This window comes from Streptomyces sp. SAI-135 (assembly GCF_029893805.1).
In the GTDB taxonomy this organism is placed as follows: Bacteria; Actinomycetota; Actinomycetes; order Streptomycetales; family Streptomycetaceae; genus Streptomyces.
This window is the reverse complement of record NZ_JARXYP010000002.1, coordinates 7,485,565-7,714,615: the sequence shown is the minus strand read 5'-3', so window position 1 is coordinate 7,714,615 and position 229,051 is coordinate 7,485,565. Positions and strand designations below refer to the sequence as shown.

Sequence of the window (229,051 nt, the reverse complement as noted above, 5' to 3'; positions counted from 1 at the left end):
TCGGTGAACAGCACGTCGACCGAGGTGTCCACCAGGATCCGAAGCTGGGCGTCCAGCGGCAGAACGGGCGCGGTCGAGCCGGGGTTGGCCGACCGCAGATGAGTGACGGCGGCACCCAGGAGGTGGGCCGCGTACCGGGCGATCAGGGTGTCGGGGCTGTTGGGCGCCACCAGGATGCCGACGACGCTGCCGGGTCCCACGCCGAGCCCCTGCAGGGTGCGGGCCACCCCGGCGACGGCCCGGGCGAACTCCCCCGCCGTGGCGGCCCGTCCGCGCCAGTGCGTGGCGGTCCGGTCCGGCGCTGCGACCAGTCGGGCCAGGATCCGGGCGGCGTAGCCCCCGGGATCGGCGGGCAGGTCCTGTGCGGCGCCCATGGTCACCTCGTTTCAGCGTGCGGCGGCTCTGGCACGGGCCGGCGCTGTCCTCCAACGACGCGGATCAGCCTCCCGGCCCGCGAACCCGGCGACAATGTGCGAATGGCGTGCCTGAACGAGCGACGGACGTCGCCCCGGTGACCGATCAGGCAGCGCACGACGGGCGCGGTTAGGGCACCCCGAACGGGCGCGCGGGCGTCCGCCGCGACCTCGGCGCCGGGCTGCGGCTCGGCTCGAATGCACTCCGCCGCCCGGCGCCACGAGGGCTTTGCTGTCGTACGGTGACCCGCCGCCCCCTAGTCGATGCGGGACACCTGGTAGTGGGCGATGTACCAGTCGTCCTCCGCACGGGTCAGGAGCACCGCCAGCTTGACCGCGAGGGCGGGCCGGTCGGTGAACGAGAACTCGGCGTCCAGATAGCCCAGGACGAGACCGTCGGCGGGGCGCCGTGTCTCGAGGACGCGGTAGGCCGTCTTCAGGCCGGGCGGCTGGGAGTCGTAGTACTCCGCGACGCCCTTCCGGCCCACGCTGTAGGGACGCAGCCCCTGGAAGACGGCGTCCTCGGTGAACAGGGCTGCCACGCGCTCCGGTCGGTGGGCGTCGACTCCGGACTTCCACCGGTCGAGGACATGGCTCAGGATCGCCTTGTCGTCGGTTGGGCTGGTCATGTCTGATCCCTCCTGCGTGAGTTGACGGTTCATCAGTGACCGGCGCTCATGCCGCCGTCGACGTGCAGGATCTCCCCGGTGACGAACGGCGCCGTCTCCAGGAAAAGCACCGCGTCGACGATGTCGCTCATCTCGCCCATCCGTCCGACCGGGTGCAGGGCGGCGAGGAACTCGTGGGTCTCCTCGGCGTGCATGGGCGTCTTGATGGTGCCGGGCGACACGGCGTTGACGCGGATGCCGCGGGTCGCGTACTCGACGGCGAGGGACTTGGTGGCGGACTGCACACCGCCCTTGGTCAACGAGGCCAGCACGGACGGGACCCTGGAGTCCGCGTTGTCGACCAGGCTGGTGGTGACGTTGACGATGTGGCCGCCGCCCTGGGCGAGCAGGTGCGGGACGGCGCGCCGGGTGAGATGGAAGACACCGGCGAGGTTGATGCCGGTCACGGTGGCGTAGTCCTCGGCCGTGTACTCGGTGAACGGCTTCGCGACGAAGACGCCCGCGTTGTTGACCACGGTGTCGATCCGCCCGAACCGCTCCACGGCGGCCGCGACCACGCGCTCCGCGGTCTCCGGGTCGGCGATGTCGCCCTGGACGGTGAGGACGTCCGCGTCGTCGACGGGTGCGACGGTGCGTGAGGTGGCGACGACGGCGTACCCCAGCTTGCGGTAGCCCTCGACGAGGGCGGCGCCGATGCCCTGCGAGGCGCCGGTGACGATCGCGACCTTCTGGTTCTGCGTGCTCATGGTGACCTTCTCCGAGTCGGTGACCGGTACTAGCCGACCGGTCGACTATTTGGAAGGTAGGCCGGTCCGACGCAGGGCGGAAGGACCGGCTTCCTCCCGGCTGGGAGGCAGCGGCTCCCAGCGCAGGTCAGCCCCGGAGGGCGTACGGATCGTCGGCGGGCAGCCAGGCGTCCGGGGCGTGGATGCCGAGCTCGCCGACGTTCTCGCACAGCGCGTCGACGACGGCCAGGACACCCGCGCGGTCCTCGTGCTCGCGCCGGACCAGGGACCAGGTCCAGTAGACCTTCGGTGCGACGATCTCGCGGCGGACCAGATCCGGCGGAAGCGGACTGGTCTGCCCCTTGGGCGAGTTGACGACCGGGCGGGTGCAGCGGCGCACGTGGTCGAAGAAGGCCGGGCCGGTGATCGCGCCGTCGGAGATGCGGACCGTGCGGGCGCCGGTGGTCCGCGCGAGTTCCTCGCCGTACGCGTTCCAGGACGCCCAGGCGGTGAGGTCGTCGTCGATGAGCACGTCGGTGTCGCGTGCGGTCACCTCGGGTACGTCGCCGCTGTCGCCGCCCCTGGACACCGCGTAGAGCCGGTCGGCGCCGATCAGCCGGGCCCGCAGCCCGAGCCTGCGGAGATCCTCGGTGCGCGCCCAGCAGACGGCGAGGTCCAGACTGCCGTCGGCGACGCGCGCGGCCTGGGTGTGGGAAGGGGCGACCCAGGCGTCGATGTGCACCTGGGCCACCGCTGCCGTACGCGACATCAGGTCCGGGGGCAGCCAGTTGACGTATCCGAGCCGCACCGCCTGCGAACCGGACAGTCGGCCGGCCCGGCGCTTGAGATCGTCGGCGCGGTCCAGCAGGGCGCGGGTGTGCGGCAGGAGCGCGGCGCCGGCCGGGGTGAGGGAGACCCTGCGGCGGTCGCGGTCGAACAGCCGGACGCCCAGATCCCGTTCGAGTGCCTTGATCTGCTGGGAGAGCGAGGGGCCGGCGATGAGCAGCCGCTCGGCGGCCCGGCCGAAGTTCAGCTCCTCGGCGACCGCGACGAAGTACCGCAGCTGGCGCAGTTCCACGGGCGTCATCGTACGCGCGCTGGGAGGCTGCGCCTCTCAGCAACGAGGAACCCGGTCGTGGCATCGGCGCAGGTGACGCGCGCACGATGAGCGCAAGACGAGCGCAAGACGAGCGCAAGACGAGCGCAAGACGAGCGCAAGACGAGCGCCACGACGACGAACGGAGGACACCGTGCGAGAGTTCCTGGTCGAGATCACCACCACCGTCCCCGAGGGCACCGGACAGGAGGAGGTGGACCGGCGACGGGCCGCCGAGGCCGTCCGCGCGCGGGAACTGGCCGCGACCGGTCATCTGGCCCGACTGTGGCGCCCGGTGGGCGAGTTGCGCAGCATCGGCGTGTGGCGGGCCGCCGACGAGGAGGAGCTCCACGCGAAGGTGCTCGGCAGTCTGCCGCTGCGCCCGTGGATGACCCTCACCGTCACCCCGCTCCAGCCGCACCCCAACGACCCCGGCACGAAGTGAGCACTCCGTCCCCCGTGGTCACCTCACCCGGGCCGCGGCCGCCCTCACGGCTGCCATGGGGGTCGGGCGCTTCGTCCACACCCCCGCGCTCGGTCGCGCTGCTGACCGCCGGATACTCGGTCGGACAGATCCTGGGTCCGCCGGCCGTGGCCCCGCTGCTGCGCCACGGCCACCACTCGGCGCTGCTGTCGGCCGCTCTGGTGGTCCTGCTCGCGGCCGTGACCGCCGGCGTACTGCGGATCGGCTTCCCGCACCACATCGTCGTATCGGGTCACACGGTCCGCGATCAACAGCGAGAATCGAACGGGGAGACCCGGTCCACCAGGGCCGGGCCCTGAGCACCGAACCGTTGCACCCCGGCCATGGTGGCGGGCCCCGGGCACACGCCGCCGCACCCGGCCCACCACGGCCGACCCTGAATACCGCCCCGCCCTGTCCGGCCAAACCGACGTGGAGCCGCTGATGACCACCGCACGGGACCTCGCGATCGTCGCCCTCGATGCCGCCGACAAGCCGGTGGAGCAGGGCGATCTCTCGCTCGCGCTCGCGGGGGCCGAGCTGTTCGACCTCCTCGACGCCCACGCCCTCGTCCTGGACGGCGACCGCATCCTGCCCAACGCCCCCGCCCCCACGGGCGACCGCCTCCTGGACGAGGCGGCCGGGACGCTCGTACGACAGGAACCGTACGAGTCGGTCGAGGACTGGCTGTGGCGCCGGGGGCGCGGACTGTCCGCGGCCTACGTCGACGACCTGGAGCGGATCGGGCTCACGTCCCGGCGGCGCGGCCGGCGGATCCCGCTGCGGACGGGCCGGACGGAGCTGGTCGACTCGGCCGCCCGGCGGCAGGCCGAGGAGCGGCGAGACGCGGGCGAACCCGTCCTCGCCGCCCTGGCGGCCGCCGCCGGGATCGGCGAGGAACCGGCCGGGGAACCCGCCGACGAGGTGGCCGCCGTGCTGGCCGCGGTCGGGGACGCGGTGATGGAGCTGGAGGCCGTGCGCCAGCGGAAGGTCATCGAGGACGCCGCCTTCGACAATGTCTGGCGCGGCTACTAGGAGCCGGTGACCCCCAGCAGCGCCCGGCAGTCGTCCCACAGGGCGCCCAGGCGCTCGGGGCTGTTGTAGAGCTTGGCGAACATCACCTGGCCCTCCAGCTGGGCCACCACCGCCCGCGCCGCCCGCTGTGTGTCGGAGGCGGTGACGTCGCCGCGGTCCCGGGCCTCGGCGAGGACCGCCTCCACCATGTCGACCTGTGCGTCGAAGATCTCCTGCAGCCGTCCGCGCACGGGTTCGGCATGGTTGCTCAGCTCCAGGGCGAGGTTTCCGAACAGACAGCCCGACACCGTGCCGCAGCCGTCCTGGACGGCGCGCTGGCCGGCCTCGGTCTGCTCGAAGAGGGCGCGCAGCCGTCGCAGGGGGGCCTCGTCCGCGCCCAACGCGCTCTCCCATTCGGCCCGTTGAGCCGCCCAGTGCTCGTCGACGACGGCGAGCGCCAGGGCCTCCTTGGACTCGAAGAAGTAGTAGAAGCTGCCCTTCGGCACGCCGGCGGCCTTGCAGATCTCGGCCACGCCCAGCGCCGAGTAGCCGCGCCCCTCGATGAGCGAGCGTGCGGCACCGAGGATCTTCTGACGGGCGTCACTGGTGCGTCCCACACACCCAGTGTACGGAGGTACTAGACCGGTCGGCTAGGGACGGGACCGTCTCCTCCGTCACAGCACCGGGAGCCCGTCGGCCTCCCGTCGCTCCAGACGGGCGACCAGTTCCGCGGCCGACGACTTGATGGTCTCCAGACCGGACTTTCCCCAGGTCCGCGGCCTCACGTCGGCCGCGCTCACCGTGCCCAGCACCATCCCCGTGGAGTCGATGAGCGGGGCACCCAGATAGGAACGGATGCCGAACTCGTCGACGACCGGGTTGCCCGCGAACCGCGGGTAGTCACGGACATCCTCCAGGACCAACGCCTTGCGCCGGGCCACCACATGGGGGCAGAACCCATGGTCGCGCGCCATATAGCGGCCCACTTCCGGCTTGGCCTCCTCGCCGTCCGCCGGGGGCCGGGCCGCGGGAATCCTGAGACCGGCGAAGAACTGCCGGTTCTCGCCGAGGAAGTTGACCATCGCGTACGGCGCCCCCGTGCGCTCGGCGAGCCGCTCGGCGAAGGCGTCGAGCGCGGGCTCCGGATGCTCCCCCAGCCCTAACCGGTGCAGCCGTCGCGCCCGGTCCGGGGCCTCCTTGTCCTCGGGGGTGAGCAGCAGCCGGCCGGCCGGGCGCGGTGGGTCATAGCTCATGGGCGGCCGTCGCTGTGGACGTCGGTCATATGCGGCTCCGTGGCGGTGTATGCGGGGATCACATGTGGGCGCCGTGGCTCGGCGCGGGCGCCGGGCTGTGGGCGATGAGATGCCGTACGAGGGTGAGCAGGGTCTGCACACCGGAACTGGAGATCCTGGCGTCGCAGCGCACGATCGGGATCTCCGGCGGGAGGTCGATCGCGGCACGGACCTCCTCGGGGTCGTAGCGGTACCCCCCGTCGAACTCGTTGATCGCGACGATGAATCCGAGGCCGCGCTGCTCGAAGAAGTCCACGGCCGCGAAGCAGTCCTCCAGTCTGCGGGTGTCGGCGAGGATCACCGCGCCGAGCGCGCCCTCGGAGAGTTCGTCCCACATGAACCAGAACCGCTCCTGGCCGGGCGTGCCGAACAGGTAGAGGACGTGTTCCGGATCGAGGGTGATCCTGCCGAAGTCCATGGCCACGGTCGTCTCGACCTTGTTCTCGATGCCGTCGAGGCTGTCGGTCGCGGCGCTGACCGTGGTGAGCAGTTCCTCCGTGCTGAGGGGGGCGATCTCGCTGACCGCGCCCACGAAGGTCGTCTTGCCTACCCCGAACCCTCCCGCCACCAGGATCTTCAGTGCGGTGGGGAAGGGATCAGAGCTGTCGTCGTAGTCCATCGAGCACTGCCTCCAGAAGAGCCCGGTCAGTCGGGTTGTGGGTGAACTCGGGGGGCTTGGTGGTCAGCGCCCCGCAGTCGACGAGGTCGGACAGCAGCACCTTGGTGACCACTGCCGGCAGCTTGAGATGGGCGGCGACCTCGGCGACCGAGACGGGCGCGCGGCACAGGTCGAGCGCCTGCGCGTGCTCGGGGCCGAGGTAGCCGATGGGGGTGGCACCGGTGGCCATCACGTGCGACAGGAGGTCGAACGCGATGGACGGCCGGGTGCGGCCGTTGCTGACCGTGAAGGGCCGCACCAGCCGCCCGGCCGCGTCGTCGAGCCAGGGCCCGTCGCCGGCCGCCGCCACGCTCAAGGCCTCATCGCCGGGGATTCGACGGCGTGCTGCCGGGGCGCGGTCACCAGGTAGGGGCGCACGCTCTTGACGAGCATCGCCATCTCGTAGCCGAGCACGGCGGCGTCGGCCTCGCGTCCCGCCAGGACGGCGAGACAGGTGCCGGAGCCGGCGGTGGTCACGAACAGCAGCGTCGAGTCGAGTTCGACGACGACCTGGCGGACGTCTCCGCCGTCGCCGAAGCGGACGCCCGCGCTGCGGCCGAGGGAGTAGAGACCGGAGGCCAGGGCCGCCATGTGGTCGGCGCTGTCCCCGTCGAGCCCGTGGACCGACTTCACGAGCCCGTCGCAGGACAGCAGGACCGCGCTGCTGGTGTGCGGCACGCGCTGCACGAGGCCGCTCATCAGCCAGTCGAGGTCGGATACATGGCCGGTCGGCGCTTCGCTCGCCATGGTGGATCGACTCCTTGAGGTACGAAGGTCTGCGGGAGCGCTGGGGGGTGGGGTGTACGCGGGGGTGGTCATCCGGCGGGTGCGCTCCCGTCGTGCCGGGGGGTGGTGCGGTCGTGATCGAGGCCGTGCGCCTGGGATATGTGGGGCCGCTCCATAGGGGTTACGTCAGTGGCGGCGGCGTCGGTCGTGGGCGCGGCATCCATGTGGCTCGCGCCTTGATCGAGGTCAAGGTCGAAGTCGAAGGAGGCGGACGGGTGGGGGGACGGGGCGGTACGTGACTCCAGGGGGACGGAGGCGGAGGAGCCGGTGCCGGTGGCTGTGCCGGTGCCTGGCGCACCTGTGTAGGCGGAGTCCATGTGTGCCGCGTCCATGTGTGTCGGGCCCGTGGGTGTCGAACCCGTGGGTGTCGAACCCGTGGGTGTCGAGCCCATGTGGTCGGCCTCCGTACGCGGTGAGGGCAGCGGCAAGGGCGGTGACGTGGCCGGTTCACCGTCCTCCTGCTCCAGGTGTTGCTGGGCCTCGGCGAGGCCGATCCCGCGCTGGAAGGCCGCCATCAGCCCCGGGTCGTGGCCGGCCACGTACTCGGTGTCCTGCCGCGGGGCCGGTCCGCCACGCAGTTGGGGTGCGATGTGCTCCTGGGCGCGACGCCGGGGCAGCTGGGGCTTGCCCATGGTGCCGCGCACGGTCCCGGTCCTCGGGGTGGGCGGCGCGGTCACGTGCTCCGCGACCAGCCGCCGGTCGTCGGGCCTGATCCCGGGCACGGCCTCGGCGGGTGTGGGCCGTGTCCCGCGGGCCCCGCGCACGGGCAGCGGAGCGGGACGCCCGGAGCGCGCGCCGCTCGCCCCGCTTCCGCCACCGCGCTGCCGATCGCCCACCGCCCCGTTTCCACCGGGTACGGTCGGGCCCTCGTTCAGGGAGGACCCACCGGGCCCACCGTCACCCGCCAGAGCGTCACCCCCAGGCACCACCGGACTGACACCAGCCGGCCCGCCGCTCGGAGAAACCCCGCCGCCACCGGCCTGGATCCCCCCACCGGCCACCTGGGCGCCGGGCACACCTCCGCCACCAGGCGCAAGAGCACCGCCGTCACCGACCGACAGGGCCCCGCCGCCACTCGACAGCGCGCCGTCACCTGGCACCCGGCCACCCTCGGGAGAAGCGCCGCCGGACGCACCGGCTCCGCCCCCGCCCGACGGGCGCCCGCCCGCGTTCGGAACGCTTCCTCCGCTGCCCGGTGCCCCCGAGCCGCCGTTCAGGAAGTGCCCTTCACCACCGGGCACGGACTCCCTGCCGCCGGGCCCACGTCCCGCACTCCTCGACACGGCCCCGCCGCCGTCCGGCGCAGGCCCGTCTCCGACGGATCCTCCTGCGCCACCAGCCGGCGCGCGACCGCTCCCGTTCAGGAGCCGCGGCCCACGGCCGTCGCGTCCGTGCCGGGCGCCCTGCCCCACCGGCACCGCCGTGCCGGTCGTCGCCGTCGGCGCCGTACTGCCGTTCGGGCCGGCCTCGGTGCCCCGGGACTCCCGACGCGGGTCCGCGGGAACTCCCCGGTGCCGTGCCTCGTGTCCGGAGCGCGGCCGGCCCGGACCCTGCGGCGCCACGGCCGCCCCCGCGCCCCCACCCGTGCCCGCGGCTTCCGGCGGGTGTGCGCGGACCGCCCCCGGCGCCGAACCCAGCAGTGCCTGCGGTACGACGAGGACGGCCTGGACACCGCCGTAGATGTTGCTCTGCAGCCGCACATGGATCCCGTGCCGCTTCGCGAGCTGCGAGACCACGAACAGTCCGATGCGCCCGTCCGCCAGCAGACTCGCCACGTTGACCTGGTCCGGATCCGACAACAGGGCGTTCATCCGGTGCTGTTCGGCGACCGGCATGCCCAGCCCGCGGTCCTCGACCTCGACGGCGAGCCCGGAGGTCACGAGGTTGGCGCGCAACAGCACTTGGGTGTGCGGCGCCGAGAACACCGTCGCGTTCTCGACCAGTTCGGCGAGCAGGTGGATGACGTCGGCGACGGCGTGCCCGCGCAGGGTTCCGTCGATCGGCGGCACGAGCTTGACCCGTGAGTACTGCTCGACCTCGGCGATGGCGGAACGCAGCACCTCGGTCATCGAGACGGGATTGCTCCACTGCCGGCGCGAGACGGCCCCGCCGAGGACGGCGAGGTTCTCGGCGTGGCGACGGATCCGGGTGGCGAGGTGGTCGACGTGGAAGAGCCCCTTGAGCAGATCGGGGTCCTCGATCTCGTTCTCCAGCTCGTCGAGGATGGAGATCTCACGGTGCACCAGCGACTGAAGTCGCCGCGCGAGGTTGACGAAGACCTCCAGTTTCTGTTCGCTGCCGGCCTGGCTGGAGAGCTGGGCGGCCTGGACGACGGCGGTGACGGCCCCGTCGTGGGCACGGGCCAGATCGGCGGCGAGCAGCTCGAACTCGTCGGCGTCGCCGGGTGGACCGCTGCGCGGGGTGCGCCCCGGCGGAATCTCACCGCGGCGCAGCCCCTCGACCAGGGCGCGCAGGTCCGCCTCGCGGCGCGCGCTGCTGCGGCGCAACGCGCCGACGCGGTCGCCCACCGTCCTCGCGGCACGGTCGGCCGCCACGGCGGCGATGAGGATGGCGGCGAGTGCCACGGAGACCGCGCCCGCCAGGACTCCCCACAGGATGAGGCCGGGTCGTGCCTCGGTGGAGCGGACGGTGAACAGGACTGCCGCACAGCCGCTGAGGGCCACCGCGACCGGCGGGAGCACGGCCAGCCGCAGCAGTTGTGGCCGTATGTGCGTCTCAGGCAGCGAGGGGGCGGGGCGGGCGACCGGCCGCCCGTGCCGCCCGCCCTCGCGGCGGTCAGCGCGTGCGGCCGGTGCGCGGAGGTGAGACATCGGTGTCCTTGTACTGGTCCGTCGGTCCTGTTGGCCGGAGGGCTCCGGGCCGGCCGGCCCGGGTCGGCGGGCTCCGGCCCGTGCCCCTACGGGCTTCGGGGCGGGGTGCCGGGCGGCTCGCGCGGCGGCATGGTCGTCGGTCACCGGCGCGTCGCCTCCCTCCTCCCCGCACCTCGGCTCTTCGCCGTGGGCATGCGTCATGGCGTACCGGTCGAGAGAACCGAAGACTTCAACACCTCGTCGCCCGGCGGACACTCACAGTAGTCGCCAACGCATCATGTGCGAGCGGCAGTTGACAAACTCCCCCGCGGAGCGTCCCGCTCTGGTATGAGGGTTCGCACGACAGAACGACAAGCCGACCGGCCGGGCTTACCCGAACGAGTGAATACCGATCAGCCCTGGTCAGAACCGGTCAGGCGCGACCGCCGAGGGCGCAGGGCGCATGTGCACCTCGATCGCCACCTCACCCCGTTCCCCGGGCGCGGCAGGACCCCACGACACCCCTCCAGAGCCTTGGCCCGAACCTTCCGGACCGTCACTGACTGTGTCGACGCACCTGGCCTCGGACCGCCGCGGCCCCCTGACCAACGGCTCGCCGACCCCCCTCGCCGGTACGCATACGGACGTCACCGTGCCCTATCCGCGGCGGCCGACCGCCCCGACCCGGGCACCCCACAAGAGCTCGCGGTCCCACGCGCAGACTTCAACGTCCCTCAATGCGCGCCCGGGGACCCGCCGGCTCCCGATCCCCGCCCTGGACGACACCGCGCCCCACCCCGGCCCCCAACCGGCACCACCCCCCGCCCCCACCTCACCCCTCAGCCAGAGCCTCCCGCTCCCCCTCGACCACGGCCTCCCGCTCCCCCACACCCGCGGGCAGCTCGACCCACCCCCCGGCCGGCGCCCTCGCCACCCCTCGCCACCAGGGATCGACCACCGGCGCCGCCCCCGGCTCGAACGGCTCCCCCGGCCTCGGCGTGGCCATGGCGACCCCCGCCTTGTGGGACAACTGCATCGTCCGCTCCGCGGGCTCCACCCAGGGGTGCGTCGCGAGGTTGAACGTCCCCCAGTGGATCGGAAGCAGCACCCCTTCCGCCGCGTCCCCGCCCTGCAGGTCCAGATGGGACCGCACGGCCTCCTCGGGCGTCATGTGGATGTCAGGCCAGAACTCCGAGTAGGCGCCGAGCTGGATCATCGTGGCGTCGAAGGGCCCGAAGGCCGCGCCGATGTCCTTGAACCCCTCGAAGTACCCGGTGTCACCGCTGTGGTAGATCCGGTGCTCCCCGCTCGCGACGACCCAGGAGGCCCACAGCGTGTGCTGGGTGTTCCGCAGCCCCCGTCCGCAGAAGTGCCGGGCCGGGGTGGCCGTCAGCGTCAGCCCGGCGACCTGGGTCGACTCGTGCCAGTCCAGTTCGTGAAGCCGGTCCGCGGACACTCCCCAGTGCTCGAGATGGGCCCCCACCCCGAGCGGTACGGCGAAGACGGTGTCCGTCCCGGCCAGGGCCTTGATCGTGGGCATGTCGAGGTGGTCGTAGTGGTCGTGGGAGATGACGACCACGTCGACCGGTCCGAGCGCGGCGAGCGGCAGGGGCACGGGGTGCAGCCGCTTGGGCCCGGCGAAGGGGAACGGGGAGCACCGCTCACCCCAGACGGGGTCGAACAGCACCCGCCGACCGTCGATCTCGGCGAGCACGCTGGAGTGCCCCATCCAGGTCAGCCGCAGACCGGTGGCAGGGGGCTTGTGGAGGTCGGCGAGGGTCGTGGCGTGCACCGGGATCCGGCCTTCGGGAGCCCGCTGCTGCCGTCCGTCACTGTCGAAGAAGATCTTGGCGAACTCCAGCGCCGACCCCTCGGGCCGCGTCCTGGCGATGCCGCCGGGGTTCTGGAAGACACCGTCGGCGAAGTGGGGGGATCTGCGGATGCGCGCCATGCGCTCACCGCTCGGGTCCGCACCGAAGGCCGCGGGCTGCAGCGCGCGGAGCCCGGAGCTCAGGGGACGGAAGCCGGTCACGGTACCTCCAGGTGGAGTCGCTGAGGCATCCATTATGGTCCGCCCCACTGACAGCGCCGGGGTCCGCCCGGTCACACCCCTGAGGACGCCGTCGGAGCCGATCACGTTGACAGGGTGCACCCGGATGCCAATACTGACTCCCCGTTCAGTAACAGTCCACCGCAGCGGAGCCCCCGTGACCACCCCCTTGCTGTCGCTCACCTGGACCGACCACGTCACCGGCCGCCAGGGCTTCCTGGTCGTCGACCGGCTGGTGCGGGGTGTCGCCAGCGGCGGCCTGCGGATGCGGCCGGGCTGCACGCTGGAGGAGGTCACCGGGCTCGCCCGCGGCATGACCATGAAGGAGGCCCTGCACTACGACCCCGAGGCGCGGTACGTCCCGCTGGGCGGGGCGAAGGGCGGCATCGACTGCGACCCCCGGGATCCGGAGGCGTACGGCCTGCTCGTGCGCTACCTGCGCGCCGTACGGCCGTACATCGAGAGCTTCTGGACGACGGGTGAGGACCTCGGTCTCAGCCAGGATCTGGTGGACCGGGCGGCCTCGGAGGCCGGCCTGGTCTCCTCGATCCAGGCGGTCTATCCGCTGCTCGACGACGAGGCGGCGGCCCGTCGGCGACTCGCGGACGCGTTCGCCGTGGAGGTGGACGGCATCGGGCTGGACGCGCTGGCGGGCGGCTGCGGGGTGGCGGAGTCGGCGCTCGCGGCCCTGGACGCGGCGGGAGTGCCGTACGCGGGCACGCGCGTGGCCGTGCAGGGGCTCGGCACCATGGGCGGGGCGACGGCCCGCTTCCTCACGCGCGCGGGGCTCACGGTCGTGGCCGTCGCCGACATCAAGGGCACGGTCTTCAACCCGGACGGGCTCGACGTCGAGGCGCTGCTGGCCGCACGTGATGCCCACGGCACCGTGGACCGCTCCGCCCTGCGCCCCGCCGACCGCGAACTGCCCGGTGATGCCTGGCTGTCGCTCGATGTGGAGGTGCTCGTGCCCGCGGCGGTCTCGTACGCGATCGACAGCTCCGACCAGGAGCGCGTCCGGGCCCGTTGGATCGTCGAGGCGGCCAACATGCCCGTCCGGCCGGCGGCGGAGGCGCTGCTGGCCGCGCGCGGGGTGACCGTACTGCCGGACGTGGTGGTCAACTCCGGGACGAACGCCTGGTGGTGGTGGACCCTGTTCGGCGACATCGGCGCGGACGCGGACGATGCCTTCGCACACGTACGGCGGTCCATGCGTGCCCTGGTCGAGCAGGTGCTGGCCCGCGCCGAGGCGGACGGCATCTCGCCGCGGGCCGCCGCGCACGCGCTGGCCGCGGACCGGTTGCCGGTGATCGCCGAGCGGTTCGGCCGGTACCGCTGACCTGGCCGGTACCGCGCTACCGCACAGGCGAACGGATTAGGGTGACCTTGTGGCGAGAGTGCGGTTGACAGTGGCCGAGCGGCGCGAGGAGCTGCTGCGGGCCGCGATCGAGCAGATCGAGGCACGGGGCGTGGCGGCCGTCCGGATCGCCGACGTGGCCTCGGCGCTCGGGGTGAGCAACGCCCTGGTCCTCTATCACTTCTCCACGAAGGAGAAGCTGGTCGCCGCCGCGTTCACCTACGCCGCCGAGGACGACCTGGCACGTCTGCGCAAGCTCCTCGGCCGCCGCACCAGTGCCCTGCGCCGGCTCAGGTCGGCCGTGCGCTGGTACGCCCCGACGGGCCAGGCCAAGGGCTGGCGCCTGTGGATCGAGGGCTGGGCGGTGGCCCTGCGCGAGCCGGCGCTCCAGGAGGTCACCCGTGACCTCGACAGACGCTGGAAGGCAGCGCTCGCGGAGGTGATCGCCGAGGGCGTCACCGCGGGCGAGTTCCACTGCCCGGACCCGGCCGCCACCGCCCTGCGCCTCACCGCCCTCCTGGACGGCCTGGCCGTCCAGCTGACGTCCTACGCGGGCGCGGTGCCCAGGTCACGGGCCCAGGAGTGGGTGGACGAGGCGCTGTCCCGGGAGCTCGGACTGGACGCAACGAAGCCGGCGTAGCACCGGGACACCCGCCGAACGCCCCGACCACGAACACCGGACCCACCCCGCCGCACCAGCAACCGCGCACACCTCAGCCATCTCACGCCACGAGCCCCGCCCAGCAACAGCAGGCAGTCGGGACGCTCACCAGAGGCGCGAACCACGAACGCCGGACACACCCCGCCCGGCCCTGGCACACCAGCACCGCGCACGCCTCAAGCCGCCGCACGCCGCAAGGCCCACCCAGAAACCGCACGCAGCCGGGACAGCCCCCCGCCCGCCAGACGCCTCAACCACGAACGCCCGACACACCCCACCCCCGCCCAGGCACACCAGCACCGCGCACGCCTCAAGCCGCCGCACGCCGCAAGGCCCACCCAGAAACCGCACGCAAACGAGACGCCCGCCCCGCCCGCCCAGCCCGCGCCCCAGGGAGACGCGGGCCCGACACGGAGGCCGACCCCGCCCGCTCCTCAAGCCACCGATGCGATCCGCGTCTTGATGTCGTCCGGCGAGAGCACACCCTTGGCGGTCACGTGGTCCCCGGAGGACTCGCCCCGCAGCCGGCGTCCGATCCACGGCACCAGGAACTCCCGCGCCCAGTGCACGTCGTCCCGCCGCACGTCCAGCGGCCCGCGAGGGGGAAGCGGCGGCCAGGGCTGGTCCGGGTCGGCCGGGACCTCGAGGCCCAGCACCTGTCCCGCGCGGAGCGCCACGCGCGTGTGCCCCTCGGGAGACAGGTGCAGCCGGTCGTTGTCCCAGGCCCGCCGGTCCTGGATGGTCTTCAGGGACCACAGGTCGAGCACCGGGCACCCGTACCGGTCGGCGACGGCCCGCACATGTCCGTTGTACGTGGCGATCTTGCCGCGCAGATGCTTGAGCACGGGCACACCACGGGTGTCGAAGCCGGTCGTCACCATGACCGTGCCGCACGCCTGCGTGAGCCGGGCGACGGCCCGCTCGAAACGTTCGGCGACCTCGTCGGGATCGGTACCGGGCCGGATGATGTCGTTGCCGCCGGCGCAGAACGACACCAGGTCCGGTGCCAGTTCGACGGCCTGCGGAAGCTGGTCCTCGACGATCTGGTCGAGGAGCTTCCCGCGTACCGCGAGGTTGCTGTACCTGAAGTCGCCCTCGGGCCGCCGGTCCGCGAGAAGCACCGCGAACCGGTCGGCCCAGCCGACGAACGCCCCGTCGGGGCCGGGGTCGCCGACGCCCTCGGTGAAGCTGTCCCCCACCGCCACGTACGACCCGATCACTGAGCTGCTGTCATTCTTCGAATCGTCTGCCACAGCCGTTCATGATTCACCTTCGAATGTGACCTACGCGACCGTAGGAAGGACTTGACGGTCGGTGAGATAAGCCACTCCTAAAGTGTTGGCCAACTGAGGAATAGCCCTCTCATCAGGAATGTTGACGCTGCGACCGCCACACCCTGAAGTCACTGATCCTGAAGTGGCTCCAGGTCGTCCGGAACGCGAAGTGCCCGCTCGTGTAGGGCTCCGGGTCGGTGTAGTCGAAGACCGGCCGCCCGTTGTTCCACCACTGCACCCTGGAGCCGTCGGAGACGATCCGCACCCGGTTCGGCTCGTTCGCGACCAGCAACGGCTCGGTGTAGTCGCGGATCAGGGGCCGCACCCCGGCTTCTTCGACGTAACGGCGCAGCCGTGTCGTGGTGTTGTAGTTGGCGCCGTAGCCGGAGTAGTAGGTCTTCAGGTGGTCGTACTCCGCGAGCGCCCCGCCCCGGTGGGTGGCGAAGAGGTCGTCGGGGGACCTGACGTCGACCGCGTTCCAGAAGTTGTTCAGGTCGGACACCCGGTCGTTGACCCCGCCCGCGGACACGGGGACGGCGGTGTACTCCAGGACGTACGGCCCTTCGAGCCGCTGCCTGAACCAGATCGTCGCACCGGCCGGCACATCGACCTCCAGGATCCCGCGCCGCGCGGTGACCGTGCCGCCCTGCTCGAGTTCGACGGCCCAGCGGCCGAGACCGTGGCGGAAGTCGTCGTGGGCGACGAGGCGGCGGTGGCGGGGCGAGGCGCTCGCGGTGGCCGCGGGGGCGAGGGCGGTCAGGGCGGCACCGGCGGCGAGGACCCCGAAGGCTCTACGCGTGGTCGTCATGGCGACGGTTCCTTCCGTGCAGGGACTGGACCCTTTAGAAAGCGCTTGCGCAGCAACGGAGTTCACTGTGCCCCGCCCCTCCCCCGCCTGTCGACGCCCAGGGCGCGGCCGCCACAAGAACGCAACGAAGCGATCATGGCGGCGCAGGCAGACGCAGGCAGACGCAGCCGGGTACGGCCGCGCGAACACCGAAGGCCGGACCCGGGGATCGGGGTCCGGCCTTCGGTGGCGCAGGGGGGTCGTCAGCCGACGGCGACGCCCTTGGAGCGGAGGTAGGCGACCGGGTCCACGTCGGAGCCGTAGTCCGGCGTGGTGCGGATCTCGAAGTGCAGGTGCGGGCCGGTCACGTTGCCGGTCGCGCCGGAGAGGCCGACCTGCTGACCCGCGGTCACGGCCTGGCCGGCCGAGACGGAGAGCTGGGACAGGTGGGCGTACTGCGCGTAGTAGCCGTCGGCCAGCTTGATGACGACCTGGTTGCCGTAGGCGCCGCCCCAGCCGGCGGAGACGACCGTGCCCGCGCCCACGGCCTTGAGCGAGGTGCCGGTCGGGACGACGAAGTCGACGCCGGTGTGGTAGCCGCTGGACCACATGCTGCCCGCGACGCGGTAGCCGGTGCCGACGGTGGCACCGCTGACCGGCAGGGTGAACCCGCTGGAGCTGCTGGTGGTGTCCGAGCTCCGGGTGGCGGTCGTGGAGTTCGAGGAGGCCTTCTTCGGCTCGGCCTTCTCGGTCTTCGCGGAGGAGGGAGCGGAGGACGAAGCGGAGGACCGCGTCTTCGGCGCGCTCGTCTTGGCCTTCTTGCCGATCGAGAGCTTGAGGCCCGGGTGGATCAACGACGGGTCGTCGCCGACGGCCTCACGGTTGTCGGCGTAGAGCTTCTTCCAGCCACCGCTGACGTTCTGCTCGTCGGCGATCTTCGAGAGATAGTCGCCGGCCCGCACCGAATAGGTGCGCACGGTCGCGGTCTTCGCGGCGGACTTCTTCGCGGCCGTCTTTTCGGCGGACTTCTGCGTGACCGGAAGCGACTGAACGGCCTTTTCCGAAACGGACTGCGGGGTGGCGGCGTGCGCGCCGGTGGCCCCCATGAGCGGGAGGGCGAGCGCGGCACCCCCGGTTCCGGCGACGGCGATCGAGCGGGTGAAGCGCTGGGACTTCGGGCGGCGGTGCTTACCCTTCGCGGGCATGGCGAATTCCTCTCCGGCGCCTGCGAGGTGAGCTGTCGGGTGCGGGCTGGAGATGCCCGGCCGCGCCGAGACGCGGCTTTACCCCTAGCCGTTCCGGAGACCGGAACAGGCGTTTTACCTGTGGGTCCCCCGCTCCTGCCGTGCACGGGTGAGTGGGTGTGGGGAATCCGTTCGGCGGCAGGATTGGGCGTCCGACCGGATCGGTGGCGAACGTAAACGAGCAAGACGCAAAGGGACAAGTGAGAGGTTGCGCGGGAAAGCGTTTTACTTGATCCCTTGTGAGATTTACCGGTCACCCTGCGTGGATCGGACGCCCTCCACCCCCTCGAATCCCCTTGATAACCCTGCGAATTACGTGAACATGACGGGCGACACACCGTCACGGATATGACGCTCCTCACGTCACGAATTCACAGGAACCCGCACGCCGGGCGGAGTTGGGCGGAAGCAGCCAATTCGGACAGAAACCCTAGAGCCGACGCAGTCGGATAACCGTCGCATCGAGGTCACCGCGCAAGCCGGTGCGAAGTCCGTGATGCAGCAGTACGCCCCCTCGGTGCACTTCGCCCGTTTCAAGGCATTCGTACGACGCGTCCGGGTCGAGTCCGCGCAGCCGCAGCGCGGGCACGGGCTCGCCGTACTTCTGTGCCTGAAGCCAGGCGAGGACGACGGTCTCGTCCCCGAGGACGTACTGCACCGCGCTCTGCCCGCCCCGCGGAGGCCGCAGCCGATACAGGTCGCCGCGCTGCACCACGGGCCGGATCTCCTTGTACAGAGCCACCCAGCGACCGGCTTCGGCCAGCTCCTCCTCGGTCCACTCTGCGAGGTCCCCGCCGACCCCGAGCACTCCGGCCATCGCGCTCACGAACCGGAACCGCAGCGAGCTCACCCGTCCGTTGAGCTGCGTGTTGGGGCTGTCGGTGACCCAGGCGGCCATCACGCGCGCGGGGTGGATCTGACTGAAGCCGTGCTGGATGGCGAGCCGGTCGAGCGGGTCGGTGTTGTCGGAGGTCCACACCTGGTCGGTACGGCTGAGCACCCCGAGGTCGATCCGGCCCCCGCCTCCCGAGCAGGACTCGAACGCCACACCGGGGTGCGCCGCCCGCAACCGGTCCAGGAGGGCGTAGAAGCCGCGCACATGGTCGACCCACAGGCGCTGCGGGTAGGGCTCGCCGGGCCAGCCCGCATCCGTGAAGCAGCGGTTGAAGTCCCACTTCACGTAGTCGATCGGGGCCGAGGAGAGCAGGGTGTCGAGCTGCTCCCACAGGTACTCCCGCACATCCTCGCGGGCGAGGTTCAGTACGAGCTGATTGCGAAATTCCGTCCGCTTACGTCCAGATTGGTACTGCACCCAGTCCGGGTGGGCGCGGTACAGCTCGCTGTCCGGGTTGACCATCTCCGGCTCGACCCAGATGCCGAACTGCATGCCGAGCGCGCGCACGTGGTCACCGAGCGGCTTGAGGCCGGAGGGGAAGCGGTCGGGGTTGGGTGCCCAGTCGCCGAGCCCGGCCCGGTCGCTGGTGCGGGCGCCGAACCAGCCGTCGTCGACCACGAACAGCTCGACACCCATCGCCGCGGCCCGCCGGGCGAGGGTGCCCTGCTGCTCCTCGGAGATGTCGAAGTTCGTGGCCTCCCAGGAGTTGAACAGCACGGGCCGGTCCTGGTCCGCGTCCGGGATGACGTACGCACGCTGGTAGGCGTGCCAGGCACGGCTCGCGCCGCCGAAGCCGCCGTCGCTCCACAGACCGGCGAAGACGGGTGTCGTGAAGGACTCCCCGGCATCCAGCCGGAGCAGGCCCGAGTCGTCGTGTCCGGCGCCGCCGGTGATCTGCACGCGCGCGTCGGGCAGTTGGGCCACGGAGATGCGCCAGGATCCCGACCAGCCGAGAGCGACGCCGTAGACCTCGCCGGCCTCCTCGGCGGCCCCGGTGTCGAGCGCGACCCACGGCAGGTGCTGGTGCCCGGTGTGGCCGCGGCGGCTGCCGATGACCTTCTCGCCGTAGGTCAGCGGCGTCCGGGTGAGCAGGGACTCGGCGGCCCAGCGGCCGTGCAGCTGGGACAGCCGCCAGCCGTCCTCGCGGTCGGGCAGGGTCCAGGTGGCGGAGTCGGCACGCAGCAGCTCGACCGGCTCCGGGCCCTGGTTGTCCAGGGTCACCCAGCGCTCCAGGACGTCGTCGCGCATCCGGTAGCGCAGCGTGACGGCCAGCCCGGCGTCGCGGAACCGCAGCCGCAGCTCGTCGTCCCCGGTGTCGTACGCCTCGAAGCTCCACTCGGTGCCGCGCCGCTCGCCGGTGCGCACGGAAAGGGCGGGCCGGGTGAAGCGGGGGCCGCCCTCGACGGGGTACTCCTCGCGGCCGTCCAGCGGGGACTCGAAGGGCCAGTACTCGGGCAGCGGACGGACGGCGAGGGCCTCCGCGTCGGCCAGGGCGATCCTCGGACCCCAGTGCAGATGCAGCAGCTCGTCCTCGGCGGTGAGGTGCAGGGCGTAACTGCTGGCCGGCCCGGACAGAATCCACGTACGGCCGTTCTCGGCGATCTCCAGCATGGTGCTTCCTCACAGATTCGAACAGGTGCCAACAGGTGCGCTCAGGCCCCAACATCATCAAGGGCCAAGGCCCTGGCTGCAATGGCTGTGGACAAGTCATTGCCGACCCTGTGGACAACTCATCACCCCAGGAAGCCGTGTCGTATCGTCGAGAGCGTGCCCCGTCGACGAGCCGCGTCGGCGGAGTCCGGCTGGGAGGAGCCCCCGTGACGCAGCAGATCCCGTCGACCGAACCCGACCTGGCAGGTGTCCGCAATTTCCGTGACGTGGGCGGACTGCCGACAGTGGACGGGCGGCGGGTGCGGTACGGAGTGCTGTTCCGCAGCGGTCACCTCGCGCACGCGACCGAGGACGACGCGGCCTTCCTGGCCTCCCTCGGCCTGCACACGATCTTCGACTTCCGCAACGCGGCGGACCAGAAGCTGGAGGGGCCCGACGTCGACCTGCCGGGTGTCACCAATGTGAACCTGCCGCTGAGTGATCCGGCCGAGGGCACCTGGTTCTGGAAGATGGTCCGCGACGGCGACATAGAGCAGCTGCGCGAGCTCCTCGGGGACGGCAAGGCCGCGCAGCGCATGATCAACTCCTACCGCACGATGGTCAAGGAGCGCACCGCCGAGCACTCCGAGGTGCTGCGCTCCCTCGCCGCGGACAGCGTGCCCGCCCTCATGCACTGTGCGGCCGGCAAGGACCGCGCGGGCCTGTCCGTCGCCGTGACCCTGCTCGCCCTGGGGGTGGAGCGCGAGGCGATCATCGCCGACTACCTGGAGTCGAACGCCAAGCACCGCCGCTACAAGGTCCGCCGCACCAGCACCTCCGCCGACGCCTACTCCCCCGAGGTCATGGAGCTGCTCAGCCCCCTCTTCGAGGCACGTGCCGAGTATCTGACGGCGGCCTTCGAGACGATCGAGGAGACCTGGGGAGGTGTCGAGACCTATCTGGAGGAGGGCCTCGGCCTGACTCCCGAGCGCCGGGAGCGGCTGCGGGAGCGCCTGCTCGACTGAGCCGTACGGCCGCTACTGCCCGGCGCCCACCCTCGAAGAGCAGGTAGATGAAGGCCGCGAAGACGTGGCCGACGGCGAGGTAGATGATCAGGCGCACCCACAGGGCGCGGGGGAACTTCTCCTCCATGTCACTCATGGCGTCTCTCCAGGGGTGGGGCCCAGGCACAGCGTGGCCGTGGGGCTCTGCAACAGGGTGTGGACGAACAGGAGCTCGACGCCGTCGGGATCCTGGGCGGCGATGCGGTGCGGGGTCAGCGAGTCGAAGTGCGCGCTGTCCCCCGGGCCGAGCCGGTGTGTGGTGTCCCCGAGGCGCAGCCGCAGCCGGCCCTTGAGGACGTACAGCCATTCCTCGCCGGGATGCACCCGCACCATGTCGCCCTGGGAGCCGTGCGGCACCTGCACGCGCAGGGCCTGCATGCCACGGCCGGCGGCGCCCGCCTGGAAGTAGGTCCAGCCGCCCGCCACGGTCGGTTCCATGTCGGCGGACCGCACCACGGCGTCCCGGTCGGCGGCCGTCTCGCCCAGAAGTTCCGAGACGGTCGTACCGTAGATACGGGCGAGGGCGAGCAGCATCGGCAGCGACGGCTGGCGCTGTCCGGTCTCCAGCCGGGAGAGATGGGCGGGCGACAGGCCCGCGGCACCGGCGGCGGCCTCCAGGGTGAGGGAGGCGCGCCGGCGCAGTGCGCGAAGCTGGGGAGCCACCGAGGGCAGCTCCGTGAAGGCTTCCGGGGAGGTCATACCTCCATTGAGCCGGACCTTTGCCTCTGCGGCAAATTTCTTGCCTCAGAGGCAAAACCCTTCCGGTGGGCAGCTCCTTACCGGTTGGCCACCGCCTGCTTCACCAGCGTCTTGCCGAAGTCCCACATCAGCCCGCCGCCACTGTGGGCGTCGTCCATGACGTCCGTGAAGGCGTCGACGAACCGGTCCACCTCCCGCTCCCCGACGACGAGCGGCGGGATGAGCTTGATGACCTCCAGGTGGTCGCCCGAGACCTGGGTGAGGATCCGGTGCCGCTGGAGCAGCGGCACGACGACCATCTGCGCGAACAGACCCTTGCGAGCGGCCTGGAGCATGGCCCAGCGGCTGCGCAGCTTGAGCGACTTCGGCCTGCCGAACTCGATGCCGATCATCAGGCCGCGGCCCCGCACGTCGGCGAGCAGTTCGTACTTGTCGACCAGTTCCGTGAGCCGGGACCTGAGCAGATCGCCGGTGGCGCGGGCGTTCGCGACGATCTGTTCGTTCTCCATGACCGACAGGACGGCGAGACCGGCCGCCATCGCCTGGGCGTTGGATCCGAAGCTCGCCGAGTGCACCAGCACCCGGTCCATGGACGAGTAGACCTTCTTGAAGATCCAGTCCTTGCCGAGGGTGGCGCCGACCGGGACATAGCCGCCGGAGAGCGCCTTGGCCACGCACACCAGGTCGGGTTCGACCCCGTCCTCGTGCTGGTAGGCGTAGAAGTCCCCGGTCCGGCCGAGCCCGGTCTGCACCTCGTCGGCGATGAGCAGCGCCTTGTGCCTGCGCAGCAGCTCCTGCGCGGACCGCAGATACCCGGGCGGCGCCTCGTGCACTCCCTTGCCCTGGATCGGCTCGACGACCAGGGCGGCCACGTCCCCCTTCCTCAACTCCGCGGCCAGGGCGTCCAGGTCACCGAGAGGGACGGCCGTGTCGGGCAGCAGGGGCGCGAACCCGTCCCGGAAGGCGGACTCGCCGTTGACCGACAACGAGCCCGTGGTCAGCCCGTGGAAGGCGTGGTCGCAGTACAGGACGCGGGGCCTGCCGGTGGCGTACCGGGCGAACTTCAGCGCGGTCTCGACCGCCTCGGTGCCGCTGTTGCCGAAGAACACCCGGTCCAGGTGCGGGGTGTGCGTGAGCAGCCTCTCGGCCAGCAGCCCGGGCAGCGGCTGGCAGTCGAAGCGGGTCAGGTCGGCGAGGGAGGCGTCCAGGACGTCGTGCAGGGCCTTGCGGACGACGGGGTGGTGGCGCCCGAGCCCCATCACCCCGAACCCGGCGAGCATGTCCAGGTAGTCGTTGCCGTCCTCGTCCCAGAAGTAGGCGCCCTCGCCCCGCTCGTAGACCTTGTCGAAGCCGATGGTGTGCAGCATGCGCGGGAGCTGGTGGTTGAGGTACTTCCCGTGCAGCTCGTAGCGCTCGGCCCCGCGCTCGGCCAGGAGTCTGCCGAGGTCGAACTCCGTGGTCATCCAGCCGTCTCCTTGACTTCGGCCTGTGCCTTCACGGCCAGGCTCGCACTGATCCGCCCCGCCACCTCGACCGGCGTCAGACCGATGTCGGCGAGCACCTCGCCGCGTTTGGCGTGCGCGAGGAACTGCTCCGGGATCCCGAACCGCCGTACGGGCACGTCGACTTCGGCGTCCCCGAGGGCCAGTGCCACGGCCGCGCCCACTCCCGCGGCCCGGCTGTTGTCCTCGACGACGGCCACCAGCCGGTGTTCCGCCGCGAGGCCCGGCAGCGCGGGGTCGACGGGTTTGACCCACCGCGGGTCCACGACCGTGCAGTTGATGCCGCGCGCCTCCAGCAGTTCGGCGGCCTGGAGGCAGACGGGCGCCATGACGCCGACGGCGACCAGGAGAACGTTCGGCACGTCCGGGGAGCGGTGCAGTACGTCGAGACCGCCCACCCGGTCGACCGCCGGCACCGCGGGACCCACCGACTCCTTCGGAAACCGCACCAGGGTCGGCGCGTCGTCCACGGCGACCGCCTCCCGCAACTGCGCCCGCAGCTGATCGGCGTCCCGGGGCGCGGCGATCCTGAGGCCGGGCACGACCTGGAGGATCGACATGTCCCACATGCCGTTGTGCGAGGCCCCGTCCACCCCCGTGACCCCGGCCCGGTCGAGGACGAAGGTGACCCCGCACCGGTGCAGGGCGACGTCCATCAGGAGCTGGTCGAAGGCCCGGTTCAGGAAGGTGGCGTAGACGGCGACGACAGGGTGCAGCCCGCCCGTCGCGAGACCCGCCGCGGAGACCGCCGCGTGCTGCTCGGCGATGCCGACGTCCCACACCCGGTCCGGGAACCGCGCCGCGAACTTCCCGAGCCCGACCGGATGCAGCATGGCCGCCGTGATCGCCACGACGTCCTCCCGCTCCTGTCCGATCGCGGCGATCTCGTCGCCGAACACCGAGGTCCAGGACGGTCCGTTGGACGGGGCGAGCGGCTCACAGGTCAGGGGGTCCATCACCCCGACGGTGTGGAAGTGGTCCTCCTCGTGGGCGAGGGCGGGCTCGTAACCGCGCCCCTTCTCGGTGAGGCAGTGGACCAGCACCGGCCCGTGGAACCGCTTCGCACGCCGCAGGGCCGACTCGACGGCCCCGACGTCGTGTCCGTCGATCGGGCCGACGTACTTCAGCCCGAGGTCCTCGAACATGCCCTGCGGCGCGAAGGCGTCCTTGAAGCCCTTCTTCGCGCCGTGCAGGGACTCGTAGATGGTGTTGCCGACCACGGGGGTCTTCAGGAGGACGTCCTTGCCCCAGGCCAGCACCTTCTCGTAACCGTCGGTCGTGCGCAGGGTGGGCCAGGTGGTTGGCGAGGCCGCCGATGGTCGGCGAGTACGACCGCTCGTTGTCGTTGACGACGATGATCAGCGGCCGGTCCTTGGCGGCCGCGATGTTGTTCAGCGCCTCCCAGGCCATGCCGCCGGTGAGCGCGCCGTCGCCGATGACCGCGACCACGTGCCCCTTCTCCCCCTGCACCTGGCGGGCCTTGGCGAGCCCGTCGGCCCAGCCGAGCGCGGTGGAGGCGTGGCTGTTCTCGACGATGTCGTGCTCGGACTCCTCGCGGGAGGGGTAGCCGGACAGGCCGCCCTTGCCGCGCAGTTTGGAGAAGTCCTGACGCCCCGTCAGGATCTTGTGCACATAGCTCTGATGGCCGGTGTCCCACACGATGCGGTCGACCGGTGACTCGAAGACCCGGTGGAGTGCGATGGACAGTTCCACCACCCCCAGGTTGGGCCCGAGGTGTCCGCCGGTCCTGGCCACGGCGTGCACCAGGAACTCCCTGATCTCTTCGGACAGTTCACCCAGATCCGACTCGGACAGCGCCTTCAGGTCGCGTGGTCCCCGGATGTTCTCCAAGATGGTCACGCTCGGGCCCCCTTCGGTCCGTGCTGTTCAACTCACGGTGACGGCCGGCTCCCCCGACGCGACGCCGTCCTGCTCCATCTGTTCGGCGATCTTCATCGCCTCCTCGATGAGGGTCTCCACGATCTTCGACTCCGGGACGGTCTTGACGACCTCGCCCCTGACGAAGATCTGCCCCTTGCCGTTGCCGGAGGCGACCCCCAGGTCCGCCTCCCGCGCCTCGCCGGGACCGTTGACCACACACCCCATCACCGCGACCCGCAGGGGCACTTCCATGCCCTCCAGGCCCGCCGTGACCTCGTCGGCCAGCTTGTAGACGTCGACTTGGGCCCGTCCGCAGGACGGACACGACACGATCTCCAGGCGCCGCTGCCTGAGCCCGAGGGACTCCAGGATCTGGATGCCGACCTTGACCTCCTCGGCGGGCGGAGCGGACAGGGACACCCGGATGGTGTCGCCGATCCCCCTGGACAGGAGTGCCCCGAAGGCCACCGCCGACTTGATCGTCCCCTGGAAGGCGGGACCGGCCTCCGTGACCCCCAGGTGCAGCGGGTAGTCGCACTGCTCGGCGAGCTGCTGGTAGGCGGCCACCATCACCACGGGGTCGTTGTGCTTGACGGAGATCTTGATGTCCCGGAACCCGTGCTCCTCGAACAGCGACGCCTCCCACAGGGCCGACTCGACGAGCGCCTCCGGAGTCGCCCTGCCGTACTTCTGGAGCAGACGGCGGTCCAGCGAGCCCGCGTTGACCCCGATGCGGATCGGCGTGCCGTGGTCGCGCGCGGCCTTCGCGATCTCCTTGACCTTGTCGTCGAACTGCTTGATGTTGCCCGGGTTCACGCGGACGGCCGCACAGCCGGCCTCGATGGCCGCGAACACGTACTTGGGCTGGAAGTGGATGTCCGCGATCACCGGGATCTGCGACTTGCGCGCGATGGTCGCGAGCGCGTCCGCGTCGTCCTGCGTGGGACAGGCGACCCGCACGATCTGGCAGCCGGACGCGGTGAGCTCGGCGATCTGCTGGAGGGTGGCGCCGATGTCGGACGTACGGGTCGTCGTCATCGACTGCACCGACACCGGGGCCCCGCCCCCGACCGCCACCGGCCCGACCATGATCTGCCGCGACACGCGCCGCTCGGCGATCGGCCGGACCGGTACCTCGGGGACGCCCAAGGGAATGGCGGTCATGGCGCTACTCGCGGTTTCCGCTGACGGTCTCGCGCATGGCCCGCAGGGACTCCTTCAGCGAGCCCATGGTGGCGAGGACGGCGGTGGGCTCGTAGCCGCAGTGCGCCATGCAGTTGGCGCAGCGCGGGTCCTTGCCGCGGCCGTACTTGTCCCAGTCGGTCTCCTCGATGAGTTCGCGGTACGTCGGCACGTACCCGTCGCTCATCAGGTAGCAGGGACGCTGCCAGCCGAACAGGGAGTAGTTCGGGATCGCCCAGGCCGTGCACGGGAAGTCGACCTTGCCCTCCAGGAAGTCCAGGAAGAGCGGGGAGTGGTTGAGCCGCCACTTGCGCCGGTTGCCGCCCGCGAAGGCCTTCTTGAACAGCTCGCGGGTCTGCTCCACGCCCAGGAAGTGCTCCTGGTCGGGTGCCTTCTCGTAGGCGTAGGCGGGGGAGATCATCATCTCGTCGACCTGGAGGTCGTCGTTGAGGAAGTTGAGCACCTCGATGATGGTCTGCGGGGTGTCGGTGTTGAAGAAGGTCGAGTTGGTGGTGACCCGGAAGCCACGCCGCTTGGCCTCCTTGATCGCCTCCACGGCCTCGTCGAACACGCCCTCCTTGGCAACGGACTCGTCGTGCCGCTCGCGCAGCCCGTCGATGTGCACGGCGAAGGCGAAATAGGGCGAGGGCGTGAACTTGTCCATCTTCTTGCGCAGCAGCATGGCGTTGGTGCAGAGGAAGACGTATTTCTTCTTCGCCACCAACTGCCGCACGATCTCGTCGATCTGAGGGTGCATCAGCGGCTCACCGCCGGCGATGGACACCATCGGCGCACCGGACTCGAGGACCGCCCCGACGGCCTGCGCCACCGGCATGCGCTGCTTGAGCACCCCCGCCGGATGCTGGATCTTGCCGCAGCCCTCGCACTTGAGGTTGCACGCGAAGAGGGGCTCCAGCTCCACGATCAACGGGAACTTGTCCCGCTTGCGGAGCTTCTGTTCGGCCAAGTATGTAGCGACCTTGATGGACTGGCGCAGCGGCATGGCCATCTGGCTCACCTCCTGGGGAGCAGCAAGGAACGGTGCCATTCATAGAAAGCGGGAAGGACGGAACGAAGGACGCGGAAGGCTGATATTCCACCGCGTACCGTGCCGATCCGGACGAGTTCATGTTGTGGAGCGTCCACGACCACCCGGACGGCCGCAACGGGGCGCTCGCCCGCGCGCACGGCGCTCAGGAGCGTGGCCGCGGACTCCATGTCGACCGCGATCGCGCCGGTCGCGAGCAGCTCCGACCGCTCGGGACCGCGGACGACGTGATCGGAGCCGGTGAGGGGTCCGGTGTGCACGGTGCGTCCCGGCACGGCCCGTACCAGCTCCTTGACGAGCAGGTCGGTCTCCGCGCACGGAACGGTTCCGTCCGGATCGCGGGTCTCCTCGGCGACGACCAGGTCGCCGGGGTGCATCCCAGGGGCGAGCCCCGCGCAGAACCCGGTGGCCAGTACGGCGGCCCCGGCGAGGGCCGGGTCGGCCAGGCGCCGGGTGACGGACCGCTGCGCCGCCCTGGGGCCCATGCCGGTCCTGAGCAGGGTGACGGGCCCGCCGGCCCCGCCGCGCTCGCCGGTGCGCAGGGCGAGGTGCTCGATGCCGAGGGCGCAGGCGATCAGCAGCGGGGCGGAGGCGGGCCGCGTGCTCATCAGAGGGCCTCGGTCCGGGAGAACGGTTCTCCGTGGACGTAGCGGCCGAGCGCGGTGAGCGGGAAGACCTGCCGGTAGAGGTGGTAGTTGATGGAGAAGTCCCAGGGGAAGCCGGTGCCGGTGAAGTAGGGCTCGTCCCAGGAGCCGTCCTCGCGCTGGGTGCTCGCGAGCCAGGCGATGCCGCGCTCGACGGCCTTGGAGTCCCTCTCCCCCGCGGCCAGCAGCGCCATCAGCGCCCAGGCCGTCTGGGAGGCGGTGGAGGCGCCGCGGCCGCTCCACTCCTTGACGTACTTGTAGGAGCGCAGGTCCTCGCCCCAGCCGCCGTCGTCGTTCTGGACCTTCTCCAGCCAGGCCACCGCCCGCCGGATCGCCGGGTGCGAGGCGGGCAGTCCGGCGGCCGTCAGCGCGGGCACCACCGAGCCGGTGCCGTAGATGTAGTTGACGCCCCAGCGTCCGAACCACGAGCCGTCCGGCTCCTGTTCGGCGAGCAGCCACTCGATGCCGCGCCGGGTGCGCGGGTCGTGGGACAGGCCCTCGACGGCCAGCATCTCCACCACGTGGGCGGTGACGTCGGCGGACGGCGGGTCGATGACCTCGCCGAAGTCGCAGAACGGCAACCGGTTGGGGAACGGGCTGGTGTTGTCGACGTCGAAGGCGCCCCAGGCGCCGTTCTTCGACTGCATCCCGAGGTTCCAGCGCACCCCGCGCCCGATGGCCCTCTCCACCCGCTCGGGGTCGTGGTGCTTGACCCGGCGCAGTGCGAGGACGACCTCGGCGGTGTCGTCGATGTCGGGGTAGTTGTCGTTGTGGAACTCGAACGCCCAGCCGCCGGGCGGGAGTTGGGGGCGTTTGACGGCCCAGTCGCCAGGCCGCACGATCTCCTCGCCGAGCATCCAGTCCGCGGCCTTGACGAGCTGCGGATGATCGGCGGGCACTCCGGCGTCGAAGAGCGCGATGGTGGCGAGGCAGGTGTCCCAGACCGGCGACTGGCAGGCCTCGATCATCCGGGCCCCGTCCTCGCGCCAGATGGCGAACCGGTCAAGCGACTCCAGACCGGCCCGCATGACCGGGTGCTGGAGGTCGTAGCCGAGCAGGTGCAGGGCGATCACCGAGTACACGGCCGGGGGCTGGATGCCGCCCCAGCAACCGTCGTTCTCCTGCCGCTCGATGATCCAGCGGGCCGCGCTGTTCATGGCGGCTCTGCGCAGTCTGCGCGGGGCGACCTTGCGCAGCTGGTGCAGCGCCTTGTCGAGGCGCTGGAAGGCACCGTCCCAACTCGCCACCGGCGCGAGGGGTCTGGCCGGGTTCGGGTCGGCCGGGTCGGTGTGCAGTTCGTCGAGCGGGAAGGGTGCCGGCCGCACCGGGCGCTTCGCGGAGACGATCGTCAGCGGGACGATCGTCTGGCGGGCCCAGCAGCCGAAGTCGTAGATGTTGAGCGGGACCCACTTGGGGAAGTAGATGAGCTCGGGCGGGAGTTCGGGCAGGTCCTCCCACTTCCACCAGCCGAACAGGGCGAGCCAGATCCGGGTGAAGACGCGGGCGGCGGCGATCCCGCCCTGGGCGCGGATCCAGGCGGAGGCCTTCGCCATGTGCGGGGCGTCCGGCGCGTCGCCGTCCAGACGGAGGGCGACGTACGCCTCGACGGTGGTGGAGAGTTCACCGGGGCCGCCGTAGAAGCTGGCCCAGGTGCCGTCCTCGCGCTGCTCACCGCGGATGAACTTGGCCGCGGCCCGGGTGGTCGACTCGTCGCGGATACCGAGGAACTGACGCAGCAGCAGGTCCTCGGCGTCCATCGTGACGTTGGTCTCCAGGTCGCCCTTCCACCAGCCCTCGGCGTCCTGCCGGGCGAGCAGGTGGTCGGTGGCGCGCTGGACGGCACGCAGGGCGGCTTCTTGTATCCCGGCCGCCACGGGGGTCTCGAGGTGGATTTCGCTGGCCGCGGCAGCGCGGGGCGGCAGGGCCCCGGTGCTTCCGTCGGTCGTCGCTGTCATGGCTTCCCCTTCGTGCAGTGTGCAATGTGGTGCTCTGCTGTGGGTCCGCCGTCGGCCGGTGCCTTTCCTTTCCTCGCAGCACCGGCCGGCGACTACGCGAGGGCTATTCGACCGATAGTGATCATCTCTTTCGTACGACGACGAAGTCCGCGAGCGCCGTGAACTGCGCCCGCACCCGCTCGGGCATGTCCACGGCGTCCAGGGCTTCGATGGCGATGGTGTGCTGACGTCGGGCCTCCGCGGCCGTCCACTCGCGGCCGCCCGCCTCCTCGATGAGGGCGGCGCGGGCCGCGAACTCCTCCTCGGAGAAGTTCTCGAAGTCGCTGCTCTTGGCGTCGGCGGCGAGGATCTCGCCGAGCCGCTCGGAGGCGGCACCGCCCGCCGCGAGCGCGGCCACGACCGGCAGGGACTTCTTGCGCTGGCGCAGGTCGCTCCAGGTCTGCTTGCCGGTGGAGACCGGGTCGCCCCAGATGCCGAGGAGGTCGTCGACGGCCTGGAAGGCGAGGCCCAGGTGATAGCCGTACTTCTCCAGGGTGTCGGCGGTGCGGTCGTCCGCTCCGCCGAGCACGGCGCCGATGGAGGAGGCGCAGGCGAGCAGCGCGCCGGTCTTGTTGCCCTCCATCTCCAGGCACTCCTCGACGCTGACGCGGTCGCGGTGCTCGTAGGAGATGTCCTGGGCCTGGCCGTCGATCAGGGCGCGGGTTGCGGTGGTCAGCCGGCGGGTGGCGCGGCCGGCCTCGACGGTACCGAGTTCCAGGAGGACCTCGTTGGCCAGGGCGAACAGGGCGTCGCCGACCAGAATGGCCTGGGCGGGGCCGTGCACCTTCCACACCGTGTCGCGGTGGCGGCGCTGCTCGTCGCCGTCCATCAGGTCGTCGTGCAGCAGGGAGAAGTTGTGGACCAGTTCGACGGCGACCGCGCCGGGGACGCCGGTCTCGGGCGCGGCACCGGTGACCTCGGCCGACAGGACGGCGAGGGCGGGGCGCACGGCCTTGCCGCCGTCGCCGTCCGCCGGGTTGCCCTGGGCGTCGATCCAGCCGAAGTGATAGGCGGAAACGGTGTCCATCGGGGAGGCGAGGCGGTCGACGGCCGCCTTCAGCACCGGAGTGGCCAGGGTCCGGCCGCGCTCCAGGAGCGCGGTCACGTCCACCGCGGACCTCGCAGCGGCCGTCTCGGCCGGGGGCACAGTGGGCACAGTCTCTCCTCTTGTTGCGGTACCGGAGGTGCTGGGGCCGGATACGCCGTGCTGGTCGAGCATCACGCGGCCTCCTCGAAGTCGAAGAGACGGGCGGGGCGAGGCCGGCCCAGGGCGGCGAGGGCGGCGTCCGCCGCACTCACACCGCTGCGGACCGCACTCTCCATGGTCGCGGGCCACCCTGTGGCGGTCCACGCGCCGGCCAGGTAGAGGCCGGGGGCTTTGGTACGGGCGCCGGGCCGCAGCCGTCCGACACCGGGGGTGGGAGCGAAGGTCGCCGTGCGCTCCCGGGTCACGAAGAAGTCCTTCACCTCGGCGCCGCGGGCGAGCGGCAGCAGCCGCTCCAGCTCGGGAAGGTAGCGCTCGCGCAGTACGGCCACCGGCTCGTCGATCTCCTCGTGCGCGGCCGACTGGGACAGGGCGAGGTACTGGCCCTCGCGCAGCCCGGAGGCGTCGGTGCGGTCGAAGACCCACTGCACGGGGGTGCCGAGGGCGGCGAAGAACGGCTTGTCGAGGACCTTGCGGTCGTAGACGACATGGACGTTGAGGATCGGCGCGGTGCCGATCTCCCGAAGATTTTCGGGGGCGTCCAAAGCACCCTCCGGCAGCAGGTCAGCCGCCTCGCCCTGGGCCACGGCGAGCACCACGGCGTCGGCCCGGAGCGTCTCCCCGGGAACCTCGACGCTCCAAGTGCCGTTCTCGTCAGTGGAGATGGAGGTGACGCGTGTACGGACCTCGGTACGCACGCCCGCGGAGTCGAGCGCCTTGCGGGCCAGCCGGTCGTGCAGTTCACCCAGCGGTACGTGGGCCCAGCCGATGTCGGCGGCGCCCGGGTCGGACAGCAGACCGGTCTTGAACACCATCGCGGCGAGCCCCAGCGAGGCGTCGCCCGCGACCGCGTTGAGAGTGGCGACCCCGACCAGGTCCCACAGGGCCTCCACGGCACGCGCCGACTGACCGTGCGCGGTCAGCCAGCTGCCGAAGTCCTGTGCGTCCAGGTTCGGATCGGCGAGGTCGAGCCCCTTGAGCGCGAGCGCGGCACGCCCCACCCCGGCCCGCTCGGCGAGCGAGAGGTGCGGATAGGTCGCGAGGCTGCGTCCCAGGTGCAGGGGCACCGGCAGCGCGTCGCGCCGCAGCCTGCCGAGCCGTCGGCCCTCCGGCCGGGCCAGGTCGAGCACGGGCACGTCGAGACGATCCTGCAGCGGCGCCAGCGCCGTCCCCTCGATGCGGTCGAGGAACCAGCGGTAGGCGGTGCAGCAGCGCAGGTAGACGTGCTGTCCGTTGTCGACGGTCAGTTCGCCGCGCTGGAAGGAGAAGGCGAGCCCGCCCAGGCGTGGCCTGCCTTCGAGCAGGGTGACGCGGACCCCGGCGTCGGCGAGCGCGAGCGCGGTGGTGATGCCGGCGAGCCCTCCGCCGATCACGACGGCGTCGCGTCCGGACCGCTGCCCGTCGGTCATCGCACACCCTCCCCTGCCCGGACGCCGTGGTGCTGGAGCGGTGCACGTCCGGCCGTTGCAGTCAGGGACGCCGTCCTTGAGCGGAGGGTTGCGTGCCGTTCTTCTCCGGCCGCATCACCTTGGACCGAATTGTCCACAGGGTCCATCAGGCGCGCCTCCTGACGGTCCGCCGTGTCACATGCCGGGTGTCCAGGCCGGACAGGCCGCGCACGGCGACGTACGCCTTCTCGCGCCCGGGCAGCGAGACCCGGCCGCGCAGCACCGCCTCGGGGTCGCGCTCGATGCGGTCGAGCAGGCGGCGGTAGATGCCGGCCATGGCGGCGACACAGGCGCCGCTGCGCCGGTCGAGCATGGGGAGCAGCCGGTAGCCCTCGGCGAAAAGGGCGCGGGCCCGTCGCACTTCGAAGTGCACGAGGCCCGCGAAGTCGGCGCCCTCCGGTGGTTTCGGCCCCTTGAAGCCGGCCGAGCAGCCGAACTTCGCGAGGTCGTCGGCGGGGAGATAGACGCGCCCGCCCTCGGCGTCCTCACGGATGTCTCTGAGGATGTTGGTGAGCTGGAGCGCAAGGCCGAGCGTGTCGGCATACTCCGGCGCGCGTTCGGCGGCGCGCGCCCCTGGTTCGGTACCGAAGACGCCGAGCGAGAGCCGCCCGATGGCGCCCGCCACACAGCGGCAGTACACCTTCAGGTCGTCCCAGGTCTCGTAGGTCTCGCCGCGTACGTCCATCAGGACGCCGTCGATGAGCTCGTCCAGGCCGCCCAGCGGGATCGGGAAGGTCTCGGCGGCGTGGGCGAGGGCGACGGCCACCGGATCGGTGTCGTCCTCGTCGACCGAGCCCTCCCGCACCCGGGTCAGCATCGCCCGGGTCTCCTCGAGTCTCGCGGCCTTGACACCGTCCGCCAGGGCGCCGTCCCCGATGTCGTCGACGCGCCGTGAGAACGCGTAGAGCGCCGACATCGCACGCCGCTTGGACGTCGGCAGCAGCCTGATGCCGTACGCGAAGTTGCGCGCCTGCTGTCCGGTCACTGCCTCGCAGTAGCTGTAGGCGGCGAGTACCGGTGCGGACACGTGCGATGGTGACTCCACGGTCCGGATCACCCCTCTCCTCGCAGAGTGACGCCCACCTCGCGCAGCAGCTGGAGCTTGCCGGGCTTGGGCGGGCCGGGAAGTACGTCGTGTTCGGCGGCGGCGATCGCGCGGAGCGCCGCCCTTCCCCCCGCCACGAACCCTGCGAGCAGCAGCTTCAGTCTGCCGTGGACGCTACCCACCAGGGGGGCGCCTTCATTCAGGAGTTCGCGGGCGCGTTGCGCCTCGTATGCAACCAGAGCGCGCACCGACGCGCTCGCGGTTTTCATGGCGAGGTCCGCCTCCTGGACGTGAAAGCGCTTCATGTCCACGGCGGGCAGATAGATCCGGTCGCGGCCGAGGTCCTCGGCGACGTCCTGGAGGTGTTCGACGACCTGGAGGGCCGTGCAGATCGCGTCCGACAGGCGCACCCGCTCGGGGGTCGAGGTGCCGGTGACGGCGAGCACCAGACGGCCGACGGGGTTGGCCGACAGCTCGCAGTAGGCGAGCAGGTCGTCGTAGGTCTCGTAGCGGGTGACGAGCTGGTCCTGGCGGTTGGCGGCGATCAGGCCGAGGAAGGGCTCGGGGGTGAGGGAGCGCCGCCGGACCGTGGGCCGCAGGCGGCGCAGCAGCGGGTGGCGGGGTTCTCCGGAGAAGACGCGGTGCAGGTCGGCCTCGAAGGCGTCCAGCAGGACGAGCCGGTCCTCGGCCTCCTCGGGCGACACGCCGAGCAGCCGGGCGTCGGCGCCGCCGGGGGCCAGGTCGCCGTCGCCGATGTCGTCGACGAGGCGCGCGAAGCCGTAGACCGCCATGAGGTCGGTGCGCCAGTCCTTGGGCAGGAAGAACGGAGCCACGGGGAAGTTCTCCGCCGCGGCCTTGTCGAGCGTTCCGCGCTCCGTTGTGCCGGGGCGCGTCGTGCCGGTCTCGGTCATCGCCGCCTGCCTGCGGCGGGGACGGCACGTGCTGCGTTGAGCTGGGGAGTTTCCGTAGCCATCGCCGTCACATCTCCCGTTCTACACCGCGGACCCAATACGCACTATTTCGGACACGCCGCCCAGCCGTCCGCGCGGCGTCCCCGTGATCGGGTGTCGCGCATTATCGCCCTACTTGCCGCGATTGGGCACCGGTACAGCTTACGTTGTACAACGCGGCAAGGATCGTCGGGGTGTCCTGCACATCACAACAACACACCGATTGGCCCCAAGATTCCTAAGAGGCGCCGAAGTTGACGCTTCCTTTGCAGACGTGTGGCCCCGCCGGAACAGTTCCGGCGGGGCCCGGTGGAGCCAAGCGGTGTTTTTCGTCCGGGGCGGGGTGGACTACTTGCCCGTGAACTTCTCGTACTCCTTGATGACCTCGTCGGTCGGGCCGTCCATGCGCAGCTCGCCGCGCTCCAGCCACAGCACGCGGTTGCAGGTGTCACGGATCGACTTGTTGTTGTGACTGACGAGAAACACCGTGCCGGCCTCCTTGCGCAGTTCCCGGATGCGCTCCTCGGAGCGCTTCTGGAACTTGCGGTCTCCGGTGGCCAGGGCCTCGTCGATCATCAGGACGTCGTGGTCCTTGGCGGCGGCGATGGAGAAGCGCAGCCGCGCCGCCATGCCCGAGGAATAGGTGCGCATCGGAAGGGTGATGAAGTCGCCCTTCTCGTTGATCCCGGAGAAGTCGACGATCTCCTGGTAGCGCTCCTTGATCTGCTCCCGGGACATGCCCATGGCCAGACCGCCCAATATGACGTTGCGCTCGCCGGTGAGGTCGTTCATGAGCGCCGCGTTGACACCGAGCAGCGAGGGCTGGCCGTGGGTGTAGACGCGGCCGCTCTCCGCCGGCAGCAGACCGGCGATGGCCCGCAGGAGGGTCGACTTGCCCGAGCCGTTGGAGCCGATCAGGCCGACGGCCTCACCCTTGTAGGCGACGAAGGAGACGCCCTTGACGGCGTGCACCTTGCGCACCCCCCGCTCCTCGCCGCGCTTGAGGATGCGGCTCAGCGCGGCGGTCGCGCTGCCCTTGCCGGTCTTGGCGCCGTTGACGCGGTAGACGATGTGCAGCTCGTCCGCGATGACGGTGGGGGTGCGCTCGTCCCTGGTGTCCTCAGCCACGGCCGTACCTTTCCTCCGCCTTCCAGAAGTACACGAAGCCGCCGACCGCGAAGAGCGCGGCCCAGCCGCCCGCGGCCGCCCAGACGTGGTCGGGCAGGTTCTCGGCGCCGTAGTCGTCGAGCAGGGCGAAGCGCATGAGGTCCATGTAGATGGCCGCCGGGTTCCACTGCAGGACCGTGGCGAGCCACTGCGGCTTGTCGGCCAGCATGATCGGGATCGAGAACATCACACCGGACGCGTACATCCAGGTACGCATCACGAACGGCATGAGCTGTGCCAGGTCGGGGGTCTTGGCGCCCGCGCGGGCCATGATCAGCGCCAGGCCGGTGTTGAAGAGGAACTGCAGGATCAGCACCGGGACGATCAGCGCCCAGGACAGGTCCGGGTAGTGGCCGAAGCCGATCGCCACGGCGAACAGCACGACCATCGAGAACAGCAGCTGCTGGAGCTGCTGGAGCGCGAAGGAGATCGGCAGGGAGGCGCGCGGGAAGTGCAGCGCGCGGACCAGGCCGAGGTTGCCGGAGATGGCGCGCACGCCCGCCATCACGGAGCTCTGCGTGAAGGTGAACACGAAGACACCCGTGACCAGGAACGGGATGTACACGTCCTTCGGCATGCCCCGGCTGGCGTTCAGGATGACACCGAAGATGAAGAAGTACACGGCCGCGTTCAGCAGCGGGGTCGCCACCTGCCACAGCTGGCCGAGCTTGGCCTGGCTGTACTGGGCGGTCAGCTTCGCCCGCGAGAACGCGAGGATGAAGTGGCGCCGGTCCCAGAGCTGGCGGACGTACTCGGCGAGCGAGGGCCTGGCACCGCTCACGGTCAGGCCGTAGCGGCCGGCGAGCTGCGCCGCCGTGAGGCCCTCGTCGGGCGACGCGGGCGCGCTCAGCGCGACCGTGCCGTCGTGCGTTGTCTCACTCACTGATGGATAGCTTTCCTCTTCGGATGCTTCGGGATGCCCGGGGCCGTCCGGAATGCGCGGCCTGGTCGGGCAGGGCACGAGCGTGGGCCGGGGTGCGGCCGCCACTCGCAGCAACGAGCTTGTCAGATGACCGGGGGCCGGCCCAGTCGGGTCAGGCGCCAGACGGTACGCCACTTCATCGGCCGGCGCGGACCGCAGGGCGTGCTCCAGCCCTCCCGGAAGCCGCCGAACCAGGCCTTGAGCGCGGGCCGCGAGGGGCGGCGCACGAGCGTCAGCAGCATCCAGACACCCAGGTAGACCGGGACGAGGAGCGCGGGCAGGTTGCGGCGGGCCAGCCAGACGCGGTTGCGCGCGACCATGCGGTGGTAGACCGCGTGCCGCGAGGGCGCGGTCGTCGGGTGGTACAGCACCATGTCGGACCGGTAGTCGATCATCCAGCCCGCGTCGAGGGCCCGCCATGCCAGATCGGTTTCCTCGTGGGCGTAGAAGAACTCGTCCGGGAGGCCGCCGACCTCGGCGAAGACCTGGGTGCGTACGGCGTTGGCGCCGCCGAGGAAGGTGGTGACCCGGGACGAGCGCATCGGGTCGGCGGCCCGCAGCCGCGGGACGTGCCGGCGCTGGGTGACGCCGGTGTCGGGGTCGGCGATGCGGAAGCTGACGATGCCGAGCCTGGGGTCGTCCGCGAAGGCCTGGCGGCACAGTTCGGCGGTGTCGTGGTTCGGCAGGAGACCGTCGTCGTCCAGGAAGAGCAATATGTCGACATCGCGACCGCTGGGGCCGAAGGCCTCGATGCCGACGTTGCGGCCGCCGGGGATGCCGAGGTTCTCGGGCAGCTCGATGGTGCGGACGCCGTCGGGGACGTCCGGGACGGGCGAGCCGTTGCCGACGACCACCACCTGGACCGGGTCGCCGTCCTGCTTGGCGACCGAGTCGAGCAGGGCACGCAGCTCCTCGGGGCGGTTGCCCATGGTGATGATGACCGCGCCGACCTTCATGCCGCGGCTCACTTCAGCCTGCTGGAGGCGAGGATCGACACGAGGTGCAGCAGGGTCTGGAGCAGGGCGATACCGGCGAGCACCGCGACCCCGAGCCGCGAGAAGAACAGGTCGCCACGCACCTGGTCGGCGATCGCCAGGACCAGGATCAGCAGCGACGCCTCGATGCCGAGGATGAGCCGGTGGAACTTGAGCAGGGAGGCGGCCCTGCGGGCCAGCGCCATGCCGGAGGAGCGCATCTCGGCGGCCGACTCCTGCACCGGCGGCTTGCCTGCCTGGTGCCGGGCGACGCCCACCAGGTCGGTCTCGGCCTTGATGAGGATCGCACCGAGGGCGGCGAGCGTGCCGAGGAAGGCCCACAGCCAGTCGATGCGGCCGCTGCCGAACAGGTCGGCGGCGCGCAGACCGAAGCCGGTCAGGACGGCCGCGTCGGTCAGGTACGCGCCGACGCGGTCCAGGTAGACGCCGTTGAGCGAGTACTGCTTCTTCCAGCGCGCGATCTCGCCGTCGACGCAGTCCAGGAGCAGGTACATCTGGACGCACACCACGCCGAGCACGGCGCCCGGGATCCCCGGCACCAGCAGTGCCGGGGCCGCGAGGACGCCGAAGACGGTCATCAGGTACGTGAGCTGGTTGGGCGTGACCCTGGTGTTCACCAGGTAGCGGTCCACCCGCAGGGACACCTCACGCATGTAGAGGCGTCCCATCCAGTGCTCACCGCTGCGCCGGTCCTTGACCCCAGCGGGGTGGACGACCGGACGGAGTTCAGCTACCGATGGCCTTGACATAGTCGGTGTAGATGTCCTTGATCTGGTCGGTCTTGAGGTCGAGGTGTTCGAGGATGGTGTACCGGCCGGGACGGGTCTGCGGGGCGAACTCCACGGCGCGGACGAACTCCGCGGGCGTGAAGCCGATCTCCTCCGGCAGCACCGGAAGTCCGTGCCGGCGCAGTACCCCGGCCATGAAGGCCGCATCCTCGTGGGCTCCGCGCAGGTACATCGCGAAGGCCGCGCCCAGGCCGCACTGCTCGCCGTGGGCGGCGGCACGCTTGGGGTAGAGCAGGTCGAACGCGTGGTTGATCTCGTGGCAGGAGCCGGACGCGGGCCGTGAGTCGCCGGAGATCGACATCGCGACGCCGGTGAGGACCAGGGCCTCGGCGAGCACCTGGAGGAAGTCGTTGTCGCCGACGCCGCCCGGGTGCCGCAGCACGGCCTCGCCGGCCTGGCGGGCCATGGCGGCGGCGAGTCCGTCGATCTTCTCGCCCTTGACGCGGTTCGCCAGCTCCCAGTCGGCGATCGCGTTGATGTTGGAGACCGCGTCACCGATGCCCGCGCGCACGAAGCGCACCGGGGCCTCGCGGATGACGTCGAGGTCGATGACGGCCGCTATCGGGTTGGGCACGCCGTAGGAGCCGCGGCCCGCGTCGTTGTCGAGGGTCGCCACGGGCGAGCACAGGCCGTCGTGCGCGAGGTTGGTCGGTACGGCGACCAGGGGCAGGCCGACGCGTGCCGCGGCGAACTTGGCGCAGTCGATGATCTTGCCGCCGCCGAGTCCGACGACCGCGTCGTAGTGACCGGCCTTCATGTCGCCGGCCAGCCGGATGGCGTCGTCGAGGGTGCCGCCGCCGACCTCGTACCAGGTGGCCCCGGGAAGGGAGGGCTCCAGCCGCTCGCGCAGCCTCGCGCCCGAGCCGCCGCTGACCGCGACGGCCAGCTTGCCGGAGTGCGAGATGCGCTCGTCGGCGAGCACACAGGCCAGGTCGTCGAGGGCACCCGGGCGGATGTCCACGACGACCGGCGAGGGGATCAGCCTTGTCAGTACCGGCACGCGATCTCCCGTCCACGGGCGAGGTCGTCGTGGTTGTCGATCTCCACCCACGGGACGTCGCCGATCGGTGCGACGTCGATGCGGAAGCCGCGGTTCACGAGCTCCTGGTAGCCGTGCTCGTAGAACTGCTGCGGGTCGCTCTCCCAGACCGTCTTCAGCGCGTCGGCCAGTTCGGGGGCGGCGTCGCCCTCGATGAGGGTGACGCCGATGTACTCACCGGTGGCCTCGGCGGGGTCCATCAGCTTGGTGATCTTCGTCATGCCCCGCTCGGGGTCGACGACGACCTTCATCTCCTCGTCGGCGAGGTTCTTCACGGTGTCCAGGGCGAGGATGACGCGCTTGCCCTCGCCGCGGGCGGCGAGCAGCGTCTTCTCGACGGAGACCGGGTGCACGGTGTCGCCGTTGGCGAGGATCACGCCGTCCTTGAGGGCGTCACGGCCGCACCACAGGGAGTAGGCGTTGTTCCACTCCTCGGCCTTGTCGTTGTCGATGAGGGTGAGCTTGAGGCCGTACTTCGCCTCCAGGGCCGCCTTGCGCTCGTACACGGCCTCCTTGCGGTAGCCGACGATGACCGCGACCTCGGTCAGGCCGATCTCGGCGAAGTTGCCGAGGGTGAGGTCCAGGACCGTAGGTTCGCCCTCTATGCCCGCGGGGCCCACCGGCACCAGAGCCTTGGGGAGGCTGTCGGTGTAGGGGCGCAGTCGGCGTCCGGCGCCGGCCGCCAGCACGAGGCCGATCATGCGGGTTCTCCTTCGTCGTGTACGGCGGGCGCCCCTGCGGACACCCAGAAGCGGATGCTCTCGACGAGCACCAGCAGGGCCACGGCCACGGCCAGGACCGTGAGCGCGACCGTGAACTGCGAAGCGGTGAGCAGTGCGGCCAGGACGGTGACGAGCAGAACCCGTCCCTCGTGCCCCCCGACGGCGCGCACCAGCCAGGCCGGGGGCGCTCCGGCGTTGCCGCGAATGCGGTACACCGTGTCGTAGTGATGGTAGGCGACGGCGGCCACCAGGCCGAAAGCCGCGGGAAGCGCTCCGTTCACGTCCGCTTCGGCCGCGAGCAGCAGGACCGTGCCGTACTCCGCGGCGCGGAAGAAGGGCGGGACCAGCCAGTCGAGGGCGCCCTTGAGGGGGCGCGCGACGGCGAGACCCGAGGTGACGGCGTAGATCACGGCGCCGGCCACCGCGAGGGGGCCGCCGAAGCCGGGCTGCCAGGTGAGGCCGACGAGGACGAGACCGCCGAGCAGGGCCAGTACGGGGGCGGCGAAGCCGGGCAGGCGGCGGGCGGGAGCCTTGAGGGCGCCCGCGACGCCCTGCGCGAGCGGGCCGGAGTCCGCGAGGTCCGCGAGCGCCCGCGCGGCCCGGTCGGTCCGCCGTGCCTTGCGGGTCAGCGAGCGCAGCACCCGGCCCGCCGTGGTGTACGTCGCCGCGAAGGCGCACCCGACGAGCAGGGCGTAGAAGGTGATCCGGGGTGTCGTCAGCGCGGTCAGCACCGCGATCATCGCCCAGCGCTCCCCGATGGGCAGGACGATCATCCGTCGCACCCACACCGTCCAGCCGACGCTGTCGAGCTTGTCCGACAGGGCCGCCGTGGGGCTGGTGTTGGCGGTGGCGTCGTGGTTCGCCTCGTTGAAGGAGAAGTCGACGACGTGCCGGCAGGTCTGGAGGACCATCGCGCCGAGCGCCAGGGCCCAGACGTCGTCGCCGCCGCGGGCCGCTCCCAGGGCGAGGCCGGCGTAGTAGGCGTACTCCTTGGCCCGGTCGAAGGTGGCGTCGAGCCAGGCGCCGAGGGTGGAGTACTGCAGGGAGTAGCGGGCGAGCTGGCCGTCGGTGCAGTCCAGGACGAAGGACGCGATGAGCAGCACGCCGGCGGCGATGAACCCGCCGCGTGTGCCGGTGGCCGCGCAGGCCGCCGCGATCAGGGCGGTGATCAGGGACGCGGTGGTGACCTGGTTCGGGGTCAGTCCGCGGCGGGCGCACCAGCGGGCGATGTAGCGGGAGTAGGGGCTGATGAAGTGCGTGGTGAAGAAGCCGTCGCGGGACTTCACGGCGGACTTCAGACGTACGGCCTCGTCGTCGACGTCCGCGACGGCCTGCCGTGCCTCGTTGCGGGCCTGGGGGTCGGCGGGGACGGCGGCGACCAGGCTGCCGAGCTCGGGGCGGTGGACCTCGGCGCCGTCGTCGGCCAGCGCGGTGACGATGCGGTCGGGGAGGCTGTCCACGGCGACCGCCGTGCCGCCGCCTGCGGAGTTCTCGCGGGCCAGCGCCCGGGTCAGGGTCGTGCGGCCGTCGGGCTGCGCGGTGACGGCGCCGGGCACGGCGGCGAGGGAGAAGCGGGGGTCGGTGAGGCCGAGGCGCAGCGCGTGCACGTGGCCGACGAACCGGGCGTCGACAAGGGCGACGCGCTGGTCGCAGGGTGCTTCGGCGACCAGCCGCTCGGCGTCGGCGGCGTCCGCGGCGACCCGCACGTCGAAGCCGAGGGACCGCAGATCACCCTCGATCGACGAACCGGGGACCGGCTGACCGGTGAGGATGGCGGTCGACAACCGAACTCACTCCCTGGGTGCCGACGCGCGGGCGCCGGTCATGTGCACGATGGGGGCGCCCCTTGGCTGGACCAGGCGGGCGGCATGTCGGCAGAGGCTATCGGATGCCAAGAAGGCGGCGTTCACCGCCCGTTAACGGACCGATCAACAGCGTCTCCCCCGGCCTTTGCCGCGATCATCATGGGCGATCCGGGGCCCCGCCCACAAACCGCGCCCCGCAGAGCGGACATCCGGGACATCGCGGAGGTCCGGGGGCGTCGGCATAGGGTGGACGACCATGACGTGGCTGATCACCGGCGGTGCCGGGTACATAGGGGCGCATGTGGCGCGGGCCATGACGGGGGCCGGGGAACGCGTGCTCGTCCTGGACGACCTCTCGGCGGGGGTGCCCGCGCGGCTGCCCGCCGAGGTGCCGCTGGTCCGCGGCTCCTCGCTGGACGGCGGCCTGCTGAAGCGGGTGCTGGCCGAGCACGCGGTGACGGGTGTGGTGCATCTCGCGGCGCGCAAGCAGGTCGCCGAGTCGGTGGCCCAGCCCACCCGCTACTACCAGGAGAACGTCGGCGGTCTCGCGACCCTCCTGGAGGCGGTCGCCGAGGCCGGGGTCGAACGCTTCCTCTTCTCCTCCTCCGCGGCCGTCTACGGCAATCCCGCCGAGGGACTGATCACGGAGGAGACGCCGTGCGCCCCCGTGAACCCCTACGGCGAGACGAAGCTGGCCGGGGAGTGGCTGGTGCGGGCGGCCGGACGGGCACACGGGATCTCCACCGTCTGCCTGCGGTACTTCAACGTCGCCGGGGCCGCGGCGCCCGAACTCGCGGACACCGGTGTCTTCAACATCGTGCCCATGGTCTTCGACCGCCTCACCCGCGGCGAGGCCCCGCGGATCTTCGGCGACGACTATCCGACGCCGGACGGCACCTGTGTACGGGACTACATCCATGTGTCCGACCTCGCCGAGGCGCATCTCGCGGCGGCCCGGCGGCTGTCCGAGGGCGGCGGGAGCGGCGACCTGACGGTCAACATCGGTCGCGGCGAGGGCGTCTCCGTGCGCGAGATGGTCACGGTGATCGGCGAGGTGACCGGAGACCGACGGCCCGCGGTCGTGGAGCCCCGGCGCCCCGGGGACGCACCCGTGTCGGTGGCCTCGGCCGCCCTGGCCGCGGAGACGCTCGGCTGGAGCGCACGGCGAGGGGTGCGCGAGATGATCGAGTCCGCCTGGCGCGGATGGCAGCTGCACCACCAGTGAGGCTGCCCTGACCTGCGGATCGTTTGCCCAGGTCAGGGCACATGACAACGGTGTTCAGTGCCGCGTTGCCGGATACCCCCCGCCCGTAGTTCACTGTGATCCCGGGCGGGCTGTCCGGCATCGACGCGCAGGAGGCGGCTTCCATGGGGGCAGGGCACGATCACGGGCACGCGCACGCGCCGGCCGGCGGTACGGCGACCGCCGCGTACGTCGGCAGGCTGCGGGTGGCATTGTCGATCACGCTCACCGTCATGGTGGTCGAGATCGTCGGCGGCGTCGTCGCCGACTCCCTGGCCCTGGTCGCCGACGCGGCCCACATGGCGACGGACGCGCTGGGCCTCGGCATGGCCCTCCTCGCGATCCACTTCGCCAACCGCCCCCCGACCGGCAACCGCACCTTCGGGTACGCCCGCGCGGAGATCCTCGCCGCCCTCGCGAACTGCCTGCTGCTGCTCGGGGTCGGCGGCTACGTCCTGTACGAGGCGATCCAGCGGTTCGTGACCCCGGCCGACACCGAGGGCGGGCTGACGATCGTGTTCGGCGCCGTCGGTCTGGTCGCGAACATGATCTCGCTGACCCTGCTGATGCGCGGCCAGAAGGAGAGCCTGAACGTGCGCGGGGCCTTCCTGGAGGTCGCGGCGGACGCGCTGGGCTCGTTCGCGGTGATCGTCTCGGCGGCGGTGATCCTGACCACGGGCTGGCAGGCCGCCGACCCGATCGCCTCGCTGGTCATCGGCCTGATGATCGTGCCGCGCACCTTCAGGCTGCTGCGCGAGACCCTCGACGTCCTGCTTGAGTCGGCGCCCAAGGACGTCGACATGACGGAGGTGCGGACCCACATCCTGGCGCTCGACGGTGTGGAGGACGTCCATGACCTGCACGCCTGGACGATCACCTCGGGCATGCCGGTGCTGTCCGCGCACGTGGTGGTGAGTACCGAGGTGCTGAGCGCGATCGGCCACGAGAAGATGCTGCACGAACTCCAGAACTGCCTCGGCGACCACTTCGACGTCGAGCACTGCACCTTCCAGCTGGAGCCGGGCGGGCACGCGGAGCACGAGGCGCACCTGTGCCACTGATACACGTGTACGGTGCATGAAACGCCCGTTCTGGCGGAATGCAGCGATCCGGCGCGGCTTCGCGTCCTCCACCCCACAGTCCCGCACCGAGCGGTTCCCCGCCCGCCGCGCCGGGCACGATCAACTGCCGGGAGTGCCGGATTCGTGCGGCACACTTGGGGCGCGAAGACCGATGTGAAGGATGGGTATGCCGACCACACCTGCCACCACGACGCACACTCCGTCGAACGGCGCCGCGAACGCGATCCTGCTGGAACTGGTCGACGAGCACGGTGTGACGATCGGCACCGCGGAGAAGCTCGCCGCCCACCAGCCGCCGGGACAGCTGCACCGCGCCTTCTCGGTGTTCCTCTTCGACGAGCGGGGCCGGCTGCTCCTCCAGCAGCGCGCGCTCGGCAAGTACCACTCCCCCGGCGTGTGGTCCAACACCTGCTGCGGCCACCCCTACCCGGGTGAGGCGCCCTTCGCGGCGGCGGCCCGGCGCACGTACGAGGAGCTGGGCGTGTCCCCCTCGCTGCTCGCCGAGGCGGGCACGGTCCGCTACAACCATCCGGACCCGGACTCGGGCCTGGTCGAGCAGGAGTACAACCACCTGTTCGTCGGCCTGGTGCAGTCCCCGCTCGGCCCGGACCCGGAGGAGGTCGCCACGACCGCGTTCGTGACCCCGGCCGAGCTGGCGGAGCGGCACGCGAAGGACACCTTCTCGGCCTGGTTCATGACGGTCCTGGACGCGGCCCGTCCCGCGGTCAGGGAGCTGACGGGCCCGTCCGTCGGCTGGTGAGGGCCCTCAGGACACGCGTACGGCCTTGAGCGGCAGGGCGGCCCAGATCACCTTGCCGCCACTGGACGTGTGCTCGACGTCGCAGGCCCCGCCCGCCTCCCGGGTGATCTCACGGACCAGGAGCAGTCCCCGGCCGCCCTCGCCGCTGTGGTCGGTCTCCAGGGCGGTCGGCCGGTAGGGGTGGTTGTCCTCCACGGACACCCGCACCCACTCCGCCCCCACGGCCACTTCCACGGCGAGCATCGGGGAGAGCAGGGCCGCGTGCCGCACGGCGTTCGTGACGAGTTCGGACACGATCAGCAGGAGGCCCTGGACGAGGTCCTCCGAGACGGGCACTCCCTGGCGGTACAGCAGGTCCCGGACGGCGTGCCGCGCCTGCGGGACCGACGCGTCGACGGCGGGGGCGGTGAAGCGCCACACCCCCTCGTACGGCAGCGGGTCCGGGGGGCCCGGGGCGACGGGGTCCGGTTCGCGGGGATCTTCTCCGCTGTCCGCCGGGCGAGGGCCGGACCCGCGCCCATGGTCGTCCATTCTTCGGTCGCCACCCTTGCGCTCGATTGTCACCACATGTCGAGTGTTGGCAGCGGGCCGCTCCCCTCCGGATGCCTGAACAGAAGTCAGCGCATATCGAACGCCTCCGACCGATTCGGCACGGAACAATTCGGATTCTGTCGGTCGACAGGCCGCCTCGTGCTGTTCGCTGACCATGCCGATGATCGGCGCCCCGCACGGAGGGCTAGCATCCGACGCATGGAGCTCCCGGAGCCGCAGCTGCTGCCCACCGTCACCGACTCGGTCGCCACCGTCGTGGTCCACCATCCGGCCAAGCGCAACGCCATGACGGCCGCGATGTGGCGGGCGCTGCCGCCGCTGCTGGACACGCTGGCCGCCGATCCGGGCGTCCGTGCGCTCGTGCTGACCGGTGCGGGCGGGACGTTCTGCGCGGGCGCCGACATCTCCACGCTGCGCTCGTCGCCCGAGGAGGCGCAGGGGCTCGCGGTGCGGGCCGAGGAGGCCCTGGCCGCCTTCCCGAAGCCGACGCTGGCGGCGGTGCGGGGGCACTGCGTGGGCGGCGGGTCGCAGCTGGCGGCCGCCTGCGATCTGCGGTTCGCCGAGGAGGGCGCGCTGTTCGGGGTGACACCGTCGAAGCTCGGGATCGTGTATCCGGCGTCCTCCACCAGGCGCCTGGTGTCGCTGGTCGGCCCTGCGACCGCCAAGTACCTGCTGTTCTCCGGCGAGTTGATCGACGCGGAGCGGGCACTGCGCACCGGACTGGTCGACGAGGTGCTCCCGGCGGGCGAACTGGACAAGCGGGCCGCGGAGTTCACCCGGATCCTGGCGTCCCGCTCGCAGCTCACGCAGGCCGCGGCGAAGGAGTTCGCCAACGGCCGCACGGACCGGGACGCGCACTGGAGCGAGCAGGCGCGCGGCAGCGGCGACACCGCGGAGGGGGTCGCCGCCTTCCTGGAGCGCAGGACACCGCGCTTCACCTGGACTACGTCAGGATGAAGCGGCTCTTGGAGCGGAACTCCTCGACGAGGTGCGCGGGCGCCTTCTGCGGCGAGCCCGCGTCGTAGGGCGGCTGCGGGTCGTACTCGGTCAACAGCTGTACGGCCTGGGCGTGTTCGTCGCCCGCGATCCTGCCGAGCAGTGTGAGCCCCATGTCGATCCCGGAGGAGACGCCCGCCGCGGTGACGTACTTGCCGTCGAACACGACCCGCTCGCCCGTCGGTTCGGCACCGAACTGCTTCAGGAAGTCCAGGGCCAGCCAGTGGGAGGTCGCACGGCGTCCCCGGAGCAGCCCGGCGGCCGCGAGCAGCAGGGAACCGGTGCACACGGACGTGGTCCAGGTGCTGGTGGCGTCGGCCGCGCGCAGCCAGTCGAGCAGCGCCCGGTTCTCCATCTGCGGGGTCTGCCCGGGGCCGCCCGGCACGATGACGATGTCGGGGTCCGGCACCTCGGCGAGCGTCCGGTCGGCGGTGAGCGCGAGCCTGCCGGTGTCGGTGCGCACGGGACCGGTCCGCTCCGCGACGAACACGGTCTCCGCGTCGGGCAGGCGGCCGAGGGTCTCGTAGGGTCCTACGGCGTCCAGGGCGGTGAAGCGGTCGAAGAGGACGATCGCGATCTGCACGGGGGGTCCTTTCAGCGGGCCGGGGTCGGGTGGAAGCGGCGGCGGTATTCGGAGGGGGCCGTGCCGAGGGCTCTGACGAAGGCGCGGCGCATGCCCTCGGGGGTGCCGTAGCCGCTGGCGCGGGAGATCTCCTCGACTCCGTCGGAGGTGTCCTCCAGGAGGCGGCGGGCGTGTTCGAGCCGGACCCGGTCGACGTACCGGCCCGGTGTCATGCCGGTCTCGGCCTGGAAGGCGCGGGCGAAAGTGGCGGGGCGAGAGGCGGGCGCGGGCGGCCAGGGTCTCGACGCTCAGGTCGCCGGCGGGGTGCTCGGTGATCCACTGCTGGACCTGGCGCAGCGGCTCGCGCTGTGCGGTCTGGGCGGCGAGCTGGGCGCTGAACTGGGCCTGGTTGCCGGGCCGGCGCAGGAAGACCACGAGGTGGCGCGCGATGACGAGGGCGGCGTCCCGGCCCAGGTCCTCCTCGACCAGGGCGAGCGCGAGGTCGATGCCCGAGGTGACACCGGCGGACGTGGAGACCTGTCCGTCGCGCACGTAGATCGGGTCGGGGTCCACCTCCACGGCCGGGTGGTCACGGGCGAGCTTGTCGCAGTACGCCCAGTGGGTGGTGACGCGGCGGCCGTCCAGGAGCCCCGCCTCGGCGAGCCGGATGGCACCGGTGCACACCGAGACCAGGCGTTCGGCCCGCGGGCCGTGCTCGCGCAGCCAGTCGGTCAGGAGCGCGTCGGGGCGCCGGGTGCCCTGGCCGCCGGGCACGACCAGGGTGTGCGGGGCGTCGGTGCGCGCGAGGGCTTCGTCCGGTACGACGGTCAGGCCGCTGGAGGTACGGACGGGAGCGCCGTCCGGTGAGGCCGTACGGATGCGGTACGTGCCCGGGGTGTGCTGCTCGGCTCCCGCGAAGACCTCCAGCGGGCCGGTGACGTCGAGGCTCTGCACGCCGTCGAAGAGGACGAGGAGAACGGTTCGCTGGGCCATGTCCCCGATTCTTGGGGCGGGTCGCGAAGGCCGCAATGACGAGTTCCCCACCTTTCCTGCCATGGCGAACCTCCCCGCAGCGGAGATACCAAGCGGTCGGTAACCTGCACGGCATGACTACTGCCGCCCTGGAACCGCGCGCCGGCCGACGCTGTCAGAACCCGCTGAACTCCCTGCACGCCGCGCACTACTTCTCTCCCGACCTGGGCAAGGAGATGGCCGCGATCGGTGTGACACACCCGAGGGCCGTCAACTTCGCGGTGCGGGCAGCCGCGCTGGGGCCGGTCGGCCCGGGGGCGGTGACGGCCGCGTTCTACAACTACAAGCACGAACTGGTGGCCGAGCACGTGCCCGCCGTGTGGCGGACCGCCACGCCCGAACAAGTCCTCGCCGCACGCGCGCGTGCCGTCGACGCGACCCTGCGCCGCCTGCTCGGCGACGACGCCGTGGCGTCGGAGGGGATGGCCGAGGCCGCGCGGCTCGCGCTGCGGGCCACCGAGGCCTGCTCGCGCGCCGCGCGGCCGCTGTACTCCGCGCACGCCGACCTGCCGGTGCCCGAGGAACCCCACCTTGCGTTCTGGCACGCCGCGACGCTGCTGCGCGAGCACCGCGGCGACGGACACCTGGCCGTCCTGATGGCCGCGGAGCTGGACGGCCTTGAGGCCCTGGTGACCCACACCGCGACGGGCCGGGGCATGACCCCGTCCTGGGTGTTCACCACGCGCGGGTGGACCCGGCAGGAGTGGGACGCGGCCGTGGCTCGGCTCCGCGACCGCGGGCTGCTGGACTCCGACGGCGAGCTGACCGAGCGGGGCGTCGCCCTGCGGGAGGAGATCGAGGCGGAGACGGACCGGCTGGACCTCGCCCCCTACGAGCACCTCGGGGCCGAGGGCACAGGACGGCTGACGGAACTCGCTGTCGGGTTCACGCGCACCGCCCTGACCGCGGGGGCCTATCCCGCGGACCTGATCGGCAAGCGCTGATTTCGGCGCCGCGAAGATTGCCGGGCCGCTCGGGAGGTACCCGTCCTCTTCCCGGTCGTCGTGGCCGGGAGAGGAAAGGGGAAGCACATGTTCCGCGCGATCGCAGACGTCCTGCGCCAGATCGGTGGCGCCATCGCCACCGTGGTGACCCTGCCCTTCCGGGCACTGGCCCGGCTCTTCGGCGGTGCGTCCGGCTCCACGCGCAGCCGCAGTGCCTGACGACCCCGGCCCGATGACCGCGCCCTGATCCCCGACTGTCGGTGCCGCCTGCCACAATTGCCGCGCAACCTCAGTGAGAAGGCGGTACGGGATCGTGACGACACCCGGGTCCAGCGGGTCCACCAGCGCAGGGTCGATCGAAGGCAGGATCGCCGAGGAACTCGGCGTACGGGAGCGGCAGGTGAAGGCCGCCGTGGAACTGCTCGACGGCGGTTCCACGGTTCCCTTCATCGCCCGCTACCGCAAGGAAGCGACCGAGATGCTCGACGACGCGCAGCTGCGCACGCTCGAGGAGCGGTTGCGGTATCTGCGGGAGCTGGAGGAGCGGCGGACGGCGATCCTCGACTCGGTGCGCGAGCAGGGCAAGCTCACCGAGGAGCTGGAGGCGCGGATCCGGGGCGCGGAGACGAAGGCGCGCCTGGAGGACATCTATCTGCCCTTCAAGCCGAAGCGCCGCACCAAGGCGCAGATCGCCCGCGAGGCCGGTCTGGAGCCGCTCGCCGAGGGCCTGCTCGGGGACCCGGGTGTCGCGCCGCTCGCCGCTGCCGCCGCGTTCGTGGACGCCGGCAAGGGCGTGCCCGACGCGCAGGCCGCGCTGGACGGCGCCCGCGCGATCCTCACCGAGCGCTTCTCGGAGGACGCCGACCTGATCGGCGAGCTCCGCGAGCGCATGTGGGTGCGCGGGCGCCTGGTCGCCAAGGTGCGCGAGGGCAAGGAGGAGGCGGGCGCCAAGTTCGCCGACTACTTCGACTTCTCCGAGCCCTTCACCGACCTTCCCTCGCACCGGATTCTCGCGATGCTGCGCGGCGAGAAGGAAGAGGTCCTGGACCTTGTCCTGGAGCCCGAGGAGCCCTCCGAGCAGCCGGGCCCCTCCTCGTACGAGGGCGTCATCGCCTCCAGGTTCGGGATCTCCGGCCGTGGCCGCCCCGGCGACAAGTGGCTGACGGACACCGTCCGCTGGGCCTGGCGGACCCGCATCCTCGTGCACCTCGGCATCGACCTCAGGCTGCGGCTGCGGACGGCCGCCGAGGACGAGGCGGTCAACGTGTTCGCGGCCAACCTCCGCGACCTGCTGCTCGCCGCCCCGGCCGGCACGCGCGCGACGCTCGGCCTGGACCCCGGCTTCCGTACGGGCGTGAAGGTCGCCGTGGTCGACGCGACCGGCAAGGTCGTCGCCACCGACGTCATCCATCCGCACGTCCCGGCCAACCGGTGGGACGAGGCCATCGCCAAGCTGGCCCGGCTGGCCAAGGAGCACGCGGTCGAGCTGATCGCGATCGGCAACGGCACGGCGTCCCGCGAGACCGACAAGCTCGCCGGGGAACTGATCACCAGGCACCCGGAGCTGAAGCTCACCAAGGTGATGGTGTCCGAGGCGGGCGCCTCCGTGTACTCGGCCTCCGCGTTCGCCTCGCAGGAGCTGCCGGACATGGACGTGTCGCTGCGCGGTGCGGTCTCCATCGCGCGCCGGCTCCAGGACCCGCTGGCCGAGCTGGTGAAGATCGACCCGAAGTCGATCGGCGTCGGCCAGTACCAGCACGACCTGTCCGAGGTGAAGCTGTCGCGCTCCCTGGACGCGGTGGTCGAGGACTGTGTCAACGGCGTGGGGGTCGACGTCAACACGGCGTCCGCCCCGCTGCTCGCCCGGGTCTCCGGCATCACCTCCGGGCTGGCCGAGAACATCGTGTCCCACCGGGACGCCAACGGCCCCTTCACGTCCCGCACCGAGCTGAAGAAGGTGGCCCGGCTGGGCCCCAAGGCGTACGAGCAGTGCGCCGGGTTCCTGCGGATCCGCGGCGGCTCCGACCCGCTGGACTCCTCCAGCGTGCACCCCGAGGCGTACCCGGTGGTGCGGAGGATGGTGAAGACCGCGGGGCAGGAGGTGGCGTCCCTCATCGGGAACACCGGCGTGCTGCGGTCGTTGAGGCCGCAGGACTTCGTGGACGAGACGTTCGGGCTGCCCACCGTGACCGACATCCTCAAGGAGCTGGAGAAGCCGGGGCGCGACCCTCGGCCCGCCTTCAGGACGGCGACCTTCAAGGAGGGCGTCGAGAAGATCTCCGACCTGGTCGCCGGGATGGTGCTGGAGGGGGTCGTGACCAACGTGGCGGCCTTCGGGGCGTTCATCGACGTCGGTGTCCACCAGGACGGACTGGCGCATGTCTCCGCGCTGTCGAAGGCGTTCGTCAAGGACCCGCGGGACGTGGTGAAGCCCGGGGACATCGTCAAGGTGAAGGTGCTGGAGGTCGACATCCCGCGCAAGCGGATCTCGTTGACGCTGCGGCTGGACGACGAAGCCCAGGCCAAGTCCTCGGGTGGGGAACGGCGTCAGCCTCAGCGGGGTGGACGTCCGCCTCAGCAACGGCAGCAGCGGCAGGCTCCTGCTCCGGGGAACAGTGCGATGGCTGACGCGTTGCGCAAGGCGGGGCTGCTCAACCCGAAGAACGGCAGGCGCTAGTACAGGTCGTGGGGAACTGCGGGCCCGTTGTGGCTGGTCGCGCAGTTCCCCGCGCCCCTAGGGAGTCTCGGTCACCTTGCCCGACACGACCTCCAAGCGGCGCGTCACTCTCACCGCGTCCAGCATCCGGCGATCATGTGTGACCAGGAGCAGGGTGCCCTCGTAGGCGTCCAGGGCTGATTCCAGCTGCTCGATCGCCGGGAGGTCCAGGTGGTTGGTCGGCTCGTCCAGGACCAGGAGGTTGACGCCCCGGCCCTGGAGAAGGGCCAGCGCCGCCCGCGTCCGCTCGCCCGGTGACAGGGTGGCCGCCGAGCGCGTGACGTGGTCGGACTTCAGGCCGAACTTGGCCAGCAGGGTGCGGACCTCCACCGGTTCCGTGTCCGGGACCGCCGCGCAGAACGCGTCCAGGAGGGACTCCTCGCCGAGGAACAGCTCGCGGGCCTGGTCGACTTCGCCGATCAGGACGCCGGAACCGAGGGACGCCTGGCCGGAGGTGAGCGGCACCCGGCCCAGCAGGGCGCCGAGCAGGGTGGACTTGCCGGCGCCGTTCGCACCCGTGACCGCCACCCGGTCCGCCCAGTCGATCTGGAGGGACACCGGGCCGAGGACGAAGTCGCCCTGGCGCACCTCGGCGTCCCGCAGCGTCGCCACGACCGCGCCCGAGCGGGGGGCCGAGGCGATCTCCATGCGCAGTTCCCACTCCTTGCGCGGCTCCTCGACCACGTCCAGGCGTTCGATCATGCGCTGGGTCTGGCGGGCCTTCGCGGCCTGCTTCTCGCTGGCCTCGCTGCGGAACTTGCGGCCGATCTTGTCGTTGTCGTTGCTCGCCTTGCGGCGGGCGTTCTTCACGCCCTTGTCCATCCAGGAGCGCTGCATCTGCGCCCGGTCCTGGAGGGCGGCCCGCTTGTCGGCGTACTCGTCGTAGTCGTCCCGGGCGTGCCGGCGGGCGACCTCGCGCTCCTCCAGGTAGGCCTCGTAACCGCCGCCGTAGAGAGTGATCCGCTGCTGGGCCAGGTCGAGTTCGAGGACCTTGGTGACCGTGCGGGTGAGGAACTCGCGGTCGTGGCTGACCACCACCGTGCCGGCCCGCAGGCCCTTCACGAACCGCTCCAGGCGCTCCAGGCCGTCCAGGTCGAGGTCGTTGGTGGGCTCGTCGAGGAGGAAGACGTCGTAGCGGGAGAGCAGGAGCGAGGCGAGGCCGGCCCGGGCCGCCTGGCCGCCGGACAGGGAGGTCATCGGCTGGTCCAGGTCGACCGCCAGGCCGAGGGAGTCGGCGACCTCCTCGGCCCGTTCGTCGAGGTCGGCGCCGCCGAGGTCCAGCCAGCGCTCCAGGGCGGTGGCGTACGCGTCGTCGGCGCCGGGGGCCTCGTCGACCAGGGCCTGGGTCGCCTCGTCCATCACCCGCTGGGCCTCGGCGACTCCGGTGCGGCGGGCGAGGAACGCGCGCACGGTCTCCCCCGGGCGCCGCTCGGGCTCCTGCGGCAGGTGCCCGACGGTGGCCGTCGGCGGGGAGAGCCGGAGCTCACCCTCCTCGGGGGCGAGCAGGCCCGCGAGCATCCTGAGCAGCGTGGACTTGCCCGCGCCGTTGGCCCCGACCAGGCCGATCACATCACCGGGCGCGACGACGAGGTCGAGCCCGCTGAACAGGGAGCGGTCGCCGTGGCCGGCGGCGAGGTTCTTGGCGACGAGGGTGGCAGTCATCAGACCGTCGATCCTAGTGGCCGCCCCGGACCGGACGCTCCCCGGTCTCTCAGCGCGCCATCGCCTCCACCAGCACACTTGTCGAGGTCCGCGCCACCACGAAGGACTCCCCCCTGACCGCCTTCGGGTCCAGGGCGATCCGGTGCCTGCCGGCCTCCAGGACGCCGTCGAAGACCTCGTGGGCGTGGGTGCGGTACAGCCGGTCGAGGCGGTACGCCGTCAGACGCACCCGGCACGGCGAGGTGACCTCGACGCCGGCCTCGCCGTCGGCGACGACCAGGCGGGTCAGCCGGCGCTGTGCGACCGGGCTGCGGTCCAGGGCGTGCTCTATCTGGGCCACGAGCAGCGGGACGATCGGGGCGAGCCCGTCGACGTAGGCCACGTCGACGCCGGCGCGTTCGAAGGAGCGGCGTACGGCGGCCCGTTCCTCCTCGGTGACCGCGCGGCCGAAGGCGACGGCGCCGTAACCGCGCAGTTCGTCGGCGTGGACGGATCCCACCTCGCGGGTGATGTCGGCGCCGATGCCGATGGCACGCAGGGCGGCGGCGAGCTTGGCGAGGACGGCGACGCGGGCGCCGACGAGCAGGACGCGGCGGCGGCCGCCCTCCGTCTCGGCGGCACTCTGGAGCAGGGAGGCGAGCGCCGCGCGGTACTCGGCGCCCCGGAAGCGGAACGGCCCGATGCCGTGGTAGCCGTTGAGCTGGAGGTCCACGGCCTCCTCGGTCTGCCAGGCGAAGTCGCGCCAGATGACGTCCTCGCCGTCCCGCTCGATGACGGCGGTGACGGCACCGCAGGCGAGGTCCTCGCACTCGGGGCAGCCGTAGACGACATGACGACCGTCCGGAAGCGGGGCGTCCGTCTCGCCCAGGAGGCTGCGGACCTGGGCGGTGAAGATGGCGGGCGGGACGTCGGAGGCGAGGGGGGAGACGGCGTCGAGGTCGGAGAGCTGGAAGAGGAGCGGGCGGCCGTCGACGATGAAGTCCACGAAGTCCCGGTGCACCTGGAAGTCTCCGTTGGCGAGGACTCCACCGGCACGCATCGCCGGTGCCAGGCCGAAGGTCGCGTATGCGGCAGACATGGTGTGAGTATTCCCGGCTTCGGGCCGGTATGAGCGCGGCACGGGTTCATTCCGCCGACGCGGTGCGGCACAAGCGCCCGACGGCCGCGAGGAGTTGGTGGCGCGGTCCGGCGTGCCCGGCGTACGCATGGTCGAAGGGGGACCGTCCGGAGAGGGGGTGACCGTGGGCGCGGAGGAGGCGGACGGGGCTCGCCTCCTCCCGGCGTTGCCCCGTGCTCAGCTGTGGTCGTGGCCCAGCGGGTCGCCCTCCGTCTCGGTGCCGGGGCCCGGGCCGATCTGGATGCCGAAGTCGCCGTCGTACTTGCGGTGGCCCTCGATCACGGCCAGTTCGACGGCCTCGGAGCCCATCTCGCCACGCACGATGACCGGGTCGCGGCGCAGGTCGCGCAGGAGGGCCACGCACATGCCGATCATCACGAGGACGAAGGGCGCGGCGGCCAGGATCGTGAGGTTCTGCAGTCCGGTGAGCGCGTCGCCCTGGCCGCTGCCGACGAGCAGCATGATGGCGGCGACGGCTCCGGTGACCACGCCCCAGAACACGACGACGAAACGGCCGGGTTCGAGGGCGCCCTTCTGGGAGAGCGTACCCATCACGATGGACGCGGCGTCGGCGCCGGAGACGAAGAAGATGCCGACCAGGATCATCACGAGCAGGCTGGTCACGGTGGCGACGGGGAACTCCTGGAGGACGCCGAAGAGTTGGCCCTCGGGGGTGTCCTCGCCGCCGAGCGCGCCGCCCTCCTTGAGCTTCATGGCCGTACCGCCGAAGATCGCGAACCAGACGAGGCTGACCGTGCTGGGCACGAGGATGACGCCGCCGACGAACTGCCGGATGGTGCGGCCGCGGCTGATGCGGGCGATGAACATGCCGACGAAGGGCGTCCAGGAGATCCACCAGGCCCAGTAGAAGACGGTCCAGCTGCCGAGCCAGTCCGCCACTCCCTTGCCGCCGCTGGCCTCGGTGCGGCCGGCGAGCTGGGGCAGGTCGCCGAGGTAGGAGAAGATCGAGGTGGGCAGCAGGTCGAGCACGATGATCGTGGGGCCCGCGACGAACACGAACACCGCGAGGACCAGCGCGAGCACCATGTTGGTGTTGGACAGCCACTGGATGCCCCGCTCGATGCCGGAGACGGCCGACAGCACGAAGGCCAGGGTCAGCACGGCGATGATCGTGACGAGCAGACCGGTGCTGACGTCGTCCATCCAGTCCAGCTCCTGGAAACCGGAGCCGATCTGGAGGGCACCGAGGCCGAGGGAGGCCGCGGAGCCGAAGACGGTGGCGATGATCGCGAGGATGTCGATCACCCGGCCGGCGGCGCCGTTGGCGTGCTTCTCCCCGATGAGGGGGGTGAACACGGCGCTGATGGTCTGGCGCCGGCGCTTGCGGAAGGTGCTGTAGGCGATGCCGAGCCCCACCACCGCGTAGATCGCCCAGGGATGCAGCGTCCAGTGGAAGAGGGTCGTGGCCATCGCCGTCTCCATGCGTTCACCGGAGTTGGCGGGACTCGTGCCCGGGGGCGGGGTCGTGTAGTGCGACAGGGGCTCGCTGACGCCGTAGAACATCAGGCCGATCCCCATGCCGGCGCTGAACATCATCGCCACCCAGGACACCGTCCTGAACTCGGGCTCCTCGCCCTCGGCGCCGAGGTGGATGCGGCCGTAGCGGCTCATCGCGAGCCACAGGGCGAACACCACGAAGCACGAGGCGGCCAGCATGAAGGCCCAGCCGCCGTTGTGGATCAGTCCGCTCAGCAGGGTGGTGGAGACGTCCTCCAGGGAGTCCGTCGCCGTCCAGCCCCAGATCACGAAGGCCAGGGTGATGACGGCGGTGACACCGAACACCACCCGGTCGGTCTCGTGGCCGAGAATGCCCGCGGGAAATCCTCGGCCGCCTCTCTTCTTCAGGTCTTCAGTCATCTGCGGCGCCTTCCCCTGGAGCGGTGGATACCCCGGTTTTCACACAGTTCCCCAGGACCTACCACAGGTGCCGCAGATCTCGACCGATTCAGCAGCCGGTGTCGGGCTCCCCGGCCGTCAGGTGGTACGGCGCGCGTTCGTCGAGGAGCAGCGGGACGAGGGCGCGCAGGGGCTGGTCCAGGGGGACGTAGGTGCCCCTGGACCGCACCCCGTGCAGGGCGAGTTCGTCCTTCACCTCCGTGTACTGGGCGTCGGTGAGCCGGTAGCCGCAGGGCGGGTCCTGCATCACCTCGGCGGGTTCGGGTGGGTCGTTGTCGGCGCCGCCGAGGAAGACGGGTCCGGCCGGGGGCCGGTGGCGGGCCTCGGTGGTGGCCTTCTCGATCCGGCCGCGGCGCTCCTCGGCGAACCCGAACAGGCCTTTCAACGCGGCCAGTTGGGAGTCCACCCGACGCCGGTTGTTGCGCGCCGGGTCCGGGTCCGCGAGCGGTTCGACCCTGCTCTCGATCAGCAGGCCGATCGCGTGCTTGACGCCGGACATGTTGCGCAGGATGCGTTCCTGACCGTCACCGGCGACCTGTCTGAGGGGGTCGCCGGTGACCGGGTCGGTCCAGATGCCGTACGTGCCGGTCGAGTACCCGGCGTCTTCGGCGGCCGGTCGTACGTACGCCCGCGACAGGGTCTCGGCCTCGTCGTGGACGGCCTCGTCGGTGTTGAGGTTGCGGGGCCAGAGGTCGAAGAGGTCCTTGTCGTAGTAGCGGGGTGTGGCGGAGTACTCGTGCAGGTCGTAGATCACGTCCGGGCGCCGGTCCCGTACGACCTTCGCCATGGCGCGGGCCTCGGCGGTGGCGAGGGCGAGGTGGTCGCGGTTGATGTCGACGCCGTCGCTGTTGCCGCGGGTGTCGGCGGCCCGGCCGTCCGGGTTGGCGGTGGGCACGACCAGCACGGTGGTGCGGTCGAGGAAGCGCCGGGTGCGGGCGTCCTTCGCGTAGGCCAGGTCGCGGACCTTGCTGAGACAGGCCTCGCGGCCGGAGGGTTCGTCGCCGTGCTGGCTGCACACGAGCAGGACCTTGTTCTGGGCGTGACGGGCGCCGATCCGCACGAGCTGGAGCGGGCGGCCCTGTTTCGTGGTGCCGATGCGGTCCACCAGGACCCGGCCGCTCGCCCGGTCGACCCGGGTGAGGAAGTCCTGTTCCTCGCCCTCGCTCGTCCAGCGGGCGCCGGCCGACTGCTCGAAGCCGGTGCGGGGCGGGGCCTCGCCGGCTTCGGCCGGTGCCGCGACCAGGGAGGCGGCGAGCGCCGCCACGCTCGCGGTGACCGCCCGGATCACCGTCCTGCCTCCGGGACGCGCTGGGCGGTGCGCGGGGCCCGGACACCGTCGAGGGCTCCCGCCTCGCGTGCTACGGCCGCCCCGGCGCCCTTCGTCGCGTGCGCGAACGCGGCGGCGCCGCCGACCAGCGGGACGCGGGCCGAGGTGCGGGCGAGGTCGATCGTGAGGGTGGGCCTGGTGGACGGCGGGTCGATGAGGTCCCTGTCGGTGCCCGCGACGATCAGGGCGAGACGGTGGCCGGCCGGCACGACGTGGTCCGTGGCTCCGAGGTCGAGGGTGAGGGTGTAGGCCTTGCCCGGGGTGAGCGGGACGCCCTTGCCGGGGTCGGCGTAGGTGCCGAGGTCGGCCCAGCCGCGGCTGACCACTGTGTAGTCGACGGCGGTGGTCCTGGCCTGTGTCCGCTTGAAGCAGGCGCTGTCTCCGGCGGTGCTCGCACCCCAGCAGGTGCGGTCGGTGAGCGTGGTGATGCCCTCGCCGCTCGCCGCGTAGTCGCGGATGGTGTCGGGGCCGAGGTCCACGAGGACGGCGGAGAGATGGGCCGTCGAGGTGGTCGGCGTCGCGGTGACGGTCACCTTGGAGGAGCCGGACAGGCGGAGGTCCCTGGTGAGGGTGCCGGTGGTGAAGCCCGCCTTGTCGGGGGTGGCGGTGTCGATCCGTGCGGCCCAGTCGGTCTCGCTGAGCGCCGGGTCGTCGGTGAAGGTCTCGGTGCCCTTGGCCTTGCTGAGGCCGAGGGTGCCCACGCCGGGCGAGGTGCCCTGCGCGGGGCGCACGGTGGTGGCCGAAGTGCCGCGCGGGGGCCAGGACTTGGAGGTGACCCACTGGTCGGGCCGGCGTTCGATGTCGGCCATGGGCTCGCGGTCGATGCCGTTGTCGTAGCCGAGGAGCTCGTGGTCGAACCAGCGGTGCAGGGTGTCGACCCATTCCGCGCGCCGGAAGTCGAAGGGGTCGACGTGTCCGGTCTGGGAGAGCCAGATCTTGCGCTCTACGCCGTTCTTCGCGAGGGCGTCCCACCACGGACCGACGTGCTGGAGGCGGACGTTGAGGTCCTGCATGCCGTGCACGAGGAAGACGCTGGCCTTGACCTTGCGCGCGTCCTTCACGTAGTCGCGCTCGGTCCACAGCGGGGTCCAGTCGCCGGTGCGGGGGGCCTGGTCGACAAGTTTCTGCTGGACGGCGGCGCACTTGGCGCGGGCGTCGGGGCTGTCGACGTAGTCGGAGAGCCAGTCGGGGCCGGAGTCGTAGAGCGGGGCGCCCTGGGCGAAGTAGTAGTCGTACCAGGTGGAGATGGCGCTGATCGGGACGATGGTCTTCAGGCCCTGCACGCCGGTGGCGGCGACGCCGTTGGCGATGGTGCCGTCCCAGCTCTTGCCGATCATGCCGGTTCTGCCGTTGGTCCAGCCTGCCTTGGCCTTCGTGGCGCCCGTGCGGGTCGTGTAGGCGGTGCCCCGGCCGTTCAACCAGTCGACGACCGCCTTGGCGGACTGGACGTCGGAGCGGCCGCCGACGTCCACACAGCCGTCGGAGCGGTTGGTGCCGGCGAGGTCGACGCCGACGAAGGCGTAGCCGCGGGGCACGAAGTAGTTGTCGTAGAACAGCGGCATCCGGACGACGTTGCCGTTCGCGTCGTACGTCTTCAGCTGGCTCTCGTTGCCGCGGCCGCAGCAGGAGTAGTACGGGCTGGCATCCATGATGACCGGCACCTTGCGGCCCTGCCTGGCGGGTTCGCGGGGCCGGACGATGTCGACGGCGACGCGGTCGGTCCTGCCGTCCCCGTCGCCGTCGAGCCGGGTGTCCACCCAGACGGCCTCGCGGACGGCGTTCTCGTACGAGTAGACGGGTTGGCTCTCCCTCGGGGAGGCGGCCTCGGCGGTCGCGGGTGCGAGGAAGGTCGCCAGCAGGGCGGCGGTGGCCGCGGTGGCGGTCGCGAGCGGTCTCCAGGTCGTGAAGCGCGTGCGTATCGACATGCGCGGACGGTACTGCGGTCAACTCCCGTACAAAAGAGGGCCCCTTGAGTCCGTGACGGCCGAATGGCGATCGTGTGACAGGGGTGGCCGTGGACACATCCAGCTCACAGGTGGTGAATAGGCTGCGAACAGACCTCGTGCCCCTACGACTTGGAGCTTTCGTGCACCGCAGACTCATCGCACCGGGCGCACTCGCGGCGGCCTCCCTGATGCTGGCGATCCCGGCGTCGGCGGCCGGCTTCTCCCCCGGCGCTCCGGGTGTCGGCGACCCCTACTACCCGGACTACGGCAACGGCGGATACGACGTCTCCCACTACGACCTGCGGCTGAAGTACCAGCCGGCCACGGACGAACTGGAGGGCACCGCCACCCTCCTGGCGCGCACCACACAGGACCTGTCCCGCTTCGACCTGGACTTCCTGCTCGACGTGAGCGAGGTACGCGTCAACGGCGCGAAGGCGTCCTTCGCCACGTCGGGCGAGCACGAGCTGGAGATCACGCCGAAGTCGCCCCTGGCCAAGGGCACGTCCGCCACCGTGGTGGTCCGCTACCGCGGGGTGCCGTCGTCGAAGCAGGCGTACGGCTTCACGAGCTGGCACCGCACCGCGGACGGCGGGGTCGGGGCGAACGAGCCCGAGGCCGCCTGGTGGTGGTTCCCGAGCAACGACCACCCGCTCGACAAGGCCACCTACGACGTGTCGGTCCTGGTGCCCGACGGCACCCAGGCCATCTCCAACGGCACGCTCCAGTCGACGAGTTCGCGCCTGGGCTGGACCCGCTGGAACTGGCGCTCCGACAAGCCGCAGGCCACCTACCTGGCGACGCTCGCCGTCGGCCGCTTCGACCTGTCGACCGGCACGACCGACAGCGGCATCCCCGTCGTCAACGCCTACAGCAAAGACCTCGGCGCCAACGACGGTGCCGCGCGGGCCAGCGTCGAGCGGACCGGGGAGATCGCCGACTGGCTGAGCGGCTACTTCGGTCCGTACCCCTTCGACGCGCTCGGCGGATACGTGCCGAACACGAACACCGGGTACGCCCTGGAGACCCAGACCCGGCCCTTCTACAGCCCGCGCCAGTTCGCCAACGGCTCCAACACCTCCGTGGTGGTGCACGAGTTGGCCCACCAGTGGTACGGCGACCTGGTGTCCGTGCGCGGCTGGAAGGACATCTGGATCAACGAGGGCTTCGCACGGTACGCCCAGTGGCTGTGGTCCGAGCACGAGAACGAGGGCACGGCCCAAGAACTCGCCGACTACGTGTACTCCTCGCACCCGGCCGACGACCCGTTCTGGACGGTCAGGCCGGGTGACCCCGGGCCGGAGAACCAGTTCGACATCGCCGTCTACGACCGGGGGGCGCTGGCCCTCCAGGCGCTGCGCAACGAGATCGGCGACGACGCGTTCTTCGCGGTGCTGAAGGGCTGGCCGCAGAAGTACGCGTACGGCAACGCCTCGGTCGCCGACTTCCAGAGGTACGCCGAGGAGGTCTCGGGGCAGCCGCTGGCCGGGCTGTTCGACACCTGGCTGTTCCAGCCGTCGAAGCCGGCGGCGCCCGCGGCGCGGGGGGCGTCCATCGCGAGGACGGCTGAGTCCCACGCGCAGCCGAGGTCGTGGCGGAAGATTGCGGCGACGAACGACGTGCACGAGCACGGCGAGTAGGGCCTCGGGGCGCCTTCGGGGCGGTCCTATCCTTCGACGCCCGTCGAGGTGTGGGCCGCTCCGACCGGCTTGGACTCCGGTGAACCGCGCTGTCTGAGGTAGACGGAGAGGATGGCCATGGAGGCCACCGCGAGGAGTTCGGACTGCCAGTTCTGCAGGGTGCGGCTCCAGAAGTCCGCGGAGCCTATGTAGCTGGTCCAGCTCACGGGCGCCTGGAGCTCGCGGAGTTGCTCCTCGTTGTAGGCGGCGACCCCGCCGATCGACTGGGCCAGCCACGACAGGACGAAGATGGCCCCCATGACCAGCCCGAGGGAGTGGGAGTAGAGACCCTGGCGCAGTCCGCCGGCGGCGGCCCAGCGCGGGGAGTCGCGGTGGGCGTACCGCCCGGCCTGCTGGTCCCGGTCGGACTCCGTCCCGGCCTTGTGCATCTCCTTCGACTCGGGCGAGCCGCGCTGGAGGAGCCAGACGGTCGCGGTGATGTAGAGGAAGAACTGCAGGTATTCCGACTGCCAGTTCTCGGTCACGTCGACCGCGAAGTCGGAGGACATGAGGTACTCGCCGAAGCCGACCTGGGCGAGTCCCGCGGTGGTGAGCTGGTTGTTGAAATCGGCGTAGCCCGCGATCGCCTGTCCGGCGAGGGCCAGCAGGAACCCGATGCCGAAGGCGAGGCCGAGACCGTTGTCGCGCAGGAAGCCGCGGGTGCGTGTGGTCATCGGTGCATCAGCCCCAGGGCGATGAAGTACGCGAGGCCGCTGAGGACGACGACCAGGCAGAGCGTGAACATGGTCCGCATGTGCCGTCAGCCTCCCTGGAGGGTGCACTGGTACGGCCGGCCCGGGCGCGGGGTGCAGCCGGCCGCGACGACTTTCCAGCCGTCGGGGAACAGGGAGAGGAACAGGGTGTCCGCGTCCAGGACGACGCGGGCCTGTCTGCCGTAGAGGTCGACCCGGTGGGTGGTGCCGCCGAGGGGGATGTCCTGGGAGGAGATCGCCTTTGCGCAGCTCTCCTTCTCGGACTCCTCCAGTTCGCTCCGGGTCTCCGGTGCGAGGGCGGTGCAGAGGCCGGCCGGGTCGTCGGCGCGCAGCAGCCGCTCGAATCCGCCGGCGGCGGCCTCGGCGTCGGACCGGCGCTCCCCGGGGCTGCCGCAGCCCGCGAGGACCAGTCCGAGCAGGGCCGGGAGTACCAGCGTGCTGATCCGCCGCGCCTTTCTCACCTGCCCCGGGTACCCGGTTCCTCCTCTTTCAAGAGCCGGGAGACGCGGGCGCGGAGCGTGTCCCCGGTGATCGCGTCGGTCTGTGCGGCCGGCACCGTGCAGGCGTGGGCGCCGGCCACCGCGCCGTACAGGGCGCACCGGTGCGGGGGTTCGCCGGTCAGGCGGCCGTGGAGGAAGGCGGCCGCGAAGGCGTCACCGGCGCCGTTGGAGTCGATCACGGGGGCGGGTGGGGCGACCGGCGGGACGTGGGTCAGCTCGTCGTCGGTGAGGAGGTACGCGCCCTCGGCGCCGGCGGTGGCGACGACCACCTCGGCGCGGCCGCGGGCGGCGATGTCGCGCAGGGTGCGCTCGGGGTCGGTGAGGGCGGCCGCGGACAGGAAGACCACGTCGGCCGCGAGGGCGAACGGCTCGTGGTACGGGTTGTGGCCGTCCCAGTCGTGGAGGTCGGTGGAGAGGGTGGCGCCGGTCTCCCGGAGGAGCGGGAGGGCGTGGGCGCAGGGGTGGGTGATCGAGACGTGGACATGGCGGCTGGCTTCGGCCAGGGGCCGCAGGATGTCCGGCGGGATGCGGTCGTCGGCGTGGGCGCGGCTGGTGTCGTAGAGGGACAGGCGCCGACCGTCGGGGCCGACGAGGTTGACCGCCCGCTTGGTGCCGGCGGGCTGGGGCACGGCGGTGAGCGCGATGCCGCGGTCGCGGTGCAGGGCGCGGACGAGCTCGCCCTCGGGGTCGTCACCGAGGAAGTCGAGGTGGTGGGTGTTCAGGCCGAGGGCGGCGAGGCCCACGGCGACGAAGTCCCCGGTCTGTCCGGCGCGGGTACGGATACCGGAGTCGATCATGTAGCTGTCGGCGTAGGGCAGGGGCAGCTCGGGGACGTACACGATGGTGTCCACCCCGGCCCCGCCCAGCACGAGCACGTCGATGTCCCGGCTCATGTCAGCCCTCCCCGTGGTCGTAGACGGCGACCGCGAGGTCCGCCCTCTCGCCGTGGGGCTGCGGGCAGGAGGCGACCGCGGGTCGTCTGCGGCCGTTCGCGCAGTTCCCCGCGCCCCTTCGGGGCACGTCCCTCGCCGCAGGTCGACATGTTCCTCTCCGGTTCCGGCCGGTGTCGGGACACCGCCACGACGAAGCCCCTGCACCAGCCCCCCCCGTGCCGTTGCAGACATGCGCGATCAGTTTGACGCCACCGTAGGGGGTGTCACTGACAGTGGGCTTCCTCAGTCGGTGAGTTCGGTCAGTTCCCGGTCTGTCGTTCGCTGGACCCTGCGGCGGATGCCGAACCAGCCGGCGATCAGGAGTACCGCGATCACCGGGATCAGCAGGAGTGTCCTGCGGCCGACCTCGGGGTCGTTCCACATCATCCCCAGGCAGGCCAGGAGGAAGGCGATCGTGGTGATCTCGGTGACCGGGCTGAAGGGCAGGCGGAAGGAGGGGCGGGTGAGCAGGCCGGAGCGGGCGCGGCGGACGAAGACCAGGTGGCAGACCATGATGATCACCCAGGTGCTGATGACGCCGAGGGAGGCGACGTTCAGCACGATCTCGAAGGCCTGGCTCGGCATGAGGTAGTTCAGGACCACGCCGAGGACGCAGACCGCGCAGGTGAGGAGGATGCCGCCGTAGGGGACCTGGCTGCGGTTCATCCTGGCCGTGAACCTCGGGGCCGAGCCCGCCGTCGCCATCGAGCGCAGGATGCGGCCCGTGGAGTACAGGCCCGAGTTCAGCGAGGACATCGCCGCCGTCAGGACGACCAGGTTCATCACGTCACCGGCCGCCGGGACGCCGATCTTCGACAGGACCGTGACGAAGGGGCTCTCGTCGGCGGAGTAGACCGAGCCCGGCAGGAGCAGGGCGAGGAGGACGACCGAGCCGACGTAGAACAGGGCCACCCGCCACATGATCGAGTTCACCGCGCGCGGGACGACCTTCTCCGGTTCCGCGGTCTCGCCGGCCGCGACACCGACCAGTTCGAGGGCGGCGTACGCGAAGATCACGCCCTGCATGACGAGGACGACCGGCATCACGCCGTGCGGGAAGACTCCGCCGTTGTCGGTGATCACGCCCGGACCGGGTGTGCCGCCGCCCACCTCGTGCCGGGTGGCCAGCAGGAAGATGCCGATCAGCATGAAGCCGACGAGCGTGGCGACCTTGATGATCGCGAACCAGAACTCCATCTCCCCGAAGATCTTCACCGAGATCAGGTTCACGGCGAGGACGACGGCGAGCGCGATCAGGGCGAGCGTCCACTGCGGGATGTCGGTGAACAGGCTCCAGTAGTGCGTGTAGAGCGCGATCGCGGTGATGTCGGCGATGCCGGTGGTCGACCAGTTCAGGAAGTACATCCAGCCGGCGACGTACGCGCCCTTCTCGCCGAGGAACTCGCGCGCGTACGACACGAAGGAGCCCGAGGAGGGCCGGTAGAGGACCAGCTCGCCCAGGGCGCGGACGACGAAGAAGGCGAAGACGCCGCAGACCAGGTAGGCCAGTGCCAGCGCCGGGCCCGCCGTGTGGAGGCGTCCCCCGGCGCCCAGGAAGAGGCCGGTGCCGATCGCGCCGCCGATGGCGATCATGTTGACGTGGCGGGCCTTGAGGTCCTTGCTGTAGCCGGCGTCGCCCGCGTCGGCGGGCACCCGGGCCACGTCGGTGCGGGAGGCGGCCTGTGCCGAGTGCACGGCGTCCTTGCTCACAGTGGTTCCACTCTCTGGTGCGCCCCGGCGGGTCTCGCGCGGGTTGTCCGGACGTGCGTCGGCCCGTGCCTCCTGGTGAAAGGCACAGGCCAAGGGGCCTCCTTCCCCGGAAACCGCCCCGCACGCGGTGGCGGACGTCACAGCGGGAGTCGTCGCACATGATCGGAAAGGGGCTGCCGACCGGGTGTCACAGCAATGGTGAGACAGCGATACTGCTGCACATGACGACCGACCCCTCCCCCGGTGCCGAGGAGCAGACCCTCACCGTCGACGAGCTGGCCGCGCGGGCCGGCGTCACGGTCCGCACGGTCCGCTTCTACGCCACGCGCGGCCTGCTGCCGCCGCCGGTGATCGGTCCGCGCCGGGTCGGTCACTACGGCCGCGAGCACCTCGCGCGCCTCGCGCTGATCGAGGAGCTCCAGAACCAGGGGATGACGCTCGCGGCGATCGAGCGGTACGTGCAGCAGCTCCCGGCCGGTCTGAGCGCCCACGACCTCGCGATCCACCGGGCCGTGGTGGCCTCCTGGGCCCCGGACGTCGTGGAGCGGGTCACACACGAGGAGCTCGGGCGGCGGGCGGGGCGGCCGCTGAGCGACGACGACCTGGAGCGGCTCGCCGCGATGGACGTCGTACGGCGCGACGGCGACGGCTACCACGTCGATCTGGGCCTGCTCCGGCTGGGCGTCGGGCTGCTCGACGTCCCGCTGTCGCAGGAGGCGATCCTCGCCTCGCGGAAGGTGCTCATCGAGCACTCCCGGGCCGCCGCGCACGAGTTGTCGCAGCTGTTCCGGGGCGAGGTGGCCCAGCGTGCCGCGCAGGACGTGAGGTCGCTGTCCGCGCACATGGAACCCCTGGTCGTGCAGGCCCTGTTGACGACCTTCCAGCGGTCCCTGAAGGAGGAACTGCGGGAGTGGACGTCGGAGGTGGGCGGGGAGTCCTCGCCGGTGCGGGAGCCCTGACCACCGCACGGTCCCGAACGCCGGACGGGCCGTCGTCACCCCGCCCGGCGTTCGTGACGCGTCCGGCTCACTCGTCCGTGAAACGGCTCCCGTTCTCCGCTTTCTCGACCAGCAGTGCCGGAGGCGTGAAGCGCTCTCCGTACCGGTCCGCCAGTTCACGCGCGCGTGCCACGAAGCCCGGCAGGCCGCCCTGATAACCGTTGATGTACTGCAGGACGCCGCCGGTCCAGCCCGGGAAGCCGATGCCGAAGATCGAGCCGATGTTGGCGTCGGCGACCGAGGTCAGGACGCCTTCCTCCAGCAGCTTGACCGTGTCGAGCGCCTCGGAGAAGAGCATGCGTTCCTGCATGTCCTCGAAGGGGATCTCCGAGCCCGGCCGGGTGAAGTGCTCGCGCAGCCCCGGCCACAGCGCGGACCGCTTGCCGTCGTCGCCGTAGTCGTAGAAGCCGGCGCCGCCGCTGCGGCCCGTGCGGCCGAACTCGTCGACCATGCGGTCGATGACCGCCTCGGCGGGGTGGGGCGTCCAGGTGCCGCCCGCCTCCTCCACCGCCTGCCTGGTCTCCTTGCGGATCTTGCGCGGGAGCGTCAGCGTGAGCTCGTCCATCAGGGAGAGCACCTTCGCCGGGTAGCCGGCCTGCGCCGCCGCCTGTTCGATCGACGCGGGCTCGATGCCCTCGCCGACCATCGCGACGCCCTCGTTGAGGAAGTGGCCGATCACGCGGGAGGTGAAGAAGCCGCGCGAGTCGTTGACGACGATCGGGGTCTTCCTGATCTGCCGGACCAGGTCGAAGGCGCGGGCCAGTGCCTCCTCGCCGGTGCGCTCGCCCTTGATGATCTCGACCAGCGGCATCTTGTCGACCGGCGAGAAGAAGTGCAGGCCGATGAAGTCGTCCTGGCGCTCCACTCCTTCGGCGAGCGCGGTGATCGGCAGGGTCGAGGTGTTGGAGCACAGCAGCGCGTCCGGCTCGACGATGTGCTGGATCTCCTGGAAGACCTTGTGCTTCAGCGCCGAGTCCTCGAAGACGGCCTCGATGACCGCGTCGCAGCCCGCCACGTCCTGGGGGTCGGCCGTCGGGGTGATGCGCGCCAGGAGGGCTTCCGCCTTCTCCTTCGTCGTACGGCCGCGGGAGACCGCCTTGGCGCACAGCTTCTCCGAGTAGGCCTTGCCCTTGGCCGCCGCCTGCGGGGACACGTCCTTCAGGACCACGTCGATGCCCGCGCGGGCACACGAGTACGCGATGCCCGCACCCATCATCCCGGCGCCGAGCACGGCCACCTTGCGGACCTGCCGGGGCTCGATCCCCTTGGGGCGGTTCGCGCCGGAGTTGACCGCCTGGAGGTCGAAGAAGAACGCCTGGATCATGTTCTTCGAGGTCTGTCCGGCGGCCAGCTCGACGAAGTAGCGCGCCTCGATGACCTGCGCGGTCTCGAAGTCGACCTGGGCGCCCTCCACGGCGGCCGCGAGGATGTTGCGCGGGGCCGGGTAGGGCGCGCCGCCCGTCTGCTTGCGCAGGTTCGCCGGGAAGGCGGGCAGGTTCGCCGCGAACTTCGGGTTGGCGGGCGTGCCCCCCGGGATGCGGTAGCCCGGCCGGTCCCAGGGCTGCTGGGACTCGGGGTTGGCCTCGATGAACGCGCGGGCCTTGGCGAGGAGTTCGTCCTGCGTGGTGGCCACGTCGTCGACCAGGCCGTTCTGGAGGGCGTGCCGCGGGGCGTACTGGGTGCCCTGGAGCAGGACCTTCAGGAGGGCGTCGGCGATGCCGAGCATGCGGACCGTGCGGACGACTCCGCCGCCTCCGGGAAGCAGGCCGAGCGTGACCTCGGGGCAGCCGATCTTGGAGCCGGGCGCGTCGAGGGCGATGCGGTGGTGGCAGGCCAGGGCGATCTCGTAACCGCCGCCGAGAGCCGCTCCGTTGATGGCGGCGACGACCGGCTTGCCGAGGGTCTCGATGCGGCGCAGGTTGCGCTTGATGGCGAGGCCGCCGTCGAAGAGGTCCTGCGCGGTCTCGGGGGTGACCCGGATCAGGTCGCGCAGGTCGCCGCCGGCGAAGAAGGTCTTCTTGGCGGAGGTGATGATGACACCGCGGATGGTGTCCTTCTCGGCCTCCAGGCGGTCGGTGACGTGCGCGAGGGAGTCGCGGAACGCCTGGTTCATGGTGTTGGCGGACTGGTTCGGGTCGTCGATGACGAGGGTGACGACGCCGTCGCGGTCCTGTTCCCAGCGGATGGTCGTGGACTGAGTGCTCATGTGGAAGTGCTCCGTGTGATCCGTCGTATCCGTGGGAGGGGGTCAGATGCGCTCGACGACGGTGGCGATGCCCATGCCGCCGCCGACGCAGAGGGTCGCGAGCCCGTAGCGCTTGTCCTGGCGCTCCAGTTCGTCGATCAGGCTGCCCAGGATCATGGCGCCGGTCGCGCCGAGCGGGTGGCCGAGCGCGATCGCGCCGCCGTTGACGTTGACCTTGTCCAGGGAGAGGCCCATGTCCTTGACGAAGCGCAGGACGACCGCCGCGAAGGCTTCGTTGATCTCGACGAGGTCGATGTCGTCGATGGTCAGCCCGGCCTTGGCGAGCGCCTTGCGGCTGGCGGGCGCGGGGCCGGTGAGCATGATGGTGGGCTCGGAGCCGGAGACGGCCGCGGAGACGATCCGCGCGCGCGGGGTGAGGCCGTAGCGCTCGCCGACCTCCTTGGAGCCGATCGCGACCAGTGAGGCGCCGTCCACGATGCCGCTGGAGTTGCCCGCGTGGTGGACGTGGTCGATCTTCTCGACCCAGTGGTACTTCTGCAGGGCCACGGCGTCGAAGCCGCCGAGGTCGCCGATGTCCGCGAAGGACGGCTTGAGCTTGCCCAGGGAGTCGGCGGTGGTGCCGGGCCGCAGGTGCTCGTCGTGGTCGAGGACGGTCAGGCCCGCGCGGTCCTTCACGGGGACCACGGAGCGGTCGAAGCGGCCCTCCTTCCAGGCCGTCGCGGCACGTTCCTGGCTCAGCGCGGCGTACTCGTCGACATCCCGCCGCGAGAATCCCTCGATCGTGGCGATCAGGTCCGCGCCGATGCCCTGCGGCACGAAGTTGACGGCCAGGTTGGTCATCGGGTCGTTGAACCAGGCGCCGCCGTCGGAGGCCATCGGTACCCGGGACATCGACTCGACCCCGCCCGCGAGGACCAGGTCCTCCCAGCCCGAACGCACCTTGGCGGCGGCCATGTTGACGGCCTCCAGACCCGAGGCACAGAAGCGGTTCTCCTGCACGCCCGCGACCGTGTCCGGCAGGCCGGCGGCGATCGCGGCGATCCGGGCGATGTCGGAGCCCTGGTCGCCGACCGGCCCGACGACACCGAGCACGATGTCGTCGACCGCCGCCGGGTCCAGGTCCGGGAAGCGGGCCCGGATCTCGTGGATGAGTCCCACGACCAGGTCGATGGGCTTGGTGCCGTGCAGGGCGCCGTTCGCCTTGCCGCGGCCGCGCGGGGTGCGGATCGCGTCGTACACGTACGCTTCGGTGCTCACGGGGAAGCCTTTCGATGAGGGTCAGCTCAGCAGGGAACGGCCGATGATCTCTTTCATGATCTCGGTCGTGCCGCCGTAGATGGTCTGGATCCGGCCGTCGGTGAAGGCCCGCGCGACCGGGTACTCGCTCATGTAGCCGTAGCCGCCGTGCAGTTGCAGGCAGCGGTCGGCGACCCGCTTCTGGAGCTCGGTCGCCCACCACTTGGCCATGGAGGCGTGGACGGCGTCCAGTCCCCCGTCCGAGTGGTCCTCGACGCAGCGGTCGACGAACGTCCGCGTGACGGCGCACTCGGTGGCCATCTCGGCTATCTCGAACCGGATGTGCTGCTTGGTGGCGAGCGGCCGGCCGAAGGCCTCGCGCTCCTTGACGTACGCGGTGGTGATCTCCAGGAGGTGTTCGGCGGCGGCGATCGCGGAGACGGCGATGCTCAGGCGCTCCTGGGCGAGGTTGGTCATAAGGTGCCCGAACGCGCCGTCGCGCTCGCCGAGGAGGTTCTCCCTGGGCACGCGCACGTCGTGGAAGAACAGTTCGGCCGTGTCCTGGGCCTTCTGGCCGATCTTGTCGAGGTTGCGACCGCGCTCGAAGCCGTCCATGCCCCGCTCGACGACCAGCAGCGACAGTCCGCGGGCCCCGCCCTCGGGGGTGGTCCTGGCGACGACGATCACCAGGTCGGCGATGATCCCGTTGGAGATGAAGGTCTTGGAGCCGTTCAGCAGCCAGTGGTCGCCGCGGTCCTCCGCGTGCGTGCGGATGCCCTGGAGGTCGGAGCCCGCGCCGGGCTCGGTCATGGCGATGGCGGTGACGAGCGAGCCGTCGCAGAAGCCGGGCAGCCAGCGGCGCTTCTGCTCCTCGGTGGCGAGGCCGGTGAGGTACGGGCCGATGACGTCGTTGTGCAGGCCCAGGGCGAGTCCGGGAGTGCCCGCGCGGGTGAACTCCTCGGCGAGGACGGTGGCGTAGCGGAAGTCGGTGGTGGCGCCGCCCCCGAACTCCTCGGGCACGGCGAGTCCGAGCAGGCCCTGCCTTCCGGCCGCCCGCCAGGCCTCGCGGGAGACGATGCCGTCCTTCTCCCACTGCGCGTAGTGCGGCAGGACCTCCCTGGCCAGGAAGGCGCGCACGGTCTCGCGGAACGCGTCGTGCTCGGGGGCGAAGAGCTGCCGCTTCATTCGGGGCCTTTCGGGAGTTCCTTGTCGTTCACGAGGTCCGGTACGTCCCAGTCGTGTGCCACGGCCGCGGTGTCGGCGCCGGCCCGGGCGGGTCCGGTGCGGACGGCCGTGGGGGTCGCCGAGAAGCGGGGAGCGGGCGCGGGCTGGGTGATGCCGCCGTGGTCGGTGAAGGTGCCGCGGGCGGCGAGGTGCGGGTGGTGCGGGGCCTCCCGCAACGACAGGACGGGCGCCACGCACGCGTCGGTGCCCTCGAAGACGGCCGCCCACTCGTCTCTCGTACGGCTGCGGAAGCGGGCCGCGACCGCCTCGCGCAGCTCGCCCCAGCGGGTCCAGTCCTTGCGGGCGTCCCCGAAGTCGGTCAGGCCGAGCAGGTCGAGGAAGAGGTCGTAGAACTGCGGCTCCAGCGCGCCGACCGCCATGTACTTGCCGTCGGCGGTCTCGTAGGTGCCGTAGTACGGGCAGCCGCCGTCGAGGAGGTTGGCGCCGCGCCGGTCCTGCCAGCCGCCGGCGGCGGTCATGGCGTGGATCATCGCGGAGAGGTGGGAGGTGCCGTCGACGATGGCGGCGTCGACGACCTGGCCGGTGCCGGTCGCCCGCGCGTGGTGCAGGGCGGCCAGGACGCCGACGACGAGGTAGAGGGAGCCGCCCGCGTAGTCGCCGAGGAGGTTGGCAGGGACGGCCGGGGGGCGGCCGGGTTCGCCGATCATGCCGAGGGTGCCGGTGAGGGCGATGTAGGCGATGTCGTGCCCGGCGCGGGGGGCCAGCGGTCCCTCCTGGCCCCAGCCGGTCATCCGGCCGTAGACGAGGGCGGGGTTGCGCGCGTGGCAGTCCTCGGGGCCGACCCCGAGGCGCTCGGCGACGCCGGGGCGGTTGCCCTCGATGAGGATGTCGGCGCGGGCGGCGAGGTCGAGCACGCGCGCGGGTCCCTCGGGGGCCTTGAGATCGACGACCACCGAGCGCTTGTTGCGGTTGGTGATGTCGCGGTCCGGGTCGATCGCGAGCGAGGCGCCGCCGGGGCGGGTGACCTGGACGACGTCGGCCCCGAGGTCGGCGAGGAGCATGCCGGCGAACGGGCCGGGGCCGATACCGGCCAGCTCGACCACGCGCACGCCGGCGAGCGGGCCGGGCCCGGGCGTCGTTGCCGTTGTCATCCAGCCCCCATCGGCGTGACACAACTGATGTAACACCAGCGATGCTAAGAACACGTTCCAGCGGACACAAGACCTGAACGAGCAAGCGCTTAGCCAATTATCGGCCGGTCACCGCTCAGCGATCTCCGCTATCAGCCGTTTCGGCGTGATCGCGCGGCAGCTCTCCTCGACCCAGTCGCACAGCAGACCGGCCGCCGGGGCGCCCTGCTCCGCGAGCGGGACGCGCACCCAGCCGGCTCTGCCCAGGCCGTACCCGGCGGGCTCGGCGCCCGGCAGCCCGAGGGCGAACTCGCGTGCTTGCTCCCACTTCCGCAGGGCATTCCCGGACACCGCCACCGTCCCGCCTCCGGCCTCCTCGTCGGACTCCGCACTCCTCACGCTAGCCTCGGCCACCGACAACGGCGCGTGCGGCGGGATCCAGGAGTGTCATGAGCAGGCTGAAAAGGTCGGACCGTCCCTACGACATCGTGCTCTTCGGGGCGACGAGCTTCGCGGGAGCGCTCACCGCGGAGTACCTCGCGGCGCACGGCCCGGACGATCTGAGGTGGGCGATCGCCGGCCGCGACGAGGTCCGGCTCAGGGCGCTGCGCGAGCGGCTGCCGGAGGGCACCGAGGTCGGGGTGCTCACGGCCGACGTCCGCGACCCGGACTCGCTGCGCGCCCTCGCCGGGCACGCGCGCGTGGTGGCCACGACGGTCGGCCCCTATCTGACCTACGGCGAGGAGCTCGTCGCGGCCTGCGCCGACGCGGGGACGGACTACCTGGACCTCTCCGGGGAGCCGGAGTTCGTGGACCTGATGTACGTCCGGCACGACGCACGCGCGCGAGAGACGGGCGCACGGCTGGTGCACGCGTGCGGCTTCGACTCGGTCCCGCACGACCTGGGGGCCTGGTTCACGGTCCGGCAGCTGCCGGAGGGCGTGCCGCTCACCGTCGACGGGTTCGTGACCGCGGACGCCATGTTCTCCGGCGGGACCTTCGCCTCGGCCCTCAACCAGTTCGCCCGCGGCCGGCAGATGATCGCCGCCGCCCGGGACCGCGCACGACACGAGCCGCGGCTGGTGGGCCGGCGGGCCGCCACGCCGACCGGCGCCCCGCGCTACGCCCAGGAGGTCGGCGCCTGGGCCCTGCCGCTGCCGACCATCGACGCGCAGATCGTCCGGCGGTCGGCGAAGGCCCTGGAGCGCTACGGCCCGGACTTCCGCTACCGGCACTACGCCGCCGTACGGCGGCTGCCGGTCGCGGTGGGCGGGGTCGCGGCCGTGGGCGCGCTGTTCGCGGCGGCCCAGGTGCCGCCCGCGCGGCGCTGGCTGTCCGGCCGGGTGCGGCCGGGTGACGGACCCAGCCCCGAGAAGCGGGCCAGGAGCTGGTTCTCGGTGCGCTTCGTCGGCGAGGGCGGCGGCCGCCGGGTGTTCACCGAGGTGGCGGGCGGCGACCCGGGGTACGACGAGACGGCGAAGATGTTCGCCGAGTCGGCGTTGTCCCTTGCCTTCGACGACCTTCCGGAGACGTCCGGTCAGGTCACGACGGCGGTGGCGATGGGGGACGCACTGATCGAGCGGCTGCGGCGGGCCGGAATCACGTTCCGGGTGGCGGCGATCCGGTGAACCCGGGGGGCGACGAAGCGGAGGGCCCCCTCGGCGACCTGCCGGAGAGCCCGGACAGCGGGGAGCCTGTGAACCCGCGCGGCTACGGGCCGAAAGGCCCCTATGACGCGGAGCCCGTCAACCCGCCCGGCAGCGGGCCGGTGAACCCGGGTGGCGACAGGCCGGGGAGCCCGCTCGGCGACCTGCCGGAGAGCCCGGACAGCGGGGAGCCTGTGAACCCGCGCGGCAGCGAGCCGATGCGTCCGCGCGGCGACGGGCCTATGCGCCCACGCGGCGACGGGCCGGAGAGCCCACGCGGCTACGGGCCGGAGAGCCCGCGCGGCTACGGGCCGAAAGGCCCCCATGGCGGGGAGCCCGTCAACCCGCCCGGCAGCGGGCCGGTGAACCCGGGTGGCGACAGGCCGGGGAGCCCGCTCGGCGACCTGCCGGAGAGCCCGGACAGCGGGGAGCCTGTGAACCCGCGCGGCAGCGAGCCGATGCGTCCGCGCGGCGACGGGCCGGAGAGCCCGGACAGCGGGGGCCTGTGAACCCGCGCGGCAGCGAGCCGAAAAGCCCCCATGGCGGGGAGCCCGTCAACCCGCCCGGCAGCGGGCCGGTGAACCCGGGTGGCGACAGGCCGGTGAGCCCGCGCGGCAACCTGCCGGAGAGCCCGGACAGCGGGGAACCTGTGAACCCGCGCGGCTACGGGCCGGAGAGCCCGTGCGGCAGCGAGCCGATGCGCCCGCGCGGCTACGGGCCGGAGAGCCCGCGTGGCGGGGAGCCTGTGAACCCGCGGGGCCGCGAGTCGGAGAGCCCGCGGGGCTACGGGCCGGTGCGGGCCCGTCAGAAGGACCAGCCGGCCACCGTGTAGATCATCCCCGCGATCCAGCCGAGCCCCGCGAGCACGCCGAGGATCAGCGCGGCGGTCACGGCACGCTCGACGGGCCGGTTCGGGTCGGTGAGGGGCTTGGGGGAACGGTGGGTCATGCGGTGCGTCGTCATGCGGGACAGCCTGCCGGGGGCACCGGGGCACGCACATCCGTACAGCTACTCAGACGACGTACTCAGCACCCCCTCCCGCAGCGCCCGCCGGCACAGCGCGTCCGCCCTGCGCGTCGTCTCCGGCAGGCGGTAGGACGGGGTGAGCGCGAGCGTGTGGGCGCAGGCGTTGTCCAGGCTCACGCGGTGGCCGACGGAGACGAAGACCGGCTTCACCGCCGCACGCGTGCGCAGGGCCCTGCCGACCTCCTCCGCACCCGCCAGCAGCGGCGTCCACTCACCGCGCCGGGCGCCGGGATCGTCGTAGGTGAAGGTGAAGGGGTTCTTGGCGACCCCGATCGTCGGCAGACCGGTGAGGACGCCGAGGTGGCTCGCGAGGCCGAAGCGGCGGGGGTGGGCGAGGCCGTAGCCGTCGCAGACGACCAGGCCGGGCGGACACGGCAGGGCGTCGAGGGCTGCGAGGACCGTGGGGATCTCGCGGAAGGCGAGCAGGCCGGGGACGTACGGGAAGGAGATCCGGCCGACGGCGGTGGCCTCGGCGACGACCTCCAGTGTCGCCGCGTCCAGCACCACGGCCGCCGCCGCGACGACGTCCCGCTCGTCGTCGTAGGCCACGTCGACCCCGGTGACACGGCCGGTGCCGGGCGGCGGGCCTGGCTCGTCAAGGATCGTGCCCGCCCTCAACCGGTCCTGGACCGCCCGGGCCTGTTCCTCGGTCGCGGGCCAGCCCGCGGGAATGTCCACTGTCGTCATGGTGGCAACGAGCCTACGGCGGGGCGGCGTAGGCTCGCGATCATGTTCGTACTGGACCTGAGCTACACCGCCCCGCTCGATGCCGTGGACGCCGTGCTGCCGGCGCACGTCGCCTGGCTGGACGAGCTGTACGAGCGGGGCGTCTTCCTGGCCTCCGGGCGCAAGAACCCCCGCGAGGGCGGGGTGATCATCGCCGTCGCGGAGGACCGTGCGCGGATCGAGGAGATCGTCGCGGGCGACCCCTTCGTCACGGCCGGGGTCTGTGCGTACCGCGTCACCGAGTTCGCGGCGACGAAGACGGCCCCGGCGCTGGAACCGTACCGGGAGACGCCCCGCTGAGGCTGAGGGACCCCGGGGCCTGACGGTCAGCTCTTGTTGCCGAGGGCACGCTGGAGCTGGCTCTTGTTCATGTCCGAACGGCCCTTGACGCCCTTGCGCTTGGCCTCCTCGTACAACTGGTCGTAGGTCGGACCCTGGGAGCCCTTTCCGGACCGCTGGCCGCCCCGCTTGCCCGAGGACATGTCCTCGGTCGAGGTACGGCTGGCGGTCTTGGACTCACCGGAGCGGGCGCGTTCCTTGTTGACCGTCCGCGCCGCGATCTCCTTGGCCCGTCCGGTGCTCTCGCCCCGGTCCTCCGCGCTCTTCTTGATGTGCTCGTACTGGCGTTCGCGCTTCGAGTTCGAACCGGCTGGCATGTGGGTTCACTCCTTTCGCCGTTGGCGACCGGGTACCCACATTCCGCCACTCACCTCTCCAGACGAGCCACCCGCCCCTTCTCCCCGGCCGCCCAGCAGCCGCCGTCGGGTGTGCAGTCCACGGTGTCGTACGAACCGGTGTCCACCGTGTGCCAGGTCCGGCCGCCGTCCCGGGTGAGGTCGGTGCCCGTGGGGCCGACCGCGAGGGCGGCGGCGCGGCTGTGCGGGAGCCAGGCCACCCCGGAGCGGTAGGCGCTCACCGGGGCGGCGGCGGGTCGCCAGGTCGCGCCCCCGTCGGCGGTACGGGCGGCGGCCGACGGGGAGCTCTGGTCGGGGCGGTAGTCACCGCCGACCGCGAGACCGTGGCCGCGGTCGCGGAAGGCGAGGGCGAAGACGCCCTTGGCCGGGTCGCCCGCCGGGATCGGCGTGTCGGACGCCGTCCAGGTCAGCCCCCGGTCGGCGGAGTGCAGGACACGCGCGCGTGCGGCCCCGCCGGTGGCCAGCCAGACGTCCCGCGGCCCCGAGCCGACCAGGCACTGCCCGCTCGCGGCGAATCCCGCCTCGCCGTCGAGAGCGGCCGGCATGCCCTTGTCCGGCAGCACCTTCCAGGAGCGGCCGCCGTCGGAGGTCGACAGGATGCGGAACTTCGCGTCCACGGGGTCGCTCATGGCGAGGCCGTGGCGGGGGTCGAAGAAGGTGAGGCAGTCGTAGAAGGCCTTGGCGTCGGTGTTGCGGAAGGACTCGGTCCAGGTCGCGCCGCCGTCCTCGGTGCGGTAGACGCGGGACGCCTCGCCCTCCCCGATGGCCAGGACCACCGCCCGGCGTGCGTCGAAGGCCTCGACGTCCCGGAACTGGAGCTCGGCGGCACCCGGCGGTGAGACGTTTCGCCAGCTCGCGCCGCCGTCCGTGGTGCGCAGCACGGTGCCCTGGGTGCCGGCCAGCCAGGCGGTGTCCCGGCTGACCGCCGCCAGCCCGCGGAACCGTACGTCGGGGGTGCCGCTGTCCTTGAGCTCCCAGTGCGGTGTCCGGCCGTGCGGGTCGTGCGCCTCGGCCGGCACGGCGGTCAGGGCGGCCAGCACCGCCGCGCAGGCCGCTCCCGCGGCGGCGGCCCGGATCGTCAGGCCCGTGCGTCTCTTGCCTCGCGTGTTCCCCATGCGCCTCATGGCGGGCGAAGCTAGCCCACGCCTCCGGCGCCGTCCAGAGGCCCTCGGCCGGCCGCCCGGAGGTGCGCGGGGTGTCACAAGTGCCTCTCGGGGCACGGGAGAAGGACTGGATCACACCCGTGCATGAAGACGGTGACAGAGGTCACTCGACTTTCGTGTACACGGACCGGCCCGTTCCGACGTCTCTTCCAGTGCCCGTCCCACCCGGAAGCCCGATCAGCCGTCACGAGGGAGCAAGGCGTTGTCCACCGTCATCGAGCAGCCCGTAGAGGCCCGTCTCGTCGCCGCGGCACCGCGGATGCCGAGCATTCCCGCCACACTGCACTACGACCGCTGCGATCCGTTCGCCGTCCGTATGACCTTCCCCGCCCCGGCCACGCTGGAGGGCGTCGAGGTCTGCTGGACCTTCAGCCGCGAACTGCTCACCACCGGTCTGCACGAGCCCGAGGGCCACGGCGACGTCCGGGTGCGTCCGTACGGCTACGACCGCACCGTTCTCGAGTTCCACGCCCCGGAGGGCACCGCCGTCGTGCATGTGCGCACGGGCGAGCTGCGCCGGTTCCTGGAGGCGACGAACGACCTCGTGCCGACCGGTCTCGAGCACCTCCAGCTCGACCTCGACCACGACCTGGCCGAGCTGATGCGCGACGCCTACTGACGCCTGCTTCCCAGGAGGGCGCCGAGCTCGTCCTGGTCGAGCCCATCGGCGGGCGCGCGTGCGTCGCCGCGTCCCGCAGCTCCCGCGCGGCGCGGCGCGGCGGAACAGGGCGTGGGTGGGGCGGGTGAGACTTTTGCGGTCCCTGGGTCGACGGCCCCGGGGACGGTGATCCTGTCCGGCGACGAAGAGGGCTGCGGGCGTCGAGGCGCAGAGGGCCCGTGGGCACGCCCGCCCTCACCAGTAGCTCGTCTTTCGCCCCGTGCCAGGCACCGGACGCCCGCAGCGCCCGTCCGACGCCTCTTGGCGTCGTCCGGCGCCCGCCCGGCGGCACAGTCCCCAGAGCGCCCGAACCCAACACGGCGCGAGCCGCCCTGCACCGCCACCGGCCCCCGATCTCGCCCGCACCCGGCCGGTCCACCCCGGCCGCCGTACCCGACATCCTCGACGTGCGCCGCGGCATCCTCGACGTGCGCCGCGCACGGTGCCCGAAGAGGTGACCCCGCGGGCGCGCCCGCCAGGATTCCGGCGTCGGCGTCAGGCGCGCGCCGCGACGGAGGCCGCCGCCCCGCGTACTCCGTGGACCAGCTCCCGCAGCACCGGCGCCACCTGCCCGCCGCGCTCGACCAGTTCCTCGACGCGCGCCTCGTGGTGTTCCCCGCGGGGCAGCAGGGTGCGCAGCTCGGCCGCCGCGGCGAGCGCGACGAGGGCCGCGTCCCGCTCGGAGACGTCCATGGCGGGCACCGACCCCCGCAGGACCTGCCGGGCCTGGTCCTGGAGCGCCTCCACGGCGGCGGGGCGGGCCAGGTCGTACTCCACCGTGGGGAACAGCCCGAGGGCCCGCCGCTTCCTGGCGTGCAGATGTCCGCCCGCGGTGAGCTGTTCCCGTACGGCGTCCAGGGTGTACCGGGTGTGGGGCGTCACCCAGCTCCGCCACCGGTGCGGCCGGGACTCGCGGACCAGTTCGAGCAGCCCGTCCAGGACGGGGTCGCCGCTCTCGGCGTCCATGTCGACCGGCGTGGCGATGCCGTCCACGTCCAGGAGCAGACCGCGCCGGGCCAGTTCGGTCAGGGCACCGGCCCGGACCAGCTGGGGTACCTGGGCGGCACCGGCGGCCTCGGACTTCGAGGTGTCCCAGGCCAGCAGGTAGAGGTGGGCCGGCAGGGAGAGCGGGCCGTCGGGCACGGGGCCTCCTAAGGCGCTTTAACTCGTTGACAGCCCTGTGGCCGCCTCGTACGGTGTAGAACGCTTCTGTTGCCGTCGATCGGAGAAGGACGTTGCTCGTCTGAGGTTTTGAGACACCGTGTCACACACCTGAGGTGTGTGCGCCGCGTGCGACCTCGGCATACGAGCCGTTCCCGACGAGCAGGGCCTGTCCCCGCCCTCCGGTCTCCTGGTCCTCCCCCGTGGTCGCGGGTGTCTCGATACGCGTTTGCCCCTTCTCGCTTCGAGCAACCGCGGAGACCCACATGTCTGCTTCCCTCACCTGCACCTCACTCGCCTTCTCCTGGCCCGACGGCACCCCCGTCTTCGACGGCCTCGACATCGCCTTCGGCCCCGGCCGGACGGGCCTCGTCGGCGTCAACGGGTCGGGAAAGTCAACCCTGTTGAAGCTCATCGCTGGCGAACTCACCCCGTCCGGCGGCACCGTGCGCGTCGCGGGCGAGGTCGGCCACCTCCCGCAGAACGTCACGCTCGACACCGGCCTGCGGGTCGACGAGGCGCTCGGTGTCGCCGCGCGGCGCGCCGCCCTGCACGCCATCGAGGCGGGCGACGTGTCCGAGGAGCACTTCGAGACCGTCGGCGACGACTGGGACGTCGAGGAGCGGGCCCTGGCCACACTCGGCGAACTCGGCCTGGGGCACCTCGGGTTGGACCGCAGGATCGGCGAGGTCTCGGGCGGCGAGTCGGTGCTGCTGCGCCTCGCCGCGCTGCTGCTGCGCGCCGGCCGGACGTCCTGCTCCTCGACGAACCCACCAACAACCTCGACCTGTACGCCCGCAGGCGGCTGTACTCGGCCGTCGCCTCATGGCCGGGCGTCATGGTCGTGGTCAGCCACGACCGTGAACTCCTGGACCTGGTCGACCAGATCGCCGATCTGCGCGCGGGGGAGGTCAGCTGGTACGGCGGCAACTTCTCCGCCTACGAGGAGGCCCTCGCCGTCGAACAGGAGGCGGCGGAACGGATGGTGCGGGTCGCCGAGTCCGACCTGCGCAGGCAGAAGCGCGAACTGGTGGAAGCGCAGACCAAGTTGGCCCACCGCAGGCGCTACGCCCAGAAGATGTACGACACCAAGCGCGAACCGCGGGCCGTCATGAAGCTGAAGAGCCGCTCGGCCCAGGTCTCCGCCGGCAAGCACCGCATCATGCACGAGGACAGGCTCGCCGAGGCCAAGGACCGGCTCGACGAGGCGGTGGAGGCCGTACGGGACGACGACGAGATCCGCGTCGACCTGCCGTACACGGCCGTACCACCGGGCCGTACGGTCCTGACCCTGATGGACCTCCGGCTCGCCCACGGCGCCCACGTGAAGGGTCTCGACCTGCGCGGGCCCGAGCGGGTCGCGCTGATCGGGCGCAACGGCGCGGGCAAGACGACGCTGCTGCGCACGATCGCCGGAGAACTGCCGCCGGTGTCGGGCGAGGCGACGGTCCACGTCCCGTTGCGCTTCCTGCCCCAGCGGCTGGACGTCCTCGACGGCGAGCTGTCGGTCGCCGAGAACGTGGCCCGCCTCGCACCGGGCGCCACCGACAACCGGGTGCGGGCCCGTCTCGCCCGCTTCCTGTTCCGGGGCGCCCGGGCCGACCAGCAGGCGTCGACACTGTCCGGCGGCGAACGCTTCCGGGCGGCCCTCGCGGCGCTGATGCTGGCGGAACCCGCGCCCCAGCTGCTCATGCTCGACGAGCCGACGAACAACCTGGACATCGCGAGCGTGCGTCAGCTGACCTCGGCCCTGGAGTCGTACGAGGGCGCGCTGGTCGTGGCCGGCCACGACCTGCCGTTCCTGAAGTCGATCGGCATCACGCGCTGGCTGATGCTCGACGGGGAGCTGCGGGAGGTCACTCCGGAGGACCTGGAGTTCCCCGCGTAGCGTCCCCGACGGCGGCCGGAGCGGCCCCGCCCGGAGCGCGGCGGCCGCTCCGGGCGGGGCCGTGGAGCGTCTCAGGAGGGCCACAGCCTGACTGCGGGGGTTTTGTCGACACGGACCGGCGCTGCATGATGGCTGACCGGCGCCCGTCACGGGAGCCGCCCCTGTCCCGCCGATACGGAGTTCCCTCGTGCCCAGCAAGAAGGCCCTCGTCCGCCGCCCCAGCCCGCGCCTCGCCGAAGGTCTGGTGACGCACGTCGAGCGCGAGAAGGTCGACGTCGACCTCGCGCTCGAACAGTGGGAGGCGTACGTGGAGGCCCTGCGCGCGCACGGCTGGGAGACCGTCGAGGTGGACCCGGAGGACGACTGCCCGGACTCCGTGTTCGTCGAGGACACCGTGGTCATGTACAAGAACGTCGCCCTGATCGCGCGCTCCGGCGCCGAGTCCCGGCGCGAGGAGACCGTCGGCGTCGAGGAGGCCGTGGCCCGCCTGGGCTGCTCGGTGAACTGGATCTGGGAGCCGGGCACCCTGGACGGCGGCGACGTGCTCAAGATCGACGACACGATCTACGTGGGCCGGGGCGGGCGTACCAACGCGGCCGGCGTCCAGCAGCTGCGGGCGGCCTTCGAACCGCTCGGGGCGCGGGTGGTCGCCGTACCGGTGAGCAAGGTGCTGCACCTGAAGTCGGCGGTCACCGCACTGCCCGACGGCACCGTCATCGGGCACATCCCCAAGGTGGACCGGCCGGCGCTCTTCCCGCGCTTCCTGTCCGTACCGGAGGAGGCGGGCGCCCACGTCGTCCTCCTGGGCGGCCCCAAGCTGCTCATGGCCGCGAGCGCGCCGAAGACCGCGGAACTGCTCACCGACCTCGGATTCGAACCGGTCGTGGTGGACATCAGCGAGTTCGAGAAGCTCGAGGGCTGTGTGACATGCCTCTCAGTGCGACTGCGGGACCTGTACGCCTGATCGGGCGAACGCGTCACCCCGACGGCCCCGGACCTGCGGTTCCCGGGGCCGTCGGCGTACCCGGGGATCACCGCTGATCAGGGGCCTTTACGGCAGCCTTAACCTACGGTCTCGTAACCTACGGTTTCGTAGCCTACGATGCCGTAGGTTCCCGGCACCGCTCGCCGGACCCCGCATACGTTCTTGTCGCGTCCCCCTGGAGTACCTGTGACGATCACTTCCCCTCACCTCGGCAGCCCGTCCTCCGAGTGGACCGACGCGCGACTGCTGTACGCGCTGGAGGAAGTGGTCGAGAAGGAACTCAACCGGCATCTCAAGGTCACCAAGGACTGGATGCCGCACGAGTACGTGCCGTGGAGCGACGGCCGCAACTTCCCCGGTTTCTTCGAGGACGGCGAGGCCTGGGAGAAGGGCCAGTCCAAGGTCACCGAGATCGGCCGGATCGCCCTCGTCGTGAACCTCCTCACCGAGGACAACCTCCCCAGCTACCACCACGAGATCGCCTCGCTCTTCGGCCGTGACGGCGCCTGGGGCACCTGGGTGCACCGCTGGACCGCCGAGGAGGGCCGGCACGGCATCGTGATGCGGGACTACCTGCTCGCCTCGCGCGCGGTGGACCCGGACAAGCTGGAGCAGTTCCGCATGGCCCACATGAGCGAGGGCTTCGAGTCGGACAACCGCCACTCGATGCTGCACTCCGTGGCCTACGTCTCCTTCCAGGAGCTCGCGACCCGCGTCTCGCACCGCAACACCGGCCACCAGTCCGGGGATCCGGTCTGCGACCGCATGCTGGCGCGCATCGCCACCGACGAGAACCTGCACATGGTCTTCTACCGGAACCTGCTGAAGGCGGCCTTCGAGCTCGCGCCCGACCTCACGATGATGGCGGTGCGCGACGTGATCGTGAACTTCCGGATGCCCGGCCACGGCATGCCCGGCTTCGAGCGGGCCGCCGCGCAGATGGCGATCGGCGAGATCTACAACATGCGCATCCACCACGACGACGTGCTCCAGCCCGTCCTGCGCTTCCTGAAGGTCATGGAGATCGACGGTCTCGGTCCCGAGGGCCAGAAGGCGCAGGACGAGCTCGGCCTGTACATGGGCGGGCTGGACGCGGAGGCCGTGAAGTTCGACGAGAAGCTCGCGGCACGCAAGGCCCGGATGGCGGCCCGAGCGAGCGCCTGACACCGCTTGGTCCTCAGGGTGGCCTGCGCCGCCCCGATCAGAGCCGGTGGTGGGAGGCGTCGACCTGCCGCCAGGGCGACTCGAGGACCGGGCAGGCTCGGGGCGGCCTGCCGCACACGCACGCGTCGCCTGGCACGGCCTGCGACGCGTCCTCGCGCCGGTCGCTGAGGCCGCCACGGCCCCGGCGCTGACGGCAGTCGACTCGGCGCCGCGCACCTTGCGCCGCCGCAGCCGTCCGTCGCGGGCCGTCGCGGGCCGTCGATCGTGCGCTCCGTCGGCCATGTGGCCCGACCGTATCCGGCCCTCCGCGTCACGCCCGGGTCCGCTCCGTTAACCCGGCCGCGCTCCCGGTCCGTCCGCTCACGGGTTCTGGCGTCGTCTGATCGCCAGGCGCTCCTTCTCGGAGAGGCCGCCCCAGACGCCGAAGCGTTCGTCGTTGGCCAGGGCGTACTCGAGGCAGGCCGGGCGCATCTCGCACATGCCGCAGATGCGCTTCGCCTCCCGTACCGAGCTGCCCGGCTCGGGAAAGAAGAAGTCCGCCCCGGTCTGCGCGCACAACGCCTGCGCCTGCCAGGCGGGGTCGGTCGGGGTGATGGTGTCGATGTGCATGGCCGAGATCGTGCCGGGCAGCGAAAAACGTTCGATCAACGCGGGATCAACGACGCCGTTCACGGCTCCCCGCCGCCTTGATGGTCCTCCGAGCGACGCGGGGGCGCACGGCGGCGCGCGGCATCGTTTCGCCTGCGTGTCTCCAGGTCCCGCGGCAGGGTGGCCGGGGCCTCACCGAGCCGCCGCGGCGTCCCGGCAGCGATTGTCAGTGGACGGTGCAAGACTCGGCGGTACAGGCAACGGGACCCCTCAGAGGAGGGCAGAGATGCTCACGACCCGTTATGTCACCGGCGCGCCCAACTGGATCGACCTCGGCACCCCCGACATCGACGGCGCCACCACCTTCTACGGCGGCCTGTTCGGCTGGGAGTTCCGGCCGGGCCCGCCCGAGACCGGCGGTTACGGCTTGTTCCGGCTCGACGGCAGGATCGCCGCGGGCGGCATGCAGACCACACCGGACCAGGGCCCGCCGTCCTGGACCGTGTACTTCCAGACCCCGGACGCGGACGCCACCGCGAAGGCGGCCGAGCAGGCGCACGGCGCGGTGCTCATGCAGCCCATGGACGTGCTGGACCAGGGCCGCATGGCGATCCTCGCCGACAAGGCGGGCGTGCCCTTCGGCATCTGGCAGCCCGGGCAGAACATGGGCCTGGACGTCACCCAGGAGCCCGGCTCGCTGTGCTGGGTCGAGCTGTACACGGCCGACCTGCCGATGGCCGCCTACTTCTACCGCGCGACCCTCGGCCTGGAGACCTACGCCGTCGACTTCCCCGGCGGCACGTACACCACCGTCCTGCCGGACGGACAGGACGAGGACAGCATGTTCGGCGGCATCGTCCCGCTCGCCGACGACCCGCTGGAGGCGCAGGCCGGGGCCTGCTGGATGCCGTACTTCGAGGTCACGGACACCGACGCGACGGTGGCGAGGACGCAGGAGCTGGGCGGCACCGTCCGGCTGCCCGCCACGGACGTGCCCGGCGTCGGCCGGATCGCCAAGCTGGCCGACCCGTACGGCGCCCGTTTCGCGGTGATCAAGAGCGACCCGCGGCAGGCTCCCTAGGGCGACCGCGGTCAGGCGGAGACGCGCCGCACCAGCGTGGTGGGCAGGACGACACCCGCCGGTGCGGCGCCCGCGCGCGCGGGGTCGAGGTCCCGCAGCAGCAGGCGGGCCATCAACCGGCCCATCTCCTCGATGTCCTGACGAACCGTCGTCAGCGGCGGATCGGTCTGCTCGGCGACCGGCAGCATGTCGTCGAAGCCGATCACCGCCACGTCCTCGGGCACCCTGCGGCCACGCTCGCGCAGTACCCGCAGGGCGCCGGACGCGGTGAGGTCGTTGGCGGCGAACACCGCGTCCACGTCCGGCCGGTGGTCGAGCAGTTCCCGCATCGCCCGCTCCCCGCCGGCATGGGTGAAGTCGCCCCGCACCACGAGCCCCGGATCGGCGTCGCCCATGACGTCCCGGTAGCCGTCGAGCCGGTCGGCCGCGGAGGTCTGGTCGAGGGGACCGGTGATGTGGGCGACGCGGGTGCGCCCGAGCCCGACCAGATGCCGTACGGCCTCGCGGGCACCGCCCCGGTTGTCGCTGTCGACGTACACGACGTCCGTCGTCCCGTCGCTCCAGCCGGGCCGTCCGCCGAACACCGTGGGGACACCGGCCCGTTGGATCAGTCCGGGCAGCGGGTCGTCGAGGTGCAGCGAGAAGACCAGCGCGCCGTCGACGTGCCCTCCGGCGAGGTAGCGTCCGACCCGGGCGTGGTCGTCGCGGCCCTCGGTGAGCAGCAGGACGAGCTGGTTGTCGTGGGCGGTCAGCTCCTTGCTGATGCCCCGCAGTTGCAGCGCGAAGAAGGGGTCGGCGAAGACCCGGGTCTCCGGCTCGGCCACGACCACCGCGACGGCGTCGTGGCGCCGGGTGACGAGGCTGCGGGCGGCCTGGTTGGGCACGTAGCCGAGCTCTTCGACGGCCCTGCGCACCCGCTCGACGAGCGGTTCCCTGACCCCGTCCCCGCCGTTCACCACCCGGGACGCGGTGGCCCGCGACACCCCGGCCCGTGCCGCCACGGCCTCCAGGGTCGGGCGCGGCGCTGTCTCGGTCACTGCGGGGCTCCTCGTCGGCGGGTGCGGATCAGGATAGCCCCCGCAGGGAGGTCCGGTGAGAGCGCTCTCGGGAGTCCCGGGGGGCGGCAGGGGCTCGTCGCACGCGTGCGGCCCTCCCGCGGCCTCAGGCCAGCAGATCCACCCGCCGTCCGATGCCCTCCCGCTCGGCCCGCCCGTACGCCGCCCAGGCCAGCGCGAGGTCCTGCCAGGGCATGCCCACGGGGGCGTAGACCGTGCGGTCCCCGTCGGTCGTGCGGCCGGGGTGCTCGGAGCGCACGATCTCACCGAGGGTCGCGTCGGGACGCCTCAACACGCCTACGCCTGCCGTGAGTTCGCGATCGTCGACCACCAGCAGCGCGGCCTCCAGCAGATCGGCGGCCAGCTCCGCCTTGCCGGGCTCGTCCACGCCCAGGCTCGTGAAGTGCTGGCCCGGCCTGGTGTCCTTCAGGTGCAGCAGCGGTTCCCGGGACCAGGTCGCCGTCAGGACGATGTCGGCGGCCCCGGCGACCTCCGCGGCGGAGGACAGCACCCGGCCGCCGTGCCGCGCGGCGAACTCGGCGGCCCGGTCGGCGGAGGTGTCCTGGACGACGAGGGCGCTGCGGGGCCGTAGCGCTCCGAGGCCCCGCACCATCAGCTCGGCCTGCGCGCCTGCCCCGATCACTCCCACGACTTCTCCCCGGCCGGCCAGCAGATGGGTGCCCAGGGCCGCCGCGAGCCCCGTCCGCCACGCCGTGACGGTCGCCGAGTCCAGCAGTGCCAACAGCTCGCCGTCGGTACCGCTGTGCAGGCAGATCACCCCGCGCAGGGCGGGCCGGGCGCCGGGGAACTTGGCGTTGACCTTCACCGTGTAGGCGGGAACGCCGGGCAGCAGGCCCGGGATCAGCGCGGTCGCCGTGCCGGGGAACGGGAGGTCCGTGCGCACCCGTTGTCCCGCGATCGGCACGCCGTCCGCGACGCTGAAGCCGTCGCGCAGGACGTCCAGGCAGGTCGCCGGTTCCAGCACCGTCTCCAGATCACCGCGTGTGAGAAGAAGAGTCACCCGCCCATGATCGGTCAGTGGTGGTGCTCGGCACGCTGGCCGGTGTGCTCGTGGGGCTCGTAGCCGGGGATCGTCCCGTCCGTCTTCTTCACCAGGAACAGGCCGACCATGCCGATGTCGGAGTGGCTCTGCACATGGCAGTGGTACATCCACGCGCCCGCCCCGACCCCCTCCCCCGCGACGACCTGGAAGCCGAAGGAGTCCGCCGGGCCCACGATCTTGTTGTCGATGACCTGGCTCGGGTCGTCGGGGCCGGTGAGCATGCCGGTGCGGTTGTCCGCCCAGCGGTGACCGTGCATGTGGAAGGTGTGGTAGTACTCGCCATGCGTGATCACCACGAACTCGACCCGATCGCCCACCGTGGCCTCGAAGTCGGGCCCCGAGTGCGCCGGCTTGTTGTTGATGAGCATGTCGTTGAAGACGATCGTGTGGGTCGCGTCCGGCAGGGTGTCGCCCTTGCGGCGGACGATCACCGGGCCGTAGAGGCCCTTGCGGATGCCGGTGGTTCCGTGTTCCGTGCCGACCACGTGGTCGTGGTAGTGCCAGTAGCCCGCGCTGCCCGCCCGCCAGGTGCCGTCCGCCCGGCGGCCCGGGGCGTGGGTGCGCCAGGTGTAGGTGCGGGTGCCGCCCGGCTCGACGTCACTGTTGTTCAGCTTCGTTCCGTCGCTGGAGATCTCGTAGTCCAGACCGTGGACGTGCAGACTCGCGCGGACGTCCATGGTGTTCTCGAACTCGATGTGCAGGGTGTCGCCCTCGTTGAGCTCGATGAGCGGACCGGGGACGGTCGCCTTCCCCTTCTCCAGCCCGTAGCCCATCTGTCCGTCGGCCAGTTTCTCGGCGTACAGCTTGATGCGCCTGACCTCGCCGCCGCCGGGGGCCGCCTGCGCCGGACCCGCGTCGCTACGGGCCTCGGGGGCCATCGACAACGATGTCGCGACCGCCGCACCACCGAGCAGCACCCGCCGGTTGAAGCCACGTCTGTTCAGTGCGCCCATGCGGAACTCCCCACCGTGATACGGGTTTTGCCAAGACGTCCCTGTGATGAACCGGTGAGACGGTACCGGTCGGGGAGCCGTTTATCCACACTCAGGACAAAGTTCGTCCGATCCCGGTCATAGGTATTGGCGAGTGACGCAAAGGGGTCTAGCTTCCAAGGCGCTGTTGCTGTGACCGAGGAGGTGCCCATGCACTTACGAGGGTTGAGCGCGAGAAGCGGAGGAAGTGCGAGGAGACGGATCTGGGCGGCCACCGTGACCGCGGGGGTCGTCACCGCCGGTCTGATGTCCGGACCGGCCGCGGGGGCACTGCCTGCCCCCGACTCGACCGTGACAACGATGTCCGTCAAGTCGCCGCCGGGTGGCGGGGACGTACGGGTGCTGGTCTTCTACGGGAGCGCGGCGGGCGGGGACGAGTCGCCGGTCGTCAGCGCCGGGATCGCGGCGATCGAGAGCATCGGGCTGTCCGGTCCGGCGAACCAGCGGTTCGAGACGGAGGCCACCGACGACGCGCGGGTCTTCACCGACGAGAAGGCACTCGGCGGTTACAACGCGATCGTCTTCCTGACCGGTGGCGGCGATGTCCTCGACCCCGAGCAGGAAGCGGGCCTGGAGGCCTACATGGAGGCGGGCGGCGGCTTCGTCGGCATCCATGACGCGGCCCGCGCCGAGCCGTACTCCGACTGGTTCACGGGGCTCGTCGGCGCCCGCCCGGCTGCCTCCAGTCCAACGGCCGTCCAGCGGGCCACTGTTGAGGTGGGCGACCGGCAGCATCCGGCGACCAAGGACCTGCCGGTGCAGTGGAAGCGCCCCGACCAGTGGTTCAACTGGACCAAGAACCCGTCGGGCGACGTGCACACCGTGGCCCGGGTCCGCGAGTCGACCTACCAGCCCGGTGCCGGCGCCAACGGCTGGGACCATCCGGTGAGCTGGTGCCGGGACTACGACGGCGGCCGGTCCTTCTACACCGGCATGGGCGGCACGGTCTCCTCGTACGACGAGACGGACTTCCGGGCCCATCTGCGCGGCGCGCTGCTGTGGACCTCGCGTCTCGTCCAGGCCGACTGCAAGGCGACGATCAACGCCAACTACAAGGCGGAGCGCCTCACCCAGCCCAACCAGCCGGGGCAGAACGACCAGATCGGCGAACCGCACGGCCTGGTCACCGCACCCGACGGACGGGTCCTGTACATCGGCCGGGGCGGCGCCGACTCCTCCCAGCCCGTGATCACCGACTGGAACAACCCCGACATCGGCAAGGGCAAGGGCGAGATCCACGTCTACGACCCGAAGACCAGGAAGGTCACCCTGGCGGGCGCGCTGACCGTGTTCGGCAACAAGGGCGGCGGCGACGAGCTGGTCAAGGTCGAGGAGGGGCTGCTCGGGATCGAGCTGGACCCGCGCTTCGAGGAGAACGGCTGGGTGTACCTGCACTACACCCCGCACTCCCGTCTCAACCGGGACACCCAGATGGCCGAGCGGCGGGTCTCCCGCTTCACCCTCGACCTCGCGACGAACAAGCTGGACCTGAACAGCGAGAAGGTCCTGCTCAAGTGGCCGGTCCAGGTGCACAGTTGCTGCCACGCGGGCGGCGGGATGGCCTGGGACTCGAAGGGCAACCTGTACATCGCCACCGGGGACAACAACTCCAGCGGCTTCAGCGGCGGTTACTCCGGCAACAACCCGCAGCCGAACTACAAGGGCGTCTCCTTCGCGGACGCGCGCCGCACCGCGGGCAACACCAACAACCTCAACGGCAAGATCCTCCGTATCCACCCGGAGGCGGACGGGACGTACACCCTGCCCGAGGGGAACCTCTTCACCGGCAAGGAGACCGCCGAGGGCGGCGGCAAGACCCGCGGCGAGATCTACGTCATGGGCGTCAGGAACCCGGCCCGGATCTCCGTCGACAAGAAGACCGACGTCCTGTACGCCGGATGGGTCGGCCCGGACGCCGGCTCGCCCTCCACGACCTGGGGTCCGGCCAAGTACGACACCTTCGCCGTCATCACCAAGGCGAGCAACCGGGGCTGGCCGTACTGCATGGGCAACAAGCAGCCCTACCGGGACCGCAACCTGCCCAACCCCGACCAGCCGCTGGGCTGGTACGACTGCGACCACCCGAAGAACGAGTCGCCCAACAACGACGGCCTGGTCAACCTGCCGCCGGTCACCGGCAACAACATCTGGTACTCGCCGCAGGGCGGTGCTCCGGACTACCCGCGCGACGCGAACGGCATCCCGTCCTACAAGCAGGAGGAGGCCAAGTACCTGCTGCCGTGGCTCAAGGGCGGCGGCCAGGCGGCGATGAACGGGCCGGTCTACCGCTACGACACCGCCGCGGCCGGGAGCACCGTCAAGTGGCCCTCCTACTGGGACGGCAAGTGGTTCGTCGGTGACTTCTACGACGCCGACCAGCCGCGCAACGCGGTCATCACGGATCCGAAGAACCACGGCGAGGGCGGGCTGCCCGTCCACTCCGAGTCCCTCAAGAAGATCGTGCCGGTCGGCAACGACGGCATCAAGAACCTCATGGACTGGAAGTTCGGCCCGGACGGCGCGCTGTACGTCCTCGACTACGGACGAGGGTTCTTCACCTCGGACGCCAAGTCGGCGCTGTGGCGGGTCACTTACCAGGGCGGCGGACCGACCCCGGCCGCCGGACAGCTCGCGAGAGGAGGGCAGTGATGCACCCCCGGAGAGCTCTGACCGTCCTGTTGGCCGCCCTGCTGATGATGCTCGGCCTCCAGTCGACGTCCGCAGCACGGCCCGACCCGGTCGCGGCGGCGGCCCAGACACTCACCTGGTCCGCCGGCGACGACATCACCAAGTACACCTCGGCCCCGGCGACCGCGGTCGCGGGCTCGGCCACGATCGTCTTCGAGAACAGCGCGGCCACCGGCAACACCACCGGGATGCCGCACACGCTGACCTTCGTGACCAGCGACCCCGAGTTCAACGACGACGTCCAGCTCAACATCCTCGCCAACCCCAACGACGACATGGGCGGCCGCCACACCGCCGAGGTCACCCTCACCCCGGGCCGCTACTTCTACCACTGCACGATCCCGGGCCACGGCCAGATGCAGGGCATCCTCGTGGTGACCGAGGGCAGCGGCGAGGACACCACCGCGCCTTCGGCCACGGCCCAGGTGAGCGGCACGCAGAACGCGCAGGGCCAGTACGTCGGTTCGGCGAGCGTGGCGGTCACGGCGACCGACGAGGCCGGCGGCTCCGGCGTCGACCGGATCGAGTACGCGATCGGGGACACGGGCGCCTGGCAGCCGTACACCGCCCAGGTCGTCGTCGACCAGGTCGGCGACCACAAGGTCCGCTACCGGGCCGTCGACAAGGCGGGCAACGTCTCCGCCGAGAAGAGCGTCACCTTCACGGTCGTCCCGCCGCCCTCCGACGACACCGCCCCGCCGGACACCTCGGCGACGGTCAGCGGCGAGCAGAACCCGGACGGCACCTACGTCGACATGGCCACGGTGACCGTGTCCGCGTCCGACACCGGGTCCGGGGTCAACACCATCGAGTACGCCGTGAACGACGGGAGTTGGCAGCCGTACACCATGCCCGTGATGGTGCACCAGGTCGGCTCCCACACCGTGCGCTACCGGGCGACCGACAAGGCGGGCAACGTGGCCGCCGAGAAGAGCGTCCGGTTCACGGTGGTCGCGGCGGCACCGCAGGACACCGTCCCGCCGGTGACCGGCGTGACCGTGGACGGCACGCGGAACTCCGACGGGGCCTACGTGGGCAACGCCCGGGTGACCGTGAGCGCCACGGACGAGGGTGGCTCGGGTGTCGCCGGGGTCGAGTACTCGATCGACGCCGGGCCCTACCTCGCGTACGGCGCTCCCGTGGTCGTCGACCGGGCGGGCACACACACCCTGGCGTACCGGGCGACCGACAAGGCGGGGAACACCTCGGCGGCACGCACGGTGACCTTCACGGTGGTCTCGAGCCAGGTTCCGGCGCCCCACTGCGCGGAGCTCGACGAGCGGTTGACGGTGATCGTCGGCACGGTCGACTCCGGGGTGCCGAACCGGATCACCAACAGCCGTTGCCGTATCAACGAGTTGATCGAGGACGAGAAGGAGTGGACGTCCCACGCGCTGTTCCTCAAGCACGTGAAGACGGTCCTCGACAAGCTCTACAAGGAGGGGGTCGTCGACGAGCGCGAGTACGACGCGATCGACGCGGCGGCCCGCGAGTCCGGGATCGGCAGGCCGGGGCAGACCGAGGGCTACCGCACGATCCTCGACGGCAGCGCGGCCTCCTTCGCCAAGTGGCAGCAGGTGGGCGGCGGTTCGTTCGCCCTCAACGGCGACGGGACGATCACGTCCGGCACCACGCGGGACGGTCTCGGCATGCTCTGGTTCCCGGAGCGCAAGTACGGCGACTTCTCGCTCAAGCTCCAGTGGCGGGACGACGCCCCGGGCACCGGCAACGCCAACTCCGGTGTGTTCGTGCGGTTCCCGTGGGTCCACGACCACCCGGAGGAGCCCCGGCCGGAGTGGGCGGCCATCAAGTACGGCCACGAGGTGCAGGTGTTCGACTCGCCGTCCGGCGACATGTACAAGACCGGGTCGGTCTACGGCTTCGACCGCGTGGGGCTCGCCGGTGCGGGCGTCACCCAGAAGGGCACGTGGAACGACTACGAGATCCGGGTGGTCGACCAGCACTACTCGGTCTACCGCAACGGCGTGCTGATCAACGAGTTCGACAACATCGGCGGCCAGGACTTCTATCCCGCCCGCTCGGACGACCCGGGCACGGACGGACGGCGGTTCTCCTCCGGCTACGTCGGGCTCCAGGTGCACAGCACGACGGACGTGGTCTCGTACCGGGACGTCAGGATCAAGGAGCTGTAGTACCTGGTTTCCTGGCACGGCTCGGCTGTACCCGCTTGGGCTCCCCCGGCATCTTCGGATACTCGGGCGGGTACGGCAGATCGCCGAGGCCGTGGTCGTGCTCGTCACGGCGGGCCAGTTCCAGGAGGGGCTCCAGCGAGAAGGCGTGATCGTCCATGTCCGCGTGCACGTCGCCGAGTTCGGCGAAGCGCGCGGGCATGGTCGCGATGTCGAAGTCCTGCGGGTGCGCCTCGCCGACCTCCTCCCAGCGCAGGGGTGCGGAGACGGGGGCGTGCGGTCGGGGCCGTACCGAGTAGGCGGAGGCGATGGTGCGGTCGCGGGCCGTCTGGTTGTAGTCGATGAAGATGCGCTCGCCCCGCTCCTCCTTCCACCACTTGATGGTCACGTGCTCCGGCATCCGGCGCTCCATCTCGCGCCCGACCGCGATCGCGGCCCGCCGCACCTGGGTGAAGGTCCAGCGCGGTTCGATGGGCACGAAGACGTGCAGTCCGCGTCCGCCGGAGGTCTTGGGCCAGCCGCGCAGACCGCCGAACTCCGCCAGGACCGACCGCAGTTCGTGGGCCGCGCGCACGGCGTCGTCGTAGTCCGTGCCGGGCTGTGGGTCGAGGTCGATGCGCAGTTCGTCGGGGTGGTCGACGTCGTCGCGGCGGACCGGCCAGGGGTGGAAGGTGAGCGTGCCGAACTGGGCGGCCCACAGCACGGCGGCCTCCTCGGTGGGACACATCTCGTCGGCGCTGCGGCCGCTGGGGAAGGTGATGTGGGCGGTCGGGATCCAGTCGGGCATGTTCTTGGGCGCCCGTTTCTGGAAGAAGTTCTCGCCGGTCACGCCGTCCGGGTAGCGCTCCAGGGTGGTGGGGCGGTCGCGCAGCGCGCGCAGGATGCCGGGGGCGACGGCCTGGTAGTAGCGGGCGAGGTCCAGCTTGGTGAAGCCGCGCTCCGGGAAGAAGATCTTGTCCGGGCTGGACAGCCGTACGGTCCGGCCGCCCGCTTCCAGTTCCACCGCGTCACCCATGCGAGCCACGGTAAGCGAGCCCGGCATATCAGGCATTTCGGGGCATGCGCGTGCAGAATCGGACCATGGATCTGCCGGTGATGCCCCCTGTGAAGCCCATGCTCGCCAAGTCGGTGGCGAAGATCCCGCCGGGCATGCACTACGAGGCGAAGTGGGACGGGTTCCGGGCCGTCGTGTTCCGGGACGGGCCGGAGGTCGAGCTGGGCAGCCGAACCGGCAAGACGCTGACCAGGTACTTCCCCGAGCTGGTGGAGGCGTTGCGGGAGCGGTTGCCGGAGCGCTGTGTGATGGACGGGGAGATCGTCATCGCGCGGGAGGGGCACCTCGACTTCGACGCGCTGAGCGAACGGATCCATCCGGCGGACTCACGGGTGCGCACCCTGGCGGAGCGGACGCCGGCCTCTTTCGTCGCCTTCGACCTGCTGGCCCTGGAGGACGAATCCCTGCTGAACGTCCCGCTGACCGACCGCCGGCACCTGCTCACGACGGCACTGTCCGGCACGACACCGCCCGTGCACGTGGCGCCGGCGACCACGGACATCGACGTGGCCCGGCAGTGGTTCGAGGAGTACGAGGGCGCGGGCCTGGACGGGGTCGTCGCCAAGCCGCTCACCCTGCGCTACCTCCCTGACGAGCGTGCCATGTTCAAGATCAAGCACGAGCGCACGGCGGACGTGGTGGTCGCGGGCTACCGGCTGCACAAGAGCGGTCCGGTCGTCGGCTCCCTGCTGCTCGGCCTCCACGACGACCGGGGCGCGCTCCAGCACGTCGGCGTGTCCGCGGCCTTCCCCATGAAGCGGCGCGCCGAACTGATCGAGGAGTTGGAGCCGCTGCGGATGGCGGACGTCTCCGGGCATCCGTGGGCCGCCTGGGCCGAGGAGGCCGCCCACGAGAGCGCCCGGCTGCCCGGGGCGCCGAGCCGCTGGTCGGGCAAGAAGGACCTGTCCTGGGTCCCGCTCCGGCCGGAACGGGTGGCGGAGGTGGCGTACGACCACATGGAGAACGGCGTACGGTTCCGCCACACCGCCCGCTTCCGCCGCTGGCGCCCCGACCGCACGCCGGAGAGCTGCACATACGCCCAACTGGAGGAGCCGGTGCGCTACGACCTGGACGAAATCCTGGGCTGAGCGGCGAGGCAGGGCCGGGCCGGCGGGGTCGACCGGGTCACAGCGTCACCGACGGAGGCACCCGGACCGTCCCAGCCGGCCCTCCGCGGCCGGGACCGCGTCAGTCGAGCGGGCGCGACGTGAGCCACCAGCGAAGCCCGCGGGGTCTGGAGCCCATCCGGCGAACCCGCGCGGTCGGAGGCGCACCAGCGGAGCCCGCGGGGGCCTGAAGTACCCAGCGGGGCCCGCGAAGGTCCGGACGGCACCCAAGCGGAGGCGCGCGGTTCGCAGCCACGCCAGTGCGAATCCGCACGCTCGAAACCAACGAGCCGGGCTCCCGCGAGCGGGTCCACGTGCAACCGAGCCCGCGCAGCCGGCGCCGCACCGCCCAGCCATACGGTCCGCACCGCACCAGCAGGGCCGATGCGCTCAAGTCCACGGCAACCGAGTCAGCGCGGCCCCAACGGCACCCGCCGGGCCCGCCCAGGCCACCACCGCACCAGCCGAACCCCAGCGGTCGTAAGCCACCGGCCGGGCTCGCGCGACCGGCACCGCATCGATCGAGCCCGCGCAGCCGGCGCCGCACCGCCCAGCCATACGGTCCGCACCGCACCAGCAGGGCCGATGCGCTCAAGTCCACGGCAACCGAGTCAGCACGGTCCCAACGGCACCCGCCGGGCCCGCCCAGGCCACCACCGCACCAGCCGAACCCCAGCGGTCGTAAGCCACCGGCCGGGCTCGCGCGACCGGGACCGCATGGATAGAGCCCGCGCGGCCGGCGCCTTACCAGCCCAGCCCCCAAGGTCCAAACCCCCACCAGCCGGACCCTTTGCGGTCGGCACCGCGTCAGCCGAGCCGACGCGGCGGGAGCGGCACAAGCCGAGGCGCCGGGGTCGTAGCCCCACCGGCCGGGCCCCTGAAAGCCACAGGACCACACCAGCCGCGCCCGCGCGGGCGAAGCCGACGAGGCGATCCCTCGCGGCCAGGGCCGTATCCGACGGGCCCGCGCGACGGGCGCGGCACCAGCCCAGCCCGTACGGCCGGGGCCGCACCAGCCGAACCGCGGCCAGGACCCCCACCAGCCACACCCGCACGGTCGGAGCCGCCCCGGCCAGGCCGCGCACGGTCGGAGCCGGCCAGCCCGCGCATTCCGAGCCGCGCCGAGGCCAGTCCGTCGGCGTCAGGGCCGCATCAGTACCTTGACCGCGCCCTCCTGCTTCTTCTGGAACATCTCGTACGCGTGCGGGGCGTCCGACAGCGGTACGTGGTGGGTTGCGAAGTCGTCGACGCCGAGCGGGTCCTCGTCGGTCAGGTACGGGATGATCTCGTCGCTCCAGCGGCGTACGTTGGCCTGGCCCATCCGGAGCTGGATCTGCTTGTCGAACATGGTGAGCATGGGCAGCGGGTCGGCCATGCCGCCGTAGACGCCGCTCAAAGAGATGGTGCCGCCGCGGCGGACCAGCTCGATCGCGGTGTGCAGGGCGGCGAGCCGGTCGATGCTGAAGCGCTCGGCGAACGGCCCGCTGAGCTTCCTGGGCAGCAGGGCCGAGGCGTTCTGCGCGAGGCGGGCGGCCGCACTGCCGTGCGCCTCGGTGCCGACGGCGTCGATCACGGCGTCCGGGCCGCGCCCGTCGGTCTCGTCGCGGATCGCCTGGACCAGCTCCTTCTCGCTGTCGAAGCTCCTGAGGTCGTACGTCTCCACGCCACGCGTGCGTGCCCGGCGCAGCCGTTCGGTCACGAGGTCCACGCCGAAGACGCGCCCGGCGCCGCGCACCTGGGCGACCCGGCAGGCCATGTCGCCGATGGGCCCGAGTCCGAGCACGGCGACGCTGCCGCCCTCGGGGACGTCCGCGTAGGCGACGGCCTGCCAGGCGGTGGGCAGCACGTCGGAGAGGTACACGAAGCGGTCGTCAGACGGGCCCTCGGGGACCTTGATGGGCCCGAACTGCGCCTGCGGGACGCGCAGGTACTCGGCCTGGCCGCCCGGTACGGCGCCGTACAGACGGGTATAGCCGAACAGTGCGGCGCCCATGCCCTCGCTGGTCACCTGGGTGGTCTCGCACTGGGTCGGCAGGCCGGTCATGCACATCCAGCAGTTGCCGCAGGCGATCTGGAAGGGCACGACGACCCGGTCGCCGACCGCGAGGTCCGGCACCGCGGCGCCGACCTCCTCGACGATGCCCATGGGTTCATGGCCGAGGATGTCGCCCGGTGTCATGAACGGAGTGAGTACCTCGTAGAGGTGCAGGTCGGAGCCGCACAGTCCGGTCGAGGTGATCCGGATGACGGCGTCCGTCGGTTCCTGGATCTTCGGATCGGGCACTTCCTCCACCCGTACGTCCCGCTTGCCCTGCCAGGTCACTGCCTTCATCGCCCGGCACTCCCTCCGTCAGGTCATGTGTCGGTCCTCGGACAGGCGCCCCGGGTACCCGGGCGGGCTCCCGCCCAACCGCGATCCAGGGCCGATCGGCGTAGTCGACGCGACTAATCAGAAACAGACGGGTATGGCCACCAATGAACTTATAAGCGCACAATCAAAGACACGAGACGGGCGGGCACGGTGGGCATGGTGGGTACGGAGCACAGGGCGCGCACGAGACGCGCGCGTACGGCGGCGGCACTGCTGACCGCCACGGGCCTCTTCGCCGCGGGCTGCACGGGACACGGCACCCCGGTACCGGCCGACGACGGACGCGGACACATCCGCACGGCACCACCGGACACCTCCGAACCGAGCGGCAAGGCCCACCGTCCCTCCGTGCTCGCCGTGAAGATCGACAACGTGCGCGCGGCGCGCCCGCAGACCGGCCTCGACTCCGCGGACGTCGTCTACGCCGAGCAGGTCGAGGGCGGGCTCAGCCGCCTCATGGCGGTCTACGCGACGAAGCTGCCGAAGGCCGTCGGCCCCGTGCGCAGCGCCCGGGAGTCGGACCTGGAGCTGCTGCGGCAGTTCGAGGACCCGACGCTCGCCTTCTCCGGCGCCCAGGGCAAACTGATGCCCCTGATCAACCGGGCGCCCCTGACCGCCCGTACCCCCGAGCAGGCCTCCGGCGCCTACTTCCGCGGCACCGACAAGGCCATCCCGCACAACCTCTACCTGCGCCCGAAGCGCCTGGTGCCCACCACCCCGGGCGCGGCCGCGCTGACGACCGGCTTCCGCTACGGCCCCGCGCCGGCCGGCGGCACCCCGGACACCTCGGAGACGGTCCGCTACCCCGCCGCCCGCTTCGGCTTCACGTGGTCGCAGAGCCGCAAGCGCTGGCTCGTCTCGATGGACGGCGCGCCGGACGTGACGGCCGACGGCAAGCGGCTGGCCCCGGCCACCGTCGTCGTGCAGTACGTGAAGGTGCGCAAGTCCGCCTTCCACGACTTCCTCGGCAACAACTCGCCGTACACGGTGACGGTGGGCTCGGGCAGGGCGAAGGTGCTGCGCGACGGACGCGCCTTCGACGTGCACTGGAAGCGGCGGCGAAGGCCGCCGAGGGCACGGAGTTCACCACCGCGGACGGCTCCCCGGTGAACTTCGCCGAGGGCCAGGTGTGGGTGGTCTTCGCGAAGGCCTCCTGATCAGCGCTGGGGGACGAGGGGTTCCGCGGGATTGCGGAGCCCCTCCGCCGCGTCCGCGACCCGGCGGATCAGCTCGAAGAAGCGGTGCTGTTCGTCCTCGGAGAGCGGGGCCAGGAACACCTGGTTCATCCGGGCGGTGCGCACGGTCAGCTTGCGGTGGGTGCGTACCCCGTCGTCGGTCAGCCGCAGCAGGAAGCGGCGGCCGTCCTGGGGGTCGCGGACCTTGTCGAGCAGTCCGCGCCGGCCGAGCCGGCTGATGACCTCGGCGATGGTGGACCGGTCGAGTCCCACCCGCTCCCCCACCGTGCGCTGGTCGAGCCCCGGCTCGGCGACGAGCGCGTTCAGGACCGCGAACTGGGGCGAGGTGATCTCCTCGGAGACCATGGTGTTCCACAGCAGGTAGTGCGCCTGCTGGAGCCGCCGGGCGAGGTGCCCGGGGTGGGTGGTGAGGTCCACCGCGGCCATGTGCGCTCCCGAGTCAGGTTGGCTGATGTGATGTGGTCGGTGCAGTTTTGATCGGTGCACTGAAGAGTAGTGAGCCTTGACGCCAGGCTGCCACAGTGGCAGCTTAAGAGAAACCTCGCTGAAATACTCAGTGCACTGAGCAATGGGAGAGATGGGGCTACGCGGATGGACAAGGTGGTCGCCACGGCCCGGGAGGCGGTGGCCGATGTGCCTCGGGGCGCGTCGCTCGCGGTGGGCGGTTTCGGGCTGAGCGGTGTGCCGAACGTGCTCATCCAGGCCCTGTACGAGCAGGGAACCGACGGGTTGTCGGTGGTCTCCAACAACTGCGGGGCGATGGAGTCCGGCCTCGCGGTCCTGCTCGCCGCCGGGCGGATCGCCCGGGTGACCGGCTCCTACATCGGCGCCAACAAGGAGTTCGCCCGCCAGTACCTGGCCGGTGAGCTGGAGGTCGAGATGATCCCGCAGGGCACGCTCGCCGAGCGGCTGCGGGCGGGTGGCGCCGGCATCCCCGCCTTCTTCACCCCGGCCGGCGTGGGCACCCAGGTCGCCGACGGCGGGCTGCCCTGGCGCTACGACGGAAAGGGCGGCGTCGCCCTTGCCTCCCCGCCGAAGGAGGTGCGGGAGTTCGACGGCACCGAGTACGTCCTGGAGCACGGCATCCGCACCGACTTCGCCCTGGTCCGGGCGGCGAAGGGCGACCGGCACGGCAACCTGGTCTTCAACAAGTCCACCCGGAACTTCAACCCCCTCGCGGCGATGGCCGGCAAGGTCACGATCGCCGAGGTGGAGGAGCTGGTGGAACCCGGCGAGATCGACCCGGACGCGGTGCACCTGCCAGGGATCTTCGTGCAGCGGGTCCTCGCGCTGACGCCGGAGCAGGCGAGGGACAAGCGGATCGAGCAGCGGACGGTGAGCAGCTGATGGCCTGGAGTCGCCAGGAGATGGCCGCGCGGGCGGCCCGGGAGCTCGAGGACGGGCAGTACGTCAACCTCGGCATCGGTCTGCCGACGCTGATCCCGAACTACCTCCCCGAGGACGTCGAGGTGATCCTCGAGTCCGAGAACGGCATCCTGGGCACCGGCCCCTACCCCACCGAGGACCAGGTCGACACCGATCTGATCAACGCCGGCAAGGAGACCGTCACCGTGCTGCCGGGGGCCTCCTTCTTCGACTCGGCGCTGTCCTTCGGGATGATCCGGGGCGGGCACATCGACGTGGCCGTACTGGGTGCCATGCAGGTGTCCGAGACCGGCGACCTGGCCAACTGGGCCATCCCCGGCAAGCTGATCACCGGGATCGGCGGGGCGATGGACCTGGTCCACGGCGCCCGCACGGTCATCGTGGTGATGACCCACACCGCCAAGGACGGCAGCCCGAAGATCCTCACGGAATGCACGCTGCCGCTGACCGGCAAGGCGTGCGTGAACCGGATCATCACCGACCTCGGCGTCCTGGACGTCACGCAGGACGGTCTCGTACTGGTCGAGACGGCACCCGGGGTGGGCGTCGAGGAGATCGTCGCCAAGACCGACGCCAAACTGACCGTCGCGGAGGACCTGCGGTGAAGAACGTCTACCTCGTCGACGCGGTCCGCACGCCGTTCGGCCGTTACAACGGCTCACTCGCCCCGGTCCGCCCGGACGACCTGGGCGCCCACGCGATCCGTGCACTCCTCGCCGGTACACCCGACCTGGACCCGTCCCGGATCGAGGACGTCTACTTCGGCAACGCCAACGGCGCGGGCGAGGAGAACCGCAACGTGGGCCGGATGGCCGCGCTGCTGGCCGGCCTGCCCACCTCCGTGCCCGGTGTGACCGTCAACCGGCTGTGCGCCTCGGGTCTGGAGGCCGTGATCCAGGCGGCCCGCGCGATCGCCGTCGGGGACGCCTCCGTGGTCGTCGCCGGTGGGGTGGAGTCGATGACCCGGGCGCCGTACGTGCTGCCCAAGTCCGACAAGCCCTTCCCGGCCGGGCACGCCGAGCTGTACTCGACCACGCTGGGCTGGCGCATGGTCAACCCGCGGATGGAGCCGCAGTGGACGATTCCGCTGGGCGAGTCGGCCGAACTGATCGCGGACAAGCACAAGATCAGCCGCGAGCAGCAGGACGAGTTCGCGCTGGCCTCGCACCAGAAGGCGGCCGCGGCCCGGGCGGCGGGGCTGTTCGACGCCGAGCTCGCGCCGGTGCCGGTCCCGCAGCGCAAGGGCGAGCCGGTCGCCTTCGGCGCCGACGAGTGCGTACGGCCGGACGCGTCGCTCGCGGCCATGGCGAAGCTCAAGCCGTCGTTCCGCGAGGACGGCGGGACGGTCACCGCGGGCAACGCCTCTCCGCTCAACGACGGTGCAGTCGCACTGCTGCTCGTCGACGACGAGGGCCTCGCCGCGACCGGTCGCGAGCCGCTGGCCCGGATCTCCGCGACCGGCGTCAACGCGCTGGACCCGCACTACTTCGGGCTCGCTCCCGTCGAGGCCGTCAACCGGGCACTCGCCAAGGCGGGCAAGGGTTTTGACGATCTGTCCGTGCTGGAGCTGAACGAGGCCTTCGCCGCCCAGGTGCTCGGATGCGTCGCCGAGTGGCCCGAGTTCGACCCGGCGATCCTCAACCCGCAGGGCGGGGCGATCGCCCTGGGCCACCCGCTGGGTGCCTCCGGCGCGCGGCTGGCCGGCACGGTCGCCCATCAACTCGCCCGCCGGGGCGGCGGAGTCGGTGTCGCCACCCTGTGCATCGGCGTCGGCCAGGGTCTCGCTCTCGTCCTCGAACGTTAACGGAACGCAGGAATCCCCATGACTCTCACCCAGCAGGACATCGACCGGGAAATCGCCGCCGAGCACGCCGCCTACGAGAAGCGGCTCGCCGACGGCGCCCCCGTCGAGCACCAGCCGCGCCGCGACTACGCCCCCTACCGCTCCTCGGTGCTGCGGCACCCGAAGCAGCCCCCGATCGGCATCGACGTCTCGAAGGACCCGGAGCTGGTGGAGCTGCACTCGCCCGCCTTCGGGGAACGGGACATCACCGAGATCGACAACGACCTGACCCGGCAGCACCACGGCGAGCCGATCGGTGAGCGGATCACCGTCGAGGGACGCCTCCTGGACCGCAACGGCCGTCCGCTGCGCGGTCAGCTGGTCGAGATCTGGCAGGCGAACTCGGCCGGCCGCTACGCCCACCAGCGCGAGCAGCACGACGCCCCGCTGGACCCGAACTTCACGGGCGTCGGGCGCACGCTGACCGACGACAGCGGCTGCTACCGCTTCACCACCATCCAGCCGGGCCCCTATCCCTGGCGCCAGCACCTCAACGCCTGGCGGCCGGCCCACATCCACTTCTCGATCTTCGGCACGGCGTTCACCCAGCGGCTCGTGACGCAGATGTACTTCCCGAGCGACCCGCTGTTCCCCTACGACCCGATCATCCAGTCGGTCACGGACGACGCGGCCCGCCAGCGGCTCGTCGCCACCTACGACCACAGCCTGTCCGTACCGGAGTTCTCGATGGGCTACCACTGGGACATCGTGCTCGACGGACCGCAGGCCACCTGGATCGAAGAAGGACGCTGACCAGCCATGACGAAGATCGACACCAGCCGTCCGGAGACCGTGCTGCCGACCCCGTCGCACACGGTCGGCCCCTTCTACGGCCACGCCCTGCCCTTCCCCGGCGGCGGCGACATCGCGCCCGTCGGCCACCCGGACACGATCGTCCTCCAGGGTTACGTCACCGACGGCGAGGGCGACCCGCTGCCGGACGCCTTCCTGGAGCTGTGGAGCGCCGACCCGGACGGCAACGTCCCGCGGGTCGACGGTTCGATCCGGCGCGACCCGGCGACCGGCGGCTACCTCGGCCGCAACGGCGTGGAGTTCACCGGCTGGGGCCGTGTCCAGACCGACGCCAACGGGCACTGGAGCGCCCGCACGCTGCGGCCGGGAGCGCGCGGGCACAGCGCCCCGTACATCAGCGTGTGCGTCTTCGCGCGCGGTCTGCTGGTGCACCTGTACACCAGGATCTACCTGCCGGACGACGAGGCGGCCCTGACGGCCGACCCGCTGCTGGCCCGGGTGCCCGCGGAGCGGCGCGACACGCTGATCGCGCGTCCGCAGGGCGATGGCGCCTACCGTTTCGACATCCGCCTTCAGGGCGAAGGCGAAACGGTCTTCCTGGAGTTCCAGTGACTTCTCCCGATCCGGACACCGGCCTGCTCGCCCCCGGGTGGGCAGGCTCCCCCGCCGCCGCGGCTGCCTCCGACGCCGCCCACCTCCAGGCGCTGCTGGACGCGGAGGCCGCGCTGACCCGGGCGCAGGCCCGTCTGGGGCTCGCCCCGCAGGAGGCGGCGGACGCGGTCACCGAGGCGGCCGACGCGGCCCGGTTCGACGTGCGGTCCCTCGCGGAGCGTGCGCGCGGCGGCGGCAACCCCGTCATCCCGCTGGTGGCCGATCTCAGCGAGGCGGTCGGCGAGGAACACGGCCCGTACGTCCACCGGGGTGCCACCAGCCAGGACGTCCTGGACACCGCGGCCGTGCTGGTCGCGTCCCGCACGCTCGGCCTCGTCCTCGCCGACCTCCACCGCGTCCAGCAGGCCCTGGCCGGGCTGGCCGCCGAGCACCGCGACACGGCGATGCCCGGCCGGACGCTCACCCAGCACGCCGTTCCGACGACGTTCGGGCTCAAGGCCGCCGGGTGGCGGTCGCTGGTCCTGGACGCGCGGGACCGGGTCACAGCCGTACGAGACTCCCTGCCCGTCCAACTCGGCGGCGCGGCCGGGACCCTGGCCGCCTTCACGGCCTACGGCGCCGAGGACACCCAGGCCCTCACGGCGGCCTTCGCCGCGGAGCTGGGACTGCGGGCACCGGTGCTCCCCTGGCACACCCTGCGCACCCCGATCGCCGACCTCGCGGGCTGTCTCGCCTTCACCGCCGGCGCGCTCGGCAAGATCGCCGCGGACGTGCTCGTGCTCGGCCGCACCGAGATCGCCGAGCTCGCGGAGGACGGCGGGGGCGGCTCCTCGGCCATGCCGCACAAGGCGAACCCGGTGCGGTCCACACTGATCGCCGCCGCCGCCCGGCGCGCGCCGCAGCTCGCGGCCACGCTGTACGGCTCGCTGGCCGCCGAGGACGAGCGGCCCGCCGGGGCCTGGCACGCCGAGTGGGAACCGCTCAGAGACCTGCTGCGGCTGGTCGGCGGAGCAGCACGGGACGCCGCCGAACTGACCGGGGGACTGCGGGTCCACGCCGACACCATGCGGGCGCACCTCGGTCTCACCCACGGTCTGATCGTCTCCGAGCGGCTGTCGGCCGAGCTGGCACCCGTGCTGGGCCGCGCCCGCGCCAAGGCACTGCTCACGGACCTCGCGAGGCGGACCTACAGCGAAGGACGCTCTCTGGCCGAACTCCTGTCTCAGGAAGCGGAGTTGAAGGACGTCGACCTCGACGAGCCCACCGACCCCGCCCGTTACACCGGTTCCGCCGGTGCTCTCACCGACCGTGCTCTGGAGCGACGTTGACCGACACACTCCTCAACCACCGCGTTGAGGGCCCCGCTTCCGCTCCCCCGCTGCTGCTCGGACCGTCACTCGGGACGTCGTACGCCCTGTGGGACAAGGTGGCGCCGGAGCTGTCCCTCACCCACCGGGTGATCCGCTGGGACCTGCCCGGGCACGGCGGTTCGGCGGCCGGCCTGATCGGTCCCGGGGCCACCGTGGGCGACCTCGCCGACCTGGTCCTGGCGCTCGCCGACTCGCTCGGCGTCGAGCGGTTCGCGTACGCCGGGGTGTCGCTGGGCGGTGCCGTCGGTCTGCATCTCGCGGTGCACCACCCGGAGCGCGTCGAGTCGCTGGCGGTCATCTGTTCCTCCGCGCACTTCAACGGCGCCAAGCCGTGGCACGAACGGGCCGAGAGGGTCCGCCGGGAGGGGGTGGAGTGGCTCCTTGAGAGCGCGAACTCCCGTTGGTTCGCGGGTGACTTCACGGTGCCGGAGCTCGTGCGGGACCACGCGGAGGCCGATCCGCAGGCGTACGCGGCCTGCTGCGACGCCCTGGCCTCCTTCGACCTGCGCGACCGGCTGGCCCAGGTCTCCGCGCCGGCCCTGCTGATCGCCGGCCGCGAGGACCCGGCGACCCCGCCGCCCCATCTGCGGGAGATCGCCGACGCGGTGCCGTGCGCCACGCTCGTCGAACTCCCGGGGGCTTCGCACCTGGCCCCGGCGCAGTGCCCGGAAGCCGTCCTCACCGCTCTGCGCACGCATCTCGACGGAGGCGCCAAGCGGGGCATGGAGGTGCGGCGCGAGGTGCTCGGGGACGCGCACGTGGACCGGGCGCAGGCCCGGCAGACGCCGTTCACCGCCCGTTTCCAGGACTTCATCTCGCGGTACGCGTGGGGCGAGATCTGGACCGACCCCACGCTCAGCCGCCGCGAGCGCAGCATGATCACGCTGACGGCGCTGGTCGGGCACGGCCACTACGAGGAGCTGGCCATGCATGTGCGCGCGGCGCGGCGCAACGGCCTCACGCCGGAGGAGATCGGGGCCGTGCTGTTGCAGACGGCCGTGTACTGCGGGGTCCCGGCGGCGAACTCGGCGTTCGCCGCGGCCCAGCGGGTGCTGGCGGAGGAGACGGAAGGGTGACCCCGGCAGGGGCAGGCACCCGGTACGGCGATGTGCCTACCGTGGGGGCATGCCGACCGTCCTGATCACCGGCGCCACCTCCGGGCTCGGCCGCCACGTCGCCTTCGACCTGGTCCGCGCCGGCCACCTCGTCCTCGCCCACGGCCGCGACCCCGGCCGCACCGAACGTCTGGTGGCGGAGCTGCGGACCGAGGGCCGGGCCGAGGGCTTCGTGGCCGACCTGGCCCGTCTCGGCCAGGTGCGCGAGCTGGGCGCGAGGGTCGCCGACGCCCACCCCGGGCTCGGTGTCCTGGTCAACAACGCGGGCGTGGGCTCCGGTTCGCCCGGTTCGGGCCGCGAGGTGAGCGGGGACGGGCATGAACTGCGGCTGGCGGTGAACTACTTGGCGCCGGTGGCACTGACCCGGGCCCTGCTTCCGGTGCTGCGGGCGAACCCACCCGCCCGCATCGTCAACGTGGGGTCGGCGGGCCAGGAGCCGATCGACTTCGACGACCCGGAGTTCACCCGCGGCTACGCGGGCTTCGCCGCGTACTGCCGTGCCAAGTTCGCCCTGGCCGCCCACACCTTCGCCCTGGCCGAGGAGTTGGCGGGAACCGGGGTCGCGGTCAACGTCCTGCACCCGGCGACCTTCATGGACACGGCGATGGTCCGGGAGGGCGGGGTGGCGCCCTGGTCGACGCCGGCGGACGGGGCGCCGGGTGTGCTGGCCCTGGCCACGCGGGACATGGGCACGGGCCGATACTTCGACGGGACGCGTCCGGCACGGGCCCACGAGGAGACGTACGACGGGGAGGTGCAGAAGCGTCTGGCGACGCTGACGGACCGACTCCTCGCGCCGTAGCTCCCCCAGGGGCGCGGGGCCGGCGCGACCAGCCCGCACCGGCCCGCGGACGAGGTCAGCGCAGTCCCCGCCCCGTCTCCAGCACCTCGCGGGCCTGCGTCACCAAGCCGTCCGCCCCGCAGGAGCGCGCGAGCGCCAGGCCCCGGTTGAGCTCGGCCACGGACCGCGCCGCGATGCCGTACTCGACCCGGGCCGCCGCGTGCTCGTACTGGCAGGGCGAGGCCTCCAGATAGGCGACGGCCTGCGCGGCGAGCCGGACCGCCCGCTGCCCGGTCTCCAACGCGGCCGCACACCGCAGCGCCTCACCGATCGCCGTGTCCGTGCCGAGGCGCTCGGCGTGCCGCCGGACCTCCGAGGCCAGCTGGGCGGCCCGCACCGGGTCCTCGACGGCGAGCGCCCGCGCGAGATCGACCGCCCATGGCACCAGCACCGGATTGTGGTGGCCCCGGACCGCCGCCGCCTTCTCCGCGGCGTCCAGTTCGTTGATCCCGTCCTTGGTCCTGCCGACGGCCAGCAGCAGCCGCCCGCGCACGGACCGCGGGTCGGGCAGCACGATCGTGGACGGATACGGCGGCGCGAACCCGTACTGCTCGGCGATCGCCCACGCCTCCTCGACATGCCCGCGCGCGAGGAGCGTGTCGACGAGGTTGCAGGTCGCCGACCAGTACAGCGGCAGCCCACGCCCCACCCGCTCGGCGAGCCGCAGCGACTCGCGCAGGGAGGTCTCCGCCTCCCGGAGCCGGCCGCGCCGACGGTGGCCCAGGCCGACGTAGGCGTGGGCGAGCGCGAGGTGGCCGCCGCTCCAGCCGGCCGACTCGTAGGTGCGCAGGGCGTCGGTGTACAGGGCTTCGGCGCGGTCGAGCCGGTCCGTGAAGGCGTACGCGCTGGCCAGCATCAGCGGCAGTTCGAGGCCCCACTCGGTGTCGGTCCAGCCGAGGCCGGGCGCGAGGCGGCCGTTGACGAGGGCGCGGTCGCAGACCTCGGCGATCTCCTCGGCGCTCTCACCGCGGGCCATCGCGTCGAAGCCGCGCAGGATGAGCAGGGCCCGCTCGGAGTTGTCGCGGCCCGTGCACGTCGCGGCCAGGGCGGCGAGGCGCTCGGAGCGCCCCGGCGAGGTGGTCTCGCCCGGGTAGAGCCCCTCCCAGGTGTACTGCACGGCCTGGAGGCGGAGCCGGGCCGGGCCCTCCTCGTGCCGGGCGGCCTCCGCCTCGACCGTGCGGACGGCCTCCTCCAGCTGGTTGTTGTGCATGAGCGCCTGGGACAGGCGGATCACGGCGTCCACCCGGGCGGAGCCCTCCAGGCCGGGCATGGCGAGCGCGGTCTGGAGGTGGCCGATGGTCTTGGCGGGGGCGGTCAGCAGGGTGGCGCAGCCGAGCTCGAAGAGCACGCGCGCGTGGACCTCGGGCACCGGGGGTTCCAGCAGGGCGCGCTCCAGGCAGCGGCGGGCGGCGTCGGGAGCGCCCACGAGGAGGTGCTCGCGGGCGGCCTCGCGCAGCTGCTCGACGAGCTCCTCGTCGTCGTCCGGGTGGACCTGGAGCAGATGCCGGGAGGCGGCCGCGGCACCGAGCCCGGAGTCGGTGACGAGCTGGGCGGCGATGCCGTGCATGGCGGTGCGCAGGGCGTCGGGGATGGAGTCGTAGACGGCGGTGGCGATCAGCGGGTGCACGAACTCCAGCTCGCCGTTCTCCACGCCGGAGTCGGTCAGGATGCGGGCGGTGCGCAGGAGTTCGGCGCAGAGTGCGGCCTTGTCCGGCTTGAGGGTGGCGAGTTTGGCCACCAGGTCGACGGAGATGTCGGTGCCGAGGATCGCGGCCGCCCAGGCGAACCGGGTGGCGTCGATGCCGAGTTCCTCCAGGCGGGCGACGAGTCCGCCGCCGCGGGCCGAGCGGTTCAGCTCCCGCAGTTCGTTGGCCGAGGCCTCGCTGGGCTCCATCTCGCTGTCGCGGACCTTGGCGAGGAGTTCGACGGTCTCGTACGGGTTGCCACCGGTGACGGCCCACACCTCGCGGCAGAAGGGGGCGTCGGCGTGCTCGCCCAGGGTGGCGCGGGTGAGGCCCGCGGTGGCTTCCGGGGTGAGGGCGCTGAGGCTGGTGACGGGCCGGCCCGCGGCGGCGGCGACGGTCTCCAGGAGGCGGTCGCTCTCGGTGGTTGCCTCGCCGGGGCGCCGGGCCACCACGACCAGCACGGACAGGTCGTCCAGGCGCTCGGCGAAGGCGGCGAGCCAGCGCAGGGTCTCCTGGTCGGCCCAGTGGGCGTCGTCGACCATCAGCACCAGCGGCCAGTCCCGGCGGGCCAGCCGGCGCACCGCGGCGACCAGTCCGTCGCACACGCCCTGCGGGTCGGCCTGCCGCTCGCCCGGGTCCGCGATGCCGAGGGCGGGGCCGGCGATGTCGTACCAGTCGCCGAGGTACTCGCGGGCCTCCTCGGGCATCAGCGACAGGAGGGCCGGCTGGAGCAGTTGGCGTACGACGTTGAAGGGGACGGACCTGAGGGTCTCGCCGCCGCGGGCCGACCAGACCGTGCAGCCGCGTGCCTCGGCGAGGCGGCGCGTCTCGTTCAGCAGGGCGGTCTTGCCGAAGCCCGCCTCGCCGCGGATCAGGAGCACGCTGCCCGAGGACGTGCGGCCCGCGCACAGGGAGTCGATCACCCGTTCGACGGCGGCGAGTTCCTCGTCACGCTCCCACAGCGAGGCCGGGGCGGCCGCCATGGGCCGTACCTCCGTCATCCCGCTACCTCCCCAAGTCGCCCGAACGACGTACAGATCTCGAGCGTAGCCGTCCGGGTGCGGAAGCGGAGGGCGGTCGCGGTACCTGTTGCCTTGACGGGTGACCTGCGGTACGGGCAGGCGACGCGCCCCGCCCGTGACCTGCTGTCGACAAACCTGACCGACAGTCAGCGTCGGTGTCTACGGCTGCTTCGCCACGGTCATCGCGGCACGCTTCTTCACCCCGGAGGGCGGCAGCGAGGCCGAGGCGCTGGTGAGGACGTACGCCTCCTTCGGGCCGGCCTTCTGCTCCGCGCCGGCCGGCAGTCCCCACGCCACCGTGAACGACTGCCACGCCCCGTACAGCCCGCGCCGTCCCGCCGGAGCGGACTCCGTCATCACCGACACCGCACCGCCGAACTCCCCACCCGCCGACAGCCCCTGAAGCGCCCTCAGGAACGGGGGTTCGCCGCGCTGCTCGCCACCGTACTGACGAAGGCGCAACTGACGTCCTGGGGCTGGCGGGTGCCGTTCCTGCTGACGCTGCCGCTGGGACTCGGGGCCCTGTGGCTGCGACTGCGGCTGGACGAGACGCCTGCCTTTCGGGAGGAGACCGGACGGGAGGAGGCGGCTCGGGAGAGGCCGGGTGCGGGGGAGGACGCCGGGGCGATCGCGCTCGGCGCGGGGCGGATCATGGGCTGGGCCGCGGCCGGTCACACCTTCCTGGTGGTGCTTCCGGCGTATCTCCAGAGCACGCTGAACGCCGGCTTCCAGCAGGCGCTGCTCGCGACCCTGCTCGCCAACCTCGGATCTGCTGCCACGATCCTCCCGGCGGGCCTGCTCAGCGACCGGGTGGGACGGCCCGTGTTGCCGGTCCGTTCGGCCGTCTTGCTACTGACGAGCCCGGCACTGCCGGCCGCGGCGAAAGAGGCGTACGCCTTCGCCGTCCTGGGCTTTCCGACCGCGCACGGCCTCCCCGGCACCGAGCCCACGAGCACCGGCGCCCGCCACGCACGCGTCCTGGGCTCCGTCACCCCCGGCCGCGAGGGACTGCGCCTGCCGCCACCCGCGCGGGAGCGCCCGGTGCGGCTCGTACTGGAATGACCGCCGGTGGTGCCGGGACGCCTCGGCCGGAATCCGCCCTCCCCTCTCATCGCACTTTCACCGAGTGCTCATACGGTGGGGGCATGACGCAGGAGACTCCCCCCGGGTGGTACCCCGACCCCGGGCAGACAAGTGACGGTCCCGCCGCCGAGCGCTGGTGGGACGGCAAGGCGTGGACCGAGCAGACCCGGCCCGCCGGATCGGCCGCCGCATGGGGTCCCCCGGAACAGGTCGCGAGCCCCGGGGACGCGGGACAGTACGCCGTCTATCCCCCGTATCCCGCCCAGCCGCCGGCCGCCTCGCGGCGCGGACGCATGGGCATAGCCGTGGCCGTGGCGGTCGTGGTCCTGGCGAGCATAGGCGTGGGCGTGTACGCCCTGGCCGACAACGGCGACGCCAGCGGCAACGGCAACTCGGCCACCTCGCGGGCACCGGGAGGTCAGGGCGGCCCGGGCGGACCGTTCGGCGACGACGGGGGCAACGGAGGCACCGGGGGCAGCGGAGGCACCGGGGGCGCGTCGCCCTCTCCGCAGGGGTCCGAGGCGCCGAGGATCGAGAGCGGTTCGGTGACCGACTCGATCGACGGCATCAGCCTGCCCATTCCGGACGACTGGTACGGCCAGGAGATCCAGGTCGGCGCGTCCGTGACCTCGAACGACTCCTACGCCTGCCCCGGTGACACCTCCGAGAAGTGCACCAAGGGCGGTGCCTACTCGGCGCCCGCCCTGGCTCTCGGCACCCGCGGCAGCACGGCCGAGGCGGTCGCCAAGGCCGACATCGAGGCGAACGCCGAACAGTCCTACGGCGGCAAGACGTACGGCTCGATCACCTCGCACGACGTACTGGACTCCGAGGCGGTGACCGTGGCCGGGCAGAAGGGCTACCGGGTCCGCTGGAAGGCCGTCACCAGCAAGGGCTCCGACGGCTATGTCGAGTCCCTGGCCTTCCCGTCCCCGGCGAACCCGCAGCAGATCGTCGTGGTGCGCTTCGGTGTCGACGTCGAAGAGGGGCAGACCGTGATCGACGACATCACCAAGGGGATCAAGGTGTCGACGGGCGGCGGCAGCGGCCAGGACGTCTGACGGCCGGCCCCCGGACACCGGTCGGCCGGGTGGGGCGCTCCCCGCTCAGGAGGAACCCCACCCGGCCGGGGGGTGCGCGCCGCCCCCGTCCCCACGGTGCGGCGCGAGCAGGTCACCGTCCAGTCATCCCGTGGACGGCGGCCTGGGTCTCAGGTCAGGCCGAGTGCCGGCAGTACGGCGGCCTCGACGAAGCGGACCAGGTAGTCCGGGTCGGCGTACTTCCCGTCCACCACGGGCCGGGCGCGGATGACACCGAACATCTGGGCCGGGATGTATTCCAGCGCCGGGTGTCCGGTGGCGATCTCTCCCCGGTCGACCCCACGCTGGAGAATGTGCCTCAGTGCGGCGATCTCCGGTTCGACCAGCGCCTCACGCAGGGCCTGCGCGAGTTCCGCGTCCTGGGTGACGGCGTGGCCGAGCGCCTGGAGCAGCTTGGTGTCGTGCATCGACCACCGGCCCGCGGCCCGGGCGGCCTCGCGCAGGTCGTCGGCGAGCGATCCGGTGTCGATCCCGTCGAACTTCGACCTGCGGCGGGAGCGCAGGGCGGCCACCACGAACTGGGGCTTGGTCTTCCACTGCCGGTAGAGGGTGGACTTGCTGCACCGGGTGCTGGCGGCGACGCCCTCCATGGTCACGGCCTCGTATCCGCATTCGCGGACCTGTTCGAGCACGGCGTCGAAGAACTCCTGCTCACGCTCGGGCGTGATCTTGGAGCGGCGCGAGGCGGCGACCGTCTCCGGTCCGTTCGCGGCCTGCGACGTCATCAGCTCTTCCCTTCCCTCGCTCCGGCGGCCGGGCTGCTGCGCGGCCGCCGCGTTTCATTCCCGGTTTCCAGTGTGTCGTATGTCAATCGATACGCCAGTGTACCGGTACCCGACCGTATCGGTACACTGGCGTATCGGTACGAGGTCGTATCGATGAGTTTTGGAATCCGGACGAGTCACCACGTTGTCCGGATTCAGTATCAGCACCACCGTCAGCGAAAGGGCCGGGGGAATGAATGCCCGCACCGAGCCTTCAGAAGCGGGGCCGAGCGCCACAGCGCGGCCGCCGCTCGTCCGTGAGCTCCTGCTCGTCGTAGGACTGTTCCTCGTCTACAAGTTCGGCCGGCAACTGGTCACGGGCCACACCACCGAGGCCTACCGCAACGCCGACCGCGTGTGGGACTGGGAACGGACCCTGCACCTGCCCGGAGAGGGCTCGGTCCAGTCGCTGCTGCTGCACGGCGACACCTTCGCGCACCTCGCGAACACCTACTACGCGACCGTGCACTTCCCGGCCACGGTCGCCTTCCTGGTCTGGCTGTACCTGAAGCGCCCCGCCCACTACGTCTGGGCCCGGCGCGTCCTCGCCGCCGTCACCGGCGCCGCCCTGGTGCTGCACCTGGTCTTCCCGCTGGCCCCGCCGCGGATGCTCGCGGCGGCCGGCCTGGTCGACACCGCGAAGGTCTACGGCCCCTCGGTGTACGGCCCGCCGCAGACGGACTCGCTCTCCAACCAGTTCGCCGCGATGCCCTCGCTGCACTTCGGCTGGGCCCTGATGGTGGCGATCGGCCTGATCGTGGCCACCCGCTCGCGGTGGCGCCGGCTGTGGCTGCTGCACCCGCTGGTGACCCTGGTCGTCATCGTCGGCACCGCGAACCACTACTGGATGGACGCGGTCGTGGCGACGGCCCTGCTCGGCATCGCCCTCGCAGTGGTTCACCTGCCGCACCGGACGGCCACCACGGCAGGCCGGGCGCAGCAGAAGCTCGCCCCGGCCGAGTCCGAGGAGAACGTCCTGGTCGGAGCGGGCCGATGAACGCCACCCTGCTCGCCCTCGCCCTGTCCCTGCTGTCCTCCGTCGCTTACGCGGCCGCAGCCGTCGCCCAGGAGCGCCTCGCCTCCCGCGATCCCGGTTCCGGTGTGCTGCGGATGCTGGGCTCCGGTGCCTGGTGGGGGTCGGTCGCGCTCAACGCGTCGGCCGCGCTGCTGCACGTCGTCGCCCTCAAGTACGGCCCCCTGACCGTGGTCCAGCCGCTCGGCGCCCTCACCCTGGTCGCCGCCGTCCCGCTGGGCGCGCGGATCGCCGGGCGCCGGGTCAGCACGACGGAGTGGCGGGGCACCGCGTACACGCTGGCCGGCCTCGCCGCGATCCTCGTGGTGGCGTCGGGCTCCGAGCCCGGCAAGGTGCTGAGCACGTCCGAGGCGGTGGCGGTGGCGGCCGTGACCGCGGCCCTGATCGGCGTGCTGGCCCGTCCCGGCGCCCGGCCCGGCATACGGCACGCGTCGGCGTCCGGGGTCGCCTCGGGGGTCGCCTCCGCGCTCACCCAGACCGTGACGGTGGCCGCGACGGACCGTTCCGGGCCACTTCTCAGCGTCCAGGTGATCGGCGTGGCCCTGCTCGTCGCGGCCTTCGCCGCGGGCGGGCTCCTGCTCTCCCAGACGGCCTACCGTGACGGTCTGGGCGCCCCGCTGGCGGTGGTGACCCTGGCCAACCCGGTGGCCGCCGCGGTGATCGGCCTCTCCCTGCTGGGCGAGAGCCTGCGGGGCGGCGCGGCGGGCGTGCTGCTCGCGCTGGCGGGCGCGGGCCTCGCGGCCTGGGGTGTGGTGCTGCTGACCCGGAGGCCCGCGGTGCCGGTCGACGACGACCACCCGGTGGCGGCGGTGCTGGCTCTCGAGCCGTCGACCGCGTCCGTGGAACGGGCCCTGCGGGACATGACGGTGCCCCGGCAGCCGGAGCCGGGGCACCTCACACCGCTGTAGGGACGCTCAGCCGAACCCGCGGGCGTCCTGCTTCAGGGCCGTGTCGACCGTCAGCGCGGTGGCGACGACCAGGCTCAGCAACGGCTCGGGCAGCTGGTAGTGGATCTGGAGCACGTAGTTGTCCGCGGTGGTGAACATCGTCTTGGCGAGCCCCTCCCACGTCTTCGTGATGCGGGCGACCTCGTTCTCGGTGTGGTCGACGATCGCGAAGTTCCAGGCCCGCCAGTTCTCCGCCTTGATCGCGCCGACCTGCCGGCCGTCCACCATGAGCGCGAAGTTGATCTTCCCGATCATGTTCTGCTGGACGATCTCACCGACCGGCGTACCGTCGGGACGCTCCACGATCACCCGCGACTTGAAGATCTTCCCCGGCCGGGTCAGCAGCATGACCGGCTGCCCGTGGGCGTCGCGGATCTCCAGCTTGATCTTCATGAACTGATCGATGCTCCAGAAGAACCGCACGATCTTCCGGAAGGCGCTCTGCCCGACCTGGCTGACCGAGCCGAGCTGGTTGCCGTGCTGGTCCATGACCTTGTACTCGTTGGTCAGCTCGATCAGCTTGGCCTTCTGGTTGACCACGAGCACCGGCTCGGTGAACAGCGTGCCGCCGCCCGCACCGCCTCCGGTGACCCCGGCCTGCTGCTGCACCTGGCGCTGCACGCGGAGGTCGGGGCCGGCCGACTGCTGGGGTATCTGCGGTGCCTGCTGGACCGGCGGGGCCTGCACGGCCTGAGCCTGGGCCTGCCCCGCCCCCTGCTGGTCCTGGTGGGTGTGCTGGGTCCACTGCGCCCCGTCCCAGTAACGGAGCGTCTGGGCCGCTCCGTGCGGATCGGGATACCAGCCTGCAGGTGTGTTCGAATGCGTGGTCACCGGGGCACACTACCCCGGTACCACCGCGATCCGGCCACGTGTTCGACGCTTCTCCTGGCGGCTTTACCTGGTGATTACAGCGGGGTCACTCACCCCGGGACGCCCGTTCTCGACATGTCCGGCGAATCGCCTGAGGAAGGCCGGCTCGGCGTCGGAGGTGACCGTGAGGTCGTACCAGCGACGACTCCTGGCGAGGCCGAAGGTGTGCCGAACGGTGGCGCCGGGCCGCACGGTGAAGGTCCGCGCCGGGTCACCGTAGCCGCTCGTCACCTTCAGACGGACCGTGCCGGAGCCCTTGTTGGTGAAGGTCAGCTCCACGTCGTCGCCGCTGTGGCGGGCGGTGACCTCGGGTCCCGCGGCCCTGTTCGGCCCCCTGAAGACGCGCAGGAACCCGGCGGGGCCGTGCACGCTCAGGTCGTACGCCCCCTTGGAGTACGCCGAGTTCCAGGTGTCCGAGACCGTCCGGCCGGCCTCGGTGGTGTAACTCCAGGGGCCGTCGGTGCGGTTGCCGGACGTCACCAGGAAGGCGGCGCCGGCCTTGGCGCCGGAGGCGAAGGACAGCGTGAACGTGCCGTTCTTCGCGTCCACCGAACCGTCCACGCGCGGGACGTACTTGAGGGGCCGGGCGGGACGCAGGCCGCGCTCCTGCTTCGGCAGGGCGCCGACGGCGGGCGGGACGGGCACGTAGTCGGGGTGGCGCTCGCGGTCCGGCGGCTCGTAGCCGTCGGTGTCCGGGAGGGCGACCGGCTCGGTGTCCCTTCGGGTGAAGTCGAAGGCCGCGGTCAGGTCACCGCACACGGCCCGCCGCCAGGGCGAGATGTTGGGCTCGTGGACGCCGAATCGGCGTTCCAGGAAGCGGATGATCGAGGTGTGGTCGAGCGTCTCGGAACAGACGTAACCGCCCTTGCTCCAGGGCGAGACGACGAGCATCGGCACACGCTGTCCGAGCCCGTACGGGCCCGCCGGGTGTCCGGCGTCGCCCTTGAACAGGTCGAGGGCGGGGTCGACGGTGGACTTGCCCTGGGCCGCCGAGCCGGGCGGGAAGGCGGGGACCACGTGGTCGAAGAAGCCGTCGTTCTCGTCGTAGGTGATGAACAGGGCGGTCTTCGCCCACACCTTCGGGTCCGAGGTCAGCGCGTCCAGGACCTGGGCGATGTACCAGGCGCCGTAGTTCGCGGGCCAGTTGGGGTGCTCGGTGAAGGCCTCGGGGGCGACGATCCAGGAGACCTGCGGGAGCCTGCCGGCTTTGACGTCGGCCCTGAGCCGGTCGAAGTAGCCCTCGCCCTTGGTGTAGTCGGTGCCGGTGCGGGCCTTGTCGTACAGCGGGTCACCGGGCTCGGCGCCCCGGTACTGGTTGAAGTAGAGCAGCGAGTTGTCGCCGTAGTTGCCGCGGTAGGCGTCCTGGATCCAGCCCCAACTGCCGTTCGCGTCCAGGCCGTCGCCGATGTCCTGGTAGATCTTCCAGGAGACGCCGGCCTTCTCCAGCCGCTCGGGGTAGGTGGTCCAGCCGTAGCCGGCCTCGTCGTTGCCGAGGACCGGGCCGCCGCCCTGGCCGTCGTTGCCCGTGTAGCCGGTCCACATGTAGTAGCGGTTCGGGTCGGTCGAGCCGATGAAGGAGCAGTGGTAGGCGTCGCAGACGGTGAAGGCATCGGCGAGGGCGTAGTGGAAGGGAATGTCCTCGCGGGTCAGGTACGCCATGGTCGTGGACCCCTTGTTCGGGACCCATTTGTCGTACTTGCCCCCGTTGAAGGCGGCGTGTCCGTCGTTCCAGCCGTGCGGGAGGTCCTGGATGAACTGCATGCCCAGGTCGTTCGCCTCGGGACGGAACGGCAGGATCTCCTTGCCGTTCCGGTCCGTCTGGTGCCATACGGACTTCCCGTTCTCCAGCGTCACCGGTCGCGGGTCCCCGAAGCCGCGAACACCTCTGAGCGAGCCGAAGTAGTGGTCGAAGGACCGGTTCTCCTGCATCAGGACGACGACGTGCTCGACGTCCTCGATGGTCCCGGTGCGGTGGTGGGCCGGGAGCGCTGCGGCGCGCTGGATGCTGCTCGACAGGGCGGTGAAGGCCGTGGTGGCGCCCGCGAGTTGGAGGAATCTGCGCCGGTTGACGTCGGACATGAGTGAGGGACCTCTCAATCCTGCGCATCGATGGCCCGAAAGTGACGGAAGGTGCGCGCAGCGAGTGTTCCAAGGGCAACGAACGTCAGGGAAGGGTGCGGTGGCGCCGGTGTGAAAGTCGGGGGTACGGGAGGCGTCGGAGTCGAGGTCTCCTTCCGGGGCGGGGACTTACCCCGCTTTCCCGCGGGCGTTGTAGACGACGACCTCGCCCGCGTCGATCGCCTCGCGGTAGTCGCGGAACACCGCGAGCGCCCCGTCCCTCAGGACGTCTCCGACGACCTCGATGCCCCGCGTCTCGAACTGTTCCGCCCAGTCCGCGCCGAGCGGGCCCTCGTCGAACGTGGTGAGTTCCTCCAGTTCCGGCCCCTCCCCGGCGACCACCAGGCCGCGCACGCCGGACCACATGGTGGCGCCGTAACACTGCACGCAGGGGCGCCAGTTGACGACCAGTTCATGAGGGGGCAGACCGTCACCGCCCAGGTCCCAGCTGCCGGTGGCAGCCTGGGCGAGGCCGAGCGCGACGACCTCGGCGTGCGCGCTGGAGACCCCGGAGGAGAGGACGACGTTGACTCCGGCCGAGACGATCCTGCCGCTCTCCCGCTCGGCGACCAGCGCGGCGAACGGGCCGCCGTCGCCCTCGCGCCAGTTGCGGTCGGCGAGGCGGTGCACGAGGCGCATGCGGTCCTCGCGGGAGGGCAGGGCCGCCGGCACGTGGGCGAGTTCCTCGTCGATCCAGTCGGGCAGGGCGACGCGGTACTCCCTGGCGATGTCGATCACTGTGTGTCCCTTCGCGGTTTGCGTGGTGTCCTGCCCCAGGAGCCGACCGGCCGGTCACGCCGGGCCCTGGCGACGAATTCCGCACGGGTCGCGACCGTGCGGGCCGGTGGGGGAAGGACGGTCTCCGTGTCCCACGGCTCCGCCGAGGCCCAGCCGAATCCCCGGACGAGTTCGTCGTGGACGGGTGCGAAGTCTGCACCGACGAGATCCGGCATCCGGTGGCTGAGTCCTCGCACCCGGGCGAGGAAGTCCGCGGGCAACGGCACGTGGTACGTCTCCAGATAGTGCGCGAAGTCCGCGCGCCACACCCACACGCCGTCGGTGACGAGCGACGAGCAGCCGGAGGTGTGCCGGTGGACCTCACCGGTGAGGGCGTCGACCCCTGCCTCCATGAAGGAGGTGAGGCGATGCCCGTGGTCCAGGTACGCGACGATGTGCGCTTCGTCCGGTTCGCCGGTCACCCGCACCTGGGCCGCCAGCGGTCCCGTGGACACCTCGCGGGGGTGGCCGAAGTCGTCGAAGAAGCCGAGCAACCTCAGCATGTGCACTCCTCAGCCTCTCCCGGTCGACGGCCGGACGAGCATACGCAGACCGGCCGGAGGGAGGCCCATGCGTCCTGGGCTGTGCCGGAGCAGGAGTCGGAGCCACCTTTCCTCACAGGCTTCCTCTTCCGTGAGGCGGAAGCGGTGTTGCCGACCCCCGGCGAGCGCCCAGACGATGCCAGCACAGCAGACAGACGGGAGCCGCAACGATGCCGCACACGACCGCCTTCGCCAGGAACCAGTGGTACGTCGCCGCCTACAGCCACGAGGTGGGACGCGAGGAACTGCTCGGCCGGACGATCCTCGGTGAGCCGCTCGTCCTCTACCGCACCGAGGAGGACGGGACGCCGGTCGCGCTGGCCGACCGGTGTGTGCACCGCCGGTTCCCGCTGCACGAGAAGCCGAGCCGGCTCGACGGCGACCGGATCGTGTGCGGGTACCACGGGTTCACGTACGACACGACGGGCACCTGTGTGTACGTGCCGGGCCAGAAGCGCGTACCGCGCACCGCGCGCGTCGCCTCCTACCCGGTCGCCGAACTGGACTCCCTGGTCTGGGTGTGGATCGGCGACCCGGCGCTCGCCGACGCGGACACCATCCCGAGGGCCCGGCACCTCGACTCCCCCGGCTGGGTCACCGTCCGCGGCATGGAGCCGATCGACGCCGACTACGGCCTGCTCGTCGACAACCTCCTCGACCTGTCCCACGAGACCTATCTGCACGGCGGCTACATCGGCACCCCGGAGGTCGCCGAGACGCCGATCACCACGGAGGTCGACGAGGGCGCGGGCATCGTCCGGGTCAGCCGGCACATGGACGACGCCGCCTGCCCGCCGTTCTACGCCAAATCCACCGGTATCGAGGGCCGGATCACGCGCTGGCAGGACATCGAGTACCACGCCCCCTGCCTGTACCTGCTGCACAGCCGGATCGCCCCGGTCGGTGTGCTCCCCGAGGCCGACGGCAGCGACCCGAACGGCTTCCACACCGAGATCACGTACGCCATCACACCGTCCAGCGACGGGCACGTGTACGACTTCTGGATGGTCTCGCGCGACTGGGCGACCGAGGACGCCGAGGTCACCGAGTTCCTGCGGGGCAACAACCACACCGTGGTCATGCAGGACGTCGACGCGCTCAACCTGCTCCAGCGGACGCTCGGCACCGAGCGCTCCGGCTACCAGGAGCTCAGCATCAACATCGACACCGGCGGCCTCGCCGCCCGCCGTATCCTCGCCCGTCTCGTCGAGGAGGGCGACAAGCCCGTGGAGAAGGTCCTGTGAGTGCCGCGTCCACCGGGGAGGTCTACCGCATCGACTGGCTGCCGGGCACCGACACCCTGCGCGGCACCTGTCACTGCGGCCGCGAGCACACCTCGCAGGACCCGGTCGAGATGTGGGAGTGGATGCTCGCCCACCCGAACGGGCACTCACCCCAGAAACACGAGCCGCCCGCACCCGAGCCGCGAGGAAACAGTTCATGAGTGACGCGTACGAAGCCGAACTCGTCGTCGACCGCAGGGATGCGGCGGCCGACGGCGTGCTCGCCCTCACCCTGCGCCACCCGCTGGGCGAGCAGCTCCCGGCATGGGAGCCCGGCGCCCACATCGACGTGCTGCTCGGCCCCGGTCTGGAGCGGCAGTACTCGCTGTGCGGCGACCCGTCGGACCGTTCGTGCTGGCGGATCGCCGTGCTCCGTGAGCCCGAGGGACGCGGCGGATCCGCCCATGTGCACCAGCAGTTGAGGCAGGGCGACAAGGTGCGGGTGCGCGGGCCGCGCAACCACTTCGCCCTGCGGCCGGCGCCGCGGTACCGGTTCGTCGCGGGCGGCATCGGCATCACCCCGATCCTCCCCATGCTCGCGGCGGCGGAGGAAGCGGGCGCGGAGTGGACCCTGCTGTACGGGGGGCGGACCCTCGGATCCATGGCGTTCACCGAGGAGTTGAGCCGCTACGGCGACCGCGTCACCGTGGCCCCCCAGGACGAGACCGGCCTCCTGGACCTCGCCCCGGTGCTGGACGGCGTACCGGAGGGGACCCTGGTCTACTGCTGCGGGCCCGGCCCGCTGCTCGACGCGGTGGAGGAGCGCTGCCCGGCGGGGCTGCTGCACATGGAACGGTTCACGCCCAAGTACCGGCCGGAGGGCGAGAACACGCAGTTCGAGGTCGAGCTGGCGCAGACCGGCACGACGATCACGGTCGCTCCGGACGTCTCGGTGCTCGACGCCGTCCGCGCGGCCGGTGTCGAGGTGCTGTTCTCCTGCACCGAGGGCACCTGCGGCACCTGTGAGACCGACGTTCTCGACGGCACCCCGGACCACCGGGACTCCGTGCTCACGGACGAGGAGCGGGAGGCCGGGGAGACGATGATGATCTGTGTGTCCCGGTGCCGGGGGAAGAAGCTCGTGCTGGACCTGTAGCCAGGGTGGACATCCGCAGGTCCGCCTCGATCCCGGCGACCGTCTCCAGCAGCGGCGGCAGCAGGTCCCGCCGTACCGCGGCCAGGGTCGTACGCCCCGCCTGCACGGGGATGTTGACCGCCGCCACCACCTCGCCGCCCCGGTCCCGCACCGGGGCGGCGATCGAGCGCAGCCCCTCCTCCAGTTCCTGGTCGACGAGGGCGTACCCCTGCCGGCGCACCCGGTCGAGTTCCGCCCGCAGCAGGTCCGCGGAGACGAGCGTGCGGGCGGTAAGTGGAGTCAACTCGGCGTGCGCCAGGCGTACTTCGATGTCCTCCTGCGGCAGGTGCGCGAGGATCACCCGGCCGACGGAGGTGACATGGGCCGGGAAGCGGGTGCCGACGGTGATCGCCGCGGTCATGATGCGGCGCGCGGGCACCCGGGCCACGTACACCACGTCGTCGCCGTCGAGCACGCACAGGGACGACGACTCCCGTGTCCGCACGACCAGTTGCTCCAGATGCGGCTCGGCGATCTGGGCGAGCGAGAAGCTCGACAGGTAGGAGTAGCCGAGCTCCAGCACGCGCGGGGTGAGCCGGTAGGTGCGACCGTCGGCGCGGACGTACCCGAGGTCGGCCAGGGTCAGCAGGAAGCGGCGGGCCGCCGCGCGGGTCAGCCCGCAGAGGCCGGCGACCTCACTGAGGGTCAGTTCCGGGTGGTCGGCGTCGAAGGCGCGGATCACCGCGAGGCCGCGCTCCAGGGAACGGACGAAGTGGGGCGCGCGGGCTGCTTCGGACATCGTCGTCGCCTCCGTCGAGCAAATGTCAACAATATTGTCAGCCAAAGGTGTTGACCTCGTCCCGCGAGACCAATACCTTTCGCGCTGAGCACCACTGTGCGGTCTGCGCACAGCCTGTCGTGAGCACAGCCTGTCGGAACAACGAAGTCTGCACAGGAGGAGCCATGCGTCGTCTGCTCACCGCCCTCGCGGCCGGAGCATTACTGATCCCCGCGTCGGCCTGTGGTTCGTCCGGCGACTCGGGGGCCTCGGACTCGGGATCGTCGTCCGGCGGCACCACCACCGTCAAGCTCGGACTCATCCCGATCGTCGATGTCGCACCGATCTATCTGGGCCAGAAGAAGGGCTTCTACGGCAAGCACGGACTGAAGCTTCAGATATCGACCGCGTCCGGCGGCGCGGCGATCGTGCCCGGGGTCGCCAGCGGGCAGTTCCAGTTCGGATTCTCCAATGTCACCTCCCTGCTGATCGCCCAGTCCTCCGGGGTGCCGGTCAAGGCGGTCTCCAACGGCATCGCTTCAACGGGCGTCGCGGGCAAGGACTTCGCGGGCATCGCGGTGAAGAAGGACAGCGCCGTCACGTCCGCGAAGGATCTGGAGGGCAAGAAGGTCGCCATCAACACGCTCAAGAACATCAACGAGTCCGCGGTGCGCGAGTCGGTCCGCAAGGACGGCGGCGACCCGGACAAGGTGAAGTTCGTGGAGCTGGCCTTCGACCAGATGCCGGCCGCGCTCGACAGCGGCCAGGTGGACGCGGCCTGCGCGGTCGAGCCCGCCCTCGCCACCATCAAGGGCCAGGGCGGCAGGGTGATCGCCTCTCCGATGGTGGACGTGGCCGCGAACACCACGGTGGCCCTGTACTTCACCTCGACGCGGTACCAGCAGCAGCACGCCGACGTGGTGAAGAAGTTCCAGCAGGCCACCGCCGAGTCCCTCGCCTACGCCGACGCCCACCCGGACGAGGCACGCCAGATCATCACGACGTACACCAAGATCCCGGCGTCGGTCCTGGCGCAGGTGACCCTGCCGAAGTGGCCGGCCGAGCCCGACAGGGAGTCCGTCGAGGCGCTCGCGAAGCTGGGTGAGCAGGACGGGTTCTTCAAGAAGACCCCCGACGTCGACGCGCTGCTGCCGTGAGGTTGCAGAACGCGGCGCTGGGCGCCGCCGGGCTCACGGCCTTCCTCGCCCTGGGCGAGGCGGTGCCGCGGCTCGGTCTGGTCAAGGAGGAGTACTTCCCGCCGACCAGCCGGGTCGCGCGGGCGTTCGCCGGTGAACTCTCCGACGGCGCCTTCTGGACGGCGCTCGGCGACACACTCACCGGCTGGGCCCTGGGCCTGGCCATCGCCGCGTCGGCCGGGATCGTGGTCGGGGTGGTCGTCTCGGTCGTGCCGTACCTGCGTGAGGCGACGGCCTCGACGATCGAGTTCCTGCGCCCGATCCCCTCGGTCGCCCTCATCCCGCTGGCGGTCCTGCTGTACGGCAGCGAACTGCGCTCGGTACTGCTGCTCGTCGTGTACGCCGCCTTCTGGCAGGTCCTCGTCCAGACCGTCTACGGCGTCCAGGACGTCGACCCCGTCGCCGACGAGACGGCACGGTCGTACGGTCTGGGCACCTGGGCGCGGGTGAGGCACGTGCTGTGGCCCACCGCGCTGCCGTACGTGATGACCGGGGTGCGGCTGGCCGCGGCCGTCGCCCTGATCCTGGCCATCACCGGCGAACTCGTCATCGGCGCACCGGGGTTGGGCGCGCGGATCGCGGTGGCGCAGAACTCGCAGGCGGTCCCGGAGATGTACGCGCTGATCGTGGTGACCGGGCTTCTGGGGCTGCTCATCAACGTCGGCGCGCGTACCGTGGAGCGACGGGCGCTGTCCTGGCACCAGTCGGTGCGCGGGGAGGTGGCGGTGTGAAGCGGTTCGCCCTGCGGCTCGTCCTCGTGCTCGCACTGCCCGCGCTGCTCGTCGTGATCTGGTGGTTCGCCTCGGACGGCAGCACCAACGTGTTCTGGCCGCCGCTGCGCACCATCCTGAAGACCTTCCCGGACGTGTGGACCGCCGACCGGCTGCGCGACGACGTCCTGCCCAGCCTCTGGCGGCTCACGGCGGGATACGCCCTGGCGGCCGTCGTCGGGGTCGCCGTCGGCACGCTCATCGGCTCCTACCGGCGGGTGCGGGCGGTGTGCGAACCGGTCCTTGAGTTCCTGCGGGCCGTTCCCCCGCCGGTCCTGATCCCGGTCATCATGCTGTTCGCGGGCATCGGCGACACCATGAAGGTCACCGTGATCGCGAGCGGCTGCGTCTGGCCGATCCTGCTCAACACCGTCGAGGGCGTGCGCGCGGTGGACCCGGTGATGCTGGAGACGGCGCGTTCCTACGGGATCACCGGTCCCTCGCGCCTGCGTGACCTGGTGCTGCGCGCGGCGAGTCCGCAGATCTTCGCGGGCCTGCGCCAGGCACTGTCCATCGGCATCATCCTGATGGTCATCAGCGAGATGTTCGCCGCCAGCAACGGCATCGGCTTCACCGTCGTGCAGTTCCAGCGCAGTTTCGCGGTCCCCGACATGTGGACCGGGATCCTCGTCCTCGGTCTGCTCGGGTTCCTGCTCTCCGTCGTCTTCCAGCTGGTCGAGCGGCGGGTCCTCGCCTGGTACCACGGCCTGCGCGCCTCGGCCCGGCGGTCCCCGTGAGTCACCCGAACGCGAAAGGGCGGTCCATGCACGCGCTTCTTGACGTATCCGGCCTGAAGAAGGTCTACGAGGGCTCGGGGCGCCGCGTGGAGGCGGTGCGGGATCTGACCTTCACCGTGGACACGGGGGAACTGGTGTGTCTCGTGGGCCCCTCGGGCTGCGGCAAGACGACCCTGCTGAAGTGCATGGGCGGTCTGCTCACCCCGACGGCCGGCGAGGTCCGCCTGGCGGGCCGGAAGGTGAGCGGCCCCCCGCCCGGAATGGCCTTCGTCTTCCAGGAGTACGGCCGCAGCCTCTTCCCCTGGATGCGCGTCGCCGACAACGTCGAACTCCCGCTGAAGCAGAAGGACCTGAGCAGGTCACGACGCCGCGAACTGGTCGCCGACGCACTGGACTCGGTGGACCTCGCGGAGGCGGCGGGGGCGTACCCCTGGCAGCTGTCCGGCGGGATGCAGCAGCGCGTCGCGATCGCCCGCGCCCTCGCGTACGAACCCGAGGTCCTGCTGATGGACGAGCCCTTCGCGGCCGTGGACGCGCAGACCCGGGCCGACCTGGAGGATCTCGTACGACGACTGTGGCGGGAGCGGGGCATCACGATCCTGTTCGTCACCCACGACATCGACGAGGCCGTCTACCTGGGCGAACGTGTGATCGTGCTGTCCGCCTCCCCCACGGTCGTACAGGAGCAGCTGAAGGTCGACCTGCCCGACGAGCGGGACCAGTTGCACACCCGGGTGGCCCCGCGCTTCGCCGAACTGCGCACCCATGTGTACGAGCAGATCCAGGCGGCCAAGCGCGGGGTCGCACGGGACGCCGCGGTCACGACGTCCGACGCGCCTCCACTCCCCTGAGCGGCAGGCCGGCGGGGTGCGGCTGATCCCCTGCGACGGAGTGCCGCTGGCGCTGGTGGTGGCCGGGTGAGCCGGGAGGGGCGGCCCCGTGGAACGCCCTTGCTCCACGGGGACCGACGACCACTGACGAGGCGCCGTCGACGACCTGAACGCCGACGGTGCCCGTCAGGCCTGGGGGGCGGGCACCACCGTGAGGTGCGCCGCCGTGCGCCGCGCGCGCTTGCGGCCGGCCGGGCGGAGCACCAGGGTCAGTCTGGTGTAGCCCAGGTCGCGCAGGGTGCGCGGGGTCTCGTCGACGACCCGGCAGTCGGTGGCACCCCAGCGCGGGTCGGGGTGCACCAGCGGGCGTACGGAACCGTCGTGCTCCACGGCCTGTTCACCGACCGCGCGGATCCAGTGCGGCAGGCCGTGCCGGTAGGCGGCGTCCATGATCGGGTCCTGGGCGATGTCCCGGCGGATCGACTGGAGGCCGTGGTCGTGGCCGTGCCGCTCCACCGCTGCGGCGAAGTGCGCGAGCATCGGCAGGCACCAGCGGGACTCGTGCTCGCCGAGGACACTGCTCGCGTCCGGATGGAAGAGGACGAACCGAAGGAAGTTGTCGCCCGGCATGGCCGTCGGATGCGGACCCACGGCACGGAAAAGTGACGCGAAAGCGGTGTTGGCGAGGACGACGTCCCAGCGGTGGTCGAGGACGACGGACGGGAAGGGGACGGCTTCCAGGAGCGTGGCGTAGTCCTGAAGGTACGCCTGGGCTTCGAGCCCCTCGGGGACGGGCCGCAGTTCCGACCGCTGCCCACCTGCCTGATATGCCATCGGGAGGTCACCCCTCTTGCCTATGCGGCCTTCACGCGGCGCCTTGATCCTGCTTCCCCGGAGCGAGCCATGTCAACTATCGTGGCATTCGGTAGCGGTTGACGGCTGAAATTGGCCACAGTTGTGGCGAGACCTGGATGTGAGTTCGAACAACGGGCTACTCTCCGGGAAGTTCACGGCGACCGCCTGTGAGAAGTCGGGTGAGAGACGTAGGAGATCTGTCGGTGTCGGATGGCTTCGAGAGCCCGGACGACGCGGCAACGGTCGTGCTGACGGCCGTCGTCGCCCGCGTCACCGCACTCGCCGCCCGGCTCGGCGTGCCGCACGCGCAGGTCTTCGACACCGGTCGGCTGTCCGTCGCCTCCGGCGTCCCCGAACCCGTGGTCAAGGCTCTGCTGAGCGGGCGTCCCGCGGGCGAACCGGACGTCCAGGCACGGTTCCTGCAGCGGCTCGACCTGCTGCGCCGCACCCGGCTGAAGCCCAACGGCCGCAAGTACACCCAGCAGGAGATCGCCGACGGCGCCGGCATGTCCCGGCAGCAGGCGGGCGCCCTCATCAACGGCGACCGGCGCCCCACCATGGAGCACTGCGACGCCATCCAGCGGTTCTTCCGGGTGCACGCCGGATTCCTCACGGCCGAGGACCCCGAGGCACTCGCGGGCGCCCTCCAGCACACCGAGCAGGAGCTCCTGCACAAACTCGCCGACCGGGAGCGGGAGGCCGCGGCCTCCGCCCGCGATCCGCTGGAGCGGCTGCTGCAGGACCACGGCGTCCGCGGCATCGCCTGGCGGGCCGCACAGCTGCCCACCGACCAGCACCGTGACAAGGTCGCCGAGTGGCTGGACATGCTCCTGGAGAGCGTCAAGCGGCCCGAGTCCTGATCCGGGAGACAACTGTGGGCATCGGTAAGCACATGCGCCGCCTGAGCGGCGAGCTGGTGGCGGAGCTGGAACTCGACTCCCCCGCCCGGCCCGAGGACCTCTACGGCGCCCTGTGCGACGCGATGAGCAGACGCCGGGGCCGCCCGGTCCACTTCCGTACGGCACCCTTCCCGCCCGGCACCGCCAGCGGACTGTGGCTCGACATGGCCGACCAGGATCTCGTCGTGATCGAGGAACGCACCGCCCCGGACCACCAGTTGGTCATCCTCGGTCACGAGCTGTGGCACATGAACGCAGGCCACTGCTCCCACCACGTCGAGGGCGCCGCGGTCGCCGCCCGCCTCCTGCACGACGACGCCGATCTCCAGGCCACGGTCCGCAAGGTCGCCGCCCGCAGCCGCTTCGACCTCGACGACGAGCGGGAGGCGGAGAGCTTCGGCCTGCTGCTGGCCAGCAAGTGCCGCACCTGGCTCGCGGGTTCGCCGCTGCGCGGTCCGGCCCAGCGGGACCGTCTGGCGGGACGCATCGAGGTGTCGCTGGGGTACCTGGGGCCGCAGGGCTGAGAGTTCACCGGGGGTCAGGTGGCACTGCGCTCACCGGCCTCCCTCAGCTCGCTGCCCGGACCGCCCTGCCGCAGCAGCTCCCGCCAGTGCTCCCGGCTCCAGTCCGCCGGGGCCGTGCCGGCGGTGAACTCCTCGACCAGCGCGACGAACCGGGCGGGGTCGGTGTGGAACGGGAAGTGGCCCGCGCCCTCGAAGATCTCCAGCCGGCTGCCGGGCATCGCCTCGTGCGCCCCGAAGGCGTGCCGTACCGGCACCACGCTGTCGCGGTCGCCCCACAGCAGCATGGTCGGCATGCCCTCGGTGAGATAGCAGCGGTCGAGCATGGTGACGACCTGTCCGCGCCAGTCGACGACGGCGCGCAGGGTGCGGATGAAGGCGTTGCGGGAGGTCTCGTCGGGGAGGGCGTCGACGAGGTTCAGCAGGGCCGGGGCGTCCTGGCCGAGGTCGGTGTCCAGCAGCCTCATCAGGCGTACGGCGAGGCCGGTCTGGAGCCGCATGCCGGGCAGCCGCAGGGCGGACAGCATCAGGTGGGCGCCGGGCAGGGACGCCAGCCGCAGCACGGGGTTGACCTCGCGGCCCACACCGCCGGCGCTGACCAGGATGAGCCGCTCGGTGCGCTCGGGGAACTGGTAGGCGAACTGCATGGCCACTCCCCCGCCCAGCGAGTGGCCGACCAGGGTGGCCGACTCCACGCCCAGGGTGGTGAGCAGGTCACGGACGCCGTTGGCGTACGCGGCCACCGAGTAGTCGGCACGCGGCTTGTCGGAGTCGCCGTGGCCGAGCAGGTCGGGGGCGATCACGGTGTGGGTGCGGGCGAGGTCGGCGATGAGTCCGGCCCAGGTGGCCGAGGAGTCGCCGATGCCGTGGATGAGGACGAGCGGCGGGCCCTCGCCCGCCATGCGGAAGGCACGCCGGTAACCGTGCACCACGCGGTACCGCAGGTCCAGGTCTCCGTCGCCCACCGGGCGCAGCCGGACGGCGCGCACCGGGCGCCGGAGCGGGTCGTCGACCATGTGCTCGCCCTCCCGTCCTCCTGACCGCCGGGCGGCGGCCGAAAGCCCTTCCGCCCAGCGTAGGGCCGCTTTTCCCAGGGTGGTTTCGGTGAGGTTTCGCCTCCGCTAAGCGGGCGAACGATCGGGCGCGGAAGCCGGATTGTCAGTGGTGGGCGGCAAGCTGGAGACACACACCCATATGACCGACACGACTTGGGGAGAGCCGCCGATGCCCACCGCCGTACTGACCGACCGTGAGCGCACCGCCGTCCAGGCGTATCTGCGGCTGCTGCACACGGTCCGAGCCGCCTTCGACACCGCGGCAGGCCCGCCCGACACCGCCCGGCCACCGGTCGTCCCGCCGGCGGTCCTCGCCGAGGCCGAGCAGGCCCTGGCGGACGCGGGGCTCGCGGGCAACGAGGAGGCGTTCTTCAGGCTGCTGCAGAGCTGGTGCCCCGCGGAGTTCTAGTGGGGGCGCGGGGCGGTGCCGCGGGTTCAGGCGTGCGGCACCGTCACCGAGGTCGCGACCAGTCCGTCGCGGACCGTCCAGCGGCCCTCCATGACGCCGAGCCGCTCACCGCCGACCAACGGGCCGGGGACGAGGAGTTGGGCGCGCAGGGTGCCGCCGGAAGGACGTCCGGGGTCGACGAGGACGTCGATGTCGGCCTCGGTGAAGTCCAGCCACTTGCCGGTGAGCGGGAACCACGCCTTGTAGACGGACTCCTTGGCGCTGAACAGCAGCCGGTCCCAGTGGACCGCGGGGTGCGTCGCGGCGAGTTCCCGCAGCCGCAGACGCTCCTGGGGCAGGGAGACGCTCTCCAGCACCCCCTCCGGGAGCGGTCCGTGGGGTTCGGCGTCGATCCCGAGGGAGGCGAGGTCGGTGGCGCGGACCAGGGCGGCGGCGCAGTAGCCGTCGCAGTGGGTCATGCTGCCGGCCAGTCCGGCCGGCCACCGCGGGGCGCCGCGTTCCCCGGGCAGGACCGGCTGCGGCGGCACACCGAGCTTCTCCATGGCCCGGCGCGCGCAGGCCCGCACGACGGCGAACTCACGGCGGCGTTTGGGGACGGCGGGCGCGACGAGCGCGGCCTCCTCGGGATACAGCGCCGCGTTCTCCGGCTCGCCGTGGCCGTGGACCTCCACGGCCACCACCGAGTCCGGCAGGAGTTCCTCGATCACAGCGCGCCGACCTCCCCGGGCACGATCCGGCGCAGCCGTCCCGGCGGCTGCGGCCGCTTGCGCCACTCCCGCGGATAGCCCACCGACACCTCCTCGAAGCGGACTCCCTCGTGCCAGGTGGTCCGGGGGATGTGCAGGTGGCCGTAGACCATGGTCTGCACGCGGAACCTGCGGTGCCAGTCGGCGGTCAGCGTGGTGCCGCACCACATCGCGAACTCGGGGTGCCACAGGACGTCCGTCGGATGCCGGTCCAGCGGATAGTGGTTGACCAGGACGGTGGGCAGGTCGTCGGGGAGGGCGGCGAGCCTGCGTTCGGTCGCGGCGACCCGGTCCCGGCACCAGGCCTCGCGGGACGGAAAGGGGTCGGGGTGCAGCAGGAACTCGTCGCTGCACACGATGCCGGTGCCGTGCGCGTACTCCAGGCCCTGCTCCTTGGTGGTGCAGCCGGCGGGCAGGAAGGAGTAGTCGTACAGCAGGAACAGCGGGGCGACGGCGACCGGGCCGCCGGGGCCCTCCCAGAGGGGGTAGGGGTCCTCGGGGGTCAGGACGCCGAGCCCGCGGCACATCTCGACGAGGTGCTCGTAGCGGGCGGCGCCGCGCAGGGTGACGGTGTCCTTGGGGTGGGTCCACAGTTCGTGGTTGCCGGGGACCCAGACCACCTGGCGGAAGCGGCCGGCGAGGGTCTTCAGGGCCCAGCGCACGTCCTCGACGGTCTCGGCGACGTCACCGGCCACCAGGAGCCAGTCGTCGTCGGTGCCGGGGCGCATCCGCTCGACGAGGGAGCGGTTCTCGGGGTAGCCGATGTGCAGGTCGCTCACGGCCAGAAGCTGTGCCGCGCCACCGGCCGTAGACGCCACTTCCCGCCCCCTCCGAGCACCCGAGTGGGACCACGAGAACACATTTGTTTTCCCGGTACAAGAGTGGACCCGGGCGGCGGCCCTTCATGATCGGGAAATCCGTAACACGGGTGTTGCACGCGTGGCCCCTTGAAAGCCGTATGATCGCCCCAACACCACCGCAGAAAATTCCCTTCGCAAGGGGCGGTTTGGTGTCCCTCCAACCACCCTGCCCGGGCACGGGCCCGCTTCGCCCTGCCCGAAAACCCCGAAAGGCGGCCTGAATGCACTCTCGCGTACGCGTCTGGCTCAACCGCACGTACGCGGAGAACGTGTTCTTCATGGATCAGCTGCGGCGAAATCCCAGCGACAGAGCCGTCGAGATCCATGCGACGCACGGGGACCCCGACTCGCCCGTGCTGGCCGCCGCCGACACCGCCGAGCTGGAGCCGGAGGGGCTGTCGCCCGCCGCCTACGTCGAGTTCGCCCTCGACCAGTGCCGCAAGCGGGGCATCGACGTGTTCGTGCCCCGGCTGCACCAGGCGGCGATCGTCGCCCACCGCGCCGAGTTCGCCGCGGCCGGTACGGCGCTGCTGGCCCCGCCGCCCGAGGCCGTCGCCGTCTTCCACGACAAGGTGATCGCCTACGAGGCGGTCCAGTCGGTGGGTGTGCCGGTGCCGCCGTGGTGGCGGGTGCGCACGGCGGACGAACTGGTCGCGGCCGTGGAGGCGCTGGAGGCCGACGGCCACAAGGCGTGCTTCAAGCCCGCGTCCGGCGCGGGCGGGGTGGGCTTCCGTGTCATCACGCGCGCCCCCTTCTCGCTCGCGCAGCTCAACGGCTTCCCCAGCCCGTACGTCTCGCTCGACATGGTCGTCGGGGCGCTCGCGGAGTCCGACGAGCAGGTGGACTGGCTGGTCATGCCGCGGCTGGAGCAGCCGGAGGTGTCCGTGGACACCCTCACCGGGCCCGACAACCGGGTGCGGCTGGCGATCGGCCGCACGAAGAACGGGCGGCGTCGCGGCTTCACGCGGCACGAGCAGTGGCTGGAGCCGGCGCGGCTGATCGCCGAGGGGTTCGGGCTGCACTACCTGGCCAACGTCCAGTTCCGGATGTTCGGTGACCGGCCCGTCCTGATGGACGTGAACACGCGCCCGGCGGGCGGTCTGCACCAGCTGTCGCTCTGCGGGGTCAACGTGCCGTGGGCGGCCGTGCAGTTGGCACTGGGTGAGGACCCCGGGGTGATCGAGCCGCCGTTCCTGGGACAGGACTACACGGTGGTGTCGGGGCCGAGGCAGTTGCGGCCGGTGTCGATTCCGGCTCAGCGGGCCGAGGTGCCGGAGCTGTTGCCCGCTGTGCCGGCGCCGGCGGCCGCGGAGCCTGTCGCCGTCGAGGCTGCGGGGCAGGTACTGCCGCTTTAGGTTGTCTGCCGGGTGCGGGTGGATTGTGGCTGGTCGCGCAGTTCCCCGCGCCCCTGAGTAGGTTCCAGTTCCCGTCCGCTGTCTTGACAGGGTCATTGGTCCATACCAACTTGGTTGCGCACCCCTGCACCTTTCTGCACTCCCGAACACCCCCATTTCTTCAGGGAGATCGCGTGCGCAACCCACTCAGACGTTCCAGAGTCCTCGCTCTGCTCGGCTCGGCCGCCCTCGCGCTCGCCGGAGCCATCGCCCTTCCCCAGACGGCCCAGGCCGCCAACGTCCTGACGAACCCGGGCTTCGAATCGGGGAGCCTCTCCCCCTGGACCTGCACCGGCAACCTCGGTTCGGTCGTCTCCTCTCCCGTGCACGGGGGCTCCAAGGCCCTTCAGGGCGCGGTGAGTTCGAGCGACAACGCCCAGTGCAGCCAGACCGTCGCCGTCCAGCCCAACACCACGTACAGCCTGAGCGGCTGGGTGCGCGGGTCCTACGTCTACCTCGGTGTGAACGGCGGCGCTTCCACCTGGACGACCTCCCCGTCGGCCTACAGCCAGCTGACCGTCTCCTTCACCACCGGCGCCTCGCAGACCAGCGCGCAGATCTACGTCCACGGCTGGTACGCCCAGGGCAGCTACTACGCCGACGACATCAGCCTCGACGGCCCCGGCGGTGGCGGTGGCTCCGACACCCAGGCACCGACCGCGCCGACCGGGCTGACCTCCACCGGCAAGACCTCGTCGAGCGTGTCGCTGAAGTGGAACGCCTCGAGGGACAACGTCGGGGTGACGGCGTACGACGTCTACAGCGGCTCGAACAACGTCCTCAGCGTCTCCGGTACCTCCGCCACCGTCAGCGGGCTCTCGCCCAGCACGGCGTACACCTTCACCGTCAAGGCACGCGACGCGGCCGGGAACACCTCCGGGGCGTCCAACTCCGTGAGCGTGACGACCGACGCGGGCGGCGGTGGCGGCACCGGCTTCAAGCAGGCGGCGCCCTATCTGTACGAGGGCTGGGGCGATCCGCCGAGCCCGGCCACGGTGATGAGCGCGACCGGGGTCAAGTGGTTCACGATGGCGTTCATGCTGGACTCCGGCGGCTGCAACCCCGCGTGGGACAGCACCCGGCCGCTGACCGGCGGTGTCGACCAGACCGCCATCAACCAGATCCGTGCCGCCGGCGGTGACATCGTGCCGTCGTTCGGCGGCTGGCAGGGCAGCAAGCTCGGCGCCAACTGCTCCTCGGCGAGCGCCCTCGCGGCCGCCCTCCAGAAGGTGATCGACGCCTACTCGCTCAAGGCGATCGACATGGACATCGAGAACACCGACGAGTTCGAGAACGAGGCCGTGCAGGCGAGGATCCTGACCGCGCTGAAGACGGTCAAGGCCAACAACCCCGGTCTGAAGACCATCGTCACCTTCGGCACCTCGACCACCGGCCCCACCTACTACGGCAACCGGCTCATCGAGCAGGCGCAGTCGCTCGGCGCGAACATCGACGTGTTCACCATCATGCCGTTCGACTTCGGCGGCGGCTCCGACATGTACGGCAACACCGTGAACGCCACGGAGGGGCTGAAGGCCAAGCTGAAGTCCACCTTCGGCTGGGACGACGCCACCGCGTACTCCCACATCGGCATCTCCGGCATGAACGGGCTCTCCGACCAGCAGGAGAACACGACCCCGGCGATCTGGACCCAGATCCGGGACTGGGCGAACGCGCATCACATCGCCCGGCTCGCGTTCTGGTCGGTCAACCGCGACCGGCCCTGCCCGGGTGGTGGCGTGGTGAGCAACTGCTCCGGGATCAGCCAGAGCAACTGGCAGTTCACCTCGATCACGGCCGGCTTCACCGGCTGAGCGCACGGTGCCTGCCGGCCGGCGGCCGGCAGGCACCGTCACGCCGTCAGGACCGGCCCGAACCGCGGTACAGCTCCAGCTCGCCGTCCAGCTCGACCTTGAGGACCGTGGCGTACGGGTCGAGGTCCGCCGCGGACGGTGGGTCGATCCACACGATGCCCACGGCGTCGTGGAGTCCGCCGACCATGCGGTGGCCGAGTTCCGTGCCGGTGCCGAGGACGGTGACCTTGCGGACCGGGGTGACCAGTCCGCGCAGCCCGATCTCGGCGCGCGGCGCGTCGAAGAGGACCAGGTACAGCGTCCGGCCGTCCGCGGAGAGGGTGCTGGGACCGTAGTGGTGCCCGGCGGGCAGTCCGCGCCGGGTGCCGTACACCGCCTCGGAGTGCTTCCCGATCCACTCCCCCAGCCCTTCGAGCCGTTCGACCTGCGGCTGCGGGATGGTCCCGTCCTCCATCGGGCCGACGTCGAGGAGCAGGTTGCCGCCCCCACCGATGGTCTCGGTGAAGTAGCGGATCAACTGGGCGAGCGACTTGTGGTTGTGGTCCTGGTGCTGGTAGCCCCACGAGTCGTTGATCGTCAGGCACAACTCCCAGGGGCCGTCCGGCGGTTCGATGGGAGCACCCTGTTCGGGGGTGGCGTAGTCGCCCTCGGAGAGCATGCGCGCGTTGAAGACGACGTCCGGCACGTACGTCCTGACGAGCGCGGCGAGTTCGGGGATGCGCCACTGCTCCTCGCTGCGTTCCCATTCGCCGTCGAACCACATCAGGTCGGGCCGGTAACGGGAGGCCAGCTCGCGGACCTGGCCGTCCCGGTAGGCGATGAACCGTTCCCAGGCCGCCAGGTCCTCGTCCTCGGCGGCCACCTCGGAGTAGCGGTTGTCCTCCTGCTCCGGCGGGCGGCCCGGCTTGCGCGTGGAGGCGTAGTCGGGGTGGTTCCAGTCGGAGTGCGAGTAGTAGAGGCCGACCTTCAGGCCCTTCTCCCGCAGGGCCTCGGCGTAGGGCCCGACGTAGTCCTTGCCGAGGTTGAGATCGCCGTACCCGGTGTCCCACAGGGCCACGCCGTCGTGGTGGCGGCTCGTCAGCACCGCGTACCTGGCGCCGGCCCGCTCGAACAGGTCGGCCCACTCACGCGGGTCGTACTTGGCGCCCGTGAAGCGCTCCAGCTGGGACATGTACTGGTCGTGCGGGACGATGTCGTCGTAGAACGACCAGGACTCCTGGACGCCGTCGACGGCGTAGATGCCCCAGTGGACGAAGATCCCCAACTTGGCGTCGGTGAACCAGGGTTGCAGCACGGGTCAGCCCCTCCGCAGCCGCAGGGTGAGCACCTGGAAGGGGCGCAGCGAGACCGCCACCGCGCCGTCCTCGACGGGAGCGTCCTCCAGCGGGCGCTCCAGCAGGTCGGTGACCTGGGCGCCGGCGAGCGGGAACCCGGTGCGCAGCACGCCCCGGGCGCGGCCGCCGCCGGACTCGTAGAGGCGGACCACCATGTCGCCGGAGGTGTCGTCGGCGAGCTTGACGGCCTCCACGGTCACGTTCTCGCCGTCGACCGAGACGACCGGCCCGGGGGCACCGGCCGCGTCCGCCACCCGCAGGGGCAGGTTGAGGGAGTAGCCCTCGGCGACGGTGTCCTCGATGCTCGCGCCGGGCAGCAGCGCGTAGGTGAAGCGGTGCCTGCCCTGGTCGGCCTCCGGGTCCGGGATGCGCGGGGCGCGGACCAGGCTGAGCCGGACCGTGGTCGTCGTACCGCCGTCCTCACGGACCGTGCGGGAGACGTCGTGGCCGTAGGTGGAGTCGTTGAGGACCGCGACGCCGTAGCCGGGTTCGCCGACGTGCACCCAGCGGTGGCCGGAGACCTCGAAACGGGCCGCCTCCCAGCTGGTGTTGGTGTGCGTGGGCCGCTGGACGTGGCCGAACTGGATCTCCGCGGAGGAGTGCGCGGCCCGGACGTCCACCGGGAAGGCCGCCTTGAGGATCTTCTCGGCCTCGTGCCAGTCGATGTCGGTCTCGAAGTCGACGCGGGGGCTGTCGGCGCGCAGGGTGATGGTCTGGGTGATCGTCGAGCCCTTGCCGAAGGCGCGGGTCACACGGATCGCGCCGAGCAGCGGGTCGTCCGAGACGAGCTCCACCGACGTGGGCTCCAGGAGGTCCGTGTAGCGGTTGTTGTAGTGCTTGTCGATGTCCCAGGCGTCCCAGTAGTTCGGGAGGTCGGTGTGCAGGCGGAGCAGGTTGCCCTTGTCGCCGAGGACTTCGCGCCCGGCCCGCAGGTCGTACACGGACGACAGGGTGCCGTCCTCGGCCACCTCGACGCGCACCAGTCCGTTGTCGAGGACCCGGCCCTCGGCCTTCACGGGCCGGTCGGGTTCGGCGTCCGCCAGCGGCGCGCTGCCGTTCGCGGGTGCCCGCACGAACGCGAGGGAGCCCGCGGAGGTACGGACCACCTCGGCCCGGTCGAACGGGCTGGTGTTGAAGACCCGGGTGCCGCCGGCGCCCAGCGCGGCCACGGCTTCGGCGGTCAGCGCCTCCAACTCCTCGGCCACCCGGGCGTATTCGGCCTCCGCCTCACGGTGCACCCAGGCGATCGAGGAGCCGGGCAGGATGTCGTGGAACTGGTGCAGCAGGACCGTCTTCCACAGCCGGTCGAGCTTCTCGTACGGGTAGGAGTAGCCCGGCGCGTGCAGCGCGGCCGTCGTCGCCCACAGCTCGGCCTCGCGCAGCTTGTGCTCGGAGCGGCGGTTGCCCTGCTTGGTGCGGGCCTGCGAGGTGTAGGTGGCGCGGTGCAGCTCCAGGTAGAGCTCGCCGACCCAGACCGGGGCGTCGGGGTACTCCTCGCGGGCCTTGGCGAAGAAGTCGTCGGGGTGCTCGACGACGACCTTCGGGGAGCCCTCCAGGTTCGCCAGGCGCCGGGCCCGCTCCATGATCTCGCGGGTGGGGCCGCCACCGCCGTCGCCCCAGCCGAAGGGGGCCAGCGAGCGCTGCCCGCCGCCCTTCTCCGCGTAGTTGCGGACCGCGCGGTCCATCTCCTCGCCGCTGAAGCGGGCGTTGTAGGTGTCGACGGGCGGGAAGTGGGTGAAGATGCGGGTGCCGTCGATGCCCTCCCACCAGAAGGTGTGGTGGGGGAACTTGTTGGTCTGGTTCCAGGAGATCTTCTGGGTGAGGAACCAGTCGTTGCCGGCCAGCTTGGCGAGCTGCGGGTAGGCGGCGGTGTAGCCGAAGGAGTCCGGCAGCCACACGCCCTTGGTCTCGATGCCGAAGTGCTCGATGAAGAACCGCTTGCCGTGGACGAGCTGGCGGGCGATGGCCTCGCCGCCGGGCAGGTTGCCGTCGGCCTCGACCCACATGCCGCCGACCGGCGCCCACTGGCCCTTCTTCACGGAGTCCTGGATGCGGGCCCACACGTGCGGGTAGTTGTCGCGCACCCACTCGTACTGCTGGGCCTGGGAGCAGGCGAAGATGAAGTCGTCGTACTCGTCGGCGAGCGCGGTGACGTTGGAGAAGGTGCGGGACGTCTTGCGCTTGGTCTCCCGGATGGGCCACAGCCACGCCGAGTCGATGTGGGCGTGGCCGACACCGGAGATCGTGTGGGCGCTCGCGTGCGCGGGCTTGGCCAGCACCGGCGCGAGGACCTCGCGGACGGCGGCCGCGCTGCCGGCGACGTCGTCCAGGTCGAGGGCGTCCATGGCCCGGTCCAGGGCGTGCAGGATCTCGTGGCGGCGGGGCTCGTGCTCGGGGAGGTGGACCATGAGCTCGCGCAGGACCTGGAGGTCCAGGTCGAGGTGGAAGACCTCCTCGTCGAGGATCGCGAGGTCGGCGCGCTGGAAGGTGTAGAGCGGCGCGGAGCCGGCCGTGAGCTTGTCGCCCATCGGCGTGACCCGGGAGAAGTTGTCCTTGAGGATGTCCGGGTTGGAGGCGGCCTCGACCAGGTAGTCGATCTGCTCGCCGCCGGTCGCCGGGTTGGCGACGGGGACGTACTGGTTGAGCGGGTTGACGGCCTTCAGGGGGCGGCCGTCGGGCAGGTGGACCAGGGCCTCGGCCTGGTTGCCGGGCCAGTCGCCGACGAAGCCGAGGTCGATGACGGCCTCGACGCGCCGTCCGGCCCACTCGGCGGGCACCTGGCCGCGCATCCGGAACCAGGTGGTGCCCCAGGGCGGGCCCCACGGGGTGTTCATCGCGAAGGGCGTGTAGCGGGCGGCCGCGGCCTCCTCGAAGGAGACCGGCTCGCCGGGCGCCTGCCAGGCCTCCACCTCGAAGGGGACCGTGGCCGCGTGGATCGCGGGCTTGATGCGCTGGTCGTGGGCGCGCTGGACGCGCTCCTCGATGCGGCGGCGTTCGTCGTGCATGAAGGGTCTCCAGGGAGGGAGAGGGCGAGCTGGTACGGCCGGAAAGCGAGGAGAAAGCGCTTTCCAAACAAGGACGCTACTTAAGGTACGCGAGCCCCGGATGGACCGAGGTGTAGCCCTCGACCAGCTTGCGGGCGACATTGACGGAGTCGACCAGCGGGTGCAGCGCGAAGGCCTTCACCGCGGTCGCGCGCGAGGCGGACTCGGCGGCCGCCAGCACCTCCCGCTCGACCGCCTTGACCGAGCAGACCAGACCGGTGGCGTGGTCGGGCAGCGGGGCGACGGAGACGGGGTGGGCGCCGTTGGCGTCGACGAGGCAGGGCACCTCGATGACGGCGTCGCGGTCGAGCACGGAGAGCGTGCCCTGGTTGCGGACGTTGAGGATCAGGGTGGTGCGCTCGTCGCGCGCGATGGCCCGCATCAGGGCGAGGGCGACCTTCTCGTAGCCGCCGGAGAGGTCGTCGGCGTCGCGTTCGCCGGCGCCGGCCGTCTCCCGGTTCTCGGACATGTAGGTCGCCTCGCGCTCGGCGCGGGTGCGGTCCCAGACGTCCAGCGCCTTCACCCCGGGGGCGCCGACCTCGTCGTAGAACCGGGCCTGCTGGTCGGCGAGGAAGGCGCCGCGGGTCTTCTCGGCCTGCTGGTAGGCGCGGACGGCCTCGCGGTTGAAGTAGTAGTAGTGCAGGTACTCGTTGGGGATCGCGCCCAGCGACCGCAGCCAGTCGACGCCGAAGAGCTTGCCCTCCTCGAAGGAGCCCAGCAGGTCGGGGTCGGCGAGCAGCCGGGGCAGCTCGTCCCGGCCGGCGATCTTCAGGCCGCGGACCCAGCCGAGGTGGTTGAGGCCGACGTAGTCGATCCACGCCTCGTTCGGGTCGGCGCCGAGCACGCGCGCGATACGGCGGCCGAGGCCGACCGGGGAGTCGCAGATGCCGATGACGCGGTCGCCGAGGTGGCGGGACATGGCCTCGGTGACCAGGCCCGCGGGGTTGGTGAAGTTGATGACCCAGGCGTCGGGAGCGAGCCGGGCGACCCGGCGGGCGATGTCCACGGCCACGGGGACCGTGCGCAGGCCGTAGGCGATGCCGCCCGCGCCGACCGTCTCCTGGCCGAGGACGCCTTCCGCGAGGGCCACCCGCTCGTCGTCGGCACGGCCCTCCAGGCCGCCGACGCGGATCGCCGAGAACACGAAGTCGGTGCCGCGCAGGGCCTCGTCCAGGTCGGTCGTGGCGCTCACCCGGGGGGCGTCCTCGACCCGGGCGGCCTGCTCGGCGAGGACCCGGGTCACCGCGGACAGCCGGCCGGCGTCCAGGTCGTGCAGCACGACCTCGGTGACCCTGCCCTCGCCGCGGTCGCCCAGGAGGGCGCCGTACACGAGCGGTACGCGGAACCCGCCGCCGCCCAGAATGGTCAGCTTCACTCTTGCACCTTTCCTGTCTCGACCACCTCGACGCCCGCCTCCTCCAGCGAGGAGCGGGTCACCGGGTCGGCCGGGGCGTTCGTGACCACCACGTCCAGCTCCTCGGGACCGCAGACCCTCGCCATGCCCGTCCCCGGGAACTTGGCGGTGTCGGCGAGCAGGACGACCTTGTCACTGGCCTTGATCATGGCTCGCTTCACCGGCACCTCGACGACCGTCGTATCCATCACCTGCCCGCCCGGGCGCACTCCACTGGTACCGAGGAAGAGCCAGTCGGCGTGCAGCTGGCGCAGGTTGTCCTCGGTGAGGAAGCCGACCAGGGAGCGGTACTCGCGGCGGAGCATGCCGCCGAGCAGCACCAGTTCGATGCCCTCGTCGTCGGCGAGCTCCTCGTAGACCACCAGATTGCTGGTGATCACCGTGAGGCGGCGGCCGTGCAGCTGGCGGGCCAGCCGGTAGGCGGTGGTGCCGATGTCGAGCAGCACCGACTGGCCGTCGGCGACCATGGCGGCGGCCCGCTCGGCTATGGCGTCCTTCTCGGCCACGCGCACCTCGGCGACCTCGGCGAAGGGCTGGTCGCCCTCCTCCACGACGGCGCCGCCGTGGACCCGCGTGAGCAGCCCGTCCTCCTCGAGTCTGACCAGGTCGCGCCTGATCGTGGCGGGGCTCACACCCAGCTGTTCGGAGAGATCGGTCACGGACGCGGGGCCGCCGGAGCGCAGGGCCCGCAGGATGAGTTGATGTCGTCGTTCTGCCAGCACGGCGTGAACACTACTCGTCATCTTCAATCAAATCCATGCTCAGTTCTGCTCGGGTATTGACCAATCTCGCGGAGCAGCGCACGATTCCCGTCATCGAAATTGACGAGTTTTGACGAGAGGCTCATCGCGTGGACGACGACAGGCCCGACGTGCTCCTGACCGGGCTGCTCTTCTACGACCTCGTCCTCACCGGGCTCGGGAAGCCGCCGACGCCGGGCGAGGAGATCTGGACGGCCGGCATGGGCTGCGGCCCCGGAGGCATCGCCAACCTGGCGGTCGCCGCGTCCCGCCTCGGCCTGCGCACCACCCTGGCCACGGTCTTCGGCGACGACTACTACGGCGCCTACTGCCAGGAGATCCTCGCAGGTCAGGAAGGCGTCGACCTCTCGCTCTCGCGGGTCGCGGACGGCTGGCACACCCCGGTCACCGTCGCGCTCGCGCACGGCCACGACCGGGCCCTGGTCACCCACGGCCAGGAGCCGCCGTACTCCCAGGACGCGCTGATGGGCGACCCGCCCGAGGCGCGCACGGCCCTCGTCCACCTGGAGGCCGAACCGCGCACCTGGCTCGCCAAGGCCGCCGCGAACGGCACGCTGATCTACGCGGACGTCGGCTGGGACCCCACCCAGGAGTGGTCCACCGACCTCCTCGACCAGCTGGCGCTGTGCCACGCCTTCCTGCCCAACGAGGGCGAGGCGATGGCCTACACCCGCACCGACAGCGCGGTGGCGGCCCTCGGGACACTGGCCGAACTGGTGCCGGTGGCCGTGGTCACCCGCGGCGGGGACGGCGCGGTCGCCGTCGACCAGATCACCGGTGAGTACGCGGACGTCCCGGCCCTCGCCGTGGACGTGCTCGACGCCACGGGCGCGGGAGACGTCTTCGGCGCAAGCTTCGTCGCGGCCTCGCTCGGCGGCTGGCCGCTGGAGGAACGGCTGCGGTTCGCCGTCCTCGCCGCGGGTCTTTCCGTACGGCACCACGGCGGCGCCCTCGCGGCCCCCGGCTGGTACGGCGTCGACCGCTGGTGGCGCTCGCTGACCGATCCCGAGCTGCGCAGGACCTACGGCTTCCTGGCCGACCGGCTGCCGGCGGACGTCGGCCCGCCGGTGCGGCACGCCCCGGTCACCCCGCCCCGGCACCTCTGACCCTCACAACGCCCCCACAGTCCCACGCCCCTCAGCACCACGAACAGGAACAACAGGAGTGACCCGTGGACCTTTCACGTAGAGGCTTCCTCCAGGCGGCCGCGCTGACCGCGGCCGCCTCCCCCGGACTGACCGTCGCCTGCGGCGGCGGCTCGGGCTCGGGCGGCACCAAGAACGGCAAGGACCTCACCTTGTGGTACTGGGGCGGCGCGCTCAGCGACAAGGTGGTCGCGGAGGCGAAGACCCACTTCAGCGGCGAGATCAAGCTGACCTCGGCGTCCATCGGCGGCGACTTCAAGCAGAAGCTCACCACCACCCTCGCCGCGGGCACCTCCGTGCCGGACATCACCGGCATCAAGGGCGAGGACATCGCGTCCTTCCTGCCCAACGCGAACCGCTTCCTCGACCTGAACGACCTCGGCTTCAAGAAGATCTCCTCGCAGTACCTGGACTGGAAGACCAAGCTCGCCCAGACCGAGGACGGCAAGCAGATCGGCTTCCCGATCGACATCGGCCCCACCGCGCTCTTCTACCGCGAGGACCTCTTCGCCAAGGCCGGCGTGGACACCGACCCCGCCAAGGTCGCCGAGCTCGTGAAGACCTGGGAGGACTACTTCCAGCTCGGCGTCCAGCTCCAGAAGAAGAACCCCGGCACCTACCTGGTCAACAACATCGGCTCCGTCTTCAACATCGCGGTCGGCCAGGGCACCCAGCGGTTCATCGACAAGGACAACCACTTCATCGGCGACGGGGACCACATACGCGCCGCGTGGACGACAGCGGTGCGCCCGTACACCCTGGGCATCGACGCCAAGATCAACGACAACACCTGGAACGCCGCCGTCGGCAAGAACCTGCTCACCGAGCTCGGCGCGGCCTGGCACGCGCTGGACATCGAGCAGGCGGCGCCGCAGACCAAGGGCAAGTGGCGGGTCTGCGCGAACCCGGTCGGACCGGCCAACCAGGGCGGCTCCTACCTGGCGCTGCCCAAGCAGTGCCGCAACCCCGAAGAAGCGTTCAAGATCATCAGCTGGATCCTGAGCCCCGCCAACGACGCCCGCGGGTTCACGGACGCCGCCATCTTCCCGGCCGCTCCGGCCGCGTACACCACACCGGCCATGACCGGTCCCGACGCCTTCTTCGGCGGACAGAAGGTCATCGAGGTCTTCGGGCCGGCCGCCAAGGCCATCAAGGTGGCCTACGAGGCACCCGCCGACGCCGCCGTCATGGCCCCCTTCATGACGGAACTGACCAACATCGAGGCCAAGGGCAAGAAGCCCGACGACGCCTGGAAGGACGCGGTCGCCCAGGCCAAGCAGATCGCCCGGCGGCAGGGGGTGAGCTGAGGTGACGTCCCCTCCGGTCACCGGAACCGCCGCGGTGCCCGAGCACCGCGGCGGGCCGGGCCCGGCCCGGTTCCGCCCGCGGCGCGTCGCGCCCGCGGGCGTCCCCCGGCCCAGGCGGCGCGGGCCGCTGGCGTACTGGCGGCAGTACCTGGCGATCTCGCCGTTCTACCTGGTCTTCGCCGCGTTCTCGTTCTTCCCGGTCTTCTACTCGCTGTACCTGGCCTTCCAGCGCTGGGACGGCATGGGCACCATGCAGTTCGTGGGGCTCCAGCAGTTCCGGTTCCTGTGGGACGATCCGGTCTTCTGGCTGTCGATCCGCAACACCCTGGTCATCTGGGTGCTGTCCACCGTGCCGACCCTGTTCGGCGCCCTGATGCTGGCGACGCTGCTGCACTCGGTGCGCCGCTTCAAGGGCTTCTACCGCATCGCGCTGTACGTGCCGAACGTGACCTCCATCGTCGCCGTCGCGATCTTCTTCGGCGCGGTGTTCAGCAACAACTTCGGTCTGGTCAACGCGATCCTGGGCGTGGTCGGCATCTCGCCGGTCCCGTGGCTGAGCAACCCGTGGCTGATCAAGGTGGTCATCTCGCTGCTGATGACCTGGCAGTGGACCGGCTACAACATGATCATCTATCTGGCCGGTCTCCAGGCGATCCCGGGCTCGATCTACGAGGCGGCGAAGATGGACGGCGCGGGACCGGTCCGCACGTTCTTCCAGATCACCATCCCGATCATGCGGCCGATCATCCTGTTCACGGTCATCATCTCGACCATCAACGGGCTCCAGAGCTTCAGCGAACCGCAGGTCCTGTTCGCCAGCAACGCGGCCAACGCCAACCTCGGCGGTCCGGGCCAGGCGGGTCTGACGACCTTGCTGTACTTCTACCAGTCGGCCTTCCTCAACAACGACTACGGCTACGGCGCGGCCATCGTGTGGGCCTTCTTCGTACTGATCATCATCCTCGTCGCCGTCAACTGGCGCCTCACCACGAGGGGGAGGAAGGCATGACCGCCGTCGACACCGCGCGCCCGGCCACGGGCGGCAGGCGACCTCGCCGCCCCAAGGGCCTGACAGCGCACATCATCCTCGTCGTGGCCGTCCTGGTCTCGGTCTTCCCGTTCGCGTGGACGATCGTCATGGCGACCAACACCACGCAGGACATCTACAAGAGCCCGCCGAAGTTCACCTTCGGCTCGCATCTGCTGGAGAACATCCGGCACGTGCTGAACACCATCGATTTCTTCGGGTCGATGCTCAACACGGTGATGGTCGCGACGGTCACCACCGTCCTGGTGCTGTTCGTCGACTCGCTGGCGGCCTTCACCTTCGCCAAGTTCGACTTCCCCGGCCGCAAGATCCTCTTCGGCACGCTGCTGCTGTTCATGATGCTGCCGCTCCAGCTGGCGATCCTGCCGCAGTTCATCCTCATGTCGAAGATCGGCTGGGTGGGCATGCTCAAGGCGCTGGCCCTGCCCTCGCTCGCCAACGCCTTCGGCATCTTCTGGCTGCACCAGTACATCCAGAACGGCGTGCCCGACGAACTCCTCGACGCCGCCCGCATCGACGGCGCCGGGTTCTTCCGGCAGTACTGGAACATCGCGCTGCCGATGATCCGGCCCGCGCTGTCGTTCCTCGCCATCTACGTCTTCGTCAACTGCTGGAACGACTACATCTGGCCGCTCGTCGTGCTCACCGACCCGGGCCACGTGACCCTCCAGGTGGAGCTCGCCCAGCTCAACGTCGGCCACACCACCGACTACAGCATGGTCATGGCCGGTGTGCTGATGGCGGCGCTCCCGCTGGTCATCGTGTTCAGCATCTTCGCCCGCGGCTTCATCGCGGGCGCCACCGAGGGCGCGGTCCAGGGCAGCTGACCGGCTGCCGGGAGAAAGGGGGTGGGCGGTGAGCCACAACGTCGGCACCGTGCGCGTGACCGGAAGGGACGCCCGGCGGCACGCCCACGCACCCGGTACACCGCCCCACGGCAAGACGGCCCATGGCACGGCAGCCCACGCCCCGAACAGGACGCCCGCCAGGACAACCCGCACCGAGGCCCGGCCGGCCGGCCCGCCGCCGGGAGAAAGGGGTGCGCGGTGAGCCGTGATGTCGGCAAGGTGCTGGTGGTGGGGATGGACGGGCTGCGGTACGACCTGCTCACCCGGTCCCCGGCCGTGGCACCCGTGCTGCACGGGCTGATGGCGGCGGGTGCCCACGGCACCAGCCTGCTGCCCTACGGCGAGAGGGACGGCCGGGCCCCGGACGGGCCGTCCCCCGTTATGGCCTACACCGACTCGGGGCCCGGCTGGTCGAGCGTGCTGACCGGGGTGTGGCCCGACCGGCACGGGGTGCGGGGCAACGACTTCGCCGGTGCCGACTACGCCCGCTACCCGGACTTCCTCAGCCGGGCCGGCACCGCCCGGCGCCGGCTGCGCACCGCGGCCGCGGTGTCCTGGCCGGAGCTGATCCGGCGCGGCACCCTCGGTCCCGCCGTCGGCCGCCGGGTGCGCTACGACGGCGAGACGGACGGCTACGGCACCGCGGACCGCCTCGTCGCCCGTACCGCCGAGCACTGGCTCACCCAGGACGATCCGGACGCCGTGTTCGTGTACTTCGGCGCCACCGACGAGGCCGCCCACGCCGAGGGCCCGCACAGCCCCGCCTACGACCGGGCCCTGCTCACCCAGGACACCCACCTCGGACGGCTGGTGACGGCCATCGGCAACCGGCGCCTGGACCCGGCCCGCGCCCGGGAGCGCTGGACCGTGCTGGTCACCACGGACCACGGGCACCTCGACACCGGCGGCCACGGCGGTGACACCCGGGCCGAACGGGAGGTGTTCGTCGTCCTGGCCGAGCCCGGCATGCCCGGCGGCACCCGGCTCGACACCCCGCGTCTGATCGACATCGCCCCCACGGTCCTGGACCGGCTCGGGATCCCCGTCGACCCGGCCTGGGGCCTTCAGGGCCGGGTCCTGCACGGCCACGGACGGTCCTGCCGCGCCCCCGCACCACCCACCTCGCCACCGACTCCGGAACGGTCATGACCGACGCAGCCCGCCGCCCCCGCCCCACCGATCCCCTCGTCGCCCTGCGTCCCTGGGAGGCACCCGAGGTGACCTCCTGGGGGCGGCTGCCCATGAACACCGTCGACCGGCGCTCCGGAGCACTCCCCCTGGACGGCGACTGGCGTTTCCAGTTGCTGCCCACTCCGGACGCGCCGGTCGGCGGCTCCTGGTCGACGATCCACGTCCCCGGCGCCTGGACCATGCAGGGCACGGACGACCTGCCGCGCTACCTCAACGTCCGCATGCCGTTCGCCGAGTTCCCTCCGCACTCCCCTGCCGCGAACCCCACGGGAGTGTACGAACGCGAGGTGGAGGTCCCCGCCGACTGGGCCGGACGCCGGATCGTGCTCCAGGTGGGGGCCGCCGAGAGCGTGCTCCTCGTGCACGTGGACGGACGGCCCGTCGGAATCTCCAAGGACTCCCACCTGGCGGCCGAGTTCGACCTGACGGGACTGGTGCGCGCCGGCGAGCGGGCCGTCGTACGGCTGACCGTGGTCAAGTGGTCGGACGCCTCGCACATCGAGGACCAGGACCAGTGGTGGCACGGCGGGATCACCCGCTCCGTGCTGCTGTACGCGACGGACCCGCTGCACCTGTCGGACGTGACCGTGCGGGCTTCCGGCGACGGCTCGCTGCGGGTCGACTGCCAGGTGCGGGACGCGGGCGGGGCGCTGCCCGCCGGGTGGTACGTCAGCGGGGAGCTGGAGGGCCTGCCGCTGGCCCAGGACGCGGAGTTCGACCGGTTCAACCGGGAGGACGAGCGGGTCTCCGACTTCCTCGGCGAGGCACGGCTGCGGACCGTCGTCGAGGACGTCCGCACCTGGAACGCCGAGACGCCCGAGCTGTACGACCTGACCGTGCGGCTGCACCGCGCCGACGGCACGGTCGCCGACACCTCACGGCACCGGACCGGCTTCCGGGACGTCGAGATCACCGGCCGGGACCTGCTGGTCAACGGCGAGCGGGTGTTCGTCCGGGGCGTGAACCGGCACGACTTCCACCCGCTGACCGGGCGGACGGTGTCGTACGACGACATGCGCGCGGACCTGGTCACGCTCAAGCGCTTCGGGTTCAACGCGATCCGCACCTCGCACTACCCCGACGACCCGGCGTTGTACGACCTCGCCGACGAACTCGGTCTCTACGTCGTCGACGAGGCGGACATCGAGTCGCACGACCACGCCCACGAGATCGCCGACGACCCGCGCTTTCTGAACGCCTTCGTGGACCGGGTCTCGCGGATGGTGCTGCGGGACAAGAACCATCCGTCCGTGATCATCTGGTCGCTGGGCAACGAGTCCGACTACGGGGCGAACCACGACGCGGCCGCCGGCTGGCTGCGGCGCCACGATCCGACCCGCCCCGTCCAGTACGAGGGCGCCGCCAAGCTCGACTGGGCGGCCACCGGAGACGCCACCGACATCGCATGTCCCATGTACGCCTCCCTGGAGGAGTGCGTGGACCACGCGCTCTCCGGGCGCCAGACCAAGCCGCTGATCTGGTGCGAGTACTCGCACGCCATGGGCAACAGCAACGGCACGCTCGCGGACCATTGGGCGGCCATCGAGTCAACGCCGGGTCTTCAGGGCGGGTTCATCTGGGAGTTCTGGGACCACGGCATTCTCCAGCGTGTGAACGACGGCAGACCGGTCGGACGTGGGGGCGTCGGGCTCTACGACAACGGTGTCGCCTCGCCCGGACACCGCTGGGCGTACGGCGGCGACTTCGGCGAACCCGACCACGACGGCGCCTTCGTCGCCGACGGCGTGGTCCTCCCCGACCGCACGCCCAAGCCGGTGATGTACGAGCACCGGGAGATCGCGGCGCCGGTGCGCATCGAGTGCTTCCGGCACGAGGGCATCGTGCTCGGCAACCACCAGCACTTCCGGGGCCTCGCCTGGCTGGCGGGCGAGTGGGAGCTGTCGCTGGCCGACGGCCGGACCCTGACCGCGTCCGCCGAACTGCCCGATCTGCGGCCGGGCGAGACGGCGGCGGTACCGCTGCCCTTCGAGCTGCCCGAGGACGGCGGCGAGGCGTGGCTGACCCTGCGGGTGACGACCGCGGGGGACGAACCCTGGGCGCCGCGCGGGACGGTGGTGTGCCTGCCGCAGGTACGCCTGCGGCAGGCGGAGCCGCAGACCCCGAAGCCGGTGCGGAATCGTTCCGTCAAGGTCGACGACGACGGTCTCCTGGTCCATCCGCTGCTCACCTCCGCCCCCACCCTGTCGCTGTGGCGGGCGCCCACCGACAACGACGAGCTGGGCGGGACGGCGTCGCGCTGGCGCGGCTGGGGCCTCGACGCCCTGGTGCGCAAGGTCGGGCACATACGGCAGACCGCCGGACGTGTCACCGTCCGCGCCGAGTACGTCTGTGACGCCGGTGTCGTCCGTCATGTGCAGGTCCTCACCGCGGTCGAGGGCGGGATCCACGTCGAGGAGTCGGCCGAACTGCCGGACACCCTCACCGACGTGGCCCGGGTGGGCTCCGTCTTCGAGACGGTCGCCGGGCTCGACCTGATGGAGTGGTACGGACAGGGCCCCTGGGAGTCGTACCCCGACCGTGCCTTCGGGGCGCCCGTGGGCCATCACTCGGTGCCCGTGGACGAGTTGTTCACCCCCTATCTGCGCCCGCAGGAGAGCGGCGGCCGGCACGGTGTACGGCACTTCACGCTCTCGGCGCCGGACGCCACCGGCCTCACGGTCGTCCTGGACGAACCGCGCCAGGTGGGCGTGAGCCGGTACCGCGCCGCGGACCTCACCGCGGTGGCCCACCACGACGAGCTCGTCCCGAGGGCAACCTGCGTGGTGCACATCGACGCGGCCCACCGCGGCCTCGGCACCGCCTCGTGCGGCCCCGACACCTTCGCCTCCTACCTGGTCACGCCGGGCGTCCACCGCTGGAGCTGGACGCTGCGCGCGCTCTGACCCCTCACCGACTTCCACGTCTCTTCCTGGAGCACACGTGTGTACTTCGCATGAGCACGACCACGGCCAGGAGGCCGCGCAGGCCGGTGCCGGCCGGCGCAGTTTCCTGCGGGCCACGGCGCTGCTGGGTGCCGCGGCCACGGCGGGCGCCGCCCTGCCCGCCGCCACGGCCGAGGCCGCCTCCGCGTCATCCGCCACGGCCGAGGCCGCCTCCGCGTCCGGCCGGCGTCCCGACACCGACAGCCGGCGTTTCACGCTCGCCGTCATGCCCGACACGCAGTACCTCTTCGACGGGCCGAGCATCGACAAGGCGCCCGTCGAGGCCTCGCTGCGCTATCTCCTGGAGCACGGGAAGGACGAGAACATCGTCTTCCTGTCCCACCTGGGCGACCTCACGCAGAACGGGGCGACGGCCGAGTTCGCCGCGATCAGCGACGCCTTCGAGCTCCTCGACCGGCGGGGCGTCGGCTACAGCGTCCTCGCCGGCAACCACGACGTGAAGTCGTCCACGACCGACCAGCGGGGTCCGACCCCGTACCTGGACGTGTTCGGCCCGGACCGGTTCCGGGGCCACAGGACCTTCGGCGGGGTCTCCCCCGACGGCTACAACACCTACCACCTCTTCCGGGCCGCGGGCCGCGCGTGGATGGTCCTCGCGCTGGACTGGCGGCTCTCGGACCAGGGACACGCCTGGGCGAAGAGCGTCCTGGCCGCTCACCCGAAGACGCCGGTGATCCTGACAACGCACGAACTCGTCGTCGCGGACGACCAGTTGTCGGCGTACGGGCAGCAGCTGTGGGACCGGCTGGTCAAGGACCACGACCAGATCTTCCTCACCCTCAACGGGCACTACTGGCCGGCCGGCCGGGCGACCCGCAAGAACACGGCGGGCAACGACGTCCACCTGCACCTGACGAACTACCAGAACCGGTACTTCGGCGGCGCGGCCATGATCCGTCTGTACCGCTTCGACCTCGATCGCGGGGTGATCGACGTGGAGACGGTCTCCCCGTGGATCCTCGGCCGGGCCGCCGAGGGCCTCAACGAGCTGGAGCGGCAGGAGATCGAACTCAGCGGCGACGCCGACCGGTTCACCGTCGCCATCGACTTCGCGGAGCGCTTCGCGGGCTTCGACCCGGTGCCCGCGCGGGCGGCCCGACCGGCGTCCAAGATGCTCATACCGGGTACGGCCGCGTACTGGCGCTTCGACTCGGCCGTCTCCGGCACGGTCCGTGACCTCTCGGGCAAGGGCAACGACCTCACCGTGGTCCCGGTCGGCGGCGGCTCGCTCGGCTGGTCCGCCGACCACCACCCCGACCAGCCCGGTCACGGCAGCCTGGAGTTCCGGGGCTGGAAGTCGCCGCTGAAGGGCGCGTATCTCCAGACGGTCGACAAGGCGCCGCTCAACTCGGCGCTGTTCAGGGACGGTTACACCATCGAGGTGTTCTACCGCATGCCCGCCGACTGGGACCCGGACCACAACGCCTGGGCGGGACTGGTCAGTCGGCGGGGTACCGGCGGGGCCGCGGGCAAGACGGCGGACGACCCCGACGAGCCGCTCGCCACGCTGTCGTTGTCCAACGACCGCGAGCCGCAGTGGGCCATGCGCCCACTGAACCAGCAGGGCATCGCCACCAACTGGGGCCAGGAGACCCCGCTGGAGACCTGGTGGCACCTCGCCGTCGTCAACGACGGGAAGCACACCACGCTGTACGTCCAGGGCTGCCCGGTCGTCCGCAACCCGAAGGCGCCGGCCGTCGGGATCACCTCGGTCGGCGGGCCCTGGCTGCTGGGCGGCTACACCTACGCAGACAAGATCGACCAGATCTTCTACGGCCGCCTCGGCGACGTCCGGATCGTGTCGCGGGCGCTGCCCGTCTCGTCCTTCATGACTCACTGACCCCTTCCTGAGGATCACCATGACCGAGCAGCAGCTCCCCTCCTGGGCCGACCCCTCCGTCTCCCCCGCCGACCTCGACGCGCAGGGCGTGTCGAGACGCGGACTCCTGCGCCGCGCGGGCCTGTTCGGCGCGGCCTTCGCGCTGGGGTCGGCGGCCACTCCCGCTTTCGCCGCTTCCGGGAAGCGGGGCCTGGGCGGCGACGACCCCCGCCTCGCTTACCTCGTCGGCGACCACCACGTGCACTCCGTCTACAGCCACGACGCGAAGTACACCTTCTCCCAGCAGGCGCGGGCCGCCGCCAAGTACGGCCTGGACTGGATGGTGTTCAACGAGCACTCCAACTTCGGGCACGCCCGGTACGGTGCCAAGCTGGAGCACGCGGAGATCGTCAGGGCCCGCTCGGAGAACCCGCGGCAGCTGATCTTCCAGGGTCTGGAGTGGTACATCCCGGCCGCCGAGCACTGCACGGTGTTCGCGGCTCCCGGGCCCCACGAGACCGACCTGCTCACGCAGTTCGAGCTCGCCTACGACGGCAAGCTCCTCGGCTACACCGAGGGCTCCGCGGGTGCCGCCGACACCGCCCGCAACGAGGCGCACGCCGTCAAGGCGATCAAGTGGCTGGCGGAGCAGCGCCGTTCGGGGTACGTGGACGACGTCCTCGTCATCGCCAACCACCCGCTGCGGCTCGGCATCGACTCCCCGCACGAGATGCGGGGCTGGCGGGACGCGGCCCCTGAGATCATGATCGGCATGGAGGGGGCGCCGGGCGCCCAGGGCGCGGCGATCCCGGGCTGGCGCGGGACGACCTCGATCCGCGGCGAGTACGAGAACAAACCGTCGGCGCAGTCCTGGCCCGGCTTCCCGGCCGACGCATACCTGACGTACGGCGGCTTCGACTGGGCGACGGCGACCGTCGGCGGGCTGTGGGACTCGATGCTGGCCGAAGGCAGCCTGTTCTCGATCACCACGAACTCCGACAACCACCGCACCGTCTTCGACACCTGGAAGAACGGCGACTGGCCGGCGGGGCAGAACTTCGACAACACCGGCAAGCTGCCCGACCCGGTGAACACCGGCACCCCGCAGCCCGGCAGCGACTTCTGGCCCGGCGAGTTCAGCCGTACCCACGTCGGCGTGACCCGCTACGGGTACCGCGCGGTGATGGCGGGCCTGCGTGCGGGTCGCGTCTGGGTGGACCACGGGCACCTGCTCGACGGGCTCGACGTCCGTGTGAAGCGGGACTGCGACGCCGGACGCGGTGTCACGCTGGGCGGCCGGCTGCGGGTCCGCAGGGGCGAGAGGATCACGCTGTACGTGACGGTCACCTCCGCCTCCCGCCCCAACCCCCAGGGGATCCTGCCCGAGTTGGCGCACGTGGACGTGATCCGGGGCGCGGTACGCGGTCCGGTGACCGACCGGGACAGCTGGCGGGCGCCCGACACCAGGGTCGTGCACACGAAGGACGTGTCGGGCCGGAAGGGCACGTACACCCTGCGCGTCCCGCTGACCGCCGGGGACGAGTCCTTCTACGTCCGCCTGCGCGGCAGCGACGGCAAGCGGCACGGGGCGGGCTACCTCGGCACGGCGATCGACCCGCACGGCCCGATCCCCCACACGCCGGGCGACGGCGACCCGTGGGCGGACACGTGGTTCTACTCGAACCCGGTCTTCGTAGACGTGGTCGGCTGAGACAAGCGCCTCGGCAGGGGCGCGGGGCTGTGTTGATGTGCGGCTCCGCCGCGTGGGCGCGACCAGCCACAACGGTCCCGCGGTTCCCCACTGCCTCCCGGAGGACTAGGCGTAGAACCGGGAAAGACTCTGAAGCACCGCCGCCGGCTTCGCGCCCCCCTCGATCTCGATCGCCCCGTCGACGGTGATCTGGACACCGCCCGGCACCTCCTCGACATCCGTGAGCTTGGCGACGAGCCGGATGCGGGAGCCGGCCTTCACCGGGGCGGGGAAACGGACCTTGTTCAGGCCGTAGTTGACTTTGGTGGTCACGCCCTGGACGTCCAGGAGTCCGGTGAACAGGGGGATGAACAGCGAGAGGGTCAGATAGCCGTGGGCGATGGGGGCGCCGAACGGGCCGTCCTTGGCACGCTCGGGGTCCACGTGGATCCACTGGTGGTCACCGGTCGCGTCGGCGAAGGTGTTGATGCGCTCCTGGGTGACCTCGATCCACTCGCTGGTGCCGAGGTCGCTGCCCGCGAGCTTCTTCAGTTCGTCGAGGCCGTTCACGGTAAGACTCATGGGGTTCCTTAACTGTTGCCGTAGCGCTTGCGCACCCGGGACTTGAGGAGCTTGCCGGAGGCGGTGCGCGGGAGTTCGTCCGCGACCACCACCGACTTGGGGATCTTGTACTTGGCGAGTCGGCCGGCCAGGGAGGCCAGGACCTCGTCGGGGTCGGGCACGGCACCCTCGCGCGGGACGATCACCGCCCGTGGCACCTCGCCCCACTTCTCGTCCGGGACGCCGATGACCGCGCACTCGGCGATGTCCGGATGGCCGAGGAGGAGGTCCTCGATCTCGGCGGGGTAGATGTTCTCGCCACCGGAGATGATCATGTCCTTGATGCGGTCGACGATGACGACGTAGCCGTCCTCGTCGACGCGGGCCGCGTCCCCGCTGCGGAACCAGCCGTCCGCGAAGGAGGCGGCCGTCTCCTCGGGCAGTCCCCAGTAGCCGGGCATGACGTTCGGGCCCCGGAGCACGACCTCGCCGGTCTCGCCGACGTCGACGGGCGCCAGGTCCGGCCGTACCACCCGGACATCGGTGAAGAAGTGCGGCACGCCCGCCGAACCCGCCTTGCCGATGGCGTGCTCGGCGTCCAGGAACAGGGTTCCGGGTGAGGCCTCCGTCATGCCGTAGCCCTGGAGGAAGGTGAGCCCCCGCTCCTGGTACGCGGCGATCAAGGGGGTGGACACCGGGGAGCCGCCGCAGGTCAGGATGCGCAGGGAGGACAGGTCCGCGTCCGCCCAGCGCGGGTGCCTCGCCACCTGTTCGAACATCGTGGGCACCCCGAACATGAAGGTGATCCGGTGCTGTTCGATCAGGTCGAAGGTGGCGTCGGGGTCGAAGGCCTCCACGAGGACACAGGTGCCGCCCTTGAGGAGCACCGGCATGGTCAGCATGTTCAGGCCCGCCGTGTGGAACAACGGGGCGGAGACCAGGGCGCGTTCGTCGGCGATCAGGTCGGTGTCGACGAGGACGTTGATCGCGTTCCACGTCAGGTTGCCGTGGGTGAGCATGGCGCCCTTGGGACGCCCGGTGGTGCCCGAGGTGTACATGATGATGCAGGTGTCGTCGGGCGTGACCGGTTCGTCGATCGGCTCGGTCGGCGACTCGGCCAGCAACTGCTCGTACTCGGGGCCGACTTCGACGTACGTACGGACGTCGGTGCTGCCGGGCAGTCCGGCGACCAGAGCCTTTGACGCCGGACCGTAGACGAGCGCCCTGGCCCCGGAGTCGGAGAGCTGGTAGCCGATCTCCGGTCCGGCGAGGCGGGTGTTGAGGGGGACGAAGACCGCGCCGAGGGTGCCGGCCGCGAACAGCGTCTCCAGGTAGGAGGGGTGGTTGGGGCCGAGGTAGGCGACCCGGTCGCCGCGCCGGATGCCCCGGGCGCGCAGGGCGTGCGCGAGGCGGGTGACGCGGGTGTGCAGATCGGCGTACGTGATTGTGGTGCCGCCGTGGATCAGGGCGGTGCGGTGCGGGGTCTTGCGGGCCCGGCGTGCGGGCCACGAACCCAGTCCCTCGTTGCGCATCGGGGCCCCTTACGGCTTGGTCAGCCCGAGCAGACGGGCGGCGTTCTCCTTGAGGATCCTCGGCTTCACCTCGTCCTTGATCGACAGCTTCCCGAAGTCGGCGAGCCAGCGGTCGGGGGTGAGGACGGGGAAGTCGGAGCCGAAGAGGACCTTGTCCTTGAGCAGCGTGTTCGCGTACTGCACGAGCTGCGGCGGGAAGTACTTCGGCGACCAGCCGGACAGGTCGATGTGCACGCCCGGCTTGTGCGTGGCGACGGCGAGGGCCTCGTCCTGCCAGGGGAACGACGGGTGGGCCAGGATGATCTTCAGGTGCGGGAAGTCGGCCGCGACGTCGTCCACGTGCAGGGGGTTGGAGTACTTGAGGCGGATGCCGCCGCCGCCCGGGACCCCGGCGCCGATGCCGGTCTGCCCGGTGTGGAAGAGGGCGATGGTGCCGGTCTCCTCGATGACCTCGTAGAGGTCGTACGCCACCGAGCGGTCGTTGGGGAAGAAGCCCTGGATGCTGGGGTGGAACTTGAAGCCCTTCACCCCGTACTCCTCGACCAGGCGGCGGGCCTGCTTGACGCCCGCCCTGCCGCGGAAGGGGTCGATGGAGGCGAAGGGGATCAGCACGTCGGAGTTGGCGGCGGCGGCCTCCGCGACCTCCTCGTTGGGGACGGGCGCGGTGCCGGTCGCGGACTCGGCGTCCACCGTGAAGATCACGGCGGCCATCCTCCGCTCGCGGTAGTAGGCGGCGGTCTCCTGAAGGGTCGGCTTCCGCTTGCCCTTCACCTTGAAGTAGGCCGAGGACGCGTCGTGCAGGTCGTCGTCCAGCGAGGAGTGGCCCTTGGAGGAGACCTCGGCGTGGGTGTGGACGTCGATGGCGACCAGTGACTCGATGTCCATCACGCCTCCGGAAGCTTCGGCGCCGGAATGCCGACGGTCTGGAGCTCGGCGCCCACCGAGGTGGGGAAGGCGTCGGCCAGGGTCTCGGGGGTCCAGCCGCCGTCCGCGTACGCCGTCCTGATCTCCTGCGGATGGGACCAGAGTGCCACCTTGTCGCCGCCGATGCCGATGGCCTGCCCGGTGATGGACCGGGCGGCCTCGGAGGCGAGGAAGGGCACGAGGGCCGCGCAGTCCTCGGGGGTGCCGAAGCCCTCGCCCTTGCGGAGGAAGTCCGGGAGGGGCTCGCCGTTCCTCATGGCCTCGACGTAGGGGGCGAAGGCGGGGATGGTCTCGGTCATCGCGGTGGCCGCGACGGGCACGATCGCGTTGACGGTGATGTTCGCGCGGCCCAGTTCCATGGACCAGGTGCGGGCGAAGGCGGCGATGCCGGCCTTGGCGGCGGCGTAGTTGGTCTGGCCGAAGTTGCCGCGCTGGCCGGCCGGGGAGCCGACCAGGATCAGGGTGCCGCCCTCGCCCTGCTCGCGCATCCGCACGGCGGCGGCGCGGGCGCAGGTGAAGGTGCCCTTGAGGTGGGTGGCGATCACCGCGTCGAAGTCGTCGTCGGTCATCTTCCACAGCACCTTGTCGCGCAGGATGCCCGCGTTGGTGACCAGGACGTCGAGCCTGCCGAACTCGGCCACGGCCCGGTCGACCAGGCGCTCGGCGGCCTCGGTGGTGCCGACGGGGACGACCTCGGCGACGGCGGTGCCGCCCGCCTCCGCGATGGACTTCACGGCCTGCTCGGCGACCGCCTCGTCGACGTCGTTGACGACCACCGAGGCGCCGTGGGCGGCGAGGGCGTGCGCGTAGGCGAGGCCGAGGCCCCGGCCGCTGCCGGTGACGACGGCGGCCTTGCCGGTGAGATCGATGCTGGGCACGAGCAGGTCCCTTCACGAACGGATGCGGGTGGCGCGGCTTCGGAAAGCGCGGTGTGACTGCGAGATCGAAGCTAAGAGCAATAATTGGTGACGTCAATAGTTGTTGGCGACCTTCGGGTGCGTCATGCTGGAATCTCCCTGACCCACCGAGCGCGAGGAGCCCGCCATCACACGCCAGCACGTCACCGCGAACCCCATCGACTCGGAGGAGCCGTGGATGCGCGGGCTGCACGCGGACACCGGTTACCTGCTGTACCGCCTGGGCCTGCGCTCGGGCCAGTTGTTCAACACGTTCCTCCAGGAGTCGGGCCTGCGGCTGCGGCACTACGCGGTGCTGCGCTATCTCGCCGGCTCCGAGGGCGCCCTCCAGCGGGAGCTGAGCACCCGGCTCGGCTACGACCCCAGCGCGATCGTCGGCCTCGTCGACGACCTGGAGAAGCTGGGGATGACCGAGCGCCGCCCCTCCCCCGACGACCGCCGCAGCAAGACCGTCGTCCTCACCGACAAGGGCCGGGCGTTCCTGCGCGACACCGACGAGGCGGGCAGGCGGGTCACCAACGACCTGCTCGCGCCGCTGGACCCCGCCGAGCGCGACACCCTCCAGGCCCTCCTGCTGAGAGTCGCCGACCGGCCATGACGACGCGTTCCGCCCCGGACCGCCTGCTGTCCGTGCTCGCCGCCTTCGACCACGACCATCCGGCGCTGTCGCTGACCGACATCAGCCGCCGGGCCGGGCTGACGCTGACGACCACGCACCGGCTGGTGGGCGCACTGGCCGACTGGGGCGCGCTGGAACGGGACGACGCCGGGGTCTACCACGTGGGACTGCGCCTGTGGGAGGTCGCCGCGCTCGCGCCGCGCGGGGTCGCGCTCAGGCAGCTCGCGCTGCCGTACCTGGAGGACCTGTACGAGGCCACCCACGAGAACGTGCAGCTGGCGGTGCGGGACGGCTCGGACGTCGTCTACATCGAGTGGATCGCAGGCCGCTCGTCGGTCGGGGTGCACATCCGGGTGGGGGCGCGCTGGCCGCTGCACGCCACCGGGGTGGGCCTGGTGCTGCTGGCGCACTGCGGGCCCCGCGAGCAGGAGGAGTACTGCGCGAGCCCGCTCGCCGTCTTCACGCCGTACACCATCGCCGAACCCGCGCGGCTGCGCCGGGTCCTGGCCGAGGTGCGGCGCACCGGCGTCGCGGTGAGCAGCCGTCAGGTCACCGACGACGCCCTGTCGGTGGCCGCCCCCGTCTGCGGCCCCGACGGGACGGTGGTGGCGGCCGTGTCGGTCGTCGTGCCCGAGGCCGACGCCCAGGTGCCGGCGCTGGTCCCGGCGGTACGGCTCGCCGCGCTCGGCATCTCCCGGGCGCTGGGCTGGCAGCCGGCGGTCACACCCCCGTCGGGCACCGGATATCCCTCTCACCGGTGAGGCCCCGGCCGCCTCGGCGTCGTGATACTGGAACGGCCCCGGCCCCGAGGAGCCGCTCATGCCCGCCGCCCGGTCCTGGTACGCCCCCGTCGTGGCCCGTCTGAGGACCACGAACCCGTACGTCGTCGACAGCGCGCTCGCCGTGCTGGTGCTGTTCGCCGCATCCCTGCAGTGGATGTTCCCGGACGAGGGCGACGATCCGCTGAGCCTGGCGGGCTGGCTGCTGGGCGCCGCCACCGCCGTCCCGCTGGTCTGGCGCCGCCGCTTCCCCTACTCCTGCGCCGTGGCCGTGTCGGCGGCCACCACGGCCATGGCCTACTACCACGCCCCACCGCCCGACGTGCTCTACGGCGGGCTGGTCGTCCTGTACACCATGGCCGCCCAGGCCCTGCCCTGGCAGCGCCGCTCGATGCTGGCGGGCTGGCTCCTCGGAGCCGTGCTGACCATGCAGCACAAGGAGCACTCCGAGCCCTTCGAGTACGCCTTCCACATCACCGGCATGATCTGCGCCTACGGCCTCGGCGTCCTGGCCCGCGTCCAGCGCGCGTACACCGCCGCCGTCGAGGACCGGGCCCGCCGGCTGGAGCGGGAGCGGGCCGCGGAGACCGCGCGCGCCATCGCCCAGGAACGCTCCCGCATCGCCCGGGACATGCACGACATCCTCGCGCACGCGGTGAGCCTGATGGTCGTGCAGGCGGAGGCGGGACCGGTCGTGGTGCGCAGCGATCCGGAGCGTGCCGAGGCCGCGTTCGACGCGATCGCGGCCAGCGGCCGGGACGCCATGACCCAACTGCGGCGCATTCTGGGGGTACTGAAGGAGGAGGAGCGCCGGGGCGGTGCCGTCCGGCCGCCGCAGCCGGATCTCGCCGGGCTGCCCGGTCTGATCGCCCAGGTCGCCGCATCGACGCGCCTGCGGGTCGAGTTGAGCGTCCGAGGGCGGCCGCGCCCGCTGCACCCGGACACCGAGGTCGCCGCCTACCGAGCGGTGCAGGAAGCCCTGACCAACACGGTGAAGCACGCGTACGCTTCCTGCGCACAGGTGGAACTCGACTGGGCGGAGGACGAGTTGACCCTCACGGTGACGGACGACGGCGCCGGCCCCGCGGGGTCGGCGGGCGGCCACGGGCTGATCGGGCTCAGGGAGCGGGCGGCCGCCTGCGGGGGCAGCGCACAGGCCGGTCCCGGCCCGGAGGGGGGCTTCCGGGTCGTCGTACGGCTGCCCGCCGGCGCGGACCGGGAAGCGGCCCTCGGGTGAGCATCCGGGTGGTCGTCGCCGACGACCAGGAACTGGTCCGCAGCGGCTTCACCATGATCCTCGAGGCGCAGCAGGACATCGAGGTGGTCGCCGAGGCCGGGGACGGTGCCGCGGCGGTGGAGGCGGTGCGCGGCCACTCGCCCGACGTCCTGCTCCTCGACATCCGGATGCCCGTCATGGACGGCCTGGAGGCGGCCCGGCGGGTGTGCGCGCAGTCGAGCTGCAAGGTGGTCATGCTGACCACGTTCGACCTCGACGAGTACGTGTACGACGCGCTGTACGCGGGCGCCAGCGGCTTCCTCCTCAAGGACGTGCGCCGGGACGACCTCGTGCACGCGGTCCGCGTGGTGGCGGGCGGCGACTCGCTGCTCGCGCCGACCGTCACCCGCCGCCTGGTCGCCGACATCGTGCGCCGCCGCCGCGAGGAGGCCGCCGCCGAACCCGCCCCCGACCGCCTGGACGTGCTGACGGCCCGCGAGGTGGAGACCCTGCGGATGCTGGCCCGGGGCCTGTCGAACGCCGAGATCGCCACGACGCTCTTCGTCAGCGAGCACACGGTCAAGACCCATGTCAGCAACGTCCTGAGCAAGCTGGGGCTGCGCGACCGGGTGCAGGCGGTCATCTGCGCCTACGAGACGGGCCTGGTGACGCCGGGCACGCCCTAGTCCCGGGGCTCGTCCCCCAGTTCGGTGAACAGGGTCAGCTGGAGTGAACCGGGTGCCTCCAGGCGGGAGTTGAGGGAGTTCCACGGGGTGCGGGTCGGTTCGGCGACGACCTCAGCCCCGGCCTGCGCCAGCTTCGCCGTCACGGCGGTCGAGTCGTCCACCTCGAAGGCCACCCGGATGTGTCCGGCGACCCGGCGCCCCACCTCCACGTCGTCGATGAACGCGGCGTGGTTCGGGTCCGTCAGCTCCAGCGTCGCGCGTCCCGCCTCCAGGATGGTCACCCGCCCGTCCGGCGAGGAGAACGCGGCCCGTTCGGGCAGCCCGAGGACGTCCCGGTAGAAACGCAGCGCCTCGTCGTAGTCCTCCGCCGTGACGACGAGCCTGAGTTCACGGACGGCGGGCGGTACCTCGGACATGCGGCCTCCTCATGGGTGTCTGCCAGGTCGACTCTGCTCAACTCCCCGACCGGTACCGAAGATTCCTCCCCCGCGGGAGGGAGGAACCCCACCGCCTCACCCGTACGGCGGAGGCGCCGAAACCGCCCGTCCCGGCGATCCGGTGCGCACGTCCGCGGCAGCAGTCTGAGGGGGCCATCGACCACCGCCAACCCGCCGGGAGGCCCCCGTGCTCTCCACACTCGCCCGCGCGGCGACCCGCCGCCCGCTGACCGTCATCGGCCTCTGGGCCGCCTTCCTGCTGCTGGGCTTCGGGCTCGGCACCGGCGTCTTCGCCGACCTCTCCGACGACGTGCCCGACGTGCCCGGCACCGAGTCCGACGTGGCCGACGACCGTCTCTCGCAGGTGGACCCGTCCGGCGAGTCCGTCACCGCGGTCGTCGCGGGCGAGGCCGTCTCCGACGCGGCCCTGCGCGCCCAGGTCGAGCGGACCGTCGCCGAGGTCCGCGCGATCGCCGGGGTGGCCGAGGTGCCCGACCCGTACACCACCCCCGGTCTCACCGCCCGTGACGGACAGGCGCTCGTCATCCCCGTCACCTTCGAGGGCGGGCTCAGCGACGAGGACGAGGAGAAGGCGACCGACACGGCCGTCGAGGCGATCAAGCGGATCGACGCCCCCGACGTCCACGTCAGCGGCGGCGAGCTGCTCGGCAGGCAGCTCGGGGAACGCGCCCAGGAGGACGTGAAGAACGCCGAGTTGATCTCCCTCCCGGTCGTACTCGCCCTGCTGCTCGTCGTGTTCGGCGGACTGCGCGCCGCCGCGCTGCCGCTGGTGATCGCGGTGAGCGGGATCGCGGGCGCCTTCCTGGGGCTGTTCGCCTTCGGCCAGGTCACCGACATCTCGGTGTACGCGATCCAGGTCACCACCATGCTCGGGCTCGGACTCGCCGTCGACTACGCCCTGTTGATGCTGGTCCGCTTCCGCGAGGAACGGCGGCACACCGACGATGTGGTGCGTGCCGTGCACCGCACGGTCGACGCGGCCGGCCGGACCGTCCTGTTCTCCGGGCTCACCGTGGCCGTCAGCCTGACCGGGCTGCTGGTCTTCCCGAGCGTGTTCCTGCGCAGCATGGGCCTGGCCGTCGCGGCCGTCGTGGTGGTCGACATGCTGGCCGCGGTCACCCTGCTGCCCGCGCTGCTCACGAAGTTCGGCGGACGGATCCGTCCCTCGAAGGCGCGTTCCGAGGACGAGGAGGGCCGGGTCTTCGCCCGCCTCGCCCGCTTCGCACAGCGCCGCCGGATCGCCGTCCTGGTCACCGTGGTCCCGGCCCTGTTGCTCCTGGCCCTGCCCGTCACCGGCCTGCGCATCGCCATCGGCGACGCCCGGCAGCTGCCGGCCGGCACCGAGGCACGGCAGCTGTACGACACCGTGGACGCGCACTTCCCGAAGGGCACCGGCGTCTCCCCCGTGGTCGTCCTCCTCGAGCCCGGCACCGACACCGCGACCGCCGACCGGATCCGCGCCCTGGTCCCGAACGCCGAGTCCCGTGACCTCCCGGGCGGCAACACCGTCGTGGAACTGCGGCCGCCCGGCACGGTGGACGGCGCGGCGGCCACCGGCCTCGTCGAGCGGGTCAGGGAGGTGCGCGGCGGCGAGCCCGTCGAGGTGACCGGGGTCGCGGCCCGGCTGGTCGACTTCCGCGCGATGCTCGCCGACCGGGCGCCCTGGGCGGCGCTGACCGTCCTGGCCTCCGTCTTCGTGCTGCTGTTCGCCTTCACCGGCTCGGTGCTGATCCCGCTGCGCACGATCGCGACCACCCTGCTCAGTCTGGGCGCGGCGCTCGGCGTGGTGGTGTGGGTCTTCCAGGACGGCCACGGGGCCGGGCTGCTGGGCGGCGAGGGGCTGGGCGCGCTGAGCCTGACCGCCCCGCCGCTGATCGTGTCGATCGCCTTCGGGCTCGCCATGGACTACGAGCTGTTCATCCTGGCCCGGATGCGGGAGGCCCGGCAGCGGACCGGCGACGACCAGGAGTCCGTCGTGACGGGGCTGCGCCGGTCCGGGCGGGTCGTCACCTGTGCCGCGCTGCTCCTCGCGGTCGTGTTCGGCGCCTTCATGACCGGCGGGTTCTCCCCCATCCTCCAGATCGGTCTCGGCCTGACCCTGGCCGTCCTGATCGACGCGACGGTCGTACGGATGCTGCTGGTCCCGGCGACCATGGCCCTCCTCGGCCGCCGCGCCTGGTGGGCACCGAAGCCACTGCGCACGGTCCACGACCGATTCGGCCTGCGCGAGGCGGCGACGCCGGAACGGTCGGCATCGGCGAACGCCTGACGGCAACGGAGGCGGCGCCCGGGAGCCACGGACGCCGCCTGCCGGCGCCCCTACCCCGCCCCGAACCCCCACAGACACCGAAACCACCCCGCACGACCGGTCCGGGCCGCGACAAGCGACCACCGCCGAGCGGGCCCCTGACGACGAGCGCCTGACGGCAACGGAGGCGGGCGCCCGGGAGCCACGGGAGCCGCCTCCCGGCAGCCGGCGCCCCTACCCCGCCCCGAGCCCCACAGACACCGAAACCACCCCGCACGACCGGTCCGGGCCGCGAGACGCGACCACCGCCGAGCGGGCCCCTGACGACGAGCGCCTGACCGCGACGGACAACAGCGCCCGGGAACCACGGACAACCGCTCCTGGCAGCCGGCGGCCATACCCCGCCCCGCCCCCCAAGCCCCGCAGACACCGAAACCACCCCGCAGGGCACAGACGCTCCGGCTGTGTCGGCCTGCGCCACGCCAAGGGCGCGGACGACAGCTCCGTGGACGGCTACAGGTTCTACGAGAGCTCCCTGCTCGGCGACGTCGTGATCGTGAAGAACTCCGGGGAGCGGACCGTGGAGGCGTCGAACGGCCTCAACAGCCGGAACCTGTCGTGGGCGGACTGGAAGGCCGGCGGCGCGCTCTGACCGTCACAGGAGCCTGGCGAGGGCGGCCTCGGAGGGGCTTCCCGGCACCGCCTGGTAGACGATGATCACCTGCTGCTCGGCGCCCCCGACGGTGAGCGCCTGCCGCCGCAGGGCCAGCTCGCCGACGACCGGGTGCGCGAAGCGTTTGAGCTCGTCACGGGCGGGCCGTGCGTCGTGCCGGGCCCACAGGCGGCCGAAGTCCTCGTCCGCCTCCAGCTCGGCGACGAGCCGCCCGACCCGGGGATCTCGCGGATCGACCTCGGCGCGCAGGGCCGCGGCGGTCTGCGCGGCGATCTCGGGCCAGTCGGGGAACAGCCGGCGGGCCGCCGGGTCGAGGAACATGTCCCTGACCAGGTTGTGTCCCGGCTCGTACAGGGGGGCGAGCGCGCGGGCCCACTTGTTGGCGGCCAGCACGTCGAAGAGCCGGTCGCGCACATACGCCGGGGTACCCGCCCAGGCGTCGAGCAACCGGTGCACGTCCGGGGCGACTTCGGTCCGCGTGGGGCGTACGGGGCCGGGCTCGGGTGCGGCGAGCGCGAACAGGTGCGCACGGGCGTCGTCGTCCAGTTCCAGCGCCCGGGAGAGCGCCCGCAGCACCTGCGGCGACGGATGCTGGTCGACGCCCTGTTCGAGACGGGTCAGATAGGGCTCGCTGATGCCGGCCAGCCGGGCCAGCTCGTCGCGGCGCAGCCCGGCGACCCGGCGCCTGCCGTGGTCGGGCAGCCCCGCCCGCGAGGGCGGGACCCGGCCCCGCCGGGCCTTCAGGAACTCTCCGAGCGTGTTGTCGGCCGCCATTGCGGAAGGGTAACCCTCCGGGGGTGCTGGCTGCCGTCCGGCCGAAGGCGCAGGGTCGAGGGCATGCAGAAGACATGGTTCATCACCGGAGCGTCCCGCGGCTTCGGCCGGATCTGGGCCGAGGCCGCACTGTCCCGGGGCGACCGCGTGGCCGCCACCGCCCGCCGCGTCGAGTCCCTGAAGCCCCTCGCCGACACCTACGGCGACAGCGTCCTGCCGCTCACCCTCGACGTCACCGACCGGGCGGCCGCCTTCACCGCGGTCCGACGGGCCGCCGACACCTTCGGGCGCCTGGACGTGGTCGTCAACAACGCGGGCTACGGCCTGTTCGGCATGGTCGAGGAGACCACCGAGGAACAGGCCCGCGCCCAGTTGGACACCAATGTGCTCGGCCCGCTGTGGGTGACGCAGGCGGCCCTGCCGGTGCTGCGCGCCCAGGGCGCCGGGCACATCCTCCAGGTGTCCAGCCTCGGCGGCCTGGCCGCCTTCCCTTCCCTGGGCCTCTACAACGCCTCCAAGTGGGCTCTGGAGGGCATGAGCGAGGCGCTCGCCCAGGAGGTCGGTCCGCTCGGCATCCGCGTCACGATCGTCGAACCCGGCCCCTACGGCACCGACTGGTCCGGCTCCTCCGCGGTGCACACCGAACCCCTCGACGCCTACGCCCCCGTCCGCGCGGCTCGCCGGGCCGGGGCCGCGGCCCGCGCACCGCAGGATCCCGCGGCCACCGCCGAGGTGGTCCTCGAACTGGTCGACACCGACGAACCGCCCCTGCGGCTCTTCCTCGGCACGTACCCCTATCCCGTCGTCGAGGCGGCCTACCGGCAACGCCTGGACACCTGGGAGGCGTGGCGGGGGCTCGCGGCGAAGGCGTGAGCCCGCACTCCGTCGGGGCCCCGCAGGCGCCCCCGGACCTGGCTGCCGGCGCTCACCGGCCGGGCTGGAGCGGAACGGCCGGGCACCGGTCACCGTCGTCGATTCCTGCTCGACGCGGGACCCGGGGCGCCTTCACGCGCTGAACTCACCTGCGGCGCAGCGACTTTCACTGTTTCACCTCTTGACGACCGGAGTGGCCGAGAGCACATTGGGCGCACTTTGAGAGCGCTCTCAGAGTGCGCTCGAAGCGCATCCGCACCCCCACCCCGTACCCGAGAGGCACCCCCATGAGCGAAACCTCCGGCATCCCCAGACGGCGACGGGCCCTGCTCGCCGTACTGAGCACCCTCGGCCTCGCGGCCGCCCTCGCGACGGCCGCCACCCTGCCCGCCGACGCCTCCGCCCCCACGCCTCCCTCGGGCTGGTCGCAGGTCTTCCTGGACGACTTCAACGGCTCCGCCGGAACCGGCGTCTCCACCTCCAACTGGCAGTACGCGACCGGGACCTCCTACCCGGGCGGCCCCGCCAACTGGGGCACCGGCGAGGTCGAGAGGATGACCAACAGCACGAGCAACGTCGCCCTCGACGGCAACGGCAACCTGCGCATCACCCCGCTCCGGGACGCGTCCGGCAACTGGACCTCGGGCCGCATCGAGACCAACCGCACCGACTTCCAGCCCCCGTCCGGCGGCAAGCTGCGCGTCGAGGCCCGCATCCAGATGCCCAACGTCACCGGCACCGCGGCCGAGGGCTACTGGCCCGCGTTCTGGATGCTCGGCGCGCCCTACCGCGGCAACTACCAGAACTGGCCGAGCGTCGGCGAGCTGGACATCATGGAGAACGTCCAGGGCATGAACCGCGTCTGGGCCACCATGCACTGCGGCACCAACCCCGGCGGCCCGTGCAACGAGACGAGCGGCATCGGCAACAACGTCGCCTGTCCGGGCTCGACCTGCCAGTCGGCGTTCCACACCTACACCATGGAGTGGGACCGCTCGGTGAGCCCCGAGACGATCCGCTTCTTCGTCGACGGCACCCAGTTCCACTCGGTCAACGCCGGCCAGATGGACGCGACGACCTGGGCCAACGCCACCAACCACGGCTTCTTCATCATCCTCAACGTGGCGATGGGCGGCGCCTTCCCGGACGCGTTCGGCGGCGGCCTCGACTCCGGCACCCAGTCCGGCGTGCCCATGGTCGTGGACTACGTCCAGGTGCTGTCGGCGGGTGGGAGCGGTACCACACCGCCGCCCACGGGCGGTGTCGACGCCTACGGCACCATCCAGGCGGAGTCCTTCACCAGCCAGAGCGGTGTCGGCACCGAGACCACGACCGACACCGGCGGCGGCCAGAACATCGCCTCCCTCGCCAACGGCGACTGGGCGCTCTACCAGAACGTCAACTTTGGCTCCACGGCCGCCAGGCAGTTCGTCGCCCGGGTGGCGAGCGGCGCGGCGGGCGGGGTCAGCGGTCTGGTCGAGGTGCGCCTGGACAGCCGTACCGCCACACCGATCGGCAGCTTCGCCCTCGCCAACACCGGTGGCTGGCAGTCCTGGAGAACGGTCCCGGCGAACATCAGCGCCGTCACCGGCACCCACGACGTCTACCTGACCTTCACCAGCGGCCAGCCGGCCGACTTCGTGAACGTGAACTGGTTCAACTTCGGTCACTGACCGCCCCGTTGAGCTGCCCCACGAGGCCGCCGAGCGGTCCCGCGGGGCAGCTCCGTGTCACGTGAACAGCAAGAGGGGTCAAGTAAGCCTAGGAGCAGCCAGTTTGGCGGGACGTCAACCGTCCTGGCCTGCGACGCAGAACTCGTTCCCCTCGGGATCGGCCAGGACCAGGTGGTCCGCGAACCGGTCCCGGACCGTCGCACCGAGCCCGACGAGCCGCTCGGCCTCCGCCTCCATGTCCGGGGCGGACAGGTCCAGATGAACCCGGTTCTTGCCGCTCCTGCCCTCCGGCACCCGCTGGAACCACATCCGGGGCCCGCCCTGCGAGGACTCGACGAGCACGGTCGGGTCGTCCTCGACGTCCGTGATCCCGAGGGCCTCGAGACGGGCCAACTCCTCGTCGTCGTACGGGGCGACGGCGTACCCGTCCGTCGCGGCCGCCCAGAACCGGGCCGTCGCGGCGGGGTGGGCGCAGTCGAAGACGATGTCCCGCAGTCGTGCCATCGCGTCACTCCTGTCGAAGTTCCGTCCGGAAGGCGGCCGGCGTCATGTCGGTGTGCTGGTGGAAGAACTTGGAGAAGTTCGCCGCGTCGGGGAAACCCACCGCCGCTCCCACCCGCCCGATCGGCATGTCGGTGTGGGCCAGCAGGCGCTTGGCCTCCAGCACGACCCGTTTGTCGATGAACCCCTTGGGCGTCTCCCCCGTGGCGGCGCGCACCGCGCGCACCAGGGTACGGCGGGAGTAGCCCAGTGCGTCGGCGTACGCGCTGACGCTGTGGTTCGTGGCGAAGCCCTTCTCCACGGCGTCCCGGAACAGGGTGAACGTCGACTCGGTCCGCCGCCCGTGCTCCGCCGACATCGCCGCGAGGTGGGCGAGCCGCAGCAGGAACGCCGTCAGCGAGTGCCGCAGGACCGAGGTGTGCAGGCTCAGCGGAAGGGTCGAGGTGTCCTCGTACTCCCGTTGCAGCAGGGTCAGCGAGGCCTTCAGGCCCGCCAACTGGGCGTCGGAGGGCCGTAGCAGCGGCGGGAGGTCGTAGCGGTAGAGCCCGGTCGCCTCCACCGTGGCCCGCGGCAGGAAGCCGGGTTGCATGGTCAGGACGGTTCCGCGGTACTCGCTCGTCGGTGAGAAGCGGTGGACCTGGCCGGGGCGGATCCACAGCAGGTCGCCCGCGGTCGCCTCGTACTCGGCGAAGTCGATCATGTGGCGGACGGGTCCGGAGTCGAAGAGCATCACGACATGGAAGTCGATGCGGTGCACGCGCTCCAGCGGGGCATCCGCGTGCCAGGTGCGGTCGGCTCCCATCGGGCCGATCTGCATGCCCACTCCGCACACACTCAGCTCGCTGGGGAAGGGGAACGTTCTGATCCCGTCCACCGTGCCGTCACGGTCTCCACCTTGGATGGAGCCTTGGGGTGTTCTGTCCGCCATGTCCTGCTCGTGCCGCCTGCCTGGAGCGTTCCGTGTCCCACTTTCACCACAGGCTGGCACACCGCGACCTTCCCCCGTAAAAGTCATACTTTTAAGTTTGAACACGTCAGACCAGCTATCCCGCTCCGATCGAGGATTTCTTGAAGATGAGCACGCAGACACCGGACACCTTCGAATGGACCGAACTCGACCGGCGTGCCGTCGACACCGCCCGCCTGTTGGCGGCGGATGCCGTGCAGCAGGTCGGCAACGGACACCCGGGCACCGCGATGGCCCTGGCCCCGGCGGCGTACACGCTCTTTCAGAAGGTGATGCGTCACGACCCGGCCGATCCCGAGTGGACCGGCCGTGACCGCTTCGTCCTCTCCCCCGGGCACACCTCGCTGACGCTCTACACCCAGCTGTACCTCTCCGGGTACGAGCTGGAGCTGGACGACCTCAAGGCCTTCCGCACCCACGGCTCCAAGACGCCCGGCCACCCCGAGTACGGGCACACCGCCGGCGTCGAGACCACCACCGGCCCGCTCGGCCAGGGTGTCGCCAACGCCGTCGGCATGGCGATGGCCGCCCGCTACGAGCGCGGCCTCTTCGACCCCGAGGCCCCCGAGGGCGAGTCGCCCTTCGACCACACCGTCTGGGCGATCGTCTCCGACGGCGACCTGGAGGAGGGCATCTCCGCGGAGGCCTCCTCGCTCGCCGGCCACCAGAAGCTCGGCAACCTGGTCTTCCTCTACGACGACAACCACATCTCCATCGAGGGCGACACCGCCACCGCGTTCTCCGAGGACGTGCTCAAGCGCTACGAGGCCTACGGCTGGCACACCCAGCGCATCGAGCCCGGCGCCGACGGCGACGTCGACGTCCACGCCCTGTACGCGGCCCTGAGGGCGGCGCAGGCCGAGACCGGCCGCCCCTCGATCATCGCGATGCGCACGATCATCGCCTGGCCCGCCCCGAACGCGCAGAACACCGAGGCCGCCCACGGCTCCGCGCTCGGCGCCGACGAGGTCGCCGCCACCAAGCGCGTCCTCGGCTTCGACCCGGAGCGCAGTTTCCAGGTCGACGACGAGGTCCTCGCCCACACCCGGCAGGCCCTGGACCGGGGTGCCGAGGCGCACGCGTCCTGGGACAAGCAGATCTCCGTGTGGCGGGGCGAGCAGCCCGAGCGGGCCGAGCTCTTCGACCGCATCGTCGCCGGCCGGCTCCCCGAGGGCTGGGAGTCCGCGATCCCCGTGTTCGAGGAGGGCAAGTCCGTCGCCACCCGGGCCGCCTCCGGCAAGGTGCTCCAGGCGCTGGGCCCGGTGCTCCCCGAGCTGTGGGGCGGCTCGGCCGACCTCGCCGGCTCGAACAACACCACCATCGACAAGACCAGCTCCTTCCTGCCGAGGGGCAACGCGCTGCCCGAGGCCGACCCGTACGGCCGTACCGTCCACTTCGGCATCCGCGAGCACTCGATGGCCGCCGAGATGAACGGCATCGCCCTGCACGGCAACACGCGGATCTACGGCGGCACCTTCCTGGTGTTCTCCGACTACATGCGCAACGCGGTGCGCCTGTCCGCGCTGATGCAGCTGCCCGTCACCTACGTCTGGACGCACGACTCCATCGGTCTCGGCGAGGACGGCCCGACCCACCAGCCGGTCGAGCACCTGGCCTCGCTGCGCGCCATCCCGGGCCTGAACGTCGTCCGTCCGGCCGACGCCAACGAGACCGCGATCGCCTGGGCCGAGATCCTGAAGCGGCATGCCACCGACCCGGCCCCGCACGGCCTCGCGCTCACCCGCCAGGGGGTCCCGACGTACGCCCCGAACCCGGACGCGGCCAAGGGCGGGTACGTGCTCCGGGACTCCTCCACCGGGACCCCGGACGTCGTCGTCATCGCCACCGGCTCCGAGGTCCAGCTCGCCGTCGCCGCGCGGGAGCAGCTGGAGGCGGAGGGGATCGGCACCCGGGTGGTGTCGATGCCGTCCGTGGAGTGGTTCGAGGAGCAGCCGCGGGAGTACCGGGACAGCGTCCTTCCGCCGTCCGTGCGAGCCCGCGTCGCCGTCGAGGCCGGCATCGGTCTCACGTGGTACCGCTTCACAGGTGACGCAGGACGCATCGTCTCCCTCGAACACTTCGGCGCCTCCGCCGACGCGAAGACCCTGTTCGCCGAGTTCGGGTTCACCCCCGAGAACGTCGCCGCAGCAGCCAGGGAATCACTGGCCGCCGCGCGTGGTTGATCCGACCGCCAGAAAGAAGATGATCACTGTGACCGAAGCGACCGCGACCGCGGGAGCACTCAAGCGCCTGACCGACGAGGGCGTTTCCATCTGGTTGGACGACCTGTCCCGGGGGCGGATCGAGTCGGGGAACCTCGCCCGGCTCGTCGCGACGAAGCACGTCGTCGGCGTCACCACCAACCCGTCCATCTTCCAGGCCGCCATCGGCTCGGGAGCGGGTTACGAGGAGCAGCTGGGCGACCTCGCCACCCGGGGCGTGACGGTCGACGAGGCCGTCCGGATGATGACCACGGCCGACGTCCGCGCCGCCGCCGACGTGCTGCGCCCGGTGTACGACTCGACCGGCGGTCGGGACGGCCGGGTCTCCATCGAGGTCGACCCGCGCCTCGCCCACGACACGGCGGCCACGATCGCCGAGGCCAAGCAGCTCGCCTGGCTGGTGGACCGCCCGAACGTCATGATCAAGATCCCGGCGACGAAGGCCGGGCTCCCCGCGATCACCGAGGTCATCGGCCTCGGGATCAGCGTCAACGTCACGCTGATCTTCTCGCTGGAGCGCTACCGCGAGGTCATGGACGCCTACCTCGCCGGTCTGGAGAAGGCCGCGAAGAACGGGCTCGACCTCTCCGCGATCCACTCCGTCGCCTCCTTCTTCGTCTCCCGGGTCGACTCCGAGATCGACAAGCGGCTGACGGTCCTGGGCACCGACGCGGCCCTCGCGCTCAAGGGGAAGGCCGCACTCGCCAACGCGCGGCTCGCCTACCAGGCCTACGAGGAGGTCTTCGCCTCGGCCCGCTGGACCGCCCTCGGTGGCGCCCGCGCCAACAAGCAGCGCCCGCTGTGGGCCTCGACCGGCGTGAAGGACCCGTCCTACAAGGACACCCTCTACGTGGACGAGCTGGTCGCGCCCGGCACGGTCAACACCATGCCCGAGGCCACGCTGGACGCCACCGCCGACCACGGCGCGATCACCGGCGACACGGTGACCGGCGGCTACGCGCAGGCCCGCGCCGACCTGGCCGCCGTGGAGGCGCTGGGCATCTCGTACGACGAGGTCGTGCAGCAGCTGGAGGACGAGGGCGTCGCCAAGTTCGAGGCGGCCTGGCAGGACCTGCTGGACGCCGTCACCAAGTCGCTGAACAGCAAGGGAGTGGACGCGGAATGACCATCACCGCCGACTGGGAGAACCCCCTGCGCGACGAGCGCGACCGGCGTCTGCCCCGGATCGCCGGGCCCTCCGGGCTCGTCATCTTCGGTGTCACCGGCGACCTGTCCCGCAAGAAGCTGATGCCGGCCGTCTACGACCTCGCCAACCGCGGCATGCTCCCGCCGGGCTTCTCGCTCGTCGGGTTCGCCCGCCGGGACTGGGAGGACGAGGACTTCGCGCAGATCGTGCACGACTCCGTGCGCGAGCACGCGCGCACCGAGTTCCGTGAGGAGGTCTGGCAGCAGCTCGCCGAGGGGATGCGGTTCATCCCGGGCGACTTCGACGACGACACGGCGTTCAAGCAGCTGCGCCAGACCGTCGACGAGCTGGACAAGGCCCGCGGCACCAGCGGCAACTACGCCTTCTACCTGTCCGTACCGCCGAAGTTCTTCCCCAAGGTCGTCCAGCAGCTCAAGAAGCACGGGCTGGCGAACGCCCCCGAGGGGTCCTGGCGGCGGGCGGTCATCGAGAAGCCGTTCGGCCGCGACCTGAAGACCGCCCGCGAGCTCAACGCCCTCGTCCACGACGTGTTCGAGCCGGACCAGGTGTTCCGCATCGACCACTACCTGGGCAAGGAGACCGTCCAGAACATCCTGGCGCTGCGCTTCGCCAACCAGATGTACGAGCCCATCTGGAACCGTTCGTTCGTCGACCACGTGCAGATCACGATGGCCGAGGACATCGGCATCGGCGGCCGGGCCGGGTACTACGACGGCATCGGCGCCGCCCGTGACGTCATCCAGAACCACCTGCTCCAGCTCATGGCGCTCACCGCCATGGAGGAGCCGGCCGCCTTCGACGCGGAGTCGCTGCTCACCGAGAAGCTGAAGGTCCTCAGGGCCGTGAAGCTGCCGGAGGACCTCGGCAGGCACACCGTGCGCGGGCAGTACGCGGGCGCCTGGCAGGGCGGCGAGAAGGTGCTCGGCTACCTGGAGGAGGAGGGCATCGACGGCGCCTCCACCACCGACACGTACGCCGCCATCAGGCTGAACGTCGACAACCGCCGCTGGGCGGGCGTCCCCTTCTACCTGCGCACCGGCAAGCGGCTCGGCCGCCGGGTCACCGAGATCGCGGTCGTCTTCCAGACGGCCCCGCACTCGCCCTTCGACTCCACGGCCACCGAGGAGCTCGGCTCCAACGCCATCGTCATCCGTGTCCAGCCGGACGAGGGCATGACCGTCCGCTTCGGGTCGAAGGTGCCGGGCACCTCGATGGAGATCCGGGACGTGACGATGGACTTCGCCTACGGCGAGTCGTTCACCGAGTCCAGTCCGGAGGCGTACGAGCGGCTCATCCTGGACGTCCTCCTCGGGGACGCCAACCTGTTCCCGCGTCACCAGGAGGTGGAAGAGTCCTGGAAGATCCTCGACCCGATCGAGGAGCACTGGGCGAACCACGGCCGTCCGGCGCAGTACGCGTCGGGGACCTGGGGACCCGAGGAAGCCGACGAGATGCTCGCACGAGACGGACGGAGCTGGCGCAGGCCATGAAGATCGACCTGACCGACACCACGGCAAGCAAGATCAACAAGGCGCTGGTGCAGGGTCGCCGCGCCATCGGCACACCGGCCGTGGGCATGGTCCTGACGATGGTGATCGTCACGGACGAGGAGAACGCCTACGACGCGATCAAGGCGGCCGAGGAGGCCTCGCACGAGCACCCCTCGCGGACCCTGGTCGTCATCAAGCGGCAGGCCCGCACCCCGCGCGACCGCACCAACTCGCACCTCGACGCCGAGGTCCGGGTGGGTGCCGACGCCGGCACCGGCGAGACGGTCATCCTGCGGACCTACGGCGAGGTCTCCGACCACGCCGACTCCGTCGTCCTGCCGCTGCTGCTGCCCGACGCCCCGGTCGTGGTGTGGTGGCCGGTGGACGCGCCGGAGAACCCCGCCAAGGACCCGCTGGGCGCGCTGGCCCAGCGCCGGATCACCGACCTGTACGCCGTGGCGAACCCCCTCGACGTCCTCGCCGCCCGGGTCCGCTCCTACGCTCCGGGCGACACCGACCTCGCCTGGACCCGGCTGACGCCGTGGCGCTCGATGCTGGCGGCCGCCCTCGACCAGGCCCGCGCGGAGATCATCTCCGGGGCCGTGGAGGCCGAGGCCGAGAACCCGGCCGCCGAACTGCTCGCGCGCTGGCTGGAGGCGCGGCTGAAGGTGAGGATCGACCGCGTGGTCACCGCCGGTCCGGTCGTCACGGCCGTCCGGCTGGGCACCGCGAACGGCGAGATCGTCATCGACCGCCCCGAGGGCCCGCTGGCCACGCTGTCCCTGCCGGGCCAGCCCTCCCGCACCCTCGCGCTGAAGGTCCGTACCACCTCCGAACTCATCGCCGAGGAGCTTCGCCGCCTCGACGCCGACGAGATGTACGCCGTCGCCCTGCGGGGCGAGGCCGGCAAGGAGACCCCTGCTCATGTCTGACTCCCCTCTTCTGACGCGCCGCCCCGAGTGGACGGCCCTGGAGGACCACCGCGCCGAGCAGCACGCGCATCTGCGCGAGCTGTTCGCCGACGACCCCGGGCGCGCGGAGCGGTACGTGGTGCGCGTGGGTGATCTGCGCATCGACTACTCCAAGCACCTGATCACCGACGAGACCCTGGCCCTGCTCCAGGAACTGGCCGCCGCCACCGACGTGTTCGGGCTGCGCGACGCCATGTTCCGCGGTGAGAGGATCAATACGACCGAGGGCCGGGCCGTGCTGCACACCGCGCTGCGCGCCCTCGCGGGCGCGGTGGTCGAGGTCGACGGCGAGAACGTCGTGCCGCAGGTGCACGCCGTGCTCGACAGGATGAGCGACTTCGCGAACCGGGTCCGCTCCGGCGAGTGGACCGGCCACACCGGCAAGCGCATCAGGAACGTCGTCAACATCGGCATCGGCGGCTCCGACCTCGGCCCCGCGATGGCCTACGAGGCCCTGCGGGCCTACACGGCGCGGGAGTTGACCTTCCGTTTCGTCTCCAACGTGGACGGCGCCGACCTCCACGAGGCGGTGCGGGACCTGGACCCGGCGGAGACTCTGTTCATCGTGGCGTCCAAGACGTTCACCACGATCGAGACGATCACCAACGCCACCTCGGCCCGCACCTGGCTGCTGGAGGGCCCGGCCGGTCTGCGGGACGACAAGGCCGTCGCGAAGCACTTCGTCGCCCTGTCGACCAACGCCGAGAAGGTCACCGACTTCGGCATCGACCCGGACAACATGTTCGAGTTCTGGGACTGGGTCGGCGGCCGCTACTCCTACGACTCGGCGATCGGTCTCTCCCTGATGATCGCCATCGGCCCGGACCGCTTCCGCGAGATGCTCGACGGCTTCCGGATCGTCGACGAGCACTTCCAGAACGCGCCCGCCGAGGCCAACGCCCCGCTGATCCTGGGCCTGCTGGGCATCTGGTACGGCAACTTCCACGACGCCCAGTCGCACGCGGTGCTGCCCTACTCGCACTACCTGTCGAAGTTCACCGCTTACCTCCAGCAGCTGGACATGGAGTCCAACGGCAAGTCGGTGCAGCGCGACGGCAACCCGGTGGAGTGGCAGACCGGCCCGGTCGTGTGGGGCACCCCCGGCACCAACGGGCAGCACGCCTACTACCAGTTGATCCACCAGGGCACCAAGCTCATCCCGGCCGACCTGATCGGCTTCGCCCGCCCGGTCGACGAGCTGAGCGACGAACTCAAGGCGCAGCACGACCTGTTGATGGCCAACCTGTTCGCGCAGGGGCAGGCACTCGCCTTCGGCAAGACCGCCGAGGAGGTGCGCGCGGAGGGCGTGGCCGAGGAGCAGGTGGCCCACCGCACCTTCCGGGGCAACCACCCGACCACGACCATCCTGGCCCGCGCGCTGACCCCCTCGGTCCTCGGCCAGCTGATCGCCCTCTACGAGCACAAGGTGTTCGTGCAGGGCGCGGTCTGGAACATCGACTCCTTCGACCAGTGGGGCGTCGAGCTCGGCAAGGTCCTCGCCAAGCGCGTCGAACCCGCCCTGACCGAGGGTGCCGAGGTCCCCGGTCTCGACCCGTCCACCACCGCCCTCGTGGCCGCCTACCGTGAACTGAAGGAAGTGCACTGACATGCAGTTGGGACTTATCGGTCTGGGCAAGATGGGCGGCAACATGCGCGAGCGGATCCGCCGCGCCGGCCACACCGTCGTCGGCTACGACCGCAACCCCGAGGTCTCCGACGTGGCGAGCCTGGCCGAACTGGTCGACCAGCTCGACGCGCCGCGCACGGTGTGGGTGATGGTGCCGGCCGGCGCCGCCACCCAGTCCGTGGTGGACGAGCTCGGCGAGCTCCTCTCCCCCGGTGACACGGTCGTCGACGGCGGCAACTCCCGCTGGACGGACGACGAGAAGCACGCCGCCGAGCTCGGCGCCAAGGGCATCGGCTTCGTCGACGCCGGTGTCTCCGGCGGGGTGTGGGGCCTGAAGAACGGCTACGCGCTCATGGTCGGCGGCGACAAGGAGCACGTGGACCGGCTCCAGCCGATCTTCGAGGCGCTCAAGCCCGAGGGGCCGTACGGCTATGTCCACGCGGGCAAGGTCGGCGCCGGGCACTTCTCCAAGATGGTCCACAACGGCATCGAGTACGCCATGATGCAGGCGTACGCCGAGGGCTGGGAGCTCCTGGAGAAGGTCGAGTCGGTGGACAGCGTCCGGGAGGTGTTCCGCTCCTGGCAGGAGGGGACCGTCATCCGTTCCTGGCTGCTCGACCTCGCGGTCAACGCCCTCGACGAGGACGAGCACCTGGACAAGCTCAAGGGCTACGCGCAGGACTCCGGTGAGGGCCGCTGGACGGTGGAGGCGGCGATCAACAACGCGGTGCCGCTGCCCACGATCACGGCGTCGCTGTTCGCCCGGTTCGCGTCCCGGCAGGAGGACTCCCCGCAGATGAAGATGGTCGCGGCGCTGCGCAACCAGTTCGGCGGGCACGCCGTCGAGTCGAAGAAGTAGCCGACGGTGGGCGACATACTGCTGGTCCGGCACGGCGAGACCAAGTGGAGCCTGTCGGGCCAGCACACCAGTCGGACCAACCTGCCGCTCACCCACCACGGTGAGGAGCAGGCCAAGTCACTCAGTCCACTGCTCAGCGGGCGCTCGTTCGCCCGCGTGTTCACCAGCCCCCTGGAGCGGGCGGTACGAACGGCGGAACTGGCGGGCCTGACCGACGCCGAGACCGAGTCCGAGCTGCACGAATGGGACTACGGCGGGTACGAGGGCATCACCACCATCGAGATCCATCGCACCAGACCCGACTGGGACCTGTGGACCGACGGCGTGCCGCACGGCCCGGACGGCCATCGGGGCGAGACGCCACAGGAGGTCGGGCAGCGCGCCGACCGGGTGCTGGCCAGGGTGGACGCGGCGCTCCAGGGCGGGAGCGGTGACGTCGTCCTGGTCGGCCACGGCCACTTCCTGCGGGTGCTCACGGCTCGCCGGCTGGGGCTGTCCCCCGCCGAGGGCCGGCTGTTCCAGCTCGCCACGGGAACCGTGAGCCGGCTCTCGACGGAGCACGGGCGACCGGTGATCGCGGAGTGGAACACGAGGGCCTAGTACGGCAGTTGTGGACGGCCCGGGAGCTCAGGCTCCCGGGCCGTCGTCGTCCGCGGGCCGGTTGACACCGTGACGTGCGCGTTGGAGAGTCACGGCTGATGGAGATCGACAACCTGACCCCGGCCGAACTGCGGGTGTGGCACGCCTTCCCGAAGGGCGAGCCCGTGGACTTCCGCACGGCGGAGGACGAGGACGTGACGGGCGGTGCCGAGTGGGGCGCCGAACGCACCGTGCGGGCCTCCGTGTTGCGGGCGCTGATGCTCAACGGACCGCAGGAGGACGGCGAGATACCCGCCCTGAAGGTCTCCGGCGCCCGGATCACCGGGGTGCTCGGGCTGCAGTACGGGACGGTCGACCACGCCATCCGGCTCAGCCAGTGCCACTTCGACGACGTGCCGCTGCTGTACGGCTGCCGGTTGCGCCAGTTGAACCTCAGCAACTCCGTGCTGCCCGGGCTGACCGCCGCCACCTTGCGCGTGGAGGCGGTGCTGCGGATGACGGACTGCCGGGTGAACGGCCCGGTGCGGCTCGGCGGGGCGCAGATCGCCGGGGCGCTGTTCATGGACCGCGCCGAGATCGTCGCGGTCGGCGCCGGGGAACCCGCGCTCCAGCTCAACCACATGAGCATCGGCGACGACCTGTGGGCCCCGGGACTGCGCGCCCACGGCGAGGTCCGGCTCAACGGAGCCTCCGTGGCCGGTTCCGTCAACCTCAACGACGCCCGGCTCAGCCACCCCGGCGACATCGTCCTCGACGCGCAGACCCTCGTCGTGGAGGGTGACGTGCATCTGCGCCGGGTGCACACCTTCGGCTGGATCGGCCTGCGGGGCGCCCGGATCGCGGGCCGCCTCGACTTCAGTTACGCGCATCTGTCGAACCCGGGCGACGCGGCCCTGAGGGCGAACAGCTCCACCATCGGGGAGCTGTGGCTGCGCAAGGGGCCGCCGATCCAGGGCACCCTCAGCCTGCGCCGGGCCCAGATCGACGACCTGTTCCTGGAACCCGACGTGGTGCCGGAGGAGGTCCAGTTCAACAAGCTCGTCTACACCTCGCTCACCCCCCAGGAGCCCGCCGAGCGCCGGCTGCCCATGCTGGAGCGCGACCGCGAGGGCTATGTCCCGCACGCCTACGAGCAGTTGACCGCCGCCTACCGGCGCATCGGCGACGACCGCGCCGCACGGCTGGTCCAGCTCGCCAAGCAGCGCCGCCACCGCGCCACGCTCGCCTGGTACGGGCGCCTGTGGGGCCACGTCCAGGACGCCACCGTCGGCTACGGCTTCCACCCCTTGCGGGCCTGCGTCTGGCTGCTCTCCCTGCTCGCCGTCGGCACGGTCGCCTACAGCCTGCACCACCCGCCGCCGCTCAAGGCGGACGAGGCCCCGCGCTTCAACGCGCTGTTCTACACCCTCGACCTCCTGCTGCCGGTGATCTCCTTCGGCCAGGAGGGCGCCTTCGCGCCGCGCGGCTGGTACCAGTCGCTGTCGTACGCCCTGGTCATCGCGGGCTGGATCCTGGCGACGACGGTCTTCGCCGGGGTGACCCGGACCGTCAACCGCCAGTGACCGGGCACTACTTGGGGGCGCCGACCGCCCCCGCCAGTTCGCCGATGTCCGCCAGCATCCGCGCCGCGTCGGGCTCGCGTCCGGTGAACAGCCGGAACGCGTCCACGGCCTGGAAGACGGCCATGCCGCCGCCGTCGAGTGTGGCGCAGCCCAGCGCACGGGCGGTGCGCAGCAGTTCGGTCTCCAGCGGGCGGTAGACGACCTCGGCGACCCACAGTGCGGGGCGGAGCAGTCCGGCCGGCAGGGGCAGGCCGGGATGGGCGGCCATGCCGGTGGGGGTGGCGTGCACGAGGCCGTCGGCGTCGGCCAGCAGCGGGGCCAGCCGGTCCGGGCCGGCCGCGGCCGCGCGCCCCTCGCCGAAGTGACGGTTCAGGGCGGCGGCGAGGCCGGCGGCCCGGTCGGCGAGCGCGTCGACGACGGTGACCCGGCCGGCGCCCAGGGTGAGCATGGCGTGCGCGACGGCGGCGCCCGCGCCGCCCGCGCCCAGCTGCACGACCCGGTCCAGGGGCACGTCGGGCAGGCCGCGGGCGAAGGACGCGGCGAAGCCGGTCACGTCGGTGTTGTGCCCGGTCGCGCGGCCGTCCTCGAAGACGACGGTGTTGACCGCGCCGAGCGCCTCGGCCTGCGGGGCGAGCCCGTCCAGGTGCCCGACGACCAGCTGCTTGCAGGGGTGGGTGATGTTCAGCCCGTCGAAGCCCAGGTCGCGGGCGGCCCGCACCAGCTCGCCGACGGCCTCGGGGCGGGCACCGAGCACGTCGATGTCGATGCGCCGGTACAGATAGCGCAGGCCCTGCCGGTCCGCCTCCCGCTCGTGCAGCGCCGGGCTCAGCGAAGGGCCGATACCGGCGCCGATCAGTCCGACGAGAAACGAGTCCTTGGCCACGCGGACCTCCCGGGCGAGCGTTAATGTACGAACCAGTACGTTAGCTATATCAGCCGGACGGCCGCCGGGGAAGAGCCGGGCGGCGCCTTCTAGAATCTGCGGCACCGGCCGCTCTCCCGAAGGAACCCGATGACCAGCGTCGACGAACCGGCACGATCCGGCGGGCGGACCCGCGACGCCGCCCGCACCCAGGCCGAGATCCTCGACGTGGCCACCCAGGAGTTCGCGCGGGCCGGCTACGACGGTGCCCGCGTGGACGAGATCGCCGCCCGCACCCGCACCACCAAGCGGATGATCTACTACTACTTCGGCGGCAAGGAGCAGCTGTTCACCGCCGTCCTGGAGCGGGCCTACACCGTGATCCGGGAGGCCGAGCAGGAGCTGGACGTCGAGCACCTGGACCCGGTCGCGGCGATCCGGCGCCTGGCGGAGCTGACCTTCGACCACCACGAGCAGCACCCCGACTTCATCCGCCTGGTCAGCATCGAGAACATCCACGGGGCCGAGCACATCGCCGCCTCCGAGAAGCTCGGCAGGATCGGCTCCCCCGCGCTCGACGTGATCCGCCGCATCCTGGCCTCGGGGCGGGAGTCCGGGCTGTTCACGGCCGACGTGGACGCGGTCGACCTGCACGCGATGATCAGCTCGTTCTGCTTCTTCCGGGTCGCCAACCGGCACACCTTCGGCGCCCTCTTCGGCCGCGACCTGGTCGCCCCGGAGCAGCGGGAGCACTACCGGGCCATGCTGGGGGACATGGTGATCGCGTATCTGACCGCGGAGCGTGCGGCGGACTGAGCCGGGCCAGGCGCGACCCCTTGACAGGCCGGACATGCGGGCGCACCATCCTCCGCAACCGCTACTAACTATCCAGTGGGTTAATTAACTGGATAGCTCCCGGAGTCCCCCCGAAGGAGCACCCCTTGTCCGTCCCCGCCAAAGCCGTCGGGCAACCGAAAAAGGCCGCCACCGCCGCCTGGATCGGCAGCGCCCTGGAGTACTACGACTTCTTCATCTACGGCAGTGCCGCAGCCCTGATCTTCCCGAAGGTGTTCTTCGACGAGTCCGACCCGGCCACCGCGACCCTGCTGTCGCTGGCCACGTTCGGGGTCGCCTACGCGGCCCGGCCGGTCGGCGCGCTCTTCCTCGGCCATGTCGGCGACCGGGTCGGCCGTAAGAAGATCATGGTCTTCACGCTGATCCTGATGGGCCTGTCGACCTTCCTCATCGGCTGTCTGCCCACCCGCCACCAGGTCGGCACCCTCGCCCCGGTCCTGCTGGTGCTGTGCCGGGTCCTGCAGGGCATCTCGGCGGCCGGCGAGCAGGCCAGCGCCAACTCCATGAGCCTGGAGCACGCGCCGGGGCACCGGCGGGGCTTCTTCACGAGCTTCACGCTCAGCGGCACGCAGGGCGGCCAACTGCTCGCCACCCTGGTCTTCCTGCCGGTCGCCGCGCTGCCCGAGGACCAGTTGCTGTCCTGGGGCTGGCGGGTGCCGTTCTGGCTGAGCGTGGCGGTCGCGGTGGCCGGCTTCGTGATCCGCCGCAAGCTGGACGAGACACCGGCGTTCGAGCAGCAGGCCGCCTCCGGCGAGGTCGTGAAGCTGCCGCTGGCGGTGCTGCTGCGGGAGCACTGGGCGGACGTGCTGCGGGTGATCGGGGGCGCGCTGATCGCCTCCGTCTCCACGATCTTCACGGTGTGGGCGCTGGCGTACGCGACGAGCGACGCGGTCGGGATGAGCCGTTCCTCGATGCTGTGGGTGGGCGCACTGGCCAACCTCGTCGCGCTCGCGGCGATCCCCCTGTGGGCCACGCTGTCGGACCGCATCGGCCGGCGGCCGGTCTTCCTGGTCGGGGCGGTGGGCAGCGCGGTGACGATGTTCCTGTACCTGTGGGCGATCTCCACGGGCAACTACCCGCTGACGCTGCTGCTCGGCATCGTCGCCTTCGGCATCGTGTACAGCGCCGCGAACGGTGTCTGGCCGTCCTTCTACGGCGAGATGTTCTCCACCCGCGTCCGGCTGTCGGGCATGGCGATCGGTACCCAGATCGGTTTCGCCGTGGCCGGTTTCGCGGTCACCTTCGCGGCACGGATCGCGGGACCCGACGGGACGGACTGGTCGTCGGTGGCCCTGTTCACGGCGGCCCTGTGCGTCCCGCCGGTGATCGCCGCCGTGACGGCCCGCGAGACCCACAAGGTGCCCACGGAGGACCTCGGCTCCCGTACGCCCCGGGAGGTGCCGCACCCGCAGAAGGTGACGGCCTGACCCCGCCCGTCGCGGCTACCGGTTGGACCAGCTCCTCGTGCAGAGCACCAGCCGGTACCCGTCCGGGTCCTGCACGGTGACGCCCCACTCGTTCCAGTACGGGTTCGGCGAGAGCACCCGCTTCCCGCCGTGCGCCTCCAGCCGGGCGACCAGGTCGTCCGGCACCGGCCCGTCGACGTAGACCACCAGGAGGTCCTCCTCGGTGGGCCGGGGCTCGACGGGCCGGCCCCGCTCGTGGACCAGCTCCAGGTGCCAGTCGGCGTCCGGCCACCCGAGCATCAGCAGGTCGTGCTCACCCGGCTCGGATCCGCCCTCCGCACGCCACACGACCCCCAGCCCGAGCCCCTCGGCCCAGAACCGCTGGGCGGCGGCCAGGTCCCGGGAGGGACGGGCGATGCGCAGGTGACTGCGGCCGTTGACGGGCATGAAGACCTCTTCCCTCGTGGTACCGGCCACCGTAGAGAGCCACTCCCCGCCGCCGCATCGGCCATCCGCCCTGCGCCCAGGGTCGTAGGACCCCGCCGACCCCGCCGGGGGGTCAGTCGGCGTTCAGCTTGGTGGGGATTCCGTAGGCCCGTTCCACGCGCAGGCGGAGCACCAGCCGGCGGTCGCGGACCATCGCCGCCCGGTAGTCGTCCCAGTCGGGGTGCTCGCCCTGGACGTCGCGGTACAGGCGGACGAGTTCCTCGACCGTCTCGTCGTGCGGGTCCTCGGCGACGGGGGTGAGGTCGGCCGTCCCCTCGGCGACCGTGTACGCCCACCGGTCCGACGTCGTCACGTGGTACGAGGCACGGGGATCCCGGCGCAGGTTACGGGTCTTGGCGCGGTCGTCCGTGAGGGAGACCCGGATGGTCCGCTCGTCAGCGTAGTAGGCGTGGGTGACGTTCGACAGCTGGGGGCGGCCGTCGCGCTTGAGGGTGATCAACACCCCGCCGTGGCTCTCGGAGAGCAGCCGGAGCAGGGCGTCCTGTGTCGCGTCCTCGGTCATGACTCGATCAACCGGCCCGCCCGTGCCCGGCATTCCCGCGACCGTCGATTCCCGGCAGACCCGCAGCTCGTCGCGGTTTTCTGAGCGACGATGATGTCTGAGGTGGTCCGGGCCGGGTATGTCGGTCCGCACCTCGACGGTTGCGACGGAGGAGAGCGATGGCACAGCTTCGGCAAGAGGTCGATCCCGGTGAGGTGGGACTGGACGAGAAGGCGCTCGACCGCCTGGACCGGCACTTCGCCCACTACGTCGACGAGGGCCGGATACCCGGCTTCCTGGTGTCCGTCGCCCGCGGCGGCCGCGTCGCCCACCTCACCGCGCACGGCCTGCGCGACCTCGCGGCCGGCCTGCCGGTCGAGGCCGACACCCTGTGGCGGATCTACTCCATGACCAAGCCCGTCACCGCGGTGGCCGCCCTGATCCTGGTGGAGGAGGGCCGGCTGTCGCTGGACGACCCGGTCGCCGAGTACCTGCCTGCGTTCGCGCGGCCCCGGGTGTACGTGGACGGCTCCGGCGACAGCCTCACCACCCGCCCCGCAGACGGTCCGATCCGGATCCGGCATCTGCTGACCCACACCTCGGGCCTCACCTTCGCCTTCTACCACTCCCACCCGGTCGACGCCCTCTACCGCGAGGCCGGCCTGGAGTCGTCCGTACTGCCCGGCTCGGACCTCGCCAAGACGGTCGACGTGTACGCGAGCCTGCCCCTCCAGTTCGAGCCGGGCACCGAGTGGAACTACTCGGTCGCCTCCAACGTCCTGGGCCGGGTCATCGAGATCGCGTCCGGCCAGAGTCTCGACGTCTTCTTCGCCGAGCGCGTCTTCGGCCCCCTCGGGATGACCGACGCCGGCTTCTGGGTCACGGACGAACAGGCGGACCGCCTGGCGGAGTTGTACGGCGAGAAGGAAGACGGCACCATCGAGCCGGTCCCCGGGCTGCCGCTGCGGGGCCGTCCCCGTCTGCTGTCCGGCAGCGGCGGCCTCGCGGCGTCGGCGTACGACGTCCACCGCTTCGCCGAACTGCTGCGCCGCCGCGGCGAACTGGACGGCACCCGTCTGCTGTCGGCCAGGACGGTGGACCTGATGACCTCCAACCACCTGCCGGGCGGCGCCGACCTGCGCTCCTTCGGCACCAAACCGGCCCACGACGAGCCCGGCAACGACGGCGTCGGCTTCGGCCTCGGCGTCTCCGTGGTGATCGACCCCGACCGCACCCTGGCACCCTCGACTCCCGGCACCTTCGGCTGGAGCGGGGCGGCGTCCACGACGTTCTGGGTCGACCCGGGCCGCGATCTGACCGTGCAGTTCTACACCCAGGTGCGGCCCAAGACGCTCAAGCTCTTCCCCGATCTCAAGCGGCTGGTCCACGAGGCGGTCGTGGGCTAGCTCCGGCCCCCCCGCCCCGGCGACCAGGCCCCCTACTGATCGACCCGCAGGGTGAAGTGCACGCCGCTGCGGGCGAGTTCGCCCAGCCACTGGTCCGCGCGCGGCGCCGTCTCGGCGGCGCGGTGCAGCCCCGCGGGCAGGGAGCCGTCCAGGATGTGGCCGACGCCGAGCGCGAGGGTGCGGGAGACACAGCGCGCCATGGCGCTGTCCTCCTCGTCGCCCACCAGGTCGAGGAGGTAGCCGCCGGACCAGGTGCGGCCGTCCTCGGCGCGCACGTCGAGGGAGACGGCGAGGACGACTCGGTCACGGTCGGCGTCCGTCGTGGGGTACCTGGCCGCCAGCTCCTGGGCGAGGGCGGTGATCCGGGTGTCGTCGCCGGTCCGCAGCTCCTCGAAGACCGGCTCCCAGGCCCGCAGCCAGCCGTCCAGACGCAGGGTCCCGCGCACGAAGGTCCGCGGGGTCCAGGCGGCCGGCAGCCCGTACTGCTCGACGAAGGGGACGCTGTCGCGGTTGGGGTAGACCTCGAAGGTCTCGCCGTCCACGACATGGCGCCGGGTCGCCTCCCAGGGACGCTCGGCGGTGACCGGGGTGCCGCGGTCGATGTAACGGGCGGGCGAGCGCAGGGCGTTCAGGACTCCGGCCGGGGCCCAGCTGAAGCGGTACCTGAAGTCGTTCGGGACGGCGGGCACACCGCCGCAGTAGGAGGTCAGGCCGTACGACGCCGGTCTCTGGTCGCCGATCGCCGCGCGGGCCCGGGCGACGAGGCTGTACGCGAAGAGGTGGTCGACGCCCGGGTCGAGGCCGGCCTCGGTGAGGACGACGAGCCCCGCCTTCAGGGCCGCCGGCACGTGTTCGAGGACGGCGTCGGACACATAGCTGGAGCAGGCGAAGTGGGCCTGCTCGCGGACGCAGACGGCGAGGATCCCGGCGTGCTCGGGCGCGGGCAGCATCGACACCACGACGTCACCGGGCGCCAGTTCGGCCGCGAGCGCCGGCAGTGTCCAGGCGCGGGGCACGGCCCGTCCCCCCAGCCCCAGCCCTTCGAGGGCCTCCTCGGCCCGCTCCTCGGTGCGGTGCCACAGCAGCACGCGGCCGGCCGTGTCGCACAGCGCGGCCAGGCCGCTGCCGGTGGAGAGCCCGGCACCGACCCAGTGGACGGTGCCGGTCGCGGGTACCAGGTCAGTCACGGCGGAACTCCCCTTCGTCGACGCCGAGTTCGCGGCACGCCAGGTGGAACCGGTCCAGAGCGCGCCCCCACGCGCCACCGGCCCCGAACTCCAGCAGCAGGGGCAGCAGGGAGCCCGAGAACCCGACGCTCGACTCCTCGGGGAGCAGGGACGGCAGGTTGTCGATGGCGATCAGGTCGAGCGGGGGTTCCTTGTGCAGCCGGCGGACGGGCTCGGCCCACTCGGTGGTGCGGTCGTAGACCGGCAGGACGTTCAGGGGCGAGCCGACGTCGCAGGTGACGTCGGAGAGGGTGCGCAGCCGGCGGGCCGGGTCGTCCAGGTCCGCCTCGCGGACGAAGGGCGGGATCGGGCTGGTGGCGAGGACGCAGTTCACCAGCACGTCGTGGGCGAGCAGGGCCGCGCGGTCCAGGTCCCGGGTCTCCTCCAGGTCCCAGCAGGTCGGCTCGATCCCGGCGGCCCGCAGCGCGACGCGGGCACCCCGCCCGCTGCGGCCCAGCGCCCCGATCACCAGCGCCGTGAACTCCTCGTCCCCGGCGACGGGCCGCAGCGCCTGCTCCAGTTCCTCCTGCGAGGTGGGCGTGAGGGGCGCGGACAACCTGCCCCGGTGCTGGAGGACGGCCAGGGCCGCGCCCAGGTAACCGGCCCAGTACCCGAAGGCGACCAGCCTGCGGCCGTGGTCGTCGACCAGGTACTCCAGGTCGAGGAGGGCCCCTCCCCCGGCGGCGAACCGGCGCAGCAGGTCGCGGGCGCCCGGCTGCTCCTTGTAGGCGTGCCCGAAGAACACGTGCCGGTGGGTCAGGGCGGCCGGTTGGTCGGGGAGTTCCTTCAGGCCGACGACCACGGCGTCGCCGGGCGCCCGGGAGGCCCACGAACCCGCGGGGGCGACACCGCAGCCGACCGCCTCGTACTGCTCGACCGGGAAGATCCGCTGCGGGGATTCCTCGACGGTCACCGTCACACCGCTGTCGACGAGCCTGCGGGCGTCGGACGGCACGACGGGTGTGCGCCGCTCGGTGGAGCGGACCTCGTGGCGCAGCCACAGATGGAGCTCGGTCATACGCGGTTGGCCTCCGGGCGCGGGGCGTCGGCCGCGAACCGGCCGGCGCTGAGCGGGCTGATGTCCACGAAGGGTACGCGGCCGAGGTACAGGTCGCGGACGACCTCGCCGACGGCCGGTCCCTGGAGGAATCCGTGGCCGGAGAAGCCCGTCGCGTACAGGAAGCGGGAGACCGAAGTGGCCTCGCCGATCAGGGCGTTGTGGTCCGGGGTGATCTCGTACAGGCCGGCCCAGCCGCCGGTGCGGCGCAGGTCGAGGAGAGCGGGGGCGCGGTGCCGCATGGCCTCGGCCAGACGGGGGATCCAGCGGTCGTGGGTGGCGGTGTCGAAGCCGGGTCTCTCGTCGGGGTCGGACATGCCGAGCAGGAGGCCGGGGCCCTCGCCGTGGAAGTAGAGGCTGGTGGTGAAGTCGATGGTCATGGGGAGGTCGGGCGGCAGTTCGGGGACCGGTTCGGTGACCGCGATCTGGCGGCGCAGCGGTTCGACCGGCAGGTCCACGCCGGCCATCGCGCCGACGGCCCGCGACCAGGCGCCGGCCGCGCAGATCACGGTGTCGGTGGCGATCCGTCCCCTGGTCGTCACGACGGCCGTGATGTCGTCGCCGCGTCGCTCGATGCCGGTGACCTCGGTGCGGCGCAGGATCGTCGCGCCGTGGCGGCGGGCGTCGGCCGCGTAGCCGTGCACCACGGATTCGGGGGTGCAGTGGCCGTCGTCGGGCGAGAAGGCGGCGGCGAGGAGGCCGTCGGTGGTGATGAGCGGGGAGAGCCGGCGCGCCTCGGCCGGGTCGATCATGCGGCTCGGGACGCCCAGGGAGTTCTGCAACCGGACGCCCTGCTCGAAGGAGGCGACCTCCTCGGGCGTCGACAGCAGAAAGAGGTAGCCGACCCGGTGCAGCCCGATGTCCTGGCCGGTCTCGGCGGCGAACCGCCCGAAGGCCTCCAGGCTGCGCGCCCCGAGCCGGATGTTGAGCTCGTCGGAGAACTGCGCCCGCACCCCGCCCGCCGCCTTAGAGGTGGAGCCGGAGGCCAGCTCGTCCCGCTCGACGAGCACCACGTCCGGTACGCCCGCGCGCGCCAGGTGCCGGGTGATGCTGGTGCCCATGACACCGCCGCCGACGACGACCACGCTCATGCGCGCTCCTCCCGCGCGGCCCGCACCACGGCCCAGGCGGCCGCCGCGTCCTGGATGCCGAGGCCGACGCTGTTGTAGTAGACGATGCCGCCGGGGGCGGTGCGGGCCGCGGCTCGTCCGGTCAGGACGTCGCCCAGGCCGACGAGATCGGTCAGCAGTCCTGTCCTGAGCGCGTCCACGACCGGTCCGGCGTGCTCCGCCGCGGTCGCCGGGTCGTCCACGACGACGGCCCCGGAGAGCACCGCCCGCCGCAGGACCTCCGCGTCCACCTCCCGGCGGGTCGGTTCGAAGGACCCCACGCTCACCACTGTGCACCCGGGCGCGAGCCACTCCCCGCGCACCACCGGGGTCGTGCTCAGCGTGCAGGCCGCGACCAGGGAGGCGCCGGTCACCGCCTCCTCGGCGCTGCCGGCCGCCTCGACGGGCAGGCCCAGGTCCGCCAGCGTCCCGGCGGCGCGGGCGCGGTGGTGCGGGGTCGGGCTCCACAGCCGTACGGACTTCAGGTCCCGCACCCGGGCGATGGCCCGCACATGGGCCAGGGCCTGGGTGCCCGAGCCCAGGACGGCCAGATCGGTGCTGTCGGGCGTGGCCAGGGCGTCGACGGCGACGGCGCTCGCGGCGGCCGTCCGCGCGGTGGTGACCGCGGCGCCGTCCAGCACGGCGGCCAGGCGGCCGGTCACCGGGTCGAGCACGGTGACCACGGCGTGGATCGTGGGCAGCCCGGCCGCCGCGTTGCCCGGGTTGACGCTGCCGAACTTCGCGACGGCCCCGGAGTCGGCGGAGAGCCGGGAGACGTACGCGAAGACCACGCTGTCGTCGAAGCGGCTCGGATGCATGATCTTCGCCGGCAGGTCGGCCGTCCCGGCGCCGAGCGCGGTGAAGGCAGCGCGCTGCGAGGCGATGGCCGTGTCCGCGTCGAGCAGGCGGGTGACCTGCTCTCCGGAGAGGAAGAGGACGTCGTCGGTCATGCCCTCTTCCTGTCCGGATCCGCCCTCCCGGAATCCGTCCGGGGATCAGGACAGGTGGGCCACCGCGTCCAGGTGGGGCAGGTGGTGGTCCATGCGCTCCCGTTTGGTGCGCAGATAGGTGATGTTGCTCTCGCACGGCGTGATGAGCAGCGGCACCGTCTCGGTGACCTGGATGCCGTGCCGCTGGAGCGCCTCGCGCTTGCGCGGGTTGTTGGACATCAGGCGGACCGAGTTCACGCCCAGGTCGTGGAAGATCCCGGCGGCGACACCGTAGTCGCGGGAGTCCACCGGCAGGCCGAGCGCGAGGTTCGCCTCGACGGTGTCCAGGCCCTCCGCCTGGAGCGCCATCGCGCGCAGCTTGGCCAGCAAGCCTATGCCCCGGCCCTCGTGGCCGCGCAGGTAGACGACGATCCCGCTGCCCGCCTTGACCACGGCCCGCATCGCGGCGTCCAGCTGGTCACCGCACTCGCAGTGCTGGGAGCCGAACGCGTCGCCGGTCAGGCACTCGGAATGCAGGCGCACGAGGACGTCGTCCGAACCGATGTCTCCGTGGACCAGGGCGACTTGTTCGTCACCGCGGTCGTGATCGAGGTAGCCGACCGCCTGGAATTTCCCGTACACGGTGGGCAGCGGGGCATTCACGACGCGTTCCACGCCGGTGCGCTGTGGTGCCTTCTTGCCGAGGACGCCAACTTTGTCTGTCATGATCTGTTTCCTAAGCAGAGACGAAAGGCCGTGAAAAGATGAGCGGTTCGGGAATACGGTCGGCGGCGTACGGTCTGTTGCCGACGGACACTACGGAAGACGTACGGGCGCGGGGGGCGGACGTCTCAACTCAGGTCGCCGTCCTTCCGGTCGGGAGTTTCGAACAGCACGGTCCGTACCTGCCCCTGGCGACCGACACGCTCGTCGCCTGTGCCGTCGCCCGGCAGATCGCCGCGGCGTACCCGGTGCACCTCCTCCCCCCGGTGACGATCTCCTGCTCGCACGAGCACGCGGCCTGGCCGGGGACCGTCAGCATCTCTGCCGTCACCCTTCACTCGGTGGTACGGGACATCGCCGCCTCGCTGCGCCGCTCGGGCGTCGAGGCCCTGGTGGTGGTCAACGGGCACGGGGGGAACTACGTGCTGGGCAACGTCGTCCAGGAGGCCTCCGCCCGCGGAGAGCGGATGGCGCTCTTCCCCGCCGCGGAGGACTGGGAGGCGGCCCGTGCGGAGGCGGGAGTGCTGACCTCGCTGCTCACCGACATGCACGCGGGAGAAATCGAGACCTCCATTCTTCTGCACGCGCACCCGGAATGGCTCCGCCCCGGTTACGAGACCTCCGATTTCGTCGCGGACGACCGTCGTCATCTCCTCACCCTCGGTATGTCCGGTTACACCGATTCCGGTGTCATCGGGCGCCCTTCACTGGGCTCGGCGGAAAAGGGGAAAGCCTTGCTGGAGAGCCTCGCGGCATCCTTCGGGACGTATTTCTCGATGCTGACCGAATCCGACGCCGGGTAGGTCGTCGCCGGGCGCCGCACGCTCTGGTACCAGCGGGCGACCAGGACGACCGCGCCCGGCAGGCTCGCCACGAAGCTGAGGACGCCGTAGACGACCGCCGTGGCGAGGCCGGCTCCGGCGCCGAGTCCCATGGCGGCGAACGCCCAGGCGGTGACGCCCTCGCGGGGGCCGAACCCGCCGACGTTCAGGGGCAGTCCCATGGCGAGCAGGGCGAGCACGGCCAGCGGCAGCAGGACGGCGACGGAGGCGTCGGAGCCCGCGATGCGGGCGGCGAGCACGAACATCCCGAGGTGGCCGGCGAGGACGACGGCCGAGGAGAGGGCGACGCCGGGCCAGTTGCGGCGGGACAGCAGTGCCTCGCGCGCCTCGCCGAGGGTCGCACGCAGGGCCCGGCCCCGACGGGTGGAGGGGGCCCGGTTCATCCGCAGGGCCACAACCACGGCGAGCGCACCCAGGGCGGCGAGCCCTGCTGCGGGGGCGGCCTGGCGGGCCTCGGCCAGCACCGGGGAGTCCATGGTGAGCAGCACGGCACCGCCGACGACGGCCAACGCGAGCTGACCGGCGACCCGTTCGAGGACGACGGCCCGCACGCCGCGGCCCATGTCGCCGGTGCTCTGCCCGTGCCGTACCGCGCGGTGCACGTCGCCGAGCACACCGCCGGGCAGGGCCGCGTTCAGGAACAGGGCCCGGTAGTAGTCGGCCACGGCCTCGCCGAGCGGCAGCCGGATGCCCAGTCCGCGGGCCACCAACTGCCAGCGCCAGGCGCTGAACACGGTGGTCAGCACGCCGATCGCGAGCGCCGCCAGCAGGGCGGGGCCGTCGATCCGGCGCAGCCCGTCCAGGAAGACGCCGGTGCCCAGGCGCCACAGCAGGACGGCGAGGATGGTGACGCCTGCGACGGTGCCGAAGTGGGTGCGCAGGGCGCGGGAGTCGAGGACCGCGCGCAGGGCGGTGCGCCACCGGGGGGTCCGGGCGGGCCGGGCCTCGGTGACGATCACGCCGATCCGGTCGTGGGAGACGGCGGCCTCGGTCAGGTCCCGGGCGGGGACACCGGCGGCTTCGAGGATCTCGGCCCGGGCCACCAGCGCCTCGGTCCGTGCGGTGAGCACCTCGTCGCGGGTCTGGACCACTTCGGCCCGCAGGATGCGGGCGCGGTGGGAGAGCGCGCCGGGCCCCGCCGGTCCGGCGGGTCGCCGTACCGGCAGACCTGCCTCGGTGCGGCCCGTCTGCGGCCGCACCGTCTCCACGCTCATGACGCTCCGCCCGTCGGGCGGGACAGCGCCAGCAGGTCGCTGTGGTGGACGACGACCTTCAACTCCCCGGCGCGGCAAGCCTCCAGGCGGTCCCGGAGGTAGCGGTCGGCGCGCTCGCCGAGTTCGGGGCGCTCCTCGACGGCCGCGCCGACCCAGCCGCGCAGCCACTGCGCGGTGAGCGCGGACTCGGCGGGGCCGAGGCGCCACGCGCTCGGGTGCAGCCGTACGGTCGCGCCCCGCTCGGAGAACGCCTCGCAGGCGACGGTGACGGCGTCCGGGCCGAGGAGCCCGCCGCGCCGCTGGTGGGCGTTGAACGCGTCGGCGATCTCCTCGTCCAGCGGGTCGGCCGGAGTGAGTTCGACCCGGCCCGCCACCGACAGGGTGAGCAGGGCCGGGCAGCCGGCGCCCGTGCAGGCGGCGGCGAGGGCGTCGATCTCCTCGCGGGTGAGCACGTCCAGCAGAGCGGAGGCCGTGACCAGGGAGGCGCCGGCGAGGGCGTCCGGGGTCAGCAGGCCGACGTCGCCGCGGCGCGTCTCGACGGTGACCCGGCTGCCGTCGGCGGCGGAGCGCGGGGAGGCGACGGCCGCGAAGTGCAGGAGGTAGGGGTCCCGGTCGTGCAGGATCCAGTGCTGGGGGCCGTCCAGGCGGGGCGCCAGCCAGCGGCCCATGGAGCCGGTGCCACAGCCCAGGTCGTGGATGACGAGTCCCGCCCTGCCGGGCAGGTTGGCCAGCCGGATGCGCAGCGGGTCGAGCAGGTCGGCCGCCCGCGCGGCCGCGTCGGGTCCCTCCCGCAGCTCCAGCCATTCGGGGGCGTACCGGGGGGCGTCGTCGGGACCGGCGTCCCTGAGCCGTACGGTCGGACGCTCACCGGGGCGGGTGCTGGGACCGGCACCGGGGATCACCGGTTCCGCGTCGGAGGGGACACCAGTCTGCACCGTCGCCACCTCCCTGGGGCCCGGCTGGGCCGGGATCTTCGCGCTCTGCTTGGTCGCCGTCTTCCTCATGCCGCCCTCCTGGGCTCGCTCGGGAGTCGGCCGAGTACTCCGGCCAGGCTGCGGGCCGTGGTCGCCCAGCCGTCCAGGGCGGCCCGCCGGCCCCGGGCAGCCGCCTTGAGCCTGCGTCGTACGTCCGCCTCGCCGAACCAGCCGCGCAGTTCGGCGGCGAGGGCGGCGGGGTCCTCCGGCGGGACGAGGATGCCGGGCACTCCCCCGTCGGGGGCCCGGCCGACCGCCTCGGCCACTCCGCCGACGTCGGTGGCCAGCACCGGGATGCCGCGCGCGAGGGCCTCGGTGACCGCCATGCCGTAGGTCTCGGCGTAGGAGGTGAGGACCATCAGGTCGGCGGCGTTGTAGCTGGCGTCGAGCTCGGCCCCGGCCTTCGGTCCGGCGAGGTGCAGGCGGTCCTGGAGGCCGTACCTCTTGATGAGCATCCGCAGATGGGCGACGTACTCGGGATCCTGGGTGACCCCGCCGACGCACACGCAGCTCCACGGCAGGTCCTGGGCGCCGGCCAGGGCCTCGATCAGCCGGTGCTGTCCCTTGCGGGGGGTCACCGCGGCCACGCACAGCAGCCGGGAGACGCCGTCGGTGCCGGAGGCCAGCGGGGCGATGTCGGCGCCCGGGGTGGCGACGTGGACGCGCTCGGGGGCGAGGCCGTGGTGGGAGACGAGCCGGCGCACGGCCCAGTCGCTGGTGGCGATGACGGCGGGCACGGCCCGCAGCACCTCGCGCTCCTTGGCGTCGAGCTCCAGGGCGAGCCGGGGTTCGAGTCCGGTCTCGTCGCCGAGCGGCAGATGGACCAGGACGGCGAGGTGCAGCCGCTGTGCCTCGGGGACGAGGATCTCCGGGACGCCGCAGGCCACCAGGCCGTCGACGAGGACCACGGTGTCGTCGGGCAGGTCCCGCAGGGTGCGGGCCAGTTCGGTGCGGGCCGCCGCTCCCGGGCGGGGCCAGCTGCCGGCCACCGCGTGCCGCTCGACCTGCCAGCCGAAGCCGGGCAGGTCCAGGCAGACCCGCCGGTCGTAGGCGTTGCCGCCGCTCGGCGCGGTCGGGTCGTCCACGCCGCCCGGCATCACGAAGTGCACGGAGCGCAGGGACATCGGGATGATCTCGGCCTTCTTGAGGGCGGTGTGCTGCACGGGCACGTAGTCGAGTGTGGCCGCCCGCCCGGTGGTCATGTCGGTCACAGGGCACGCTCGTAACTCGCCCAGGCGACATGCGACTCGTGCAGGGTGACGGTCAGGCCCGCGAGGCCCTTGGCGCCCTCGCCGAGCGCGCCCTTCTCGATGCGCTCGGCGAGCCGGTCCGCGATGACCTTGGCCAGGAACTCCGTGGAGGTGTTGACTCCGGCGAAGTCGGGTTCGTTGTCGAGATTGCGGTAGTTCAACTCGCTGACGACGGCACCGAGTTCCTGGGTGGCCAGTCCGATGTCGACGACGATGTTGTCGTCGTCCAGCTGTTCGCGCCGGAACGTGGCGTCCACCAGGAACGTCGCGCCGTGCAGACGCTGCGCGGGCCCGAAGACCTCGCCGCGGAAGCTGTGGGCGATCATGATGTGATCGCGGACGGTGATGCTGAACAACGGACGACCCTCCAGGTGCGGCGCGTCTGGTCCCCCGGCTGATCCCTGCCGGTGGATGCCGTGTAGTACGGCTGTCCGCTTCCCCGTGTTCAGCCGGATCTCACTCTTTTCTCAGGTCAGGCGCTCTTGCCGTACCTCACGAGGTGACAGAGGGCCGGAATGTCCCCACTGGCCAGCGCGGGCATTACCTCCGGCAGTTCTTCGAACGCGCTTTCCCCCGTGATGAGGGCGTCGAGCGCCGGATCGGCGAGCAGTTCGAGGGCGAGGGCGAGACGGTCGCCGTAGCTGCGGTTCGCGCGGGCCGGCGAGACGGTGCCGACCTGGCTGCTGCGGACCGTCAGCCGACGGGAGTGGAAGGCCTCGCCGAGCGGCAGGCTGACGCGGCGGTCGCCGTACCAGCTCAGCTCGACGACCGTGCCCTCGGCGCCGAGGAGTTCCAGGGAGCGGGCCAGGCCCTGTTCGGTGGCGCTGGCGTGCACGACGAGGTCGCAGTCGCCGAGGGCGTCGGCGGGGGACGCGAAGCCGACCCGGAGGGCCTCGGCGGTCGTGGCGCGGGCGGGGTCCGCGTCCACCAACTGCACCCGTACGCCGGGGAAGCGGGCGAGGAGGGCGGCCACCGAGCTGCCGACCATGCCGCCGCCGACCACCGCGATCCGGTCGCCGACCAGGGGGGCCGCGTCCCACAGGGCGTTCACGGCGGTCTCGACCGTGCCGGCGAGGACGGCCCGGCGGGCGGGCACGTCGTCGGGTACGACGGTCACGGCGCTCGCGGGGACTACGTACCGCGTCTGATGCGGGTACAGACAGAAGACGGTCCTGCCCTTCAGCGCGGCGGGCCCCTCCTCCACCAGCCCCACGCTGAGGTAGCCGTACTTCACCGGTGCCGGGAAGTCGCCCTCCTGGAACGGTGCCCGCATGGCCGCGTGCTGGCTCTCGGGCACCCCGCCGCGGAACACGAGTGTCTCCGTGCCCCTGCTGACTCCCGAGTACAGCGCGCGGACCAGCACCTCGTCCACGCCGGGGGCCGGAAGGGGGGCCTCCCGTATCTCGCCCTCACCCGGGGAGCGGAGCCAGAACGCGCGTGCGGCGGGCTTCATCGAGAACCTCCTGAACGATCGGCAACCCGTGCACGTACCTCGTTCACGTACCGAGATGTGCACAGGCCGCGCACAGTACGCGGCCTTGATCGACTCTGTCATCTGGCCGGAGGAATGTGCGGTGGCCCTGAACAACACTTACGAAGCAAGGCTGGTCCAGCAGGAGACCGCTGTCGGAGCGGGCGTGCAGATCCTGTTGCTGGCCCTGCTCGGCACGGCGATCGGCATGGGGCCGGCGGGCTGGCTGACCGGCCTCGCCTTCGCCGTCGCCACCTGGGCCGTGCTCTCCAGGGCGCTGCACCGCACCCGGCCGCGGTCCTTCGGTCCGGCCAACCGGGTGACGCTCGGCCGGGCGACCCTGGTGGGCGGGGTCACGGCGCTGGTCGCGGACTCCTTCCAGGACTCCCCGCCGGTCACGCTCTTCGTCGGCCTGACAGCGGTGGCCCTGATCCTCGACGGTGTGGACGGCAAGGTGGCCCGTGCGACGGGCACCTCGACGCCGCTGGGAGCGCGCTTCGACATGGAGGTCGACGCGTTCCTGATCCTGGTGCTCAGCGTGTACGTGTCGATGTCGCAGGGCCCGTGGGTGCTGCTGATCGGCGGCATGCGCTACGGCTTCGTGGCCGCGGCCCGCGTCTGGAACTGGCTGAACGCCCCGCTGCCGCCGAGCATGGCCCGCAAGACGGTGGCCGCGCTCCAGGGGATCCTGCTGCTGGTGGCCGCGTCTGGGTACCTGCCGTTCGCGGCGACCTTCGGGGTGGTGGCGCTGGCCCTCGGGACCCTGCTCTGGTCGTTCGGCCGGGACGTCCTGTGGCTGTGGCGCACGCACCGGGCGGACCAGGCGGCGGTGGAGGAGCTCCTGGACCTGGTACCGGCGACCGCACCGCAGGCGGTGGCGTCCTGAGGGACGCGGCTGCGGTGCGTCGGCCGGGCGCGTCGGAAGGCAGCCCGGCGCCTGCACGGCGAGTTGTCGGCTCCCGGGGAGCCCTGCCCGGCTGCGGCCCGGGTGCGGTTCGGCGGAACGGGCCACGACCGGGCACTTCCCGGCAGACCTCGGCGCCCGCCACCTCCTGAGGGGGGCTCAGCCCTTCAGCGGCACGCAGGGCACGTCAACCGCCCGGCCGAGCACCCCCGAAGCCGGTCCTGACACCGGCAGCGGCGAACCGGGCCGCACCCGTCGACGCCCGGCCCGCGGGCCGACACGCCGTGAGGACGCACCTCAGCAGTGACGATCGACGCAGACCACAGCGCCCGGACGAGGACCTCCAGAACCGGACCCAACACCGGCGAGCCAGAAACCGGGCGGGCCCGGCCGCGGCCGGGCCGTGGGACGGGGCTCAGCCCTTCAGCGGCACGCAGGGCATTTCAACCGCCCGGCCGAGCACCCCCGAAGCCGGTCCTGACACCAGCAGCGGCGAACCGGCCCGCGCCCGTCGACATCCGGCCCGCGGACCGACACGCCGTGAGGACTCACCTCAGCAGTGACGATCGGCGCAGACCACAGCGCCCAGAACCGGACCCGACACCGGCAAGGCAGAAACCGGGCGGCCGCGGCCGGGCCGTGGGACGGGGCTCAACCCTTCAGCGGCACGCAGGGCACGTCAACCGCCCGGCCGAGCACTACCGAAACCGGTCCTGACACCGGCAGCGGCGAACCGGCCCGCGCCCGTCGACGTCCGGCCCGCGGACCGACACGCCGTGAGGACTCAGCCCAGCAATGACGATCGGCGCAGACCTCAGCGCCTGGACGAGAACTTCCAGAACCGGAACTGACACCGGCGAGGCAGACATCCTGCGGGCGGCGGGGGGCTCAGCCCTTCAGCGGTACCCGGTACACCGTCGACTCCCGCTGGCGGAACCCCTGCCGCTCGTACAGCCGGTTGGCCGCCGCCCGGTCCGGGCGGGACGTCAGGTCGACGGTGCGGGCCCCGGCCTCGCGGGCCAGCCGGATGGCCTCCCTGATCAGCAGACCCGCGATGCCGTGACCGCGGGCCGCGTGATCGACGATCACGTCCTCGATACGGGCCCGCAGTCCGGCGGGCGCGGGGAACATCACGAGGGTGAGGGTGCCCACGACCGACCCGGCCGCCGACCGCGCGATCAGCATGGTGTTGGCGTCACAGGCCAGGATGCGGTCGAGTGCGGCGAGGTCGAGGGCCTCGGCCGTCGAGGACAACTGCGGCAGCATCCGCGCGAAGGCGTCGACGAGCTCCTGGTCCGCCTCCCGGGCGATCTCCACCCGGATGTCCTGAGTCTCCATGGGGTGGACCCTATCGCCGCGGCCCACGGGTCCTGCGGTGATCCGGCGAGCGGGGCGCACCAGCCGTCGGGCGGCTCGCACCCGCCGCTCCCGGCCCCGCCCTTCCTACGTCCGAGGCAGCAGCCCCACCGCCGCCACCGGCACCGCCGCCAGCACCAGCCACGGCACCGCGGCCGGCAGGCCCGCGTCCAGCAGTGCGCCCGTGACGGAGCTGCCGATCAGGACGATCAGGCCCGAGACCGAGGAGAGCGCCCCGGTGTAGAGGCCGAGCCTTCCCGGCTCGGCGAGATCGGGGACCCAGGCCCGGGCCACGGGTGCGACGAGCATCTGGCCGAAGGTGAGCAGGACGACGAAGACGGCGCAGGGCAGCAGACCCGCCGTGCCGGTTCCCCCGGCGACGACCGCGAACCCGGCACCGATCAGCAGGAGTCCGGCCCCCATCGAGCGGCGCAGCGACAGCCGGGAGCCGGCCCAGCGGGTGACCGGGAGCTGGGCGGTCACCACCAGCAGCGAGGACAGTGCGAACAGCCAGGCCAGCGCCGACTGCGAACCGGTCGCCCGTTCCACCTCCTCGGGCAGGGCGAGGTAGAGCTGGTTGTAGGCGAGCAGGTAGGCACCGTACGCGCAACACAGCGCCAGGAAGCGGCGGTTGCGGACCAGCACGCCCAGCCCTCCGGCGGGCCGCACCCGTTCCCGGCCGGGAACGTGCTGCGGCAGCAGCCAGGCGTGCCCGGCGAGGACCAGCAGGAAGATCCCGGCGCCCGCCAGGCACACCGTGCGGAAGTCCACCGACAGCAACAGCGCTCCGAGCAACGGCCCGACGAAGGCTCCGGCCTGCCCGGCGACCGTGAACAGGGCCAGCACGCGGGTGCGTCGGCCGCCCGCCTGCTCGTGGACGACGGCCTGCCGGGCGACCTCCGACTCCACCGCCGGGGAGAACAGCGCGGCGGCGAACCCGATGAGCAGGACGGCCCCGATGACCGCTCCCGTCCGTTCGGCGTACCCGAGCCAGGCGAACCCGGCGATCCGCAGCACGCATCCGGCGAGGACGACCGGCCTGATCCCGTACCGGTCGGCGAGCGCCCCGCCCACCACGAACAGCCCTTGCTGGCTGAAGGTCCTGAGCCCCAGCACGAACCCGACCAGCCAGCCCGCCATCCCGACGGCCTGTCCCAGATGCTCGGCCAGGAAGGGCAGCACGGCGAAGAAGCCGAGGTTGAAAGCGAGTTGGGTGAGGATGAGCAGCCGCAGCAGCGGGGAGAGGCGGGGGGTGGTCCTCGGCGGCCCGACCGGCGTCGATGTCATCGGACGGTCCCCTCCGGCTCCGCACGCCGTCGCGGCCACCGCACCCCGCCCGCCGTGCTCACCGCCAGCGCGCCCAGCAGGGCGAGTGCGGCGGCGGGGGCGAGGACGGCCCAGGGGGCGCGTTCGGCGTAGGGCTGGTTCTCGGCCAGGAGCAGGCCCCACTCCGGGGAGGGCGGCGGGCTGCCGAGGCCGAGGAAGCCGAGGGAGGCGAGGGCGAGGGCGACGCCGGGCAGGCGCAGCAGGGCGTGCCGGGCGACGGGCGGCAGGATCGCGGGCAGCAGTTCGTGCCGCAGGAGGTACCGGCGGCCCGCGCCCAGCGCGCGGGTGGCCGTCAGATGCGCGGTGGCGCGTTCCTGCCGCAGCAGCGCGGAGGTGTGCGCGGCGAGCGCCGCCCAGGAGACGGCGGCCACGGCGAGCGCGGGCGTGGCGGCGCCGCTCCCGGCGACGGCGGTCACGAGCAGCGCGGCGAGCACCGGCGGTACGGCGTTGACGGTGTCGACGAGCGGCCCGGACAGCCGGGGCAGGAGTCCCAGCAGGACGCCCGCCACCAGCGCGGTGACACTGACGGCGAGGGCGGCCAGGAGGGTGTCGAGGGCGCCGTGTCCGACCCTGGCGAGCAGGTCCCGGCCGAGCGCGTCGGTGCCGAACGGGTGTGCCGGGGAGGGGGGTTGGAGCCGGGCTCCGGTGTCCAGGGCGAGCGGGTCGCGAGACAGGCCGAGCGCGACGACGGCGGCCAGGAGAGCGCCGTACAGGAGGGGCAGGGGGCTGCGGGTGGACCGGCGTGGGCGGTGCGGGGAGTCCAGGGCGCCGTCGCGCAGGGCGGGTCCGGTCAGGAGGCGGACGGCGAGGGCGGCCAGGCCGGTGGCGGTGACCGCGAGGAGCAGGAGGGCGAGGGTGCCCGCCTGGAGGACGGGCAGGTCCTGTGCGAGGGCGGCCTGGAGGGTGGTGCGGCCGAGGCCGGGGATGTCGTAGATCTGCTCCACGGCGACGGACCCGGCCGTGAGGCCCACGACGAACAGGCTCAGGTTGGGCAGCAGCGCGGGGACGCAGCGGCGGACCGCCTTGGCGGCGACGGTACGGCCCGGCAGGCCGCGGGCCCGTGCGGCCGTCGCCCAGGGTTCGGCGAAGGCGCCCGGCAGCAGGTCGTCGAGGAGGCGCCCGAGCACCGCCCCGGCGGGCAGGCCGAGGGCGAGGGCGGGCAGGACCGTCCACCGGGGCCCGTACCAGCCGAGGGCGGGCAGCCAGCCGAGCTGTACACCGACGACGGTGGCGAGCACGGAGGCGGTGAGGAACTCGGGCAGCGCGGCGAGCATCGCCGAGCCGCCGCCCCCGGGCCGGCGCCCGTCGAGGCGCCCGTGCGCGCCGAGCCGCAGGGTGCGGGCGCACACCAGGGCCGCGGTGGCGGCGGCCACCACGAGCGCCGCCGTCATCAGCAGCAGGGACACCCCGAGTGCCTGGAGGACGGTCGGGGCGACCTGTGTGCCGTTCAGCCAGGACCGGCCCGCGTCGCCGCGGGGCAGGCCGCCGAACCATTGCCCGAGGAGGTGCAAGGGGCCCTGGTCCAGGCCCAGTTGGGCCCGGATGTCGGCCAGTGCGCGCGGTGTCGGGTCCCGGTCCGCGGAACGCGCCCTGAGCACGGTGAGCGCCGGGTCGGTGCGCGCCAGCCACGGCAGCAGGCCGATGCCGCAGACCAGGGCGGCCGCGAGCAGCACGCGCCACAGCAGGGTGGCCACTCGGTACGCCATGGGTCAGCGTCGCGTTCCGGGGCCGAGGAGGGTCCGTTCGTACGGGTCGAGGAGCACGCCCCTGACGTCGGTGGCGACACCGGTGATGATCCTCTGGTGGGCCAGCGGGATCACCGCGTCGGTGCCGAGGACGGCGGCCTCGGCACGCAGGGCCGCGTCCTGCCGCTCGCCGGTGCCGGCCACGGCGCCTGCCTCGGCGACCGCTCGGTCGACCGTGCGGTCGCACAGCCGGGCCAGGTTGTAACTGCCGTCGCAGGTGTAGTCGCCGGCGAGGACGCCGACGGGGTCGCCGGTGTCGACGAGGCTGTTGCGGGCGCCGAGGAACGCGTCGAACTTCCCCGCGAGCACGTCGCTTTCGAGTCGTGTGTACGCACGCACCACCAGGGTGACCTCGAACCCGGCTTTCTGGAGCTGTTGTTGGAGGACCTGGGCGACCTCGGGGAGTTCGGGCCGGTTGTCGTAGGTGGCGAGGGTGACGGAGGTGCCGTGCGGATCGGCGGCGGCGGCGCGTCCGGTGGGCCGTGTCCGCTTGCCCTCGGCCCAGGTCACGGCCGGTCCGTAGAGGCCGTCGCCGGGATCGGCGTACCCCTCGAAGACGCCCTGGACGACGGCGGAGGTGTCGACGGCCTCGCGGGCCGCGGCGCGCAGCCCCGGGTCCTTGAAAGGTCCGGACGCGGTGTTGAGCTGGAGGCCGGTGGTGCGGGTGGTGGCGGTCTCCCGCAGGGTGGCCTCATCGAGGGTGGCGGCCTGGGCGACGGGGATCGCCTCGGCGATGTCGACCTGGCCGGTGCGCAGGGCGTTGGCGCGGGCGGTGCCGTCGGCGATGAAGCGGGCGTCGACGCCGGGGGCGTGGGCGCGGCCGCCCCAGTAGTCGTCGAAGCGGTCGAGGGTGGCGGAGGCGGAGCCGGTGACCCGGGTCAGCTCGAAGGGGCCGGAGGCGGTGCCGACCGGGTCGACGCGGCCGTCCGCGCCGTAGGCCTTCGCGGCGAACACGGCGAGGCTCGGGCTGGAGAGCCGGAGCGGCAGGACGGGGTCGGGGGTCCTGGTGGTGATGCGTACGGCGTCGCCCGCCGCCTTCGCCGTCAGGGTGACGCCCGTCAGGGCGGCCGGGGCGGGCCTGGCCTCGCCGGCGTGGGTGAGGGCGGCGGCGACCGCGGCCGGGGTCACCTCGGAGCCGTCCTGGAAGGTGGCCTCGCGCACCGTGAACAGCCAGGTGCGGTCGTTCTCGCGGCGCCAGGACGCGGCGAGCGCGGGAGTGGCGGCGCCGTTGGCGTCGAGGGCCGTCAGCCCTTCGGTGACGCCGAGGCGGCTGAGGAGGGTGGCGTCGTCGCCGTACGGCGAGAGGCTCTCGGCGGGCGGGAAGGCGAGGGCGACGCGGAGGCGGGACCCGCCACCGGCGTCTCCGCCGGGGTCGCCGCCCTGGGAGGCGAAGCAGGCGGTGAGCAGCGGGGCGAGCAGGAGGGAGCCGAGGGTGTGACGGCGGCGCATCGCGGTCACCGCCCCATCGGTATCTCGAAGTGAACGACGTTGCTCGCGCCGCCCGTGGTCTCGCGCTCGTCGTGCACGACCTTGCCGATCGAGCGCCAGAAGGGTTCGGCGCCCGGGACCGCCGGGTCGGTGTGCAGATACACCGAGCGGTAGCCGCCGTCGGCGGCCGCGAAGGCGAGCAGTTCGCCGACCAGGCGGCGGGCGAGGCCGCGCCTGCGGTGCTCGGGGCGTACGTAGATCCGGCGCAGCTGGGCCGTGCTGCCGCAGGGGTAGCGCTCGGCCAGCTCGCGCGGGTTCGGCGGGTGGGCGGGGCCGCGCGAGTCGAGGGCGCCGGTGGCCACGACGGCCTGGTCCGCGGGGTCGAGGGCGACGAGGAGGGTGTGGCGGGCCGGGGCGAGATAGGCGGCGGCCGGATCGATGATGTCGGCGTGCCAGCGCGGCACGTACCCGGTTCTGAAGTCGCGGTAGACGGTGTCGAGCATCACGGCTCGCGCACCTTCGAGGTCGTCCGGGCCGGCTGCCCTGATGCTGTAGTCACGCACTTGCACATCATATGCATTAAGCCTCGGACCTTGATCGCGGGGGCGACTTGACAGTGATCCACGGCACGCCATAGAACCTACCGACATGACATCCATTTTCAAAAAGATGGAGCGGTAGTGCGCATCGCCTTCGTCGGGAAGGGCGGCAGCGGCAAGACCACCCTGTCCGCGCTCTTCTCCCGCCACCTGGCCCGTTCCGGCGCACCGGTGCTGGCCGTGGACGGCGACATCAACCAGCACCTCGCCGAGGCACTGGGCCACGAGGGGGACGACCTGGACGCCCCCGCGCTGGGTGCGCACGTGCCCGCCATCAAGGACTTCCTGCGGGGCAGCAACCCGCGCATCGCCTCCCCCGAGGCGATGATCAAGACCACGCCGCCGGGCCGGGGTTCACGTCTGCTGCGCCTGCTGGGCGACGACGAACTGCACGCCAGACACGTCCGCCGGGTGGGGGACGTCCCGCTGATGGTGACGGGCGAGTTCGACGAGAGCGACCTCGGCGTGGCCTGCTACCACTCCAAGCTGGGCGGGGTGGAGTTGTACCTCAACCACCTGGTGGACGGCCCCGGCGAGTACGTCGTCGTCGACATGACCGCGGGCGCCGACGCGTTCGCCTCGGGCCTGTTCACCCGCTTCGACCTGACCTTCCTGGTGGCCGAACCCACCCGCAAGGGCGTCTCGGTCTACCGCCAGTACCGGGACCACGCCCGGGAGTTCGGGATCCGCATCGCCGTGATCGGCAACAAGGTGACCGGCGAGGACGACCTGCTCTTCCTCAAGGAGCACGTGGGCGACGACCTGCTGACCCATCTGGTCCACTCCCCCTGGGTGCGCGCCGCCGAACAGGGCCGCGCCGAGGGCGGCCTGGACGCGCTGGAGCCCCACAACCGGCACGCCCTGTCGCTCCTGCGCGAGACGGTCGACGCCCATCCCCGCGACTGGCCCGCCCTCCACCGCCACGCGGTCGAGTTCCACCTGCGCAACGCCCGCTCCTGGGCGAACGAGGCGACCGGCCTCGATCTGACCTCCCAGGTGGACCCGGACTTCGTACCGGGCCCCGCCTCCCTCGCCTGACCCTCCGCCTCCCCTGACAGACAGGAACCGCAGCACATGTCCCTCGACGTATCCCCGAAGCTCCTCGCCGAAGCCGAACAGGGCGACATCCGCGAGGAGGACTTCGTGGCCACGGTCCGCACGTCCCTCCCCTACGCCTACGACCTGATCGCCTCCCTGGCCGGTGAACTGAAGGTCGGCGCCGCCGAGTTCTCCGACAACCAGACCCCTCCCCCGTCGGAGAAGGAGCGCGGCCAGCTGCTGCGCGCCCTCGCCAGCGACGCCATCCGGGGCAGCCTGGAGCGCCACTTCGGCGTGGCCCTCGCCTTCCAGAACTGCCACCGGGTGGCGGCCTTCCGCCCGGAGTCGGTGGACGGTGAGACGTACGCGCGCTTCACGTCGGTGCGGTCGCAGGTGCTCAACCAGTCGCCGGAGTTCAGGGACTGCTGAGCGGACCCTCGTGCGCAGGGCGAGGGGCCGGGCGGTGCGACCGCCCGGCCCCTCTTCCTCGTACCCGGGACTTCCGTCCCGGACGTCACGTCACCGTGCCGGCATCAGCGTGCCGACGTCATGGTGCCGACGTCACCGCCGGGGCCGGCGCGTATCCCGTCGGCCGGGCCGTGAAGGTTCCGCGGCCCTGGGTCCGGCTGCGCAACCGCGTGGCGTAGCCGAAGAGTTCGGCCAGCGGCACGGTCGCCGTGACCGCGACCGAGCCGCCCCGCACGGCCGAGCCCGAGACCCGGCCACGGCGCGCGGCGAGATCGCCGAGCACCGCGCCGACGGCGTCCTCCGGCACGGTGACCGTGACCTCGGCGACCGGTTCCAGGAGGACCATCGCGCAGGCGCGCAGCGCCTGACGGAGGCCGAACCGGCCCGCGGTGCGGAAGGCCGTGTCCGAGGAGTCCTTCACATGGGTCGCCCCGTCGGTGAGCGTGACGCGCAGCCCCGTCACCGGGTGCCCGCCGAGCGGCCCTTCGGCCAGGGCGTCCCGGCAGCCGGCCTCGACCGCGCGGACGTACTCCTGCGGCACGCGCCCGCCCACGACCGTGGAGCGGAACTCGAAGCCCGCCTCCGCCGGTTCGACGTCGAGCACGACATGGGCGAACTGCCCCGCCCCGCCGTCCTGTTTGACGTGCCGGAAGACGAGACCGGACACCCCGCGCCCGACCGTCTCCCGGTGGCTGACTCCCGGCCTGCCGAGGGTGAGGGCCAGGCCGTGCTCACGCCGCACCTTCTCCACCGCCACCTCCAGATGCAGTTCTCCCATGCCGGACAGCAGGGTCTGACCGGTCTCGGCGTCCGTGCGGACCACGAGCGAGGGGTCCTCCTCGGCGAGCCGGGCCAGCGCGGACGCCAACCGGTCGGTGTCGACGGACCGTTGGGGCTCGACCGCCACGGACACCACCGGTTCGGCCACGCTCGGCGGTTCGAGCACGAGCGGGGCGTCCGGCGCGCACAATGTCGAGCCGGCACGGGCCGACCTCAGCCCGACGACGGCGACGATGTCGCCGGCGACCGCCCGGTCCAGCGGGGCGTGCCGGTCGGCCTGCACCCGCAGGATCCGTCCGACGCGCTCGCCGCGGCGCGCGCCCGCGTCCCACACGGTGGCTCCCTTCTCGATCGTGCCCGAGTACACGCGCAGGTAGGTCAGCCGTCCCGTCGGGCCGGCGTTCACCTTGAACGCCAGCGCCGCGAAGGGCGCCGCCGGGTCGCAGGGCCGTTCCTCGCCGTGCTCCCCGCGGACGGCGGGCACGTCGAGCGGTGACGGCAGATACGCCACGACGGCGTCCAGCAACGGTTCGACACCCCGGTTGCGGTAGGCCGAGCCGCACAGGACGACCACGCCGTCGCCGCTGCGGGTGAGGTCCCGCAGGGCGGCGGTGAGGGTGCCGTCGGAGAGGGTCTCCCGGTCGCAGAACTCCTCCAGGGCCGCCGGGTGCCGTTCGGCGACGGCCTCCTCGAGTGTGCGGCGGCGCCCGAGCGCCTCCTCACGCAGGTCGTCCGGCACCGGCCCTTCCGCGGCCGTGCCACCGTCCGTCCAGGTCAGCGCCCGCATCCGGACCAGGTCGACGACGCCGCTGAAGTCGTCCTCGCTGCCGATGGGCAACTGCACGACCAGCGGGGCCGGATGCAGCCGCCGCCGGATCGACTCGACCGCCGCGTCGAGGTCGGCGCCCGCGCGGTCCAGCTTGTTGACGAACGCGATCCTGGGCACACCGTGCCGGTCCGCCTGCCGCCACACCGACTCGCTCTGCGGCTCCACGCCCGCCACCGCGTCGAACACCGCGACCGCTCCGTCGAGCACCCGGAGCGAGCGCTCCACCTCGTCGGCGAAGTCGACGTGCCCCGGGGTGTCGATCAGGTTGAGCCGGTGTCCGTCCCACGCACAGCTCACGGCCGCGGCGAAGATGGTGATCCCGCGGTCCCGCTCCTGCGGGTCGAAGTCGGTGACGGTGGTGCCGTCGTGGACCTCGCCGCGCTTGTGCGTGGTGCCGGTGGCGAACAGGATCCGCTCGGTGACGGTGGTCTTGCCGGCGTCGACGTGGGCGAGGATGCCGAGATTGCGGACGACGGCGAGCGGGTTGGTGTGGGTGGTGGTGCGCACGGCCCATGGCCTTTCGGACGGTGTGGGTGACAGGGCGGCGCGATGACCCGTACGACGACATGACGGCACGTCACATGGGCGTGCCACGGCGGTGTTCGACCGTTCAGACAGTCGTCACGGGCATCCGGTGCCGGCCGCGCAGCGGGCACCGGAAGGCCGGGGACACGAGGATCACGTCGTACGACGGCCGGGGTACGGCGACAGCTGTGCGCTCGCACATGGCCGTACTCCCCTCACTCGTCTCCCCTGGTCATGGCGAGTGTAGGGAGCCGGTCACGGCGGCGCACCGGGTTTTTTGCGCTCAGCCGCGCAGCCCCTGGAGGCCGTCGTAGGCGGACATGACGAGGTCCAACCCCCGGGTGTCCTCGGCGGGTTCGCGCATCTGGTTGGTCGCGTACGCGACCACCATGCGCGCGTCGGGGTCGATCATGACGAGGGATCCGCCCCAGCCGCCCCAGCCGAGCATCGTGCCGAACAGGCCGTAGCCGAGGCCGTAGCTCTGCGTCATGCCGATCACGCGGTCCTCGCCGCTGAACTGCTCCTCCCGGGCACGGGCGGCGCCCGCCTCGGACAGCAGCCGTACGCCCCGGACGGTCCCTGCGCAGGCGAGCGCGGACTGCACGAGGGCCACGGAACGGGCGTTGCCGAAGCCGCTCGCCGCGGGGATCTGCCCGCGCCGCCAGGCCTCGGAGTTGGCGTCCCGCACGCGGAACGCCGTCCCGGAGGAGGGGGTCGCGTCGGGGCCCGGGTCGGCGGCGCCGGCGGTGTAGTCCTCGTCGCGGCCGGGCGGCGGGAGCGTGCGGGCGACCCGGTGGTCGTGCTCGGCGGCGAGTCCGATGTGGAAGTCGGCGCCGAGGGGGCCCGTCACCTCCCGGGCCAGGAACTCGCCCACGGTGAGGCCGGTGACGCGGCGTACGACCTCGCCGACCAGGAAGCCCTGGGTGAGCGAGTGGTAGCCGGCCGCGGTGCCGGGCTCCCAGAGCGGCGCCTGGGCGGCGAGGCGGGCGGTGACGGCCGGCCAGTCGTAGATCTCCTCGACGGGGCCCTCCCAGTGGGGCAGGCCCGCGGTGTGCGAGAGCACGTGCCGGACCAGCACCTTCTCCTTGCCGGCGGCGGCGAACTCCGGCCAGTACCGGGCGACCGGGGCGTCCGGGTCGAGGTCGCCGCGGTCCGCGAGGATCAGCGCGCACAGTGCCGTCATCGTCTTGGTCGTGGAGAACACGTTGGTGATCGTGTCCCGCTCCCACGGCACCGTCCGGCCGGCGTCGGCGAACCCGCCCCAGACGTCCACCACCGCCTCACCGCCCACGAGGACGGCCACGGACCCGCCCACGTCCCCGGCGTCCAGCAGGGCTGCCAGGCCGTTGGGTACCGCGGAGAACAGTTCGTCGTAGGTGCCCTGGATGTCGGCCATGCCGGGTATTGAGCCCTGCCGGGCGGGCCGAGTCAACCGAATTAGGGCATCCGGTGGGCCGTAACTGGGCCGTAACGCGAAAGACCCCACAGGAAGTGGGGTCTCACTGGTGTCCGAGGGGGGACTTGAACCCCCACGCCCGATAAAGGGCACTAGCACCTCAAGCTAGCGCGTCTGCCATTCCGCCACCCGGACCAGGTGTCTGTCGCCTTGACCGGGGTGTTCCCCGCGGCGACACGCACAACAATACCAAGCTTTCGGAGTGCCTTTCACCTGCGTTTCCGTCCGGTCGGGGGCTGTGACGACAGTATTCTGTATACTGTTTGCCATCCAACGGCCCCGGCTCGGAGGCGACATGGAAGATCTGGAATCCGCGGTGGTGCTGGGCATGGCAGGCCAGGCACCGGACGGCATAGTGATCATCGACGGCGAAGGGCTGATCCGCTACTGGAACCGGGGGGCGGAGCGCATCTTCGGGTTCCCGGCGGCCGAGGTGGCGGGCCGGAGCCTGGACGTCATCATTCCCGAGAGGCACCGCAAGCGGCACCAGGAAGGCTTCGACGCGGCCATGGCACGGGGGTCCAGCAAGTACGGGGACGCGGATCTGCTGAACGTTCCCGCGCTGGCGGCGGACGGCCGGAAACTGTCCATCGAGTTCAGCGTGGTGCTGCTGTCGGGCCCCGACGGCAGCCCCTACTGCGGGGCGGTCGTCCGGGACGTCACCGCGCGCCGCGAGCGGGAACGGGAGCTGATGCGGCGCCGGGCCGAGACCACGGCGGTCTGAGCCCGCCGGACGGTAGGGGAAGCGGCCGTGACCTGCGGGTCACGGCCGCTTCGCGTGCGTGCCGCGTCAGACGATGACGCCGCTCTCCTTGAGCCGGCCGATCGTCTCCTCGTCGTAGCCCAGCTCCACCAGGACCTCGGAGCTGTGCTCACCCAGCAGCGGGGCGCCGACGATCTCCGGCTTGAAGGAGGAGAACTTCACCGGGCTGCCGACGGTCAGGTAGGTGCCGCGGCCCTTCTGCTCGACCTCGACGACCGTGCCGCTGTTGCGCAGGTCCTCGTCGTAGGCGATCTCCTTCATGCTCATCACCGGGGCGCAGGGCACCTCCCACTCGCGCAGGATGTCCACCGCCTCGTACTTCGTCTTGTCCGCGAGCCACTTCTCGATCTCCTCGAAGATCTCGAAGATGTGCGACTGGCGGGCGCGCGCGGTGGCGTACTCCGGGTCCTCGGCCCACTCGGGGTGGCCGATCACCTCGGCGGTGCGCTTCCAGTTCTGCTCCTGGACGGTGAAGTAGATGTACGCGTTCGGGTCGGTCTCCCACCCCTTGCACTTGAGGACCCAGCCGGGCTGGCCGCCGCCGCCCGCGTTGCCGCCGCGCGGCACCACGTCGGTGAACTCGCCGTTCGGGTACTGCGGGTACTCCTCCAGGTAGCCGACCCGCTCCAGGCGCTGCTGGTCGCGCAGCTTGACCCGGCAGAGGTTGAGGACGGCGTCCTGCATGGAGACGGAGACCTTCTGGCCCCGGCCGGTCTTGCCGCGGTCGATGATCGCGGTGAGGATGCCGATCGCCAGGTGCATCCCGGTGTTGGTGTCGCCGATGGCGGCGCCGGAGATGGTGGGCGGGCCGTCCCAGAACCCGGTGGTGGAGGCGGCGCCGCCCGCGCACTGGGCGACGTTCTCGTAGACCTTGAGGTCGTTCCACGACGACTGGTCGTTGAAGCCCTTGACCGAGCCGAAGATCAGGCGCGGGTTGAGCTCCTGGATGCGCTCCCAGGTGAAGCCCATGCGGTCCAGGGCGCCCGGCGCGAAGTTCTCCACCAGGACGTCGGCGTCCTTGATGAGCTTCTCCAGGACCTCCTTGCCCTCGGCGGTCTTGGTGTTGATGGCGAGGGAGCGCTTGTTGCTGTTGAGCATCGTGAAGTAGAGCGCGTCCAGGTCCTCGATGTCCCGGAGCTGACGGCGGGTCACATCGCCGCCGTTGGGGCGCTCCACCTTCAGGACGTCGGCGCCGAACCAGGCGAGCATCTGCGTGCAGGCGGGACCGGCCTGGACCCCGGTGAAGTCGATCACCTTGATTCCGGCGAGCGGCTTTTCACTCATGTGTGCTTCCTTTTCGTGAAGTTGCGCGGTCGAGGAGGGCCCAGGGGGCTGGGCGGTCTGGGCGGTCTGGACGGTCACTTCGTGGCCGGCGTGATGTTGCCGACGGTGATGCCCTTGGGGTTGAGGTGCGAGATGTGGCCGCTCTCGGTGCCGGCCGAGGGATCGATCACACAGTCGATGAGTGCCGGGCCGCCGGAGGCGAGGGCCTCGGTGAGGGCGGCGGTGACCTCGGCGGGCGTGGTGGCCCGGTAGCCCTTGCCGCCGAACGCCTCGATGAGCAGGTCGTGGCGGGCCGCCGACATGAGGGTGGTGGGCGAGGGGGCGTCGTCGTACGGGTTGGTGTCGTCGCCGCGGTAGACCCCGCCGTTGTTCATGATCACGGTGACGACGGGCAGCTTGTAGCGGCAGATCGTCTCGATCTCGATGCCGCTGAACCCGAAGGCGCTGTCGCCCTCGACGGCCACGACCGGGGCGCCGCTCTCGACGGCGGCGGCGATGGCGTAGCCCATGCCGATGCCCATCACGCCCCAGGTGCCGCTGTCGAGACGGTGGCGCGGTACGTGCATGTCGATGACGTTGCGCGCGATGTCCAGGGCGTTGGCGCCCTCGTTGACGATGTACGTCTCCGGGTGCTCGCGCACGACGTCGCGTACGGCCTTCAGGGCGCCCATGAACTGCATGGGGTGCGGGTCGGCCGCCAGCCGCTCGGCCATCTTGGAGACGTTCTGCGCCGAGCGCGCCCCGAGCTCCTCGCGCCAGGCCGAAGGGGCCGTGATCCGGCCGGGCTTGGTGCGCTCGGCGAGCACGTCGAGCACCGATTCGATGTCGCCGACGAGCGGCGCGGAGATGGGCTGGTTGCTGTCCATCTCCTTGGGGTCGATGTCGATCTGTATGAACTTCGCGTCGGGGTTCCAGCCGGACTGGCCGTGGCCGAGGAGCCAGTTGAGGCGGGCGCCGATCAGCATCACGACGTCGGCCTTCTTCAGCGCCAGCGAACGGGCGGTGGCGGCCGACTGCGGGTGGTCGTCGGGCAGCAGGCCCTTCGCCATCGACATCGGTACGTAGGGGATGCCGGTCGACTCGACGAACTGCCGTACCTTGTCGTCCGCCTGGGCGTACGCGGCGCCCTTGCCCAGCACGATCAGCGGGCGCTCGGCGCAGGCCAGCAGTTCGATCGCCCGGTCCACGGCCTCCGGCGCCGGGAGCTGGCGCGGGGCAGGGTCGACCAGCCGGCTCAGCGTCCGCTCGCCCTCCGCCTTGGGCATGATGGCGCCGAGCACCGCGGCGGGGATGTCGAGATAGACACCGCCGGGGCGCCCGGAGATCGCGGTGCGCAGGGCGCGGGCGATGCCGCGGCCGATGTCCTCCACCCGGCTCACCCGGTAGGCGGCCTTCACGAAGGGCTGCGCGGCGGCGAGTTGGTCCATCTCCTCGTAGTCGCCCTGCTTGAGGTCGACGAGATGGCGCTCGCTGGAGCCGGAGATCTGGACCATGGGGAAGCAGTTGGTGGTCGCGTTGGCGAGGGCGACCAGGCCGTTGAGGAAGCCCGGGGCGGAGACCGTGAGGGCCACGCCGGGCTTCTTGTTGAGGTAGCCGGCGATGGCGGCCGCGTGTCCGGCGTTGCTCTCGTGCCGGAAGCCGATGTAGCGGATGCCCTGCGCCTGGGCGAGCCGGGCCAGGTCGGTGATCGGGATGCCGACCACCCCGTAGATGGTGTCGACGTCGTTCATCCTGAGCGCGTCGACGACCAGGTGGTACCCGTCGGTGAGCTCGGTCGGAACGTCGGCTGCTGCCGCGGTCTCCAGGGTCGAGGGAGCGGTCATGGTCCGAGGTCCTCCTTGGGCAGGTCCTGCCGGAGCGGCTACTTCTCTCACCATCGGCAGCGCGCTCGTCCGCGTCCAAGACCCATCGGCGACCAGCCGATAAACGGCGTCTATCGAGGGCTGGTCAGGGGCCTGGGAACGGCCTTGATAGACGGTCGCTATCGGCCGTTCGCCAGCGGGTATTGGACGTGCTCCGGGTGGCACCGCACGCTCGCAGAGGATGTTCGTCGAAGCGGTGCGAGGGGGTGGGGTCATGGCTGTTCCGGCCGCGGCATCCGTGCGTGACGCGAACCGGTACCGGCCGCCGGAGGTCACGGGCCTCGTCGACCTCCTCGACCGGCAGGTGCGTGAACGCCCGTACGCCCGGGCCCTGGTGGTCACCGGTGAACGGCTGCCGCTGTCGTACCGGACGCTCGCGGCCCTGGCCGAGGACGTGGCCGCCCGGCTCCGCGGGGCGGGGCTCCGGCGCGGGGACGCGGTCGGGCTGATCTGTGCCAACACGGCCGAGTTCGTAGTCGGGTTGCTCGGTGCGGCGCGGGCCGGGGTGGTCGCGGCGCCGCTCGATCCGGCGCTGCCCCCGCAGCAACTCTCCGCCAGGCTGACGGCGTTGGGAGCCCGGTCCGTGCTCCTCGGTCCGTCGGTGTCCGACGGCATGACGCTTCCGGTGCCCGCGTGGCCACTGCGCGTGGACGTCTCGCGGGCGGGGACGGCCGTGGTGGTGCTGGAACCCGGGATGTGCGCAGAGACGCAAGTCCGTTCCGCCGCTGGGGAGTTGTCGGAGCGTGACGCCGTCGTCCTGTTCACCGCCGGCACCACCGACCGGGCGAAGATGGTCCCGCTGACCCACGCCAACGTGGCCGCCTCCGTGCGGAACATCTGCGCCACCTACGAGTTGGTGCCCGATGACGCGACCGTCGCGGTGATGCCGTTCTTCCACGGCCACGGACTGTTCGCGGCGCTGCTGTCCTCCCTGGCGAGCGGGGGATGTGTGCTGCTGCCCGAGCGGGGGCGGTTTGCGGCGGGCACGTTCTGGGACGACATGCGGGCCGTGGGCGCCACGTGGTTCACGGCGGTGCCGGCCATCCACGAGATCCTGCTGGACCGGTCGGAACGGGAGTCTCCCGGGCCGCAGGCAACGGCGCTGAAGTTCGTACGGAGTTGCAGCGCACCCCTCAACACCGCGACGCAGCGGGCGCTGGAGCGCACGTTCGGCGCGCCGCTGCTGTCCGCCTACGGGATGACCGAGTCCTCGCACCAGGCCACCAGCGAACCGCTGCCGCAGCGGGGAGCGCTCCGGCAGGGGTCGGTGGGGCGGCCGACCGGCGTCGCGGTACGGGTCGTGGACCGCGGCGGACGTTCCTGCCCGGCGGGGGTGGAGGGCGAGGTGTGGGTGCAGGGGCCGACGGTCGCCCGGGGTTATCTGGCCGACGGGGACGAGTCGGCGCGGACCTTCGTCGACGGGTGGCTGCGTACGGGGGATCTGGGGGCGCTGGACGAGGACGGGTATCTGTCACTGACCGGACGGATCAAGAACCTCATCAACCGGGGCGGGGAGAAGATCTCGCCCGAACATGTCGAGGACATCCTCGCCGGGTGCCCGGGGGTCGCGGAGGCGGCCGTGTTCGCGGTGCCGGACACGGTGTACGGGCAGCGGATCGGTGCCGCCGTGGTGCTCCGCGAGGGCGACCCCGTCGGCCGTGAGGAGATCCTCCGCTACTGCCACGACCACCTGGCCGCCTTCGAGGTACCGGACCGTCTCGAACTGGTCCCCGCGCTGCCGTACACAGCGAAGGGGGGCCTGGATCGGAAGGCGGTACAGGCACGGTACGCGTCCTGACGGGGGTGACGGGAGCGGCGCCGGGCCCGCGGCTCGGTGGCGGGGTGGGGCGCGGTGGTCGGCGGGGGGGGTGTCCGGGGCAGTGGTGGGGGGCGGGACGGTTGCCGCGCCGGGTGTCGGGGGCGGGCCGATCGCCACGACAGGTGCCGGAGCACAGGCCGATCGCCACGACAGGTGCCGGAGCACAGGCCGGTCACCACGACAGGTGCCGGAGCACAGGCCGGTTGACGCGTCGGGGCTGACCCGCGAGCGGCCGGGCCGCCGACGAAAGGTGTTCGGCTGCGGGCCGGTGTGGCGTCGGCGCACACCCCGCATCAACCCGCACCCCTCACCGGGACAAGCCCGCCACCCCGCCGCCGTCCCGGCCAAGAGCGAGCCAGACCGACCCGGGACCGGCGGCAGGCTCCGTACGCACCGGCCTCGTCCCCCGGGCGGCCGGCCCGGACATCGCATCACGGCAGACCCGGCACCCTCCCGGCCGACAGTGAGCAAGGACTGGCCCGGGTCCGTCGGCGGGCTCAGCGGACTCGGTGGTCGGGGGGTAGCGGGCGGGCGAAGAAGTCGTCGAGGGACAGGCCCGTCGCCGCGTTGACGAAGGCGCGGGCGGCGACCGAGCCGGGCATCGCCGCGTGGATGGCCACCGAGACCTGGGCGCCGGCCTCGGGTTCGACGAGGGGCAGCGCTCGGGTGCGGCCGACCACCGGCATCGCGCGCAGCCAGGTGTGCGGCACGATGCTCGCCCAGCCACCGCCGCCCACGTGCGCGTAGAGGGAGGCGATGGAGTCCGTCTCGACCTGCGGGGTGACCACGTATCCCTTCTCCGCGAACACGGTGTCGACGATCTGCCTGATCCGCATGTCCGGTGTCAGCAGCGCGAGCGGCAGCTGGGCCGCGTCCGCCCAGGACACCGTGGCGGACTGGGCCACGAGCTGGTCGTCGGAGACCAGGAGCATGTACCTCTCCTGGTAGAGGGGGACGACCTGGAGGCCCTCCTGGTCGTCCGGGTCGAAGTGGGCGATGGCCACGTCGAGTTCGTAGTCCCGGAGCTGGCGGTGGAGTTCCTTGGTGGACAGCCGTGAGCGGACCTGGACCTTGGCCAGCGGGTGCGCCGCGCAGAAGGCGGCCACCGGCAACGCCAGTGTGGTGGAGGCCGTGGGGTCCGTGCCGAGCCGGAGCGTGCCGGTGATGCCGGACTGCACGGCGGCCACCTCGGCCTTGAAGGCGTCCTGTTCGGCGAGGATCCGCTTGGCCCAGACGACGAGCCGCTCGCCCTCGGGGGTGAGTCCCTGGTAGTTGTGGCCGCGGTTGATCAGCGTGACGTTCAGCTCGCGCTCCAGCTTGGCGATGGCCGCCGAGAGCGCGGGCTGGGAGACGTAGCAGGACTCCGCCGCCCGGGCGAAGTGCCGTTCCCTCGCCACCGCCACGAAGTATTCGAGCTGCCGGAACAGCATGAGCGGCTCCTCCCTGCCCCCTGGGATCCTGGGCTCCATACTGTATGCAGTGTGGGGTGATGTACAGGGAGGAGACGGCACAGGTCAGTGCAGGAGTTTCACCGCGGCCACCACCAGGGGGTCGAGGCCGTCCGCTCCGGCCTCGGCGAACTCGTGGAGGCGCGCACGCATGCGGGGGTCCCAGAACCTGCCGATGTGCCCCGCGATCGCCTCCGCGGCCTCCTCCCCCGGCAGATGGCCGAGGTTCCTGGCGATGTCGTTGGCCATCCTGCATTCCGCCGGCCCGGTCGCGGTCATCTCAGTCCACCACCGTCACGAGGTCGTTCCCGGTGGCCGCGGCCTCGCTCGACCGGTCCGGGCGGGCGAGCGCCACCTGTACGGCCGTCACCTTGTACTCGGGGCAGTTGGTCGCCCAGTCGGAGTTCTCGGTGGTCACCACGTTGGCGCCGGTGACGGGATGGTGGAACGTGGTGTACACGACCCCGGCCGGCATCCGGTCGGAGATCTCCGCGCGCAGGGTGGTCCGCCCGACGCGGCTGGCCAGAGTGACCATGTCCCCGTCGTTGATGCCGCGGACCTCGGCGTCGTGCGGGTGCAGCTCCAGCACGTCCTCGGGATGCCAGGCGACATTGCCGGTACGGCGGGTCTGCGCGCCGACGTTGTACTGGCTGAGGATGCGGCCCGTGGTCAGGACCAGCGGGAAGCGCCGGGTGCTGCGCTCGGTGGTCGGCACGTAGGAGGTGACGACGAACCTGCCCTTGCCGCGCACGAATTCGTCCACGTGCATGATGGGCGTGCCCTCGGGCGCCTCCTCGTTGCACGGCCACTGGACGCTGCCGAGCTTGTCGAGGAGCGCGAAGGACACCCCGGTGAACGTCGGCGTGACCGAGGCGATCTCGTCCATGATCTGGCCGGGATGGTCGTACGACATCTCGTAGCCCATGGCGGTGGCGATCTCGCTGACGATCTGCCACTCGTGCTTGCCCGTCTTCGGCTTCATCACCGAGCGCACCCGGTTGATGCGGCGTTCGGCGTTGGTGAAGGTGCCGTCCTTCTCCAGGAAGGACGCGCCGGGCAGGAAGACGTGCGCGTACTTGGCCGTCTCGTTGAGGAACAGGTCCTGCACGACGACGAGTTCCATCGCTTCGAGGGCGGCGGTGACGTGTTTCAGGTTGGGGTCGGACTGGGCGATGTCCTCTCCGTGCACGAACAGGCCGCGGAAGGTGCCGTCGATGGCCGCGTCGAACATGTTGGGGATGCGAAGTCCCGGTTCGGCAAGCAGGGTTCCGCCCCACAGGTTCTCGAAGACGGTGCGGACCGCGTCGTCGGAGACGTGCCGGTAGCCGGGGAGTTCGTGCGGGAAGGAGCCCATGTCGCAGGAGCCCTGGACGTTGTTCTGGCCGCGCAGGGGGTTCACGCCGACGCCGTCGCGGCCGATGTTGCCGCACGCCATCGCGAGGTTGGCCATTCCCATGACCATGGTGGAGCCCTGGCTGTGCTCGGTGACGCCGAGGCCGTAGTAGATGGCGCCGTTGGGCGCCTCCGCGTACAGCCGTGCGGCGGCGCGGAGTTCGGCGGCGGGGACGCCGGTGATCTCCTCGACGGCCTCCGGGCTGTTCTCCGGGCGGGCGATGAACTCGGCCCACTCGTCGAAGCCTTCGCAGCGCTGGTCCACGAAGGACCGGTCGACGAGGTCCTCGGTGACGACCACGTGGGCCATGGCGTTGACGACGGCCACGTTGGTGCTGGGCCGCAGCTGGAGGTGGTGCCGGGCCTCGATGTGCGGGGAGCGCACGAGGTCGATGCGGCGCGGGTCGACCACGATCAACTGGGCGCCCTCGCGCAGCCGTCGCTTCATCCGGGAGGCGAACACCGGGTGTCCGTCGGTGGGGTTGGCGCCGATCACCATGATGACGTCGGCCTCGGCGACGGAACGGAAGTCCTGGGTGCCGGCTGACTCGCCGAAGGTCTGCTTGAGGCCGTATCCCGTCGGGGAGTGGCAGACGCGGGCGCAGGTGTCGACGTTGTTGTTGCCGAAGGCCGCGCGGACCATCTTCTGTACGACGTAGACCTCTTCGTTGGTGCACCGCGAAGAGGTGATCGCGCCGACCGCGCCGGCCCCGTGGCGGTTCTGGATCTCGCGCATCCGCCGGGCCACCGTGCCGATCGCCTCGTCCCACTCGACCTCGCGCCAGGGGTCGGTGATCCGCTCGCGGACCATGGGCCTGAGCTGCCGGTCGGGGTGGGTGGCGTAGCCGAAGGCGAAGCGGCCCTTGACGCAGGAGTGGCCCTCGTTGGCGCCGCCGTCCTTGTACGGGACCATGCGCACGAGTTCGTCGCCGCGCAGTTCGGCCTTGAAGGAGCAGCCGACCCCGCAGTAGGCGCAGGTGGTGACGACGGACCTGGTGGGCATGCCGAGTTCGACGACCGAGCGTTCCTGGAGCGTGGAGGTCGGGCAGGCCTGGACGCAGGCTCCGCAGGAGACGCACTCGGAGTCCATGAAGGACTCCCCCGCGCCCGCCGCGACCTTGGAGTCGAAGCCGCGGCCCTCGATGGTGAGGGCGAAGGTGCCCTGGACCTCGCCGCAGGCGCGGACGCAGCGGGAGCAGGCGATGCACTTGGACGGATCGAAGTCGAAGTAGGGGTTGGAGGTGTCCTTCGCGGCGTCGAGGTGGTTCTCGCCCTCGTAGCCGTAGCGGACCTGCCTCAGGCCCACCACCCCTGCCATGTCCTGGAGTTCGCAGTCGCCGTTGGCCGGGCAGGTGAGGCAGTCCAGGGGGTGGTCGGAGATGTAGAGCTCCATGACGCCCTGGCGGAGCTTCTCCACCTTGGGGGTCTGGGTGCTGACCTTCATGCCGTCGGCGCACGGGGTGGTGCAGGAGGCCGGGGTGCCGCGGCGGCCGTCGATCTCGACCACGCACAGGCGGCAGGAGCCGAAGGCCTCCAGGCTGTCGGTGGCGCACAACTTCGGTATGTCGACGCCCGCCTGGGCCGCCGCACGCATCACCGAGGTGCCTTCGGGGACGGTCACCGGCAGGCCGTCCACCTCCACGCTCACCGTCGCCGGGCCGGGCCGCTCGGGGGTTCCGAAGTCGGGTTCCTTGAGGAGTGTCATGCCGTGCCCTCCGTCTTCGGGCCAGTCGCCCGTACGGGCTGGATGTCCAGGAGTCGACGGCCGCCGAGGAAGTCGTCGGGGAAGTGGGTGAGGGCGCTGCGCACGGGCAGCGGGGTGAGACCGCCCATCGCGCACAGCGAGCCCTCGGTCATCAGGTCGCAGAGGTCTTCGAGCAGGGCGAGGTTCTCGTCCCGGTGGGTGCCGGCGACGATTCTGTCGATCACCTCGACGCCGCGCACCGCGCCGACCCGGCACGGGGTGCACTTGCCGCAGGACTCCTCGGCGCAGAACTCCATCGCGAAGCGGGCCTGGGCGGCCATGTCCACGCTGTCGTCGAACACGACCACGCCACCGTGGCCTACCATCGCTCCGGCGGCCGCGAACGCCTCGTAGTCCATGGGGAGATCGAACATCGACTCCGGCAGGTAGGCCCCGAGGGGGCCGCCGACCTGTGCGGTGCGCACCGGGCGTCCGGAGTGCGTTCCGCCGCCGTAGTCCTCGACGAGTTCGCGCAGGGTGATACCGAAGGCGGTCTCGACGATGCCGCCGCGGGCGATGTTGCCGCCGAGCTGGAACACCTGGGTGCCGCGGGAGCGTTCGACGCCGAGGCGCTCGTAGGCCTGGGCGCCCTCGGCCAGGACGACGGGCACGGTGGCGAGGGTGAGGACGTTGTTCACCACGGTCGGTCTGCCGAACAGGCCCTCGACGGCGGGGATCGGCGGTTTCGCGCGGACCGTGCCGCGCTTGCCCTCCAGGCTCTCCAGCATGGAGGTCTCCTCGCCGCAGATGTACGCGCCGGCGCCGACGCGGACGTGCAGGTCGAAGTGGAGGCCGGAGCCGAGGATGTTCCGGCCGAGCCAGCCGTGCTCACGCGCGATGCCGATCGCCCGGCGCATCGTGGCCACCGCGTCCGGGTACTCCGAGCGGATGTAGAGGTAGCCCTCGCTCGCGCCGACCGCGTGGGCGGCGATGGTCATGCCCTCGATGAGCATGAAGGGGTCGCCCTCCATGACCATGCGGTCGGCGAAGGTCCCGCTGTCGCCCTCGTCCGCGTTGCAGCAGACGAACTTCAGCTCGTCGGCGCACTCCAGCACGGTCTTCCACTTGATGCCGGCCGGGAATCCGGCGCCACCGCGGCCGCGCAGTCCGGACGCGGTGACCTCGGCGACCACGTCCGCGGGGGCGAGCTCCAGGGCGGCGCGCAGTCCGGCGAGGCCGCCGTGCGCCTCGTAGTCCTCGGCGGACAGCGGGTCGGTCACGCCGACCCGGGCGAAGGTGACGCGGTTCTGGCGCGCCAGCCAGGGCAGTTCGTCGACGACGCCGAGCCGCAGTGGATGGTCCGCGCCGTCGAGCATCCCGGCGGCGAGGAGCGAGTCGACGTCCTCGGGGGCCACCGGGCCGTAGCCGACGCGCCCCTCGGGGGTCACCACCTCGACCAGGGGCTCCAGCCACAGCATGCCGCGTGATCCGTTGCGTACGACGTCCAGGGCGAAGTCGCCGCGGGCGGCCGCTTGTTGCAGGGCCTGGGCGACCTCGTCGGCGCCGACGGACCTGGCCGCGGAGTCGCGGGGGACGTAGACGGTGGCCGTGGAGTGGGCGGGGTTGTTCATGAGGAGACCGTCCCGTTGAGGATCGAGCCCAGCCGGGCCGGGCCGACTCGTCCGTAGAGCCGTCCGTTCGCCTCGACGGAGGGCCCGAGTGCGCAGTTGCCGAGGCAGAAGACCTGCTCGACGGTGACCGAGCCGTCCGCCGCGGTCTCCCCCAGGGGCAGTCCGGACTCGCGCGCGTAGCTCACCAGCCGGTCGGCGCCCAGCGCCTGGCAGGCCTCGGCGCGGCAGATGCGCACGGTGGTGCGGCCGGCGGGCTCGCGGCGGAAGTCGTGGTAGAAGGTCACGACCCCGTGGACGTCCGCCCGGGAGAGGTTGAGCTCCTCCGCGAGCACCGGCACGGCCTCCTGCGGCACATGGCCCAACTCGGCCTGGACGGCGTGCAGTACGGGCAGCAGCGCTCCGCGCTCGCCGCGATGGCGGGCCACCACCCCCCGGACCACGCTCTCGACCGTCACGTCATTCCCGCTGGTCGTCATGATCGCTTCGCCTTCCGTCACGCGGGTCCCCGGCGAGGGATGCAGGAGACTCGGACAATACTCCATACAGACTTCTGTATACACAACCCTGCCGCAGCGGGGAGGGGAGGCCGTGAACGACGGTGGCACGTGCGTCGACCAGGGCCGAACGGGCTCCGTGACTCGCGGGGTTGCATACCAAAACCTGTATGCTGGCGCGGCCGTCGGCGACCCTCCGCACGGCCCTCCACCTGGCAGAGCCGCCACCCGGCGACACCGGCGGCAGAACGGGACAACCATGCGCGAGGCACTCACGGCCGCAGCGTCCCGGCGCGTCACCCGCCCGGCACCGCTGCGCCAGGCCGTGTACGACGCCCTGACCGAGCTGATCATCAACGGTTCCCTCAAGCCCGGCCAGCATCTGGTCGAGGCGGAACTCGCCGAACACCTCGGCGTCAGCCGACAGCCGGTCCGTGAGGCCCTCCAGCGGCTGCAGACCGCCGGCTGGGTGGATCTGCGACCCGCCCAGGGCGCCTTCGTCCACTCCCCCACCGAGGAGGAGGCCGCCCAACTCCTCGGCGTCCGGGCCGTCCTGGAGACCTATTCGGCCCAGCTCGCCGCGCAGAACGCCAAGCCCGAGGACATCACGCGTCTCGACGAGCTCCAGCTGGAGGGCATCGCCGCTCTCGCCGACGGCGACGTGGAGCGGCTGGTCTCCGCCAACACCGCGCTGCACGACTTCATCACCACCGTCGCCGACAACGCCGTGCTGGCCGAACTCATCGCCCAGGTGGGCCAGAAGGTCCGCTGGTACTACACGCCGATCGCCAGGCCACGCGGCAAGGAGGCGTGGAACGAGCACACCCAGCTCATCAGGGCCATCGCCAAGGGCGACGCGGAGCAGGCGGGCGAGGTCATGCGCAGGCACACCGAGCGCACGACCGAGTTCTACCGCAGGCAGATCGCGGCCAGGTCGAGCCAGGACTGACGTCCGCACGGTCAGGACGCGGCGAGGGAGCCGGCGGGGCGGCGCGTGCCCCCGGGTCCGGGTCCGGGTCCGGGTCCGGGTGCCGGGTCGAGGACGGGCGGACGGCGGGTCGCGGCGGCGGCCCGCAGTTCGAGCAGCCACGGCAGGACCGTGCGCTGCACGATGTCGCGTCCGGCGCCGTCCGCGCCGAGCATCGCCTGCGCGGGCACCAGCACCGGGTCGGCGAACACCGTGGAGGTCCCGCTGCCGCGGGGTCCGGCGGCGCCGGGCCGGGCGGGGACGAACAGGTCCGGGGCGTGTGCCGGGACCGCCCAGAGCGTCAGCCCGTCCGGGGCGGCGAGGGGCCGGGACGACCACACGTAGAGGTCGGCCTCCCCCGCCGCGACCACCCGCTGCTTGCGGGCCCGCAGGGCCACCACCTCACCGGAACGGGTGGCCGCGGAGCGCGCCACGAGGAACCGGGTCTCCGCCGCCGGCCCGTCCGGGGCCCCCTCCTCCTCCCACTCCGCGAGGGCGAGGCTGGCGAGATGGCGTCCGGCGGCGATCTCGGTGCGCAGCCAGGGGCCGCCGTGTGCCTCGACGACGGCGACGGCCGCGTAGTGCGACTGGAGCACGGCCGCGGTCGCCGGGCAGACGCGCGCGGTCCGCGCGACCACGTCGACGGCTTCGGCCAACCCCCGTCCCCCGCCGCCGAATTCGGGGGAGACGGTGAGTCCGAGGAGTCCCGCGCCGCCGAGTGCCGTCACGGCGCCGCGGGGGAACCGGCCCTGGACGGCTGTGGCTTCGGCGACTGGTCCGACTGTGCCGGTCAGGACTTCGGAGAGAGCGGTGCGGTACGACACGGGGCGACCCCCTCGGGCGTGGCTGTTTGTCCACTGTCGATTGATGATTGCATACAGTATTCCGCGTGTGAAGGTGACGGCGCAAGGTCAGTCGATCGCCGGACGGCTCGGCCCTCCCCCAACGGGACGGAGGATCTCAGGAGTTCGGAGTGATCTCCCGCAGCAGTCCTGTCGTGACGTCGAAGACGAAGCCGCGCACGTCGTCGGTGTGCGGCAGGAACGGCGAGGTGCGCACCCGCTGGATGGACTGCCGTACGTCCTGGTCGACGTCGCGGAAGGCCTCCACCGCCCAGGCGGGGCGCTGGCCGACCTCCAGCTCCAGTTCGTGCCGGAAGTCCTCGGTCAGGGTCTGCAGTCCGCAGCCGGTGTGGTGGATGAGCGCCACGCTACGGGTGCCGAGGGCACGCTGACTGATCGTCAGGGACCGGATCGTGTCGTCGGTGACGACGCCCCCGGCGTTGCGGATGGTGTGGCAGTCGCCGAGGTGCAGGCCCAGTGCGGCGTGCAGGTCGAGACGGGCGTCCATGCAGGCCACCACGGCCACGCCCAGGACGGGTCGGGCACCCATTCCGGGGTCGGTGAAACCGGCGGCGTAGGCGCGGTTGGCTGCCACGAGCCGGTCGGTGACCGTCGCGGTTCGGGGTACGGAAGTCGACATGGGGCTACCTCACTCCGGTCGAGTCGGTCAGATGACGCCCTGCTCCTTGAGCTGGGGCAACTCGGCGGCGGAAAGCCCGAGTTCATGGACGTAGATGTCCTCGTTGTGTTGGCCGAGGAGGGGTGGGGTGGTGATGGTGGTGGGGGAGTCGGAGAGTTTGAGGGGGTTGCCGACCGTGGTGAAGGTGCCGCGGTCGGGATGCTCGACCTCGACGATCATGTCGTTGTCGGCGAGTGAGCGGTCCTCGATGATCTCCCGGGTGGACAGGATCGGCCCGCACGGAATGTCATGCGCGTTCAGTCGTTCCAGGACCTGCCACTTGGGCAGCGTCGCAGTCCATTCCTCGATCAGCTGGAACATCTTCGCCAGCTTCGGCAACCGCGCCTCGGGCGTGGCCCACTCGGGATCGTCGGCCAGTTCCGGACGGCCGATCAACGCGGACAGCGGCTGCCAGCCCACGGGCTGGACGATGACGTACACGTAGTCGTTCGGCCCGCCCGGCGCGCACCGCACCGCCCAGCCGGGCTGCCCGCCGCCGGAGGCGTTGCCGGAACGGGGGACGTCGTCGCCGAAGTCGTCGTTGGGGTACTCGGCCAGCGGGCCGTGTGCCAGGCGCTGCTGGTCACGGAGTTTGACCCGGCACAGGTTGAGCACCGCGTGCTGCATCGCCACGTTCACCCGCTGGCCCGTGCCGGTCCTCTCCCGCTGGAACAACGCGGCCAGGATCCCGGCCACCGCGTGGATACCGGTGCCGGAGTCACCGATCTGCGCACCCGTCGCCAACGGCGGACCGTCCTGGAACCCGGTCGTGGCCATCGAGCCGCCCATCGCCTGCGCCACCACCTCATACGCCTTGAAACCGGTGTACGGGCCCGGCCCGAAACCCTTGATCGACGCGTACACGATCCGCTCGTTGATCTCCCGGATCCGCTCCCACGTGAACCCCATACGATCCACCGCGCCCGGCGCGAAGTTCTCCACCAGCACATCCGCACCCCGGATCAAAGCGGTCAGGATCTCCCTGCCCCGCCCCGTCTTCGTGTTCAGCGTGATACTGCGCTTGTTGCAGTTGAGCATCGTGAAATACAGCGAGTCCGCCTCCGGCACATCCCGCAACTGCCGCCGCGTGATGTCCCCGCCCGGCGCCTCCACCTTCACCACATCCGCCCCCAGCCACGCCAGCAACTGCGTCGCCGACGGACCCGACTGCACATGCGTCATGTCCAACACCCGCACACCATCAAGAGCCAGTGCCATGCTCGTCACCCATCTCTGCGTCGTCGTGTGTTCGCCGGTGGCCGGGCGGCGCTCCGCACGGACGCCGCCCGGTCTCGCCTCACGGCATCAGCTGGTACTCGGGGAAGTTGCCGGGCAGCCGTTCGCCGGCCGGGCCCTGGGTGACGGCGCGCACGAGCAGTTCGCCGCCGACGAAGGCGCCGCGCCAGGAGGCGCCGAAGCCGCCGAAGAGCTCGTCCCGGTCGCCGCGGGAACGCGGCTTGCCGTGACCGACCTTGAAGGCGCGGATCTGCGGGGCGAGCCGGTCGAAGGTGGCCCGGTCGTCGGTGGACAGGGTGGCCACCAGGGCGCCGTTGGAGGCGTTCATCGCGGCCAGCAGTTCCGCCTCCGTGTCGACCAGGACGATGGTGTCGACCGGGCCGAAGGGTTCCGCGTGGTGCAGGGGTGAGGAGGGGGGCGGGTTGAGGAGCGTGACCGGCTGGACGTACGCCGAGGTGTCCTGGCCGGGCAGGAAGCGGGCGTCCGCCTCGCTGCCGCGGTGCACGGGGACGGCTCCGCGGCTGATGGCCTCGGCGACCTGGTCGCGGAGCTCCTTCGCCTTGGCCGCGTTGATCACCGGGCCGAAGTCGAGGGAGGGGTAGGGGTCGTCGGGGTGCTCGACGGCGAGCGGGTGTCCGAGGCGCAGGGTGCGCACCGCGGGGAGGTAGGCCGTCAGGAACTCGTCGAACAGCTCGCGCTGGACGACGAACCGCGGGTAGGCGGTGCAGCGCTGCTTGCCGTAGTCGAAGAGCTTGGGGATGACGGCGGTGAGCGCGTCCCAGTCGGTGCAGTTCCAGATGCCCCAGGTGTTGAGCCCCTCCTGTTCGAGGACGTGCCGCTTGCCGAGGTCGGTGACGGCGGTGGCGACGGCGGCGCCGGTGTCGCGGCCGCCGACGAAGGAGACGCAGCCGATCTCGGGCGCCCGCACCAGCGCCTCGGACAGCTCTCCCCCACTGCCGCTGACGAGGGTGACGGGGATGCCCTCGCGGGCGGCGAGCGCGCAGGCCAGGGTGAGACAGGCGACGCCGCCGTCGGTCGGGGTCTTGGCGATGACCGCGTTGCCCGCCAGTGCCTGCACCAGCATGGCGTGAACGAGCACGCTCATCGGGTAGTTCCAGCTCGCGATGTTGGACACCGGGCCGTCCAGCGGGGTCCGGCCCTCGACCATCGGATCGATGCCGTCGACGTACCAGCGGACGCCGTCGATGGCCCGGTCGACGTCGGCCTGCGCGAGCCGCCAGGGCTTGCCGATCTCCCAGACGAGCAGGAGCGCGAGGAGTTCGCGGTGCTGGGTGAGGGCGTCGAGGGTGGCCGCGACGCGGGCCCGGCGCTCTTCGAGCCGTATGTGCCGCCAGGCGCGGTGCTGGTCGAGGGAGGCGCGGACGGCCTGGTGGGCGGCTTCCCGGTCCAGACGCGGCGGGCCGGCGACGGGGCTGCCGTCGACGGGGCTGGTGCCGGGCAGGGCCCGGCCGTCGGCTCGCCAGGCGGAGGCCCAGAGGTTGAGGACGCGGTCGTCCCGGAATGCCTCGGGGGCGACCGCGAGGCAGCGTTGCCAGGCGTCGTTCCAGGAGGTTCCGGACTTCACCACGAGATGGGTGGAGTTGAGGGTGGTGGTCATGCGATGTCTCCGCTCTCGGTGCACAGTCGGGGGCGGGGTAGGGGGGAACGCGGCGGGGCGGGGTGGGTCCCCGTCCGCCGTCGGCTGGTTCCGGGTCAGGCCCGAGGGGCCTCGCGGACCGTGTCCAGCAGGGTGAGCACGAGGCGGGCGGTGTCGGTGGGGGTGTTGCCCACCTTGACGCCGACCGCCTCCAGCGCCGCCTTCTTCGCCTGCGCCGTGCCCGCCGAACCGGACACGATGGCGCCGGCGTGACCCATGGTCCTGCCCTCGGGCGCGGTGAATCCGGCGATGTAGCCGACGACGGGTTTGGTGACGTGCTCGCGGATGTACGCGGCCGCCCGTTCCTCGGCGTCGCCGCCGATCTCCCCGATGAGGACGATCAGTTCGGTGTCGGGGTCGTCCTGGAAGGCGGCCAGGCAGTCGATGTGGGTGGTGCCGACGACGGGGTCTCCGCCGATGCCGACACAGGTGGAGAATCCGATGTCGCGCAGCTCGTGCATGAGTTGGTAGGTGAGCGTGCCCGACTTGGACACCAGACCGATGCGGCCGGACCTGGTGATGTCGGCCGGGATGATGCCGGCGTTGGACTGGCCGGGCGTGATGAGGCCCGGGCAGTTGGGGCCCACGATCCGTGTCCCCTTCTTCCTCGCGTACGAGGTGAAGGCGACGGAGTCGTGGACGGGGATCCCTTCGGTGATGACGACGGCGAGGCCGATCCCGGCGTCGGCGGCCTCGACGACCGCCGCCCTGGCGAAGGCGGGCGGGACGAAGACGACGGTGACGTCGGCTCCGGTCTCCCGTATGCCGTCGGCGACCGACCCGAAGACGGGTACGACACGGTCGTCGAAGTCGACGGCCTGGCCGGCCTTGCGCGGGTTGACGCCGCCGACGACGTCGGTGCCGGCGGCGAGCATGCGGCGGGTGTGCTTCCTGCCCTCGCCGCCGGTCATGCCCTGGACGAGGACCCTGGACTCCTTGGTCAGGAAGATGGCCATGTCCCGCTCCTCAACTGGTGTGGGCGAGTTCGGCGGCACGGCGGGCGGCACCGTCCATGGTGGTGGCCTGCTGGACCAGGGGGTGGGCCCGCCGGTCGAGGACGGCCCGGCCGCGGGCGGCGTTGTTGCCGTCGAGGCGCACGACGAGCGGCTTGGTGAGCCGCACCTCGTCCAGGGCCCGTACGATGCCGTCGGCGACCGCGTCGCAGGCGGTGATGCCGCCGAAGACGTTGACGAAGACGGACTTCACGGCCGGGTCCGACAGGATGACCGTCAGCCCGTCGGCCATGACCCGGGCCGAGGCGCCGCCGCCGATGTCGAGGAAGTTGGCGGGACGGGCTCCGCAGCCGGCGACCACGTCGAGGGTCGACATGACCAGTCCGGCGCCGTTGCCGATGACACCGACCTCGCCGTCGAGCTTGACGTAGTTGAGGCCCTTCGCCGCGGCGGCCGCCTCCAGCGGGTCGTCGTGCGCGATGCTCTCGGCGCCCCGACGGGCTTGCCGGAAGCGGGCGTTGTCGTCGAGGGTGACCTTGCCGTCGAGGGCGAGGAGGTGTCCCTCCCGGGTGCGCACGAGCGGGTTGACCTCGACAAGGAGGGCGTCCTGGCGGACCAGGACCTCCCACAGTCGTACGAGGACGTCGGCGGTCTGCGGCGGCAGGCCGGCCGCCCCGGCGATCTCGGCCGCCTTTGCCGAGGTGACGCCCTCGGCGGGGTCGACGGGGATCCGGGCGACCGCCTCCGGGCGGACCGCGGCCACCTCCTCTATGTCCATGCCGCCTTCCGCCGAGGCGATGGCGAGGAAGTGCCCCGCGGCCCGGTCCAGGACGTAGGCGACGTAGAACTCGCTCTCGATGTCCACCGGCTGGGCCAGCATGACCTCGCCGACGGTGTGTCCCTTGATGTTCATGCCGAGGATCCGGCGGGCCGTCCGCTCGGCGGCGACCGGGTCGGTGGCGAGCCGCACCCCGCCCGCCTTGCCCCGGCCACCCGTCTTGACCTGCGCCTTGACGACGACGCTGCCGCCGAGCCTGCGGGCGATCGCGCGGGCCTCCTGGGGCGAGTCGGTGACCTCCGCCCTCGGCACCGCGATTCCGTGTTCCTCGAAGAGGGCCCGGGCTTCATGCTCGTACAGGTCCATGGTTCGGCTCCCGTCTCAAAAGTGCACGCCTTAAAAGTGCTGCACGCCCCCTGGACATCACCCACGGGATGCGGGATAACAATCTTCATACAGTATTCGTCGACTGTATGCAATGTGCCAAGCCCAAGCCTGCTGACGGTGAGGTGATCCGTGACGACGCCGGCTCTTGATGGTGTGCGGGTGTTGGACATGACGCATGTGCAGTCGGGTCCGTCGGCGACGCAGTTGCTGGCGTGGCTGGGGGCGGATGTGGTGAAGGTGGAGGCGCCGGGCGGGGACATCACGCGGCGGCAGTTGCGGGATGTGCCGGAGGCGGACTCGCTGTATTTCACGATGCTCAACTGCAACAAGCGCAGTATCACGCTGAACACGAAGACGGGGCGGGGCAGGGAGATCCTGACCGCTTTGATCCGGGGTGCGGATGTGCTGGTGGAGAACTTCGCGCCGGGCGCGGTGGATCGTATGGGGTTCACGTGGGAGCGGATCCGGGAGATCAACGAGCGGATCGTGTACGCGTCGATCAAGGGTTTCGGGCCGGGCCCGTACACCGGTTTCAAGGCGTATGAGGTGGTGGCGCAGGCGATGGGCGGCTCGATGGCGACGACCGGGTTCCAGGACGGTCCGCCGTTGGCGACGGGTGCGCAGATCGGTGACTCCGGCACCGGTATCCACGCGGTGGCCGGGATCCTGGCCGCGTTGTTCCAGCGGGAGAGGACCGGCACGGGCCAGCGGGTGAACGTGGCGATGCAGCACGCGGTGCTCAACCTGTGCCGGGTCAAACTCCGTGACCAGCAGCGCCTGGCACACGGCCCGCTGGCCGAGTACCCCAACGACGACTTCGGCGACGACGTCCCCCGCTCTGGCAACGCCTCCGGCGGCGGGCAGCCCGGGTGGGCGGTGCGGTGCGCGCCGGGCGGGCCGAACGACTACGTGTACGTCATCGTCCAGCCCGTGGGCTGGCAGCCGCTGTCCGCGTTGATCGGCCGCCCGGAACTGGCCGACGATCCCGAGTGGGCCACGCCCGAGGCGCGGTTGCCGAAGCTGGCGAAGATGTTCCAGCTGATCGAGGAATGGACTGCGACCCTGCCCAAGTGGCAGGTCCTGGAGAAACTGAACGCGCATGACATTCCGTGCGGGCCGATCCTGTCCACCCGGGAGATCATCGAGGACCGCTCACTCGCCGACAACGACATGATCGTCGAGGTCGAGCATCCCGAACGCGGCACCTTCACCACGGTCGGCAACCCCCTCAAACTCTCCGACTCCCCCACCACCATCACCACCCCACCCCTCCTCGGCCAACACAACGAGGAGATATACATCGGCGAACTCGGGCTCGGCGACGAGGAGTTGGCGCTCCTCAGGGCGGGCGGGGTGATCTGACGTGGTGAACCGGAGCCATGTTCCCGGCCCTGCGGGCGGTGGTCCATGACGTGAATGAGCACGGGGTCCGGCGGCGGTGCGCGTCGGACGGACCCCGGTGATCCGTGCGCGCACGAAAGGCATTTGGACAGGGGGCGCTGGCCAGATCTTTCGACGCAAGGAGTGCTTGAAGACTATGACAACCATCGACTACTCGTCGTCCGCCTCCTACAGGGAGGTGACGGACCGCAACGGCCGCGTGTTCCGGATCGGCGAGACCGACCGGAACATCATGGGACGACCACGATGGACCATGGTGCTCTTCCCGTGGATGGGCATGCTGGGCATCAGTTCCTCGGAGTACGCGTTCACGTCGGCCGAGGACACACTGCACGAGGCTCATCTGTGGAGCAGCGGGCACATCTTCTGGCTGATGGGCGTCTGGGTGTTCTTCCAGGCGGCCATCGCCTTCCCCGCCGGACAGCTCAGGGAGAGCGGGAAGCTTCCGGCCCGCTACGCGATGATGCTGGGCGCGCTGGGCACCGTCCTCGGCTATCTGTCGCTCGCGTTCGCGCCGAACGTGATCGTGGCCTATCTGGGCTTCGGTGTGTGCAGCGGTATCGGTGCCGGTCTGGTGTACGCGACCTGCGTGAACATGGTCGGCAAGTGGTATCCGGAGCGCAAGGGCGGCAAGACCGGCATGGTCAACGGCGGTTTCGCCTACGGCTCGGTGCCCTTCGTCTTCCTGTTCACGTCGTACATGGACCTGAGCAACTACAAGGGCGTCCTGGTGACGGTCGGCCTGGTCTGCTGCTCGGTGGTGGCGTTCGCCGGCTGGTTCTTCAAGGACCCGCCGAAGAACTGGTGGCCGCCGCACGTCGACCCGCTGAGGATGACGGACGACCCGAAGATCCGGCGGGCGCTGGAGAAGAACCCGCCGGCCGTCAAGCAGTACACCCCCAAGGAGGCCGCGCGCACGCCCGTCCTGTGGATGATGTGGTTCTGCCTGCTGTGCACGGCCGGCATCAACATCTTCGGCATCGCCTTCCAGGTGCCGTTCGGCAAGGACATGGGCTTCGC

General features: G+C 71.6%; 198 protein-coding genes, 1 tRNA gene, 10 pseudogenes and 1 riboswitch (2 of these 210 running past the window's edge). Of the genes and pseudogenes, 87 read left to right on the top strand and 122 right to left on the bottom strand.

All coding sequences use genetic code 11. From position 1 onward, the window contains the following. The 4 genes from M2163_RS39250 to M2163_RS39235 all read right to left on the bottom strand — a co-directional run. A protein-coding gene (locus tag M2163_RS39250) for an AMP-binding protein (RefSeq protein ID WP_280896368.1) crosses the window boundary here: on the bottom strand, positions 1-374 show its start. Its footprint begins 1,195 nt before the window's first position; 374 of the gene's 1,569 nt are visible here — the first part of the coding sequence; the start codon lies at positions 372-374; its stop codon lies beyond the left edge, outside the window. A gap of 296 nt (positions 375-670) precedes the next feature. Next, positions 671-1,042 (bottom strand): SgcJ/EcaC family oxidoreductase, encoded by a 372-nt coding sequence (locus tag M2163_RS39245; RefSeq protein WP_280896367.1) that lies wholly within the window; start codon positions 1,040-1,042, stop codon positions 671-673. A 32-nt stretch (positions 1,043-1,074) separates the two neighbouring features. Then, entirely contained in the window at positions 1,075-1,788 is a 714-nt protein-coding gene (locus M2163_RS39240) for an SDR family oxidoreductase (RefSeq protein WP_280896366.1), read from the bottom strand. Positions 1,789-1,915: 127 nt separating this feature from the next. Further along, a complete protein-coding gene (locus tag M2163_RS39235) occupies positions 1,916-2,854 on the bottom strand; it encodes a LysR family transcriptional regulator (RefSeq protein ID WP_280896365.1) in 939 nt (312 codons plus the stop codon). 163 nt (positions 2,855-3,017) lie between these two features. Here M2163_RS39235 and M2163_RS39230 point away from each other — a divergent pair, with 163 nt between their 5' ends. The 3 genes and pseudogenes from M2163_RS39230 to M2163_RS39220 all read left to right on the top strand — a co-directional run bounded on the left by M2163_RS39230 (position 3,018) and on the right by M2163_RS39220 (position 4,361). After that, the gene (locus M2163_RS39230; RefSeq protein WP_280848155.1) at positions 3,018-3,308 is read left to right on the top strand and encodes a muconolactone Delta-isomerase family protein; all 291 of its coding nucleotides are present in this window, start codon (positions 3,018-3,020) and stop codon (positions 3,306-3,308) included. A gap of 83 nt (positions 3,309-3,391) precedes the next feature. Beyond that, a pseudogene (locus M2163_RS39225) lies at positions 3,392-3,646 on the top strand (MFS transporter); the annotation flags it as partial. Between the two features lie 124 nt (positions 3,647-3,770). Beyond that, on the top strand, positions 3,771-4,361 hold the full coding sequence (locus M2163_RS39220; RefSeq protein ID WP_280896364.1) for a GPP34 family phosphoprotein: 591 nt from the start codon (positions 3,771-3,773) through the stop codon (positions 4,359-4,361). On the opposite strand, the gene M2163_RS39215 is transcribed toward M2163_RS39220, so the two are convergent. The 7 genes from M2163_RS39215 to M2163_RS39185 all read right to left on the bottom strand — a co-directional run bounded on the left by M2163_RS39215 (position 4,358) and on the right by M2163_RS39185 (position 11,918). Continuing rightward, on the bottom strand, positions 4,358-4,957 hold the full coding sequence (locus M2163_RS39215; protein ID WP_280896363.1) for a TetR/AcrR family transcriptional regulator: 600 nt from the start codon (positions 4,955-4,957) through the stop codon (positions 4,358-4,360). The genes M2163_RS39220 and M2163_RS39215 overlap by 4 nt on opposite strands. Before the next feature lie 57 nt (positions 4,958-5,014). After that, entirely contained in the window at positions 5,015-5,593 is a 579-nt protein-coding gene (locus tag M2163_RS39210; RefSeq protein ID WP_280848158.1) for a GAF domain-containing protein, read from the bottom strand. A gap of 58 nt (positions 5,594-5,651) precedes the next feature. After that, entirely contained in the window at positions 5,652-6,251 is a 600-nt protein-coding gene (locus tag M2163_RS39205) for an ATP/GTP-binding protein (RefSeq protein WP_007386183.1), read from the bottom strand. Then, positions 6,229-6,600, bottom strand: a complete 372-nt coding sequence (locus tag M2163_RS39200) for a DUF742 domain-containing protein (protein ID WP_037716095.1) — start codon at positions 6,598-6,600, stop codon at positions 6,229-6,231. Before M2163_RS39200 ends, M2163_RS39205 begins: the two co-directional genes overlap by 23 nt. Before the next feature lie 2 nt (positions 6,601-6,602). Next, positions 6,603-7,037, bottom strand: coding sequence for a roadblock/LC7 domain-containing protein (locus M2163_RS39195; protein WP_123994033.1), 435 nt, complete (start codon positions 7,035-7,037; stop codon positions 6,603-6,605). 68 nt (positions 7,038-7,105) lie between these two features. After that, on the bottom strand, positions 7,106-9,907 hold the full coding sequence (locus M2163_RS39190; protein WP_280896362.1) for an ATP-binding protein: 2,802 nt from the start codon (positions 9,905-9,907) through the stop codon (positions 7,106-7,108). Between the two features lie 811 nt (positions 9,908-10,718). Next, a complete protein-coding gene (locus M2163_RS39185) occupies positions 10,719-11,918 on the bottom strand; it encodes an MBL fold metallo-hydrolase (protein WP_280896361.1) in 1,200 nt (399 codons plus the stop codon). A gap of 175 nt (positions 11,919-12,093) precedes the next feature. On the opposite strand from M2163_RS39185, the gene M2163_RS39180 reads away from it, so the two are divergent. Together M2163_RS39180 and M2163_RS39175 are read left to right on the top strand one after the other, a co-directional pair. Further along, positions 12,094-13,272, top strand: coding sequence for a glutamate dehydrogenase (locus tag M2163_RS39180; protein WP_280848163.1), 1,179 nt, complete (start codon positions 12,094-12,096; stop codon positions 13,270-13,272). 49 nt (positions 13,273-13,321) lie between these two features. Continuing rightward, positions 13,322-13,930 (top strand): TetR/AcrR family transcriptional regulator, encoded by a 609-nt coding sequence (locus M2163_RS39175; protein ID WP_280848164.1) that lies wholly within the window; start codon positions 13,322-13,324, stop codon positions 13,928-13,930. A 455-nt stretch (positions 13,931-14,385) separates the two neighbouring features. Here M2163_RS39175 and M2163_RS39170 read toward each other — a convergent pair whose 3' ends face one another. From M2163_RS39170 to M2163_RS39155, 4 genes are all read right to left on the bottom strand, one after another. Then, positions 14,386-15,171 carry an SGNH/GDSL hydrolase family protein gene (locus M2163_RS39170; protein ID WP_280848165.1) on the bottom strand — a complete coding sequence of 262 codons (786 nt, stop codon included), beginning with the start codon at positions 15,169-15,171 and terminating at the stop codon, positions 14,386-14,388. A gap of 145 nt (positions 15,172-15,316) precedes the next feature. Then, entirely contained in the window at positions 15,317-16,033 is a 717-nt protein-coding gene (locus tag M2163_RS39165; RefSeq protein WP_280896360.1) for a DUF6250 domain-containing protein, read from the bottom strand. Positions 16,034-16,275: 242 nt separating this feature from the next. Further along, entirely contained in the window at positions 16,276-17,217 is a 942-nt protein-coding gene (locus M2163_RS39160; protein WP_280848167.1) for a M23 family metallopeptidase, read from the bottom strand. A 4-nt stretch (positions 17,218-17,221) separates the two neighbouring features. Beyond that, positions 17,222-17,386, bottom strand: a riboswitch (cyclic di-AMP (ydaO/yuaA leader). A 300-nt stretch (positions 17,387-17,686) separates the two neighbouring features. Then, positions 17,687-19,762 (bottom strand): alpha-galactosidase, encoded by a 2,076-nt coding sequence (locus M2163_RS39155; RefSeq protein WP_280896359.1) that lies wholly within the window; start codon positions 19,760-19,762, stop codon positions 17,687-17,689. Between the two features lie 206 nt (positions 19,763-19,968). Between M2163_RS39155 and M2163_RS39150 the strand changes: the two genes are divergently transcribed. Continuing rightward, a complete protein-coding gene (locus M2163_RS39150; RefSeq protein ID WP_280896358.1) occupies positions 19,969-20,766 on the top strand; it encodes a tyrosine-protein phosphatase in 798 nt (265 codons plus the stop codon). A 19-nt stretch (positions 20,767-20,785) separates the two neighbouring features. On the opposite strand, the pseudogene M2163_RS39145 reads toward M2163_RS39150, so the two are convergent. From M2163_RS39145 to M2163_RS39050, 20 genes and pseudogenes are all read right to left on the bottom strand, one after another. Further along, positions 20,786-20,902 (bottom strand): annotated as a pseudogene (locus M2163_RS39145) (DUF6126 family protein); the annotation flags it as partial. Then, positions 20,899-21,504: an XRE family transcriptional regulator gene (locus M2163_RS39140; protein ID WP_280896357.1), complete on the bottom strand. Its 606-nt coding sequence runs from the start codon at positions 21,502-21,504 to the stop codon at positions 20,899-20,901. The gene M2163_RS39140 and the pseudogene M2163_RS39145, both read right to left, overlap by 4 nt. Before the next feature lie 77 nt (positions 21,505-21,581). Next, positions 21,582-22,967: an aspartate aminotransferase family protein gene (locus M2163_RS39135; RefSeq protein ID WP_280896356.1), complete on the bottom strand. Its 1,386-nt coding sequence runs from the start codon at positions 22,965-22,967 to the stop codon at positions 21,582-21,584. Continuing rightward, positions 22,964-24,866 (bottom strand): annotated as a pseudogene (gene dxs, locus M2163_RS39130) (1-deoxy-D-xylulose-5-phosphate synthase). Before dxs ends, M2163_RS39135 begins: the two are co-directional and overlap by 4 nt. Before the next feature lie 27 nt (positions 24,867-24,893). Next, positions 24,894-26,051: a flavodoxin-dependent (E)-4-hydroxy-3-methylbut-2-enyl-diphosphate synthase gene (gene ispG, locus M2163_RS39125; RefSeq protein ID WP_280896355.1), complete on the bottom strand. Its 1,158-nt coding sequence runs from the start codon at positions 26,049-26,051 to the stop codon at positions 24,894-24,896. 4 nt (positions 26,052-26,055) lie between these two features. After that, positions 26,056-27,078 carry an adenosyl-hopene transferase HpnH gene (hpnH, locus tag M2163_RS39120; protein WP_280848174.1) on the bottom strand — a complete coding sequence of 341 codons (1,023 nt, stop codon included), beginning with the start codon at positions 27,076-27,078 and terminating at the stop codon, positions 26,056-26,058. A 5-nt stretch (positions 27,079-27,083) separates the two neighbouring features. Continuing rightward, positions 27,084-27,725 carry a 1-hydroxy-2-methyl-2-butenyl 4-diphosphate reductase gene (locus M2163_RS39115; RefSeq protein ID WP_280848175.1) on the bottom strand — a complete coding sequence of 214 codons (642 nt, stop codon included), beginning with the start codon at positions 27,723-27,725 and terminating at the stop codon, positions 27,084-27,086. After that, positions 27,725-29,716 (bottom strand): squalene--hopene cyclase, encoded by a 1,992-nt coding sequence (gene shc / locus M2163_RS39110; RefSeq protein ID WP_280848176.1) that lies wholly within the window; start codon positions 29,714-29,716, stop codon positions 27,725-27,727. Before shc ends, M2163_RS39115 begins: the two co-directional genes overlap by 1 nt. 121 nt (positions 29,717-29,837) lie before the next feature. Then, positions 29,838-30,902, bottom strand: coding sequence for a polyprenyl synthetase family protein (locus M2163_RS39105; RefSeq protein ID WP_280854034.1), 1,065 nt, complete (start codon positions 30,900-30,902; stop codon positions 29,838-29,840). 71 nt (positions 30,903-30,973) lie between these two features. Further along, positions 30,974-32,368 (bottom strand): hydroxysqualene dehydroxylase HpnE, encoded by a 1,395-nt coding sequence (hpnE, locus tag M2163_RS39100; protein ID WP_280848177.1) that lies wholly within the window; start codon positions 32,366-32,368, stop codon positions 30,974-30,976. After that, positions 32,365-32,514 (bottom strand): DUF6380 family protein, encoded by a 150-nt coding sequence (locus M2163_RS39095; protein WP_280848178.1) that lies wholly within the window; start codon positions 32,512-32,514, stop codon positions 32,365-32,367. The genes hpnE and M2163_RS39095 overlap by 4 nt, the downstream gene beginning before the upstream one ends. Then, positions 32,514-33,464: a presqualene diphosphate synthase HpnD gene (gene hpnD, locus M2163_RS39090; protein WP_280848179.1), complete on the bottom strand. Its 951-nt coding sequence runs from the start codon at positions 33,462-33,464 to the stop codon at positions 32,514-32,516. The genes M2163_RS39095 and hpnD overlap by 1 nt, the downstream gene beginning before the upstream one ends. Continuing rightward, on the bottom strand, positions 33,461-34,363 hold the full coding sequence (hpnC, locus tag M2163_RS39085; RefSeq protein WP_280896354.1) for a squalene synthase HpnC: 903 nt from the start codon (positions 34,361-34,363) through the stop codon (positions 33,461-33,463). Before hpnC ends, hpnD begins: the two co-directional genes overlap by 4 nt. Before the next feature lie 387 nt (positions 34,364-34,750). Next, the gene (locus M2163_RS39080; RefSeq protein WP_280896353.1) at positions 34,751-35,530 is read right to left on the bottom strand and encodes an ABC transporter ATP-binding protein; all 780 of its coding nucleotides are present in this window, start codon (positions 35,528-35,530) and stop codon (positions 34,751-34,753) included. Then, a complete protein-coding gene (locus M2163_RS39075) occupies positions 35,523-36,452 on the bottom strand; it encodes an ABC transporter permease (protein WP_280848183.1) in 930 nt (309 codons plus the stop codon). The genes M2163_RS39080 and M2163_RS39075 overlap by 8 nt, the downstream gene beginning before the upstream one ends. Positions 36,453-36,574: 122 nt before the next feature. Beyond that, positions 36,575-37,447, bottom strand: coding sequence for a glycosyltransferase (locus tag M2163_RS39070; protein ID WP_280848184.1), 873 nt, complete (start codon positions 37,445-37,447; stop codon positions 36,575-36,577). Between the two features lie 8 nt (positions 37,448-37,455). Further along, positions 37,456-38,235: a CDP-alcohol phosphatidyltransferase family protein gene (locus tag M2163_RS39065; RefSeq protein ID WP_280896352.1), complete on the bottom strand. Its 780-nt coding sequence runs from the start codon at positions 38,233-38,235 to the stop codon at positions 37,456-37,458. Further along, complete coding sequence (locus M2163_RS39060; protein ID WP_280848186.1) at positions 38,213-39,274, bottom strand: iron-containing alcohol dehydrogenase family protein; 1,062 nt, start codon at positions 39,272-39,274, stop codon at positions 38,213-38,215. The genes M2163_RS39065 and M2163_RS39060 overlap by 23 nt, the downstream gene beginning before the upstream one ends. Next, complete coding sequence (locus M2163_RS39055; protein WP_280848187.1) at positions 39,262-40,014, bottom strand: phosphocholine cytidylyltransferase family protein; 753 nt, start codon at positions 40,012-40,014, stop codon at positions 39,262-39,264. Before M2163_RS39055 ends, M2163_RS39060 begins: the two co-directional genes overlap by 13 nt. Next, on the bottom strand, positions 40,011-41,819 hold the full coding sequence (locus tag M2163_RS39050; protein ID WP_280896351.1) for a DUF5941 domain-containing protein: 1,809 nt from the start codon (positions 41,817-41,819) through the stop codon (positions 40,011-40,013). Before M2163_RS39050 ends, M2163_RS39055 begins: the two co-directional genes overlap by 4 nt. A 277-nt stretch (positions 41,820-42,096) precedes the next feature. On the opposite strand from M2163_RS39050, the gene galE reads away from it, so the two are divergent. The 3 genes from galE (at position 42,097) to idi (ending at position 44,925) form a co-directional block, all read left to right on the top strand. Next, the gene (gene galE, locus M2163_RS39045) at positions 42,097-43,065 is read left to right on the top strand and encodes a UDP-glucose 4-epimerase GalE (RefSeq protein WP_280896350.1); all 969 of its coding nucleotides are present in this window, start codon (positions 42,097-42,099) and stop codon (positions 43,063-43,065) included. 143 nt (positions 43,066-43,208) lie between these two features. Further along, on the top strand, positions 43,209-44,144 hold the full coding sequence (locus tag M2163_RS39040; RefSeq protein WP_280848190.1) for a cation diffusion facilitator family transporter: 936 nt from the start codon (positions 43,209-43,211) through the stop codon (positions 44,142-44,144). A gap of 187 nt (positions 44,145-44,331) precedes the next feature. Continuing rightward, positions 44,332-44,925: an isopentenyl-diphosphate Delta-isomerase gene (gene idi, locus M2163_RS39035; RefSeq protein WP_280848191.1), complete on the top strand. Its 594-nt coding sequence runs from the start codon at positions 44,332-44,334 to the stop codon at positions 44,923-44,925. A 6-nt stretch (positions 44,926-44,931) separates the two neighbouring features. Here idi and M2163_RS39030 read toward each other — a convergent pair whose 3' ends face one another. Next, positions 44,932-45,456: an ATP-binding protein gene (locus M2163_RS39030; protein WP_280848192.1), complete on the bottom strand. Its 525-nt coding sequence runs from the start codon at positions 45,454-45,456 to the stop codon at positions 44,932-44,934. A 219-nt stretch (positions 45,457-45,675) separates the two neighbouring features. Between M2163_RS39030 and M2163_RS39025 the strand changes: the two genes are divergently transcribed. Further along, positions 45,676-46,434, top strand: coding sequence for an enoyl-CoA hydratase/isomerase family protein (locus M2163_RS39025; RefSeq protein WP_280896349.1), 759 nt, complete (start codon positions 45,676-45,678; stop codon positions 46,432-46,434). Here the strand turns inward: M2163_RS39025 and M2163_RS39020 are convergent. Together M2163_RS39020 and M2163_RS39015 are read right to left on the bottom strand one after the other, a co-directional pair. After that, a complete protein-coding gene (locus M2163_RS39020; protein WP_280848194.1) occupies positions 46,421-47,056 on the bottom strand; it encodes a DJ-1/PfpI family protein in 636 nt (211 codons plus the stop codon). The two genes, M2163_RS39025 and M2163_RS39020, sit on opposite strands and share 14 nt — an antisense overlap. An 11-nt stretch (positions 47,057-47,067) precedes the next feature. After that, positions 47,068-48,028 (bottom strand): annotated as a pseudogene (locus M2163_RS39015) (GlxA family transcriptional regulator). Between the two features lie 113 nt (positions 48,029-48,141). Here M2163_RS39015 and M2163_RS39010 point away from each other — a divergent pair. From M2163_RS39010 to M2163_RS39000, 3 genes are all read left to right on the top strand, one after another. Then, positions 48,142-49,011 carry a hypothetical protein gene (locus M2163_RS39010; RefSeq protein ID WP_280896348.1) on the top strand — a complete coding sequence of 290 codons (870 nt, stop codon included), beginning with the start codon at positions 48,142-48,144 and terminating at the stop codon, positions 49,009-49,011. A gap of 87 nt (positions 49,012-49,098) precedes the next feature. After that, a complete protein-coding gene (locus tag M2163_RS39005; protein ID WP_280848197.1) occupies positions 49,099-49,230 on the top strand; it encodes an LPFR motif small protein in 132 nt (43 codons plus the stop codon). A gap of 94 nt (positions 49,231-49,324) precedes the next feature. Continuing rightward, positions 49,325-51,688, top strand: coding sequence for a Tex family protein (locus M2163_RS39000; protein ID WP_280896347.1), 2,364 nt, complete (start codon positions 49,325-49,327; stop codon positions 51,686-51,688). A 57-nt stretch (positions 51,689-51,745) separates the two neighbouring features. Here the strand turns inward: M2163_RS39000 and M2163_RS38995 are convergent, their stop codons facing one another. The 5 genes from M2163_RS38995 to M2163_RS38975 form a co-directional block, all read right to left on the bottom strand. Next, the gene (locus M2163_RS38995; RefSeq protein ID WP_280896346.1) at positions 51,746-53,389 is read right to left on the bottom strand and encodes an ABC-F family ATP-binding cassette domain-containing protein; all 1,644 of its coding nucleotides are present in this window, start codon (positions 53,387-53,389) and stop codon (positions 51,746-51,748) included. 49 nt (positions 53,390-53,438) lie between these two features. After that, entirely contained in the window at positions 53,439-54,467 is a 1,029-nt protein-coding gene (locus tag M2163_RS38990) for an oxidoreductase (protein ID WP_280848200.1), read from the bottom strand. A gap of 216 nt (positions 54,468-54,683) precedes the next feature. Beyond that, positions 54,684-56,384 carry a BCCT family transporter gene (locus M2163_RS38985; RefSeq protein WP_280848201.1) on the bottom strand — a complete coding sequence of 567 codons (1,701 nt, stop codon included), beginning with the start codon at positions 56,382-56,384 and terminating at the stop codon, positions 54,684-54,686. Positions 56,385-56,472: 88 nt separating this feature from the next. Further along, the gene (locus M2163_RS38980; RefSeq protein WP_280896345.1) at positions 56,473-57,711 is read right to left on the bottom strand and encodes a M14 family metallocarboxypeptidase; all 1,239 of its coding nucleotides are present in this window, start codon (positions 57,709-57,711) and stop codon (positions 56,473-56,475) included. Beyond that, a complete protein-coding gene (locus tag M2163_RS38975) occupies positions 57,708-59,675 on the bottom strand; it encodes a Xaa-Pro dipeptidyl-peptidase (protein WP_280896344.1) in 1,968 nt (655 codons plus the stop codon). Before M2163_RS38975 ends, M2163_RS38980 begins: the two co-directional genes overlap by 4 nt. Positions 59,676-59,836: 161 nt before the next feature. Between M2163_RS38975 and M2163_RS38970 the strand changes: the two genes are divergently transcribed. Further along, positions 59,837-61,336: a M1 family metallopeptidase gene (locus M2163_RS38970; RefSeq protein ID WP_280896343.1), complete on the top strand. Its 1,500-nt coding sequence runs from the start codon at positions 59,837-59,839 to the stop codon at positions 61,334-61,336. A gap of 26 nt (positions 61,337-61,362) precedes the next feature. Here the strand turns inward: M2163_RS38970 and M2163_RS38965 are convergent, their stop codons facing one another. From M2163_RS38965 to M2163_RS38950, 4 genes are all read right to left on the bottom strand, one after another. Next, positions 61,363-62,049: a DUF6766 family protein gene (locus M2163_RS38965; RefSeq protein ID WP_280848205.1), complete on the bottom strand. Its 687-nt coding sequence runs from the start codon at positions 62,047-62,049 to the stop codon at positions 61,363-61,365. Between the two features lie 86 nt (positions 62,050-62,135). Further along, positions 62,136-62,549, bottom strand: coding sequence for a hypothetical protein (locus M2163_RS38960; RefSeq protein ID WP_280896342.1), 414 nt, complete (start codon positions 62,547-62,549; stop codon positions 62,136-62,138). Continuing rightward, the gene (locus tag M2163_RS38955; protein WP_280896341.1) at positions 62,546-63,481 is read right to left on the bottom strand and encodes a PfkB family carbohydrate kinase; all 936 of its coding nucleotides are present in this window, start codon (positions 63,479-63,481) and stop codon (positions 62,546-62,548) included. Before M2163_RS38955 ends, M2163_RS38960 begins: the two co-directional genes overlap by 4 nt. A gap of 282 nt (positions 63,482-63,763) precedes the next feature. Continuing rightward, positions 63,764-65,230 carry an amino acid permease gene (locus M2163_RS38950; RefSeq protein WP_280848208.1) on the bottom strand — a complete coding sequence of 489 codons (1,467 nt, stop codon included), beginning with the start codon at positions 65,228-65,230 and terminating at the stop codon, positions 63,764-63,766. 221 nt (positions 65,231-65,451) lie between these two features. On the opposite strand from M2163_RS38950, the gene M2163_RS38945 reads away from it, so the two are divergent. Continuing rightward, the gene (locus M2163_RS38945; protein WP_280848209.1) at positions 65,452-66,189 is read left to right on the top strand and encodes a MerR family transcriptional regulator; all 738 of its coding nucleotides are present in this window, start codon (positions 65,452-65,454) and stop codon (positions 66,187-66,189) included. 67 nt (positions 66,190-66,256) lie between these two features. Here the strand turns inward: M2163_RS38945 and M2163_RS38940 are convergent, their stop codons facing one another. The 5 genes from M2163_RS38940 to M2163_RS38920 all read right to left on the bottom strand — a co-directional run bounded on the left by M2163_RS38940 (position 66,257) and on the right by M2163_RS38920 (position 72,342). Continuing rightward, a complete protein-coding gene (locus tag M2163_RS38940; RefSeq protein WP_280896340.1) occupies positions 66,257-68,434 on the bottom strand; it encodes a 3-hydroxyacyl-CoA dehydrogenase NAD-binding domain-containing protein in 2,178 nt (725 codons plus the stop codon). 42 nt (positions 68,435-68,476) lie between these two features. Next, the gene (locus M2163_RS38935) at positions 68,477-69,691 is read right to left on the bottom strand and encodes an acetyl-CoA C-acetyltransferase (RefSeq protein WP_280848211.1); all 1,215 of its coding nucleotides are present in this window, start codon (positions 69,689-69,691) and stop codon (positions 68,477-68,479) included. A 21-nt stretch (positions 69,692-69,712) separates the two neighbouring features. Continuing rightward, positions 69,713-70,855 (bottom strand): acyl-CoA dehydrogenase family protein, encoded by a 1,143-nt coding sequence (locus tag M2163_RS38930; protein WP_280896339.1) that lies wholly within the window; start codon positions 70,853-70,855, stop codon positions 69,713-69,715. Further along, positions 70,852-72,006 (bottom strand): CaiB/BaiF CoA-transferase family protein, encoded by a 1,155-nt coding sequence (locus M2163_RS38925; protein ID WP_280896338.1) that lies wholly within the window; start codon positions 72,004-72,006, stop codon positions 70,852-70,854. The genes M2163_RS38930 and M2163_RS38925 overlap by 4 nt, the downstream gene beginning before the upstream one ends. A gap of 108 nt (positions 72,007-72,114) precedes the next feature. Beyond that, positions 72,115-72,342, bottom strand: coding sequence for a hypothetical protein (locus tag M2163_RS38920; RefSeq protein WP_280897384.1), 228 nt, complete (start codon positions 72,340-72,342; stop codon positions 72,115-72,117). 92 nt (positions 72,343-72,434) lie between these two features. Between M2163_RS38920 and M2163_RS38915 the strand changes: the two genes are divergently transcribed. Next, a complete protein-coding gene (locus M2163_RS38915; protein WP_280896337.1) occupies positions 72,435-73,613 on the top strand; it encodes a saccharopine dehydrogenase NADP-binding domain-containing protein in 1,179 nt (392 codons plus the stop codon). Beyond that, on the top strand, positions 73,610-74,140 hold the full coding sequence (locus M2163_RS38910; RefSeq protein WP_280896336.1) for a hypothetical protein: 531 nt from the start codon (positions 73,610-73,612) through the stop codon (positions 74,138-74,140). The genes M2163_RS38915 and M2163_RS38910 overlap by 4 nt, the downstream gene beginning before the upstream one ends. A gap of 295 nt (positions 74,141-74,435) precedes the next feature. Here M2163_RS38910 and M2163_RS38905 read toward each other — a convergent pair whose 3' ends face one another. Continuing rightward, complete coding sequence (locus tag M2163_RS38905; RefSeq protein WP_280848215.1) at positions 74,436-74,594, bottom strand: hypothetical protein; 159 nt, start codon at positions 74,592-74,594, stop codon at positions 74,436-74,438. Positions 74,595-74,639: 45 nt separating this feature from the next. Continuing rightward, positions 74,640-75,344 carry an endonuclease V gene (locus M2163_RS38900; RefSeq protein WP_280848216.1) on the bottom strand — a complete coding sequence of 235 codons (705 nt, stop codon included), beginning with the start codon at positions 75,342-75,344 and terminating at the stop codon, positions 74,640-74,642. Positions 75,345-75,386: 42 nt separating this feature from the next. On the opposite strand from M2163_RS38900, the gene M2163_RS38895 reads away from it, so the two are divergent. Continuing rightward, positions 75,387-75,683: a YciI family protein gene (locus tag M2163_RS38895; RefSeq protein WP_280896335.1), complete on the top strand. Its 297-nt coding sequence runs from the start codon at positions 75,387-75,389 to the stop codon at positions 75,681-75,683. Between the two features lie 26 nt (positions 75,684-75,709). Here M2163_RS38895 and M2163_RS38890 read toward each other — a convergent pair whose 3' ends face one another. After that, on the bottom strand, positions 75,710-76,039 hold the full coding sequence (locus M2163_RS38890; RefSeq protein WP_280896334.1) for a plasmid stabilization protein: 330 nt from the start codon (positions 76,037-76,039) through the stop codon (positions 75,710-75,712). Positions 76,040-76,089: 50 nt separating this feature from the next. Further along, positions 76,090-77,193, bottom strand: coding sequence for an oxidoreductase (locus M2163_RS38885; RefSeq protein WP_280896333.1), 1,104 nt, complete (start codon positions 77,191-77,193; stop codon positions 76,090-76,092). Between the two features lie 250 nt (positions 77,194-77,443). Here M2163_RS38885 and M2163_RS38880 point away from each other — a divergent pair, with 250 nt between their 5' ends. Further along, positions 77,444-77,860 (top strand): SsgA family sporulation/cell division regulator, encoded by a 417-nt coding sequence (locus tag M2163_RS38880; RefSeq protein WP_280848220.1) that lies wholly within the window; start codon positions 77,444-77,446, stop codon positions 77,858-77,860. A gap of 534 nt (positions 77,861-78,394) precedes the next feature. Here the strand turns inward: M2163_RS38880 and M2163_RS38875 are convergent. Beyond that, positions 78,395-79,042, bottom strand: a complete 648-nt coding sequence (locus M2163_RS38875) for a GPP34 family phosphoprotein (RefSeq protein WP_280896332.1) — start codon at positions 79,040-79,042, stop codon at positions 78,395-78,397. A gap of 284 nt (positions 79,043-79,326) precedes the next feature. On the opposite strand from M2163_RS38875, the pseudogene M2163_RS38870 reads away from it, so the two are divergent. From M2163_RS38870 to M2163_RS38860, 3 genes and pseudogenes are all read left to right on the top strand, one after another. Next, positions 79,327-80,948 (top strand): annotated as a pseudogene (locus tag M2163_RS38870) (ATP-binding cassette domain-containing protein). Between the two features lie 187 nt (positions 80,949-81,135). Then, on the top strand, positions 81,136-81,912 hold the full coding sequence (ddaH, locus tag M2163_RS38865; protein ID WP_280896331.1) for a dimethylargininase: 777 nt from the start codon (positions 81,136-81,138) through the stop codon (positions 81,910-81,912). A gap of 207 nt (positions 81,913-82,119) precedes the next feature. Next, positions 82,120-83,097: an acyl-ACP desaturase gene (locus M2163_RS38860; RefSeq protein ID WP_280848224.1), complete on the top strand. Its 978-nt coding sequence runs from the start codon at positions 82,120-82,122 to the stop codon at positions 83,095-83,097. 360 nt (positions 83,098-83,457) lie between these two features. Here the strand turns inward: M2163_RS38860 and M2163_RS38855 are convergent, their stop codons facing one another. Beyond that, complete coding sequence (locus M2163_RS38855) at positions 83,458-83,706, bottom strand: WhiB family transcriptional regulator (protein ID WP_280854036.1); 249 nt, start codon at positions 83,704-83,706, stop codon at positions 83,458-83,460. A 265-nt stretch (positions 83,707-83,971) separates the two neighbouring features. On the opposite strand from M2163_RS38855, the gene M2163_RS38850 reads away from it, so the two are divergent. Then, positions 83,972-84,766 (top strand): VOC family protein, encoded by a 795-nt coding sequence (locus tag M2163_RS38850; RefSeq protein WP_280848226.1) that lies wholly within the window; start codon positions 83,972-83,974, stop codon positions 84,764-84,766. An 11-nt stretch (positions 84,767-84,777) separates the two neighbouring features. On the opposite strand, the gene M2163_RS38845 is transcribed toward M2163_RS38850, so the two are convergent. From M2163_RS38845 to M2163_RS38835, 3 genes are all read right to left on the bottom strand, one after another. Further along, positions 84,778-85,803 carry a LacI family DNA-binding transcriptional regulator gene (locus M2163_RS38845; RefSeq protein ID WP_280848227.1) on the bottom strand — a complete coding sequence of 342 codons (1,026 nt, stop codon included), beginning with the start codon at positions 85,801-85,803 and terminating at the stop codon, positions 84,778-84,780. Positions 85,804-85,927: 124 nt separating this feature from the next. Further along, positions 85,928-86,842 carry an NAD(P)-binding domain-containing protein gene (locus tag M2163_RS38840; protein ID WP_280848228.1) on the bottom strand — a complete coding sequence of 305 codons (915 nt, stop codon included), beginning with the start codon at positions 86,840-86,842 and terminating at the stop codon, positions 85,928-85,930. 14 nt (positions 86,843-86,856) lie between these two features. Continuing rightward, positions 86,857-87,837 carry a multicopper oxidase domain-containing protein gene (locus M2163_RS38835; RefSeq protein WP_280896330.1) on the bottom strand — a complete coding sequence of 327 codons (981 nt, stop codon included), beginning with the start codon at positions 87,835-87,837 and terminating at the stop codon, positions 86,857-86,859. 189 nt (positions 87,838-88,026) lie between these two features. Here M2163_RS38835 and M2163_RS38830 point away from each other — a divergent pair, with 189 nt between their 5' ends. Then, positions 88,027-90,525 carry a ThuA domain-containing protein gene (locus M2163_RS38830; RefSeq protein ID WP_280896329.1) on the top strand — a complete coding sequence of 833 codons (2,499 nt, stop codon included), beginning with the start codon at positions 88,027-88,029 and terminating at the stop codon, positions 90,523-90,525. After that, the gene (locus M2163_RS38825; protein WP_280896328.1) at positions 90,525-92,717 is read left to right on the top strand and encodes a family 16 glycoside hydrolase; all 2,193 of its coding nucleotides are present in this window, start codon (positions 90,525-90,527) and stop codon (positions 92,715-92,717) included. The genes M2163_RS38830 and M2163_RS38825 overlap by 1 nt, the downstream gene beginning before the upstream one ends. On the opposite strand, the gene ligD is transcribed toward M2163_RS38825, so the two are convergent. Next, entirely contained in the window at positions 92,704-93,729 is a 1,026-nt protein-coding gene (gene ligD, locus M2163_RS38820; protein WP_280896327.1) for a non-homologous end-joining DNA ligase, read from the bottom strand. The genes M2163_RS38825 and ligD overlap by 14 nt on opposite strands. Positions 93,730-93,794: 65 nt before the next feature. Here ligD and M2163_RS38815 point away from each other — a divergent pair, with 65 nt between their 5' ends. After that, positions 93,795-94,856: an ATP-dependent DNA ligase gene (locus M2163_RS38815; protein ID WP_280848233.1), complete on the top strand. Its 1,062-nt coding sequence runs from the start codon at positions 93,795-93,797 to the stop codon at positions 94,854-94,856. A 1,159-nt stretch (positions 94,857-96,015) separates the two neighbouring features. Here the strand turns inward: M2163_RS38815 and M2163_RS38810 are convergent. Beyond that, positions 96,016-97,206 carry a zinc-dependent alcohol dehydrogenase gene (locus M2163_RS38810; RefSeq protein WP_280848235.1) on the bottom strand — a complete coding sequence of 397 codons (1,191 nt, stop codon included), beginning with the start codon at positions 97,204-97,206 and terminating at the stop codon, positions 96,016-96,018. A 195-nt stretch (positions 97,207-97,401) separates the two neighbouring features. Between M2163_RS38810 and M2163_RS38805 the strand changes: the two are divergent. Continuing rightward, a pseudogene (locus M2163_RS38805) lies at positions 97,402-98,402 on the top strand (DUF3048 domain-containing protein). Here M2163_RS38805 and M2163_RS38800 read toward each other — a convergent pair. Continuing rightward, a complete protein-coding gene (locus M2163_RS38800; RefSeq protein ID WP_280896326.1) occupies positions 98,403-98,867 on the bottom strand; it encodes a MarR family transcriptional regulator in 465 nt (154 codons plus the stop codon). A gap of 165 nt (positions 98,868-99,032) precedes the next feature. Between M2163_RS38800 and M2163_RS38795 the strand changes: the two genes are divergently transcribed. Genes M2163_RS38795 through M2163_RS38760 form a run of 8 tightly spaced genes read left to right on the top strand, consistent with a single transcriptional unit; the run spans position 99,033 to position 106,322 of the window. Next, a complete protein-coding gene (locus M2163_RS38795) occupies positions 99,033-99,788 on the top strand; it encodes a CoA transferase subunit A (protein WP_280848238.1) in 756 nt (251 codons plus the stop codon). Next, positions 99,788-100,432, top strand: coding sequence for a CoA transferase subunit B (locus M2163_RS38790; RefSeq protein WP_280896325.1), 645 nt, complete (start codon positions 99,788-99,790; stop codon positions 100,430-100,432). Before M2163_RS38795 ends, M2163_RS38790 begins: the two co-directional genes overlap by 1 nt. Continuing rightward, positions 100,429-101,631: a thiolase family protein gene (locus M2163_RS38785; protein WP_280896324.1), complete on the top strand. Its 1,203-nt coding sequence runs from the start codon at positions 100,429-100,431 to the stop codon at positions 101,629-101,631. The genes M2163_RS38790 and M2163_RS38785 overlap by 4 nt, the downstream gene beginning before the upstream one ends. An 18-nt stretch (positions 101,632-101,649) precedes the next feature. Then, positions 101,650-102,423 carry a protocatechuate 3,4-dioxygenase subunit beta gene (gene pcaH, locus M2163_RS38780; protein ID WP_280848241.1) on the top strand — a complete coding sequence of 258 codons (774 nt, stop codon included), beginning with the start codon at positions 101,650-101,652 and terminating at the stop codon, positions 102,421-102,423. Positions 102,424-102,429: 6 nt separating this feature from the next. Next, positions 102,430-103,035 carry a protocatechuate 3,4-dioxygenase subunit alpha gene (gene pcaG / locus M2163_RS38775; protein WP_280848242.1) on the top strand — a complete coding sequence of 202 codons (606 nt, stop codon included), beginning with the start codon at positions 102,430-102,432 and terminating at the stop codon, positions 103,033-103,035. Next, positions 103,032-104,363, top strand: a complete 1,332-nt coding sequence (pcaB, locus tag M2163_RS38770; protein WP_280896323.1) for a 3-carboxy-cis,cis-muconate cycloisomerase — start codon at positions 103,032-103,034, stop codon at positions 104,361-104,363. Before pcaG ends, pcaB begins: the two co-directional genes overlap by 4 nt. After that, entirely contained in the window at positions 104,360-105,481 is a 1,122-nt protein-coding gene (pcaD, locus tag M2163_RS38765; RefSeq protein ID WP_280896322.1) for a 3-oxoadipate enol-lactonase, read from the top strand. The genes pcaB and pcaD overlap by 4 nt, the downstream gene beginning before the upstream one ends. A gap of 49 nt (positions 105,482-105,530) precedes the next feature. Continuing rightward, entirely contained in the window at positions 105,531-106,322 is a 792-nt protein-coding gene (locus tag M2163_RS38760) for an SDR family NAD(P)-dependent oxidoreductase (RefSeq protein ID WP_280896321.1), read from the top strand. A gap of 55 nt (positions 106,323-106,377) precedes the next feature. Here the strand turns inward: M2163_RS38760 and M2163_RS38755 are convergent, their stop codons facing one another. Both M2163_RS38755 and M2163_RS38750 read right to left on the bottom strand, forming a co-directional pair. After that, positions 106,378-109,047: an AAA family ATPase gene (locus M2163_RS38755; RefSeq protein ID WP_280848246.1), complete on the bottom strand. Its 2,670-nt coding sequence runs from the start codon at positions 109,045-109,047 to the stop codon at positions 106,378-106,380. Positions 109,048-109,341: 294 nt separating this feature from the next. After that, positions 109,342-109,485, bottom strand: a pseudogene (locus M2163_RS38750) (metabolite-proton symporter); the annotation flags it as partial. Between the two features lie 3 nt (positions 109,486-109,488). On the opposite strand from M2163_RS38750, the pseudogene M2163_RS38745 reads away from it, so the two are divergent. Together M2163_RS38745 and M2163_RS38740 are read left to right on the top strand one after the other, a co-directional pair. Beyond that, positions 109,489-110,130 (top strand): annotated as a pseudogene (locus M2163_RS38745) (anhydro-N-acetylmuramic acid kinase); the annotation flags it as partial. An 83-nt stretch (positions 110,131-110,213) separates the two neighbouring features. Further along, the gene (locus tag M2163_RS38740) at positions 110,214-111,212 is read left to right on the top strand and encodes a DUF2510 domain-containing protein (protein ID WP_280896320.1); all 999 of its coding nucleotides are present in this window, start codon (positions 110,214-110,216) and stop codon (positions 111,210-111,212) included. A gap of 149 nt (positions 111,213-111,361) precedes the next feature. Here the strand turns inward: M2163_RS38740 and M2163_RS38735 are convergent, their stop codons facing one another. After that, the gene (locus M2163_RS38735) at positions 111,362-111,976 is read right to left on the bottom strand and encodes a TetR/AcrR family transcriptional regulator (RefSeq protein ID WP_280896319.1); all 615 of its coding nucleotides are present in this window, start codon (positions 111,974-111,976) and stop codon (positions 111,362-111,364) included. A gap of 232 nt (positions 111,977-112,208) precedes the next feature. Here M2163_RS38735 and M2163_RS38730 point away from each other — a divergent pair, with 232 nt between their 5' ends. Beyond that, positions 112,209-113,012: a phosphatase PAP2 family protein gene (locus tag M2163_RS38730; RefSeq protein ID WP_280848249.1), complete on the top strand. Its 804-nt coding sequence runs from the start codon at positions 112,209-112,211 to the stop codon at positions 113,010-113,012. Further along, positions 113,009-113,956, top strand: a complete 948-nt coding sequence (locus M2163_RS38725) for a hypothetical protein (protein ID WP_280896318.1) — start codon at positions 113,009-113,011, stop codon at positions 113,954-113,956. Before M2163_RS38730 ends, M2163_RS38725 begins: the two co-directional genes overlap by 4 nt. Positions 113,957-113,962: 6 nt before the next feature. Here M2163_RS38725 and M2163_RS38720 read toward each other — a convergent pair whose 3' ends face one another. The 4 genes from M2163_RS38720 to M2163_RS38705 form a co-directional block, all read right to left on the bottom strand. Further along, positions 113,963-114,826: a phospholipid scramblase-related protein gene (locus tag M2163_RS38720; RefSeq protein WP_280848252.1), complete on the bottom strand. Its 864-nt coding sequence runs from the start codon at positions 114,824-114,826 to the stop codon at positions 113,963-113,965. A gap of 63 nt (positions 114,827-114,889) precedes the next feature. Beyond that, positions 114,890-116,944: a phospholipase C, phosphocholine-specific gene (locus M2163_RS38715; RefSeq protein ID WP_280896317.1), complete on the bottom strand. Its 2,055-nt coding sequence runs from the start codon at positions 116,942-116,944 to the stop codon at positions 114,890-114,892. 168 nt (positions 116,945-117,112) lie between these two features. Next, positions 117,113-117,721, bottom strand: coding sequence for a nucleoside deaminase (locus tag M2163_RS38710; RefSeq protein WP_280848254.1), 609 nt, complete (start codon positions 117,719-117,721; stop codon positions 117,113-117,115). Next, positions 117,718-118,263: a hypothetical protein gene (locus tag M2163_RS38705; protein WP_280896316.1), complete on the bottom strand. Its 546-nt coding sequence runs from the start codon at positions 118,261-118,263 to the stop codon at positions 117,718-117,720. Before M2163_RS38705 ends, M2163_RS38710 begins: the two co-directional genes overlap by 4 nt. 209 nt (positions 118,264-118,472) lie before the next feature. Here M2163_RS38705 and M2163_RS38700 point away from each other — a divergent pair, with 209 nt between their 5' ends. The 3 genes from M2163_RS38700 to M2163_RS38690 are packed head-to-tail and all read left to right on the top strand — an operon-like array spanning position 118,473 to position 120,681. Further along, on the top strand, positions 118,473-119,546 hold the full coding sequence (locus M2163_RS38700) for an aromatic ring-hydroxylating dioxygenase subunit alpha (protein ID WP_280848256.1): 1,074 nt from the start codon (positions 118,473-118,475) through the stop codon (positions 119,544-119,546). Beyond that, entirely contained in the window at positions 119,543-119,746 is a 204-nt protein-coding gene (locus M2163_RS38695; RefSeq protein ID WP_280848257.1) for a hypothetical protein, read from the top strand. The genes M2163_RS38700 and M2163_RS38695 overlap by 4 nt, the downstream gene beginning before the upstream one ends. Beyond that, the gene (locus M2163_RS38690) at positions 119,743-120,681 is read left to right on the top strand and encodes a PDR/VanB family oxidoreductase (RefSeq protein ID WP_280896315.1); all 939 of its coding nucleotides are present in this window, start codon (positions 119,743-119,745) and stop codon (positions 120,679-120,681) included. Before M2163_RS38695 ends, M2163_RS38690 begins: the two co-directional genes overlap by 4 nt. On the opposite strand, the gene M2163_RS38685 is transcribed toward M2163_RS38690, so the two are convergent. After that, complete coding sequence (locus tag M2163_RS38685; RefSeq protein WP_280848259.1) at positions 120,596-121,459, bottom strand: IclR family transcriptional regulator C-terminal domain-containing protein; 864 nt, start codon at positions 121,457-121,459, stop codon at positions 120,596-120,598. The two genes, M2163_RS38690 and M2163_RS38685, sit on opposite strands and share 86 nt — an antisense overlap. Before the next feature lie 164 nt (positions 121,460-121,623). Between M2163_RS38685 and M2163_RS38680 the strand changes: the two genes are divergently transcribed. From M2163_RS38680 to M2163_RS38665, 4 genes are read left to right on the top strand one after another with little or no spacing between them, the layout of a single operon-like run. Continuing rightward, on the top strand, positions 121,624-122,595 hold the full coding sequence (locus M2163_RS38680; protein ID WP_280896314.1) for an ABC transporter substrate-binding protein: 972 nt from the start codon (positions 121,624-121,626) through the stop codon (positions 122,593-122,595). Further along, positions 122,592-123,365, top strand: a complete 774-nt coding sequence (locus M2163_RS38675) for an ABC transporter permease (RefSeq protein ID WP_280896313.1) — start codon at positions 122,592-122,594, stop codon at positions 123,363-123,365. The genes M2163_RS38680 and M2163_RS38675 overlap by 4 nt, the downstream gene beginning before the upstream one ends. Continuing rightward, positions 123,362-124,141, top strand: coding sequence for an ABC transporter permease subunit (locus M2163_RS38670; protein WP_280896312.1), 780 nt, complete (start codon positions 123,362-123,364; stop codon positions 124,139-124,141). The genes M2163_RS38675 and M2163_RS38670 overlap by 4 nt, the downstream gene beginning before the upstream one ends. 26 nt (positions 124,142-124,167) lie before the next feature. Beyond that, positions 124,168-124,992 (top strand): ABC transporter ATP-binding protein, encoded by an 825-nt coding sequence (locus tag M2163_RS38665; protein WP_280848263.1) that lies wholly within the window; start codon positions 124,168-124,170, stop codon positions 124,990-124,992. Between the two features lie 165 nt (positions 124,993-125,157). Here the strand turns inward: M2163_RS38665 and M2163_RS38660 are convergent, their stop codons facing one another. After that, entirely contained in the window at positions 125,158-125,805 is a 648-nt protein-coding gene (locus tag M2163_RS38660; protein WP_280848264.1) for a hypothetical protein, read from the bottom strand. 224 nt (positions 125,806-126,029) lie between these two features. Here M2163_RS38660 and M2163_RS38655 point away from each other — a divergent pair, with 224 nt between their 5' ends. Continuing rightward, positions 126,030-126,686 carry a helix-turn-helix transcriptional regulator gene (locus tag M2163_RS38655; protein WP_280848265.1) on the top strand — a complete coding sequence of 219 codons (657 nt, stop codon included), beginning with the start codon at positions 126,030-126,032 and terminating at the stop codon, positions 126,684-126,686. Positions 126,687-126,718: 32 nt separating this feature from the next. Beyond that, positions 126,719-127,249 carry a toxin-antitoxin system, toxin component gene (locus tag M2163_RS38650; RefSeq protein WP_280897383.1) on the top strand — a complete coding sequence of 177 codons (531 nt, stop codon included), beginning with the start codon at positions 126,719-126,721 and terminating at the stop codon, positions 127,247-127,249. Positions 127,250-127,263: 14 nt separating this feature from the next. On the opposite strand, the gene M2163_RS38645 is transcribed toward M2163_RS38650, so the two are convergent. Further along, on the bottom strand, positions 127,264-128,262 hold the full coding sequence (locus M2163_RS38645) for an alpha/beta fold hydrolase (RefSeq protein ID WP_280896311.1): 999 nt from the start codon (positions 128,260-128,262) through the stop codon (positions 127,264-127,266). Positions 128,263-128,470: 208 nt separating this feature from the next. On the opposite strand from M2163_RS38645, the gene M2163_RS38640 reads away from it, so the two are divergent. Beyond that, complete coding sequence (locus tag M2163_RS38640; RefSeq protein WP_280854038.1) at positions 128,471-128,710, top strand: hypothetical protein; 240 nt, start codon at positions 128,471-128,473, stop codon at positions 128,708-128,710. 26 nt (positions 128,711-128,736) lie between these two features. Here the strand turns inward: M2163_RS38640 and M2163_RS38635 are convergent, their stop codons facing one another. Beyond that, positions 128,737-129,417 carry a 4'-phosphopantetheinyl transferase superfamily protein gene (locus M2163_RS38635; RefSeq protein ID WP_280848267.1) on the bottom strand — a complete coding sequence of 227 codons (681 nt, stop codon included), beginning with the start codon at positions 129,415-129,417 and terminating at the stop codon, positions 128,737-128,739. Further along, positions 129,414-130,274, bottom strand: coding sequence for a metallophosphoesterase (locus M2163_RS38630; RefSeq protein WP_280896310.1), 861 nt, complete (start codon positions 130,272-130,274; stop codon positions 129,414-129,416). The genes M2163_RS38635 and M2163_RS38630 overlap by 4 nt, the downstream gene beginning before the upstream one ends. A gap of 263 nt (positions 130,275-130,537) precedes the next feature. Here M2163_RS38630 and M2163_RS38625 point away from each other — a divergent pair, with 263 nt between their 5' ends. Beyond that, complete coding sequence (locus tag M2163_RS38625; protein WP_280848269.1) at positions 130,538-131,671, top strand: ATP-grasp domain-containing protein; 1,134 nt, start codon at positions 130,538-130,540, stop codon at positions 131,669-131,671. Positions 131,672-131,844: 173 nt separating this feature from the next. After that, positions 131,845-133,524 carry a carbohydrate binding domain-containing protein gene (locus M2163_RS38620; RefSeq protein ID WP_280896309.1) on the top strand — a complete coding sequence of 560 codons (1,680 nt, stop codon included), beginning with the start codon at positions 131,845-131,847 and terminating at the stop codon, positions 133,522-133,524. 46 nt (positions 133,525-133,570) lie between these two features. Here the strand turns inward: M2163_RS38620 and M2163_RS38615 are convergent, their stop codons facing one another. The 4 genes from M2163_RS38615 to M2163_RS38600 form a co-directional block, all read right to left on the bottom strand. Beyond that, positions 133,571-134,815 carry an alpha-L-fucosidase gene (locus tag M2163_RS38615; protein ID WP_280897382.1) on the bottom strand — a complete coding sequence of 415 codons (1,245 nt, stop codon included), beginning with the start codon at positions 134,813-134,815 and terminating at the stop codon, positions 133,571-133,573. A 6-nt stretch (positions 134,816-134,821) separates the two neighbouring features. After that, a complete protein-coding gene (locus M2163_RS38610; RefSeq protein WP_280896308.1) occupies positions 134,822-137,863 on the bottom strand; it encodes a glycoside hydrolase family 38 C-terminal domain-containing protein in 3,042 nt (1,013 codons plus the stop codon). 76 nt (positions 137,864-137,939) lie between these two features. Next, positions 137,940-139,277, bottom strand: coding sequence for a 6-phospho-beta-glucosidase (locus M2163_RS38605; RefSeq protein WP_280848273.1), 1,338 nt, complete (start codon positions 139,275-139,277; stop codon positions 137,940-137,942). After that, entirely contained in the window at positions 139,274-140,038 is a 765-nt protein-coding gene (locus tag M2163_RS38600) for a DeoR/GlpR family DNA-binding transcription regulator (RefSeq protein WP_280854039.1), read from the bottom strand. The genes M2163_RS38605 and M2163_RS38600 overlap by 4 nt, the downstream gene beginning before the upstream one ends. A gap of 128 nt (positions 140,039-140,166) precedes the next feature. Here M2163_RS38600 and M2163_RS38595 point away from each other — a divergent pair, with 128 nt between their 5' ends. The 8 genes from M2163_RS38595 to M2163_RS38560 all read left to right on the top strand — a co-directional run bounded on the left by M2163_RS38595 (position 140,167) and on the right by M2163_RS38560 (position 152,109). After that, positions 140,167-141,183 (top strand): carbohydrate kinase family protein, encoded by a 1,017-nt coding sequence (locus tag M2163_RS38595; protein ID WP_280848274.1) that lies wholly within the window; start codon positions 140,167-140,169, stop codon positions 141,181-141,183. 65 nt (positions 141,184-141,248) lie between these two features. Next, on the top strand, positions 141,249-142,529 hold the full coding sequence (locus M2163_RS38590; RefSeq protein ID WP_280896307.1) for an extracellular solute-binding protein: 1,281 nt from the start codon (positions 141,249-141,251) through the stop codon (positions 142,527-142,529). Positions 142,530-142,563: 34 nt separating this feature from the next. Continuing rightward, a complete protein-coding gene (locus M2163_RS38585; RefSeq protein WP_280854040.1) occupies positions 142,564-143,538 on the top strand; it encodes a sugar ABC transporter permease in 975 nt (324 codons plus the stop codon). Continuing rightward, the gene (locus M2163_RS38580; protein WP_280848276.1) at positions 143,535-144,404 is read left to right on the top strand and encodes a carbohydrate ABC transporter permease; all 870 of its coding nucleotides are present in this window, start codon (positions 143,535-143,537) and stop codon (positions 144,402-144,404) included. The genes M2163_RS38585 and M2163_RS38580 overlap by 4 nt, the downstream gene beginning before the upstream one ends. 219 nt (positions 144,405-144,623) lie before the next feature. Further along, the gene (locus tag M2163_RS38575) at positions 144,624-145,574 is read left to right on the top strand and encodes an alkaline phosphatase family protein (RefSeq protein WP_280848277.1); all 951 of its coding nucleotides are present in this window, start codon (positions 144,624-144,626) and stop codon (positions 145,572-145,574) included. Then, positions 145,571-148,519, top strand: coding sequence for a glycoside hydrolase family 2 TIM barrel-domain containing protein (locus M2163_RS38570; protein ID WP_280848278.1), 2,949 nt, complete (start codon positions 145,571-145,573; stop codon positions 148,517-148,519). Before M2163_RS38575 ends, M2163_RS38570 begins: the two co-directional genes overlap by 4 nt. Positions 148,520-148,556: 37 nt before the next feature. Then, entirely contained in the window at positions 148,557-150,419 is a 1,863-nt protein-coding gene (locus M2163_RS38565) for a LamG-like jellyroll fold domain-containing protein (protein ID WP_280848279.1), read from the top strand. 19 nt (positions 150,420-150,438) lie between these two features. Next, positions 150,439-152,109, top strand: a complete 1,671-nt coding sequence (locus tag M2163_RS38560; protein ID WP_280896306.1) for a histidinol-phosphatase — start codon at positions 150,439-150,441, stop codon at positions 152,107-152,109. Between the two features lie 105 nt (positions 152,110-152,214). Here M2163_RS38560 and M2163_RS38555 read toward each other — a convergent pair whose 3' ends face one another. The 4 genes from M2163_RS38555 to M2163_RS38540 are packed head-to-tail and all read right to left on the bottom strand — an operon-like array spanning position 152,215 to position 155,983. Then, positions 152,215-152,670: a MaoC family dehydratase gene (locus M2163_RS38555; RefSeq protein ID WP_280896305.1), complete on the bottom strand. Its 456-nt coding sequence runs from the start codon at positions 152,668-152,670 to the stop codon at positions 152,215-152,217. Between the two features lie 8 nt (positions 152,671-152,678). Further along, positions 152,679-154,181: an o-succinylbenzoate--CoA ligase gene (gene menE, locus M2163_RS38550; protein ID WP_280848282.1), complete on the bottom strand. Its 1,503-nt coding sequence runs from the start codon at positions 154,179-154,181 to the stop codon at positions 152,679-152,681. A 9-nt stretch (positions 154,182-154,190) separates the two neighbouring features. Then, positions 154,191-155,066 carry an amidohydrolase family protein gene (locus M2163_RS38545; RefSeq protein WP_280848283.1) on the bottom strand — a complete coding sequence of 292 codons (876 nt, stop codon included), beginning with the start codon at positions 155,064-155,066 and terminating at the stop codon, positions 154,191-154,193. Beyond that, positions 155,066-155,983, bottom strand: coding sequence for an SDR family oxidoreductase (locus M2163_RS38540; protein ID WP_280848284.1), 918 nt, complete (start codon positions 155,981-155,983; stop codon positions 155,066-155,068). The genes M2163_RS38545 and M2163_RS38540 overlap by 1 nt, the downstream gene beginning before the upstream one ends. Before the next feature lie 217 nt (positions 155,984-156,200). Between M2163_RS38540 and M2163_RS38535 the strand changes: the two genes are divergently transcribed. From M2163_RS38535 to M2163_RS38520, 4 genes are read left to right on the top strand one after another with little or no spacing between them, the layout of a single operon-like run. After that, the gene (locus tag M2163_RS38535) at positions 156,201-156,620 is read left to right on the top strand and encodes a MarR family transcriptional regulator (protein ID WP_053847817.1); all 420 of its coding nucleotides are present in this window, start codon (positions 156,201-156,203) and stop codon (positions 156,618-156,620) included. Beyond that, positions 156,617-157,402, top strand: coding sequence for an IclR family transcriptional regulator (locus M2163_RS38530; protein ID WP_280848285.1), 786 nt, complete (start codon positions 156,617-156,619; stop codon positions 157,400-157,402). Before M2163_RS38535 ends, M2163_RS38530 begins: the two co-directional genes overlap by 4 nt. A gap of 58 nt (positions 157,403-157,460) precedes the next feature. After that, positions 157,461-158,657, top strand: a complete 1,197-nt coding sequence (locus tag M2163_RS38525) for a histidine kinase (protein ID WP_280848288.1) — start codon at positions 157,461-157,463, stop codon at positions 158,655-158,657. Beyond that, a complete protein-coding gene (locus M2163_RS38520) occupies positions 158,654-159,322 on the top strand; it encodes a response regulator transcription factor (RefSeq protein WP_280896304.1) in 669 nt (222 codons plus the stop codon). The genes M2163_RS38525 and M2163_RS38520 overlap by 4 nt, the downstream gene beginning before the upstream one ends. On the opposite strand, the gene M2163_RS38515 is transcribed toward M2163_RS38520, so the two are convergent. Continuing rightward, positions 159,319-159,738 carry a VOC family protein gene (locus tag M2163_RS38515; RefSeq protein WP_280896303.1) on the bottom strand — a complete coding sequence of 140 codons (420 nt, stop codon included), beginning with the start codon at positions 159,736-159,738 and terminating at the stop codon, positions 159,319-159,321. The two genes, M2163_RS38520 and M2163_RS38515, sit on opposite strands and share 4 nt — an antisense overlap. Positions 159,739-159,946: 208 nt before the next feature. On the opposite strand from M2163_RS38515, the gene M2163_RS38510 reads away from it, so the two are divergent. Both M2163_RS38510 and M2163_RS38505 read left to right on the top strand, forming a co-directional pair. Continuing rightward, positions 159,947-162,049 (top strand): MMPL family transporter, encoded by a 2,103-nt coding sequence (locus M2163_RS38510; protein WP_280848291.1) that lies wholly within the window; start codon positions 159,947-159,949, stop codon positions 162,047-162,049. Positions 162,050-162,488: 439 nt separating this feature from the next. Continuing rightward, positions 162,489-162,680, top strand: a pseudogene (locus tag M2163_RS38505) (hypothetical protein); the annotation flags it as partial. A 3-nt stretch (positions 162,681-162,683) separates the two neighbouring features. On the opposite strand, the gene M2163_RS38500 reads toward M2163_RS38505, so the two are convergent. Next, positions 162,684-163,475, bottom strand: coding sequence for a helix-turn-helix transcriptional regulator (locus M2163_RS38500; protein WP_280848292.1), 792 nt, complete (start codon positions 163,473-163,475; stop codon positions 162,684-162,686). A gap of 63 nt (positions 163,476-163,538) precedes the next feature. On the opposite strand from M2163_RS38500, the gene M2163_RS38495 reads away from it, so the two are divergent. Further along, entirely contained in the window at positions 163,539-164,348 is an 810-nt protein-coding gene (locus tag M2163_RS38495; RefSeq protein ID WP_280848293.1) for an SDR family oxidoreductase, read from the top strand. A gap of 287 nt (positions 164,349-164,635) precedes the next feature. Beyond that, positions 164,636-166,021 (top strand): glycoside hydrolase family 16 protein, encoded by a 1,386-nt coding sequence (locus M2163_RS38490; protein ID WP_280848294.1) that lies wholly within the window; start codon positions 164,636-164,638, stop codon positions 166,019-166,021. Between the two features lie 114 nt (positions 166,022-166,135). Here M2163_RS38490 and M2163_RS38485 read toward each other — a convergent pair whose 3' ends face one another. Together M2163_RS38485 and M2163_RS38480 are read right to left on the bottom strand one after the other, a co-directional pair. Continuing rightward, complete coding sequence (locus M2163_RS38485) at positions 166,136-166,525, bottom strand: VOC family protein (RefSeq protein WP_280848295.1); 390 nt, start codon at positions 166,523-166,525, stop codon at positions 166,136-166,138. 4 nt (positions 166,526-166,529) lie between these two features. Continuing rightward, positions 166,530-167,450, bottom strand: coding sequence for an AraC family transcriptional regulator (locus M2163_RS38480; RefSeq protein ID WP_280848296.1), 921 nt, complete (start codon positions 167,448-167,450; stop codon positions 166,530-166,532). A gap of 146 nt (positions 167,451-167,596) precedes the next feature. On the opposite strand from M2163_RS38480, the gene tkt reads away from it, so the two are divergent. From tkt to M2163_RS38440, 8 genes are all read left to right on the top strand, one after another. Next, a complete protein-coding gene (tkt, locus tag M2163_RS38475) occupies positions 167,597-169,672 on the top strand; it encodes a transketolase (RefSeq protein WP_280848297.1) in 2,076 nt (691 codons plus the stop codon). 19 nt (positions 169,673-169,691) lie between these two features. Next, positions 169,692-170,837, top strand: a complete 1,146-nt coding sequence (tal, locus tag M2163_RS38470) for a transaldolase (RefSeq protein WP_280848298.1) — start codon at positions 169,692-169,694, stop codon at positions 170,835-170,837. Next, complete coding sequence (gene zwf / locus M2163_RS38465) at positions 170,834-172,369, top strand: glucose-6-phosphate dehydrogenase (protein WP_280848299.1); 1,536 nt, start codon at positions 170,834-170,836, stop codon at positions 172,367-172,369. Before tal ends, zwf begins: the two co-directional genes overlap by 4 nt. Further along, entirely contained in the window at positions 172,366-173,301 is a 936-nt protein-coding gene (gene opcA, locus M2163_RS38460) for a glucose-6-phosphate dehydrogenase assembly protein OpcA (RefSeq protein WP_280896302.1), read from the top strand. The genes zwf and opcA overlap by 4 nt, the downstream gene beginning before the upstream one ends. Next, positions 173,294-174,946, top strand: coding sequence for a glucose-6-phosphate isomerase (gene pgi, locus M2163_RS38455; protein WP_280896301.1), 1,653 nt, complete (start codon positions 173,294-173,296; stop codon positions 174,944-174,946). The genes opcA and pgi overlap by 8 nt, the downstream gene beginning before the upstream one ends. A 1-nt stretch (position 174,947) precedes the next feature. Then, a complete protein-coding gene (gnd, locus tag M2163_RS38450; protein WP_280896300.1) occupies positions 174,948-175,826 on the top strand; it encodes a phosphogluconate dehydrogenase (NAD(+)-dependent, decarboxylating) in 879 nt (292 codons plus the stop codon). A 6-nt stretch (positions 175,827-175,832) separates the two neighbouring features. Then, positions 175,833-176,426, top strand: coding sequence for a histidine phosphatase family protein (locus M2163_RS38445; protein WP_280896299.1), 594 nt, complete (start codon positions 175,833-175,835; stop codon positions 176,424-176,426). 98 nt (positions 176,427-176,524) lie between these two features. Next, complete coding sequence (locus M2163_RS38440) at positions 176,525-177,988, top strand: membrane-associated oxidoreductase (RefSeq protein WP_280896298.1); 1,464 nt, start codon at positions 176,525-176,527, stop codon at positions 177,986-177,988. Between the two features lie 7 nt (positions 177,989-177,995). Here the strand turns inward: M2163_RS38440 and M2163_RS38435 are convergent, their stop codons facing one another. Beyond that, positions 177,996-178,871, bottom strand: a complete 876-nt coding sequence (locus tag M2163_RS38435) for a shikimate dehydrogenase (RefSeq protein WP_280896297.1) — start codon at positions 178,869-178,871, stop codon at positions 177,996-177,998. 129 nt (positions 178,872-179,000) lie between these two features. On the opposite strand from M2163_RS38435, the gene M2163_RS38430 reads away from it, so the two are divergent. Next, positions 179,001-179,666 carry a TetR/AcrR family transcriptional regulator gene (locus M2163_RS38430; RefSeq protein ID WP_280848306.1) on the top strand — a complete coding sequence of 222 codons (666 nt, stop codon included), beginning with the start codon at positions 179,001-179,003 and terminating at the stop codon, positions 179,664-179,666. Between the two features lie 125 nt (positions 179,667-179,791). Continuing rightward, positions 179,792-181,132 (top strand): MFS transporter, encoded by a 1,341-nt coding sequence (locus tag M2163_RS38425; protein WP_280896296.1) that lies wholly within the window; start codon positions 179,792-179,794, stop codon positions 181,130-181,132. 15 nt (positions 181,133-181,147) lie between these two features. On the opposite strand, the gene M2163_RS38420 is transcribed toward M2163_RS38425, so the two are convergent. Next, complete coding sequence (locus M2163_RS38420; protein WP_280897381.1) at positions 181,148-181,558, bottom strand: VOC family protein; 411 nt, start codon at positions 181,556-181,558, stop codon at positions 181,148-181,150. A 112-nt stretch (positions 181,559-181,670) separates the two neighbouring features. After that, complete coding sequence (locus M2163_RS38415; RefSeq protein WP_280896295.1) at positions 181,671-182,120, bottom strand: PPOX class F420-dependent oxidoreductase; 450 nt, start codon at positions 182,118-182,120, stop codon at positions 181,671-181,673. A 158-nt stretch (positions 182,121-182,278) separates the two neighbouring features. Between M2163_RS38415 and M2163_RS38410 the strand changes: the two genes are divergently transcribed. Then, positions 182,279-183,505 (top strand): serine hydrolase domain-containing protein, encoded by a 1,227-nt coding sequence (locus M2163_RS38410; protein ID WP_280896294.1) that lies wholly within the window; start codon positions 182,279-182,281, stop codon positions 183,503-183,505. Between the two features lie 32 nt (positions 183,506-183,537). On the opposite strand, the gene M2163_RS38405 is transcribed toward M2163_RS38410, so the two are convergent. From M2163_RS38405 to ribA, 5 genes are read right to left on the bottom strand one after another with little or no spacing between them, the layout of a single operon-like run. Then, positions 183,538-184,692 (bottom strand): saccharopine dehydrogenase family protein, encoded by a 1,155-nt coding sequence (locus M2163_RS38405; RefSeq protein WP_280896293.1) that lies wholly within the window; start codon positions 184,690-184,692, stop codon positions 183,538-183,540. Beyond that, positions 184,685-185,749, bottom strand: coding sequence for a saccharopine dehydrogenase (locus M2163_RS38400; RefSeq protein ID WP_280896292.1), 1,065 nt, complete (start codon positions 185,747-185,749; stop codon positions 184,685-184,687). The genes M2163_RS38405 and M2163_RS38400 overlap by 8 nt, the downstream gene beginning before the upstream one ends. Continuing rightward, positions 185,746-186,879 (bottom strand): FAD-binding oxidoreductase, encoded by a 1,134-nt coding sequence (locus M2163_RS38395; RefSeq protein WP_280848313.1) that lies wholly within the window; start codon positions 186,877-186,879, stop codon positions 185,746-185,748. The genes M2163_RS38400 and M2163_RS38395 overlap by 4 nt, the downstream gene beginning before the upstream one ends. After that, positions 186,876-187,847: an ornithine cyclodeaminase family protein gene (locus tag M2163_RS38390; protein ID WP_280848314.1), complete on the bottom strand. Its 972-nt coding sequence runs from the start codon at positions 187,845-187,847 to the stop codon at positions 186,876-186,878. The genes M2163_RS38395 and M2163_RS38390 overlap by 4 nt, the downstream gene beginning before the upstream one ends. Positions 187,848-187,892: 45 nt before the next feature. Continuing rightward, positions 187,893-188,552 (bottom strand): GTP cyclohydrolase II, encoded by a 660-nt coding sequence (gene ribA, locus M2163_RS38385; RefSeq protein WP_280848315.1) that lies wholly within the window; start codon positions 188,550-188,552, stop codon positions 187,893-187,895. A 38-nt stretch (positions 188,553-188,590) separates the two neighbouring features. Here ribA and M2163_RS38380 point away from each other — a divergent pair, with 38 nt between their 5' ends. Further along, entirely contained in the window at positions 188,591-189,352 is a 762-nt protein-coding gene (locus M2163_RS38380) for a creatininase family protein (RefSeq protein WP_348540935.1), read from the top strand. Between the two features lie 65 nt (positions 189,353-189,417). Here M2163_RS38380 and M2163_RS38375 read toward each other — a convergent pair. The 5 genes and pseudogenes from M2163_RS38375 to M2163_RS38355 form a co-directional block, all read right to left on the bottom strand. Then, positions 189,418-190,605, bottom strand: a pseudogene (locus tag M2163_RS38375) (lysylphosphatidylglycerol synthase transmembrane domain-containing protein); the annotation flags it as partial. After that, positions 190,602-191,609 carry a class I SAM-dependent methyltransferase gene (locus M2163_RS38370; RefSeq protein WP_280848317.1) on the bottom strand — a complete coding sequence of 336 codons (1,008 nt, stop codon included), beginning with the start codon at positions 191,607-191,609 and terminating at the stop codon, positions 190,602-190,604. The gene M2163_RS38370 and the pseudogene M2163_RS38375, both read right to left, overlap by 4 nt. Beyond that, positions 191,606-192,790, bottom strand: coding sequence for a glycosyltransferase family 4 protein (locus tag M2163_RS38365; protein WP_280848318.1), 1,185 nt, complete (start codon positions 192,788-192,790; stop codon positions 191,606-191,608). Before M2163_RS38365 ends, M2163_RS38370 begins: the two co-directional genes overlap by 4 nt. Beyond that, complete coding sequence (locus M2163_RS38360; protein ID WP_020123858.1) at positions 192,787-193,185, bottom strand: 6-carboxytetrahydropterin synthase; 399 nt, start codon at positions 193,183-193,185, stop codon at positions 192,787-192,789. The genes M2163_RS38365 and M2163_RS38360 overlap by 4 nt, the downstream gene beginning before the upstream one ends. A 116-nt stretch (positions 193,186-193,301) precedes the next feature. Then, a complete protein-coding gene (locus M2163_RS38355; RefSeq protein WP_280896290.1) occupies positions 193,302-194,282 on the bottom strand; it encodes a zinc-binding alcohol dehydrogenase in 981 nt (326 codons plus the stop codon). A 121-nt stretch (positions 194,283-194,403) separates the two neighbouring features. On the opposite strand from M2163_RS38355, the gene M2163_RS38350 reads away from it, so the two are divergent. Beyond that, a complete protein-coding gene (locus tag M2163_RS38350; RefSeq protein WP_280897380.1) occupies positions 194,404-195,186 on the top strand; it encodes a CDP-alcohol phosphatidyltransferase family protein in 783 nt (260 codons plus the stop codon). Positions 195,187-196,092: 906 nt separating this feature from the next. On the opposite strand, the gene M2163_RS38345 is transcribed toward M2163_RS38350, so the two are convergent. The 5 genes from M2163_RS38345 to M2163_RS38325 form a co-directional block, all read right to left on the bottom strand. Beyond that, positions 196,093-196,542 carry a GNAT family N-acetyltransferase gene (locus M2163_RS38345; protein WP_280848321.1) on the bottom strand — a complete coding sequence of 150 codons (450 nt, stop codon included), beginning with the start codon at positions 196,540-196,542 and terminating at the stop codon, positions 196,093-196,095. A gap of 105 nt (positions 196,543-196,647) precedes the next feature. Next, the gene (locus tag M2163_RS38340; protein ID WP_280848322.1) at positions 196,648-197,847 is read right to left on the bottom strand and encodes an MFS transporter; all 1,200 of its coding nucleotides are present in this window, start codon (positions 197,845-197,847) and stop codon (positions 196,648-196,650) included. After that, the gene (locus M2163_RS38335; protein WP_280848323.1) at positions 197,844-199,592 is read right to left on the bottom strand and encodes an ABC transporter permease subunit; all 1,749 of its coding nucleotides are present in this window, start codon (positions 199,590-199,592) and stop codon (positions 197,844-197,846) included. Before M2163_RS38335 ends, M2163_RS38340 begins: the two co-directional genes overlap by 4 nt. Positions 199,593-199,595: 3 nt before the next feature. Continuing rightward, complete coding sequence (locus M2163_RS38330; protein WP_280897379.1) at positions 199,596-201,080, bottom strand: ABC transporter substrate-binding protein; 1,485 nt, start codon at positions 201,078-201,080, stop codon at positions 199,596-199,598. A 5-nt stretch (positions 201,081-201,085) separates the two neighbouring features. Further along, positions 201,086-201,622, bottom strand: a complete 537-nt coding sequence (locus M2163_RS38325) for a GNAT family N-acetyltransferase (protein WP_280848324.1) — start codon at positions 201,620-201,622, stop codon at positions 201,086-201,088. 117 nt (positions 201,623-201,739) lie between these two features. Here M2163_RS38325 and M2163_RS38320 point away from each other — a divergent pair, with 117 nt between their 5' ends. Continuing rightward, positions 201,740-202,696 (top strand): ATP-binding protein, encoded by a 957-nt coding sequence (locus M2163_RS38320; RefSeq protein ID WP_280848325.1) that lies wholly within the window; start codon positions 201,740-201,742, stop codon positions 202,694-202,696. A 36-nt stretch (positions 202,697-202,732) separates the two neighbouring features. Next, entirely contained in the window at positions 202,733-203,125 is a 393-nt protein-coding gene (locus M2163_RS38315) for an SCO5389 family protein (RefSeq protein WP_280848326.1), read from the top strand. A 118-nt stretch (positions 203,126-203,243) separates the two neighbouring features. Here the strand turns inward: M2163_RS38315 and fusA are convergent, their stop codons facing one another. From fusA to M2163_RS38300, 3 genes are all read right to left on the bottom strand, one after another. Continuing rightward, positions 203,244-205,280 (bottom strand): elongation factor G, encoded by a 2,037-nt coding sequence (gene fusA / locus M2163_RS38310; protein ID WP_280896289.1) that lies wholly within the window; start codon positions 205,278-205,280, stop codon positions 203,244-203,246. A 301-nt stretch (positions 205,281-205,581) separates the two neighbouring features. Beyond that, positions 205,582-206,694, bottom strand: a complete 1,113-nt coding sequence (locus M2163_RS38305; protein WP_280848328.1) for a serine hydrolase domain-containing protein — start codon at positions 206,692-206,694, stop codon at positions 205,582-205,584. Positions 206,695-206,801: 107 nt separating this feature from the next. Beyond that, a tRNA-Leu gene (locus M2163_RS38300) sits at positions 206,802-206,889 on the bottom strand. A gap of 160 nt (positions 206,890-207,049) precedes the next feature. On the opposite strand from M2163_RS38300, the gene M2163_RS38295 reads away from it, so the two are divergent. Beyond that, positions 207,050-207,478 (top strand): PAS domain S-box protein, encoded by a 429-nt coding sequence (locus tag M2163_RS38295; RefSeq protein ID WP_280896288.1) that lies wholly within the window; start codon positions 207,050-207,052, stop codon positions 207,476-207,478. Positions 207,479-207,544: 66 nt separating this feature from the next. Here M2163_RS38295 and frc (M2163_RS38290) read toward each other — a convergent pair whose 3' ends face one another. Together frc (M2163_RS38290) and oxc are read right to left on the bottom strand one after the other, a co-directional pair. Next, positions 207,545-208,801 (bottom strand): formyl-CoA transferase, encoded by a 1,257-nt coding sequence (frc, locus tag M2163_RS38290; protein ID WP_280848330.1) that lies wholly within the window; start codon positions 208,799-208,801, stop codon positions 207,545-207,547. A gap of 74 nt (positions 208,802-208,875) precedes the next feature. Next, entirely contained in the window at positions 208,876-210,624 is a 1,749-nt protein-coding gene (gene oxc, locus M2163_RS38285) for an oxalyl-CoA decarboxylase (RefSeq protein WP_280848331.1), read from the bottom strand. A gap of 253 nt (positions 210,625-210,877) precedes the next feature. Here oxc and M2163_RS38280 point away from each other — a divergent pair, with 253 nt between their 5' ends. Beyond that, positions 210,878-212,461 carry a FadD7 family fatty acid--CoA ligase gene (locus M2163_RS38280; protein WP_280848332.1) on the top strand — a complete coding sequence of 528 codons (1,584 nt, stop codon included), beginning with the start codon at positions 210,878-210,880 and terminating at the stop codon, positions 212,459-212,461. A 518-nt stretch (positions 212,462-212,979) separates the two neighbouring features. Here M2163_RS38280 and M2163_RS38275 read toward each other — a convergent pair. The 5 genes from M2163_RS38275 to M2163_RS38255 all read right to left on the bottom strand — a co-directional run bounded on the left by M2163_RS38275 (position 212,980) and on the right by M2163_RS38255 (position 219,113). Then, the gene (locus tag M2163_RS38275; RefSeq protein ID WP_280848333.1) at positions 212,980-213,912 is read right to left on the bottom strand and encodes a LysR family transcriptional regulator; all 933 of its coding nucleotides are present in this window, start codon (positions 213,910-213,912) and stop codon (positions 212,980-212,982) included. Between the two features lie 84 nt (positions 213,913-213,996). Continuing rightward, positions 213,997-214,179, bottom strand: coding sequence for a formate dehydrogenase subunit delta (locus M2163_RS38270; protein WP_280848334.1), 183 nt, complete (start codon positions 214,177-214,179; stop codon positions 213,997-213,999). A gap of 31 nt (positions 214,180-214,210) precedes the next feature. Further along, positions 214,211-217,027 (bottom strand): formate dehydrogenase subunit alpha, encoded by a 2,817-nt coding sequence (fdhF, locus tag M2163_RS38265; protein ID WP_280848335.1) that lies wholly within the window; start codon positions 217,025-217,027, stop codon positions 214,211-214,213. Beyond that, positions 217,024-218,637, bottom strand: a complete 1,614-nt coding sequence (locus M2163_RS38260; protein ID WP_280896287.1) for an NADH-quinone oxidoreductase subunit NuoF — start codon at positions 218,635-218,637, stop codon at positions 217,024-217,026. The genes fdhF and M2163_RS38260 overlap by 4 nt, the downstream gene beginning before the upstream one ends. After that, positions 218,634-219,113, bottom strand: coding sequence for an NAD(P)H-dependent oxidoreductase subunit E (locus tag M2163_RS38255; protein WP_280896286.1), 480 nt, complete (start codon positions 219,111-219,113; stop codon positions 218,634-218,636). Before M2163_RS38255 ends, M2163_RS38260 begins: the two co-directional genes overlap by 4 nt. A gap of 277 nt (positions 219,114-219,390) precedes the next feature. Between M2163_RS38255 and M2163_RS38250 the strand changes: the two genes are divergently transcribed. Then, entirely contained in the window at positions 219,391-220,080 is a 690-nt protein-coding gene (locus M2163_RS38250) for a GntR family transcriptional regulator (RefSeq protein ID WP_280848338.1), read from the top strand. A gap of 11 nt (positions 220,081-220,091) precedes the next feature. Here the strand turns inward: M2163_RS38250 and M2163_RS38245 are convergent, their stop codons facing one another. The 6 genes from M2163_RS38245 to sucC all read right to left on the bottom strand — a co-directional run bounded on the left by M2163_RS38245 (position 220,092) and on the right by sucC (position 226,609). After that, entirely contained in the window at positions 220,092-220,922 is an 831-nt protein-coding gene (locus tag M2163_RS38245; protein WP_280896285.1) for an acyl-CoA dehydrogenase family protein, read from the bottom strand. Between the two features lie 136 nt (positions 220,923-221,058). After that, positions 221,059-221,580, bottom strand: coding sequence for a carbonic anhydrase (locus M2163_RS38240; RefSeq protein ID WP_280848340.1), 522 nt, complete (start codon positions 221,578-221,580; stop codon positions 221,059-221,061). 27 nt (positions 221,581-221,607) lie between these two features. Continuing rightward, entirely contained in the window at positions 221,608-222,837 is a 1,230-nt protein-coding gene (gene frc / locus M2163_RS38235) for a formyl-CoA transferase (protein WP_280896284.1), read from the bottom strand. Between the two features lie 79 nt (positions 222,838-222,916). Further along, complete coding sequence (locus tag M2163_RS38230; protein WP_280848342.1) at positions 222,917-224,473, bottom strand: aldehyde dehydrogenase family protein; 1,557 nt, start codon at positions 224,471-224,473, stop codon at positions 222,917-222,919. Positions 224,474-224,568: 95 nt separating this feature from the next. Further along, positions 224,569-225,468 carry a succinate--CoA ligase subunit alpha gene (gene sucD, locus M2163_RS38225; RefSeq protein WP_280896283.1) on the bottom strand — a complete coding sequence of 300 codons (900 nt, stop codon included), beginning with the start codon at positions 225,466-225,468 and terminating at the stop codon, positions 224,569-224,571. A 10-nt stretch (positions 225,469-225,478) separates the two neighbouring features. Further along, entirely contained in the window at positions 225,479-226,609 is a 1,131-nt protein-coding gene (sucC, locus tag M2163_RS38220; protein WP_280848344.1) for an ADP-forming succinate--CoA ligase subunit beta, read from the bottom strand. A 150-nt stretch (positions 226,610-226,759) separates the two neighbouring features. Here sucC and frc (M2163_RS38215) point away from each other — a divergent pair, with 150 nt between their 5' ends. Together frc (M2163_RS38215) and M2163_RS38210 are read left to right on the top strand one after the other, a co-directional pair. Next, entirely contained in the window at positions 226,760-227,992 is a 1,233-nt protein-coding gene (gene frc, locus M2163_RS38215) for a formyl-CoA transferase (protein WP_280896282.1), read from the top strand. A gap of 175 nt (positions 227,993-228,167) precedes the next feature. Next, positions 228,168-229,051 carry the 5' portion of an OFA family MFS transporter gene (locus M2163_RS38210; protein WP_280848346.1) on the top strand. Its footprint extends 508 nt past the window's final position, so 884 of the gene's 1,392 nt are visible here — the first part of the coding sequence; the start codon lies at positions 228,168-228,170; its stop codon lies beyond the right edge, outside the window.

Excerpts from the sequence above, each read along its gene's own strand:
- M2163_RS39245 (WP_280896367.1), bottom strand. The coding sequence starts at position 1,042 with ATGACCAGCCCAACCGACGACAAGGCGATCCTGAGCCATGTCCTCGAC.
- M2163_RS39240 (WP_280896366.1), bottom strand. The coding sequence starts at position 1,788 with ATGAGCACGCAGAACCAGAAGGTCGCGATCGTCACCGGCGCCTCGCAG.
- M2163_RS39235 (WP_280896365.1), bottom strand. The coding sequence starts at position 2,854 with ATGACGCCCGTGGAACTGCGCCAGCTGCGGTACTTCGTCGCGGTCGCC.
- M2163_RS39220 (WP_280896364.1), top strand. The coding sequence starts at position 3,771 with ATGACCACCGCACGGGACCTCGCGATCGTCGCCCTCGATGCCGCCGAC.
- M2163_RS39210 (WP_280848158.1), bottom strand. The coding sequence starts at position 5,593 with ATGAGCTATGACCCACCGCGCCCGGCCGGCCGGCTGCTGCTCACCCCC.
- M2163_RS39205 (WP_007386183.1), bottom strand. The coding sequence starts at position 6,251 with ATGGACTACGACGACAGCTCTGATCCCTTCCCCACCGCACTGAAGATC.
- M2163_RS39195 (WP_123994033.1), bottom strand. The coding sequence starts at position 7,037 with ATGGCGAGCGAAGCGCCGACCGGCCATGTATCCGACCTCGACTGGCTG.
- M2163_RS39190 (WP_280896362.1), bottom strand. The coding sequence starts at position 9,907 with ATGTCTCACCTCCGCGCACCGGCCGCACGCGCTGACCGCCGCGAGGGC.
- M2163_RS39165 (WP_280896360.1), bottom strand. The coding sequence starts at position 16,033 with ATGACGACCACGCGTAGAGCCTTCGGGGTCCTCGCCGCCGGTGCCGCC.
- M2163_RS39160 (WP_280848167.1), bottom strand. The coding sequence starts at position 17,217 with ATGCCCGCGAAGGGTAAGCACCGCCGCCCGAAGTCCCAGCGCTTCACC.
- M2163_RS39155 (WP_280896359.1), bottom strand. The coding sequence starts at position 19,762 with ATGCTGGAGATCGCCGAGAACGGCCGTACGTGGATTCTGTCCGGGCCG.
- M2163_RS39140 (WP_280896357.1), bottom strand. The coding sequence starts at position 21,504 with ATGACCTCCCCGGAAGCCTTCACGGAGCTGCCCTCGGTGGCTCCCCAG.
- M2163_RS39135 (WP_280896356.1), bottom strand. The coding sequence starts at position 22,967 with ATGACCACGGAGTTCGACCTCGGCAGACTCCTGGCCGAGCGCGGGGCC.
- ispG (WP_280896355.1), bottom strand. The coding sequence starts at position 26,051 with ATGACCGCCATTCCCTTGGGCGTCCCCGAGGTACCGGTCCGGCCGATC.
- hpnH (WP_280848174.1), bottom strand. The coding sequence starts at position 27,078 with ATGGCCATGCCGCTGCGCCAGTCCATCAAGGTCGCTACATACTTGGCC.
- M2163_RS39115 (WP_280848175.1), bottom strand. The coding sequence starts at position 27,725 with ATGAGCACGCGGCCCGCCTCCGCCCCGCTGCTGATCGCCTGCGCCCTC.
- shc (WP_280848176.1), bottom strand. The coding sequence starts at position 29,716 with ATGACAGCGACGACCGACGGAAGCACCGGGGCCCTGCCGCCCCGCGCT.
- hpnE (WP_280848177.1), bottom strand. The coding sequence starts at position 32,368 with ATGACCGACGGGCAGCGGTCCGGACGCGACGCCGTCGTGATCGGCGGA.
- M2163_RS39095 (WP_280848178.1), bottom strand. The coding sequence starts at position 32,514 with ATGGACCCTGTGGACAATTCGGTCCAAGGTGATGCGGCCGGAGAAGAA.
- hpnC (WP_280896354.1), bottom strand. The coding sequence starts at position 34,363 with ATGACCGAGACCGGCACGACGCGCCCCGGCACAACGGAGCGCGGAACG.
- M2163_RS39070 (WP_280848184.1), bottom strand. The coding sequence starts at position 37,447 with ATGAAGGTCGGCGCGGTCATCATCACCATGGGCAACCGCCCCGAGGAG.
- M2163_RS39065 (WP_280896352.1), bottom strand. The coding sequence starts at position 38,235 with ATGTCAAGGCCATCGGTAGCTGAACTCCGTCCGGTCGTCCACCCCGCT.
- M2163_RS39055 (WP_280848187.1), bottom strand. The coding sequence starts at position 40,014 with ATGATCGGCCTCGTGCTGGCGGCCGGCGCCGGACGCCGACTGCGCCCC.
- galE (WP_280896350.1), top strand. The coding sequence starts at position 42,097 with ATGACGTGGCTGATCACCGGCGGTGCCGGGTACATAGGGGCGCATGTG.
- M2163_RS39040 (WP_280848190.1), top strand. The coding sequence starts at position 43,209 with ATGGGGGCAGGGCACGATCACGGGCACGCGCACGCGCCGGCCGGCGGT.
- idi (WP_280848191.1), top strand. The coding sequence starts at position 44,332 with ATGCCGACCACACCTGCCACCACGACGCACACTCCGTCGAACGGCGCC.
- M2163_RS39030 (WP_280848192.1), bottom strand. The coding sequence starts at position 45,456 with ATGGACGACCATGGGCGCGGGTCCGGCCCTCGCCCGGCGGACAGCGGA.
- M2163_RS39025 (WP_280896349.1), top strand. The coding sequence starts at position 45,676 with ATGGAGCTCCCGGAGCCGCAGCTGCTGCCCACCGTCACCGACTCGGTC.
- M2163_RS39010 (WP_280896348.1), top strand. The coding sequence starts at position 48,142 with ATGACTACTGCCGCCCTGGAACCGCGCGCCGGCCGACGCTGTCAGAAC.
- M2163_RS39005 (WP_280848197.1), top strand. The coding sequence starts at position 49,099 with ATGTTCCGCGCGATCGCAGACGTCCTGCGCCAGATCGGTGGCGCCATC.
- M2163_RS38995 (WP_280896346.1), bottom strand. The coding sequence starts at position 53,389 with ATGACTGCCACCCTCGTCGCCAAGAACCTCGCCGCCGGCCACGGCGAC.
- M2163_RS38990 (WP_280848200.1), bottom strand. The coding sequence starts at position 54,467 with ATGTCTGCCGCATACGCGACCTTCGGCCTGGCACCGGCGATGCGTGCC.
- M2163_RS38985 (WP_280848201.1), bottom strand. The coding sequence starts at position 56,384 with ATGACTGAAGACCTGAAGAAGAGAGGCGGCCGAGGATTTCCCGCGGGC.
- M2163_RS38975 (WP_280896344.1), bottom strand. The coding sequence starts at position 59,675 with ATGTCGATACGCACGCGCTTCACGACCTGGAGACCGCTCGCGACCGCC.
- M2163_RS38965 (WP_280848205.1), bottom strand. The coding sequence starts at position 62,049 with ATGACCACACGCACCCGCGGCTTCCTGCGCGACAACGGTCTCGGCCTC.
- M2163_RS38955 (WP_280896341.1), bottom strand. The coding sequence starts at position 63,481 with ATGAGCCGGGACATCGACGTGCTCGTGCTGGGCGGGGCCGGGGTGGAC.
- M2163_RS38945 (WP_280848209.1), top strand. The coding sequence starts at position 65,452 with ATGACGACCGACCCCTCCCCCGGTGCCGAGGAGCAGACCCTCACCGTC.
- M2163_RS38940 (WP_280896340.1), bottom strand. The coding sequence starts at position 68,434 with ATGAGCACTCAGTCCACGACCATCCGCTGGGAACAGGACCGCGACGGC.
- M2163_RS38930 (WP_280896339.1), bottom strand. The coding sequence starts at position 70,855 with ATGAAGCGGCAGCTCTTCGCCCCCGAGCACGACGCGTTCCGCGAGACC.
- M2163_RS38925 (WP_280896338.1), bottom strand. The coding sequence starts at position 72,006 with ATGACAACGGCAACGACGCCCGGGCCCGGCCCGCTCGCCGGCGTGCGC.
- M2163_RS38915 (WP_280896337.1), top strand. The coding sequence starts at position 72,435 with ATGAGCAGGCTGAAAAGGTCGGACCGTCCCTACGACATCGTGCTCTTC.
- M2163_RS38905 (WP_280848215.1), bottom strand. The coding sequence starts at position 74,594 with ATGACGACGCACCGCATGACCCACCGTTCCCCCAAGCCCCTCACCGAC.
- M2163_RS38900 (WP_280848216.1), bottom strand. The coding sequence starts at position 75,344 with ATGACGACAGTGGACATTCCCGCGGGCTGGCCCGCGACCGAGGAACAG.
- M2163_RS38895 (WP_280896335.1), top strand. The coding sequence starts at position 75,387 with ATGTTCGTACTGGACCTGAGCTACACCGCCCCGCTCGATGCCGTGGAC.
- M2163_RS38890 (WP_280896334.1), bottom strand. The coding sequence starts at position 76,039 with ATGCCAGCCGGTTCGAACTCGAAGCGCGAACGCCAGTACGAGCACATC.
- M2163_RS38885 (WP_280896333.1), bottom strand. The coding sequence starts at position 77,193 with ATGGGGAACACGCGAGGCAAGAGACGCACGGGCCTGACGATCCGGGCC.
- M2163_RS38855 (WP_280854036.1), bottom strand. The coding sequence starts at position 83,706 with ATGCACATCGACACCATCACCCCGACCGACCCCGCCTGGCAGGCGCAG.
- M2163_RS38850 (WP_280848226.1), top strand. The coding sequence starts at position 83,972 with ATGCTCACGACCCGTTATGTCACCGGCGCGCCCAACTGGATCGACCTC.
- M2163_RS38835 (WP_280896330.1), bottom strand. The coding sequence starts at position 87,837 with ATGGGCGCACTGAACAGACGTGGCTTCAACCGGCGGGTGCTGCTCGGT.
- M2163_RS38830 (WP_280896329.1), top strand. The coding sequence starts at position 88,027 with ATGCACTTACGAGGGTTGAGCGCGAGAAGCGGAGGAAGTGCGAGGAGA.
- M2163_RS38825 (WP_280896328.1), top strand. The coding sequence starts at position 90,525 with ATGCACCCCCGGAGAGCTCTGACCGTCCTGTTGGCCGCCCTGCTGATG.
- ligD (WP_280896327.1), bottom strand. The coding sequence starts at position 93,729 with ATGGGTGACGCGGTGGAACTGGAAGCGGGCGGCCGGACCGTACGGCTG.
- M2163_RS38815 (WP_280848233.1), top strand. The coding sequence starts at position 93,795 with ATGGATCTGCCGGTGATGCCCCCTGTGAAGCCCATGCTCGCCAAGTCG.
- M2163_RS38810 (WP_280848235.1), bottom strand. The coding sequence starts at position 97,206 with ATGAAGGCAGTGACCTGGCAGGGCAAGCGGGACGTACGGGTGGAGGAA.
- M2163_RS38800 (WP_280896326.1), bottom strand. The coding sequence starts at position 98,867 with ATGGCCGCGGTGGACCTCACCACCCACCCCGGGCACCTCGCCCGGCGG.
- M2163_RS38795 (WP_280848238.1), top strand. The coding sequence starts at position 99,033 with ATGGACAAGGTGGTCGCCACGGCCCGGGAGGCGGTGGCCGATGTGCCT.
- M2163_RS38790 (WP_280896325.1), top strand. The coding sequence starts at position 99,788 with ATGGCCTGGAGTCGCCAGGAGATGGCCGCGCGGGCGGCCCGGGAGCTC.
- pcaH (WP_280848241.1), top strand. The coding sequence starts at position 101,650 with ATGACTCTCACCCAGCAGGACATCGACCGGGAAATCGCCGCCGAGCAC.
- pcaG (WP_280848242.1), top strand. The coding sequence starts at position 102,430 with ATGACGAAGATCGACACCAGCCGTCCGGAGACCGTGCTGCCGACCCCG.
- M2163_RS38760 (WP_280896321.1), top strand. The coding sequence starts at position 105,531 with ATGCCGACCGTCCTGATCACCGGCGCCACCTCCGGGCTCGGCCGCCAC.
- M2163_RS38755 (WP_280848246.1), bottom strand. The coding sequence starts at position 109,047 with ATGACGGAGGTACGGCCCATGGCGGCCGCCCCGGCCTCGCTGTGGGAG.
- M2163_RS38740 (WP_280896320.1), top strand. The coding sequence starts at position 110,214 with ATGACGCAGGAGACTCCCCCCGGGTGGTACCCCGACCCCGGGCAGACA.
- M2163_RS38735 (WP_280896319.1), bottom strand. The coding sequence starts at position 111,976 with ATGACGTCGCAGGCCGCGAACGGACCGGAGACGGTCGCCGCCTCGCGC.
- M2163_RS38730 (WP_280848249.1), top strand. The coding sequence starts at position 112,209 with ATGAATGCCCGCACCGAGCCTTCAGAAGCGGGGCCGAGCGCCACAGCG.
- M2163_RS38725 (WP_280896318.1), top strand. The coding sequence starts at position 113,009 with ATGAACGCCACCCTGCTCGCCCTCGCCCTGTCCCTGCTGTCCTCCGTC.
- M2163_RS38715 (WP_280896317.1), bottom strand. The coding sequence starts at position 116,944 with ATGTCCGACGTCAACCGGCGCAGATTCCTCCAACTCGCGGGCGCCACC.
- M2163_RS38705 (WP_280896316.1), bottom strand. The coding sequence starts at position 118,263 with ATGCTGAGGTTGCTCGGCTTCTTCGACGACTTCGGCCACCCCCGCGAG.
- M2163_RS38700 (WP_280848256.1), top strand. The coding sequence starts at position 118,473 with ATGCCGCACACGACCGCCTTCGCCAGGAACCAGTGGTACGTCGCCGCC.
- M2163_RS38690 (WP_280896315.1), top strand. The coding sequence starts at position 119,743 with ATGAGTGACGCGTACGAAGCCGAACTCGTCGTCGACCGCAGGGATGCG.
- M2163_RS38685 (WP_280848259.1), bottom strand. The coding sequence starts at position 121,459 with ATGTCCGAAGCAGCCCGCGCGCCCCACTTCGTCCGTTCCCTGGAGCGC.
- M2163_RS38680 (WP_280896314.1), top strand. The coding sequence starts at position 121,624 with ATGCGTCGTCTGCTCACCGCCCTCGCGGCCGGAGCATTACTGATCCCC.
- M2163_RS38665 (WP_280848263.1), top strand. The coding sequence starts at position 124,168 with ATGCACGCGCTTCTTGACGTATCCGGCCTGAAGAAGGTCTACGAGGGC.
- M2163_RS38660 (WP_280848264.1), bottom strand. The coding sequence starts at position 125,805 with ATGGCATATCAGGCAGGTGGGCAGCGGTCGGAACTGCGGCCCGTCCCC.
- M2163_RS38650 (WP_280897383.1), top strand. The coding sequence starts at position 126,719 with ATGCGCCGCCTGAGCGGCGAGCTGGTGGCGGAGCTGGAACTCGACTCC.
- M2163_RS38645 (WP_280896311.1), bottom strand. The coding sequence starts at position 128,262 with ATGGTCGACGACCCGCTCCGGCGCCCGGTGCGCGCCGTCCGGCTGCGC.
- M2163_RS38640 (WP_280854038.1), top strand. The coding sequence starts at position 128,471 with ATGCCCACCGCCGTACTGACCGACCGTGAGCGCACCGCCGTCCAGGCG.
- M2163_RS38625 (WP_280848269.1), top strand. The coding sequence starts at position 130,538 with ATGCACTCTCGCGTACGCGTCTGGCTCAACCGCACGTACGCGGAGAAC.
- M2163_RS38610 (WP_280896308.1), bottom strand. The coding sequence starts at position 137,863 with ATGCACGACGAACGCCGCCGCATCGAGGAGCGCGTCCAGCGCGCCCAC.
- M2163_RS38580 (WP_280848276.1), top strand. The coding sequence starts at position 143,535 with ATGACCGCCGTCGACACCGCGCGCCCGGCCACGGGCGGCAGGCGACCT.
- M2163_RS38570 (WP_280848278.1), top strand. The coding sequence starts at position 145,571 with ATGACCGACGCAGCCCGCCGCCCCCGCCCCACCGATCCCCTCGTCGCC.
- M2163_RS38560 (WP_280896306.1), top strand. The coding sequence starts at position 150,439 with ATGACCGAGCAGCAGCTCCCCTCCTGGGCCGACCCCTCCGTCTCCCCC.
- M2163_RS38555 (WP_280896305.1), bottom strand. The coding sequence starts at position 152,670 with ATGAGTCTTACCGTGAACGGCCTCGACGAACTGAAGAAGCTCGCGGGC.
- menE (WP_280848282.1), bottom strand. The coding sequence starts at position 154,181 with ATGCGCAACGAGGGACTGGGTTCGTGGCCCGCACGCCGGGCCCGCAAG.
- M2163_RS38545 (WP_280848283.1), bottom strand. The coding sequence starts at position 155,066 with ATGGACATCGAGTCACTGGTCGCCATCGACGTCCACACCCACGCCGAG.
- M2163_RS38535 (WP_053847817.1), top strand. The coding sequence starts at position 156,201 with ATGCGCGGGCTGCACGCGGACACCGGTTACCTGCTGTACCGCCTGGGC.
- M2163_RS38530 (WP_280848285.1), top strand. The coding sequence starts at position 156,617 with ATGACGACGCGTTCCGCCCCGGACCGCCTGCTGTCCGTGCTCGCCGCC.
- M2163_RS38525 (WP_280848288.1), top strand. The coding sequence starts at position 157,461 with ATGCCCGCCGCCCGGTCCTGGTACGCCCCCGTCGTGGCCCGTCTGAGG.
- M2163_RS38515 (WP_280896303.1), bottom strand. The coding sequence starts at position 159,738 with ATGTCCGAGGTACCGCCCGCCGTCCGTGAACTCAGGCTCGTCGTCACG.
- M2163_RS38500 (WP_280848292.1), bottom strand. The coding sequence starts at position 163,475 with ATGGCGGCCGACAACACGCTCGGAGAGTTCCTGAAGGCCCGGCGGGGC.
- M2163_RS38495 (WP_280848293.1), top strand. The coding sequence starts at position 163,539 with ATGCAGAAGACATGGTTCATCACCGGAGCGTCCCGCGGCTTCGGCCGG.
- M2163_RS38490 (WP_280848294.1), top strand. The coding sequence starts at position 164,636 with ATGAGCGAAACCTCCGGCATCCCCAGACGGCGACGGGCCCTGCTCGCC.
- M2163_RS38485 (WP_280848295.1), bottom strand. The coding sequence starts at position 166,525 with ATGGCACGACTGCGGGACATCGTCTTCGACTGCGCCCACCCCGCCGCG.
- M2163_RS38480 (WP_280848296.1), bottom strand. The coding sequence starts at position 167,450 with ATGGCGGACAGAACACCCCAAGGCTCCATCCAAGGTGGAGACCGTGAC.
- tkt (WP_280848297.1), top strand. The coding sequence starts at position 167,597 with ATGAGCACGCAGACACCGGACACCTTCGAATGGACCGAACTCGACCGG.
- tal (WP_280848298.1), top strand. The coding sequence starts at position 169,692 with ATGATCACTGTGACCGAAGCGACCGCGACCGCGGGAGCACTCAAGCGC.
- zwf (WP_280848299.1), top strand. The coding sequence starts at position 170,834 with ATGACCATCACCGCCGACTGGGAGAACCCCCTGCGCGACGAGCGCGAC.
- opcA (WP_280896302.1), top strand. The coding sequence starts at position 172,366 with ATGAAGATCGACCTGACCGACACCACGGCAAGCAAGATCAACAAGGCG.
- pgi (WP_280896301.1), top strand. The coding sequence starts at position 173,294 with ATGTCTGACTCCCCTCTTCTGACGCGCCGCCCCGAGTGGACGGCCCTG.
- gnd (WP_280896300.1), top strand. The coding sequence starts at position 174,948 with ATGCAGTTGGGACTTATCGGTCTGGGCAAGATGGGCGGCAACATGCGC.
- M2163_RS38440 (WP_280896298.1), top strand. The coding sequence starts at position 176,525 with ATGGAGATCGACAACCTGACCCCGGCCGAACTGCGGGTGTGGCACGCC.
- M2163_RS38430 (WP_280848306.1), top strand. The coding sequence starts at position 179,001 with ATGACCAGCGTCGACGAACCGGCACGATCCGGCGGGCGGACCCGCGAC.
- M2163_RS38420 (WP_280897381.1), bottom strand. The coding sequence starts at position 181,558 with ATGCCCGTCAACGGCCGCAGTCACCTGCGCATCGCCCGTCCCTCCCGG.
- M2163_RS38415 (WP_280896295.1), bottom strand. The coding sequence starts at position 182,120 with ATGACCGAGGACGCGACACAGGACGCCCTGCTCCGGCTGCTCTCCGAG.
- M2163_RS38410 (WP_280896294.1), top strand. The coding sequence starts at position 182,279 with ATGGCACAGCTTCGGCAAGAGGTCGATCCCGGTGAGGTGGGACTGGAC.
- M2163_RS38400 (WP_280896292.1), bottom strand. The coding sequence starts at position 185,749 with ATGACCGAGCTCCATCTGTGGCTGCGCCACGAGGTCCGCTCCACCGAG.
- M2163_RS38395 (WP_280848313.1), bottom strand. The coding sequence starts at position 186,879 with ATGAGCGTGGTCGTCGTCGGCGGCGGTGTCATGGGCACCAGCATCACC.
- M2163_RS38390 (WP_280848314.1), bottom strand. The coding sequence starts at position 187,847 with ATGACCGACGACGTCCTCTTCCTCTCCGGAGAGCAGGTCACCCGCCTG.
- ribA (WP_280848315.1), bottom strand. The coding sequence starts at position 188,552 with ATGACAGACAAAGTTGGCGTCCTCGGCAAGAAGGCACCACAGCGCACC.
- M2163_RS38380 (WP_348540935.1), top strand. The coding sequence starts at position 188,591 with ATGAGCGGTTCGGGAATACGGTCGGCGGCGTACGGTCTGTTGCCGACG.
- M2163_RS38370 (WP_280848317.1), bottom strand. The coding sequence starts at position 191,609 with ATGAGGAAGACGGCGACCAAGCAGAGCGCGAAGATCCCGGCCCAGCCG.
- M2163_RS38355 (WP_280896290.1), bottom strand. The coding sequence starts at position 194,282 with ATGAAGCCCGCCGCACGCGCGTTCTGGCTCCGCTCCCCGGGTGAGGGC.
- M2163_RS38345 (WP_280848321.1), bottom strand. The coding sequence starts at position 196,542 with ATGGAGACTCAGGACATCCGGGTGGAGATCGCCCGGGAGGCGGACCAG.
- M2163_RS38340 (WP_280848322.1), bottom strand. The coding sequence starts at position 197,847 with ATGACATCGACGCCGGTCGGGCCGCCGAGGACCACCCCCCGCCTCTCC.
- M2163_RS38335 (WP_280848323.1), bottom strand. The coding sequence starts at position 199,592 with ATGGCGTACCGAGTGGCCACCCTGCTGTGGCGCGTGCTGCTCGCGGCC.
- M2163_RS38330 (WP_280897379.1), bottom strand. The coding sequence starts at position 201,080 with ATGCGCCGCCGTCACACCCTCGGCTCCCTCCTGCTCGCCCCGCTGCTC.
- M2163_RS38315 (WP_280848326.1), top strand. The coding sequence starts at position 202,733 with ATGTCCCTCGACGTATCCCCGAAGCTCCTCGCCGAAGCCGAACAGGGC.
- M2163_RS38305 (WP_280848328.1), bottom strand. The coding sequence starts at position 206,694 with ATGGCCGACATCCAGGGCACCTACGACGAACTGTTCTCCGCGGTACCC.
- M2163_RS38295 (WP_280896288.1), top strand. The coding sequence starts at position 207,050 with ATGGAAGATCTGGAATCCGCGGTGGTGCTGGGCATGGCAGGCCAGGCA.
- frc (WP_280848330.1), bottom strand. The coding sequence starts at position 208,801 with ATGAGTGAAAAGCCGCTCGCCGGAATCAAGGTGATCGACTTCACCGGG.
- oxc (WP_280848331.1), bottom strand. The coding sequence starts at position 210,624 with ATGACCGCTCCCTCGACCCTGGAGACCGCGGCAGCAGCCGACGTTCCG.
- M2163_RS38280 (WP_280848332.1), top strand. The coding sequence starts at position 210,878 with ATGGCTGTTCCGGCCGCGGCATCCGTGCGTGACGCGAACCGGTACCGG.
- M2163_RS38275 (WP_280848333.1), bottom strand. The coding sequence starts at position 213,912 with ATGCTGTTCCGGCAGCTCGAATACTTCGTGGCGGTGGCGAGGGAACGG.
- M2163_RS38270 (WP_280848334.1), bottom strand. The coding sequence starts at position 214,179 with ATGGCCAACGACATCGCCAGGAACCTCGGCCATCTGCCGGGGGAGGAG.
- fdhF (WP_280848335.1), bottom strand. The coding sequence starts at position 217,027 with ATGACACTCCTCAAGGAACCCGACTTCGGAACCCCCGAGCGGCCCGGC.
- M2163_RS38260 (WP_280896287.1), bottom strand. The coding sequence starts at position 218,637 with ATGAACAACCCCGCCCACTCCACGGCCACCGTCTACGTCCCCCGCGAC.
- M2163_RS38255 (WP_280896286.1), bottom strand. The coding sequence starts at position 219,113 with ATGACGACCAGCGGGAATGACGTGACGGTCGAGAGCGTGGTCCGGGGG.
- M2163_RS38250 (WP_280848338.1), top strand. The coding sequence starts at position 219,391 with ATGCGCGAGGCACTCACGGCCGCAGCGTCCCGGCGCGTCACCCGCCCG.
- M2163_RS38240 (WP_280848340.1), bottom strand. The coding sequence starts at position 221,580 with ATGTCGACTTCCGTACCCCGAACCGCGACGGTCACCGACCGGCTCGTG.
- frc (WP_280896284.1), bottom strand. The coding sequence starts at position 222,837 with ATGGCACTGGCTCTTGATGGTGTGCGGGTGTTGGACATGACGCATGTG.
- M2163_RS38230 (WP_280848342.1), bottom strand. The coding sequence starts at position 224,473 with ATGACCACCACCCTCAACTCCACCCATCTCGTGGTGAAGTCCGGAACC.
- sucD (WP_280896283.1), bottom strand. The coding sequence starts at position 225,468 with ATGGCCATCTTCCTGACCAAGGAGTCCAGGGTCCTCGTCCAGGGCATG.
- sucC (WP_280848344.1), bottom strand. The coding sequence starts at position 226,609 with ATGGACCTGTACGAGCATGAAGCCCGGGCCCTCTTCGAGGAACACGGA.